The 230,686-nt window shown below is 64.3% G+C and carries 212 protein-coding genes, 1 tRNA gene, 4 pseudogenes and 1 riboswitch (1 of these 218 cut by a window edge); of the genes and pseudogenes, 114 read left to right on the forward strand and 103 right to left on the reverse strand.

Annotated elements, in window-relative coordinates; all coding sequences use genetic code 11:
- Positions 1-1,057: HNH endonuclease signature motif containing protein (locus DDA93_RS00005; RefSeq protein ID WP_133185367.1), on the forward strand; the 1,057-nt coding region annotated here is incomplete at its 5' end.
- Between the two features lie 116 nt (positions 1,058-1,173).
- Here DDA93_RS00005 and DDA93_RS00010 read toward each other — a convergent pair.
- Positions 1,174-3,696, reverse strand: a complete 2,523-nt coding sequence (locus DDA93_RS00010; RefSeq protein ID WP_116777754.1) for a DEAD/DEAH box helicase — start codon at positions 3,694-3,696, stop codon at positions 1,174-1,176.
- Positions 3,697-3,745: 49 nt separating this feature from the next.
- Here DDA93_RS00010 and DDA93_RS00015 point away from each other — a divergent pair, with 49 nt between their 5' ends.
- Positions 3,746-4,531 carry a methyltransferase domain-containing protein gene (locus DDA93_RS00015; RefSeq protein ID WP_347693132.1) on the forward strand — a complete coding sequence of 262 codons (786 nt, stop codon included), beginning with the start codon at positions 3,746-3,748 and terminating at the stop codon, positions 4,529-4,531.
- 121 nt (positions 4,532-4,652) lie between these two features.
- On the opposite strand, the gene DDA93_RS00020 is transcribed toward DDA93_RS00015, so the two are convergent.
- Positions 4,653-5,291 carry an MBL fold metallo-hydrolase gene (locus tag DDA93_RS00020; RefSeq protein WP_116777755.1) on the reverse strand — a complete coding sequence of 213 codons (639 nt, stop codon included), beginning with the start codon at positions 5,289-5,291 and terminating at the stop codon, positions 4,653-4,655.
- A 112-nt stretch (positions 5,292-5,403) separates the two neighbouring features.
- On the opposite strand from DDA93_RS00020, the gene DDA93_RS00025 reads away from it, so the two are divergent.
- The 14 genes from DDA93_RS00025 (at position 5,404) to DDA93_RS00090 (ending at position 20,119) form a co-directional block, all read left to right on the forward strand.
- A complete protein-coding gene (locus tag DDA93_RS00025; protein ID WP_237742074.1) occupies positions 5,404-5,823 on the forward strand; it encodes a GntR family transcriptional regulator in 420 nt (139 codons plus the stop codon).
- 130 nt (positions 5,824-5,953) lie between these two features.
- Positions 5,954-8,809, forward strand: coding sequence for an excinuclease ABC subunit UvrA (uvrA, locus tag DDA93_RS00030; protein WP_051317590.1), 2,856 nt, complete (start codon positions 5,954-5,956; stop codon positions 8,807-8,809).
- A gap of 28 nt (positions 8,810-8,837) precedes the next feature.
- A complete protein-coding gene (locus DDA93_RS00035; protein ID WP_116777756.1) occupies positions 8,838-9,575 on the forward strand; it encodes an HAD hydrolase-like protein in 738 nt (245 codons plus the stop codon).
- Positions 9,562-10,230 (forward strand): lysophospholipid acyltransferase family protein, encoded by a 669-nt coding sequence (locus DDA93_RS00040; RefSeq protein WP_019483785.1) that lies wholly within the window; start codon positions 9,562-9,564, stop codon positions 10,228-10,230. Before DDA93_RS00035 ends, DDA93_RS00040 begins: the two co-directional genes overlap by 14 nt.
- The gene (gene uvrC / locus DDA93_RS00045; RefSeq protein WP_116777757.1) at positions 10,230-12,317 is read left to right on the forward strand and encodes an excinuclease ABC subunit UvrC; all 2,088 of its coding nucleotides are present in this window, start codon (positions 10,230-10,232) and stop codon (positions 12,315-12,317) included. Before DDA93_RS00040 ends, uvrC begins: the two co-directional genes overlap by 1 nt.
- A gap of 63 nt (positions 12,318-12,380) precedes the next feature.
- Complete coding sequence (gene rapZ, locus DDA93_RS00050) at positions 12,381-13,283, forward strand: RNase adapter RapZ (RefSeq protein WP_024475750.1); 903 nt, start codon at positions 12,381-12,383, stop codon at positions 13,281-13,283.
- Complete coding sequence (yvcK, locus tag DDA93_RS00055; RefSeq protein WP_116777758.1) at positions 13,283-14,314, forward strand: uridine diphosphate-N-acetylglucosamine-binding protein YvcK; 1,032 nt, start codon at positions 13,283-13,285, stop codon at positions 14,312-14,314. The genes rapZ and yvcK overlap by 1 nt, the downstream gene beginning before the upstream one ends.
- Positions 14,315-14,333: 19 nt before the next feature.
- Positions 14,334-15,314, forward strand: coding sequence for a DNA-binding protein WhiA (whiA, locus tag DDA93_RS00060; RefSeq protein WP_019483789.1), 981 nt, complete (start codon positions 14,334-14,336; stop codon positions 15,312-15,314).
- A 136-nt stretch (positions 15,315-15,450) separates the two neighbouring features.
- Entirely contained in the window at positions 15,451-16,077 is a 627-nt protein-coding gene (locus tag DDA93_RS00065; RefSeq protein WP_019483790.1) for a superoxide dismutase, read from the forward strand.
- A 99-nt stretch (positions 16,078-16,176) separates the two neighbouring features.
- The gene (gene gap / locus DDA93_RS00070; protein ID WP_019483791.1) at positions 16,177-17,187 is read left to right on the forward strand and encodes a type I glyceraldehyde-3-phosphate dehydrogenase; all 1,011 of its coding nucleotides are present in this window, start codon (positions 16,177-16,179) and stop codon (positions 17,185-17,187) included.
- A 15-nt stretch (positions 17,188-17,202) separates the two neighbouring features.
- The gene (locus tag DDA93_RS00075; RefSeq protein WP_116777759.1) at positions 17,203-18,447 is read left to right on the forward strand and encodes a phosphoglycerate kinase; all 1,245 of its coding nucleotides are present in this window, start codon (positions 17,203-17,205) and stop codon (positions 18,445-18,447) included.
- Positions 18,448-18,458: 11 nt separating this feature from the next.
- Positions 18,459-19,274, forward strand: coding sequence for a triose-phosphate isomerase (gene tpiA / locus DDA93_RS00080; RefSeq protein ID WP_019483793.1), 816 nt, complete (start codon positions 18,459-18,461; stop codon positions 19,272-19,274).
- A 70-nt stretch (positions 19,275-19,344) separates the two neighbouring features.
- Positions 19,345-19,590: a preprotein translocase subunit SecG gene (gene secG / locus DDA93_RS00085; protein ID WP_019483794.1), complete on the forward strand. Its 246-nt coding sequence runs from the start codon at positions 19,345-19,347 to the stop codon at positions 19,588-19,590.
- A 133-nt stretch (positions 19,591-19,723) separates the two neighbouring features.
- Complete coding sequence (locus DDA93_RS00090) at positions 19,724-20,119, forward strand: RNA polymerase-binding protein RbpA (protein ID WP_024476730.1); 396 nt, start codon at positions 19,724-19,726, stop codon at positions 20,117-20,119.
- A 26-nt stretch (positions 20,120-20,145) separates the two neighbouring features.
- On the opposite strand, the gene pgl is transcribed toward DDA93_RS00090, so the two are convergent.
- From pgl to tkt, 6 genes and pseudogenes are all read right to left on the reverse strand, one after another.
- Complete coding sequence (pgl, locus tag DDA93_RS00095; protein WP_116777760.1) at positions 20,146-20,973, reverse strand: 6-phosphogluconolactonase; 828 nt, start codon at positions 20,971-20,973, stop codon at positions 20,146-20,148.
- A complete protein-coding gene (locus DDA93_RS00100) occupies positions 20,963-21,904 on the reverse strand; it encodes a glucose-6-phosphate dehydrogenase assembly protein OpcA (protein ID WP_024476732.1) in 942 nt (313 codons plus the stop codon). Before DDA93_RS00100 ends, pgl begins: the two co-directional genes overlap by 11 nt.
- Positions 21,901-23,445 carry a glucose-6-phosphate dehydrogenase gene (gene zwf, locus DDA93_RS00105; RefSeq protein ID WP_019483798.1) on the reverse strand — a complete coding sequence of 515 codons (1,545 nt, stop codon included), beginning with the start codon at positions 23,443-23,445 and terminating at the stop codon, positions 21,901-21,903. Before zwf ends, DDA93_RS00100 begins: the two co-directional genes overlap by 4 nt.
- Positions 23,445-25,098 (reverse strand): annotated as a pseudogene (locus tag DDA93_RS00110) (glucose-6-phosphate isomerase). The gene zwf and the pseudogene DDA93_RS00110 overlap by 1 nt, the downstream one beginning before the upstream one ends.
- A gap of 5 nt (positions 25,099-25,103) precedes the next feature.
- Complete coding sequence (tal, locus tag DDA93_RS00115; protein WP_019483800.1) at positions 25,104-26,216, reverse strand: transaldolase; 1,113 nt, start codon at positions 26,214-26,216, stop codon at positions 25,104-25,106.
- A 26-nt stretch (positions 26,217-26,242) separates the two neighbouring features.
- Positions 26,243-28,423, reverse strand: a complete 2,181-nt coding sequence (gene tkt / locus DDA93_RS00120; RefSeq protein ID WP_116777761.1) for a transketolase — start codon at positions 28,421-28,423, stop codon at positions 26,243-26,245.
- A gap of 346 nt (positions 28,424-28,769) precedes the next feature.
- Here tkt and DDA93_RS00125 point away from each other — a divergent pair, with 346 nt between their 5' ends.
- Both DDA93_RS00125 and DDA93_RS00130 read left to right on the forward strand, forming a co-directional pair.
- Positions 28,770-29,714: a heme o synthase gene (locus DDA93_RS00125; protein WP_116777762.1), complete on the forward strand. Its 945-nt coding sequence runs from the start codon at positions 28,770-28,772 to the stop codon at positions 29,712-29,714.
- Between the two features lie 26 nt (positions 29,715-29,740).
- Positions 29,741-30,640, forward strand: coding sequence for a dihydrodipicolinate synthase family protein (locus DDA93_RS00130; protein ID WP_116777763.1), 900 nt, complete (start codon positions 29,741-29,743; stop codon positions 30,638-30,640).
- Here DDA93_RS00130 and DDA93_RS00135 read toward each other — a convergent pair.
- The 3 genes from DDA93_RS00135 to DDA93_RS00145 are packed head-to-tail and all read right to left on the reverse strand — an operon-like array spanning position 30,624 to position 33,321.
- On the reverse strand, positions 30,624-31,625 hold the full coding sequence (locus DDA93_RS00135) for a COX15/CtaA family protein (protein ID WP_019483804.1): 1,002 nt from the start codon (positions 31,623-31,625) through the stop codon (positions 30,624-30,626). The genes DDA93_RS00130 and DDA93_RS00135 overlap by 17 nt on opposite strands.
- A 5-nt stretch (positions 31,626-31,630) precedes the next feature.
- Positions 31,631-32,374, reverse strand: a complete 744-nt coding sequence (locus DDA93_RS00140; RefSeq protein WP_024477360.1) for an ABC transporter permease — start codon at positions 32,372-32,374, stop codon at positions 31,631-31,633.
- Positions 32,371-33,321, reverse strand: a complete 951-nt coding sequence (locus DDA93_RS00145) for an ABC transporter ATP-binding protein (RefSeq protein WP_116777764.1) — start codon at positions 33,319-33,321, stop codon at positions 32,371-32,373. The genes DDA93_RS00140 and DDA93_RS00145 overlap by 4 nt, the downstream gene beginning before the upstream one ends.
- A gap of 155 nt (positions 33,322-33,476) precedes the next feature.
- On the opposite strand from DDA93_RS00145, the gene DDA93_RS00150 reads away from it, so the two are divergent.
- From DDA93_RS00150 to DDA93_RS00175, 6 genes are all read left to right on the forward strand, one after another.
- The gene (locus DDA93_RS00150; protein WP_019483807.1) at positions 33,477-34,322 is read left to right on the forward strand and encodes a helix-turn-helix domain-containing protein; all 846 of its coding nucleotides are present in this window, start codon (positions 33,477-33,479) and stop codon (positions 34,320-34,322) included.
- Positions 34,322-35,797, forward strand: a complete 1,476-nt coding sequence (gene sufB, locus DDA93_RS00155) for a Fe-S cluster assembly protein SufB (protein ID WP_019483808.1) — start codon at positions 34,322-34,324, stop codon at positions 35,795-35,797. Before DDA93_RS00150 ends, sufB begins: the two co-directional genes overlap by 1 nt.
- 2 nt (positions 35,798-35,799) lie before the next feature.
- Positions 35,800-37,065, forward strand: coding sequence for a Fe-S cluster assembly protein SufD (gene sufD, locus DDA93_RS00160; protein WP_019483809.1), 1,266 nt, complete (start codon positions 35,800-35,802; stop codon positions 37,063-37,065).
- The gene (locus tag DDA93_RS00165; RefSeq protein WP_019483810.1) at positions 37,065-37,424 is read left to right on the forward strand and encodes a non-heme iron oxygenase ferredoxin subunit; all 360 of its coding nucleotides are present in this window, start codon (positions 37,065-37,067) and stop codon (positions 37,422-37,424) included. Before sufD ends, DDA93_RS00165 begins: the two co-directional genes overlap by 1 nt.
- 78 nt (positions 37,425-37,502) lie before the next feature.
- Positions 37,503-38,291 (forward strand): Fe-S cluster assembly ATPase SufC, encoded by a 789-nt coding sequence (gene sufC / locus DDA93_RS00170; protein WP_019483811.1) that lies wholly within the window; start codon positions 37,503-37,505, stop codon positions 38,289-38,291.
- A gap of 47 nt (positions 38,292-38,338) precedes the next feature.
- Positions 38,339-38,668 (forward strand): metal-sulfur cluster assembly factor, encoded by a 330-nt coding sequence (locus tag DDA93_RS00175; protein ID WP_019483812.1) that lies wholly within the window; start codon positions 38,339-38,341, stop codon positions 38,666-38,668.
- A gap of 202 nt (positions 38,669-38,870) precedes the next feature.
- Here DDA93_RS00175 and DDA93_RS00180 read toward each other — a convergent pair whose 3' ends face one another.
- Genes DDA93_RS00180 through DDA93_RS00190 form a run of 3 tightly spaced genes read right to left on the reverse strand, consistent with a single transcriptional unit; the run spans position 38,871 to position 40,908 of the window.
- Entirely contained in the window at positions 38,871-39,527 is a 657-nt protein-coding gene (locus DDA93_RS00180) for an energy-coupling factor transporter transmembrane protein EcfT (RefSeq protein ID WP_116777765.1), read from the reverse strand.
- Entirely contained in the window at positions 39,524-40,240 is a 717-nt protein-coding gene (locus DDA93_RS00185) for an ABC transporter ATP-binding protein (protein ID WP_116777766.1), read from the reverse strand. Before DDA93_RS00185 ends, DDA93_RS00180 begins: the two co-directional genes overlap by 4 nt.
- A gap of 20 nt (positions 40,241-40,260) precedes the next feature.
- Positions 40,261-40,908: a biotin transporter BioY gene (locus DDA93_RS00190; RefSeq protein WP_116777767.1), complete on the reverse strand. Its 648-nt coding sequence runs from the start codon at positions 40,906-40,908 to the stop codon at positions 40,261-40,263.
- A gap of 151 nt (positions 40,909-41,059) precedes the next feature.
- On the opposite strand from DDA93_RS00190, the gene DDA93_RS00195 reads away from it, so the two are divergent.
- On the forward strand, positions 41,060-42,658 hold the full coding sequence (locus tag DDA93_RS00195; RefSeq protein ID WP_116777768.1) for an ABC-F family ATP-binding cassette domain-containing protein: 1,599 nt from the start codon (positions 41,060-41,062) through the stop codon (positions 42,656-42,658).
- On the opposite strand, the gene DDA93_RS00200 is transcribed toward DDA93_RS00195, so the two are convergent.
- From DDA93_RS00200 to DDA93_RS00210, 3 genes are read right to left on the reverse strand one after another with little or no spacing between them, the layout of a single operon-like run.
- Positions 42,655-43,491 (reverse strand): SURF1 family protein, encoded by an 837-nt coding sequence (locus tag DDA93_RS00200; protein WP_116777769.1) that lies wholly within the window; start codon positions 43,489-43,491, stop codon positions 42,655-42,657. The genes DDA93_RS00195 and DDA93_RS00200 overlap by 4 nt on opposite strands.
- Positions 43,492-43,770 (reverse strand): hypothetical protein, encoded by a 279-nt coding sequence (locus DDA93_RS00205; protein WP_116777770.1) that lies wholly within the window; start codon positions 43,768-43,770, stop codon positions 43,492-43,494. It lies immediately after the preceding gene.
- Complete coding sequence (locus tag DDA93_RS00210) at positions 43,767-44,180, reverse strand: DUF3099 domain-containing protein (protein WP_024476529.1); 414 nt, start codon at positions 44,178-44,180, stop codon at positions 43,767-43,769. The genes DDA93_RS00205 and DDA93_RS00210 overlap by 4 nt, the downstream gene beginning before the upstream one ends.
- A 150-nt stretch (positions 44,181-44,330) precedes the next feature.
- On the opposite strand from DDA93_RS00210, the gene fabG reads away from it, so the two are divergent.
- A complete protein-coding gene (fabG, locus tag DDA93_RS00215; RefSeq protein WP_019482668.1) occupies positions 44,331-45,068 on the forward strand; it encodes a 3-oxoacyl-ACP reductase FabG in 738 nt (245 codons plus the stop codon).
- Positions 45,069-45,129: 61 nt separating this feature from the next.
- Positions 45,130-45,873 (forward strand): SDR family oxidoreductase, encoded by a 744-nt coding sequence (locus DDA93_RS00220; RefSeq protein ID WP_116777771.1) that lies wholly within the window; start codon positions 45,130-45,132, stop codon positions 45,871-45,873.
- Positions 45,874-45,943: 70 nt separating this feature from the next.
- Here the strand turns inward: DDA93_RS00220 and serB are convergent, their stop codons facing one another.
- Positions 45,944-46,828 carry a phosphoserine phosphatase SerB gene (serB, locus tag DDA93_RS00225; RefSeq protein ID WP_116777772.1) on the reverse strand — a complete coding sequence of 295 codons (885 nt, stop codon included), beginning with the start codon at positions 46,826-46,828 and terminating at the stop codon, positions 45,944-45,946.
- Positions 46,829-47,014: 186 nt separating this feature from the next.
- Between serB and DDA93_RS00230 the strand changes: the two genes are divergently transcribed.
- From DDA93_RS00230 to DDA93_RS00250, 5 genes are all read left to right on the forward strand, one after another.
- The gene (locus DDA93_RS00230) at positions 47,015-47,806 is read left to right on the forward strand and encodes an ABC transporter ATP-binding protein (protein ID WP_024476526.1); all 792 of its coding nucleotides are present in this window, start codon (positions 47,015-47,017) and stop codon (positions 47,804-47,806) included.
- Between the two features lie 18 nt (positions 47,807-47,824).
- Positions 47,825-48,604 carry a sulfite exporter TauE/SafE family protein gene (locus tag DDA93_RS00235; RefSeq protein ID WP_116777773.1) on the forward strand — a complete coding sequence of 260 codons (780 nt, stop codon included), beginning with the start codon at positions 47,825-47,827 and terminating at the stop codon, positions 48,602-48,604.
- Positions 48,601-49,404 (forward strand): RNA methyltransferase, encoded by an 804-nt coding sequence (locus DDA93_RS00240; RefSeq protein ID WP_116777774.1) that lies wholly within the window; start codon positions 48,601-48,603, stop codon positions 49,402-49,404. Before DDA93_RS00235 ends, DDA93_RS00240 begins: the two co-directional genes overlap by 4 nt.
- Before the next feature lie 140 nt (positions 49,405-49,544).
- Positions 49,545-49,799, forward strand: a complete 255-nt coding sequence (locus tag DDA93_RS00245; RefSeq protein WP_019482674.1) for a type B 50S ribosomal protein L31 — start codon at positions 49,545-49,547, stop codon at positions 49,797-49,799.
- Between the two features lie 145 nt (positions 49,800-49,944).
- Entirely contained in the window at positions 49,945-50,976 is a 1,032-nt protein-coding gene (locus tag DDA93_RS00250; RefSeq protein WP_243400459.1) for a biotin/lipoate A/B protein ligase family protein, read from the forward strand.
- 13 nt (positions 50,977-50,989) lie between these two features.
- Here the strand turns inward: DDA93_RS00250 and pepN are convergent, their stop codons facing one another.
- Positions 50,990-53,593, reverse strand: coding sequence for an aminopeptidase N (gene pepN / locus DDA93_RS00255; RefSeq protein ID WP_116777776.1), 2,604 nt, complete (start codon positions 53,591-53,593; stop codon positions 50,990-50,992).
- Here pepN and DDA93_RS16250 point away from each other — a divergent pair.
- From DDA93_RS16250 to DDA93_RS00300, 8 genes are all read left to right on the forward strand, one after another.
- Positions 53,516-54,055 (forward strand): hypothetical protein, encoded by a 540-nt coding sequence (locus tag DDA93_RS16250; protein ID WP_165802540.1) that lies wholly within the window; start codon positions 53,516-53,518, stop codon positions 54,053-54,055. The genes pepN and DDA93_RS16250 overlap by 78 nt on opposite strands.
- 48 nt (positions 54,056-54,103) lie before the next feature.
- Complete coding sequence (locus DDA93_RS00265) at positions 54,104-55,729, forward strand: circularly permuted type 2 ATP-grasp protein (RefSeq protein ID WP_116777778.1); 1,626 nt, start codon at positions 54,104-54,106, stop codon at positions 55,727-55,729.
- Positions 55,722-56,648, forward strand: a complete 927-nt coding sequence (locus tag DDA93_RS00270) for an alpha-E domain-containing protein (RefSeq protein WP_019482679.1) — start codon at positions 55,722-55,724, stop codon at positions 56,646-56,648. Before DDA93_RS00265 ends, DDA93_RS00270 begins: the two co-directional genes overlap by 8 nt.
- Complete coding sequence (locus tag DDA93_RS00275; RefSeq protein ID WP_116777779.1) at positions 56,645-57,496, forward strand: transglutaminase family protein; 852 nt, start codon at positions 56,645-56,647, stop codon at positions 57,494-57,496. The genes DDA93_RS00270 and DDA93_RS00275 overlap by 4 nt, the downstream gene beginning before the upstream one ends.
- A 1,225-nt stretch (positions 57,497-58,721) precedes the next feature.
- The gene (locus DDA93_RS00285) at positions 58,722-59,174 is read left to right on the forward strand and encodes a hypothetical protein (protein ID WP_116777781.1); all 453 of its coding nucleotides are present in this window, start codon (positions 58,722-58,724) and stop codon (positions 59,172-59,174) included.
- 176 nt (positions 59,175-59,350) lie between these two features.
- A complete protein-coding gene (locus tag DDA93_RS00290; RefSeq protein WP_133185371.1) occupies positions 59,351-59,551 on the forward strand; it encodes a hypothetical protein in 201 nt (66 codons plus the stop codon).
- A 158-nt stretch (positions 59,552-59,709) separates the two neighbouring features.
- Positions 59,710-60,519 (forward strand): hypothetical protein, encoded by an 810-nt coding sequence (locus DDA93_RS00295; protein ID WP_133185373.1) that lies wholly within the window; start codon positions 59,710-59,712, stop codon positions 60,517-60,519.
- On the forward strand, positions 60,516-60,872 hold the full coding sequence (locus DDA93_RS00300) for a GntR family transcriptional regulator (protein ID WP_116777784.1): 357 nt from the start codon (positions 60,516-60,518) through the stop codon (positions 60,870-60,872). The genes DDA93_RS00295 and DDA93_RS00300 overlap by 4 nt, the downstream gene beginning before the upstream one ends.
- 298 nt (positions 60,873-61,170) lie before the next feature.
- Here DDA93_RS00300 and glgC read toward each other — a convergent pair whose 3' ends face one another.
- A complete protein-coding gene (gene glgC / locus DDA93_RS00305) occupies positions 61,171-62,409 on the reverse strand; it encodes a glucose-1-phosphate adenylyltransferase (protein ID WP_116777785.1) in 1,239 nt (412 codons plus the stop codon).
- A 97-nt stretch (positions 62,410-62,506) separates the two neighbouring features.
- Here glgC and glgA point away from each other — a divergent pair, with 97 nt between their 5' ends.
- Both glgA and DDA93_RS16430 read left to right on the forward strand, forming a co-directional pair.
- Entirely contained in the window at positions 62,507-63,709 is a 1,203-nt protein-coding gene (gene glgA / locus DDA93_RS00310) for a glycogen synthase (RefSeq protein ID WP_116777786.1), read from the forward strand.
- Positions 63,710-63,787: 78 nt separating this feature from the next.
- Positions 63,788-64,018, forward strand: coding sequence for a hypothetical protein (locus DDA93_RS16430; protein ID WP_207771289.1), 231 nt, complete (start codon positions 63,788-63,790; stop codon positions 64,016-64,018).
- Between the two features lie 8 nt (positions 64,019-64,026).
- Here the strand turns inward: DDA93_RS16430 and DDA93_RS00320 are convergent, their stop codons facing one another.
- Positions 64,027-66,123 (reverse strand): acyl-CoA dehydrogenase, encoded by a 2,097-nt coding sequence (locus DDA93_RS00320; RefSeq protein ID WP_116777787.1) that lies wholly within the window; start codon positions 66,121-66,123, stop codon positions 64,027-64,029.
- Positions 66,120-66,860: a TetR/AcrR family transcriptional regulator gene (locus DDA93_RS00325; protein WP_237742119.1), complete on the reverse strand. Its 741-nt coding sequence runs from the start codon at positions 66,858-66,860 to the stop codon at positions 66,120-66,122. Before DDA93_RS00325 ends, DDA93_RS00320 begins: the two co-directional genes overlap by 4 nt.
- 66 nt (positions 66,861-66,926) lie before the next feature.
- On the opposite strand from DDA93_RS00325, the gene DDA93_RS00330 reads away from it, so the two are divergent.
- The 4 genes from DDA93_RS00330 (at position 66,927) to DDA93_RS00345 (ending at position 71,834) form a co-directional block, all read left to right on the forward strand.
- Positions 66,927-68,255, forward strand: a complete 1,329-nt coding sequence (locus tag DDA93_RS00330) for an acetyl-CoA C-acetyltransferase (protein ID WP_019482687.1) — start codon at positions 66,927-66,929, stop codon at positions 68,253-68,255.
- The gene (locus DDA93_RS00335) at positions 68,252-69,586 is read left to right on the forward strand and encodes a 3-oxoacyl-ACP reductase (protein ID WP_019482688.1); all 1,335 of its coding nucleotides are present in this window, start codon (positions 68,252-68,254) and stop codon (positions 69,584-69,586) included. Before DDA93_RS00330 ends, DDA93_RS00335 begins: the two co-directional genes overlap by 4 nt.
- Entirely contained in the window at positions 69,583-70,500 is a 918-nt protein-coding gene (locus DDA93_RS00340) for a MaoC/PaaZ C-terminal domain-containing protein (protein ID WP_019482689.1), read from the forward strand. Before DDA93_RS00335 ends, DDA93_RS00340 begins: the two co-directional genes overlap by 4 nt.
- Before the next feature lie 101 nt (positions 70,501-70,601).
- Positions 70,602-71,834: an aminotransferase class V-fold PLP-dependent enzyme gene (locus tag DDA93_RS00345; RefSeq protein ID WP_116777788.1), complete on the forward strand. Its 1,233-nt coding sequence runs from the start codon at positions 70,602-70,604 to the stop codon at positions 71,832-71,834.
- Positions 71,835-71,955: 121 nt separating this feature from the next.
- On the opposite strand, the gene DDA93_RS00350 is transcribed toward DDA93_RS00345, so the two are convergent.
- On the reverse strand, positions 71,956-72,258 hold the full coding sequence (locus DDA93_RS00350) for a DUF4193 domain-containing protein (RefSeq protein WP_019482691.1): 303 nt from the start codon (positions 72,256-72,258) through the stop codon (positions 71,956-71,958).
- 334 nt (positions 72,259-72,592) lie between these two features.
- Between DDA93_RS00350 and DDA93_RS00355 the strand changes: the two genes are divergently transcribed.
- From DDA93_RS00355 to DDA93_RS00400, 11 genes and pseudogenes are all read left to right on the forward strand, one after another.
- A complete protein-coding gene (locus DDA93_RS00355; protein ID WP_024476513.1) occupies positions 72,593-73,300 on the forward strand; it encodes an MSMEG_4193 family putative phosphomutase in 708 nt (235 codons plus the stop codon).
- A 9-nt stretch (positions 73,301-73,309) separates the two neighbouring features.
- Entirely contained in the window at positions 73,310-73,876 is a 567-nt protein-coding gene (locus tag DDA93_RS00360; RefSeq protein ID WP_116777789.1) for a DUF3090 domain-containing protein, read from the forward strand.
- On the forward strand, positions 73,876-74,643 hold the full coding sequence (locus tag DDA93_RS00365) for an SCO1664 family protein (protein WP_019482694.1): 768 nt from the start codon (positions 73,876-73,878) through the stop codon (positions 74,641-74,643). The genes DDA93_RS00360 and DDA93_RS00365 overlap by 1 nt, the downstream gene beginning before the upstream one ends.
- Before the next feature lie 12 nt (positions 74,644-74,655).
- A complete protein-coding gene (gene arfB / locus DDA93_RS00370; protein ID WP_116777790.1) occupies positions 74,656-75,078 on the forward strand; it encodes an alternative ribosome rescue aminoacyl-tRNA hydrolase ArfB in 423 nt (140 codons plus the stop codon).
- A 271-nt stretch (positions 75,079-75,349) separates the two neighbouring features.
- Complete coding sequence (locus DDA93_RS00375) at positions 75,350-75,751, forward strand: DUF805 domain-containing protein (protein ID WP_243400461.1); 402 nt, start codon at positions 75,350-75,352, stop codon at positions 75,749-75,751.
- A 241-nt stretch (positions 75,752-75,992) separates the two neighbouring features.
- Positions 75,993-76,280 carry a hypothetical protein gene (locus DDA93_RS00380; RefSeq protein WP_133185375.1) on the forward strand — a complete coding sequence of 96 codons (288 nt, stop codon included), beginning with the start codon at positions 75,993-75,995 and terminating at the stop codon, positions 76,278-76,280.
- 528 nt (positions 76,281-76,808) lie between these two features.
- Complete coding sequence (locus DDA93_RS16255) at positions 76,809-77,174, forward strand: hypothetical protein (RefSeq protein ID WP_165802536.1); 366 nt, start codon at positions 76,809-76,811, stop codon at positions 77,172-77,174.
- Positions 77,150-77,464 (forward strand): annotated as a pseudogene (locus DDA93_RS00385) (ATP/GTP-binding protein); the annotation flags it as partial. The gene DDA93_RS16255 and the pseudogene DDA93_RS00385, both read left to right, overlap by 25 nt.
- Positions 77,465-77,567: 103 nt before the next feature.
- A complete protein-coding gene (locus tag DDA93_RS16260; protein WP_207771300.1) occupies positions 77,568-77,975 on the forward strand; it encodes a hypothetical protein in 408 nt (135 codons plus the stop codon).
- A 13-nt stretch (positions 77,976-77,988) separates the two neighbouring features.
- Entirely contained in the window at positions 77,989-78,147 is a 159-nt protein-coding gene (locus tag DDA93_RS16565; RefSeq protein ID WP_243400462.1) for a DUF4913 domain-containing protein, read from the forward strand.
- Positions 78,148-79,000: 853 nt separating this feature from the next.
- Positions 79,001-79,417: a hypothetical protein gene (locus DDA93_RS00400; protein WP_116777795.1), complete on the forward strand. Its 417-nt coding sequence runs from the start codon at positions 79,001-79,003 to the stop codon at positions 79,415-79,417.
- A gap of 1,001 nt (positions 79,418-80,418) precedes the next feature.
- Here DDA93_RS00400 and DDA93_RS00405 read toward each other — a convergent pair.
- Positions 80,419-80,501 (reverse strand) — tRNA-Leu (locus DDA93_RS00405).
- A gap of 153 nt (positions 80,502-80,654) precedes the next feature.
- Between DDA93_RS00405 and DDA93_RS00410 the strand changes: the two genes are divergently transcribed.
- Positions 80,655-81,956, forward strand: a complete 1,302-nt coding sequence (locus DDA93_RS00410) for a M20/M25/M40 family metallo-hydrolase (protein ID WP_116777796.1) — start codon at positions 80,655-80,657, stop codon at positions 81,954-81,956.
- A gap of 9 nt (positions 81,957-81,965) precedes the next feature.
- Entirely contained in the window at positions 81,966-83,126 is a 1,161-nt protein-coding gene (locus DDA93_RS00415; protein WP_116777797.1) for an acyl-CoA dehydrogenase family protein, read from the forward strand.
- 12 nt (positions 83,127-83,138) lie between these two features.
- Here DDA93_RS00415 and DDA93_RS00420 read toward each other — a convergent pair whose 3' ends face one another.
- On the reverse strand, positions 83,139-83,372 hold the full coding sequence (locus DDA93_RS00420) for a DUF5703 family protein (RefSeq protein WP_116777798.1): 234 nt from the start codon (positions 83,370-83,372) through the stop codon (positions 83,139-83,141).
- Positions 83,373-83,412: 40 nt separating this feature from the next.
- Here DDA93_RS00420 and DDA93_RS00425 point away from each other — a divergent pair, with 40 nt between their 5' ends.
- Positions 83,413-83,646 (forward strand): hypothetical protein, encoded by a 234-nt coding sequence (locus DDA93_RS00425; protein WP_116777799.1) that lies wholly within the window; start codon positions 83,413-83,415, stop codon positions 83,644-83,646.
- On the opposite strand, the gene DDA93_RS00430 is transcribed toward DDA93_RS00425, so the two are convergent.
- Entirely contained in the window at positions 83,643-84,581 is a 939-nt protein-coding gene (locus DDA93_RS00430) for an aldo/keto reductase (RefSeq protein WP_116777800.1), read from the reverse strand. The genes DDA93_RS00425 and DDA93_RS00430 overlap by 4 nt on opposite strands.
- A 74-nt stretch (positions 84,582-84,655) precedes the next feature.
- Between DDA93_RS00430 and DDA93_RS00435 the strand changes: the two genes are divergently transcribed.
- Positions 84,656-85,480, forward strand: a complete 825-nt coding sequence (locus DDA93_RS00435; protein ID WP_019482702.1) for an undecaprenyl-diphosphate phosphatase — start codon at positions 84,656-84,658, stop codon at positions 85,478-85,480.
- Between the two features lie 72 nt (positions 85,481-85,552).
- On the forward strand, positions 85,553-86,830 hold the full coding sequence (mshC, locus tag DDA93_RS00440; protein ID WP_116777801.1) for a cysteine--1-D-myo-inosityl 2-amino-2-deoxy-alpha-D-glucopyranoside ligase: 1,278 nt from the start codon (positions 85,553-85,555) through the stop codon (positions 86,828-86,830).
- Positions 86,831-86,857: 27 nt separating this feature from the next.
- On the opposite strand, the gene DDA93_RS00445 is transcribed toward mshC, so the two are convergent.
- On the reverse strand, positions 86,858-87,712 hold the full coding sequence (locus DDA93_RS00445; protein WP_237742118.1) for a PAC2 family protein: 855 nt from the start codon (positions 87,710-87,712) through the stop codon (positions 86,858-86,860).
- A 137-nt stretch (positions 87,713-87,849) separates the two neighbouring features.
- Between DDA93_RS00445 and DDA93_RS00450 the strand changes: the two genes are divergently transcribed.
- From DDA93_RS00450 to DDA93_RS00500, 11 genes are all read left to right on the forward strand, one after another.
- Positions 87,850-88,626 carry an HAD family phosphatase gene (locus DDA93_RS00450; RefSeq protein ID WP_116777803.1) on the forward strand — a complete coding sequence of 259 codons (777 nt, stop codon included), beginning with the start codon at positions 87,850-87,852 and terminating at the stop codon, positions 88,624-88,626.
- Positions 88,623-89,780, forward strand: coding sequence for a site-2 protease family protein (locus DDA93_RS00455; protein WP_116777804.1), 1,158 nt, complete (start codon positions 88,623-88,625; stop codon positions 89,778-89,780). Before DDA93_RS00450 ends, DDA93_RS00455 begins: the two co-directional genes overlap by 4 nt.
- 55 nt (positions 89,781-89,835) lie before the next feature.
- Positions 89,836-90,924, forward strand: a complete 1,089-nt coding sequence (locus DDA93_RS00460) for a tRNA (adenine-N1)-methyltransferase (protein ID WP_083850890.1) — start codon at positions 89,836-89,838, stop codon at positions 90,922-90,924.
- A 134-nt stretch (positions 90,925-91,058) separates the two neighbouring features.
- Positions 91,059-92,786, forward strand: a complete 1,728-nt coding sequence (gene arc / locus DDA93_RS00465) for a proteasome ATPase (protein ID WP_347693136.1) — start codon at positions 91,059-91,061, stop codon at positions 92,784-92,786.
- 65 nt (positions 92,787-92,851) lie between these two features.
- Positions 92,852-94,438 (forward strand): depupylase/deamidase Dop, encoded by a 1,587-nt coding sequence (gene dop / locus DDA93_RS00470; protein WP_083850895.1) that lies wholly within the window; start codon positions 92,852-92,854, stop codon positions 94,436-94,438.
- A gap of 50 nt (positions 94,439-94,488) precedes the next feature.
- Positions 94,489-94,704 carry a ubiquitin-like protein Pup gene (locus DDA93_RS00475; protein ID WP_019482710.1) on the forward strand — a complete coding sequence of 72 codons (216 nt, stop codon included), beginning with the start codon at positions 94,489-94,491 and terminating at the stop codon, positions 94,702-94,704.
- Positions 94,705-94,709: 5 nt separating this feature from the next.
- A complete protein-coding gene (gene prcB / locus DDA93_RS00480; protein ID WP_019482711.1) occupies positions 94,710-95,534 on the forward strand; it encodes a proteasome subunit beta in 825 nt (274 codons plus the stop codon).
- Positions 95,535-95,536: 2 nt separating this feature from the next.
- Complete coding sequence (prcA, locus tag DDA93_RS00485) at positions 95,537-96,268, forward strand: proteasome subunit alpha (protein WP_026041065.1); 732 nt, start codon at positions 95,537-95,539, stop codon at positions 96,266-96,268.
- Positions 96,268-97,629 (forward strand): Pup--protein ligase, encoded by a 1,362-nt coding sequence (gene pafA, locus DDA93_RS00490; RefSeq protein WP_019482713.1) that lies wholly within the window; start codon positions 96,268-96,270, stop codon positions 97,627-97,629. The genes prcA and pafA overlap by 1 nt, the downstream gene beginning before the upstream one ends.
- A 135-nt stretch (positions 97,630-97,764) precedes the next feature.
- Complete coding sequence (locus DDA93_RS00495) at positions 97,765-98,691, forward strand: FKBP-type peptidyl-prolyl cis-trans isomerase (protein WP_162148043.1); 927 nt, start codon at positions 97,765-97,767, stop codon at positions 98,689-98,691.
- Positions 98,692-98,733: 42 nt separating this feature from the next.
- Positions 98,734-99,129 carry an FKBP-type peptidyl-prolyl cis-trans isomerase gene (locus DDA93_RS00500; RefSeq protein ID WP_019482715.1) on the forward strand — a complete coding sequence of 132 codons (396 nt, stop codon included), beginning with the start codon at positions 98,734-98,736 and terminating at the stop codon, positions 99,127-99,129.
- Between the two features lie 78 nt (positions 99,130-99,207).
- Here DDA93_RS00500 and DDA93_RS00505 read toward each other — a convergent pair whose 3' ends face one another.
- On the reverse strand, positions 99,208-99,654 hold the full coding sequence (locus DDA93_RS00505; protein ID WP_116777806.1) for a hypothetical protein: 447 nt from the start codon (positions 99,652-99,654) through the stop codon (positions 99,208-99,210).
- Positions 99,655-99,665: 11 nt separating this feature from the next.
- Between DDA93_RS00505 and DDA93_RS00510 the strand changes: the two genes are divergently transcribed.
- The 7 genes from DDA93_RS00510 (at position 99,666) to DDA93_RS00540 (ending at position 108,498) form a co-directional block, all read left to right on the forward strand.
- On the forward strand, positions 99,666-101,177 hold the full coding sequence (locus DDA93_RS00510) for a WYL domain-containing protein (RefSeq protein ID WP_279325238.1): 1,512 nt from the start codon (positions 99,666-99,668) through the stop codon (positions 101,175-101,177).
- 61 nt (positions 101,178-101,238) lie between these two features.
- The gene (locus tag DDA93_RS00515; protein ID WP_026041066.1) at positions 101,239-101,577 is read left to right on the forward strand and encodes a hypothetical protein; all 339 of its coding nucleotides are present in this window, start codon (positions 101,239-101,241) and stop codon (positions 101,575-101,577) included.
- A gap of 63 nt (positions 101,578-101,640) precedes the next feature.
- Positions 101,641-101,940, forward strand: a complete 300-nt coding sequence (gene tatA, locus DDA93_RS00520) for a Sec-independent protein translocase subunit TatA (RefSeq protein WP_019482718.1) — start codon at positions 101,641-101,643, stop codon at positions 101,938-101,940.
- A 60-nt stretch (positions 101,941-102,000) separates the two neighbouring features.
- Positions 102,001-102,786 (forward strand): twin-arginine translocase subunit TatC, encoded by a 786-nt coding sequence (gene tatC / locus DDA93_RS00525; protein ID WP_019482719.1) that lies wholly within the window; start codon positions 102,001-102,003, stop codon positions 102,784-102,786.
- A gap of 55 nt (positions 102,787-102,841) precedes the next feature.
- Positions 102,842-105,664 carry a DEAD/DEAH box helicase gene (locus tag DDA93_RS00530; RefSeq protein ID WP_116777809.1) on the forward strand — a complete coding sequence of 941 codons (2,823 nt, stop codon included), beginning with the start codon at positions 102,842-102,844 and terminating at the stop codon, positions 105,662-105,664.
- Positions 105,665-105,696: 32 nt separating this feature from the next.
- On the forward strand, positions 105,697-107,355 hold the full coding sequence (locus tag DDA93_RS00535) for an amidohydrolase family protein (RefSeq protein WP_116777810.1): 1,659 nt from the start codon (positions 105,697-105,699) through the stop codon (positions 107,353-107,355).
- Positions 107,356-107,766: 411 nt separating this feature from the next.
- Complete coding sequence (locus DDA93_RS00540; RefSeq protein WP_024477044.1) at positions 107,767-108,498, forward strand: polyprenol monophosphomannose synthase; 732 nt, start codon at positions 107,767-107,769, stop codon at positions 108,496-108,498.
- Positions 108,499-108,654: 156 nt separating this feature from the next.
- On the opposite strand, the gene DDA93_RS00545 is transcribed toward DDA93_RS00540, so the two are convergent.
- The 4 genes from DDA93_RS00545 to DDA93_RS00560 form a co-directional block, all read right to left on the reverse strand.
- The gene (locus tag DDA93_RS00545; RefSeq protein ID WP_024477045.1) at positions 108,655-109,002 is read right to left on the reverse strand and encodes an RNA polymerase-binding protein RbpA; all 348 of its coding nucleotides are present in this window, start codon (positions 109,000-109,002) and stop codon (positions 108,655-108,657) included.
- Positions 109,003-109,213: 211 nt separating this feature from the next.
- Positions 109,214-110,149 carry an SPFH domain-containing protein gene (locus DDA93_RS00550; RefSeq protein ID WP_019482723.1) on the reverse strand — a complete coding sequence of 312 codons (936 nt, stop codon included), beginning with the start codon at positions 110,147-110,149 and terminating at the stop codon, positions 109,214-109,216.
- A gap of 82 nt (positions 110,150-110,231) precedes the next feature.
- A complete protein-coding gene (locus DDA93_RS00555) occupies positions 110,232-110,711 on the reverse strand; it encodes an NfeD family protein (protein ID WP_019482724.1) in 480 nt (159 codons plus the stop codon).
- Between the two features lie 120 nt (positions 110,712-110,831).
- Positions 110,832-111,683, reverse strand: a complete 852-nt coding sequence (locus DDA93_RS00560; protein WP_116777811.1) for a putative RNA methyltransferase — start codon at positions 111,681-111,683, stop codon at positions 110,832-110,834.
- Between the two features lie 132 nt (positions 111,684-111,815).
- On the opposite strand from DDA93_RS00560, the gene DDA93_RS00565 reads away from it, so the two are divergent.
- Together DDA93_RS00565 and DDA93_RS00570 are read left to right on the forward strand one after the other, a co-directional pair.
- Complete coding sequence (locus DDA93_RS00565) at positions 111,816-113,795, forward strand: prolyl oligopeptidase family serine peptidase (protein ID WP_019482726.1); 1,980 nt, start codon at positions 111,816-111,818, stop codon at positions 113,793-113,795.
- Between the two features lie 254 nt (positions 113,796-114,049).
- Entirely contained in the window at positions 114,050-116,443 is a 2,394-nt protein-coding gene (locus DDA93_RS00570; RefSeq protein WP_116777812.1) for an excinuclease ABC subunit UvrA, read from the forward strand.
- A 6-nt stretch (positions 116,444-116,449) separates the two neighbouring features.
- On the opposite strand, the gene DDA93_RS00575 is transcribed toward DDA93_RS00570, so the two are convergent.
- The 10 genes from DDA93_RS00575 to DDA93_RS00610 form a co-directional block, all read right to left on the reverse strand.
- Positions 116,450-117,850: an NtaA/DmoA family FMN-dependent monooxygenase gene (locus DDA93_RS00575; protein WP_116777813.1), complete on the reverse strand. Its 1,401-nt coding sequence runs from the start codon at positions 117,848-117,850 to the stop codon at positions 116,450-116,452.
- Positions 117,850-118,227 (reverse strand): hypothetical protein, encoded by a 378-nt coding sequence (locus DDA93_RS16570; RefSeq protein WP_243400463.1) that lies wholly within the window; start codon positions 118,225-118,227, stop codon positions 117,850-117,852. The genes DDA93_RS00575 and DDA93_RS16570 overlap by 1 nt, the downstream gene beginning before the upstream one ends.
- The gene (locus tag DDA93_RS00580) at positions 118,203-119,165 is read right to left on the reverse strand and encodes an acyl-CoA dehydrogenase family protein (RefSeq protein WP_243400464.1); all 963 of its coding nucleotides are present in this window, start codon (positions 119,163-119,165) and stop codon (positions 118,203-118,205) included. The genes DDA93_RS16570 and DDA93_RS00580 overlap by 25 nt, the downstream gene beginning before the upstream one ends.
- Before the next feature lie 10 nt (positions 119,166-119,175).
- Positions 119,176-120,894: an ABC transporter ATP-binding protein gene (locus tag DDA93_RS00585; RefSeq protein WP_116777814.1), complete on the reverse strand. Its 1,719-nt coding sequence runs from the start codon at positions 120,892-120,894 to the stop codon at positions 119,176-119,178.
- A 13-nt stretch (positions 120,895-120,907) separates the two neighbouring features.
- A complete protein-coding gene (locus DDA93_RS00590) occupies positions 120,908-121,837 on the reverse strand; it encodes an ABC transporter permease (protein WP_243400465.1) in 930 nt (309 codons plus the stop codon).
- A gap of 27 nt (positions 121,838-121,864) precedes the next feature.
- The gene (locus DDA93_RS00595) at positions 121,865-122,638 is read right to left on the reverse strand and encodes an ABC transporter permease (protein WP_243400466.1); all 774 of its coding nucleotides are present in this window, start codon (positions 122,636-122,638) and stop codon (positions 121,865-121,867) included.
- Complete coding sequence (locus DDA93_RS16575) at positions 122,632-122,823, reverse strand: hypothetical protein (RefSeq protein WP_243400467.1); 192 nt, start codon at positions 122,821-122,823, stop codon at positions 122,632-122,634. The genes DDA93_RS00595 and DDA93_RS16575 overlap by 7 nt, the downstream gene beginning before the upstream one ends.
- A gap of 5 nt (positions 122,824-122,828) precedes the next feature.
- Positions 122,829-124,499 carry an ABC transporter substrate-binding protein gene (locus DDA93_RS00600; RefSeq protein ID WP_116777815.1) on the reverse strand — a complete coding sequence of 557 codons (1,671 nt, stop codon included), beginning with the start codon at positions 124,497-124,499 and terminating at the stop codon, positions 122,829-122,831.
- Between the two features lie 96 nt (positions 124,500-124,595).
- A riboswitch (SAM riboswitch) is annotated at positions 124,596-124,684 on the reverse strand.
- A gap of 506 nt (positions 124,685-125,190) precedes the next feature.
- Positions 125,191-125,727, reverse strand: coding sequence for a hypothetical protein (locus tag DDA93_RS00605; protein ID WP_116777816.1), 537 nt, complete (start codon positions 125,725-125,727; stop codon positions 125,191-125,193).
- Positions 125,728-125,954: 227 nt separating this feature from the next.
- Positions 125,955-126,788: a hypothetical protein gene (locus DDA93_RS00610; RefSeq protein ID WP_116777817.1), complete on the reverse strand. Its 834-nt coding sequence runs from the start codon at positions 126,786-126,788 to the stop codon at positions 125,955-125,957.
- Positions 126,789-126,891: 103 nt separating this feature from the next.
- On the opposite strand from DDA93_RS00610, the gene DDA93_RS00615 reads away from it, so the two are divergent.
- Complete coding sequence (locus tag DDA93_RS00615; protein ID WP_019482738.1) at positions 126,892-127,419, forward strand: YetF domain-containing protein; 528 nt, start codon at positions 126,892-126,894, stop codon at positions 127,417-127,419.
- Complete coding sequence (locus DDA93_RS00620; protein ID WP_116777818.1) at positions 127,416-128,198, forward strand: hypothetical protein; 783 nt, start codon at positions 127,416-127,418, stop codon at positions 128,196-128,198. Before DDA93_RS00615 ends, DDA93_RS00620 begins: the two co-directional genes overlap by 4 nt.
- 56 nt (positions 128,199-128,254) lie before the next feature.
- On the opposite strand, the gene DDA93_RS00625 is transcribed toward DDA93_RS00620, so the two are convergent.
- A complete protein-coding gene (locus DDA93_RS00625) occupies positions 128,255-129,016 on the reverse strand; it encodes a class I SAM-dependent methyltransferase (RefSeq protein WP_116777819.1) in 762 nt (253 codons plus the stop codon).
- Positions 129,017-129,120: 104 nt separating this feature from the next.
- On the opposite strand from DDA93_RS00625, the gene DDA93_RS00630 reads away from it, so the two are divergent.
- Complete coding sequence (locus DDA93_RS00630; protein ID WP_024476561.1) at positions 129,121-129,819, forward strand: alpha/beta hydrolase; 699 nt, start codon at positions 129,121-129,123, stop codon at positions 129,817-129,819.
- Between the two features lies 1 nt (position 129,820).
- Here DDA93_RS00630 and DDA93_RS16140 read toward each other — a convergent pair whose 3' ends face one another.
- The 3 genes from DDA93_RS16140 to DDA93_RS00640 form a co-directional block, all read right to left on the reverse strand.
- The gene (locus DDA93_RS16140) at positions 129,821-130,009 is read right to left on the reverse strand and encodes a hypothetical protein (protein WP_133185378.1); all 189 of its coding nucleotides are present in this window, start codon (positions 130,007-130,009) and stop codon (positions 129,821-129,823) included.
- A 24-nt stretch (positions 130,010-130,033) separates the two neighbouring features.
- Positions 130,034-130,459 carry a VOC family protein gene (locus DDA93_RS00635; protein ID WP_279325239.1) on the reverse strand — a complete coding sequence of 142 codons (426 nt, stop codon included), beginning with the start codon at positions 130,457-130,459 and terminating at the stop codon, positions 130,034-130,036.
- Positions 130,460-130,523: 64 nt separating this feature from the next.
- Entirely contained in the window at positions 130,524-130,799 is a 276-nt protein-coding gene (locus tag DDA93_RS00640) for a DUF2277 domain-containing protein (protein ID WP_024476559.1), read from the reverse strand.
- Between the two features lie 106 nt (positions 130,800-130,905).
- Here DDA93_RS00640 and DDA93_RS00645 point away from each other — a divergent pair, with 106 nt between their 5' ends.
- The 4 genes from DDA93_RS00645 to DDA93_RS00660 are packed head-to-tail and all read left to right on the forward strand — an operon-like array spanning position 130,906 to position 133,170.
- Positions 130,906-131,682, forward strand: a complete 777-nt coding sequence (locus tag DDA93_RS00645) for an alpha/beta fold hydrolase (protein WP_207771290.1) — start codon at positions 130,906-130,908, stop codon at positions 131,680-131,682.
- On the forward strand, positions 131,679-132,104 hold the full coding sequence (locus tag DDA93_RS00650) for a DUF3054 domain-containing protein (RefSeq protein ID WP_243400468.1): 426 nt from the start codon (positions 131,679-131,681) through the stop codon (positions 132,102-132,104). Before DDA93_RS00645 ends, DDA93_RS00650 begins: the two co-directional genes overlap by 4 nt.
- Before the next feature lie 57 nt (positions 132,105-132,161).
- Positions 132,162-132,443, forward strand: a complete 282-nt coding sequence (locus DDA93_RS00655) for an Lrp/AsnC ligand binding domain-containing protein (protein WP_019482746.1) — start codon at positions 132,162-132,164, stop codon at positions 132,441-132,443.
- Between the two features lies 1 nt (position 132,444).
- Positions 132,445-133,170: a copper homeostasis protein CutC gene (locus DDA93_RS00660; protein WP_116777821.1), complete on the forward strand. Its 726-nt coding sequence runs from the start codon at positions 132,445-132,447 to the stop codon at positions 133,168-133,170.
- Here DDA93_RS00660 and trpD read toward each other — a convergent pair.
- Positions 133,167-134,231 carry an anthranilate phosphoribosyltransferase gene (gene trpD, locus DDA93_RS00665; protein WP_019482748.1) on the reverse strand — a complete coding sequence of 355 codons (1,065 nt, stop codon included), beginning with the start codon at positions 134,229-134,231 and terminating at the stop codon, positions 133,167-133,169. The two genes, DDA93_RS00660 and trpD, sit on opposite strands and share 4 nt — an antisense overlap.
- A 148-nt stretch (positions 134,232-134,379) precedes the next feature.
- Here trpD and DDA93_RS00670 point away from each other — a divergent pair, with 148 nt between their 5' ends.
- From DDA93_RS00670 to DDA93_RS00685, 4 genes are all read left to right on the forward strand, one after another.
- The gene (locus DDA93_RS00670; protein WP_024476554.1) at positions 134,380-135,018 is read left to right on the forward strand and encodes a heme-copper oxidase subunit III; all 639 of its coding nucleotides are present in this window, start codon (positions 134,380-134,382) and stop codon (positions 135,016-135,018) included.
- An 87-nt stretch (positions 135,019-135,105) separates the two neighbouring features.
- Complete coding sequence (locus DDA93_RS00675) at positions 135,106-135,891, forward strand: cytochrome c (RefSeq protein ID WP_024476553.1); 786 nt, start codon at positions 135,106-135,108, stop codon at positions 135,889-135,891.
- A gap of 93 nt (positions 135,892-135,984) precedes the next feature.
- Complete coding sequence (locus DDA93_RS00680; RefSeq protein WP_026041071.1) at positions 135,985-137,010, forward strand: Rieske 2Fe-2S domain-containing protein; 1,026 nt, start codon at positions 135,985-135,987, stop codon at positions 137,008-137,010.
- Between the two features lies 1 nt (position 137,011).
- Positions 137,012-138,694 (forward strand): ubiquinol-cytochrome c reductase cytochrome b subunit, encoded by a 1,683-nt coding sequence (locus tag DDA93_RS00685; protein ID WP_116777822.1) that lies wholly within the window; start codon positions 137,012-137,014, stop codon positions 138,692-138,694.
- Between the two features lie 177 nt (positions 138,695-138,871).
- On the opposite strand, the gene DDA93_RS00690 is transcribed toward DDA93_RS00685, so the two are convergent.
- Complete coding sequence (locus tag DDA93_RS00690) at positions 138,872-139,669, reverse strand: GntR family transcriptional regulator (RefSeq protein WP_024476550.1); 798 nt, start codon at positions 139,667-139,669, stop codon at positions 138,872-138,874.
- A 140-nt stretch (positions 139,670-139,809) separates the two neighbouring features.
- On the opposite strand from DDA93_RS00690, the gene DDA93_RS00695 reads away from it, so the two are divergent.
- Positions 139,810-140,349 carry a PadR family transcriptional regulator gene (locus DDA93_RS00695; RefSeq protein ID WP_019482754.1) on the forward strand — a complete coding sequence of 180 codons (540 nt, stop codon included), beginning with the start codon at positions 139,810-139,812 and terminating at the stop codon, positions 140,347-140,349.
- Between the two features lie 5 nt (positions 140,350-140,354).
- Entirely contained in the window at positions 140,355-142,067 is a 1,713-nt protein-coding gene (locus tag DDA93_RS00700; protein WP_024476549.1) for an AarF/UbiB family protein, read from the forward strand.
- Positions 142,068-142,150: 83 nt separating this feature from the next.
- Here DDA93_RS00700 and DDA93_RS00705 read toward each other — a convergent pair whose 3' ends face one another.
- From DDA93_RS00705 to DDA93_RS00725, 5 genes are all read right to left on the reverse strand, one after another.
- Complete coding sequence (locus DDA93_RS00705; protein ID WP_019482756.1) at positions 142,151-142,552, reverse strand: cytochrome c oxidase subunit 4; 402 nt, start codon at positions 142,550-142,552, stop codon at positions 142,151-142,153.
- Complete coding sequence (gene ctaD, locus DDA93_RS00710) at positions 142,549-144,276, reverse strand: cytochrome c oxidase subunit I (RefSeq protein ID WP_116777823.1); 1,728 nt, start codon at positions 144,274-144,276, stop codon at positions 142,549-142,551. Before ctaD ends, DDA93_RS00705 begins: the two co-directional genes overlap by 4 nt.
- Positions 144,276-145,142: a cytochrome c oxidase subunit II gene (gene coxB / locus DDA93_RS00715; RefSeq protein WP_019482758.1), complete on the reverse strand. Its 867-nt coding sequence runs from the start codon at positions 145,140-145,142 to the stop codon at positions 144,276-144,278. Before coxB ends, ctaD begins: the two co-directional genes overlap by 1 nt.
- Before the next feature lie 192 nt (positions 145,143-145,334).
- Entirely contained in the window at positions 145,335-145,715 is a 381-nt protein-coding gene (locus tag DDA93_RS00720) for an iron-sulfur cluster assembly accessory protein (RefSeq protein ID WP_024475770.1), read from the reverse strand.
- A 93-nt stretch (positions 145,716-145,808) separates the two neighbouring features.
- Positions 145,809-147,212 carry a dipeptidase gene (locus DDA93_RS00725; RefSeq protein ID WP_116777824.1) on the reverse strand — a complete coding sequence of 468 codons (1,404 nt, stop codon included), beginning with the start codon at positions 147,210-147,212 and terminating at the stop codon, positions 145,809-145,811.
- Between DDA93_RS00725 and DDA93_RS00730 the strand changes: the two genes are divergently transcribed.
- Entirely contained in the window at positions 147,211-147,846 is a 636-nt protein-coding gene (locus DDA93_RS00730; protein WP_347693133.1) for a DUF3043 domain-containing protein, read from the forward strand. The two genes, DDA93_RS00725 and DDA93_RS00730, sit on opposite strands and share 2 nt — an antisense overlap.
- An 85-nt stretch (positions 147,847-147,931) precedes the next feature.
- On the opposite strand, the gene DDA93_RS00735 is transcribed toward DDA93_RS00730, so the two are convergent.
- On the reverse strand, positions 147,932-149,008 hold the full coding sequence (locus tag DDA93_RS00735; protein WP_019482762.1) for a quinone-dependent dihydroorotate dehydrogenase: 1,077 nt from the start codon (positions 149,006-149,008) through the stop codon (positions 147,932-147,934).
- Between the two features lie 101 nt (positions 149,009-149,109).
- Between DDA93_RS00735 and DDA93_RS00740 the strand changes: the two genes are divergently transcribed.
- Entirely contained in the window at positions 149,110-150,204 is a 1,095-nt protein-coding gene (locus tag DDA93_RS00740; RefSeq protein ID WP_024475915.1) for an alpha/beta hydrolase, read from the forward strand.
- Positions 150,205-150,271: 67 nt separating this feature from the next.
- Here the strand turns inward: DDA93_RS00740 and DDA93_RS00745 are convergent, their stop codons facing one another.
- The 3 genes from DDA93_RS00745 to leuA form a co-directional block, all read right to left on the reverse strand.
- The gene (locus tag DDA93_RS00745; protein WP_024475916.1) at positions 150,272-151,078 is read right to left on the reverse strand and encodes an isoprenyl transferase; all 807 of its coding nucleotides are present in this window, start codon (positions 151,076-151,078) and stop codon (positions 150,272-150,274) included.
- Complete coding sequence (recO, locus tag DDA93_RS00750) at positions 151,075-151,824, reverse strand: DNA repair protein RecO (RefSeq protein ID WP_019482765.1); 750 nt, start codon at positions 151,822-151,824, stop codon at positions 151,075-151,077. The genes DDA93_RS00745 and recO overlap by 4 nt, the downstream gene beginning before the upstream one ends.
- Positions 151,825-151,920: 96 nt before the next feature.
- Positions 151,921-153,669 (reverse strand): 2-isopropylmalate synthase, encoded by a 1,749-nt coding sequence (gene leuA, locus DDA93_RS00755; RefSeq protein ID WP_019482766.1) that lies wholly within the window; start codon positions 153,667-153,669, stop codon positions 151,921-151,923.
- A gap of 266 nt (positions 153,670-153,935) precedes the next feature.
- Here leuA and DDA93_RS00760 point away from each other — a divergent pair, with 266 nt between their 5' ends.
- A complete protein-coding gene (locus DDA93_RS00760) occupies positions 153,936-155,885 on the forward strand; it encodes a M13-type metalloendopeptidase (RefSeq protein WP_116777825.1) in 1,950 nt (649 codons plus the stop codon).
- A gap of 15 nt (positions 155,886-155,900) precedes the next feature.
- Here the strand turns inward: DDA93_RS00760 and DDA93_RS00765 are convergent, their stop codons facing one another.
- The 5 genes from DDA93_RS00765 to DDA93_RS00785 form a co-directional block, all read right to left on the reverse strand.
- Positions 155,901-157,427 (reverse strand): LCP family protein, encoded by a 1,527-nt coding sequence (locus DDA93_RS00765; protein WP_116777826.1) that lies wholly within the window; start codon positions 157,425-157,427, stop codon positions 155,901-155,903.
- 112 nt (positions 157,428-157,539) lie between these two features.
- The gene (gene era, locus DDA93_RS00770; protein ID WP_019482768.1) at positions 157,540-158,469 is read right to left on the reverse strand and encodes a GTPase Era; all 930 of its coding nucleotides are present in this window, start codon (positions 158,467-158,469) and stop codon (positions 157,540-157,542) included.
- A complete protein-coding gene (locus tag DDA93_RS00775) occupies positions 158,466-159,782 on the reverse strand; it encodes a hemolysin family protein (protein WP_024475919.1) in 1,317 nt (438 codons plus the stop codon). The genes era and DDA93_RS00775 overlap by 4 nt, the downstream gene beginning before the upstream one ends.
- Positions 159,779-160,252, reverse strand: a complete 474-nt coding sequence (ybeY, locus tag DDA93_RS00780; RefSeq protein WP_019482770.1) for an rRNA maturation RNase YbeY — start codon at positions 160,250-160,252, stop codon at positions 159,779-159,781. The genes DDA93_RS00775 and ybeY overlap by 4 nt, the downstream gene beginning before the upstream one ends.
- On the reverse strand, positions 160,249-161,313 hold the full coding sequence (locus DDA93_RS00785; RefSeq protein WP_116777827.1) for a PhoH family protein: 1,065 nt from the start codon (positions 161,311-161,313) through the stop codon (positions 160,249-160,251). Before DDA93_RS00785 ends, ybeY begins: the two co-directional genes overlap by 4 nt.
- 342 nt (positions 161,314-161,655) lie before the next feature.
- Here DDA93_RS00785 and DDA93_RS00790 point away from each other — a divergent pair, with 342 nt between their 5' ends.
- The gene (locus DDA93_RS00790; RefSeq protein ID WP_116777828.1) at positions 161,656-162,609 is read left to right on the forward strand and encodes a GerMN domain-containing protein; all 954 of its coding nucleotides are present in this window, start codon (positions 161,656-161,658) and stop codon (positions 162,607-162,609) included.
- Between the two features lie 90 nt (positions 162,610-162,699).
- Here DDA93_RS00790 and DDA93_RS00795 read toward each other — a convergent pair whose 3' ends face one another.
- The 3 genes from DDA93_RS00795 to hrcA form a co-directional block, all read right to left on the reverse strand.
- On the reverse strand, positions 162,700-163,455 hold the full coding sequence (locus DDA93_RS00795) for a 16S rRNA (uracil(1498)-N(3))-methyltransferase (protein ID WP_116777829.1): 756 nt from the start codon (positions 163,453-163,455) through the stop codon (positions 162,700-162,702).
- A 2-nt stretch (positions 163,456-163,457) separates the two neighbouring features.
- Positions 163,458-164,585, reverse strand: coding sequence for a molecular chaperone DnaJ (gene dnaJ, locus DDA93_RS00800; protein WP_019482775.1), 1,128 nt, complete (start codon positions 164,583-164,585; stop codon positions 163,458-163,460).
- 106 nt (positions 164,586-164,691) lie between these two features.
- Positions 164,692-165,705, reverse strand: a complete 1,014-nt coding sequence (hrcA, locus tag DDA93_RS00805; protein WP_019482776.1) for a heat-inducible transcriptional repressor HrcA — start codon at positions 165,703-165,705, stop codon at positions 164,692-164,694.
- Between the two features lie 150 nt (positions 165,706-165,855).
- Between hrcA and DDA93_RS00810 the strand changes: the two genes are divergently transcribed.
- Positions 165,856-166,722: a DUF3097 family protein gene (locus tag DDA93_RS00810; protein WP_116777830.1), complete on the forward strand. Its 867-nt coding sequence runs from the start codon at positions 165,856-165,858 to the stop codon at positions 166,720-166,722.
- Between the two features lie 87 nt (positions 166,723-166,809).
- Complete coding sequence (locus DDA93_RS00815) at positions 166,810-167,241, forward strand: DUF4870 domain-containing protein (RefSeq protein ID WP_024475925.1); 432 nt, start codon at positions 166,810-166,812, stop codon at positions 167,239-167,241.
- A gap of 4 nt (positions 167,242-167,245) precedes the next feature.
- Here DDA93_RS00815 and hemW read toward each other — a convergent pair whose 3' ends face one another.
- Positions 167,246-168,475, reverse strand: a complete 1,230-nt coding sequence (gene hemW, locus DDA93_RS00820; RefSeq protein WP_019482779.1) for a radical SAM family heme chaperone HemW — start codon at positions 168,473-168,475, stop codon at positions 167,246-167,248.
- Between the two features lie 2 nt (positions 168,476-168,477).
- On the reverse strand, positions 168,478-170,331 hold the full coding sequence (lepA, locus tag DDA93_RS00825) for a translation elongation factor 4 (protein ID WP_116777831.1): 1,854 nt from the start codon (positions 170,329-170,331) through the stop codon (positions 168,478-168,480).
- 185 nt (positions 170,332-170,516) lie between these two features.
- On the opposite strand from lepA, the gene DDA93_RS00830 reads away from it, so the two are divergent.
- Both DDA93_RS00830 and rpsT read left to right on the forward strand, forming a co-directional pair.
- The gene (locus DDA93_RS00830) at positions 170,517-170,996 is read left to right on the forward strand and encodes a type II toxin-antitoxin system PemK/MazF family toxin (RefSeq protein ID WP_116777832.1); all 480 of its coding nucleotides are present in this window, start codon (positions 170,517-170,519) and stop codon (positions 170,994-170,996) included.
- A 234-nt stretch (positions 170,997-171,230) separates the two neighbouring features.
- Positions 171,231-171,491: a 30S ribosomal protein S20 gene (gene rpsT, locus DDA93_RS00835; RefSeq protein WP_019482781.1), complete on the forward strand. Its 261-nt coding sequence runs from the start codon at positions 171,231-171,233 to the stop codon at positions 171,489-171,491.
- Between the two features lie 271 nt (positions 171,492-171,762).
- Here rpsT and holA read toward each other — a convergent pair whose 3' ends face one another.
- The 5 genes from holA to leuS all read right to left on the reverse strand — a co-directional run bounded on the left by holA (position 171,763) and on the right by leuS (position 180,184).
- Entirely contained in the window at positions 171,763-172,728 is a 966-nt protein-coding gene (gene holA / locus DDA93_RS00840; RefSeq protein WP_116777833.1) for a DNA polymerase III subunit delta, read from the reverse strand.
- Between the two features lie 139 nt (positions 172,729-172,867).
- Positions 172,868-175,432: a ComEC/Rec2 family competence protein gene (locus tag DDA93_RS00845; RefSeq protein WP_165802541.1), complete on the reverse strand. Its 2,565-nt coding sequence runs from the start codon at positions 175,430-175,432 to the stop codon at positions 172,868-172,870.
- A 150-nt stretch (positions 175,433-175,582) separates the two neighbouring features.
- A complete protein-coding gene (locus tag DDA93_RS00850) occupies positions 175,583-176,521 on the reverse strand; it encodes a helix-hairpin-helix domain-containing protein (protein ID WP_116777835.1) in 939 nt (312 codons plus the stop codon).
- Between the two features lie 72 nt (positions 176,522-176,593).
- Positions 176,594-177,682: a DegV family protein gene (locus DDA93_RS00855; protein WP_116777836.1), complete on the reverse strand. Its 1,089-nt coding sequence runs from the start codon at positions 177,680-177,682 to the stop codon at positions 176,594-176,596.
- A gap of 3 nt (positions 177,683-177,685) precedes the next feature.
- Entirely contained in the window at positions 177,686-180,184 is a 2,499-nt protein-coding gene (gene leuS, locus DDA93_RS00860; RefSeq protein WP_243400469.1) for a leucine--tRNA ligase, read from the reverse strand.
- Between the two features lie 317 nt (positions 180,185-180,501).
- On the opposite strand from leuS, the gene DDA93_RS00865 reads away from it, so the two are divergent.
- Positions 180,502-183,957, forward strand: coding sequence for a bifunctional proline dehydrogenase/L-glutamate gamma-semialdehyde dehydrogenase (locus DDA93_RS00865; RefSeq protein WP_243400470.1), 3,456 nt, complete (start codon positions 180,502-180,504; stop codon positions 183,955-183,957).
- 173 nt (positions 183,958-184,130) lie between these two features.
- Here the strand turns inward: DDA93_RS00865 and DDA93_RS00870 are convergent, their stop codons facing one another.
- The 6 genes and pseudogenes from DDA93_RS00870 to DDA93_RS00900 all read right to left on the reverse strand — a co-directional run bounded on the left by DDA93_RS00870 (position 184,131) and on the right by DDA93_RS00900 (position 191,929).
- Complete coding sequence (locus DDA93_RS00870) at positions 184,131-184,868, reverse strand: ankyrin repeat domain-containing protein (RefSeq protein ID WP_207771291.1); 738 nt, start codon at positions 184,866-184,868, stop codon at positions 184,131-184,133.
- Positions 184,869-185,141: 273 nt separating this feature from the next.
- Positions 185,142-188,330 carry a type I restriction endonuclease subunit R gene (locus DDA93_RS00880; protein WP_116777838.1) on the reverse strand — a complete coding sequence of 1,063 codons (3,189 nt, stop codon included), beginning with the start codon at positions 188,328-188,330 and terminating at the stop codon, positions 185,142-185,144.
- A gap of 39 nt (positions 188,331-188,369) precedes the next feature.
- The gene (locus tag DDA93_RS00885) at positions 188,370-189,227 is read right to left on the reverse strand and encodes an ABC transporter permease subunit (RefSeq protein WP_116777839.1); all 858 of its coding nucleotides are present in this window, start codon (positions 189,225-189,227) and stop codon (positions 188,370-188,372) included.
- Positions 189,224-190,185 (reverse strand): annotated as a pseudogene (locus tag DDA93_RS00890) (ABC transporter ATP-binding protein). The gene DDA93_RS00885 and the pseudogene DDA93_RS00890 overlap by 4 nt, the downstream one beginning before the upstream one ends.
- A gap of 109 nt (positions 190,186-190,294) precedes the next feature.
- Positions 190,295-190,792 carry a DUF6326 family protein gene (locus DDA93_RS00895; protein ID WP_116777840.1) on the reverse strand — a complete coding sequence of 166 codons (498 nt, stop codon included), beginning with the start codon at positions 190,790-190,792 and terminating at the stop codon, positions 190,295-190,297.
- Between the two features lie 96 nt (positions 190,793-190,888).
- The gene (locus DDA93_RS00900; protein ID WP_207771292.1) at positions 190,889-191,929 is read right to left on the reverse strand and encodes an NAD(P)-dependent alcohol dehydrogenase; all 1,041 of its coding nucleotides are present in this window, start codon (positions 191,927-191,929) and stop codon (positions 190,889-190,891) included.
- A 122-nt stretch (positions 191,930-192,051) separates the two neighbouring features.
- On the opposite strand from DDA93_RS00900, the gene DDA93_RS00905 reads away from it, so the two are divergent.
- Positions 192,052-192,726, forward strand: coding sequence for a TetR/AcrR family transcriptional regulator (locus DDA93_RS00905; RefSeq protein WP_116777841.1), 675 nt, complete (start codon positions 192,052-192,054; stop codon positions 192,724-192,726).
- A gap of 410 nt (positions 192,727-193,136) precedes the next feature.
- On the opposite strand, the gene DDA93_RS00910 is transcribed toward DDA93_RS00905, so the two are convergent.
- From DDA93_RS00910 to DDA93_RS00920, 3 genes are read right to left on the reverse strand one after another with little or no spacing between them, the layout of a single operon-like run.
- The gene (locus tag DDA93_RS00910) at positions 193,137-194,327 is read right to left on the reverse strand and encodes a restriction endonuclease subunit S (protein ID WP_116777842.1); all 1,191 of its coding nucleotides are present in this window, start codon (positions 194,325-194,327) and stop codon (positions 193,137-193,139) included.
- Complete coding sequence (locus tag DDA93_RS00915; RefSeq protein WP_116777843.1) at positions 194,320-195,930, reverse strand: class I SAM-dependent DNA methyltransferase; 1,611 nt, start codon at positions 195,928-195,930, stop codon at positions 194,320-194,322. The genes DDA93_RS00910 and DDA93_RS00915 overlap by 8 nt, the downstream gene beginning before the upstream one ends.
- Positions 195,915-197,990 (reverse strand): hypothetical protein, encoded by a 2,076-nt coding sequence (locus tag DDA93_RS00920; RefSeq protein ID WP_116777844.1) that lies wholly within the window; start codon positions 197,988-197,990, stop codon positions 195,915-195,917. Before DDA93_RS00920 ends, DDA93_RS00915 begins: the two co-directional genes overlap by 16 nt.
- A 167-nt stretch (positions 197,991-198,157) precedes the next feature.
- Here DDA93_RS00920 and DDA93_RS00925 point away from each other — a divergent pair, with 167 nt between their 5' ends.
- The 3 genes from DDA93_RS00925 (at position 198,158) to DDA93_RS00940 (ending at position 200,947) form a co-directional block, all read left to right on the forward strand.
- The gene (locus tag DDA93_RS00925) at positions 198,158-198,439 is read left to right on the forward strand and encodes a DUF3892 domain-containing protein (RefSeq protein ID WP_207771293.1); all 282 of its coding nucleotides are present in this window, start codon (positions 198,158-198,160) and stop codon (positions 198,437-198,439) included.
- 88 nt (positions 198,440-198,527) lie between these two features.
- On the forward strand, positions 198,528-199,256 hold the full coding sequence (locus DDA93_RS16265) for a hypothetical protein (protein WP_165802543.1): 729 nt from the start codon (positions 198,528-198,530) through the stop codon (positions 199,254-199,256).
- A gap of 359 nt (positions 199,257-199,615) precedes the next feature.
- The gene (locus tag DDA93_RS00940; protein ID WP_243400471.1) at positions 199,616-200,947 is read left to right on the forward strand and encodes an HNH endonuclease signature motif containing protein; all 1,332 of its coding nucleotides are present in this window, start codon (positions 199,616-199,618) and stop codon (positions 200,945-200,947) included.
- 222 nt (positions 200,948-201,169) lie between these two features.
- Here DDA93_RS00940 and glpK read toward each other — a convergent pair whose 3' ends face one another.
- The 3 genes from glpK to DDA93_RS00955 form a co-directional block, all read right to left on the reverse strand.
- Positions 201,170-202,684: a glycerol kinase GlpK gene (gene glpK, locus DDA93_RS00945; protein ID WP_116777848.1), complete on the reverse strand. Its 1,515-nt coding sequence runs from the start codon at positions 202,682-202,684 to the stop codon at positions 201,170-201,172.
- 108 nt (positions 202,685-202,792) lie between these two features.
- Positions 202,793-203,539 carry an MIP/aquaporin family protein gene (locus DDA93_RS00950; RefSeq protein ID WP_116777849.1) on the reverse strand — a complete coding sequence of 249 codons (747 nt, stop codon included), beginning with the start codon at positions 203,537-203,539 and terminating at the stop codon, positions 202,793-202,795.
- Between the two features lie 132 nt (positions 203,540-203,671).
- A complete protein-coding gene (locus DDA93_RS00955) occupies positions 203,672-205,363 on the reverse strand; it encodes a glycerol-3-phosphate dehydrogenase/oxidase (RefSeq protein ID WP_116777937.1) in 1,692 nt (563 codons plus the stop codon).
- A 282-nt stretch (positions 205,364-205,645) separates the two neighbouring features.
- Here DDA93_RS00955 and DDA93_RS00960 point away from each other — a divergent pair, with 282 nt between their 5' ends.
- From DDA93_RS00960 to DDA93_RS00975, 4 genes are read left to right on the forward strand one after another with little or no spacing between them, the layout of a single operon-like run.
- Positions 205,646-206,563: a sugar-binding domain-containing protein gene (locus DDA93_RS00960; RefSeq protein WP_116777938.1), complete on the forward strand. Its 918-nt coding sequence runs from the start codon at positions 205,646-205,648 to the stop codon at positions 206,561-206,563.
- A 28-nt stretch (positions 206,564-206,591) separates the two neighbouring features.
- On the forward strand, positions 206,592-207,428 hold the full coding sequence (locus DDA93_RS00965) for an aldo/keto reductase (RefSeq protein ID WP_116777850.1): 837 nt from the start codon (positions 206,592-206,594) through the stop codon (positions 207,426-207,428).
- Between the two features lie 23 nt (positions 207,429-207,451).
- Complete coding sequence (locus DDA93_RS00970; protein ID WP_243400472.1) at positions 207,452-208,327, forward strand: alpha/beta hydrolase; 876 nt, start codon at positions 207,452-207,454, stop codon at positions 208,325-208,327.
- On the forward strand, positions 208,324-209,418 hold the full coding sequence (locus DDA93_RS00975) for a glycosyltransferase family 1 protein (RefSeq protein WP_024476801.1): 1,095 nt from the start codon (positions 208,324-208,326) through the stop codon (positions 209,416-209,418). Before DDA93_RS00970 ends, DDA93_RS00975 begins: the two co-directional genes overlap by 4 nt.
- A gap of 110 nt (positions 209,419-209,528) precedes the next feature.
- Here DDA93_RS00975 and DDA93_RS00980 read toward each other — a convergent pair whose 3' ends face one another.
- From DDA93_RS00980 to pyrR, 13 genes and pseudogenes are all read right to left on the reverse strand, one after another.
- The gene (locus tag DDA93_RS00980) at positions 209,529-211,700 is read right to left on the reverse strand and encodes a primosomal protein N' (RefSeq protein WP_116777852.1); all 2,172 of its coding nucleotides are present in this window, start codon (positions 211,698-211,700) and stop codon (positions 209,529-209,531) included.
- A gap of 73 nt (positions 211,701-211,773) precedes the next feature.
- Positions 211,774-212,988, reverse strand: a complete 1,215-nt coding sequence (gene metK, locus DDA93_RS00985) for a methionine adenosyltransferase (RefSeq protein ID WP_116777853.1) — start codon at positions 212,986-212,988, stop codon at positions 211,774-211,776.
- A gap of 80 nt (positions 212,989-213,068) precedes the next feature.
- On the reverse strand, positions 213,069-214,349 hold the full coding sequence (locus tag DDA93_RS00990; RefSeq protein WP_116777854.1) for a bifunctional phosphopantothenoylcysteine decarboxylase/phosphopantothenate synthase: 1,281 nt from the start codon (positions 214,347-214,349) through the stop codon (positions 213,069-213,071).
- Between the two features lie 21 nt (positions 214,350-214,370).
- The gene (rpoZ, locus tag DDA93_RS00995) at positions 214,371-214,634 is read right to left on the reverse strand and encodes a DNA-directed RNA polymerase subunit omega (RefSeq protein ID WP_019482806.1); all 264 of its coding nucleotides are present in this window, start codon (positions 214,632-214,634) and stop codon (positions 214,371-214,373) included.
- A gap of 56 nt (positions 214,635-214,690) precedes the next feature.
- Positions 214,691-215,260 carry a guanylate kinase gene (gene gmk / locus DDA93_RS01000; RefSeq protein WP_019482807.1) on the reverse strand — a complete coding sequence of 190 codons (570 nt, stop codon included), beginning with the start codon at positions 215,258-215,260 and terminating at the stop codon, positions 214,691-214,693.
- Positions 215,261-215,298: 38 nt separating this feature from the next.
- Positions 215,299-215,628, reverse strand: coding sequence for an integration host factor, actinobacterial type (mihF, locus tag DDA93_RS01005; RefSeq protein WP_019482808.1), 330 nt, complete (start codon positions 215,626-215,628; stop codon positions 215,299-215,301).
- Between the two features lie 105 nt (positions 215,629-215,733).
- Positions 215,734-216,615, reverse strand: a complete 882-nt coding sequence (pyrF, locus tag DDA93_RS01010) for an orotidine-5'-phosphate decarboxylase (RefSeq protein WP_019482809.1) — start codon at positions 216,613-216,615, stop codon at positions 215,734-215,736.
- Positions 216,602-219,915, reverse strand: a pseudogene (gene carB / locus DDA93_RS01015) (carbamoyl-phosphate synthase large subunit). The gene pyrF and the pseudogene carB overlap by 14 nt, the downstream one beginning before the upstream one ends.
- Positions 219,916-221,112, reverse strand: a complete 1,197-nt coding sequence (gene carA / locus DDA93_RS01020) for a glutamine-hydrolyzing carbamoyl-phosphate synthase small subunit (protein ID WP_083850897.1) — start codon at positions 221,110-221,112, stop codon at positions 219,916-219,918. It abuts the pseudogene before it with no gap.
- Between the two features lie 41 nt (positions 221,113-221,153).
- Positions 221,154-221,693 carry a hypothetical protein gene (locus DDA93_RS01025; protein ID WP_026041079.1) on the reverse strand — a complete coding sequence of 180 codons (540 nt, stop codon included), beginning with the start codon at positions 221,691-221,693 and terminating at the stop codon, positions 221,154-221,156.
- Complete coding sequence (locus tag DDA93_RS01030) at positions 221,681-223,024, reverse strand: dihydroorotase (RefSeq protein ID WP_019482813.1); 1,344 nt, start codon at positions 223,022-223,024, stop codon at positions 221,681-221,683. Before DDA93_RS01030 ends, DDA93_RS01025 begins: the two co-directional genes overlap by 13 nt.
- Positions 223,021-224,025 (reverse strand): aspartate carbamoyltransferase catalytic subunit, encoded by a 1,005-nt coding sequence (locus tag DDA93_RS01035; RefSeq protein ID WP_019482814.1) that lies wholly within the window; start codon positions 224,023-224,025, stop codon positions 223,021-223,023. Before DDA93_RS01035 ends, DDA93_RS01030 begins: the two co-directional genes overlap by 4 nt.
- A complete protein-coding gene (gene pyrR / locus DDA93_RS01040) occupies positions 224,022-224,627 on the reverse strand; it encodes a bifunctional pyr operon transcriptional regulator/uracil phosphoribosyltransferase PyrR (RefSeq protein WP_192813077.1) in 606 nt (201 codons plus the stop codon). The genes DDA93_RS01035 and pyrR overlap by 4 nt, the downstream gene beginning before the upstream one ends.
- A gap of 186 nt (positions 224,628-224,813) precedes the next feature.
- Between pyrR and DDA93_RS16950 the strand changes: the two genes are divergently transcribed.
- Both DDA93_RS16950 and DDA93_RS16955 read left to right on the forward strand, forming a co-directional pair.
- Positions 224,814-225,416, forward strand: coding sequence for a PrsW family intramembrane metalloprotease (locus DDA93_RS16950; protein WP_116777855.1), 603 nt, complete (start codon positions 224,814-224,816; stop codon positions 225,414-225,416).
- On the forward strand, positions 225,407-225,985 hold the full coding sequence (locus DDA93_RS16955; RefSeq protein WP_165802544.1) for a PrsW family glutamic-type intramembrane protease: 579 nt from the start codon (positions 225,407-225,409) through the stop codon (positions 225,983-225,985). Before DDA93_RS16950 ends, DDA93_RS16955 begins: the two co-directional genes overlap by 10 nt.
- A 66-nt stretch (positions 225,986-226,051) precedes the next feature.
- Here the strand turns inward: DDA93_RS16955 and nusB are convergent, their stop codons facing one another.
- The 6 genes from nusB to DDA93_RS01080 all read right to left on the reverse strand — a co-directional run.
- Positions 226,052-226,462: a transcription antitermination factor NusB gene (gene nusB / locus DDA93_RS01055; RefSeq protein WP_019482817.1), complete on the reverse strand. Its 411-nt coding sequence runs from the start codon at positions 226,460-226,462 to the stop codon at positions 226,052-226,054.
- The gene (efp, locus tag DDA93_RS01060) at positions 226,459-227,022 is read right to left on the reverse strand and encodes an elongation factor P (protein ID WP_019482818.1); all 564 of its coding nucleotides are present in this window, start codon (positions 227,020-227,022) and stop codon (positions 226,459-226,461) included. The genes nusB and efp overlap by 4 nt, the downstream gene beginning before the upstream one ends.
- A 146-nt stretch (positions 227,023-227,168) precedes the next feature.
- Positions 227,169-228,278 carry a 3-dehydroquinate synthase gene (aroB, locus tag DDA93_RS01065; protein WP_019482819.1) on the reverse strand — a complete coding sequence of 370 codons (1,110 nt, stop codon included), beginning with the start codon at positions 228,276-228,278 and terminating at the stop codon, positions 227,169-227,171.
- Positions 228,279-228,304: 26 nt separating this feature from the next.
- Positions 228,305-228,832 (reverse strand): shikimate kinase, encoded by a 528-nt coding sequence (locus DDA93_RS01070; RefSeq protein ID WP_019482820.1) that lies wholly within the window; start codon positions 228,830-228,832, stop codon positions 228,305-228,307.
- Positions 228,832-230,031, reverse strand: coding sequence for a chorismate synthase (gene aroC, locus DDA93_RS01075; RefSeq protein WP_024476966.1), 1,200 nt, complete (start codon positions 230,029-230,031; stop codon positions 228,832-228,834). The genes DDA93_RS01070 and aroC overlap by 1 nt, the downstream gene beginning before the upstream one ends.
- A 32-nt stretch (positions 230,032-230,063) precedes the next feature.
- On the reverse strand, positions 230,064-230,686 hold the 3' portion of the coding sequence (locus tag DDA93_RS01080) for a shikimate dehydrogenase (protein ID WP_116777857.1). Its footprint extends 289 nt past the window's final position; the window shows 623 of its 912 coding nt (coding positions 290-912); its start codon lies beyond the right edge, outside the window; it ends in the stop codon at positions 230,064-230,066.

Raw genomic sequence — 230,686 nt, forward strand, 5'->3', positions numbered from 1 at the left:
CGTTGTCGAAGAAGCCACAGACATGCCCGACACCGACCCCGCCCTGGCGGCCGCCTATGAAACCAGGCTGATCGCGTTGGCCGGTCAGACCACCGTGACGAAGTTCTGCCGCCAGGCCCACCGGTTACGCGAAAAACTCCACCCCGAACCCATCAGTAGCCGGCACCGGAAAGCTCTCCGGGAACGCGAGGTGGTCCTGAACCCCGCCCACGACGGGATGGCCTGGCTCGCCGCGTACCTGCCCACCGAACAGGCGGCCGGGATTTTCCACCGGGTCGACACCGCAGCCCGGGCCTTGCAGGGCCCCGACGAGGCCAGGACTCTCACCCAGTTACGCGCCGATGTTCTGGTGGATGTCCTCACCAGTGCCGGACCCACCGGACACAGGCATGAAGCACCCGACCCCGCTGACCCAGCTGCTGCCCCCGGCGCTGCCGCTGGTGCTGACCCCGCTGCTGCCGCTGGTGCTGACCCCGCTGCTGCCGCTGGGACCGACCCCGGATCCCGGACGAACAGCAGCCCCAGTCAGCCGTGGGAGGCCAGCGTGTATTGGGGTGTGCAGGCGAAGGTGTTTGTCACCGTCCCGGTGATGACTCTCCTCGGCGGGGACACCCCGGGTGAGTTGGAAGGTTACGGTCCGATTGATCCCGAGGCCGCCCGGAAACTCGCCGGGCACGCACCATCGTTCACCAGGATCCTCACCCACCCCTTTACCGGGGCCAGGCTTGGCGCTGATGCGACCACGTACCGGGTCCCGCAGGACCTTAAGGATGCGGTCCGGGTCAGGGACGGGACGTGTCGGCATCCGGGATGTAACCGGTTGGCGGTGTTCTGCGAACTCGACCACACCACACCCTGGTCCCAAGGCGGCAAAACGTCCTATTCAAACCTGGCGGCCCTGTGTAAACGCCACCACATGTTCAAAACCGAAGGCTACTGGCACTACCAACAACCCGACCCCGGGACGATCATCGCGATCTCGCCTGCCGGCGAAACCTACCTCACCCGACCCGACCCACCACCAGCCCCACCACCCGACATACCCCCGCCCTTCTAGAAGCACCGCCCTGCTAGGCAGCAATGCCTTTTAGAAGCACCGCCCTTTTAGAAGCACAGCCCTGCTGGAAGCACCATCTTTCTGGGAGAACCATCTTTCCAGCCAGCACCGCCGGACTAGGGCGCCCCGACGCTGGTCACGGTGACCACGGCTGTGCCGGCCTCATCGGAGGCAGCCAGGTCGATGACCGCGTTGATACCCCAGTCATGGTTGCCGAACGGGTCCTTGAAGATCTGCCGGACCTTCCAGCTGCCGGGCACCTTCTCGATGATCAGCAGTGCGGGTCCGCGGGCCTCGGGCCCGTCGTCGATGTCCTCGTAGTCACCGAAGTAGCCGTCGAGGGCCTCCGTCCAGCGGTCCGCATCCCAACCGGAACCACCATCCAGCGCGCCAAGGGCGACATCATCCTCGTCGGCGAAAAGTTTGACCCGCTGGAACATCTCGTTGCGGACCATTACGCGGAATGCACGCTCGTTGGAGGTCACCGAGTCGGGTTCCGGCGGCAGTTCGAGAGCGGTCCCGCTGTCGGCGCGGCCTCCGGCGGCGAGCAGCTCCCATTCCTCCAGGAGGCTCGAATCGACCTGCCGGATCAGTTCGCCGAGCCATTCAATGATGTCGGTCAGATCCTCCCGCAGCGCCTCGGTAGGAACGGTCTGGCGCAATGCCTTATAGCAGTCGGCGAGATAGCGCAGCAGGATGCCCTCGGACCGGGTGAGCGAATAGTAGGCAATGTACTCGCCGAAGTTCATGGCCCGCTCATACATATCCCGGACCACCGACTTGGGGGTCAGCTCGAAGTCGCCCAGCCAGGGCGCACCACTGCGGTAGACATCGAAGGCCTGGAACAGCAGTTCGGCCATCGGCTGCGGGTAGGTGACCTCCTCGAGGAGCGCCATCCGCTGGTCATAGTCGACCCCGTCGGCCTTCATGGCGCCAATCGCCTCGCCGCGCGCCTTTTTCTCCTGGGCGTTGAGGACCTGGCGGGGCTTTTCGAGGGTCGCTTCGATCACCGAGACGACGTCGAGCGCGTAGGTGGGGCTTTCGGGGTCCAGCAGTTCCAGGCTGGCCAGCGCGAAGGGGGAGAGCGGCTGGTTGAGGGCGAAGTTGGCCTGCAGGTGGACCTTCAGCCGGATGGTCCGGCCGTCGGCATCGGGCTCGGGGAGCCGCTCGACAATTCCAGCGGTGACCAGCGACCGGTAAATGCCAATGGCTTTACGGGTCAGCTGCAACTGGGAAGCCCGGGTCTCATGGTTTTCGTTGAGCAGACGTTGCGCCGCGGAGAACGGATTGCCGGGTCGTTCCAACAGGTTCAGGAGCATCGAGTGGCTGACGGCGAAACTCGACGTGAGCGCTTCGGGCGTGCCGGCGGCGAGCCGCTCGTAGGTTGGCTTACCCCACGACACAAACCCGGTGGGTGGTTTCTTCCTGACCACCTGGCGGAGCTTTTTCTGATCGTCGCCGAACTTCCCGACGGCCTTCGCCATGGCCCTCGTGTTCTCAACCACATGATCAGGTGCCTGCACGACGACGGTCCCCGCCGTGTCATAACCGGCCCGTCCCGCCCGGCCCGCGATCTGGTGGAACTCGCGGGCGTTGAGCAGCCGGGTGCGGACGCCGTCGTACTTGCTCAGTGCGGTCAGGAGCACCGTGCGGATGGGGACGTTGATCCCGACGCCGAGGGTGTCGGTGCCGCAGATGACCTTAAGTAGTCCCGCCTGCGCGAGCTGCTCCACCAGCCGACGGTACTTGGGGAGCATCCCGGCGTGGTGGACGCCGATGCCGTGCCGGACCAGTCGGTTGAGTGTCTTGCCGAACCCGGAGGAGAACCGGAAGGTCGCGATCAGGTCGGCGATCCTGTCCTTCTCCTCCCGGGAGCAGACGTTCACGCTCATCAGGTTCTGGGCGCGTTCAATCGCTTCGGCCTGGCTGAAGTGCACCACATACACCGGCGCCTGCCGGGTACTGAGGAGTTCCTCCAGCGATTCCTGAACGGTGGTCTCCACGTAGTAGAAGTGCAGCGGGATGGGCCGTTCGGCGCTGCTGATCGTGGTGCTGGGTCGGCCGGTGCGCTCGGTCAGCTCCTCGTCGAAACGGGTCATGTCGCCGAGGGTCGCCGACATCAGGAGGAACTGGGCTTGGGGGAGTTCAAGGAGAGGAACCTGCCACGCCCAGCCGCGCTGCGGGTCGGAGTAGAAGTGGAACTCGTCCATGATGACCGTGCCGACGTCGGCCAGCGCACCTTCACGAAGCGCGATGTTCGCCAGGATTTCTGCTGTGCAGCAGATGATCGGTGCGTCCTGGTTGACCCCTGAATCACCGGTGATCATCCCGACATTCTCGGCACCGAAGGTCTCGCAGAGGGCGAAAAACTTCTCGGACACCAGAGCCTTGATCGGAGCCGTGTAGTAGCTGCGTTTCCCGCGGGCGATCGCATCGAAATGGGCTGCGACCGCCACCAGCGACTTCCCCGATCCGGTGGGCGTCGCGAGGATCACGTTGTTCCCGGAGACCAGCTCCAGCACAGCTTCGTCCTGCGCCGGATACAGGCTCATTCCCTCGCTGGTCGTCCACTCGAGGAAGGCGCCGTAAACGTCGTCGGGCTGATCCGTGCCTGCGGGGAGGTGTTCCTGAATTCTCATAGGACTCCAGCCTATCCGTAGCTGCCTCACCGCCGGATACGCTGGAGCAATGCGATGGGATCCCACCCAGTATTCTCTGTTCTCTGACCACCGGGGCAGGCCGTTCCTCGATCTGGTCGGTCGGGTCGACCATGCCGATCCGCGGGTGGTCGTCGATCTCGGGTGCGGGCCGGGGGACCTCACCCGGCTGCTGGCCGAACGCTGGCCCGACGCCGGGGTGCTGGGCATCGACTCATCCGCCGACATGGTGCAGCGCGCCAATGACCAAGCCGACCCGCCGCCGAACCTGCGGTTCGAGACCGGTGATATCCGAGACTTCTCACCCGCAGACGACGTCGACGTCGTCGTCACCAACGCCGTCCTGCAGTGGGTGCCCGGTCAGGCCGAACTGGTGCAGAAGTGGGCACGGGTGCTTCGTCCCGGTGCCTGGCTGGCCCTGCAGGTTCCTGGCAACTTCGGATCCCCGGCGCACACCTTGATGCGCGAACTGGCCGGATCGAACGCCTGGCGGGACCAGCTTGGGGGAGTGCTGAGGCATACCGATGTCGTGTCGGAGCCGGAGGAGTACCTGCGGATGCTCAGCGAGGCGGGCATGACCGCCGACGTCTGGGAGACCACCTACCAGCACGTCCTCACGGGACCCGATCCGGTGCTGCAATGGCTGAAGGGCACCGGATTGCGCCCCGGTACTGAATGCGCTGTCCGACGACGACGCCGCGGCCTTCGTCGAACAGTATGCTGCCCTGCTGCGTGGAGCCTACCCCGAGGAACCTTGGGGGACAGTCTTCGGCTTCCGCCGGATCTTCGCCGTCGGCGTCAAGACCGGGCGAAGTAGGAGCAAGGACCCCGCGGGATAGTTCCCGCCAGCCCTGAGCCGGGGGCCAGCTAACGCACCTGCACACAGGTGGACGGGAAGGTGGGTTCCGACGGCGGTGAGCCCGCCGGACGGCCGGTTTTTACCAGCCGCGGGCGCGCCATTCCTCAAGCTGCGGGCGTTCAGCCCCGACGGTGGTGCCCTTCCCATGGCCGGGATGCACGAAGGTGTCGTCCGGCAGATAGTCGAAGATCCGCTCGGACACGTCGCTGAGCAACGACTCAAACCGGGCGGCGTCGCCCTGGGTGTTCCCGATGCCGCCGGGGAACAGCGAATCCCCCGTGAACAGGTGTGCCGGGCCGTGCGGGTCGCGGTACAACAGGGCAACGCTCCCCGGTGTGTGTCCGCGCAACTTGATGGCTTCGAGGTCGAAGCCCTCGAAAGTGGCAGTATCCCCGTGCTCCAGCCGAACATCCGTGGGCACCGCTATGTCGGTGACGTCTTCCGTGCCGGCCGCAGTGCGCGCTCCCGTCTGCCCGACGACGTCAGCCAGCGCCCGAACATGGTCCCAGTGCGAATGGGTGGTGACGATCAGCGCCAGCTTCGGCTCAGCCGTGGTGTCTGCGGCGCCCTCGGCAAGGAGCGCCATGATGGCGGGAGCGTCATCGGCGGCGTCAATCAGCACCTGTGCGCCCGTGGCCTTCGAGGTGAGCAGGTAGACGTTGTTGTCCATCTCGCTGACCGAGATCGAGCGGATGGTCAGATCCTGAAGAGTAAGCATGAACCCAGTCTAGGCACGCCGGTAAATGGGCAAAACTTTCGGGGCACAGGGGTGCATGGAACAATATGGGCATCAGCGGTCCGCCCGGGAAATGGCCGGACAACAGTGACGAGTGACAGAGACCGGAAAGGCCACAGTGAATCCAGGCGCAACAGGCAGCTCCGATGTCACCAGTTGGCTCCGCATTGACCAGGCAAGCTCTGTGCCACCCTACGAACAACTCCGCGTGCAGATTCTCGACGCCGCGAACAACGGATCGCTTCCCGTCGGGACCCGCCTGCCACCCGTGCGCACCCTCGCCGGCCACCTCGGAGTAGCAGTCAACACCGTCGCCAGGGCGTATCGGGAACTGGAGCAGGCCAACATTGTGGTCACCCGGTCGCGGGCAGGCACCGTTGTCGCGGCGGCAGGAGATGAAGCACGGCAACGGGCGGCCGCAGCCGCCGACAAATACGCGGATGTGATCAAGGCCAACGGCCTCACCGAGGACGAGGCCGTTGCCTATCTGCGGGCCGCTCTGCGCCGTCGGTGAACATCGGGGGCCAACGCGCCGACGACACGCTGAAAACCAGCCGATCGAATATGTATTCGAACACGGTTTCAATTAGAGTGAACGGGTGTCTATTGCAACTTCGCTCGAATCTGAGTTTTCCGATCCCAAAATGTCGCAGGATCTTTCGCGTCTGATCGTCAAGGGAGCACGCGAGCACAACCTGCGCAACGTTGACCTCGACCTGCCGCGTGACGCGATGATCGTCTTCACCGGTCTCTCAGGGTCGGGGAAGTCATCCCTCGCGTTCGACACGATCTTCGCGGAAGGTCAGCGTCGCTACGTCGAGTCCCTGTCGGCCTACGCCAGGCAGTTCCTGGGTCAGGTGGACAAGCCTGACGTGGACTTTATTGAGGGTCTGTCGCCAGCGGTGTCCATCGATCAGAAGTCGACCAACAAGAACCCCCGGTCAACAGTCGGCACCATCACCGAGATTTACGACTATATGCGCCTCCTCTGGGCCCGCGTGGGACGCCCCCACTGCCCCACCTGTGGCGAACCGGTCGCCAAGCAGACCCCGCAGCAGATCGTCGACCAGCTGCTTGAACTCGAAGAGGGCACCCGATTCCAGATCCTCGCCCCCGTGGTGCGAGGCCGCAAGGGAGAGTTCGTCGACCTGTTCCAGGAGTTGACGGCCAAAGGCTACGCCCGCGCCCGTGTCGACGGCGACGTCGTCCAGCTGTCCGATCCGCCCAAGCTCGGCAAACAGTACAAACACACCATCGAAGTGATTGTCGACCGGCTGGTGGTCAAGGACGGCATCAGTCAGCGGCTCACCGACTCGGTGGAGACGGCGCTCAAGCTGGCCGACGGCCGGGTCCTCGCCGATTTCGTTGATCTGCCCGAAAAAGACAGCAAACGCGTCAGGGCGTTCTCCGAGCACCTGGCCTGCCCCAACGAGCACCCCCTGGCCATCGATGAGATCGAGCCACGCTCGTTCTCCTTCAACAACCCCTTCGGCGCGTGCCCCGTCTGCACCGGGATCGGCACCAAGCTTGAGGTTGACGAAGAGCTGGTCGTCCCCAACCCGGACCTGAGTCTGGCGGAAGGCGCCATCGCCCCCTGGTCGCTGGGCACCGCAACCCTCGAGTACTGGACCCGGCTGCTTGAGGGTCTCTCGAAAGAGCTGAACTTCAAGATGGACGTGCCCTGGCACAAGTTGCCGGACCGCGCCCGGGAAGCAGCCCTGTACGGCAAGGACCACAAGGTGGTGGTGCAGTACAAGAACAGGTTCGGCCGGGAGCGTAAGTACAGCACCGGCTTCGAAGGCGCTGTGCAGTACATCCACCGCAAGCATCTCGAAACCGAGTCCGACCATGCACGCGACCGCTACGAGGAGTACATGCGGCAGATCCCGTGCCCCGCGTGTGGCGGAGCCCGGCTGAACCCGGCCTCACTCTCGGTCCTGATCAACGGTAAATCCATTGCGTCGGTCGCAGCCATGCCAATGCGCGACTGCAGCGACTTCCTCAACAACCTGGTGCTCACCGGCCGTGAAGCCCAGATTGCCAGCCAGGTCCTCAAGGAAATCCAGGCCCGGCTCCAGTTCCTGCTCGACGTGGGACTCGAGTACCTGAACCTCGAACGCGCCTCCGGGACCCTGTCCGGCGGAGAGGCACAGCGCATCCGGCTGGCAACCCAGATCGGTTCAGGACTTGTGGGCGTACTCTACGTTCTCGATGAACCGTCAATCGGGCTGCATCAGCGCGACAACCGGCGGCTGATCGAGACGCTCGCCCGCCTCCGTAACCTCGGCAATACCCTGATCGTCGTCGAGCATGACGAGGACACCATCCAGGAAGCCGACTGGATTGTCGACATCGGCCCCGGCGCCGGCGAGCACGGCGGCGAGGTGGTCCACTCCGGTCTGCTTGAAGACCTCCTCACCAATGAGCGTTCCATCACCGGTGACTACCTCTCCGGTCGGCGGAAGATCGAGATCCCGAAGAAGCGCCGCAAGATCGACAAGTCCCGGCAGCTCAAGGTGGTCGGTGCACGCGAACATAACCTGACGTCCTTTGACATTGCCTTCCCGCTGGGCGTCCTCACCGCGGTCACGGGTGTCAGCGGGTCAGGGAAGTCCACCCTGGTCAATGAGATCCTCTACAAGGTGCTGGCCAACAAGCTCAACGGCGCCAAGCAGGTTGCCGGCCGGCACAAGCGGATCGATGGCCTCGAACATCTCGACAAAGTGGTCCACGTCGACCAGAGCCCGATCGGCCGGACACCACGCTCCAACCCTGCCACCTACACCGGTGTCTTCGACAACATCCGGAAGCTGTTTGCCGAGACCACCGAGGCGAAGGTCCGGGGCTACCTCCCCGGCCGGTTCTCATTCAACGTGAAGGGCGGCCGCTGCGAAGCCTGCTCCGGCGACGGCACCCTGAAGATTGAAATGAACTTCCTCCCGGACGTATACGTGCCGTGCGAGGTATGTCACGGTCAGCGCTACAACCGGGAAACGCTCGAAGTCCACTACAAGGGCAAGACCATCGCCGATGTGTTGAACATGCCGATCGAAGAGGGCGCCGAATTCTTCGCTGCGTTCAGCCCGATCGCGCGCCACCTCAACACGCTCGTCGAAGTGGGTCTTGGCTATGTGCGGCTCGGACAGCCGGCCACCACCTTGTCCGGCGGTGAGGCACAGCGCGTGAAGCTGGCCAGCGAACTGCAGAAGCGGTCCAACGGTCGCAGTATCTACGTTTTGGACGAGCCGACCACAGGTCTGCACTTTGAAGACATCCGGAAGCTGCTGCTCGTCCTGCAGGGGCTGGTGGACAAGGGCAACACGGTAATCACCATCGAACACAACCTGGATGTGATCAAGAGCGCCGATTGGGTCATCGACCTCGGGCCCGACGGCGGGTCGGGCGGGGGACAGATCATCGCCACCGGAACGCCGGAGCAGGTGGCCAAGTCGACCACCAGCTACACGGGCACGTTCCTCGCCGAGACACTCGGACGATAGACAGCATCCAACATATTCCGTGGGAGGAATGCAGTTTTCTGCTGGGCACCGGCTGTGGGAAACTTGGCCGGTGATGAACTACCGCCTGCTCGTGCTCTTTGACCTGGATGGAACTCTCGTCGACCCCGCAGGCGCCATCACCGGAGGGATCATCGGGTCCCTGGAAGCCCACGGACTGCCCCGGCCGTCCGAAGACATGCTGCGGAAGATGGTTGGTCCGCCGCTCGTGACGTCCCTGCGGGAGATCGCCGGGGTAAGCGAGGGCCAACTGGCATCGGTGATCGCGCACTACCGGGAGGGCTATCGCACCCGGGGGATGGCCGCCAGCCGGCCCTACCCCGGCGTGGTCGGTGTGGTGGAGACGCTGCGCGCGGCGGGCCATCTGGTCGCCGTGGCGACCCAGAAGCCGCAGGGCCTCGCCCAGGAGCTCCTTGGCGTCCAACAGCTGGCCGGCCTGTTCCACTCCGTGCATGGGTCTCCCGATGAGGAACAGTCACCCGGTCCCGACGGCAAGACTCCAATCATCGCCGCAGCCCTGGCCCGGCATGAGGGCAGGTACGACGGCGCCATCATGATCGGCGACCGGTCCCACGACATCTCCGGAGCGGTGGCCAATGGGTTGGACTGTATTCCGGTGACCTGGGGGTTCGGGTCAGTCGAGGAGTTCAGCGTGGTGGGCGCCACCACGCCAGCCACCACCGCCGACGCGCTGCTGGAACTGATCCTGAGAAGGGTGCCGCAGGGGGTGGGTCATGGGAATTTATGACCTCACCCGGAGCAGCACCCGCGGACTGATCGCCGGGCTCTGCCGGCCAACCGTCGAGGGCCTGGACCAGGTGCCTGCCGCTGGGCCACTGATTGTCGCGGCCAACCACCTGTCCTTCCTGGACAGCGTGCTGATCCAGGCACTCATGCCCCGCCCGGTCGCCTTCTTCGCCAAGGCCGAGTACTTCACTGGCCGCGGGATCAAGGGCAAAGCCATGCGGTCCTTCTTCGAAGGAGTCGGCTCCATCCCGGTAGAGCGTGGGCAGCAAGCCGCGAGTGTCCAGGCGCTGAAAACCCTCCACGAACTACTGGAAGGCGGCAACGGGATCGGCATCTACCCGGAGGGAACCCGGTCCCGGGACGGGCTGCTTTACCGTGGGCGCACCGGTGTCGGCTGGCTTGCGCTCACCACCGGCGCGCCGGTGCTACCCGTCGGGTTGATCGGCACCGAGAATCTGCAGCCAGCAGGCCAGAAACGCATCAAACCCCAACACTTCACCATGAAGATCGGCACGCCCCTGTACTTCGAGAAAACCGGACCGGGACACTCACTGCCCGCACGCCGACAGGTCACCGACACCATCATGGACTCGATCGCGGCGCTCAGCGGTCAGCAGCGCTCCACCAGCTACAACCAGAGTCCGGTGCTTGAATAATGGCCGATCCCCGCAGCTACCGGCCCCAAACCGGTGAAATCCCGGTCGACCCGGGCGTCTACCGGTTCAGGGACGAACATTCCCGGGTGGTCTATGTTGGCAAAGCCAAAAACCTCCGCTCCCGACTGAACTCCTACTTCGCCAACCCGCAGGGCCTGCTGCCCCGGACCAGGGCGATGGTGTTCACTGCCGCGAGTGTGGAATGGACCGTCGTCGGCAGCGAGCTCGAAGCGCTCCAGCTTGAGTACACCTGGATCAAAGAGTTCAACCCCCGGTTCAACGTCATGTTCCGCGACGACAAGTCCTATCCCTACCTCGCCGTCACGATGGGGGAGAAGTATCCCCGGGTCCAGGTGATGCGCGGCGACCGCAGGAAGGACACCAGATATTTCGGACCCTTCTACCCGGCCAAGGCAATCCGGGAAACCGTTGACACCCTCCTGCGCGTCTTTCCGGTCCGTACCTGCAGCAGCGGCGTGTTCAAGCGTGCCGAACGCACCGGCCGTCCCTGTCTTCTCGGGTACATCGACAAGTGCTCGGCCCCCTGCGTCGGCCGGATCAGTCCCGAGGAGCACCGCGACCTCGCGGCACAGTTCTGTGACTTCATGGGCGGCCAGGCCACCCGGTTCATCGTGGACCTGGAAAAGCGGATGGCCGCCGCCGTCGCCGAGCTCGATTACGAATCCGCAGCACGGACCCGGGACGACATCGCCGCCCTGAAACGGGTGTTCGAGCGCAACACCGTGGTCCTGTCCGAGGACACCGACGCCGACATATTCGCTCTGAAAGAAGACGAGCTGGAGGCCGCCGTCCAGGTGTTCCACGTCCGCGGTGGCCGGATCCGCGGCCAGCGCGGCTGGATGGTGGAGAAGGTCGAGGACATGGGCACCGCCGATCTGGTGGAGCACCTGCTGCAGCAGGTCTACGGCGACGGCAGCAGCAGCAACAACCAGATCCCCCGCGAAGTGCTCGTCCCCGAGCTGCCCAGCAACGCCGACGAGATGTCCGTCTGGCTCGCCGGCCTCCGCGGCGCCCGGGTGGACCTGCGGGTTCCCCGCCGCGGCGACAAGGCAACCCTGCTCGGCACCGTCGAACAAAATGCTGCCGACGCCCTCCGACTCCACAAGAGCAGGCGGGCAGGTGACCTCACCACCCGCTCCGCGGCCCTTCAGGAGCTACAGGAGGCCCTCGACCTGCCGCAACCCCTGATGCGGATCGAATGTTTCGACATTTCCCACGTCCAGGGCACCAACGTGGTCGCGTCGATGGTCGTCGTCGAGGACGGGCTGCCCCGCAAGGCCGACTACCGCAGGTTCTCCATCACCGGCGACGCCGCCCGCGACGACACTGCCTCGATGTACGACGTGATCCAGCGCCGCTTCCGCAACTACCTCGCCGAGAAGACCGGTCCGGTGCCGCAGGGCATGAACTCCGAGGACGACGGCGGCAGCAGCGGCAGCGGCAGCGGCAACAACAGCAACAACAACGACGGCGTCAACGCTGGCGACAACGCCGGCATCTACAGCGGCACCACCGTGCCACGCGCCGACACCACCACTGCCACGACCAGGCAGAAATTCGCCTACCCACCGAACCTGGTGGTGGTCGACGGTGGCCAGCCGCAGGTCCACGCGGCCGCCCGTGCGTTGAAAGACCTGGGCATCGACGACGTCTTCGTGATCGGGTTGGCTAAACGCCTTGAAGAGGTCTGGCTGCCCGACAGCGACTTTCCGGTGATCCTGCCGCGCGCCTCGGAGGGCCTGTTCCTGTTGCAGCGCATCCGGGACGAGGCGCACCGATTCGCAATCGCCTTCCACCGGCAAAAGCGGGGCAAATCGATGACCGCCTCGGCACTCGACTCGGTTCCCGGCCTTGGTCCGTCGAAGAAAAAATCGCTGCTGGCGCACTTCGGGTCGGTCAAAAAAATTCGTGCCGCCTCCCTTGCAGAGCTGCAGGCGGTGCCGGGAGTGGGGCCGTCCCTTGCCGAAACATTGCAGCGTAATCTTGCGCTGGCCGCCACCGACGGCTCGACGGCGGCAGTCGCACCAGCGGTGAATATGGCCACCGGCGAAATCCTCGATTCTTAGCTAGGGTAGAGGGTGGGGAAGACCTGTTTGAGCCATGATTAACAGCCAGGATGGAAACACGCAATGACTGAGGGCGACGACAGCCTTACTCCGATCAAGCCTGACGAATCGGAGCTGCTGGTGGTGACCGGAATGTCCGGCGCTGGCAGGAGCACCGCCGCCAACGCGCTGGAGGATCACGGCTGGTATGTGGTGGAAAATCTTCCCCCACAGATGCTGAGCACCCTGACCGACCTGGTCGCGCGGATGCCGCAATCCATTCCCAAGCTCGCCGTCGTCGTCGACGTCCGCAGCCAGGAGCTGTTCCATGACATTCGCGGCTCCCTCGAGGCGCTGCGCATCTCGGGAGTCAACTACCGGGTCCTCTTTCTTGACGCTGCCGATGACACACTGGTCCGCCGGTTCGAGCAGGGGCGCCGGCCCCACCCTCTCCAGGACGAGGGGCGGATCCTCGACGGGATTGCCGCCGAACGTGAGGTGCTCAAGCAGCTCCGGGAGGCATCCGACCTGGTGGTTGACACGTCGGAACTGAACGTGCACGCCCTCGCCACCACGATCACCGAACTTTTCTCCGAGTCCGGCCCAATCGTCCTGCGGATCAATGTGATGAGTTTCGGCTTCAAATACGGCCTGCCCGTCGACGCGAACTACGTGGCCGATGTGAGGTTCATTCCGAACCCGCACTGGGTGCCGGCGCTCAGGCCCCAGACCGGGCTCGACCAGCCTGTGAGCGATTATGTGCTGGGTGCCACCGGTGCAGCGGACTTCGTGGACCGGTTTGTCCACGCCCTCGAACCCGTGCTTGAGGGCTACCGGCGCGAGAATAAGCACTACGCCACCATCGCCATCGGCTGCACCGGTGGAAAGCACCGGTCGGTGGCCGTGACCGAAGAAATCGCGAAGCGGCTGGCGCAACAGCCCCGGCTGCAGGTCACAGCCCACCACCGCGATCTGGGTAGGGAATAGTGGCGCTGCTCACCGGGTCGCTTCCCATGCTGCCGGCAGCGGCCGCCAACCGACGCGGGTCGGGTCCGCAGGACAACGCGCCCTCGGTGGTTGCCCTCGGCGGCGGCCATGGGCTGTCGTCGTCGCTCTCGGCGCTCCGCCTGCTCACCTCGGAACTCACCGCGGTGGTCACAGTGGCCGACGACGGCGGCTCCTCCGGCAAGCTGCGCGAGGAACTGGGGGTGCTGCCGCCCGGCGATCTCCGGATGGCTCTGGCCGCCCTCTGCGACGACACCGACTGGGGCCGAACCTGGCGGGACGTCATGCAGCACCGGTTCACCTCCAAGCACGGCGCCGAAGGATCCCTCGACAACCATGCCCTGGGCAACCTGTTAATCGTCACCCTGTGGGAACTCCTCGGGGACCCGGTGGCGGGCCTGCAATGGGCTGGTGCACTCCTCGGGGCCCGGGGGCGGGTCTTGCCGATGGCGAGCGTGCCGCTGACCATCGAAGGCGATGTGCTCTCGGAGGTGGACGGTTCACTGCGGTTGCGCACCGTCAGCGGCCAGTCCCAGCTGGCAGTGGCGGGCAGCGCCGGAAACGTCAATAATGTCCGGTTGCTCCCTGCCGGTGCGCCAGCCTGCGTTGACGCGCTCACCGCGGTCGAACTGGCCGACTGGGTAATTCTCGGGCCCGGCTCCTGGTACACCTCCGTCCTCCCACACCTGCTCCTGCCCGAACTCCGGGAAGCCCTGTGCAGCACCACCGCCAAGCGGTGCCTGACCATGAATCTCAGCAATGAGACGAAGGAAACCGTCGGCATGTCAGCGGTGGACCACCTTGAGGTCATCAGGCGGTACGCCCCCGAGTTCACTGTCGACGTTGTCATCGCCGACCCGACGGTCATTGGCAACCGCGACGAGTTCGTGGCCGCCGTCGCCGAGATGGGAGGCCGCGCAGTGTTGGGTAAGGTAGGTTCTTCAACGGGCAAACCTGTTCATGATCCCCTGCGTCTCGCGACTGCGTTTCATGACATGTTTGGTGAAAACTAATCGATCTGAGGTTGTATTTGTGGCGCTGACTGCGGACGTAAAAGAGGAGCTGTCGCACCTCTCTGTCAAGAAGTCATCGGTTCGCAAAGCCGAGGTGTCGGCTCTGCTGCGTTTTGCCGGCGGCCTGCACATCATCTCTGGCCGAATTGTCATCGAAGCCGAGGTTGACCTCGCTTCCACGGCCCGGCGGCTGCGCACCACCATCGCCGAGGTGTACGGGCACAACAGCGAAATCATCGTGGTCTCCGGCGGCGGCCTGCGTCGCGGCAACCGCTATGTGGTGCGGGTGGTGCGCGACGGCGAATCCCTCGCCCGGCAAACCGGGCTGCTCGACAACCGGGGCCGACCCGTGCGTGGTTTGCCCTCGGCTGTCGTCAACGGATCAACTGCCGACGCCGAAGCGGTCTGGCGGGGCGCGTTCCTGGCACACGGCTCGCTCACCGAACCGGGCCGCTCCTCGTCCCTGGAGGTCACCTGCCCGGGCCCCGAATCCGCGCTGGCCCTGGTGGGTGCCGCACGCCGCCTGGGCATCGCAGCCAAGGCACGCGAGGTCAGGGGAGTGGACCGGGTGGTGATCCGGGACGGCGACACCATCGCCGCTCTGCTGACCCGCATGGGTGCCCATGACGCGCTTATGGTCTGGGAGGAACGCCGGATGCGCAAGGAAGTCCGGGCCACCGCCAACCGCCTGGCGAACTTCGACGACGCCAACCTGCGGCGGTCGGCGCAGGCCGCCGTTGCCGCCGGCGCACGCGTTGAACGCGCCCTGGAGATCCTCGGCGAGGGTGTCCCCGATCACCTCAAGTATGCGGGCGAGCTGAGAGTCGCCCACAAGCAGGCGAGCCTTGACGAGCTGGGCGGCCTGGCCAACCCGCCCATGACCAAGGACGCCATCGCAGGCCGGATCCGGCGGTTGCTTGCGATGGCCGACAAGCGTGCCATCGAAATTGGAATACCGGGAACCGAAGCCAATGTGACAGCCGACATGCTGGACGAGTGAATCTCTGCATAGGATGGAAGCGGCACAGGAATACCGCTGACAACGGCGGGGTTCCATGCCTTAGTGAACCAACTACGGTGTCTGACCGGCTGGAGTGCCAAATCACCCGCTGTGTCGGACCGACCTGGAGGAATTCGTGAGCGAGTACGTACTGCCCGAACTGAACTACGATTACGCTGCCCTGGAACCGCACATCTCCGCGCGCATCATGGAGCTCCACCACAGCAAGCACCACGCCGCCTACGTCAAGGGCGCCAACGACGCGATGGCCCAGCTGGCTGAGGCCCGCGAAAAGGGCGACTTCGGAAACATTTCGAAGCTCTCCAAGGACCTCGCCTTCCACACCGGCGGCCACATCAACCACTCAGTCTTCTGGAACAACCTCTCCCCTGACGGCGGTGACTCGCCGGAAGGTGAGCTCGCAGCCGCCATCGATGACGCCTTCGGTTCGTTTGACAAGTTCCGCGCCCAGTTCAGCGCCGCTGCCCTTGCCCTTCAGGGCTCCGGGTGGGCCTTCCTCGCCTACGAGCCGATCGGTGGCAACCTCGTCATCGAGCAGCTCTACGATCAGCAGGGCAACGTAGCGGTGGGCACCACGCCGCTGCTGATGCTGGACATGTGGGAGCACGCCTTCTACCTGGACTACGTCAACGTCAAGGCCGATTACGTCAAGGCCTTCTGGAACATTGTGAACTGGCCGGACGTCGCCAAGCGCTTCGCAGCAGCCCGCGCCTCGGCCACTTCCCTGATCGTGGTCGGCTAGCACCCAGGCACAGCGCCCCCTGGGGCGTAGTCGGGACGCCGCCCAGCGCGGCGGCGTCCCAAACCCCAATCCCCAATACAGTTCAAGGAGATACAACAAGTGACTACTCGTGTAGGAATCAACGGCTTCGGTCGAATCGGGCGCAATTTCTTCCGCGCTGCCCTGGAACAGGGTGCCGACCTGGAAATCGTTGCCGTCAACGACCTGACCAGCCCAGAGGCGCTCGCCCACCTCCTCAAGTACGACTCCGTCACCGGTCGCCTCGCCGCGACGGTCGAGGTCAAGGACGGCAACATTGTGGTGGACGGGAAGTCCATCAAGGTTCTCGCCGAGCGTGACCCCGCCAGCCTGCCGTGGAAGGACCTCGGAGTGGACATCGTCATCGAGTCCACCGGTTTCTTCACCAAGGCATCCGCAGCGCAGAAGCACATCGACGCCGGCGCCAAGAAGGTCATCATCTCGGCTCCCGCCACCGACGAAGACTTCACCGTTGTCCTGGGCGTCAACGACGACCAGTACGACGCCGAGAACCACCACATCATTTCCAACGCCTCCTGCACCACGAACTGCCTCGGCCCACTGGCCAAGGTGCTGAACGACAGCTTCGGTATCGAGCGCGGCCTGATGACCACCATCCACGCCTACACCGCGGACCAGAACCTGCAGGACGGTCCTCACAACGACCTGCGCCGTGCCCGCGCCGCAGCGATCAACATGGTCCCCACCTCGACCGGCGCCGCGAAGGCCATTGGCCTGGTGCTGCCCGAGTTGAAGGGGAAGCTCGACGGCTACGCCATCCGCGTTCCGGTCCCCACCGGCTCGGCCACCGACCTCACTGTTACGGTGTCGCGCGAGGTCACCGTTGAGGAAGTCAACGCCGCCTTCAAGGCAGCCGCCTCGGAGGGCAAGATGAAGGGCTACCTCACCTACACCGATGCACCGATCGTGTCCTCGGACATTGTGGGCGACCCGTCATCCTCGATCTTCGACTCAGGCTTGACGAAGGTCATCGGCAACCAGGTGAAGGTCGTGGGCTGGTACGACAACGAGTGGGGCTACTCAAGCCGCCTCGTTGACCTGACCAGCATCGTCGCCTCCAAGCTCTCCTAGCACCGAAGGACCGAAGTGGCCTCCTCTCTTGATGACCTCCTGCGTACCGGCGTCCGTGGACGCACAATCCTGGTCAGGTCGGACCTGAACGTCCCGCTTGACACCTCGGGGGCAACCCCACGGGTGACCGATGATGGCAGGCTTCAGGCCTCCCTACCGGTACTGCGGAAGTTGACGGGGGAGGGGGCCGCAGTCATTGTGATGGCTCACCTGGGCCGCCCCAAAGGCGCCCCTGACGAGCGGTATTCGCTGAAACCCGCGGTGGAGCGGCTGGCGGAACTGGCTGATTTCACCGTCACCCTGGCCGCCGACACCACGGGGAAGAGCGCCGCGGAACACGCGGCCGCGTTGACCGGTGGAAGCGTTCTGGTGCTGGAGAACGTCCGCTTCGACGCGCGGGAAACCAGCAAGGACGACGCCGAACGGCAGGCGTTCGCAACCGAACTGGCAGCACTGACCGGCGACAACGGTGCCTATGTGAACGACGCGTTCGGTGCCGTGCACCGGAAGCACGCCAGTGTCTACGACATCGCGGCACTGCTCCCGTCCTACCAGGGCGACCTGGTGAAGACCGAGGTTGACGTCCTGCAGCGCCTCACCGGGGAACCGGTGGCCCCGTTCGTCGTGGTGCTGGGCGGTTCCAAGGTGTCCGACAAGCTCGCAGTGATTGAAAACCTCCTGGGTACCGCGGACCGGATCCTCGTCGGCGGTGGCATGGTGTTTACCTTCCTCGCTGCGCAGGGGTATTCGGTCGGTGCGAGCCTGCTCGAGGACGACCAGATCGACGTCGTCAAGGGATACCTGGACCGTGCTGAGAAGGCCGGTACCGAATTTGTCCTCCCCACCGACATTGTGGTGGCCGAACGGTTTGCTGCCGACGCCGCGAACGAGACCGTACCCGCCGACGCCATGGAGGAAAGCTCATTTGGTGCTGGCGGGCTGGGGCTCGACATCGGACCGGCTTCCGGTGCGGCTTTCGCCGCGTCAATCGCCACCGCCGGCACAGTGTTCTGGAACGGCCCCATGGGGGTCTTCGAGTTCGACGCGTTTTCTGCCGGTACGAAGGCCGTCGCGCAAGCACTCACCGAAGCCACCACCCGCGGTGCGCTGACGGTTGTCGGGGGCGGCGACTCCGCTGCGGCAGTCCGATCACTCGGCTTCACCGATAACCAGTTTGGCCACATTTCGACCGGCGGAGGTGCCAGCCTTGAGTACCTTGAAGGCAAGGAACTCCCCGGACTGACAGCCCTCGGGCAGTAGGAGAAGCACTCATGACTTCCTCAACCAACGGCAAGTACGACCGCCGCCCCCTGATTGCAGGCAACTGGAAAATGAACCTGGACCACGTCCAGGGCATCACGCTCCTGCAGAAGCTCGCCTGGACCCTCGACGACGCCAGCCATGACTATCAGCGGGCCGAGGTGGCTGTCTTCCCGCCGTTCACCGATCTGCGCGGGGTGCAGACCCTGGTCCGCGGCGACGACCTGCAGACCGTCTACGGTGGCCAGGACCTTTCCCCCCACGATTCCGGCGCCTACACGGGGGACATTTCCGGGCAGTTCCTGGAGAAGCTCGGCTGCACGTACGTCCTCGTGGGGCACTCCGAGCGCCGGGCCATCCACCAGGAGAGCGATGAGCTGCTCAACAGCAAGGTGAAGGCGGCCTTCAGGCACAACCTCACCCCAATCCTGTGCGCCGGCGAAGGGCTTGAAGTCCGACAGGCCGGGAATCACGTGGAACACACCCTTAGCCAGCTGCGCGCCGGAATCGATGGGCTCACGGCGGAGCAGGTTGGCCAGCTGGTGGTCGCCTACGAACCAGTCTGGGCCATCGGCACCGGGGAAGTTGCCGGACCTGACGATGCGCAGGAGATGTGCGCCGCGCTGCGAGCCGAACTGGGCTCACTTTACGACGCCGAGACGGCGGGGAAGGTCCGGATGCTCTACGGCGGATCGGTCAAGGCCGCCAACGCCGGGGCCATCCTGAAGGGCAAGGACGTCGACGGCTTGCTGGTCGGTGGTGCCAGTCTGGACGCCGCCGAGTTTGCTAGTATTGTCAGGTTCGAACATCTCCTGGTCACTGACTAAGACCGCTTCGACCCGAGACTGCGCCCGGCGCAGGTCGACTACGCACGTCAGTTACCCCTGAAAGGCCACTGTGGACATTCTCCGAATCATTTTGTTGGTTCTCCTTGCCATCTCAAGCGCCCTGCTTGTCCTGCTCATCCTGCTGCACAAGGGTCGTGGGGGTGGCATGTCCGACATGTTCGGCGGCGGTATGACCACCAGCATGGGATCATCGGGCGTGGCGGAACGCAACCTCAACCGGTTCACGGTGGCGCTGGGACTAACCTGGGGCGTCGTCATCGTGGCGCTCGGCCTGATCCAGCGCTTCGCCGAGTAGCTAGCATTCCACGGCTGACCGGTCCACAGGTCAGCCCAACAGTATTGTGAATTCCCGCGTTAGCCGCCATACCCAGAGTTGAGCTTTGGGCGTAGACTGGCCCCGTTGTCGGAGCCTAGTCCAGGAGCAATCCATGGTTAACGCGGGAAACGCATTTAAAGGCACACGGATCGGAACTGAGTCATACGGGGGGATGGCCGGCTGGCAGGCCGAATCCGGAAGACGCCCTGCAGTGGTGGACCACACCGTGGTCAGCTATTGGTGTGTCGAGAACCACGAAACAAGACCGACCTTCGCGAAGCTGCACGACGACGAGATTCCCGAAGTTTGGGAATGCGGTCGCTGTGGGCGCGCGGCGGGCAGGCTGCCGGGGGTGGAACCGCTGGTGGACGGGGTAGAGCCGTACAAGAGCCACCTCCAATACGCCAAGGAGCGGCGCACCGAAGAGGAAGCAGCGAACGTCCTTGAGCAGGCGTTGCGCAACCTCAGGTCCCGCAGGGTTGGCCTGCGGGGCGGTCTGGCAACCTAAGCGGCACGCTTCTAGCCGGCACGGTCCTAGTCGACACTGTCCTCGTCGTCGGGGTCGTTGCTTTCAATGAGCCGATCAGGCAGCTGCGCTGCGGCTTCCTGATCGATCAGCCAGAGTGTCTTACGCCGCCCCCGGGCTCCGGACGCGGGAACCTGTGTGGGGCCCGCGCCGGCCAGTGCGAGTCCCACAGCGCCAGCCTTGTCCTGGCCACCCGCAGCAATCCAGACCTCCTCGGCCGAATTGACCGCCTCAAGGGTTAGCGACATCCTCAGTGCCGGCGGTTTAGGTGCGTCAGCGACACCCACAACGGTCTGCTCCTTGGTGCGGATTCCGGGCATTTCAGGGAACAGCGACGCGATGTGAGCGTCCGGGCCCACGCCGAGGAGCAGCACATCGAACCGGGGGAGCCGGCCATCCTGGCCGTCGGCGTCGCCCGCCTGGTCCTGTTCAGCCGCTGCGGCGTCGAGTAGCCGAGTCGCATAGTCGGCTGCAGCCGCATCCTGATCGGGGAAATCATCGCTGGAGCCGAACTCATGAATCTGGGATTCGGCGAGGCCCAGCTTACCCAGCAGCGCCTGCCGCGCCTGTACCGCGTTGCGGTCCGGGTCCGAGGCACTGAGGAACCGTTCGTCTCCCCACCAGAAATCGACCCTGCTCCAATCCACCGCCGAGCACGCCGGTGACGCAGCGACCGCGGCAAGTGTCGCAGTACCGAGGGACCCACCGGTCAGCACGACGGTGGCGGAGCCGCGTTCGTTCTGGACGTCAACCAGTCTGGTGATCAGACGGGCGGCAACGGTGGCCGCGAGCAAGGTTGAATCGGGGTGGATACTTACTTTGGGGTCAGCGTTCACTGGGACGCACACTCCTTAGGTTGGTCCGTGCGAGCCCCTCCGTGATGACCTCGCCGAATACCTCATCCGGGTCGAGTCGGCGGAGCTCTTCTGCGAGACAGTCTTGCAGGCTGCGCCGCGGCAACGAAATCCGCTGCACGGGCTGGCCTGGTTGGTACAGTTCAGCAATTGCGGCGTGGGGCCGGTTCAGTTCGACGTCCCCGGCGGGCCGGGAGAGCCTTACCCGGCGAAGTCCGGTCCCGGCGGGGCCCGCAGCGATGGTCACAGGGGAGTCGAGCGCCAGGGTGAGCCATGCCGCGAGGAGCACCGTGCTCGGCGAATCCTCCGCCCCCTCCACCGTGACGGCGGTGATGGGGGAGGCATCCAGCTGGTCGAGGACTGCCGCGAGCTGGATTCGCCAGTTGGTGAGCCGGGTCCAGGCCAGATCGGTGTCACCCGCCGTATAGGTTTCACGGATGGTTGACAGTGCGCCCACCGGATCTGGCTCATTGGCCGAATCCGTAATCCGGCGATGGGCGATGCTCCCGATCGAGGTGCGGGCCGCGTCGGCCGGAGCACCATGCGGCCACCAGGCCACGATGGGGGCATCGGGCAGGAGCAGCGCTGAGACGAGGGACTCGTTTTCCTCGGCGAGTTGCCCATACCCCTTGAGGACGATCACCTCGGAGGCACCCGCGTCCCCGCCCACCCGAATCTGGGCGTCGAGTCGGGTAGCTTCGGCAGCGGATCCGAGGGCGAGCACGATAATCCGGCAAGGGTGTTCCCGGCTGGCCAGGTTCGCGGCGAGGATCGCATCCTCCTCGTTACCGGAGCTGGTCACCACCACCAGGGTGAGGACCCGGCCCAGGGCAACGACCCCGCCCTTGTCCCGCAGGGTCATGATCTCCTTGGACACTTTCGACGTGGTGGTGTCCGGCAGTTCAACGATCATGGCCTGCGCCACGTCCTTCCATCACGCGCGAGGAGCTCGTCAGCTGACGCTGGGCCCCAACTTCCCGGGACATACTTTTCCGGCTGGTCCCCGAGGGCCGCCCAGTACTCCTCAAACGGGTCGAGGATCTTCCAGGACAGTTCGACTTCTTCGTGCCGCGGGAACAGAGGTGGCTCACCCAGCAGAACATCGAGGATGAGCCGCTCGTAGGCTTCAGGACTGGATTCGGTGAAGGAGTGGCCATAGCCAAAGTCCATCGTGACGTCCCTGACCTCCATCTGGGTGCCCGGCACCTTGGAGCCAAACCTGATCGTGGCCCCCTCATCCGGTTGCACCCTGATCACCACGGCGTTCTGGCCAAAGTCATCCTCGGCGTGGTCCCTGAACAGCAGGTTCGGTGCGCGCTTAAAGACGACGGCGATCTCGGTCACCCGGCGTCCCAGGCGCTTACCGGCGCGGAGGTAGAACGGTACGCCGCTCCACCTCCGGGTGTGAATGTCCAGCCGGATGGCCGCAAAACTTTCGGAAGTGGAGTGCTTCGGAATGCCCTCCTCCTCCAGGAAACCCTTGACCTGCTCCCCGCCCTGCCAGCCGGCGTCGTACTGACCGCGCGCCGATGACCCAGACAGGTCGTCCGGCAACTTGACGGCTGCGAGGACCTTTTCCTTTTCGGCCCGCAGGTCATTGGCGTTGAAGGAAATCGGTTCTTCCATCGCGGTGAGCGCCAACAGCTGCAACAGGTGGTTCTGGATGACGTCGCGGGCCGCCCCGACGCCGTCGTAATACCCGGCCCGGCTGCCGATGCCAATATCCTCGGCCATGGTGATCTGCACGTGGTCAACATATTTGGCGTTCCACAACGGTTCGAAGAGCTGGTTGGCGAACCGGAGAGCAAGGATGTTCTGGACCGTCTCCTTGCCAAGGTAATGGTCAATCCTGAACACGGCGTCCGGTGGGAACACCTGCTCAACAACCCTATTCAGCTCACGGGCCGACTGCAGGTTGTGGCCGAACGGCTTCTCGATCACCACCCGCCGCCACTGTCCCTCGCCGGGCTGCGCCAGGCCGTGCTCGGAGAGCTTCTGGCACACCAGCTCGAAGTCCTTCGGGGGGATGGACAGGTAGAACGCATGGTTGCCGCGGGTGCCGCGACTGGAGTCCAGTTCGGCCAGCGTCACTTCGAGGCGGCCGAAGGCGTCGTCGTCGTCGAAATTGCCCTGCACAAACCTGATGCCGGCCGAGAGCTGTTCCCAGACCGTCTCATCGAACGGGGTGCGCGAATACTGGGTGACGGCTTCCCGCACCTCCTCAATGAACCGCTCATCGTCCCACTCCCTGCGGCCGAACCCGATGAGGGCGAAACTGGGGGGCAGCAAGCCACGGTTGGCAAGATCGTAGATCGCCGGCATGAGCTTTTTACGGGCGAGGTCGCCGGTAACGCCGAAAAGCACCAGGGCGGATGGTCCGGCGATGCGGTTCAACCGCCGGTCGCGGGGATCCCGCAGCGGGTTAGCCGGCCGGGCCTCTGCAGAATCGTGCACTATGCGGTACCGCTTTCAGTGGTTGCCCGCTGGCCGGCAGCCCCGCCCGAAAGGTGGGTAATCACCTGGCTGAGCTGTTCAGCCCGCGGCGCGGTCAGCGAGATGGAGACGAAGGACGGGACGTCCCTTGCCGGCGAGAACCTGGGCGTCGCCCGCTGCCTGGGCGGTGATCAGTTCCCCGAAGGTGAACGGACGGTCCGGGATGGCCAGATCCTCGGCTGCTGCACCGGTGATGGACAGGAAAACGCCCTGTGCCGGGCCGCCCTTGTGGAACTGACCGGTGGAATGCAGGAAACGCGGGCCCCAGCCGAACGTGACCGGCCGGGAGGTGAGCGAGGCCAGCGGTGACCTGATGCCCTCCAACGAGGCCTGCTCGGACCGGTCCAGGTAAGCCTGGACCGACAGATAGCCGTCCGGCGCCAGGCTGGAGAAGAGGCGCTGCAACGCATCACCGAGGGTGCTCGCCTCACCCAGCAGACCACTGTCGGCGCGAATCTCGACTGCGCCGTCCACGAAGTTGGCCGGCGCAGTTTCGGGCTGTTCGTCGAGCAACCCCCGCGCCGCGACCTTCGCCGCCTCAACATCGGGCTGGTCGAAGGGGTTGATGCCCAACAGTCGCCCTGCCACTGCTGTAGCGAACTCCCACACGAGAAGCTGGCTGCCGAGGCTCCCGCTCACGGTCACCTGGTTCCCAACCGGCTCCACGTCGGCGTCGGGCGCGGTCAGGCGGACGGTGAGGACGTCGTCGGCGGCGGTAACAATCTCCGGAGCACCCTCCTCGGCGACGACCGGGAGCACCCCGGTGCCGAGCTTGCCGGTGGATTCCGCGATCAGCTGCTCGGCCCAGTCGGCCAGACCGGGAATGCCTGACGCCTCATCGGCGAAGACGATCTTGTCCCGCAGCGGGTTGGTGGCGCCCAACACCGCGCCGAGCCGCAACCCAATGTTGGTCGGGTCGTCGTCGCCCAGGAACTCGGCGGTTTCCTCGGCTGCGTCGAGGAGGGCGTCGAGGTCGACGCCGGCTAGGCCCGATGGCACCAGACCGAAAGCGGTGAGCGCCGAATACCTGCCGCCAACATTCGGGTTGGCGTTGAAGACCGCGCGGTAGCCGGCCTCGCGGGCTGAACCGTCCAGCGGTGATCCCGGGTCGGTCACGATAACCACCCGGGTGAGCGGATCAATGCCGGCGGCAGTGAACGCTGCCTCGAAGATCCTCCGCTGCGAGTCAGTTTCGACGGTCGAACCCGACTTGGACGACACCACGACAGCCGTCTCGGCCAACCGGTCCTCCACCGTCCGGCGCACCTGATCCGGGTCGGTTGAGTCGAGCACTGTCAGCTCCACACCGGCGGTCCGGGTGATCACCTCGGGGGCGAGGGAGGATCCGCCCATTCCGCACAGGACGATCCGGCTGACACCCTCGGCGTGCAGGGTGGCCCGCAGTTCCATGATGCCCGGGACGAGGCCGCGGGAAGCCTCGACAAGGTCAACCCAGCCCAGCCTGACGGCCGCTTCCGACTCGGCGTCGTGACCCCACAGGGTGGGGTCCTTCGCCATCAGTCGTGATGCCACCTGATCCTCGACGAGGGTGCCGGTAACACGGTCAATCGCTTCGAGTGCAGCGCCAGCCGCTGCGAGCGTCATGGAACTCATTGTCATTAACCCCTTGCCGTATCCAGTGCGGTCTGAACTGTTTCGAGTAGCTCGTTCCAGCTGGTCACAAACTTTTCGAGGCCTTCGACCTCGAGCTGCTCAACTACCTCAAGATAGGAGATCCCGATGTTTTCGAGGCTGTTCAGCACTGAGTTGGCGTCGTCGTACGTTCCGGTGATCGTATCGCCGGTGATCACCCCGTGGTCCGCCGTCGCCTCAAGCGTTTTTTCGGGCATGGTGTTGACGACGCCGGGTGCCACCAGTTCGGTGACGTACAGGGTGTCAGGTAGTGCCGGGTCCTTGACCCCGGTGGATGCCCACAGGGGACGCTGCCGCCGGGCTCCGGCGGCAGCGAGAACTTCCCACCGCTCCGTCTCGAACAGCTCCTCGTACACCTGGTAGGCGAGCCGGGCGTTCGCCAACCCTGCCTTGCCTTTCAACGCTGCGGCTTCGTCGGTCCCGATGCCGTCCAGACGCTTGTCGATCTCGCTGTCCACGCGGGACACGAAGAAGGATGCGACCGAGTGGATGGTCGAGAGGTCGAACCCGTTTTCCTTCGCCTGCTCGATGCCGAGCATGAAGGCGTTGATCACAGCCCGGTAGCGCTCCAGGGAGAAGATCAGGGTGACGTTGACGCTGATCCCGGCGGCAAGGGTGCACGCAATTGCTTCGAGGCCCTCGACGGTGGCGGGGATCTTGATCAGGACATTTGATCGCTGCACCTTGGCGTGGAGGCGCTTAGCCTCGGCGATGGTGCCCTCGGTATCCCGGGACAACCGGGGGTCAACCTCGATGGACACGCGACCGTCGACGCCGCCGGTGCTCTTGGCTGCTGCGCCGAAGATGTCGCAGGCCTGGGCGACGTCGTGGGTGGTGATGTCGAAGACAGCGTCATTGACGGGGATGTTGGCTGCAGCCAACGCCTCGACCTGGGTCGCGTAGGACTCGCCCTGCTGCAGTGCCGCGGCGAAGATGCTGGGGTTGGTGGTGACGCCAACCACGTTGCGTTCCTCGATCAGGTGCTTGAAGGCGCCCGAGTTGATGCGCTCCCGTGAAAGGTCATCGAGCCAGATCGATACGCCGGCCGCGGAAAGGTCTGATGTGGGTGTTGAAGTCATGGTGGATCTCCTTGAATTGTCGGCTGTTACTGCTGGTCGCCGGTTTCGGATGATGCGGGGCCGGACCACGCCGGCGTGCCGTTGGGTGCCCGGTGGTCGCCTGCAACAGCGATGGAGTCGCGGGCTGCCTGGACGACGGCGTCGGCGGTGATGCCGAATTCGTTGAACAGCCGCTTGTAATCAGCGGATGCACCGAAGTGTTCCAGGGACACTGACCTGCCGGCATCGCCAATGAGTTCGCGCCAGCCGAGGGCCACCCCGGCCTCCACGGAAACCCGCGCCTTGACGGTGCCGGGAAGCACCGATTCACGGTAGGTCTCGTCCTGGCGGTTGAACCATTCAAGGCTCGGCATCGAAACGACGCGGGTAGCGATGCCCTCCGCCTGCAGTGTTTCGCGTGCCTCAACAGCCAGCTGAACCTCCGAGCCGGTGCCGATCAGGATGACATCGGGAGTGCCGCCGGTCGCTTCGGCGAGGACGTAGGCACCCTTGGCTGCGCCTTCAGCTGAGCCGAAGGTGTCGCCGTCAGCTGCACCGGTGCCGCGTGCATAGGTGGGAATGTTCTGCCGGGTCAGGACGATCCCCGCCGGGTTCTCGGTGTTTTCGAGGATGGTGCGCCAGGCGACGGCCACCTCGTTGGCATCACCCGGGCGGACGACGTCGAGCCCTGGAATTGCGCGCAGGGCGGCCAATTGCTCCACCGGCTGGTGGGTGGGACCGTCTTCGCCCAGGCCGATGGAGTCATGGGTCCAGACATAGATGGACGGGACCCCCATGAGTGCGCCCAACCGGACGGCCGGACGCTGGTAGTCGCTGAAGATCAGGAAGGTGCCGGAGAACGCCCGGGTGCTGCTGTGCATCACGATGCCGTTGACGATCGCGGCTGCTGCATGCTCGCGGATCCCGAAGTGCAGCACCCGGCCGTACGGGTTGCCCTGCCAGGTGTCGGTCTGCTTGCCCTCGGGGATGAACGACGGCGACCCCTCGATCGTCGTATTGTTCGATTCTGCGAGGTCGGCCGAGCCACCCCACAGTTCCGGGAGCACCGGGCCAATGGCTGAGAGCACTTTGCCGGATGCGGCCCGCGTGGACATGTCCTTGCCCGCCTCAAATTCGGGCAGGGCGTCATCCCATTTGGCCGGGAGGGTCCGGGAGGCGATCCGGTCGAGGAGCTTGGCGTTCTCGGGGTTGGCCTGCTGCCAGGCGCCAAATGATTTGTCCCATTCGGAGCGCAGGGCCTGCCCGCGGTCGCTGACCTGCCGGGCGTGGTCCAACACCTCGGGGGCGACGTCGAAGTGCTTGGCCGGATCGAGGCCGAGGGTCTCCTTGAGGGCTGCGACCTCGTCTGCGCCGAGGGCCGAACCGTGGATCTTGCCGGTGTTCTGCTTCGTCGGTGCCGGCCAGCCAATGATGGTCCGCAGTGACACGATCGAGGGCCTGGACGTCTCGTCCCGAGCCGCTGTCAGGGCGTTGTACAGTTCCTGGACGTCTTCGACGTAGTCGCCGGTCTTGGTCCAGTCAACGCGCTGGACATGCCAGCCGTAGGCCTCGTAGCGCCCGAGTACGTCCTCAGTGAACGCGATGTCGGTGTCGTCCTCGATGGAGATGTGGTTCTCGTCGTAGAGGACCACCAGATTGCCGAGCTCCTGGTGTCCGGCCAGCGACGAGGCTTCAGCCGTGACACCCTCCTGGAGGTCGCCGTCGGACGCGATCACCCAGATGGTGTGGTCGAATGGACTCTCGCCGGCGGCGGTATCGGGATCCATCATGCCGCGCATCCGGCGCTGGGCGAAGGCGAACCCGACTGCCGAGGCTAGGCCCTGACCCAGCGGCCCGGTGGTGATTTCGACGCCGGCGGTGTGGCGGTATTCCGGGTGGCCGGGGGTTTTCGAGCCCCAGGTCCGCAGGGACTGGAGGTCCTCGAGTTCCAGTCCGTACCCGGAGAGGAAGAGCTGAATGTAAAGGGTCAAGGAGGTGTGGCCCGGCGACAGCACAAACCGGTCGCGGCCGGTCCACTCAGGCTGGGAGGGGTCATGCCGGATTAGTTTCTGGAACAGCAGGTAGGCCGCGGGCGCCAGGCTCATAGCCGTGCCGGGGTGGCCGTTTCCCACCTTCTCCACAGCGTCTGCTGCCAACACCCGGACGGTATCCACCGCACGCGTGTCCAGTTCGGTCCAGGTCAGTTCTTGCGTATCAAGCTGCGGCACGAAACCTCAGCCCCTCTCTGTGCTCCACGGCCAGCGCCGCGGCGCCCTGTGGGACTGGCGATCGCCGTCTTTGCGCACCGGAACAACTGGCCGTTCACCGTTGTAAAAACCTGCATTCTGGCTACCCACGCCCCGCGGCCACCATTTTACCGGCGGAAACGGGCTGGGCATTAGGGTCAACCCTATCGTCTTGGGCCGGTTTTCAAATTTGTGGTTCACATCGTGACGTGACGAGTCTCCGGGGCGCATCCGGCGAGGTTACTTCTACAGTCTGTAAAATCTGGGAGGGAGGGGACGGTATGATGAGAGAGGACTTTCCCCCCAGCAGAAACGGCAGTGTTACCTCGTGAAGACCGAGCAGGATCCGGGCCTTGCCAGCACAACGGGCACCAGTACGGGTTTCAAACGCAAGGCCAAGGCCTATCTCGCTCTGACCAAGCCTCGCGTGATCGAGCTGCTGCTGGTCACCACACTGCCAACCATGATTTTCGCCCAGGGCGGACTACCCGGTGTCTGGCTGATGATTTCGACCATGGTCGGTGGCGCACTGGCCGCCGGCAGCGCCGGTTCGTTCAACTGTTACATTGACCGCGACATCGACAAGGTGATGCACCGCACCGAGAAGCGGCCGCTGGTCACCGGTGAGGTTTCCCCCCGCGAAGCCCTGATCTTTTCCTGGGTGCTCGGCGTTGCCGCCATTACCCTGCTGTGGTTCGGCGCCAACCCCTTGACCGCTGGTCTCGGCGTGGTAGCCATCTTCTTCTATGTGGTCATCTACTCGCTGATTCTGAAACGCCGCACGCCGCAGAACATTGTCTGGGGCGGAGCCGCTGGCTGCATGCCGGTACTGATTGCCTGGGCCGCTGTCACGAACACCATTGAGTGGCCAGCCGTGGTCCTCTTCCTCATCATTTTCCTGTGGACGCCGCCGCACTACTGGCCGCTCTCCATGAAGTACAGCGACGATTACAACGCGGCCAAGGTGCCGATGCTGGGCGCGATCGCCGGTGCCCGCGTTGTGTCCGTCCAGGTGGTCCTCTACGCCTACGCAACGGTCGCCTGCTCACTGCTGCTCATCCCCGTGGGCGGGGCGGGCTGGGTATTCACCGTCGCGGCCCTCGCCGCCGGTATCTGGTTCCTGTCGGAAACCCACAAGCTCCACACCTCTGCGGTGCGCGGCACGGTCACTGACAAGGGCTCCATGAAGGTGTTCCACGGCTCGATCAGCTACCTCACCGTAGTGTTCCTCGCGCTGGCCATTGATCCGTTCATCGGCGGCCCGGTCTTCTAACCAGTGGGTACGACTAGCATGGGCACATGGTGTTCAACGGTCTAATCGCGTATCCAGTCACTCCCTTTCACGGGAACGGTGACATCAACTTCCCCGAGCTGGCGTCGCTGGTGTCCTCCCTCGCGTCCTCGGGGGTCGATGCCATCGCGGTGCTGGGCTCCTCGGGTAGTTTCGCCTACCTCAGCGCCGCTGAACGATCGCAGGTCGCCTCGACCGCCGTCGACGCCGCCCAGGAGTCCGGCGTTCCCGTCGTGGTGGGGATCAGCTCGGTGGGGACGAGGGAAGTGCTCGACGCCGCCCGGGACGCCGAGCGCGCCGGAGCCTCAGGTGTGGTGCTCTCACCGGTGTCTTATGTGCCGTTGAACAACGATGAGGTGGCGACCCAGACCGCTGCCGTCTGCGAGGTCACGTCCTTGCCGATCTGCCTTTACAACAACCCCGGCACCACCCAGTTCCACTACGACCTGGAACTGGTCGCCGAACTCCTTGACCTCCCCAATGTGCAGGCGTTCAAGGACACTGCCACCGACGTGGTGTCCTTCCGGCAGCGCTACGACAGGTTGCGGTCACTGACCAGCCAGCCGTTCAGCCATGGGCTGAGCGGGGACCTGCTGATCGCCTCGGGCGATATCGCAGCGGACGCCTGGCATACCGGTCCCGCGGCGCTGCTTCCCCGCGCCTACACCGAGTTTCGGGCGGCGGTAGTCAGTGGGGATGGTGCCCGGATTGCTGAGTCGCGGAAGCTTCTGCTGCCGGTGGTGCAGGCCGTCCTGCGGCTGCGGAAGCTGAGCGGGCTTCATTCACTGGCGAAAGCGTGTGGCATCGACGCCGGGGACCCGCGGCTGCCGGTATTACCCGTGCCGGGTAGTGAGCAGCGCGACCTGGCACGCCTGATCGACGCGCTTGAGGTTATCGGTCGTCTCTGAAGCCCGCGGGCTCCGAGGCGACACCGTGGTCGTCGGATTCCAGTGTGGCCCGCTCCTGGCGGCTTGCCGCCAGATAGACGCTGTTGGCCATGGCCGCCGTCAGCACTGATGCTCCGAGCATATGCAGGGCCACCAGCACGACGGGCAGGTGCAGAAAGTGCTGCAGGTAGCCGAGGGCGCCCTGGGCAAGAACCACCGCGGCGAGGATCACCACCGATGTCCTGAGTCGTGACGCTGCCGACTCGCGGTACACCAGCACCAGCGCGACGGCGACCGTGAGTACCAGCAGATAGACCGGCGCCGCGTGGATCCGGGTCATGAGGTCGGGGTCGAGGTTGTTCCGGGCGGCGCCAGCGTCACCGGCGTGCGGGCCGGATCCGGTGACGATCACTCCGAGGAAGACCGTGATGGCTGTCAGCACTGCCGCAGCGGTCAGGATCTGACGCAGCAGCCGTGATCCCAGCGGCGCGGCCGACGTTGCCGCCTGCGCGGTGGTGATCCGTGCCCGGTTGACCAGCACCGTGGCAAGGACAATCAGAACCATCGAGACGATGAAATGCCAGCCGACCACCCAGGGGTTGAGCTGGGTCAGCACCGTGATGCCGCCGAGGATAGCCTGCGCGGGGATGCCTGCGGCCAGCGCGATGGCGAGCCGGAACAGGTCCTTGCGTTCCTTGCGCAGATTCCAGAGGGATACCACCATGGCGATGGCAATGGCTGTCAACACGAAGGTCAGCAGCCGGTTGCCGAACTCGATCACCCCGTGGATGCCCATCTCCGGTGTATTGACGATCGACGTGGCGGTGCACCTGGGCCACTCAGGGCAGCCCAATCCTGAGGCCGTGAGCCGCACGGCACCGCCGGTCACCACGATCATGATCTGGGAGATCAGCGAGGCGAGGGCCAGACCGCGAACGGACCGCGAGTTGGTGCGGGGGAGTTTCGCTGTGAGACGGCTCCAGCCGGTGGGTGCAGGGTGTGTCATGTGTGCTAACTCCATTTGAACCAGCGGATGGCGGCGAGGCTGGACAGGAAGGCCCACGCCGCGAGGATAAGGAACGCAGGAAGGTTGAAGGCCCCGTCGATGAGCGCCGACCGTAGTCCGTCGCCCAGCGCCGAGGACGGCAGGATGTCAACGAACGGCCGCATGGCATCGGGCAGCAGCGTCCCGGGGAGCACAATACCGCCGGCCACGGCCAGCAGGATCCACACCAGGTTGGTCACGGCAAGCGTCGCCTCCGGCCGGAGGGTTCCAGCCACCAGGAGGCCCAGGGCTGTGAATGCCGCAGCGCCGACGATCAATTGCACCAGCCCAGGCAGCATCCCCGCAGCATCCGGGCGCCATCCCAGCAGGACCGCAACGGTACCGATGACCACCAGCTGGACTGCCAGGACAACGACGACGCCGAGCACCTTCCCCAGGATCAGCCCTGGTTTACCCAGGGGAGTAGTGGACAGGAACCGCAGCACGCCGTAGCGGCGGTCGAAGCCGGTAGCGATGCCCTGCCCGGTGAAGGCAGTGGACATGGCACAGAGCGCAATGATGCCCGGGGTCGCTGCGTCGATTCGGCTGTCCGCCATCCCGTCAAGGAACGGCGTCAGGACCAGGACCACCAGACCGAGCAGGGGCAACGCAATGGCCAGGACCAGTTGTTCCCCGTTGCGGAGCATGGACAGCGCCTCGTAGCGGCCCTGCAGGAGGATGCGTTTAGCCAGCGGAGCGGCAGTGCTCATCGGATTTCCCGTCCGGAGATGTCGAGGAACACGTCTTCGAGGGACCGGGGTTGCATGCTGATGGACAGGGGCAGGACGCCGGCCTCTTCCCACCACCGTGCAAGTCCCGCCAGGTCGGCGGGGGTGAAACAGCCAGCCACCGAATAGCGGCCGGGATCGGTTTCCCTGAAGGTTAGCGCCGGAAACGCGCCGGCCGGGAGGCCGAGGCCTGGGGCGGCCTGGAAGCGGAGATCCCGGTACGTGTCGCCGGCGTCGTCGGCGGTCAGGTCAGCGACGGTGCCGTGGGTGACGGTGCGGCCCGTGTCGAGAATGTAGACATAATCGGCGAGCTTCTGGGCGTCGTCGAGCAGGTGGGTGGTGAGGATGATGGCCAGCCCCTCAGCGCGGAGTTCACGGATCAGGTCGAACACGATGGTGCGTGACTGCGGATCCAGTCCTGCGCTGGGCTCGTCCAGGAAAAGCACCTCGGGGTTGCCGATCAGCGCGCAGGCGAGGGCGAGCCGCTGTTTCTGGCCGCCGGAGAGCCGTCGGATGCCCGTGGTGGCGTAGGAGTTGATGCCCAACCGGTCGGCCAGCTCGGCCACCGGGCGGGGTGCGCCGTACATGGCCGCCACATGGTTGAGCAGGGCCAGCGGCCGGGCCGACGGCGGGAGCCCACCTTCCTGCAGCATCACTCCGACTCTGCTGCGAAGCGCCGCTCCGGCGTTGAACGGGTTCTCACCGAGTAGCCTGACCGTCCCACCGTTGGGGCGCTGCAAACCCTGCGCGCATTCGAGGGTGGTGGTCTTGCCGGCACCATTCGCGCCGAGGAGCGCCGTGACCTGCCCGGGGTAGGCTCGAAGGTGGACGCCGTCGAGCACCCTGACCATCTTGCCGTCGAGCGCGGAAACGGGTCCAAAGTCCTTGACGAGCGCTTCAACTTCCAGCGCGGGAGAGGGGTTTGGCACTCAATTATTCTACGGCATGTAGTAGCTGTGCCTTCCCGTGCGGAACCGCCCTTCGGATAGCCTCGCCTTACTGGCAGTGGGGAACAGATTAGGACATGATTGTGTTGTCTATTCTGTGGGCATAAATCTGTGCCGCGGATTCCGGAGGAGGCGACATGAGCAATTCATCCCCAGCCAGCACCTTCCCGGCTGAGGCGCGCCCAAATGGCTCCCAGCCAAATGACTCCCGGCCCAACAGCTCCCGCCCCAACGGTTCCAGGCCCAGTGAGGTCGAGGACCGGACCCGCAGCAAGGTGCTCGCCGCGGTCCTCGAACACGGCCCGGTCAGCGCGGCTGAACTCGGTGAACGCCTGGGGTTCACCCCGGCGGCCGTCCGACGCCACCTTGATGCCCTGTCCCGCAAACAGCTCATCGAAGTGAAACTGGTCGGCAACCCCTCTTCGGGAGCGGGCCGGCCGGCCCGCAGGTACGTGCTGAGCCAGCGCGGGCAGACCGAGCTGGGCACCGACTACCTGTCCATCGCCAAGGCGGCTCTGACGCAGCTCCAACTGGTCGCCGGTCCCGACGCCGTCGACGAGTTCGCCCGGACCCGCTTCGCCGAGATGGAAACCCGGTACCGCCCCCTGGTGGAAGCCGCCGGCCCCGACCTCGAAGACCGCGCCCGTGCGCTGGCCGGAGCACTGACCGCGGACGGGTTCGTGGGGTCCACCACGGTTGTCGGGCGGAACGCCCCGAACGCTGCCATGCTGGCGGTCCAGCTCTGCCAGGGTCACTGCCCGGTGCAGGAGCTCGCCGCCGATTTTCCCTCGTTCTGTGACCAGGAGACCGAAGTATTCTCCCGGCTGCTCGGCGTCGACGTACGCCGGCTGTCCACGCTGGCGCGCGGCGGCCACGTCTGCACCACCCACATACCTGTGGGCCGGGTAATACCGGCCCCCGCCGGGACTGACATCCCCGGGCTAGAACCGACCGTATCCAACCATCAGCATGAAAGGCCGTGATGACGGATCAAGTAGACCAGAAGACAATGGCTGAGCCAGCCGTTCCGGAAGCAGTAATCAGTGACATCCTGGAGCGCAATCCGGAGCTCGAAGGCATCGGTAACTATGCTTTCGGCTGGTCGGATAAGAACGACGCCGGCGCCAACGCCAAACGCGGACTCAGCGAAGAGGTCGTCCGCGACATCTCGGCCAAGAAGGACGAGCCCCAATGGATGCTTGACCTGCGCCTGAAAGGCCTCAAGTACTTCGACCGGAAGCCCATGCCCGCCTGGGGTGCTGACCTGTCGGGCATTGACTTCGACAACATCAAATACTTCGTGCGCTCCACCGAGAAGCAGGCTGGCAGCTGGGAAGAACTCCCCGAAGACATCAAGAACACCTACGAGAAGCTCGGTATCCCCGAGGCAGAGCGTAACCGCCTGGTCTCAGGCGTGGCGGCCCAGTACGAGTCCGAGGTGGTCTACCACCAGATCAACGAGGAGCTCGAACGCCAGGGTGTCATCTTCATGGACACCGACACTGCGCTGAAGGAACACCCCGAGTTCTTCGAGGAGTACTTCGGCTCGATCATCCCGGTGGGCGACAACAAGTTCGCATCGCTGAACACGGCCGTCTGGTCCGGCGGCTCCTTCGTCTACGTGCCACCCGGCGTTCACGTTGAGATCCCACTGCAGGCCTACTTCCGGATCAACACGGAGAACATGGGCCAGTTCGAGCGGACCCTCATCATCGCCGATGAGGGCTCCTACGTGCACTACATCGAAGGTTGCACCGCCCCGATCTACACGTCGGACTCCCTGCACTCGGCTGTCGTCGAGATCGTGGTGAAGAAGGACGCCCGCGTCCGCTACACCACCATCCAGAACTGGTCGAACAACGTGTACAACCTGGTCACCAAGCGGGCTATCGCCCACGAGGGCGCCACCATGGAGTGGGTTGACGGCAACATTGGCTCGAAGGTCACCATGAAGTACCCGGCCGTCTACCTGGTAGGGGAGCACGCCAAGGGCGAGACCCTGTCCATTGCTTTCGCCGGCGAGGGTCAGCACCAGGACACCGGTTCGAAGATGGTGCACATCGCACCGAACACCAAATCATCGATCATCTCCAAGTCGGTTGCCAGGGGCGGTGGACGGGCCGCCTACCGCGGGCTGGTCCAGGTCCGCGAGGGTGCCACGCATTCGGCGAACACTGTGCGCTGTGACGCCCTGCTGGTGGACACGATCTCCCGGTCCGACACCTACCCGTACGTGGACATCCGCGAGGACGACGTCACCATGGGCCACGAGGCAACCGTCTCGCGCGTCAGCGAGGAACAGTTGTTCTACCTGATGTCGCGCGGCATGCCCGAGGACGAGGCCATGGCCATGATCGTGCGCGGGTTCATCGAACCCATCGCCCGTGAACTCCCCATGGAGTACGCCCTCGAACTGAACCGCCTGATCGAACTCCAGATGGAAGGGGCAGTAGGCTGATAATGGCTGAAGCTACCCAATTAGACGCTCCGGCGTCCGAAGAGAAAATTGCCATCGACGGTTTCACCGAAGAAGGGGAAAACCTTTCCCCCTTCAACGAGGGCACCGACCAGCATGGCGCGAAAAAGCACAGCCACGGCGACGCCCCGGTCATCCCCGAGGCATCCCGCGGTGAGCGGCTCAAGTCTTACAGGCTGGCCGACTTCGCACCGCTGAACGGCCGCGAAGAGGACTGGCGGTTCACCCCGCTCAAGCGTCTCCGCGGGTTGCACGACCAGCCGCTGACCGGTTCGGGGCCCACCGTTGAGGTTTCCGGCGCCACCAACATCCAGGTGGAAACCGTCGGCCGCGACGACTCCCGCATCGGCTCCGCGTCCATCCCCGATGACCGGGTCTCGGCCGCAGCCTGGGAAGCGTTCACTGAGGCCACGGTCGTGACCATCCCGGTGGAGACGATCGCGGACAGGGACATCCAGATCACCATCAATGGCGTCGATGAGGCCCCTGCAGCCCAGCACCTGATCATCACCGCGGAGCGGTTCTCAAAGGCCGTCGTGGTGCTCGATCACCACGGCAAGACCACCCTCGCGCAGAACGTTGAAATCGTCGTCGGCGACGGCGCTGAACTCACCGTCGTCAGTGTGCAGGAATGGGACGACGACGCCGTCCACACCTCCACCCAGCAGGCCAAAATCGGTCGGAACGCGAAGTTCAAGCACGTCGTGATCAGCCTGGGCGGAGACCTGGTGCGGATGACGCCGTCGTCGCTCTTCACCGGACCAGGCTCCGAGGTCGAGATGTACGGACTGTACTTCGCCGACGCAGGCCAGCATCTTGAGCAGCGCCTCCTGGTGGACCACGCCGTCCCGAACTGCAAATCCCGCGTCACGTACAAGGGCGCGCTGCAGGGCCAGGACGCTCACACCGTCTGGGTCGGCGACGTGCTGATCCGCAAGGAGGCGGAGGGGACCGATACGTACGAAACGAACCGTAACCTCCTGTTGACTGACGGAACGCGCTCGGACTCGGTGCCGAACCTGGAGATCGAAACTGGTCTCATCGAGGGTGCAGGCCACGCCAGCGCCACCGGCCGGTTCGACGACGAGCACCTGTTCTACCTGATGGCTCGCGGCATCGACGAGAAAACCGCCCGCCGACTGGTGGTCCGCGGTTTCCTCAACGAGGTCATTCAGCAGATCAAGGTGCCAGCCCTGGAGGAGCGACTGACCGACGCCGTGGAGCGGGAACTCGCGGCAGGAAACATCTGATGGCTGATGCACCGAAGGGCGAACTGGTCTGCAATGTCAACGACATTGAGGTCCGCCAGGCCCTGCGCATTCTGATCGACGACTATCCGGTGGCTGTGGTGAAGGACTCCGAGGGTGCAATCCATGCTCTCGGGGACACCTGCTCGCATGCCGATATCTCCCTCTCCGAGGGGGACGTCGAAGGATGCGTCATCGAATGCTGGGGACACGGATCGCAGTTCGATCTGCGCAGCGGCGCCCCGCTGCAACTGCCGGCCTATGAACCTGTCCCAGTGTTCGCCCTGGAAATTCACGGCGACGAGGTCTACGTGGACATCACCACCGTCACCAACGGTGCCGCTGTCCCGGACCTCGGCTAGCCGCCACACACTTTTCGACTACTTAGCTCGAACACCTACTGCACTCCCTGCCACGCAGGGCGCGAAGGAGAACCACAGATGTCCACCCTTGAAATCAAGGACCTCCACGTCAGCATCGAGACGGAGCAGGGGGTCAGGAAGCAGATCCTCAAAGGGGTCAGCCTGACCATCAACACCGGCGAGTCACACGCCATCATGGGGCCCAACGGTTCCGGCAAGTCGACCCTCGCCTCGACGATTGCCGGTCACCCCCGGTACCTCGTTGACAGCGGATCCATCACCCTCGACGGTGAAGACGTCCTCGATATGAGCGTCGACGAGCGGGCCCGCGCCGGCCTGTTCCTGGCCATGCAGTATCCGGTCGAGGTACCCGGCGTCACCATGACCAACTTCCTGCGGACCGCGAAGACTGCCCTCGATGGCAAGGCTCCGAGCCTGCGTCACTGGACCAAGGACGTCAAGGAAGCGATGTCGCAGCTGCGCATCGACGCCGACTTCGCCCAGCGCAACGTCAACGAGGGTTTCTCCGGCGGCGAGAAGAAGCGTGTCGAAATTCTTCAGCTCGAGCTGTTCAAGCCCCGCTTCGCCATCCTGGATGAGACCGATTCAGGCCTCGACGTCGACGCGCTGAAGGTCGTGTCCGAAGGCGTGAACCGCGAGCATTCGAAGGGCGAAATGGGTACCCTGTTGATCACCCACTACACCCGGATCCTGCGCTACATCAAGCCGGACTTCGTCCACGTGTTCGTTGACGGCAGGATTGCTGAACAGGGTGGCCCTGAGCTGGCCGACCGCCTCGAGGCCGAAGGCTACGACCGCTTCGGCGCCCAGTCCCCGGCTCCTGCTGTCACCACGGCCGGCGCCTAGGCTCAGCAGCAAGTGAACTCGGTAACACTTCGAGAAGGTAGAGAACAATGAGTGAAGTGAACGCGGGACAGACCGCGCTTGACGACGTCGAGGAAGCCCTCAAGGACGTGATTGACCCCGAGTTGGGTGTCAACATCGTTGACCTTGGCCTCCTGTACGGCCTGAAGTACGCCGACGACGGCGCCCTGCTGATCGACATGACGCTCACCACGGCGGCGTGCCCGCTGACTGACGTCATCGAGGAGCAGGTGGGCCTGTCGCTGGACGGCGTAGTGGACGACTGGCGCCTGAACTGGGTGTGGATGCCACCATGGGGTCCCGAGAAGATCACCGACGACGGCCGCGACCAGATGCGGGCCCTCGGCTTCAACATCTAGGACGCTCCTGCGCAGCATTCCCGGAGCAGCGCAGCAGAAAACGGCAGGCGCCCAGATATAACTGGGGCGCCTGCCGTTTTCTGCTGCGCTAGCCGTTTTTTGGGGCGCCTGCCGTTTTCTGCTGCACTAGCCGTTTTTTGGGGCGCCTGCCGTTTTCTGCTGCACTAGCCGTTTTTTGGGGCGGCTGCCGGTTCTTGCTGCGCTAGCCGGTTTGGGCCGGTCCGCTGGGGTCTGCAGCGTTCGGTTCCCCGAGACCCCGGGCCGCCAACGCCTCGCCGGTCTGGTGGGCGTAGGCGACGGCGCCGATCACCACCGGGATCACCAGGGCCCGCGGGTTCCGTTCCAGACCGCGGGCCTTTGCCGCGTCCCGGACGTCCGCTACCGAGCCCACAAGATACGGGAGGCTCCGGGTCATCAGGGCAAGCGTCAGGCCGAACCGCTCGGGGTCGGCGCCCAGCCGCCGAAACGGGACGGCGAGGGCGACCAGCCCATCCAGGAGGCGTTGGCCCTCGGTGGTCAGGGTCAGCAGGCGGGCCGCGAGGAGGCACGTGGTGATGTTTCCCACCACCTGCAGGGCCGATTCCGGGCCGTTAGCGATGATCTGGTAGCCGCCGAGGATCACGAGCATGGGCCAGACCGGCACCAGCGGTCGCCACAGGTGGATCGGGGGCAGGCGTGCACCGATCAGGTAGCCAACTGCCACCAGCCCAAATGCGACGGCGGTCAGCGCCAGTAGGTTTACCACCAGCACGCTCGTGGACAGCAGCAGTACAGCAAGGCCTTTCACCCACAGGGGAGTCCGGTGGAGCAGCGAATCACCGGCGACGTAGGTGCCGAACAGGCTGCCGTGGCCCCTCATGGGTGGTGTTCCGGCAGCGGGTCCGCCTCGAGATGCATTCTCCGGTAGTGGTCGATCGCTGCGCCGGGGTCGCCGTCGAACACCAGCTGTCCCGCGTCGATGACCAGCACCCGGTCGCTGTCCCTGGCGAAGTCGAGATCATGGGTGGTGAAGACCACCTGTTGGTCCAGTCTGCGGAACACGCTGCGGACCCGGCGCTCGTTGCGGAGGTCAAGCAGGGTGGTGGGTTCGTCTGCGACCAGGATGGCCGGGTCGACGGCGAGGACCGTGGCCAGCGCCATCAGCTGCCGCTCCCCGCCGGAGAGGTCGTAGATGCTTTGCTCTGCCAGCGGCCCCAGCCCGAACCGCTCCAGGACGGCCAGTGCCGCGGTTCGCCGTTCGGTAGGGTTGCGCAGCCGAGCCCGCAGCGACAGCTCAACATCCTCAAGCCCGGTGGGCATCACCAGTTGGGACAGGGGATCGGTAAACACGAATCCCACCCGCTGCCGGACCGCCCGGCCGGCCTTGACCGTGTCGAGTCCTGCCACCAGGACGCTCCCGGCAGTTGGAGGGATCAGTCCGTTGATGAGTTTCAGCAGAGTCGACTTCCCGGACCCATTGGCGCCGATGACCGCGATCCGACGCTCGGACAGTTCCAGCGTCAGCGGCGCCAGAATCAGTCGCGCACCATCCGGGCCATCGACGCTGACCGCAGCACCCTCGAAAACGATCATCGGCTAGCTGCTCCGGCGGCTCACGTGGCCGTCACAGAAGCATTCCGGCCTGCGCCAATCAACCGGGGGAACGCCCGGTGCACACTCAACCCGATCGCTGCTGCAACGAGGTTCTTCACCACGTCGCCGGGCAGGTAGATCACGTCGGCGAGGATTGCGGTCACGAAGTCCAGCTTGCCGTTGATCATCAGACCAGCAATCCCGAGGGTGTGGACCACCAGCAGGCTGGTCACCATGCAGGCTGCGAACAGGGCGGCATACCTGAACCGGCGCACCCGGACCAGGACGAGACGGGCCAGGAACCCGGCGACGAGTGCAGCAAGAGGGAACGCCAGAAGGTAGCCGGCCGACGGGCCAGCGAGGACACCCACGCCCCCCGAAAAGCCAGCGAAGATCGGCAGACCAGCCAGGCCTACCGCCACATACAGTGCCACTGCAGCGAAGCCACGGCCGGGTCCAAGGACAATTCCGGTCACCATCACGGCGAGAGTCTGCAGGGTCAGGGGTACCCCGAGCGGGCCGGCGGGGATAGCAGGTAGGATTGCTAGAGCGGCCACGAAGGCCGCGAAGACCGCGATCAGCGAAAGATCTGTGGCACTCCAGCGGCGCCTGGCGTGAGTGGGAGTACCCACAGCGGCGGCCGCGGGAGCCTGATTCTCCAGATGCATGGTGACTCTTCCTGTTAGTTATCGACAACAGTGTGCCGTCACTTACTGAGATTAGTGCCACCAGTTCTTATTTCGCTTGTAGGTTTCCTACAAAATTAGGCATCCAGCAAACTCCAATGATGCGGAACCGTTCCATTGAAAGGCCACGTAATTGATTACCGTCTCGAACTTAGAGCTTCGCGCGGGAGCGCGCCTGCTTATGGATGCGGTGTCATTCCGTGTTGACCGCGGGGACAAGATTGGTCTGGTGGGTCGAAATGGTGCCGGCAAGACCACTCTGACCAGGGTCCTGGCGGGGGAGGGTCTGCCGGCCGGCGGGTCCGTCACCCGAAAGGGCGAAATCGGGTACCTGCCCCAGGACCCGCGGACACCCAATATGGAGCAGTTGGCCCGGGACCGGATCCTTTCGGCGCGGAACCTCGACGTCGTCGTCACCAAGCTGCGGGCCGCCCAGGAAGACATGGCGAGCGAAAACAATTCGGTGCGCGACAAGGCGATGGCCCGCTACGACCGGATCGAAGCAGAATTCCTTGCGCACGGCGGGTACGCTGCCGAAGCGGAGGCAGCCGCGATTTCCTCGAACCTCGCCCTGCCGGACCGGATCCTGAACCAGCCGCTGAGCACCCTCTCCGGTGGTCAGCGCCGGCGTGTTGAACTTGCGCGCATCCTGTACTCGGGCGCGGAGACCATGCTCCTCGATGAGCCAACCAACCACCTTGACGCTGACTCCATCACCTGGCTGCGCGAGTTCCTCAAGAACCACCAGGGTGGCCTGATTGTGATCAGCCACGATGTGGACTTGCTGGAAGCGACGGTGAACAAGGTGTTCCACCTGGATGCCAACCGCGCCACGATCGACATCTACAACATCGGCTGGAAGCGTTACCTGCAGCAGCGCGAGACTGATGAACGCGCGAGGAAGCGTGAGCGCGCCAACACGGAGAAGAAGGCCCAGGTCCTCATGGACCAGGCCAACAAAATGCGGGCCAAGGCCACCAAGGCAGTTGCTGCGCAGAACATGGCGAAGCGTGCGGAACGCCTGCTGGGCGGGCTGGAAGCGGTGCGCGCGCAGGACCGCGTTGCTGCGCTGCGGTTCCCCGAACCGTCCCCGTGCGGCAAGACCCCCATGACCGCCGAGGGGCTCAGCAAGTCCTACGGTTCGCTGGAGATCTTCACCGACGTCGACCTCGCCATCGACCGCGGATCGAAGGTAGTGATCCTCGGACTGAACGGTGCTGGCAAGACCACCCTGCTGCGGATGCTCGCCGGCGTCGACAAACCGGACACCGGCGAAGTCATCCCCGGGCACGGCCTGAAGGTGGGCTACTACGCCCAGGAACACGAAACCCTCGACACTGAGCGGACCGTCCTCGAGAACATGCGCTCCTCGGCACCGGACATGAAGGACGCCGAAGTCCGCGGTGTCCTCGGGTCCTTCCTCTTCACGGGCGACGACGTCGACAAGCCTGCCGGGGTGCTCTCCGGTGGTGAGAAGACTCGACTGGCTCTGGCCACCATCGTCGCGTCGTCAGCCAACGTGTTGCTGCTCGACGAACCGACCAACAACCTAGACCCCGCCAGCCGTGCCGAGATTCTGGGGGCGCTGCGCAACTACAGTGGCGCCGTCGTCCTGGTCAGCCACGATGAGGGAGCGGTTGAGGCGCTCAACCCCGAACGGGTGGTGCTGCTACCCGACGGCGTCGAGGACCTTTGGAGCGATGACTATCTCGACCTGGTGACGATGGCCTAATAGCCGCGCGCGTCGAGGTAGGCGTCTTCTTCTTCCTCGGCGGTGGGGCGGCGCTGTCGTCGCGACGGCAGCGCCGAGATGGTGCCGTTGGCTTCTGCGGCCTCTTCTTCGTCCGTCCGCTGCTGCTGCCGGGCGGCGTAGCCGAACCCCACGAACAACAGGCCGCCGAAGGCGAACCACTGCATGGAGTAGGACAAGTGCGGTCCGGCGTCCAGGGACGGACGGGGGAAGATCCGCGGCGAAGTCGCCGGTGCCGGACTTTCGGCTGACATCAGCCCGTAGGCACCCGTCTGAAGCTCGTAGTCGAGGACCTCGTCGTACCGTGCCAGGTTGATGGACGCGATCTGGCCCTCCGGGGCCCCGCGATCCAGCTGCGGCTCACCCGGCTTGATCCTCGCCGTCACGGTGACCTCGCCGTCGGGCGGCTGAGGGAAAGCATCGGGACGGCCCGCCGCATCATTGCCGATCGGTAGCCAACCGCGGTTGATAATCACCGCTGACCCGTCCGCCAGTTTGAGCGGCACCAGCACTTCGTAGCCGGGGCGTCCGCTGAAGGGACGGTTGCGCACCACCAGCTGGTTGGCCGTGTCATAGGTTCCGGTCAGCTCAATGGGCAGCCATTCCTCGGCAGGGTCAAACGATCTGAAGTCGGCGGTGTCCGCTGCATACGGGACGGCTGGCTGGTCATAGTTGGCTTCGATCCGTTGGATCGTGTCAGCCAGCTGGTCACGACGGTCGAGCTGCCACATACCGAGGGAGCTGCACGCGACGGCGAGCAGGACCACGAGGGCAAACCACCCCAGCCAGCGGGGCGAAACGAGAAAACGGTACATCTATGCTGTGTCCTCGGCTGAGCCCGCCAGGGGCAGGGTTTCCTTCCACAGATCACGGGTCTGCAGGTAGTTCTCCAGCCAGTCGCGGTGCTCCCCACACGCAACCCAAATTTTCCGGCGCTCTGGCGTATGGATTTTTGGGTTGTTCCATAGCAGCTGCCAGGTTGCGGGCAGCCGGCACGCCTTGCGTGAGCACACGGTCTCGGCGGGCCGGCCGCCCGGCTCCCGCGTGGTTCCTGGGGCAGCGCTGAGCTGCTGCAGCTGGTCAAGAAGATTCATACGGTGGGACGTCCCCTGTACAGCTTGTCGTTGGTGGTGGCCGGGTCGACGTCGTCGTCGTCAATAATTTCGCCCTGCAGCACGTCGTCGGTGGGCTCCGGGGACACCGGGGCCGCGGTCTCAAGAGCGGGGAGGGGCACGTTATCGATCAGCGACTGGCTGTGGGGCAGGTCGCTGGTGTCGGACCCACCGTTAGCGAAGATCACCGCGAAGTACGGCAGCACCACCGCACCAACGATCACCACCCACTGCAGCCAGCCCTCAACGAAAAAAACGAGGACGATGCAGACGAGACGGATACCCATCGAAATGGAATATTTGATCATTCGCCCGCGTATTTCATCGCTGTGGGCGCTTCGCGCATCGGTAATACTGTGGACGTCAGCGCCATGCCGGATTTGCTTGCTCATCACACTCCAAGGGACCTTTCTATTGTCTCACTCAGTGCCCCAAGATGTTAAAAGCCTGGCAGCCACCAAAGGTTCCCCCGGCGGCTGCCCTTCGCCACATTCTTGCAGTTCAGCAGGTCCCAGCTAGGATCGGCAGGGATAGTTGGAGCAATGATTCTGGAGGAATCCGTGGCAGACGCCGAGCAGGGACGCAGTGTTTTGGTAACCGGAGGCAACCGCGGCATTGGGCTTGCCATTGCGCGAGCCTTTGTTGAGAACGGTGACCGGGTGGCCATTACCTACCGCAGCGGGGAGGTTCCTGAGGGACTTCTCGGTGTGAAAGCCGACGTCACCAGCGAAGCGCAGGTCGACGCCGCGTTCACCGCCGTCGAGGAAGCCCACGGCCCCGTCGAGGTGCTGGTCGCCAACGCCGGGATGACCCGTGACACGCTGCTGCTGCGGATGAGTGAGTCGGACTTCACCGACGTCATCGACACCAACCTCACCGGCGCGTTCCGCGTCATCAAGAGGGCTTCGAAGGGGATGATCCGCCTCCGGAAAGGCCGCGTGGTGCTGATCTCTTCGGTGACGGGGCTGTACGGTGCTCCCGGGCAGATCAACTATTCGGCGTCGAAGGCGGGCCTGATCGGCATCGCCAGGTCGCTCACCCGCGAACTGGGTTCGCGGGGTATCACCGCGAACGTGGTGGCTCCGGGTTTCATTAACACCGATATGACCGCCGAGCTGCCCGAGGACACCCGCAAAAACTACCTCGCCACCATCCCGGCCCGACGGTTCGCTGAGCCGACCGAGGTGGCCAACGTGGTGCGGTGGATTGCCAGCGACGACGCCGCCTACATCTCCGGAGCGGTCATCCCCGTCGACGGTGGACTGGGCATGGGCCACTAACAGCACAGCGTTTATCACCCGTTTTCACTGACTAATGTTTCACCGACTAAGAGGAGTACCTATGGCCGCGTTGGATGGCACACCCGCAATCGTCACCGGATCATCACGCGGAATCGGGGCTGATGTCGCGAAACTGCTCGCGGACCAGGGCGCCGCCGTCGTCGTCAATTACCGCCAGAAGGCACCGCGCGCCGCGAAGGTGGTGGCGGGGATCGAGGCCGCTGGCGGGAAGGCGGTAGCTGTTGGCGCCGACCTGACCACCGCTGAGGGGTCAGCGGCGCTGATCCAGGCAGCGGTCGACAACTTCGGGGGTCTGGGTTTGCTGGTCCTCAATGCGTCGGGCGGGATGGAATCGGGAGTCGAGGAAGACTATGCCCTGAAACTGAACCGTGACGCGCAGGTCAACATGCTCCGCGCGGCGATGGACGTGATGCCGTCGGGTTCCCGCGTGGTGTTCATCACCAGCCATCAGGCGCACTTCATCAACACGGTTCCCACGATGGCAGCCTACGAGGCCGTCGCTCGCAGTAAGCGGGCCGGTGAGGATGCCCTCCGCGAGCTGCTGCCTGAGCTGGAAGCCAAGGGCATCACCCTGGTTGTGGTTTCCGGCGACATGATCGAGGGAACCGTTACGGCAACCCTGCTGGACCGGGCCACCCCCGGGGCGATTGAAGCGCGCCGCGAGCAGGCCGGGCGGCTCTACTCGGTCGCCGAGTTTGCCGCTGAGATCGCGAAGATGGCCACTGCCGATGTCCCCAGCGGACACACGGAGTACGTCGGCGGCTACGAGTACTTCACCAAGTAGCCGGTTCCTTCACCGCCCCAGGATTGGGTCCTGGGGCGGTGAAGTCCATCAAGAGTCAGCCCGGTCCAGGTCAGTACCGGCTGAAGTGCCTGACCACGTCCAGGTAGGGCAGATCGATCGAGGCGTCCGCAGCCGCACGGACCGCGGGCTTGGCGTTGAAAGCCACCCCGAGCCCAGCCGCGCCAAGCATGTCGAGGTCATTGGCACCGTCCCCGACGGCGATGGTCCGCTCCATCGGCACGCCGGCCTCCGCAGCCCACCGCCGCAGGGCCCGTTCCTTGGCTGCGCGGTCCACTACCGGGCCCACGACCTCACCGGTGAGATGTCCGTCGTCGCTGACGCCCAGTACGTTGGCCTCCGCGAAGGTCAGGCTCAGTTGGGCGGCCAGCGGGTCGAGTAGCTGGGTGAAACCGCCCGAGACTGCGGCAACCGCGTGCCCTGCCGCCAGATAGTGGCGGACCAGCTCCTCAGCGCCGTCGCTGAACTCAATGACCGATCCCACCTCGGCGAGGACACTGACCGGAAGGCCCTTGAGCACCGCCACCCTCGATCGGAGGCTCTGGGTGAAATCTATTTCGCCGCGCATCGCCGCGTCGGTGACGGCGGCGACCTCAGCCTCCCGGCCAGCGTGGGCAGCCAGCAACTCAATGACTTCCTGCCGGATCAAGGTGGAATCCACGTCCATGATGAGGAGCTTTCGTCCCTCGTCAACCAGTGGGGGAGGGACGACGGCGCAGCTCAGGTCACCCGTCAGGTGGGGCTGCACAGCGGTCCGCAGGTCGGCGGCGTCGCCGTCGAACGAGACGAAAACGGTGGACGCCTGGAAGCGTGAGCTCCCCGAGTTCTCGAGTTCGATGATCTGGGCACCGGTGTTCTGGACGGCACCCTGGACAGCGATCAGAAACTCATCCGGAAGCTGCACACCGTAACTGACGACACCGAATTCCCTGGGCATAATCCTCCACTTTCACCATTGGTCTTCAACCGCAGCGCGGTCAGCGCCACCAAGCCATTATCGCCGGGCGCCGGGCGGGCTCCGAAATCAGTTCCCCGGACGACGCCGGCCGCTCATCCTGCCCACCGGGCGCCGGGCGGGCGCCGTTTCGCGTTTGCTGCGCTAGTTGGCCTAATGTCTAGTGCTATGAGTGATGTTCTTGAGTTAGCTGGGGTAAGCCTTGTCCGGGGCGGCAAGACGCTGTTGGACAGCGTGGACTGGCAGGTCAAGGACGGCGAACGCTGGGTGATCATGGGCCCGAACGGTGCAGGCAAAACCACCCTGCTCCAGATCGCCGGCGCCCGCATCCACCCCACCCAGGGTGTCGCGGGTATCCTGGACGAAGTTCTGGGTGCGGTGGATGTCTTCGAGTTGCGTCCCCGCATCGGGCTCGCCTCGGCGGCCCTCGCCGCCCAGATACCCGAGCACGAAACCGTGCTCAACGTGGTGGTCACCGCTTCCTACGGGATCACCGGACGGTGGCGGGAGCAGTACGAAAAGCAGGACGCCCGCCGCGCCTTTGCCCTGCTCGATGCGTGGGGCATGTCCACCTTCATGAACCGGCCGTTTGCCTCCCTCAGCGAGGGCGAACGCAAGCGCGTCCAGATCGCCCGGGCCCTGATGACCGACCCGGAGCTGCTGCTCCTCGACGAGCCCGGCGCCGGGCTGGACCTCGCCGGTCGTGAAGACCTGATCACCCGGCTCACTGCCCTGGCCCAGGACGAGGAATCACCGGTCATGGTGTTAGTGACCCATCACCTCGAAGAGGTGCCACCGGGATTCACCCACGCCATGCTGATGCGCGACGGCGCGGTAGTGGCTTCCGGCCCGATCGAGACCGTCTTCACCGAAGAGCACCTCAGCGCAGCTTTCGATGTGCCCCTCGACGTCCGCCAGCAGGACGGCCGCTACACGGCTGTCGCCCGTTCCCGCGCCTAGCGACCGGTACGCCTGCTGATGGAACTGCTGCAGGGTGCCCTCATTTTTGTTGCCGGTCTCTGGGCCGGTGCCATCAATTCGGTGGTGGGCTCCGGCACGCTCGTCACCTTCCCGGTCCTGCTCGCCCTGGGATTCGCCCCGGTCACAGCGACCATCAGCAACGCGATGGGCCTGATCGCGGGCGGTGTATCGGGAACCTGGGGGTACCGTCGTGAACTTGCCGGTTTGCGCTCGACCATTCTTCGCCTGCTTCCCGCCTCGGTTCTCGGGGGGATCACCGGTGCAGCTCTCCTCCTGAATCTGCCGGAACAGGTCTTCGAATTCGCGGCGCCAATCCTGATCGTCATTGCCCTGGGCTTTGTGATCTTCCAGCCCGCGCTGCAACGCAGGGTGCTGCTCCGGGCTGGACGCAAGGAGTCCACCCGGGCCCACCCCGTGGGGCTGACCATCCTCGTGTACCTGGCGGGCGTCTACGGCGGGTACTTCGTCGCAGCTCAGGGCATCCTGCTGGTGGGTATCCTCGGCATTTTCCTGCACGGCACCATCCAGAACGCCACCGCAGTGAAGAACCTGCTGGTGCTCGCCGTCAACGTGGTGGCAGGCATTTCGTACATGCTCTTCGCGTTCGACCGCATCAACTGGTGGGTGGTTCTGGTCATCGCCGTCAGCTCACTCATTGGCGGCTTCTTTGGTGCGGTGATCGGACGCAGGCTACGTCCGGCAGTGCTGCGGTCGATCATTGTGACTCTCGGCCTGATCGCCCTCTACATCATGGTCGCCCGGCTGGTCACCGGATGAGCATCCACCGCCTAACCGACCCCGCCGACCCGCTGGTGTCGGACTACACCTCCCTGACCGATACACAGCTCCGCCGACGACGGGAACCCGCCGAAGGCCTCTACATTGCCGAAAGCACCAAGGTGCTCCGGCGAGCCGTCGACGCCGGCCACACCCCACGGTCCTTCTTTCTCACCGACAAATGGCTGCCCGATCTGCAGGACCTGCTGGAGCGTTTCCCCGCGGTCCCCGCTTTCATCGGCACCGAACAGATCCTCGAACAGATCACCGGCTTCCATCTGCACCGTGGTGCGCTGGCCGCCATGGACCGGCCCCGTCCGCTCGACCTCGATGGGGTACTGGAGGGCGCGCACCGGATCGCCGTCCTTGAGGACATCGTCGACCACACCAACCTCGGCGCTATCTTTCGCTCCGCTGCGGCACTCGGTGTGGACGCCGTCCTGATCAGTCCGCGCTGTGCCGACCCGCTTTACCGGCGTGCAATCAGGGTCAGCATGGGCGCCGTTTTCCAGGTGCCATGGGTGAGATTAACCGAGTGGCCTGCGCAGCTCGGCGATCTGCAGGAGGCAGGATTCGTGGTTGCCGGGCTCGCCCTGGGGGACAAGACCATCGCCCTGGACGACCTCAGCGCCGCCCGCCACGAACGGCTCGCCCTGGTGCTTGGCACTGAGGGGGAGGGCCTGACCCGGGCGACCCTGGAACAGGCCGACCACAGCGTGAGCATCCCGATGCGAGCCGGCGTCGATTCGCTCAATGTCGCAGCGGCAAGCGCGGTCGCTTTCTGGGAATGCCGGCGCTAGCTGCCGTGCCACACCCACCGGTGGCAAGATGGCTGGGACCGCCTCGGGTGCGGTAGAGTGGGTAGCTGGTCTTAGGGCCAACCAACTTTTCCAACCCCCTTGTGCCTGGCCAAATCCAGGCAACTAACGAAGGTAACACTGTGAAGTCTGATATCCACCCCAAGTATTCAACGGTTGTTTTCCGCGACCTCGCGTCCGAGAAGTCATTCCTGACCCGGTCCACCGTGACCTCCAAGAAGACTGTTGAGTGGGAGGACGGCAACACCTACCCACTGGTCGAGGTCGAAATTTCCTCCGAGTCGCACCCTTTCTACACCGGCAAGCAGCGGATCATGGACTCCGCCGGCCGCGTCGAGCGCTTCAACGCCCGCTTCAAGGGCTTCGGCAAGAAGTAATGCCGAGAGCAGACTAGTCTGCCTGATGGGTCCGGACCGCTTAGGCGGTCCGGGCCCATTTCTTGTTCACCACCGTTTACCAGTCTCCAAGGAGCACCCCGATGACCAGTCAAATCCCCTCAGGACCTGTCCACGTGAGTTCAAGGTGCTTGGTGGGAAGCTGGTCGTCGCCGATTTCGAAGTCGCCAACGGTGTCCTGACCGGAGTATCCATCAACGGCGACTTCTTTCTCGAGCCTGACGAAGCCCTCGACGACATCAACCGGTCGCTGGAGGGCCTGCCAGCTCACGCCTCGCACGGGGAGTTGACTGCCGCCGTCGTGCAGGGGCTGGACCCCACGGCGGAACTGTTCGGCTTCTCTCCGGAGGCGGTGGCGACCGCCGTCCGGCGCGCCCTGGGCCTGGCAACCGGGTGGGCCGACCACCAGTGGGACGTTATTGGGCCCACACCGCTCTCCACCGAGATGCACGTCGCGATGGACGAGGTACTGACCCGGGACGTTGGCGACGGTCGCCGTAACCCCACCCTCAGGTTCTGGGAATGGGAATCGCCCTCGGTGGTGATTGGCAGCTTCCAGTCGATGCGCAACGAGGTTAACCCTGAGGGGGTGCTGCGGCATGGCGTGAGCGTGGTCCGCCGGATCAGCGGCGGGGGAGCCATGTTCATGGAACACGGCAACGCCATCACCTACTCGCTGTACCTGCCGCAGACGCTGGTGGACTCGTTGAGCTTCGCAGAGTCGTACCCGTTCCTTGACACCTGGGTGATGGACGCGCTTCGCACCCTCGGGATCGAAGCCTGGTACCAGCCGCTCAATGACATTGCGACCGACGTCGGAAAAATTGGCGGCGCCGCACAAAAGCGGCTGAGCAACGGCGGCATGCTGCACCACGTCACCATGTCCTACAACATCGACGCCGACAAGATGCTCGAGGTGTTGCGCATCGGCAAGGAAAAGCTGTCCGACAAGGGTACCCGGAGCGCGAAGAAGCGGGTCGACCCGCTCCGCCGTCAGACCGGCCGGTCCCGGGAAGACATCATCAAGGTCATGATCGACACGTTCCGGGCGAAGTACGGCGCGCAGGACTCAACGTTCACCGATGATGAGGTGGCACGTGCAGAGCGCCTGGTGGAGGACAAGTTCGGCACCCGCGACTGGCTGTACCGGGTCACCTAGGAGCCGGACCCGGCTAGGCGACCTTTCCCTGGGCGTGTAACGATCGCAACAGGTGATCGCGTTCCTCCAGGACAATCCGGCGCAACGCCGCGGGCGACGACTGGTAAGTTGTCAGCCAGTTATCGGCTGCGAGCACCACCCGGTGCTCTTCGGCTGCTTCGCCCGGAGTGAGGTCCTGCGAGCCGGGGAACAGTCCGCGGACAATGCGACTGGCCATCTCGATTCCCATTGCGTCCCACACGCGGCCGATTTCGGCGAAATAGCGGTCCACGTACGGGGCCCGCAGTTCGGCGGGGCCCTCGGCGAAACCGGCGATGGTCGCTGACAGCAGCTCGTTGGATAGCCTGGTGCCGAAGACTGCTTCCTGCCAGGCCTTCTCCTTGATGGCAGCGTCCGGTACCGAGGTGGAGGCCCTGGTGAATCCTGCTTTACCGGCCGCCGTGCGGTCCCGGTCAAGCTCCGCTTCCAGCTCAGCACCCGATGCCTGACCCTGGGCTGCCAACGCCTGCCAGAGGAGCCAGCGCAGCTCGGGGTCCACAGCCAGCCCGGTCACACTCTGCTTCCCACCGAGCAGTTCCCTGAACCACCCTGAGTGGGTGTTGCTGTGCAGGCCCAGAGCGGCTGCGGCCCGGGCCCAGACCAGCTGCAGGTCGGAGGCTGGCTCGGCCGCGTGCAGACCCTCCACCACAAACGAGAACAACCGTTCCCGCAGGACCTCACGCTCGTCAGCCGGAGAGTAGTATTCGACGGCGTAGTGCGCGTTCCGCAACATGACCTGCAGCGCTCCGACCCCGGACTCGCCGGGCGCAGCGAGCTGCACCGCACCCACGTAGGCGGCCGATGAGAGCGCCGCATCCCGGGTATTCGACCACAGCGCCGCCTGACAGACAGCGCGCGCCAGCGGCTCCTCAAGGCAGCCAACGCTACCCAGCAGGGTCGCCAGCGACCGTTCATCAAAGCTGATCTTCGCGTAGGTCAGATCATCATCGTTGATCAGCAGCAGATCGGGCTGGACGACACCCACCAGCTCGGGGACATCCGTTGCGGCGCCGTCAATACGCACATCGACGGCGCCGGTCCGTACCAGTGCTCCGGCGGCGAAACTGTACAGTCCGAGGCGCAGCTGGTGCGGGCGGAGCGCTGCCGCGCCAGTGACCGGGTCGGTGGCGTCCTGGTGGATGACCACTGCACGGTAGGCGCCGTCGTCGTCGACCTCGACCTCGGCGCTGAGCAACGGCACACCCGACGTCTGGAGCCACTGCTGCGCCCAGGCGGTCATGTCCTGGCCGGTGGCGTCCGATAATGCTGAGAGGAGGTCCGTCAACCGGGTATTACCGAACGCGTGGGTTCTGAAATAGGCGCGGGCCGCCTCGAAGAATGCTTCGCTGCCGGCATAGGCCACCAACTGTTTCAGCACCGAGGCGCCCTTCGCGTAGGTGATCCCGTCGAAGTTTTGTTTGGCCGCTTCAAGATCCACAATGTCAGCGGTGATGGGGTGGGTGGAGGGCAGCTGGTCCTGAAGGTAGGCCCAGGCCTTGCGGCGGTTGGCGAAACTCACCCACGATGTGGTGGAACCGGTGGCTTCGGCGACGGCGAGGGCGCCCATGTAGTCGGCAAAGGATTCCTTCAACCACAGATCGTCCCACCAGAACATGGTCACCAGGTCGCCGAACCACATATGGGCCATCTCATGGAGGATGGTGTTGGCGCGGGCCTCATACTGGTCGTGGGTCGCCTTGGAGCGGAAGATGTAGGCCTCGGTGAAGGTGACCAACCCGGGGTTTTCCATGGCCCCGAGGTTGTATTCGGGCACGAACGCCTGCTCGTACTTGCCGAATGGGTAAGGATATTCGAACCGTGAATGGAAGTACTCGAGTCCCCGCTTGGTGACATCGAAGATGGTGTCCGTGTCGAATGCCTCGGCCAGGGACGCCCTGCAGTAAAGCCCCAACGGGATTTCAAGCGTGGACCCGTCGGACATGGTGCCGGACCAGTGGTCGGTGGCAGCGAAGTACGGCCCGGCCAGGATGGTGGTGATGTAGGTCGAAATCCGTTCCGTGGGCGCGAACTGCCACACCCGGCTGCCCTCCCCGCCATCCTCACGGGTCGCTTCGGCTCCGTTGGAGGCCACGACCCAGTCTGCAGGTGCGCTCACTGAGAAGGTGAAGGCGGCTTTCAGATCGGGTTGCTCAAAGTTGGCGAATACCCGGCGTGCATCGGCAGGTTCGTACTGCGTGTAGAGGTACGTTTGCCCATCGGCCGGGTCGGTGAAGCGGTGCATGCCCTCGCCGCTGCGGCTGTACAGGGCGGTGCCGGTAATGGTCACTACATTGTCGGCAGCCAGATCCGGAAGGGTGATCCGGGCGCCGTCGACGACGACGGCGGGGTCCAGGTCCGTGCCGTTGAGGGTAACGCGGTGCACCTCATCGGCGATGAAGTCCATGAAGGTTTCGCTGCCCGGCGCGTCGCAGCTGAAGGTGACGGTCGAGCGGGAGAGAAACCCGGCGACCTCAGGATCAGCGGCCTCCCTCAGGTCGAGGTGAACCTCGTAACTGGCGATGGTCAGGAGACTGGACCGGAGGGCTGCTTCGTCGCGGCGGAGATTTTCGTTCATCACCCGGTCATTCAATCACGGCCGCCGGGTCTTGCCTCAGTCGGCGAACAGCGCCTCGACCGGCGCCGTCGCGACCGTTCAAAGACGCCAACCTTCGGGAGGCCGGGGCGCGCTGGTCGGCGCCCGGCTGAGTGCGCGAGAACTGGGCGGCCCGAGAGCACGCTCGGCCAGCCCCATTCCGAGTACGAATCCGAAGGCTACGACAGGTCGGTCTTCGTTGACGGCATTCCCTCCTATGCCGCCGTCAGTGAGGCGCCAGCGGATCGGGTGAGCATGGTCCGGGATTTCCCCGTAACAATCACGCCGGAAGACCTGACCGTGCCGTGGTCCACTCCATGGGCGCCCGAGCGCCCTCAACGCACTCTTTCCTGCCTCCACACCATCCTCGAAGAGGAATGGCAGCACCTTCGCTATGCGGCGCGGGACCTCGACCTTCTGGACCTGCGCGCCACGCCGCCGACGTGACCAATTGCACAATATGTAATACAGGAAATTCGTGGCAATGTTGAGCCCATGTCCGACCTCTTCGAAGATTATGCAGCAGCAGCCAGCCGTACCCCCGCGTTCGATGAAATGTTCGCGCCCGGCCAGTTGGCTCGCAACGAATACAGTCAGGTGGCCGCAGCCCTCAGCGAACTGAACCTCGCCGACGTCACGGCCCGCGCCGATTCCATGGCCCGTACTTTCCTTGACCGCGGTGTCACGTTCGACTACGCGGGGGAGGAACGGCCCTTCCCGTTGGACATTGTGCCGCGGGTCATCTCAGGCAATGATTGGCAGGTTCTGGAACAGGGTGTCAGCCAGCGGGTCCGCGCACTCGAGGCGTTCCTCAACGACGTCTACGACAAAATGTCGGTGGTCGCCGACGGCGTCATCCCCCGCCGCCTGATCACCTCAAGCGCCCACTTCCATCGGCAGGTATCGGGCTTCGACCCCGCCGGTGGCGTTCGGGTCCACATCTCGGGGATCGACGTCGTCCGCGACCAGGAAGGTATCTTCCGGGTTCTCGAAGACAACGTCCGCGTCCCCAGCGGCGTGAGCTACGTCCTGGAGAACCGACGCGCCATGGCCAAGGGGCTGCCGGAGGCATTCGGGCAACAGCACATCCGGCCGGTCGAAGAGTACCCCCGTCGTCTTCTTGCGGCGCTGCGGAAGACGGCGCCGTCGTCGGCTGAAGACCCGACAGTGGTGGTCCTCACTCCCGGTGTCTTCAACTCCGCCTACTTTGAACACACCCTGCTGGCGGGACTGATGGGTGTGGAACTGGTGGAGGGCCGGGACCTGATCTGCCGTGGCAACCGCGTCTACATGCGCACCACCGCCGGCGAGCAACGCGTCGACGTCATCTACAAGCGGATTGACGACGAGTTCCTTGATCCGTTGCAGTTCCGTTCCGATTCGATGCTCGGCTGCCCCGGCCTGGTCAACGCCGCGCGCGCCGGCACCGTGACGATCGCCAATGCCCTGGGCAACGGGGTGGCCGACGACAAGCTCGTCTACACCTACGTCCCCGACCTGATCAGGTACTACCTCAGCGAAGAGCCAATCATCGCCAACGTCGACACGTACCGGCTGGAGGATCCAGCGGCCCGCGAAGAGGTGCTGGACCGGCTGGACGAACTGGTGGTCAAGCCGGTGGACGGTTCCGGCGGCAAGGGGCTCGTCATCGGCCCCGACGCGTCGAAGGAAGAACTGGACGCCCTGAGGGAGCGGGTCACGGCTGACCCCCGCGGTTGGATCGCGCAGCCAGTCCTCCAGCTCTCAACGGTGCCGACCATGTCCGGCGGTCAGTTCAGTCCCCGCCACGTGGACCTTCGCCCGTTCGCGGTGAACGACGGCGACGACGTCTGGGTGCTGCCGGGTGGGCTCACCCGGGTGGCCATGAAGGAAGGTTCCCTGATTGTGAACTCCAGCCAGGGCGGCGGTTCCAAGGACACCTGGGTGGTCGACGAACAGAATCAGACCCCGGTGCGCCCGGTCGTCGACACCGTGCGTCGCCCAGTCCAGGAACGGGTCTGGCCGATCGAATCGGGGTGGCAGGACCGGCAACCGGAACAACAGCAGCAACAGGCCGATTCGGTTGAAGCCCCAGCCGGGGGACACCGCGTGAACCGTGGAGAGGACACAGTCAATGCTTAGCCGGATCGCTGAATCCCTATTCTGGATTGGTCGTTACGTGGAGCGCGCCGATGGCACGGCCCGTATCCTCGATGTTCACCTGGAGCGCCTGAACCAGATGCCGCGCAGCGAACAGCGCGATGTGTCCCGTCAGCTGCTAGGAGTAATGGGCAGCCGGGCGGAAGGTGACGAGCTTGAACTGTCAGACCTTTTGCAGTCCCTGGCCTATGACCGGACCAGCACCACCTCCATTGCCGGCGCCTTGGGCGCCGCACGTGAGAACGCCCGACGGGCACGGGAGACCGTGTCAGGCAGCGTGTGGGAGAGCCTCAACACCACCTGGTATGGCCTGACCCAGCACCGCAAGGATGTGGTGGGGACTTACCGCTTCTGCCATTGGGTGGTTGAACGTACTGCGATGATCCGGGGCCTGTCGGATACCACCATGAGCCACGACGAAAGCTGGCAGTTCCTGGTGCTGGGCCGGAGCCTTGAGCGGGCGGATATGACAGCGCGTATGTTGTCCACCCACGATGTGCATGCGGCAGGCATGTCCTGGGTCAACATGTTGCGGTGTGCCGGCGCCTACGAGTCATTCCTGCGCACCCGGAGGGCATCGTTTGGCGACCAGCAGGCGGCGGAGTTCCTGCTGTTGGACCGGTTGTTTCCGAGGTCGATCGTGTACGCGCTGAGCGACGCCGAGAAGTGCCTGACCAATCTCAACCCCGCCTACCGCCGGGTCGGGTTTATCAACGATGCCAGCCGAATCGTCGGTCAGGCCCGAACGTTCCTTGAGTTCCACCAGACCGACGACCTGATGTCAGAGTTGCCCGAGCACATGGAGCGAGTCCAGAAGGCCTGTGCCCAGGCTTCCGACGCAATTTCACGCACCTACTTTTCCCAGGCAGACGAGCTGTCCTGGGTGGGAGAACTCTCATGACCCGCTTGCTGATCACACATCGCACAGGCTACAACTATGTGCGCAAAGTGACTTTGTCCTACAACGAGGCGCGGATGACGCCGCTCACAGACCCCCAGCAGGTGGTCCTTGAGTCGACGTTGAAGGTATCGCCGTCGAGCGCTGCCGTGTCGACATACCGCGATTACTGGGGCACCAGGGTGACCGCGTTCGACATGCAGAGCGCCCACGAGGCGCTTGAGGTTACAGCCGTCACCACCGTTGAGGTGAGCCGGATCGAGCGGATTCCTGCCGAGGATGAGGTGGTGACCTGGGATCATCTTCGCTCCGACGAGGTCATCAATGAGTTCGGCGACTGGCTGCCGCAAACCGGGTTGACCGACCCTGACCCGGAAGTCAGCGCTAACGCGTTACGGCTGGCAGCTGATCGCAATCCGCATCAGGCAGTGCACGCGATCTTTGAGTGGATCAAGCAAGAGATGTCCTATGTGCAGGGCGTCACCGGAGTGCAGACCAATGCTCGGGACGCCTGGGACTCACGGAAGGGGGTTTGCCAGGATTTGGCGCATCTCGCAATTGGCGCGTTCCGCAGCATCGGCATTCCCGCACGCTACATTTCGGGGTACCTGCATCCGCGCAGCAGCGCAGGCATCGGGGAGACTGTCGCCGGGCAGTCCCACGCCTGGGTCGAGTGGTGGGATGGCGAGTGGCGCGGCTGGGACCCCACGAACAGTGGACCGGTCAGTGACTTCCATGTTTCGGTGGCGCGTGGCCGGGACTATAAGGATGTATCGCCGCTGAAGGGGATTCTGTCAGGCGGCGGCGGGTCGACGTTGAACGTGAAAGTGGAGATCACCCGCGTCGCCTAGGGCAGCTCCGGGCTGAGCCTCGTCCGCGCGGCACCCCGGAATGTCATGGCTGACCGCATCAGGATCCATCCTGCACGGGGATGGATACGTGGAGGTCGGTCAACGTCATCTATACGGGGGCCGTTCAATTTCGACCACCACACCGAACTCGAGGTCCACCAAGGCGTAACCGGTGAAGTCGCTATCAAAAGTATTCACCAGTGATAGACGTGCGAACCCATCCTCTATGTCTGCCGAAACGGTACGCCAGTCGTCCATCGAGGCACCCCAAATGAGGTTTCCGACGGCGGTGCAAAAGCTTGGACCGGCGCCAGGATCGTACCGGCAATGGTGGCCAGGCTTGGGGTCGGCAGCCTCTGGAGGATCACACAGATCCTGGGCAAACAGCCCGCAGGAGGTTCCGTTGATCCCAAAGGACTAAGCAGAAGCGCCTTCGTCACCGGAAGCACGGGACTAGCACTCGGTGCAGCACTGCTTCTTGGCTCACAACCCGCAGCAGCCGCGGTGAAAGAACGCGACCCATGGCTCGAAGGCAAATCGCCCCACAAGGGCACCGGCAGAGAACTAAATGTCAAGGAGATTCGGGCCGAACTCGACAGCAGCCATGGAACAGCGGCTCTGGCCGGTATCGGAGCATCCAGGTCATCGAAGGCCCAGGCGATAAGCGCCAAAATGCGCGATACGACGCGCAAACTGTCCCGCACCGCTGAAACAGCGCGCGACAGGACCGGCACAGCCGGAACGGTGCACCCGCTCGACGGTGGAGGCTCTCTCTATATAGTCGCAAGCTACGACGACGAGGCGGTTTCTTCATACCAGCGGATGGTACTCCCGAATGGGCAAGTCAAAACCCGGATCCAAGCTTTCAAGTTGGAGCCAGAAGGACGTGCTGAGGATGGCAGTGGCGGAGTAATGACCTTGGTGTCCATCATCGAAGACGGCTACGAGTCGCAGGTAGGCGCAGCTGCCGTGTCGAGTTCAAGCAGCAACCCCTGCGGAGGTTCCGCCTGCAACCGCTGCCGCTGCCAGTCGTGGAACACTAACTGCCTGGTGGGCTGTTGCGGCCCTTGCGCCGCTTCAATCCGATGGTGGGGTCCCTTCGTGGCTTGCGCACTAATCTGGTGCAACTTTTGCGTCAGTGATTTCCACAGCTCCTGCTGCACCGGGCGTGCATGCGTGTACCAAGCGGGCAGCAATTGCTAGGCTCGACAATGAGGAGAGTGGCATGACTACCGATACAGCAGGACAACGGGTGGACGTTGCTCGGAAAACACTTGCCGCGATCTCGGCGATAGTGGTGGCCGCGCTAATCTATCTATACCGCCCCGACGAGGGCAGTGCGGCCGTCGTGGGTGGATGGGCATTTCTCCTTGTATGGGGATCCGCAACCATGGCGTTGGTTCAGTCGACTGGGTCGCAGTTTTCGCGTGATGGACGGACCGCGGCCAAACGTTCGAATGGTCTGCGGCTGCAGTCGCTCGCCTATGGGGTAATCATCGGGCTATTGGTTGCCTCCCTTGCCGCCGAAGGCGGATTCGGAATCGGCATACAGCCAGAAATGCTCTGCTGGCCGATACTTATTGCTTTCGGAGTTCCTGCTCTGCTGAGGGCTGCAGGTGGCGATAAGGACCCCTCGGATCAAGCAAGAAAGGTGCCAGCAACAACGTCGCCAGTCTGAGAAAGGTCTCGAGGCACCTCGTGACGCCGGCTCTCCTTGAAGAAGTAGCCGCAGGTGAGCGAACAGGGGGCCGCATCCCTTCGCGGAGGCGGCCTTCGCCGTCTCGCTGATACGCGAAAAGCGACGCCGGTCCATCCCTGCTCATAACCTTGATCGTGGTGGCCGGGGTGCTGGCGATGACTAGTGACGCATGGGTGGACACCATGCAGAGCCTCGTCTGGAATCCGATGGCTGCCGTCCCTGGGTCGAGTCTCGACGAAATTTGGGATGCCATGTTGGCTGCGAACGAACCGCTGGCCCACGCTCAGGTCGATGTGTTCCCCTGGGGGATCACATCGGTGGTATCTGTTCACCACGCGAATGTGTCAATCACATGATACGGTCGATTGTATCAGTGAAGTGACACAATTGGCTTGGGGGTACAGAAATGGCGTGGTTGCACTTCGTAGTGTGGGGGCCGGTGTATATGGGTATTGGACTCGCTCTGGCGTGGTGGGGGATTCGAGGCCGCAAGAACGGGCTGCCGGGGGGCCGCTTGAGCGTCGTCACCTTTGCGACTGGCCTGTTGCTATTGATTGTTGGTATCGGCTTGCGGCTGATTTCTGGACCGTTTTCATTGCGGCTCGATATACCCACTGAATTCTGGGAGTGGTACCGAGACTACCGGTTCATTGTCCCGTTGCTGCTCGGAATTCTTGCCATGTCAGTTCTTGCTCTCCCAGTTCGAGCTCGAACCGGGAGGGGCACTGCAAACCTCGCGCCACGGACCCCCCTGAGCTTTACGAATAAGTGGTGGTTGATTACTCCTGGGCTCGTGCTCAGCCTTATTGTCACGCTCACCATTGCGGCGGGTATGGCTTCGGAACCAGATGCCAGGACCGGCCGATACACGATGTATTTCGTGGACACAGGCGGGGGGCGGAGCATGGGGACTGGTATTTACGGGTGGTTCAGCTCCCTGCCTAGTCTGATCCTTCTGGGCATCATGATGGTAGTTGCGGCTATAGCCCTGTTCCTCATCGCGCGTCCAGCACTAAACGATGATCAAGAGCAAGATGCCCACACTCGAATCATCCGGACGAGCAACGTTCTTATGGTCGGAACGGGAGCACTTCTCTGGCACCTAGGACTCATCTTCGGATCGCTGGCCGCCACTGCATCCCTGAGAGGGAACTTTTCTACCTCTCAGGGAAACGTCAGGTCATGGACAACGTTCGCTGCGCTGGAGCCGACGCTCAACATCGCCTCGATTGTCGCCCCAGCACTCGGGTTTGCGCTCTGGGGTGCGGTGACCCTATCTGCAATCCCATCACGCCGGAGGGCGTTAGTTGCAGGGCGACCATGATCATCACGCTGTCGGGCGCGGCCCCACCAACGGAGCAAATCGGAGATCAGATCCGCGGTCTGATCGCTTCAGATGTACTTGGGGCTGAGGAACGTCTCCCTTCGGTGCGTCAACTAGCCAGAGACCTCGGAGTTGCTCCAGGCACCGTTGCAAAGGCATATCGGGCGCTTGAAGCCGAAGGTTATCTCATTGCTCGCACCGGCGGAGGAACCCGTGTCAGTCCACACGCGGTGACAACTCCTCGGGTAGTGCTTGAAGCGGCACGCGAACTCGCCCAGATTAGCACCGCCGCGGAGACAAGCTTGGACGACACTATCCGCATCCTTCGTGCAATCTGGCCCGCACCAGAATAGACTCCTTCATCATCCACGTTGAACTAGCTTGATTACGGTCATCAGGGGGACCTGGTTATCGCCAGCCGAAAGTAGGGCCAGGAACGCCAACTGAGAACAGGGCCACCGACCAAGATGGCAGGTGATCAATTTGGATGATTGGGCCCTCGGTCACCGCCGACCCAACGAAGTCCATTCCAGTTACCAGCAGTCAGCCATGTCAGCGTAGAGATAACCAATAAATCTGCTGGGCGGCCCCGGGGGGCCGGGCGGACGACGCGCGCCAGCCGGACCTACCCAGGGGTCGGCCACGATTTACCTAGCCCGGAAGAACTACCTGCCCCTTGCTAAGAATGGTGAGCCCGGACTCCGTCACGGTGTACCCGCGGCTAAGGTCCAGCTCGCGGTCAACCCCAATCCTGGCACCGGCCGGCACCCTGACGTTTTTGTCGATGATCGCCCGCCGGACAATCGCCCCCGGGCCGATCGACACCTTGTCCATCAGCACCGACCCCGACACTGATGCACCTTCGTCGACAAACACATCGGTGGCAAGGATGGACCCCTGCACCTGGCCGCCGGAGACCACCGCACCGTTCGAGACGATCGAGTCGTGGGCTACGCCGGAGCCACCCGACGCGCTGCGGACGAACTTGGCCGGCGGAGAGACACTTTGCCGCGTGTAGATCGGCCATTCCAGGTTGTACAGATTGAATAGTGGCAGGGGAGAAATGAGGTCCATGTTGGCGTCGTAGTAGGAGTCGAGAGTTCCGACGTCGCGCCAGTACTGACGGTCCCTGTCCATGGAGCCAGCAATGTCGTTGGAGGTGAAGTCATAGACTGCTGCATCTTTTCGTTCAACGAAATACGGAATGATGTCGCCACCCATGTCGTGCTTGGTGTTCAGCCGGGCAGCGTCTTCTTCGAGGGCCGCGACCAGAGCGTCAGCGGTGAACACATAGTTACCCATCGACGCCAGGAAGCTATTCGGATCGTCGGGCAACCCGGGGGTGCTCTCCGGCTTTTCGACGAACCCGGAAATCCGGCCTGAGCCATCGGTCTGGATGACGCCGAACTGGTCAACCAGGTTCATTGGCTGCCGGACCGCCGCGACACTGGCCGATGCACCGCTGGCAATGTGAGCAGCAACCATCTGCTCGAAGTCCATCCGGTAGACGTGGTCGGCGCCAATCACCACCACAATGTCAGGGTTCGCATCGTGGATCAGATTGAGGGATTGGTAGATGGCGTTGGCACTGCCCAGAAACCAGCTTTTTCCTCGCCGTTGCTGCGCCGGGACCGACGCCACATACTGCTGCAGCTGGGTGGACATGCGCCAGGTCTCGGAAATGTGGCGGTCCAGGCTGTGGGACTTGTACTGGGTGAGCACCACAATTTCCAGGTACCCCGAGTTTACGAGGTTCGAGAGTGCGAAGTCGATCAGCCGGTAGATGCCGCCAAACGGCACTGCGGGCTTCGCACGATCGGCCGTGAGTGGCATGAGTCGTTTTCCCTCGCCCCCGGCTAGGACGATCGCCAGTACTTTTTTCAATGCCACGAATGGCCCCCTGCCCTACTGTTGCTCTTCATTGAGTTATTACCTCTTGATTGACTCACACTAGATGAGATGGCCGCGCTGCACTACGTTTGGAAACGTGCGTATAGACATTGTGACAAAAGAGTTCCCACCCGAGATCTACGGCGGCGCCGGAGTGCACGTTGCTGAGCTAAGCCGAGTGCTGGCCAGCCAGGTGGATTTGCGGGTTCACTGCTTCGGCGCGGAGCGGAGTCCCGATTATCACGGGGCGACCGTGAGCACCTACCTGCCCCCGGCCGAGTTGAACCGCTCGAACGCCGCGGTGCAGACCTTCGGAACCGATCTGGCGATGCTGGACGGGCTGGCTGGCGCGGATGTGGTGCACTCCCACACCTGGTACGCGAACATGGCGGGGCATCTCGCATCCCTCCTGTACGGGGTGCCGCATGTCCTCAGTGCCCACAGTCTCGAGCCGTTACGGCCGTGGAAGGCTGAGCAGCTCGGCGGTGGCTACGCGCTGTCTTCGTGGGCCGAACGAACCTCCTACGAGGCCGCCGCAGCGGTCATTGCCGTCTCGCATGGGATGCGCGCGGATATCCTGCGCAGCTACCCGGATGTTGACCCCGATAAGGTGCAGGTCGTGCACAACGGCATCGATGTGAGCCTCTGGGAACGGGATACCAACCACGACGCCGTCAGGAAGTTGGGCATCGACCCGGACCGCCCCAGCGTGGTGTTCGTGGGACGGAACACCCGTCAGAAAGGCGTTCCCTACCTCCTCCGTGCAGCGGCGCTGCTGGAGCCCGGCGTGCAGTTGGTGCTCTGTCTCGGTGCCGCCGACACTCCCGAGCTGGCAGCCGAAACCGCTCAGCTGATCGCCGAGCTGGAAGCCAAGCGCGGATCGGTGGTGCTGATCGAACGCATGTTGCCCCGGAACGAGCTCATCCAGGTCCTGAGCACGGCCACCGTCTTCGCCTGCCCCTCCATCTACGAGCCCCTCGGCATCGTGAACCTTGAGGCGATGGCGTGCGGCGCGGCAGTCGTTGCCAGCGCCACCGGAGGCATCCCGGAGGTGGTCGACGACGGCGTGACCGGCACCCTGGTCCCGCTGGAACAGGTGACCGACGGTACGGGTATCCCCTTGGATCCTGAACGGTTCGTCACCGACTTCGCGGCGGCCGTAAACGCCCTGGTTGCAGACCCGGACCGGGCCCGCCGGATGGGTGAGGCGGGGCGCCGTCGTGCTGAAGAGCACTTCTCGTGGGACTCGATTGCTGAGTCCACCCTCGAGGTCTACCGTTCAGTGATTACCAAGACCTGAGCACACCGGCAACCCGGTAGTTCTTGACACCGCCCAGCGTAGGGTGGCGTACCACCATCAACCACGGAGGACTCATCAGTGACCGAACACCCCAGCCCAGTGTCACCGGACTCACCCGACTCACCGGATTCGCCGGACTCAGCAGCTTCGGCGCCTTCGCCCGATGAGGCGAATGTTCCCGAGTTGAATGAGACGGAGGTCGACGAGGCAGTGATGGACGAGTCTGCCGAGAACCCGGCCCTCGACGAGGGGCGGGTCACCACCCCCGTCGATGAAGAGAACGAGGATGACGACCCGCGCCAGGTTTAGGTGCGTCTTTAGCGCTTCGCTTTAGCCTTCGCCTTGCGGGCCAGCACCGTTTTCTCGTCGATGGGGAACGTACCGCTGGCCCGCTGCTGCCGCGCGTAGGCCATCGCTTCGGCCTGGCGTTTCTTCTCCGCGCCGGTGGCAATCGCTGACCGTAGATGTTCAGGGCCGTACCCAAAGGCGTCAACAAGATCGACGGCGTGTGGGCGGATCTTCGCGAGCAGACGGTTGATGTACGGCGAGAGCGTCCGGGCCCGCTGGGTGGAAAGTCGGCCGTTCATCAGATACCAGGCGAGATTGCGCTCAATCAGGCACAACCCAAACAGGTCCCGCACCCAGGTGAGCACCTGTTTGGTGCCCGCGTCATCGACCTGGTGAACTGCGGCGGTGAACGCCTCCCACTGCAGCAGTTCCGCGTGTGCCTTGGCCGTCTCGATCAGTTCGTGCTGATGTTCGTTGAACTTCTCGGCGGCGGCTTCCTGTGGCAGCTTCCGTACCCCGCGCAGCTCGCCGGCCAGTTCAGCGACCATGGCCTCGACGCGGTCGGACAGCAGCTCGTGCTGGGTGTGTTCATCCCGCAGCGCGATCGCGGATTTCCGTTCGGATCCGGCGTCGACGACGGTCTGCACTACCCGCCGCAGACCCGAGCGGTGCAGGGTTTTCTCGGCACGCTGGGTGACCACGTAGCGTGCGAGCACACCGAAGTCGACGCCGCTGAACTCTTTCGCGTAATCCGCGAGGAGGCGCTTGGCCACCAGTTGCAGCAGGACGTTGTTATCACCCTCAAAGGTTGCGTAGACATCCATGTCCGCACGCAGGGAGGTAAACCTGTTCTCGGTCAGGAACCCTGCCCCACCACAGGCTTCCCGGCATTCCTGCAGCGTGTCGAGGGCATGCCAGGTCGACAACGGCTTGAGCGCGGCTGCGAGGGTTTCGAGGTCCTGACGATCCTCGTCTGTGTCGTGGGCGCCGGAGAAGACGTCGTCGAACTTGGCCAGCAGTTCCTCGTGGGCGAAGGATGCCGCGTAGGTGGCGGCTATCAGGGGGAGGAGCCTGCGCTGGTGCTGCTGGTAGTCGAGCAGCACCTCTTCCTTGAGGTCCGAACCCGCGTTGAATTGCCGCCGCTCCACTGAGTACTGCACCGCGGTTTTCAGCGCGAGCTTGGTGACAGCCACCGCCGCTCCGTCCAGTGAGACGCGACCCTGCACCAGGGTGCCCAGCATGGTGAAGAAACGACGTCCGGGAGAAGCAATCGGCGAGGTGTACACGCCTTCACTGTCGACGTTGCCGTAACGGTTGAGCAGGTTGGTGCGGGGGATTCGCACCTTGGTGAAGTGGAGCCGACCGTTGTCGATGCCGTTGAGTCCACCCTTCAGCCCGTCGTCTTCGCCGCCGATTCCCGGCATGAAGTTGCCATCAGCATCGCGAAGCTCAACGTAGAACGCGTGAACCCCATGGTTCACCCCGCCAGTAATGAGCTGCGCAAAGAGGACTGCGGCCCGGCCGTCGATCGCCGCATTACCGATGTAGTCCTTCCAGGCCGCCCTGAATGGGGTGTGAATCTCGAACTCGTCGGTTTCGGGCTGGTAGACCGCGGTGGTGGCGATGCTGGCGACATCGGACCCGTGTCCGGTTTCGGTCATCGCGAAACAACCCGGGATGTCCATGTTCATGATGCCCGGAATCCACGCCCGGTGATGCTCGGCCGTGCCCAGGTGGAGCACCGCGCTGCCGAAGAGGCCCCACTGCACTCCCGCCTTGATCTGCAACGATGGGTCAGCGACAACCAGCTCCTCGAAGCCCGCAATATTGGCTCCGTGATTGTCTTCACCACCGAGTTCAGCGGGAAACGCCCGGTGCACTGCCTTGTTCTCCACCAGGTAGTGCAGTTGATCAAAGCAGCGGCTCCGCTGGTCTGCGTGGGACTGCCCCTCGATTCGGTGGACTTCCGGGCGACCCGCAAGCTCGCGGGCAACCCGGCGGGTGGCTGCCCACCGGCCCAGCAGCAGCTCACCCAGCGCTTCGACGTCGACGACGGCGCGGTCGTCATCGTGGATGGCCGCCGTTGCGGGAACGTTGAGCTCGGATCGCGTGGCTGTCTGTGTCATGGGGTGTCCTCCAGAACTGAAATGGTGCTAGCGGGTGTTGGAACGTGATTGGCGATGCCCTCGAAGAGCCAGGTGGTGAGTTGCTCGCTGAGCTGGGCCTCGGTGGGTTTTGTGGGGCCGTCTGGGGTGGCGAGCCATAGCTCGCCGGCCGCCCGGACCATGCCGATCGCCGCCTGCGGCCAGAGGGTGAGCGCCGGGCCACCGAGCTGCCTGGCCCGTGGATCGGAGGCGAGGAACGATTTCATCGGACTGGCGAGCATGCTGGTGACCGCCTCGAAGAAGTGGCTCAACAATTCGGACGTTTGGGGGTCAGCAGGATTGGTGAGAGCGTCCGCGGCGCCCAACCGGGTGACAAAGGCGTACACATTGGGTGAGGTCTGGGCCATCTGCAGGTATGCCGACACCATCGCGTGGAGCCCCTCGCGTGGTGAGGCCGCCTGCCGTGCCGCATCGAGCACCTTGTCCTGCATCTGGGCGATAACCACCTCGCCCATGGCCTGCTGCAGCCCGGCTTTGTCACCGAAATAGCGGTAGTACACGGATTTGGACGTGCCAGCGGCCGTGGCGATGTCTTCCATCGATGCGCTGTAGCCGAGCGAATGCACCGCGCGGCGGGCGGTTTTCACCAGTGCACGACGTCGTTTGTCCCGGTGCGCTTGCCACCGACTTGAGCGACCATCGCCGGCTGCCGCGGCGGGACGTGCTGCTGGTCTTGGCGCAAGGGCCTGCTTGTTCACGATACTCAGCGTATCAGGTACGCTGAGTATCGGTAACTCACCGTTTTGGCGAAGGAGAATCACAGCATGGTCGACCAATCAGCAGAGCAGGGCAGCACGCAGCCCTCCACATCCGTCCGCAACGCGGTGGTCATTGGCGGAAACCGGATCCCATTCGCACGGTCCGGCGGGCCTTACGCGTATTCCTCCAACAAGGACATGCTGACCGCGGCGATTGACGGCCTCGTGGCACGGTTCGGTTTGCAGGGGGAGCGGATCGGCGAAGTCGCGGCCGGAGCCGTACTGAAGCACTCACGCGACTTCAACCTCACCCGAGAAGCAGTACTGGGTTCAGCCCTGGCGGCCGACACTCCCGCCTACGATGTGCAGCAGGCCTGCGCGACCGGCCTTGAAACCGTCATCGGCCTGGCCAACAAAATCAAGCTCGGGCAGATCGAATCAGGTATTGCCGGCGGCGTGGACTCAGCCTCCGATGCGCCAATCGCCGTCAGCGAAGGACTACGCCGCGTCCTCCTTGACCTGTCCCGCGCAAAGACCACACCCCAGAAGCTTTCCGTCCTCAGCCGCCTCCGGCCCCGGGACCTCACGCCCAACGCCCCAACGACCGGCGAGCCGCGCACCGGCCTGTCAATGGGCGAGCATCAGGCCATCACCACCGCCAAATGGGAGATCACCCGCGAGGCACAGGATCAGCTGGCGCTGAACAGCCACCACAACCTCGCCGCAGCCTACGACCGGGGATTCTTCTCCGACCTGGTCACCCCGTACCGCGGCGTCACCCGGGACGCCAATCTCAGGGCCGATACCTCGCTGGAGAAACTGGCCAAGCTGAAGCCTGTCTTCGGTAAGGGCGCAGCCGGGGCCACCATGACGGCAGGCAACTCCACCCCCTTGACCGACGGCGCGGCCACGGTCCTGCTCGGTTCAGAAGATTACGCCCGCCGGCACAACCTGCCCATGCTCGCCAACGTGGTGGACGCAGAGGCTGCAGCAGTGGACTTCGTGCACGGCGCCGAAGGCCTCCTCATGGCACCGGTCTACGCGATGCCCCGGATGTTGCAGCGCAACGGGCTGACCTTCGACGATTTCGACTTCTTCGAAATCCACGAAGCTTTCGCCGGTACCGTGCTCAGTTCCCTCGCAGCATGGGAGAACGAAGACTTCTGCCGGAATACGCTGGGGCTCGACGGCGCCCTCGGCACCGTCGACCGGAGCAAACTCAACGTCAATGGCTCATCGCTGGCCGCGGGCCACCCCTTTGCCGCGACCGGCGGCCGGATCGTTGCGTCGCTCGCCAAGACACTGGCAGAGAAGGGTTCGGGTAGGGGACTGATCTCCGTGTGCGCTGCGGGCGGCATGGGCGTCGTCGCCATTCTGGAGGCACGCGAACAGTGACTGACAACTACCTGAACCTGGTCAACTCCGGTCCTGCCGGAAAGCTCGCCAAGAAGCTGGGGCTGCCTCGACCGGCGGTACTCCGCAGGCACAAACAGGGCGCACCTCTGGTCCCCGGACCGTTGTTGGTGCTCGGAGCTGGGGCTGCGGCCGACTCGCTCGCCTCCGAGTTGCTCGGATGGAACCAGGATGTCCGCCGCCACGCCGCGCCCGGTGAGAAGCTCGGCGCCGTCGTCGTCGTGCTGGAAAACGTCACGGCACCCGGTGACCTCGGCGCCCCCATCCTGGAACTCGGTCAGGCAGTGCGCCAGCTTGCGCGTGGCGGCCGCATCGTCACGGTCTCCCGTCCGGCGAAGGAAACCACCGACCCCGCCGAGGCTGCAGCCAGGCAGGGAATCGACGGAATTGTCAGGTCGGTCGGCCGGGAACTGCGTGCCGGTGCCACCGCAAACGGCATTCTGCTCCGCGACGGCGCCTCGGTGCAGGCCGCCGCCGGTGCCCTTAGGTTCCTGCTGTCCGGAAAAAGCGCCTTCGTCAGCGGGCAGTTCATCACCGTCCGCGACAGCGGGCAGGCCGGCGGCCAGGACGAGGACCGTCCGCTGGCCGGCCAGACGGCCGTCGTCACCGGTGCTGCCCGCGGTATCGGCGCCGAAATCGCGGCGGTGCTGAGCCGCGACGGAGCGCAGGTGGTCGTCGTGGACGTGCCGGCTGCCGGAGAGCAGCTCGCCGCAGTGGCCAACCGGATTGGCGGGACCGCCCTGCAGTTGGACATCACCACTGCTGACGCTGCCGCGAGGATACTTGAGCATGTGCAGCAACGGTATGGCTCCCTGGATCTGCTGGTGCACAACGCCGGAATCACCCGCGACAAGCTGCTCGCGAACATGGATACCGCCCGATGGGACTCGGTACTGGCAGTGAATCTTGAGTCGCAGCTGCGAATCAATGAGACGTTGCTCGGCTCCGAGGTGTTTGCTGCAACTGGCCGGATTGTCTGTCTCGCCTCGACCAGCGGCATCGCAGGCAACCGTGGCCAGTCCAACTACGCAGCCTCCAAGGCCGGGGTGATCGGCATGGTGCGCAGCACCGGCGTAGCCCTTGACGGCACCGATCGCACGATTAACGCCGTCGCGCCCGGATTCATCGAAACCGAGATGACAGCGAAAATGCCTTTCGCGACCCGTGAAGCGGCACGCCGCCTGAGCAGCCTGCAGCAGGGCGGACTGCCCATCGATGTGGCTGAGACGATTGCATTCCTCGCGTCGCCGGCCGCTGCTGGGGTCAATGGAGAGGTGCTCCGCGTGTGCGGACAGTCTCTGGTGGGCGCGTGAGCGAGCTAATCCTGGACTCGGTTCCGGGACTCCCGTCGCTGTACCGCAGCGCCCTGATCAGCAGTGTTCCACTGCCGTGGGCCCGCGGGCGGTCGGCCAAAGGTTCAGGCATCCCGGAACTGCCGACCGTCCGGCATAGCGTTGCAGGAGTCCAGGCTTCGGTCGCCGACCTGACCAGGTTCCAGCAGTTGATCGGGGCGCCAGCCCACGACCTGCTGCCGTCTGGTTTCATCCACACCATTGCGTTCCCGGTGGCGATGAGCGTCATGGCACGAGCGGATTTCCCGCTGCCGCTGCTCGGAATGATCCACCTCCGAAATTCGGTTGAACACCGGCGAGCGATTCACTTCAGCGAAAAACTCAGCATTTCCGCCTGGGCTGGAGACCTGCGCCCCCACCCTTCCGGCGCCCAGGTGGACCTGGTCACCGAAGTCACCGTGGCGGGCGAAGCCGTGTGGACCGGCCGCTCCACCTATCTCGCGAAAGGGTCGCGGCTGGCGGGCGCAGCTATCGCACCGAAAGAGGAACGGACCACCTTCGTTCCACCCCGGCTCACCACCCTGTGGGACCTCCCGGGGAGTACTGGGCGCAGCTATGCGGCGGTGTCGGGGGATTACAACCCGATCCACCTCAATGCCCTGGCGGCCAAGGCACTCGGGATGAAGCAGACCATCGCTCACGGCATGTATCTCGCGTCGCGCATGGTCCAGGAGAGCAAACCGGCCGGGGTGGAATCATTCGCCTGGAGCATCGACTTCCGGTCACCGGTGCTGCTGCCCGCCCGGGTGGCCCTGGCCATCACGCCGCGTCAGGAAGCTGGCACCTGGCGCGGAGCCGAGATCACCGCCTGGAATGCCCGTCGCGCCCGCGAGCATTTTACGGGCACCCTCACCCGGCTGGCCGGGACGGACTAGCCGAGCAGGTCCTGCCCATGCGGCACCAGCTGCCCTTCCCACTCACCGGTGGGGAGGGCAGCTGGCGTTGGGCGTCTGTTGTTCGGGCCTAAACTGTGATCATGAGCGAGAACGTACCCCTGCTTACCCGTGCCCGCGCCCTCGACGCCGCGGACCCCCTGTCCAGTTACCGGTCCAGGTTCGAGGGTCATGACGATCCCGACGTTGTTGCCTATCTGGACGGCAACTCGCTGGGCCGGCCACTGACTGACACGCTGGGACGGCTTGAGTCCTTTGTCCGCGAGCAGTGGGCAGGCAGGCTCATCCGGGGCTGGGATGAAGGCTGGCTGGACCTGCCGGAGCAGGTAGGTGACCTGATTGGGCGGGTGGCGATTGGTGCCGCGGCAGGCCAGTGCACGGTCGCCGATTCGACCAGTGTGTTGCTGTACAAACTTGCCCGTGCAGCGGTCGCCGCCCGGCCCGGACGCACCGAGATCGTCATTGACCGGGACAATTTTCCCACTGACCGTTTCATCATGGAGGGTATCGCCGCCGAGCGGGGACTCCAGCTGCGCTGGGTGGAACTCCAGTACGACGGCGGTGCTACCCCCGCCGACGTCGCGGCAGCCGTCGGCCCACAAACAGCGTTGGTGGTACTCAGCCACGTCGCTTACCGCTCAGGGCACCTGGCCGACGTCCCCGCGATCACCGAGGTGGTGCACGACGCCGGCGCACTGGTCCTGTGGGATTTGAGCCACTCCGTCGGCTCGGTGCCCGCCGAGCTGGACCGATGGAACGTGGACTATGCAACGGGGTGCAGCTACAAGTACCTCAACGGCGGTCCCGGCGCTCCAGCCTGGGCTTATGTGGCCCAGCGGCATCTGGAGGATTTTCAGCAGCCGATCCAGGGGTGGCTCGGCAGCGCCGACCCCTTTGGCATGGGCTCGGACTTCGAACCCGCCCCGGGGATCAGGCGGATCATCTCGGGCACCCCGCCCATCATCGGAATGCTGGCAATGCAGGACATGCTCGGACTGATTGCCGAGGTGGGCATGGACGCAGTCCGCGCCAAATCCGTGTCGCTGACCTCGTTTGCGGTGGAAGCGGTGGACGCGCTGATGGGGGAGCACGGCGTCGTCGTCACCTCTCCGCGCGACCCGGGACAGCGCGGGAGCCACATCACCATCGACCACCCCGGCTTCAAGGACCTGATCCCCGAGCTGTGGGCGAAGGGGGTCATCCCGGACTACCGCAACCCCGCGGGTATCCGGCTGGGACTCTCGCCGCTGTCGACGTCGTTCGAGGAGACCTACCTCGGAATCCAGCGGATCGCCGAAAGCCTGCCTCCCGCCTAAACCCCGGCGAAGAAGCTGACTTCTCGGCATTCCGTCCCGGCTTCACCCAGAAGCGGCCGCCGCAGCAAGGTTTGCCGGGTGCAAGCGGCGGTTCTGAGCCTATCGGCCGCTTCGTTGTCGGCTAACCCTCACACTCGGCGCAGTACTTGTCGCCGTTCTTCTCGCGTGCGAGCTGTGTGCGGTGCTTCACCAGGAAGCAGGACATGCAGGTGAATTCGTCTTCCCGTTCGGGGATCACCGAAATAAGGAGTTCTTCCTCAAGGACGGCACCTGGAAGATCGAAGCCCTCAGCGGTGTCGCTTTCATCGGTGTCGATCGTGGACGACTGGGTGGTGGCGCTGCGTTGAGCCTGAATCGCCTCAAGCGATTCATTGACAGGCTGGTCTTCGGGCCTGACGCGTGGTTCGTCGTAGTCAGTTGCCATGCGGGCGGTGCTTCTCCTTCAGTTGTGTGATCAATCAGAGTACAGGGAGCGCCAGCGGAAAGTGGCGGCTTACGCTAACAGCGTGTGGGATACAGATTAAGTTCCCCGATTGTCAAGGGACAAGGTAGCAGGGACGACACTCAGTAGCGCAATCGCGCGGCTGATCGGGCCGGACGCACCCGGTTGGGCCCACCTCACCCGGTCGGTCCGCCTCACCCCTACCTTCCCGCAGCAACTGCCGTCCGGCACAGAACCGCCGGAAGAAACCGGCAAGGCTGTGCCGGACGGCAGTTTCCGGGCCGGGATGCACCACCGGGTTCGTTACTCTAAAGAGATGGCCACAGTTATCCTCGTGCGGCACGGCCGCACCACAGCGAATGCCGCCGGACTCCTCGCCGGGCGGACCGTCGGCGTGAACCTGGACCAGGTCGGACGTGACCAGGCAGCCCTGACGGGTGACCGTCTGGCGGCCGTCCCGGTCGTCGGCGTGGTATCCAGCCCACTCGAGCGGTGTCAGCAGACCGCCCAGTTCATCCTCGATCGTCAACTAGGCAACCCGCTCACTCCCATCGACCCCGATCTGACCGAATGTGATTACGGCCAATGGCAGGGACGCACCCTCAGCGACCTTGCGACCGAAGACCTGTGGACCGTTGTGCAAGCCCAGCCGTCAGCGGTGACCTTTCCCGGCGGTGAATCCATGGCAGCAATGCAGGCCCGGTCCGTAGCCGCGATTCGCCGCCACGATGCGGCCTTCGAGGCCGAGCACGGGGCAGGTGCGGTGTGGGTGGCGGTGAGCCACGGTGACATCATCAAGTCGATCCTCGCTGACGCACTCGGGATGCACCTGGACCTGTTCCAGCGCATCAATGTGGGGCCGGCCTCCGTATCGATTGTGCGGTACGGCACAAGCCGGCCGAGCGTCTATGCCACCAACACCGATGCCGGGGATCTGTCCTGGTTGTCGACAACGGTCCACGCGGCTGATGCACCGGTCGGCGGCGGCGCGGGACCGCAGCCCCCACGAACCTCAATCACCTAAAATAGCTGTATGCCTACTAAAGTTCATGAGTTCACCTGGCCTGATCGAGTTGTTGTCGGAACGATCGGCGCTCCGGGGTCGCGCACGTTCTATCTCCAGGTACGTGCCGGGGCGCAGATCGTCAGCATCGCCCTGGAAAAGCAGCAGTCGGCCCAGCTTGCCGAGAAGATTGACGAGATTCTCGACCAGCTCATCACCCTGGAGGGCAACCCGTTCAGCATTCCTGCGAGCACTCCCATTGAACTGGTCGACAATGACCAGCTCGAACCCGTGGAAGAGCAGTTCCGCACCGGGGCCCTGACTCTCGGTTGGGACCCATCGACAGTTCAGCTGGTCATCGAGGCCTACCCGATCACCGAGATTGATACTGAGGACGACGGCGACGCCGTTGATGAGTCGATCGGTGCAGAAGGGGTCGAGGTGTCCGAAATGCTACTGGTCCGGATGCCGGTCGGTACCGCCCGCGCATTCGCGAAACGCACCCGCGAGATTGTCGACGCTGGCCGCCCCACCTGCCCACTGTGCGGGGAACCGGTCGACATCGATGGGCACACCTGCACCCCTCCTGAGGCCTGATGCCGACGCCTGACCTTGCGACGGCCGAGCTGACGCTTACCGGTCGCATCACGACAGCGTCGAACGCCACGTTCCTGGGCAGTATCGGCACCGAGGCGGTCGTCTATAAACCCATCGCGGGGGAGCATCCGCTCTGGGATTTTCCCGGCGGAACCCTCGCACACCGGGAGGTCGCCGCGTACCTGGTCTCGCAGTCGTTCGGCTGGAACGTCGTGCCCTTCACCTGGCTGCGTGAGGGTCCGCTGGGCAAAGGAATGGTGCAACTCTGGCAGGAGCAGGACCCGGAGCAGAACCCCGTGGACCTCGTCCCCTCCCACCGGGTGCCCGAGACTGGCTGGAAGCAGGTGTTGAAGGGTCAGGACGAAAACGGTCGGATGGTCGCCCTCCTTCACGAGGACACGCCGGCATTGCGGCGGATGGCAGTGTTCGACGTCGTCGTCAACAACGCCGACCGCAAAGGTGACCACATACTCGCGATGGGCGACGGACACCGGCACGGGGTCGACCATGGGCTCACCTTCCACAGCGACCACAAGCTGCGCACGGTGCTGTGGGGATGGCTGGGCGACCCCCTGACCGCGGATGAGCTCGACGGTATTGACCGTGTCAGTGTGGGGCTGACCGGTGACCTTGGGGGCGCCCTGGCGGACCTGCTCAGCGCGGAGGAAATCGCTTCGCTGGCCGCACGCTGCGACAAGCTGCGGGCGGACGGGCGTTTTCCGGCGCCGAGCGGTGAGATGTCGGCGGTACCCTGGCCGCTGTTTTAGGGATGTGCCGCGATGGATCTTGAGGTGTCAGCGAAGCTCGTCATTCCCGAGCGGGAACTCGGCTGGCGCTTTTCCAGATCATCCGGGCCGGGCGGGCAGCACGTGAATACCTCCGACAGCCGGGTCGAGTTGTTCTGGAATATTGCGGACTCGACGGTCCTCTCCGACGAGCAGCGCATGATGCTCCTGCACCGACTCAGCCGCCACATCGTTGCCGGAACGGTCACTGTCGCCGCCTCCGAGCAGCGTTCTCAGCTGCGCAACCGCGACACGGCGCTGCGCAAACTCGCCGATCTGGTCACCGGGGGACTGGCCCCCGACCCGAAACCACGGCGTCCGACCAGGCCCACGCGCGGCTCCGCCCGGCGGCATCTCGCCGCGAAGCAACAGCGGTCGGCCACGAAACGAAACCGGCAGCGCCCGACCGCCGACTAGGGCGGTGGTGGCCCCTGGCTGGTCGTTGCCCTGGAACCCTCGTCCGCGCGAGGTCCCGGTCAGCCGACGCTGCGCAGGTGCGTGCTAGTAACTGGATCAACCTGGTTCATGAACCCCTGGCCCGCGGCGGAGGGAGTCGACCACAGCCGTATAGTGGACCCACCGATTGCATCACTTCCTGGGGGAACAAATGACTGCACCTACTCCGGCCCTAGCTGTGCCCGACCCGCCGCTCTTTCTGCCGCACTACGGGGCATCACCGAGGGTTGCAGTGCAGCGCTTCTTCAAAAAGTACGCCACGACATCGGGGCGGGCCAGCCGCAGCGAATTTTGGTGGTGGGTTCTCGTCTCAGGAATTGTGTGCAGCCTCCTGAACCTATTGATGACCTCTGGCGGCCGTGTTTATCCATCATTCGGGCACCTCACTGCCGAACCAGTTGTTGCCATCGGGTACGCGTTATTCCTGCTCTGGATAGTGGCCACAGCCATCCCAAGCATTGCCTTGGGTGTCCGTCGACTTCACGACGCCAACGAAAGTGGATGGCTACTATTGACAGTCGCAATACCGGTTGTTGGTCAGCTGGTGCTGCTCTTTCTGCTGATCCTCGGCCCGAACGCGGAAGGTCGTCGGTACGATGAGCAACCTTCAGATGATGGAGCGATCCGCTCCTAGCCTGGCTTGAGCAGTTCTGCGTCCGCCTCGATGACACCCGCGGTGCCAGAAGGATGACGCGATGCCCGAGTCGCAGCTACAGACTGAATACATGAACCCCACGGAGGTCGCTGTGCGTCTCTCGGTCATGCCCTCTGGTGTGCGGCAGCGGGGCACAGCGCCCAGCCATGTGACCAGTTCAGGGCCGGCAACCGTCTCCCGGGCTCTATCGCCGCTGCGACCAGCAACGTAGGGTCAGATGATGAGGGAAAACACGACTCCACTGTCAGGTGCGTTCTTTAAGATGGTGCTCGCCGGCGGAATCATAGGAGCCGTAATTGTGCTCATCTTCGCTGTAGCGGGGTGGCTCAATCCGTCTCCGCTGGCAGTCACAGCTTCCATCTGGGCGCCAGTGTACGGGTTCTTCATGGGCTTGGTGGTGGCAGCTTCGGCAGCTGCGCCGGCCATCGGACTGCACGCCCTGGCTGCAGCCAAAGCCCCTAAGCTTCGTGCCGCGGCGGCGCCTTCGGCGGTGCGGCGGGACCGGTAGCAGCATTCAGCCTGGTCATGGGGGTGTCCTTGGCCGACTCACGTGTGGCGGCAATCTGGTGGATGCTACTACTACCGGTCGCGTCCCTTGCCGCTGTCTACTTCACGAGGCCGCTCCGGGAGCCGGAACAGCAAGGGGTCGCCCTAGATAGCTCAGAGCCCTAGGCAGCCCCAACGCTATTCCCCGGCGCTCTGGAGAATGAATCCGGCGACGGCGAAATCCTCGGGCAACATCACCGCTGTGGCCATTATTTGACGGATGCTTTGCCCGTCCTAAGCGGCGCCACCTTGGACCAGCTGCATGACCCGCCTGTTTAAGCGGGTAGGGCATCGAATGCCGTTGTGAGTGTGGGTGTGTCGACCTTGAGATGGACTGCTGCAGACATGTACATGGTCGAGACGCCCAGGGATTCCGCGGGCACGTCTGACCACTGCTTGACCTGAAGGGATACTGTTGAGCGAAATCGGGTGATGGGGGATCACAACGGGACGACCGACACACGCCGCGACCTCGATCATAGCGGCACTCATGCTGAGCTCCTGCGGAGTAGGCCAAGCTTTTACCGATGCCGTTGGTGAGGAATCGCTGGACACAGCGGAGGTAGTCGCCTCGGCTTCGGCGGCTGCTGACCTCCAGGCGGAGCCTCTTGATCTGGGGCTTGACCCGACGGCGGTGATTATTGCAGGTGAAGGCGATGCCGGGACGCTCAACCGGATCGGGTGGGAGGGCACCGAGCTTCCTGTTGGTGAGTACACTGCCCACCTCCAGTGTCGTGGCACGAAGGATGTCACTTTTACCTACCATCCCGTTGATAGTGGGGGTGTGCTGCAAAACTTCAGTTGCGGCGCCCCACAACAAATCAAGGTCTCAACGCTCTGGCTGACGTTGGGCTAGAGCCGCGCCGTCATTACTTCGTGGTCCTCGATGAGCTGTGGCGGGCGCTGCGGGCCGGTAAAGGCATGGTGGACCGGGTTGACGCGCTAACCCGGCTGAACCGCTCTGTCGGTGTGGGTCAGGTGATGATCTCGCACACGATGAGTGACCTGCTGGCTCTGCCTGCGGAAGAAGATCGAATGAAGGCGCAAGGGTTTGTGGAGCGCTCGGGCATGGTCATCTGTGGTGGCCTACCGGCCTCTGAAATGGCGTTGCTGACCAAAGCGATTCCGCTCTCCCGGCAGGAGGAAACGTGAACCTGAGGAAGAGACGGCCACCGCATGGAAAGACATTGACCCCTCAGCTCAGGAAGCCGCCGAGCGTATCCGCCGCGAAGTGCAGGGACGCTACGGCGTGGACGTGAACAGCCCCGGAGCGGACCCGAACGCAGTCAGCGAAGCACTAGCCCGCGCAGAACGGGACAGGGCCGAAGCAGACCGGCAGCGCACCGCCGGGAACAATGACGGCATAGAGGCAGGCGTGGTGATGGGAGCTGCTGGCAGAGAGGACCGCAACCGAGCCGCAGAGGTCGAAGCCGAGAACGCCGCAGCGAAGCAAGCCGCCCCACTGTACGACAGCGAGGAACGCCGGCAAGCTTTCGCTTCATCACTGGACGGCAAAGCAGACGCCGAAACCATCAACGCCCGGATAGTGGCCGACCGTGACCAAGCCACACCACCCACCGAGGCAATCGCCGGGAAGCCAAGCAGAGCAAAAACAGTCAAGCGCGGCAACGCGGGCGTGGGAGCATCTGCGCCGTGACGGAAAAACGGGCATGAGCTCGTGGTGGCGTGAACACGCTGACCACCACATGCCGATCCTGCTCTCCACTGACGGGCCATTCAAAGGGTGCACACCGGAAAAGGGTCACAATCCACGGCTCGACCCGCTGCCCTGCGCACCTGCACCCGCCGGCTTATTCGTCAGCGCATGACCCGCGAGCAGCAAAGAACACACCGCCGCCGCTCACTACTGTGAAGATCCTGGCAAGCAATAGGCATGGCGATTTTTGGCGAACTCCACCTTCCAGGTTCCCGTAAACTCGTGCAGCGGAGCGAAGCCGGAACCAAGAGAACTTTGCCATCCCCAAATAACGCAAGTATGTATAAACGGTGTTCGACCACACGTCAATACTCTGACGAAAAGATCGACGGTCAAGATTTAGAACATTAACCTGTGAATTATCAGATCAAGCACTCAAAAATGAGGGCACTGTTATGGGGAGAAAACTTTGAAAACTCTGAATCGTCGTGCTTCAGCGACTGCTGCAATAGCAATGTTTGCGACACTGAGCGCTGGGTTCCTTGCGGGACCAGCTCACGCCAGCCCAGCGGCAACTACTACGGTTTCAATAACTGAAGCGAAAGCTCAAATCCCAACGAATCTAGTGGCTCCTGGAAGTCCACGGTTCGGGGGCGGAGGGAATGCAGAGACGCAAGGCGTGAAGTCTTGGCTGGTAAAGCAAGCGCTTCGCGGCGTTGCCGGCACAGTCAGAGGCGGATCGAACACTTTCATTAATCTGGCCGGCAACTGGCTAGATAGCGGCGCAAAGTCAGCACTGCGGAAGAACTCAGGACGTATCGCAGACGTCATCGACGATGTAGCTGACCTTCCCGACCTTGCTACTCACGCCGTCCGCGGACATGTTTACAACGGTTTGAAGGGATTCCTAGGCCACGGAACCGCTAACGTCATTGCTAACGCAGTTGAAGGGGTCATGTGGATCCTTCTCTAAGAATTGGCGATCTCTTCTCCTATTAGCACTTCTAAGAAGCAAGGAAAGCCCAATGCAAAACTCTAAGGAACAGCAAATAGCCTCACTCGAAGCACGAGTTGCGGCATTGGAGGACCGCCTCCATACGCTGGTCCTCTGTGTCCAGTACCAGGAGGATGAGCCTTTTGACGCCGAGATCAGTCGGCTGATGCTTCATGGAGAGGACCGCGTTGTTTTGAACCTAGTTCTTAGCGCAATACTTGATCGGGCGAGCGGCAAGCAACTACCCAAACGTCCTGATCCTGCTCATCTAGACCACCCTGCTCTGGATGCAGCCTTTGTCTCCGAGACGGTTTCGGCGGATGAAGCTGTTCGCCTCGTCTCGATGGTGGTTGGGGGCGATTATGCTGCTGAACGAGTAATTAGGGCTCACCAAAAGCGTGGTTTCGGGGAGGCCGGGTATCAAAAACTAGGCGTTCCTGCCGGCTAGAACAGCAGTAGAGCGTCCGGTCTTGATACATATTTCTTGAGACCGGACGGTTTGCCGTTAAGACTTTATTCTAAACGCTTGGGCGGTCTCTTTGTCAGACCTGGCATCGGAGGGAAGAACATCAATTCACACGAAGGCGACCTATTTTGTTTTTTCTGGGAAGGAGACCGAACGGATCCGTCGGGAACAGATGACCATTACAGAATTATGGAAATTAAATCTGTAGATATAGACGCTCTACATGTACTGGTCTTCAAACAACGCTACGAAAGACCGCCGGACAAGGTTCGCCTTGAATCCCTGGTCCCGATCCAACTGCACGCAGTAATTGGCGGCCCGGTCGTCCTTCCGTTTAGCTCCTTCGACCCATGTTCGCTTCAGCCCGTCGATCTCCTGTAGCGCCTGAACCCGGCTATTTCCTGGGATTCAACGCACGGGCTGACACGACCGAAGGCATCGAATACATCTTCGCGGTCACCGCTTTGGACTACCAACACAGCTAGCAACGCAGCGATCGCACTATCAGCGCATGGGAAACGGTATGACCCGCCATGTACTTTCACCGCTTCGCTCCGCCTCGGCTCCGCCTCATCGTCCGGCTTAGCTAGGACCCAGCCCCAACCAGTCCTCCGCTAACGCTGCCGATCGGTTCTTATCAACTAGCCCATCGGGGCGGGTTTGATTAGTGATCGGCTACCACCGGTGATCAGACGAAAGCTCGGTTCATCACCGCTGCAGTGTCTGAAACGCCCTCCGGCAACAGGTGAGAGTAACGGTCGATGGTGGTGCTTGCGTCCGCTTGCCGGACTTCTTGTCGACCCAGCGTAGGAGATGTGCGGTGGATCCGTCTTTGCGAAGACGTCTTTCGATGTTGGTCATGCTGATTACTATGCGTCCACTTTGCCGATGGCCGTCGGAGATAACCAACTCGCGTGGTCGAATACAGGGCCCGTCTGGTCGAGGGCATAAAAAAACCCCGGCGGACCGGGGTTTTTTCACAGTGCGCGGAGGGGGACTTGAACCCCCACCCTCGTTAGAGGACTAGCACCTCAAGCTAGCGCGTCTGCCATTCCGCCACCCGCGCAGGTGATGTTTTCCGTAGCTCTAAACCTCGGAAGCAGCGAAAAAAACTCTAACACGATCAAGGCCCAAGAGTTTAATCCGCTGCTCGCGGGACCCTCCAGACAAAGTGGTTAGGCTGGTGACACAGCTCATTCGCCACCAGGAGGCCCGCACGATGAATATCAAGCCCGAAGACGAAGTTGTCCGCATCTGCCAGGAACTCATCCGCATCGACACCTCCAACTATGGTGACAACGTGGGCCCCGGCGAACGAGCGGCTGCTGAGTACACGGCGGGCCTGATCGAGGAAGTGGGCCTTGGCACCCAGATTTTCGAGTCCGAACCGGGCCGGGCCTCCGTAATTGCCCGGATGCCCGGCTCTGATCCCTCCCTGCCCGCACTGGTGGTGCATGGCCACCTCGACGTCGTCCCCGCCCAGAAAGAGGACTGGACAGTCGATCCGTTCAGCGGCGAGGAAAAGGATGGCCTGATCTGGGGCCGCGGTGCAGTGGACATGAAAGACATGGACGCCATGATTCTCTCGGTCGTCCGCAACATGCAGCGCGAGAAAATCCAGCCCAAGCGCGACCTGATCTTCGGTTTCTTCGCCGATGAGGAGGCCGGCGGTAAATACGGGGCATCCTGGCTGGTCGACACCCAGCCGGGCCTCTTCGAGGGAGCCACCGAAGCTATCTCCGAGGTTGGCGGCTTCTCAGCGAACATCGGCGGTCAGCGCACCTACCTGCTGCAGACTGCGGAAAAGGGCATTTCCTGGCTCCGTCTGGTAGCCCACGGCCGCGCCGGTCACGGCTCGCAGATCAACACCGACAACGCCGTCACCCGGCTGGCCCGCGCCGTCACAAGGGTGGGGGAGTACCAGTGGCCGATTGAGCTGACCCCCACCACCCGCCAGTTCCTCGACGGTGTGACCGAACTCACCGGCGTCGAATTCGATCCTGACAACCCCGAGACGCTCCTCGCCGAACTCGGCACCGTGGCCCGCTTCGTCGGAGCCACCCTGCAAAACACCTCCAACCCCACGGTGCTCAAGAGCGGCTACAAGCACAACGTCATCCCGGGCACCGCCGAAGCCCTGATCGACGTCCGCACCCTGCCCGGCCAGGAGGAACAGGTCCTCGCCACCATCAAGGAGCTCGCAGGCGACGGCGTCGACGTCACCTACGACCACAAGGACGTTTCGCTTGAGGTGCCATTCGCCGGCAACCTGGTGGACTCCATGATCGACGCCCTGCATAGCCAGGACCCCGGCGCGAAGGTCCTGCCGTACACGCTGTCCGGCGGCACCGACAACAAGTCGCTAAGCCGCCTCGGCATCACCGGCTACGGGTTCGCCCCGCTGCAGCTGCCCGACGAACTCGACTTCACCGGCATGTTCCACGGCGTCGACGAGCGGGTACCCACCGAGTCGCTCAAGTTTGGTTCCAAGGTGCTCCACCGCCTGCTCACCACCTACTAGGCAGCGTCCATGGACACCCCCGAGGAAATCCTCCCGGACCGACTCCTGGACACGTTCCGGGAGCGGGCCGCCGGCTACGACGCACGGAACGAGTTCTTCCACGCGGATCTGGCCGATCTCCAAGCCATCGGCTATCTCGCGTTGATGGCACCCGTGAACGACGGCGGCCGGGGGTTGGGTGTCGCAGCGGTTGCCGCGTGCCAACGGCGGCTGGCGTCCGCGGCACCCGCCACCGCCCTGGCCATCAACATGCACCTGGTCTGGACCGGGGTGGCCCTGATGCTGCAACGCCTGGGGGACCACTCCCTGGGTTTCGTCCTGCAGGAGGCCACCCAAGGGGAGCTGTACGCCTTCGGACTCTCCGAGCCGGGCAACGACGCCGTCCTGTTCGACTCCTTCACCACCGCCACACCACAGGCCGACGGCGGGTACTCGTTCACTGGAACCAAAATCTTCACCAGCCTCGCACCCGCGTGGACGCGGCTCGGGATTTTTGGCAAGGCCACCACACCCGACGGCGCCGGGGAGCTGGTGCACGGAATCGTGACCCGGGGGACCGCAGGGGTCCACACGGTCGAGGACTGGGACACCATGGGCATGCGGGCCAGCCAGTCACACACCACCCGGCTGGACGACGTCGTCGTACCCGCCGAACGGATCTTCAGGCACCTCCCGGTCGGCCCCAACGCAGACCCCCTCGTCTTCGCCATCTTCGGGGTCTTCGAGACGCTGCTGTCAGCGGTGTACACGGGGATTGGCGACCGGTCGCTGACCCTTGCCATCGACTCGGCCCGGCAGCGCGCCACCGGTCGCGACGGCGTGGCCCTGTCGCAGACGCCCGAGGTGCGCTGGCAGATCGCCGATGCCGCAATGGCCCTCGACTCACTCGATGCCCAGCTACGGTCTGTGGCGCGGGACCTGGACGAGGGTGCAGATCATGGGAGCCAGTGGTTCGCCAAGCTGGTGGGCCTCAAGCTGCGGGCCACCACCGTGGCCCGGCAGGTCAACGACGCGGCAATGCACCTTGCCGGCGGGCGCGGCTACCAGGCTGGTAGCGAAATCGGCAGGCTCCACCGTGACGTGTTGGCGGGCCAGTACCATCCGTCGTCCACCGAGTCGGCTCACCGCACGGTAGCGACCGCCTGGTTGGGTCCGCAGGGGGACAGTTAGGGCCTCCGGCTCCTAGGCCGTGCGTTCCACCCGGAGGACCTTGCGCCGCATCCAGTACCGGCGTCCGCCACCGATGTAGATGCAACTGCGTTCCAGTTCCCATTTGCCGTACTCGGCGTGTTCGGTCAGCGCCTGACGGGCGGCGTTCACCGGTTCGCCCGCGTTGACGGTCAACACCAGATACTCGTACCGGCGTTCGACGTCTCGCCGGGGCGCCGTGGCTGCGTTCAGAAATTGTTCTCGCATTTCCCTCCAATTTTGATCACTTTACCGATAACGTCTACCCATGAGTATTGATCCGCGTGTCGCGCTCCAAACCCTGGTTTCGGCGCTTGAGGAGCATCTTAACGCTGCCGCATCCCGGCGCGGGGACGAGGATCCGGCCGTTGAGGCCGCCTACCTGGCCATCGCCGACGCCTTCGACACCTATGAGGAAGTCCTCTACGACGCCCACGGGGAAGTGACGCCGCTGGTCATCTATGAAGACGGCGACGACGACGACGAATCCGACGAGTCCTAGGACTGGGCCGACACTTCGTCGAGCACCGCGGAGATTTGCGCGGGGAGCGGGTCCTGCCCCGCTGACAGGACATCCTTGAGCTGGTGGCTGGTCCGCGCACCGGTCATCGCGGCAGCCACCGTCGGCCGGTGCAGTACCCACCGCAGCGCCACTTCCAGTGGCGCCAGGTCCAGGCCTTTGGCGGCGGTGACCAGTGCCTCGGTGATCCGCTGCGGCCGTCCCGTGAGATACGGCTCCACGTAGGGCGCCCAGAGGTCCGATGCCGCCCGCGAATCCGCCGGGGTCTGACCCCGGTACTTTCCGGTCAGGACCCCACGACCCAGTGGCGCCCACGCCACCAGGCCCACCCCGAGGGCCTCCGCGGCAGGTGTCGCCTCCCGTTCCACGGTGCGGTTCAGCAGCGAGTATTCAGCCTCGTGCGCCGTCAACGGGAAACCAGCTGTGGCCGAGGCGAGGGCAAGTTCCCAACCCGCTTGGTTGGAGACGCCCACGTAGCGGGCCCGCCCCGTCCGGTAGGCCAGTTCCAGTGCCCCGAGGGTCTCATCCAACGGAACGGCATCAAGGCGGGCCGGGGCCAGCCACAGGTCCACGTGGTCGGTTCCCAGCCGAGCCAGGGAAGCATCAAGGGAATCGAGGAGTCCCTTCCGGGACCCGTCAGCGCGCCGCACCCCGCCGTGCTGGCGTGCCGACCCACCCTGGACGGCAAGAACCAGCTCGGACCGGGCGACGGTATCGCCGATCAGGTCCCCGAGCATCGCCTCCGCCCGGCCATCCGAGTAGCGGGCGGCGGTCCCCACCAGGGTGCCGCCGGCCTCGGTGAACAGACGAAGCTGTTCCCGTGCCGTCTCCTCATCCGCGTCCTGCCCCCAGGTCATTGTGCCCAATCCCACACGGGATACCGTCAGACCGCTGCTACCCACGTTTTGCCACTGCATACGGTAAGCCTAAAGCCTCGGGGAGGGCTGTCGCCTACCGGAGGTTGACGGCTGAGTACTCTAAGGTCTTACTTGTGAATTGGATCGAAGCTGCCATCCTGGGCCTGGTGCAGGGCCTGACGGAATTCCTGCCCATCTCCTCAAGCGCCCACCTCCGGATTGTCGGCGAGTTTCTACCGAACGCCCAGGACCCAGGCGCCGCGTTCACGGCGATCACCCAACTTGGCACTGAAACCGCCGTGGTGGTGTTTTTCTGGCGCGACATTGTCAGGATCATTCGGGCCTGGAGTGGGTCGCTCGTCGGGAAAGTACCCACCAGCGACCCGGATGTGAGGATGGGTTGGCTCGTGATCCTCGGCAGCCTCCCGATCGGTGTGCTGGGGCTGCTCTTCCAGGACCAGATCGAGAGCACCCTGCGCAGCATGTGGCTGACCGCCACCATGTTGATCGTGTTTGGGCTCATCCTGGCGGTGGCGGACGCCGTCGGAAAGCAGAACCGGTCCCTGGACCAGTTGACGTACCGGCACGGCATCTTCTACGGCTTCGCCCAGGCGCTGGCCCTCATCCCGGGCGTCTCCCGGTCGGGCGGCACCATCACCGCCGGCCTTTTCATGGGGTACAACCGCGAAGCCGCAGCACGCTATTCGTTCCTGCTGGCCATTCCTGCCGTGTTTGCCAGTGGCTTTTTCCAGTTGTTCAAGAGCATCGGCGAGCCGGGCCCCTACGGGCTGGGGGAGACGGCACTGGCCACCGGTATCGCCTTCGTGGTCGGGTTCATCATCATTGGCTGGTTCCTGAAGTTCGTCTCCACCCGCAGCTACGGCCTCTTCGTCTGGTACCGCATCCTGCTGGGCCTGGCCCTGTTCCTGCTCCTCGGATTCGGCATCATCAACCCCTGATTCCCCTGTCAGCAGAACGTCTGGGGCGGATCGCTGGTCGGGTCACCGCTGCAAGGAACGTATTGTAGAAGTGTGATTGCGTGGAACTCTCGACCTATTCCTGTCCTGCCCGGCGAAAGCGCCGATATCGGCCTGTATGACACCAAGCAGCAGCAGTACGTTACGCTGCCGACGGACTCCCGGCATGGCCTCTACGTCTGCGGGATTACACCCTACGACGCCACCCATATGGGCCACGCCGCGACCTATGTGGCATTCGACCTCCTGAACCGCCTCTGGCGTGACTCAAGCGCCGTCGTGAACTATGTCCAGAACGTCACCGACATCGACGACCCGCTGCTGGAGCGGGCGGCCGCCACGGGGGTGGACTGGACTGATCTCGCCACGCAGCAGACGGATCTGTTCCGCGAGGACATGTACGAGCTCAACGTGATCCCCCCGGACCACTACATTGGGGCGGTCGAATCGATCGAGTGGATTGTCCCGGTGATCGAATCACTGCTGGAACGCGGCATCGCGTACCCCGTCGCCGGCGACGGGGCGGAGCCCGACGGCGACATTTACTTCTCGGTGGATGCAGCGTCCGCATCGCTGACAGGGCCGGAGGCCTGGTTCCTGGGCGCCGTTTCCCACCTCGGCCAGGAGGAGATGACCGGGCTCTTCGCCGAACGCGGCGGGGACCCTGCCCGCCCCGGGAAGAAGCATCCGATGGACCCCCTGCTGTGGCGGGTGGCTCGGGCCGGCGAGCCTGACTGGGACGGCAACACCCTCGGCAGGGGCCGTCCCGGCTGGCACATCGAATGTGCAGTGATTGCGCAGCGGTTCCTCGAACTGCCGTTCACCGTGCAGGCAGGCGGCTCTGACCTGGTATTCCCCCACCATGAGATGAGCGCAGCCCACGCGGAGGCAGCAACCGGCACGCCTCTGGCCAGGCATTACTCGCACGCCGGGATGGTCGGCCTGGACGGCGAGAAAATGAGCAAGTCCCGCGGCAACCTGGTGCTGGTGTCGTCCCTGCGCAGGGACGGCGTGGATCCGGCCGCGATCAGGCTGGCCATTCTCAACCACCATTACAGGTCGGACTGGTCATGGACCGACAAGGTGATTCCCCGTGCCCAGGACCAGCTGTCCAGCTGGCGGCTTGCACTGGGATCGGCGACTGAGGAATCGGCTGCCGCACTGACCGCTGAACTCCGTGCAGCGCTGGCCAACGACCTCGACGCCCCCGCGGGGGTGGCAGCTGTGGACCGTTGGGCCGCCGAAGCACCCATCTCCGGCGGGACAGCTGACGGTGCCGCCGGCGTCGTCGACGCACTGGATGCGCTGCTCGGCATCAGGCTGACCCGCTAGAGAGGGGTCCTCCGCCCGGACCCTAGCTCAGTCCTTGCGACGCTTTTTCAGGTACCGCTCGAACTCCCGGGCAATCGATTCCCCGCTCGCCTCGGGCAGGTCGGCGGTGTCCTTGGCTTCTTCCAGTTGCCGCACATAGGCGGCCACCTCGGGGTCTTCGATAGCCAGCTCGTCAACACCGCGCTCCCACGCCTCAGACTCTTCGACCAGCACGTGCATGTCCAGGGACAGGTGCAGCATCTCTTCGAGCCGGTTGAGCAGGGCAAGCTGCGCCTTGGGGGACGGGGACTGCCCCACATAGTGCGGTACGGCCGCCCACAGTGACAGCGTCGGAATGTCGGCCAGCAAGCCCACCTCACTGAGCACTCCGACTATCCCGATTGGACCCTCATAGGTGGACGGTTCAATGTCGAGGTTCTCCCGCACCAGATCATCATCCGAGGTGACCGTGACCGGGATGGGCCGGGTGTGCGGCACATCCGCGAGCAGAGCCCCCACCAGGATGATGCAGTCAACATTGAGTTCTTTGGCCGAGGCAATCAGTTCGGCTGTGTACGCACGCCACTTATAGGACGGTTCCACACCGTGCACCAGGATGAGGTCCACGTTCGTCTCGGGGACCGGGGCCTTGCTGATCCGTGTGGTGGGCCACTTGATTTTGCGCCGGCCCTGGGCGTTCCGGCTAACCACCGGGCGGGTGAACTGGAAATCGTAGAACTCGTCAGCGTCGATGCTGGCAACCTTCTCGCTGCCCCAGTACCTGCCCATGAATTTCAGCGCGTCGCTGGCCGCTTCGCCGGCGTCATTCCACCCCTCGAAGGCGGCAAGCATGATCGTCACCCGCCGGTCGGGGGAACCACTGTCCTGGAAAAGGCCACGAATTCCGGGCTGGACGCTCTCATCAAAGGTACTCACCACTTCACCCTAAACCTCCCCGCGCGGTGTTGGCAGCTATTGACTGCACCTTCGCGCAGAGCCAAAGCGGCCGCCGGGCATTAGCCTCCCCGTAGACTGGGGGTATGGCTAATTCCGATCCCAGTACAGTTGCGTCCATTTCCGGGCACGCCACCCACGACGACGACGACGGCCTCCAGGCAGTCCTCTGGGACATGGACGGGACCATCGTCGATACCGAGCCGTACTGGATCCAGGCCGAAAAGGATCTGGTCGCGAAGCATGGCGGCACCTGGTCCACCGCCGACGCCGAAGCCCTGGTGGGGCAGGCGCTGTCCTTCTCGGCGGGGGTCCTGCAACAGGCCGGCGTTGAGCTGGAAATCCGCGAGATCATCGACCACCTGACCACCGAGGTCCAGACCCGGGTCGCCGAAGCTGCGCCCTGGCGACCAGGAGCCGTCGAGCTGCTGGCCGAGCTGAAGGCGCAACAGATTCCGTGCGCCATGGTCACCATGTCCGAGGGGCCCCTCGCCGCTGAGGTGGCAAGTCAGCTGCCGGCTGGGACGTTCGAGTTCCTGGTCACCGGGGACATGGTGCGGCGGGGAAAACCCGATCCGGAGGCCTACCAGCTGGGGTTTGACTCCCTCGACGGATCGAGGGGCACGCTATCCAAGCACCGGGTGGTCGCGATCGAGGACTCCCTTCCGGGCGCGACGTCGGCTGGAGCCGCCGGGCTGGTGACGCTGACCGTACCCCACATGATGCCGCTCCCGACCGATCGGGGCTGGTATCAATGGCCCACCCTGAGGCAGAAATCCGTGGCTGACCTCAACCGGCTGGTCCTCGACCACGCGGCGTCGCTCACCGAGCCAGCCGTCCCGGCAGAGTCGGCCTCGCGGTGACCTCACCCGAGGCTCCTGGGCTGCAGCGGCGGGAGGGAATTTCCCTGGGGCGGCTTTGGGGGATTCCCATCGTTCTGGCCTGGTCCTGGTTCGTCATCGCCCTGTTTGTGGTGGTGGTCTTCGGCCCGCAGGTGGCCCGCGCCTTTCCCGGGATCGGGGCCGGAGCCTACGGCGTGGCCCTCGGGTACGCGCTGCTGCTCGCCGCGTCAGTGCTGGTCCACGAGCTCGCCCACGCGCTGTCAGCCCGGGTCTTCGGCTGGCCGACCACGCGCATTGTGCTCAACCTCTGGGGCGGGCACACCCAGTTCGAAAACTTCAACGCCAGCCCGGGCCGCTCGCTGATCGTGGCGCTGGCCGGCCCGGCGGCGAACTTTCTCCTCGCCCTCGCTGGCTGGTTGGCGGTCCCACTCTTTGAACCCCAGTCGGTAGGCCGCCTGCTCGCTGACATTTTCGTGTGGGCAAACCTGTTGGTGGCCGTGTTCAACGTGCTGCCGGGCCTGCCCCTCGACGGCGGACGAATTGTTGAATCTGCTGTCTGGAAGGCTACCGGCAACCAGGACAAGGGCACCGTGGCGGCGGGCTGGGCTGGCCGCGTCATTGTGATCCTGCTCGTGGTTGCCGTCCTCGGACTTCCCTTGCTGGCCGGAGGGACGCCCGACCTGATGGTGGTCATCATCGCAGCGGTGATGGGCGCGTTCCTTTGGATGGGTGCGACGGCGGCCATCAATAACGCCCAGATGCGGCTCCGCCTCCCGGCGATCAGTGCTGGCCGGTTGAAGCAGCCAGCCTTCAGCATCCCGGCCGGAACCACCGTGCACACGGTCAGGAAACTCGTCCGGGACAACCCGGGGGCGGCGATTGTCCTGACCGGTGCGGGCGGACAACCCGAAGCAGTAGTCGATACCGGCGCCCTGCTCAGCGTCCCGGACGATGCGGCCGAGACCACACCGATCAATGCGGTGGCCCGGGCACTCTCTCCCGGGGCCTACGTGCCGGAAGCAGCCGTTGGCCAGGAACTGGTGCAGTTCCTGGCCAAGCTGCCCGGCAGCGAATACGCGGTCATCGACCGGATGGGACGGGTCACCGGCCTGCTCCACCAGTCGACGGTGGTGTCGGCGATCACCGGCAAACCCTTCCCTGGCCAAAATTCTTGACCTGCCGCCACCGACGTGTGCGTGCTCTACCCCCAATAGCTAAGGACGATCGTTGATGAACACCCCCGGAAGCACCCCCGCGGAACACCCTCCCCATGGTGCAGCCGTCCGCCGAGGCCCTTTCCGTGCAGGGGAGCGTGTGCAGCTGACCGACGAGAAGGGCCGCATGAACACCATCACGCTGACCCCCGGCGGCGCGTTTCACACCCACAAGGGGTTCCTGCTCCACGATGGGCTGATCGGTTCCCTGGAAGGGACTGTTCTCACCAACACCAGCGGCCAGCTGTATCAGGCGCTGCGCCCGCTTCTGTCGGACTTCGTGCTCTCCATGCCCCGCGGCGCAGCAGTGGTCTATCCCAAGGATGCCGGCCAGATCATCACCATGGCCGATATCTATCCGGGTGCGCGAGTGGTGGAAGCCGGGGTTGGCTCCGGTGCCCTCTCCATCTCGCTGCTCCGCGCCGTCGGCGACGCCGGTTACCTGCATTCTTTTGAACGGCGGGCCGAATTCGCTGACATTGCGCAGGGAAACGTCGAGACCATTTTTGGTGGGCCCCATCCGGCCTGGAAAATCACCCTGGGCGATTTTCAGGAGCAGGTGGTCGAGCAGGAGGAACCCGGCAGCGTTGATCGGGTGGTTCTTGACATGCTCGCACCCTGGGAATGCCTCGACGCGGTAGCCACCGTCCTGGCGCCGGGCGGGGTGTGGATCAACTATGTTGCAACGGTGACGCAGCTGTCCCGCACCGCCGAAGCCATCCGGGCTGATGGGCGTTTCACCGAACCGGACGCCTGGGAATCGATGGTCCGTGGCTGGCACCTGGAAGGGCTCGCCGTCCGACCCGACCACCGCATGGTCGCGCACACCGGCTTCCTCCTGATCACCCGCCGGTTGGCTCACGGGGTCACCGGTCTGACGACCAAGCGGCGCCCCTCGAAAACGGATTTCAGCGCAGAGGATCTGAACGCCTGGACACCCCAGGCTGTGGGTGAGCGTGAGGTTTCGGACAAGCGTCTGCGCCGGGTGGCCCGCGATGCGAGCTCAACGATCCAGCGCGGCGCGCTACCCGCTGACGAGGCGCAGGCCCGTCGTGACCAGATCGCGGACGCTGCCCGTGAGGCGGACGGGCCGACAGAAAGCTAGGGCCGAATGCTACCCGGGGCGGCGACTATCAGGAATAACCCGGCTCACTGCGCTATGGTCGAATGAGAGCATTAATCGAGCACTGAAGGTGGGCGATACGCATGGCTGACTTCGAGAACGTAGACCCTCCGGAACTGTCCGCTGCCGCCCCGCCCGAGGCCGGGGCGGGGGCGAGCCAGCTCGCTGCGACTCAACGGCAACTGAACGTCCTGCGGGACCGGCTGCGCAACATTGACCGGCAGTTGTCGTCTGCGGCCCAGAACAACACCAAGCTGGTTGCCGCCCTGGAGGCGGCGCGTGCCGAAATTGTCAGGCTCAAGGGGGCCCTCGAGAACGAAGGCGCCACCCCGTTCAGTTTCGGCACCATCATCGAACTCAATGCGCTGCGGCCCGGCGACGCGGCGTCCGCCGCGTCCCAGGACAGTGCTGACATTCTGCAGTCCGGTAGGAAGCTGCGGGTCGCGATCAGCCCGTTGGTCAATCTGGCGCAACTGATGCCCGGCCAGGAAGTACTGCTCAACGAATCCCTGACCATCATCGCGGGGCTGGGGTTCGAACGCTCCGGCGAGCTGGTGACCGTCAAGGAACTCCTGGGCTCCGACCGCGCCCTGGTTATCGGGCGGGCGGATGAGGAGCGGGTGGTCAGGCTCAACGGTCCGCTCCAGTCCGAGCGGATCCGTGTTGGTGATGCGCTCTCGGTCGACAACCGGTCCGGCTACGCACTCGAAAAGGTCCCGCGCAGTGAGGTTGAGAACCTGGTGCTCGAAGAGGTCCCGGACATCGCGTACGAGGACATCGGGGGGCTCGGGCCGCAGATCGAGCAGATTCGCGACGCCGTCGAGCTTCCGTTCCTGCACCCTGACCTCTACCGGGAACACGGTTTGAAGGCACCCAAAGGCATCCTGCTCTACGGTCCGCCCGGTTGCGGTAAGACCCTGATCGCCAAGGCCGTCGCGAACTCTCTCGCGGCGCGTGCCATTGAACGCACCGGGTCCACCGAGACGCGCAGCTACTTCCTCAACATTAAGGGACCCGAGCTGCTGGATAAGTATGTGGGGGAGACCGAGCGCCACATCCGGCTGATCTTCGCCCGGGCCCGCGAGAAGGCTTCGGACGGCAGCCCGGTGGTGGTGTTCTTCGATGAGATGGATTCCCTGTTCCGGACGCGGGGTACCGGCGTCTCCTCGGACGTTGAAACGACTATCGTTCCTCAGCTCCTCAGTGAGATCGACGGCGTCGAAAAGCTTGAGAACGTCATCGTGATTGGTGCCTCCAACCGGGAAGACATGATCGACCCGGCCATCCTCAGGCCCGGCCGGCTGGACGTGAAGATCAAGATCCACCGCCCCGACGCCGAGGGTGCAGCCGAGATTTTCGGCAAGTACATCACCGAGAACCTGCCACTGCACGACGACGACCTCAACGAGTACAGCGGCAGCCGCGCAGCAACCGTGCAGGCAATCATCCGGCGCACGGTCGAAAAAATGTACTCCACCGAAAAGTCCAACGAATACCTCGAGGTCACCTACGCAAACGGTGACACCGAAATGCTCTACTTCAAGGACTTCAACTCCGGCGCTGTCATCCAGAACGTGGTGGACCGGGCCAAGAAGTACGCCATCAAGGATCTGCTCCTGGACGGCCAGAAGGGCCTGCGCATTGAGCATTTCCTCCGGGCCGTCGTCGACGAGTTCCGTGAACATGAGGATCTCCCCAATACCACGAACCCCGATGACTGGGCCCGGATTTCCGGCAAGAAGGGGGAGCGGATCACCTATATCCGCACCATCGTGCAGGGCAAGGCTGGGCAGGAGCCGGGGAAGACCATCGAAACCACGCCCAATACCGGACAGTATCTGTGACACCAGCCGGACACCACGCCGATCCGTCAGTCCTCGACCCCGAACGGTTTTCTGCCCACCGCGTGATGGGCACCGAAACCGAGTACGGAATCATCGCGCCGTCGATTCCGGACGCCAACGCCACAGTCCTGTCGTCCCAGGTGGTGAACGCCTACGCGGCGACCCTGCGGGAGGGTCTCGGCAACCTCGCGGGCACCCGCTGGGACTACACGGATGAGGCACCCCTGGCTGACGCCCGCGGGTGGCAACAGGCCCGGCACGCAGCCGATCCATCCCAGCTGACCGACAGTCCGCCGATCCTCACGGCCGAGCAGGTTGCCCTGGTCGATGCGGCGCTCGACGACGTCGGCCCGCTGGACTCGGCAGTCCTGATGAACCTGGTCCTCAACAACGGGGCACGGCTGTACGTCGATCACGCCCATCCCGAATATTCCTCGCCCGAGGTGACCAACCCGCTGGACGCCGTCCTGTGGGACCGGGCCGGCGACTCCGTGGCGCTGGCAGCCATGCGCCGGATCGCCGCCACCCCGGGCTTCGCTCCAGTCAACCTGTATAAAAACAACACCGACAACAAGAGCGTGTCCTACGGGTCGCATGAAAATTATCTGGTGCCCCGCAGCGTGCCCTTCAACCACATCGCAGCGGTGCTGATTCCGTTCTTCGTCTCCCGCCAGACAATCTGTGGCTCAGGCCGGGTAGGAATCGGCGCCTCCCATCAGTCACCCGGGTTCCAGCTCAGCCAACGTGCCGACTTTTTCGAGAACGAGATCGGCCTGGAAACGACCGTCCGCCGACCCATCATCAACACCCGGGACGAGCCTCATGCGGTCGCCGAAAAGTACCGGCGGCTCCATGTAATCATCGGCGACGCCAATCTGAGCGAAATTTCGAACTATCTGAAGATGGGAACCACCTCCCTGGTGTTGTCCCTGATCGACAGGGACAACGCGCCGATTCCCGAGATCCAGGACCCGGTCCGGGAGCTGCAGGCGGTCAGCCACGACCCCACGCTGAGTCACCGCATCAGGCTGGCAGACGGCCGGTCGGTGACCGCCCTGGACCTGCAGGAAATCTACCTCGACGCCTGCCTGACGGAATCGGACCGGCAGGGTGGAACCGATCCGCAGAGCGCCGACGTGTTGCAACGCTGGGGCGCCCTCATCGATACACTGCGCCGGGACCCCTTCGACGCCGCACACCAACTTGACTGGGTGGCAAAGCTCAAAGTGCTTGAGGCGTATCGCAGCCGCGACGGAATGGCCTGGGATGACCCCCGTCTGGCCCTGGTGGACCTGCAGTACTCCGACCTCCGGCCAGAGAAAAGCATCTACCACCGGCTCAGCGCCCGCGGCCAGATTGACCGGTTGGTAACCGATGAGCAGGTGAACGCCGCCGTGTCCCACCCGCCCGAAGACACCCGGGCCTACTTCCGTGGCCGCTGCATCAGCAGTTTTCCCCGCGAAGTGGTCGGCGCCAGCTGGGACTCAATCATCTTCGAGTTGCCGTCCCAGCGTCGGCTGCAACGAATCCAGACCCGTGAGCCCCTGCGGGGAACAGCTGCCCTCACCAAAGAGTTGTTCGCTGCATCGGCCGACGCCGAAGAATTTGTTGCGCGGCTTTTGAGCAGGCCCCAATCCAACATGGCACCATAGACATCACTAGGTTTTGCGCATCACATCCTCAGCAATGAAAGGTGCCAGCCATGGCTACACAGGACCGCAGGAATACCGGGTCACGGCCCGAACAGCAGGACGAACAGCAGGACACTCCGGCCCCGGACACCGGCGGAGCACCCGAGGGCGGCGCACCCACTGCACAGACCCAGGGGGTCGATGATCTGCTGGACGAAATCGACGGAGTGCTCGAATCCAACGCCGAAGAATTTGTCCGCGGCTTTGTCCAGAAGGGCGGCCAGTAACCTTAATGATTCCGGAAGACGCTACCGCGTCGATTGGCCGTGCAGCCTCCACGTCGTTCAGCGGGTATCTGGGGTCGAACCACCCCGATCTGCTGCCCTCCAGCCGGTCGGCCGGAGGGTTGACCCCGGCCAGCGCCGCGACGGTGGCGCCGCACGCCACCACCATTGTGTCCATGACGTACGCTGGCGGCGTCCTGATGGCCGGTGACCGGCGCGCCACGATGGGCAACATTATCGCCAGCCGGCACATCGAAAAAGTCTTCCCAGCCGACATGTTCTCCGTACTCGGCATTGCTGGTAGCGCCGGAATAGCGCTCGACATCATGCGGCTCTTCCAGGTGGAGCTTGAGCACTACGAAAAAATCGAGGGCACCCTGATGAGCCTCGATGGCAAGGCCAACCGGCTGGCAGCAATGATCCGGGCCAACCTCCCACTCGCGCTGCAGGGGCTGGCGGTCGTCCCCCTCTTCGCCGGCTTCGACACCGTCCAGCGGGTCGGCAGGCTCTTCTCCTACGACGTGACGGGCGGTCGCTATGAGGAGCAGGAACACCACAGCGTCGGTTCCGGCGCTGCCTTCGCCCGGGGCGCCCTGAAGAAGCTGTGGAAACCGAATCTCGACGAGGACCGCGCGGTTCGGGTCGCCGTCGAATCCCTCTACGACGCGGCCGACGACGATTCGGCGACCGGCGGCCCCGACGTCGTCCGCCAGCTGTGGCCGGTGGTGTACACGGTCAATAGTGCTGGCGCCCGCCGGATTCCGGAGCGGGAGCTGGCGCTGGCTGCCGCGCAGGTCATCGACTCGCGCTCGGTGGCAGGACGGGAGGCATGAGCATGACACAACAGTTCTACGTTTCGCCTGAGCAGCTCACCAAGGACCGGGCCGATTTTGCCCGGAAAGGGATCGCCCGCGGACGATCGGTGGTGGTGCTCAGTTGCCGCGATGGGATTGCACTGGTCGCCGAGAACCCCTCACCGTCCCTGCACAAGGTGGGCGAAATCTATGACCGCATCGCTTTTGCCGCCGTGGGGAAGTACAACGAGTTCGAGAGCCTCCGCCAGGCGGGTGTCCGCTACGCCGATGTGCGGGGATATTCCTACGACCGGGAAGACGTCACCGCCCGCGGGCTGGCCAGTGTCTACGCCCAAAGTCTTGGCGCAGTGTTCACCGCCGACAGCAAACCCTTTGAGGTGGAGCTGGCCGTCGCCGAGGTAGGGCCCCGCACCGACGCTGACCACCTGTACCGCCTCACGTTCGACGGTTCGATCGCCGACGAACGACGGTTCATCGTGATGGGCGGGCAGGCGGATGCCGTCGGTGACGCCCTGACCGATCAGTGGGACGCCGAGCATAGTTTCGCGGAAGCGGTCAGGACCGCGGTGGATGCGCTGCGGCACGGCGGCGGCGCGACCGGCGCTCCCCGGACGCGCCTCAACCCCGACACCCTTGAGGTTGCAGTCCTGGATAGGGACCCGCTGACCACCCGCGGCGCCCGGCGGGCGTTCCGGCGGATCCTTCCCACCGAAGTGGGAGACATGCTGGGCTTCGGGAAGGACGGCCTCTGATGGACCGCCGGATTTTCGGCATCGAAACGGAATTCGGCATCGCCTACTCGGGGCCCAACTCCCGCCCGCTGTCACCCGAGGAGGTGGCCCGGTATCTGTTCCGCAAGGTGGTCAGCTGGGGACGCTCCTCCAACGTGTTCCTCACCAACGGGTCCCGGTTGTACCTGGATGTCGGTTCCCACCCCGAGTACGCCACGGCAGAGTGCGACGACGTCGCCCAGCTCATCGCGCACGACCGGGCCGGCGAGCTGATCCTGGAGGATCTGGTGGCCGAGGCGCAGCGCAGGCTCGCGCAGGAGGGCTACGACGGACGGGTGTACCTGTTCAAGAACAACACCGACTCGGCGGGGAACTCCTACGGCAGCCACGAAAACTACCTCATTCCCCGGAAGCTCGAGTTCAGCCGGCTGGCCGACATCCTGATCCCGTTCCTCGTCACCCGGCAGCTCCTGGTCGGTGCCGGTAAGGTCCTCAAAACCCAGACCGGCGCGCTTTACGCCTTCTCCCAGCGTGCCGACCACATTTGGGAGGGTGTGTCTTCGGCCACCACCCGGTCGCGGCCCATCATCAACACCCGGGACGAGCCGCACGCCGACGCCGAGTACTACCGCAGACTCCACGTCATCGCCGGCGATTCCAACATGTCCGAGACCACCGCCCTCCTGAAAGTGGGATCGGTTGACCTGATCCTGCGGATGATCGAGGCGGGCGTCATCATGAAGGATTTCCGGCTGGAAAACCCGATCCGCAGCATCAGGGAAATTTCCCACGATCTCACCGGACGCCAGCCGTTGAAGCTGGCTAGTGGACGCACCATGTCCGCGCTCGACATGCAGCAGGAATATCTCGCGCGGGTGCGCCAGTTCGTGGAAACGAACGGGGCCCACACCCCGCATGTTGAACGGATCCTCGAGCTGTGGGGGAGGACCCTGCAGGCAATCGGCACCGGCGACCATCGGCTCATCGACCGTGAGATTGACTGGGCCATCAAGAAGAAGCTGATTGACAGCTACCGGGACCGGCACAGTCTTGGCCTGGAGTCCGCGAGGGTGGCACAACTGGATCTCACCTATCACGACATTTCCCGGGAACGCGGCCTGTATTTCCTGCTCCAGCAGCGGGGGGAGACCGAGCGCGTGGTCACCGACGTCGACATCAAAAATGCCGTGGACATTCCACCGCAGACCACCCGCGCGCGGCTCCGGGGGGAATTCGTCCGACGCGCGAAGGACGCCAACCGGGACTTCACCGTCGATTGGGTGCATCTGAAGCTCAACGACCGCGCCCAGCAAACCATCCTGTGCAAAGACCCCTTCCAATCGGTCGACGAACGGGTCGAAGCGCTGCTCGCCCAGCTGTGAATCCCCGGTGAAACTGCTCGACGGGAGAAACCACCGGCCCTAAACCGTTACGCTGGATAGGTTCATTCACGAAAAATGGCCAGCTTCCTGCGGCCCCCACGGCACGCGCCACCGATCACCTGCGAAAGAAGCACCGTGCGAAAAGCTCTCACCCTTGCTCTGCCCGTCCTGTTAGTGCTGTCCGCCTGCGGCGGTGATACCGGCGACGCTGAACTGAAGACCGCCGGTGACGCCGCGATCCTTGAATCCGTCCGGGTTGAGGGCGGCTCCGATGAGGAAGCTCCTGAGGTGACCTTCGAATCACCGCTGGACGTGACCGGCCCCGCCGCTGCCACGATCACCGCCGGCGACGGCGAGCCAATCGCCGACGGCGACCGCGTCTCCTTCCACCTGGTGGGTCTGAACGCCGAGGACGGCTCAGTCCTCGGCGACACCTATTCCGCCGAGCCGCAGACCCTCGACCTGATCGAGAAACTGCAGGAAGACGACCCTGAACTCTACGAAGTGCTGGTGGGCACCACCATCGGGTCGCAGATCGCCTACACCAATGTGATCGAAGGCCAAGAGCCCCAGCAGCTGATCGTGATGCAGGTACTCAGTGCCGAGGCAGCACCACCGGTGCCCGAGGTGCTCAGCCCCGAAGCCGTTGAAGAGCTCGACGCCGACGGCCAGCTTCCCACCTTCACGTTTGACGACGACGACGCACCTGTCATCGAGATTCCCGACAACGAACCCTCAGATGACCTGGTCATCAAGGTTCTCGAAGCCGGCGACGGTGAAGTGATCACCGAAGAAGACACCATCGCTGCCAACTATGCCGGGTGGCGCTGGGAAGACGGAGAGCAGTTCGACTCCAGCTACCCCGGTGGCGAGCCGATCGAGTTCCCGCTTTCCGGCGTCATCGAGGGCTGGACCAAGGGACTGGCCGGCCAGACGGTCGGCAGCAAAGTCCTGCTCGTCATCCCCGCACCGATGGGCTACGGGGATCCTGCCCCGGAGGGACGCCCCTCCGGCACCCTGGCGTTCTACGTAGAAATCGTCGAAAAGGTGACGGCCGAGTAATTCCGGCCGCCCCCGCCAACCACCACCACTTAGAGGAGAAATATGTCTATCGGATCCAACGGCACCGCCCGCACCAAGCCCGAAATTGAGTTTCCCGGCACCGACGTACCTACCGAACTGGTCATCTCCGACCTGATTGAGGGCTCCGGCGAGGAAGCCAAGGCTGGCGACACCGTCTCCGCCCACTACGTCGGCGTCGCCTTTTCCACCGGCGAGGAATTCGACTCGTCCTGGAACCGCGGTGCACCACTCGACTTCAAGGTCGGCATTGGCCAGGTCATCCAGGGCTGGGATCAGGGCCTCCTCGGAATGAAGGTTGGCGGCCGCCGCCGGCTGGAGATCCCCGCCAATCTGGCCTACGGGGACCGTGGCGCTGGTGGAGCGATCGCCCCCGGTGAGTCCCTCATCTTCGTCGTCGACCTGATGGGTCTGCGCTAACCAGGACACGCACGTCATGATGAGGGCCGGGGCGCAGTGTGCCCCGGCCCTCCTCATGCGGGTACTCTTTCCAACGTGTCAGCTAAACGAACCGAACGCCTTCTCTCCCTGGTCATGCTGCTGCTCTCCACCCAGCGTGGCTACTCCAAAGAGGAACTGTTCCACGAAATAGAGCTCTACGGTGGGGCGCCCACCCCCGCCGCCCGGGAAAAGCTCTTCGACCGGGACAAGGCCATGCTGCGTGAACAGGGCATCCCCGTCCAGTCGTTCAGCGACGACCCGGCGTTCGACCACGACAACTCGATTCGGCGTTACCGGATCGACGCCGCCGAATACCGTCTCCCGGCGGTCACCTTCACCGCCGAGGAGTCTGCTGCGCTGACCCTCGCCGCCGGGATGTGGGATGTCGCCACCCTCGACTCGGCCGCCGCCCGGGCGCTGCGGAAGCTCCAGGATCGCGGTGCTGCCCGCGAGGACGCAGCCGCCATGCTCGTGGAACCGCGCATCCGCACCAACGAACCGCACTGGGATGAGGTCTGGCGCGCCACCACCTCCCGCCGGCCCATCTCGTTCGGCTATCGCGCGGCGAGCACCGGCAGGGAGGAACAGCGACAGCTTCAGCCTGGGGCATGGGTAGCCGCTACGGGCACTGGTATGTGGTTGGCCGTGACCTTGACCGGGGTGAGGAGCGGTATTTCAGGCTCTCCCGCATCACCACCGCGCCAGTCCTGCTCGATGGATCCTTTGACGTCCCCGAAGATTTCACGATGCTTGCCTCGCTGGCCTCCCTCGACCGGGCCCACGAGCCGTTCGAAGCGGTGGTCGCTGTCCGGCCCGACACCTGCCACCTGTTGCGTACCCGACGCGGTGCGCAGAGCGACGGTGCCAGCGACGGCTGGGACCTGCTCCGGTTTCCGTACGGTGACACCGGCGAAACCGCAGCCGATATTGCAGCCTTCGGCCCGCGGGCGCGGGCGATCGCACCACCGGAGCTGGTGGCCCTGACGGGGGAGCAGCTCACCCAGGCCGCCGCTACCCAGAACGGGCCGTTCCCTGACCTCGAGTTCACCAAGGCAGCGCGCCGACCGGCCCGCCCCAAGACCTCGGCTGATGCTCATTTGCGCCGCCTCCTCGACCTGGTCCCGTACCTGCTCGATCATCCCGGCGCGGACATGGATGAGACGGCCGCCCACTTTGGCGTTACCCGCACGCACCTGGCCGCCGACCTCGAGCTCCTGTTTGTCAGCGGCCCCCGCTACTACCCGGATGGGCTGATCGAAGTCAGCCTCGACGAGGACCGGATCTTCCTCAGCAATGCCGACAACCTGGCCGAACCGCTCCGCCTGAACCTTGATGAGGCCTGCACCCTCATCGTCGGCCTGGATACCCTCCGGCGGCTACCGGGACTGGACCCGGGCTCAGCGGCAGCCACCGCCCACGCCAAGCTCACCCAGGCGGCCGGCGACGCCGGCCGTGCGGGCAGTGCCATCGCCGCGACCCTGACCGAGGAAGCGGTCGGGTCAACCCTTGAAACCGTCCAGGAAGCCCTCCGGTCCCAAGTCCGCCTGGAACTGACCTATCTGGTGCCCACACGGGACGAGGTTACCCAGCGCACCGTCGATCCGATCCGGGCATTTTCCCGGCACGATAGCTGGTACCTCGAGGCGTGGTGCACCAGCGCCCGGTCGGTCCGGAACTTCCGCCTCGACCGGATGCAGGCCGTCAGACTCACCACTGATCCGGTGGACGCCGGGCGGCAGCCCGAAGCCGACGGCGACGACGGCGTCCTGTTCCGGCCAACGCCCGGCGATGAGCTTGTCACCTTGCTGCTGCACCCGCCGGCCCGATGGGTGGCTGAACACTACGCCGCCGAGCGAACCCAGGAACTCGCTGATGGCCGCCTTGCTGCGGAAATCAGGGTGGCCACCACGGGGTGGATTCCTGGCCTCATCAGCAGGTTGGGGGGAGCTGCCGCTGTCGCCGGTCCCGAGTCACTTCGACGCGAGTGCTCGGTGTGGTTGGCTGCGGCCCTGGCGAACCGTCCCTGACCTCGGTCGAGGCGGGTCCAGCTGTCCCCGCTGCCGTCCCGGCTCCCTTAGACTTGGGGGTATGCCTTGGTGGACGTGGATTGTGATTTGGGTGGCCCTGCTGGCGCTGACCCTGTTGGTACTGGCCGCGCTCGGTTACTTCCTGTTCCGGAAGGTCAAGGCCCTCCTCAAAGAGGTTGAGCACGCCAGCGAGGTGCTGGACCGGACGACCAACCCGCCCACCAGCGCGGACGGAGCCGTAAGGGAGCCCAGCATCGCGGTCTTCAGGGATCCGGGAACGGTCCGGGACGAAGGCGCCGAGGCCAAGGCACTGCGGGTCGCCTACCGCCGGGAACGCCGGATTCGGCGCAGGGTTGGCCGCGGACAGCCGGTAAGCCTTCGAGACCTCCCCCACGTGTGACACCCCAACCGGGGCATCACCTACCAGCGTTACCCCGGTTGAGAACTATGAAAGGATTTCATTATGAGACCTGAAGGTTGGGCACTAGTTGCCATCATTGTCGTCGCCCTGCTGCTCTTCGGTGCCCCGAAGCTGCCCGGACTGGCCCGCAGTGTTGGCCAGTCGTTGCGGATTTTCAAGTCCGAGGTGAAGCAGATGAAGGACGACAACCCGAACGACGCATCTGAACCGGGTTCCCCGGTTGAAGGACGCATTGTTCCTCCGGCGCACACCGCCACCGACCAGCCGGAGCAGACCGGGACGGCCGCACCTGGACAGCACAATCCACCAGGGTCAGCCGATCCGACCTCCCGCACACCCTAGGGTAAGCGGGCGGTGCCAAAGGTGAGCGGCAGGAGCCGCAAATCCAACCCCGAGGGTCGGATGGCCCTCGGGGAGCACCTGAAAGAGGCCCGAAACCGGCTGATCAAATCGGGCATTGCACTGGTGGTGGCCACCGTTGTTGGTTTCTTCATCTACAACCCGGTCCTCACAGCTCTCTCCGAACCCATCCTGGACCTCAACGCCAGGGAGGGCAGGGAAGCCGTCCTGAACTTCGACGGGGTCGCGTCACCATTCGACCTCCTGGTTCAGGTCTCGGTCTTCATCGGAATCATCCTGGCCAGCCCCGTCTGGCTCTACCAGTTCTGGGCCTTCATTACCCCCGGACTGAAGACCAAGGAGCGCCGCGTGGCGCTCTCTTTCATCGCCGTCGCCGTTCCCCTGTTCCTGGCCGGCATCTACCTCTCCTGGCTGGTGTTGCCGAACGCGGTGCGGGTCCTCACCGACTTCACCCCCAGCGGGTTCTCGAACATCATCCTGGTGACTGCCTACATCACGTTCGTGCTGCGCCTGATGCTGGCGTTCGGTATCGCCTTCCTTTTGCCGGTGGTCCTGTTCGGATTGAATCTGGTGGGGATCCTCACCGGCAAACAAATCCTCAAGGCCTGGCGGATCACCGTCTTCCTGATCTGCGTCTTCGCGGCGATGGCCGCACCGGGCGGCGACGCCCTCGGCATGCTCTACCTGGCGGCACCCATGCTGGTGTTGTTCTTCATTGCCATCATGCTGTGCCTGCTCAACGACAAACGCCGCGATCGCCGGCGGGCCGCCCAGGACGCCGAGGTGGAGGCCAGCGCCGACACAGCATCCGACCTGGACGGACTCTGACGTCCGCCCCGACTGGTTGCCAGGTGACGAGCTGGGAGAGATTAGGCTAGATCGTATGACCTCCCCCGCCGAGCGGTACCAGCTAGCACGGGCGCGTACCGCACACACCACCACTTCACTGTTTCAGTTCGAGCAGACCCTGGGGTTCGACCTGGACCCATTCCAGCGGGACGCCTGCGTCTGTCTCGAGGCCGGCCGCGGGGTGCTCGTGGCGGCGCCCACGGGAGCCGGGAAAACTGTGGTGGGAGAGTTCGCCGTCTACCTGGCCCTCGAGAAGGGCCTGAAAGCGTTCTACACCACCCCGATCAAGGCGCTGAGCAACCAGAAGTATTCCGAGCTCTGCGCGGTGTATGGGGCCGACCGGGTTGGGCTGCTCACCGGCGACACGTCAATCAACCCTGACGCCGCCGTGGTGGTGATGACCACCGAGGTGTTGCGGAACATGCTGTATGCGAATTCGGACACCCTCGACGACCTCGGCTACGTGGTGATGGACGAGGTGCATTACCTCGCCGACCGCTTCAGGGGCGCCGTCTGGGAGGAAGTAATTATCCACCTGCCCTCGGAGGTGCGGCTGGTCTCCCTGAGCGCGACAGTCTCAAATGCTGAGGAGTTTGGCGCGTGGCTGGATACGGTGCGCGGCCAGACCGATGTGGTGGTCTCGGAGCATCGACCGGTTCCGCTCTGGCAGCACGTCATGGTGGGACAGAACCTCCTCGACCTCTTCGCCGGTGACGTGGCCTTCGACGAGGCCGCACCCGCCGGTCCGGATGCGGGAGCCGAGGACCGGTACGAGGTCAACCCTGAACTCCTTGAACTCGCCAGTTCGGAGACCCGGCTCAACCAGCGTGCCGGGTGGGGAGCGGGCGGCGGGTCACGGCGGGGCCGTGGGCCCGCGAAGCGGCCGCCAGCGGCAGCGTCACGGGTCAGGCGTGCCACCCGGCCACAGGTGATCAGTGCCCTGGACCGGGACGGTCTCCTGCCAGCCATCACGTTCATCTTCTCCCGCAACGGGTGTGAGGCGGCGGTCAGCCAGTGCCTCGACGCCGGTCTGTGGCTCACCACCGAACCGGAACGCGAAATCATCAGCCAGCGGGTCGACGAAGCGGCGGTGGACCTGCCGCCCGAGGACCTGGCCGTCCTCGGTTTCTGGGAGTGGCGGGAGGGCCTGATCAGGGGCTTCTCAGCCCACCACGCCGGGATGCTTCCCACCTTCAAGGAAGTGGTGGAGAAACTCTTTGCGCTGGGACTGGTGAAGGCGGTGTTCGCGACCGAGACCCTGGCCCTCGGCGTCAACATGCCAGCCCGTTCGGTGGTGCTGGAAAAGTTGGACAAATTCAACGGCGAGGCGCACGTCAACGTCACAGCGGGGGAGTACACCCAGCTGACGGGGCGGGCTGGCCGACGCGGCATTGATGTGGAAGGGCACGCCGTCGTACTGTGGCAGCCGGGGACGGACCCGGGAGCCGTGGCGGGTCTCGCCTCCCGGCGGACCTACCCGTTGAACTCGAGCTTCAGGCCCACCTACAACATGAGCATCAACCTCGTCGCCCAATTTGGCCAGCACCGATCCCGGGAGATCCTCGAAACCTCGTTCGCCCAGTTCCAGGCGGACCGGTCGGTGGTGGGACTCGCGAAACAGGTGCGGACCCGTGAGGAGTCGCTGCGGGGCTATGAGCAGTCCATGACCTGCCATCTCGGCGACTTCACCGAATACTCGAGGCTTCGCCGTGAAATTTCCGATCTGGAGGATCGGGCAGCGAAAACCAACTCGCGGAGCCTGCGCTCGGCGGCGGCTTCGTCGCTCGAAATGCTGCGACCCGGCGACGTCGTCGACGTGCCGGCAGGACGCAGCCAGGGCTATGCGGTGGTCCTCAGCTCCGACACCTCTCGGGAGCCCCGCCCAACGGTCCTCACCGAAGACAAGCAGCTCCGTCGGGTCGGGGTGCAGGACCTCAGCGGGCCCCTTGAGGTTCTCTCCCACATCAGGATCCCCAAAAACTTCAACGCCCGCAGCCCCAAAGACCGCCGGGACCTGAGTTCGTCGCTCCGGAACGCACTCCATGACAAGCGTCCACCCCGTCGCGGTCCCGGCCAGGACGGTTTCCTCTCCGGTGCCACCGAGCGCCAGGAGGCCGCCATCGCAGAGCTGCGACGCAAGCTGCGGTCCCACCCCTGCCACGGGTGCAGCGACCGGGAGCAGCATGCCCGGTGGGCTGAACGCTGGTGGAAGCTGCGCCGCGAGACTGACCGGTTGGCCGGTCAGATCAGGGGCCGCACCAACACGATCGCAAAAACCTTCGACCGGGTGTCGGACGTCCTCCTGCACTACGGGTACCTGCAGGACACCCCGTCCGGGACCACCATCACCGCTGCCGGCCGTAAGCTGCGCCGGGTCTATGGGGAGAAGGACCTGCTGATCGCGCTCTCCCTCGAGCATGGCGCCTTCGAAGGACTCGACGCCGCTGAGACCGCCGCTTTGGCCTCGGTGCTGGTGTACCAGGCCAAACGGGAAGAACGCGGCCTGCGCCCGAAAATGCCCGGCGTCGCACTCGACCCGTCGATCGACGTCGTCGTCCGCCAGTGGTCAGCCCTGACCGATCTGGAGGAGCAGTTCAAGCTTCCGGTCACCGGTGAACCCGAGCTGGGTCTCGTCTGGCCCATGCATAAGTGGGCCAGGGGCAAGGCCCTGCAGGCTGCGCTGAGCGGAACCGAACTGGCGGCCGGCGACTTCGTGAGATGGACCAAACAGGTGGTGGACCTGTTGGATCAGCTCGCCAAAATTGATGATCTGCCTCCCGGCCAACGCCGTCTGTTTATCGACGCGATTGGCCTGATCCGTCGCGGTGTGGTGGCCTACTCGGCCATCAGCGACTAACCACTTATGCCCACCATCTGTCTGGAGCACGAATGACCCCGACCCGCCCAATTCTGTACCGTAACGGCTCCGTGTATAGCGCCGCAGACCCGTTCGCCACCGCGATGCTGGTCGACGGCGACACGGTCGCCTGGATCGGCTCCGAGCATGCGGCCGAATCGCTGGCCGATGCCACCATGACCGTCGTTGACCTGGCCGGCGCCCTCATCACCCCGGGCTTCGTGGACTCCCACGTCCACACCACAGAGACCGGTCTGGCCCTGGAATCCATCGACCTTTCCTCCTGCACCGGCATCACTGACCTGCTGGACCGGGTCGCAGCGGCGGCGCGCACCGGCGTCAGCACCGTGTTGGGGCACGGCTGGGATGAGTCGCGGTGGCCGGAGCGCATGGTCCCCACCGCCGGGCAACTGGACGCAGCCGGCGGAGGTAAGCACGTCTATCTGGCCCGCGCCGATGTTCATTCGGCGGTGGTTTCCGGGTCCCTCGCAGCTGCGCTGGACCTGGCGAACCTCGACGGCTGGGACAACGGCTTCGTGGTGCGCGACGCCCACGTCACGGCGCGGCTGGCCTCGCGCGATCTGGCCGACGGCGAACGCTCCGCCTACCAGAGCGCTGCGCTCCGGCGGGCCGCAGCCAACGGAATCGTGGCGGTCGCAGAGATGGGCGCGCCCCATATCTCACCGGTCGCCGACCTCCAGGCATTGCTCCGGATCGGCCAGGACCCCCTGGGGGAGCAGCTCCCGGAGATCCTGCCGTACTGGGGACAGCCTGTTACGTCGGTCACCGAGCTTCAGGAGGTGCTGGACCTGTTCGGCGGCAGCCTGGCTGGCATCGGCGGAGACCTCAACGTGGACGGTTCCCTTGGGTCCCGGACCGCGGCGCTCCGGGAACCCTATGCCGATGACGTCCATCGGGGTTCGGTTTTCCTCCAGGCCGACACCGTCGCAGCGCATCTGGGTGCCGCCACCAGCATAGGAATGCAGGCAGGGTTCCATGTCATTGGGGACGCCGGCCTGGACGTGGTCCTGCAGGGTCTCGCCCTGGCAGCCGATGCCCACGGTATCGAGGCGGTCCGGCGGGCACGCCACCGCCTGGAACACGTCGAACTCGCCGACGCTGAGGCTATCGCCCGACTGGTGCATTTTGGGGTCACCGTCAGTGCCCAGCCGGCCTTCGATGCGCGTTGGGGTGCTGCTGGCGGGTTGTACAGCCAGCGCCTCGGAGCTGCGCGGATGACCGGGATGAACCCGTTCGCGAGCTTCCTGGCGGCAGGGGTCCCGCTGTGCTTCGGTTCCGACAGCCCCGTGACATCCCTCAACCCGTGGGCCACCCTCCGGGCGAGTGTGATGCACAACAACCCCGCGCAACGGATCTCCGCTCGTGCAGCCTTCATCGCCCACACCCGGGCCGGTTGGCGGGCCGTAGGCACGGGACACCCGTTGTTGGGCCAGCTTGTCCCTGGTGCTCCGGCGTCGTACGCCGTGTGGGAGGTGGAGGAGCTGATGGTGCAGACGGCTGACAGCAGGGTGCAATCGTGGAGCACCGACCCCAGGGCGGGGACACCGCTCCTTCCTGCCCTCGATACCGGCGCGGACCCGGTGTGTCTTGAGACGGTCCATCGGGGCCGACAATTGTTCCAGGCCCCAGGTTTCAACGAAATTTCATCGCCCCTACGGTCCGTGTCCTGACCTGCACAAACAAGTGTTTACGCAGGTCAGGGGGCTGTTGACACTCGCTCCACAGCACGTAAGCTGTGGAGTCAACGGGTCAGGAACTCAGAGAAGATTCACTGACCCGACCGAGCCGATTCAACGCAGGTCCTAGGCAGCCACCGTTTTTCAGTGGGCCTCGCCGCGCGTCACGGCATCGGTACCCCGGAACGGGTAGGTTCGCGCGTCAGTAGAAAACAGCTGTGATTCTTGGATCCGTGCTGGCCCGAAGGCGCGCGGATCTACCCGACCCTCCACGGCATCCCGATTCGATCGGCCTGGTGGCTCTTTTTCTGTCCCACGCGGGCATCCAATATACTGGGCGTTTGGTTCCGGGCCCCGGGATCCGTGCGCCACGGCGTATCAGCTACGTGATCGAAGGTTGCCTGAGTGCGAGTCGTCACCATCATTCCCACCTACAACGAGATCGAGTCGCTTCCCCTGACAGTCGAACGACTGCGCCGGGCCGTACCTCACTCCGACGTCCTGGTGGTGGACGACAACAGCCCCGATGGTACCGGCGGGCTCGCCGACACCCTGGCAGGTGCCGACCCGCAGATCCATGTCCTGCACCGCACGGGTAAGGCGGGTCTGGGAGCCGCGTACATCGCGGGATTCACCTGGGCGCTGGACGCTGGCTACGACGTACTGGTCGAGATGGATGCTGACGGCTCCCACCGACCCGAGCAGCTACAGTCCCTGCTCGACAAGGTGGCTGACGCCGACCTCGTCATTGGGTCGCGGTGGGTCCCCGGCGGCAGCGTGGTGAACTGGCCGCGACGCAGGAAATTGCTCTCCCGGGCCGGCAGCACCTACTCCAGGCTGATGCTGGGCATCGATGTCCGGGATATCACCGCAGGCTACCGTGCGTTCCGCCGGGAAACCCTCGAAAAGGTTGAGCTGACAACCGTTGACTCGGTGGGGTACGGATTCCAGGTGGACATGACCTTCCGGGTGGCTACGCTGGGCCTGAAAATTGTTGAGGTGCCGATCACTTTCGTGGAACGGGAGTTCGGGGCATCGAAGATGAGTGGCGGAATTGTCCTCGAGGCCATTGCCAACGTCACCCGGTGGGGACTCGCCGCACGGTGGCGGGCACTGACCTCGCGCGACAAGAAGTAGCTTCCACAACCCGCCAGGACAGAAACAGCCCGCAGTGTCAGGGTTGCCGGTTCCTTCCGGCAATCCTTGCTGTCGGGGCCGCTTCTGGGGCTGGCGGGCACGAAAAAGCCGGGCTGACCCTGAGGGTTGACCCGGCTTTTCCAACTTCCTGTACTGCTAGGCGGACTGGCGCTCTCCGCGGCGTTCCCGCAGGATGGTCAACCGATCCTGGAGGATCTGCTCCAGCTCGTCCATGCTGCGACGCTCCAGCAGCATGTCCCAGTGAGTACGTACTGGCTTGTCACCTGAGGTGTCGGGGCGTTCCCCGTCCACCAGCAACGCTTCCTTACCGGTTTTGGAAACCCAGACCGGTGGGACGTCAGCTTCCGCTGCAAAAGTGACGAACACCCGCTCGCCGTCTCCGCAACGGTATTCAACCCGCTGCCGTGGAGCTGGCTCAACACCGGATTCAGTCTCCATGCTTTGCGCTCCGAGGCGCATACCGCGCAAGCTACGATCGCTCATGTAATCTCCTACTCAACAATTTGGCATCCGTAACGGCGGATGATGGTGCGGTAGTGGCTACCGCAACCTGCCACTTACATAACGCTGTGGACGTGACGTCTGTTCCCGATCTGACCAGCGAAAGTACGGCAAACACCCAATTATACGCTGGGGCAGGGCACAAAAAGAAACCGAACAGCCGACGCGAGCCAGCCGTCCGGTTTCTACGGTGTCAGGCGCTGTGGGTACGGGACGGGCTATCGCCGTCGGGCGCATCAGCGGTCGCGTTGCCCAGGACGTTACCGATACCCTTGAGCGCTTCACCCACCTCACTGGGAATAATCCACAGCTTGTTGGACGATCCTTCGGCGAGCTTGGGAAGGGTCTGCAGGTATTGATAGGCGAGGAGCTTCTGGGTCGGGTTGCCCTTGTGGATGGCATCGAACACCTTCTGAATGGCCTGCGACTCGCCGTCGGCGCGGAGAATGGCCGCCTTGGCGTCACCTTCCGCGGCGAGGATGGCGGCCTGTCGCTGGCCCTCGGCTGTGAGGATCTGCGACTGTTTGGTTCCCTCGGCAGTCAAAATGGCTGCGCGGCGGTCCCGCTCGGCTCGCATCTGCTTCTCCATCGAGTCCTGGATGGACAGGGGAGGGTCGATAGCCTTCAGTTCCACCCGGGATACCCGGATGCCCCAGCGACCAGTGGCCTCATCAAGCACTCCGCGCAGTTGGCCGTTGATCTGGTCGCGGGAGGTCAGGGCCTCCTCAAGGTTCAGACCACCAACCACGTTGCGCAGGGTGGTGGTGGTGAGCTGTTCCACGGCCTGGATGTAATTGGCGATCTCATAGGTAGCCGCCCGAGGATCAGTGACCTGGAAGTAGACCACCGTGTCGATCGAAACCACCAGGTTGTCTTCGGTGATGACGGGCTGGGGAGGGAATGACACCACCTGTTCGCGCAAGTCCAGCAGGGGCAGCAGCCGGTCCACGAAAGGGATCAGGATGGTCAACCCGGGTTGGAGGGTTCGCTGGTATTTTCCGAGCCGTTCCACCACACCGGCGCGAGCCTGCGGGACAATTCGCACCGACTTCACCAGCACGACCAGAACGAAAATGATCAGGGCAATCAGGACGACTGTCAGTCCGATTGCCCCTGCGTCGGTAGGCATATGTTCCCCTTTTGGTAGGTTGGCGCGATCGTTGGGTAAGTCTGGGCAACCGCGGTTGGGCGGCCCGTCTGGGCAACCGCGTCTAGACAGCCCCGGAATCGGCGGCTTGCGGGCGGGCGGGGGCACTGATCAGCGCAGTGGCACCGTCGATTCGGGTGACGGCGACACGTTCGCCGGCGGGAATCAGCGACCCGTCGAGGGTGCGGGCCGACCAGGTGTCACCGCCGATCTTCACAGTGCCGGATTCGCCGGTCACGATGTCGAGGGTGAGAGCCGACTCCCCGATGAGTCGGTCCACGTTGCTGAGCTGTTCGGGGGAGCCCCGCTTGAGGTGTTTCAGCGCCACCGGGCGGACCACCAGCACCATCAGGAGCGACACCACGCTGAAGATGATGACCTGCAGGAAGAACGCCGCGCCGAGGAAGGTGCTGATCATGGCTGCGAGGGCACCCATCGCCATCATGACGAAAAACAGGTCAAGAGTCAGGGTTTCCACTGCGGCAAGACCAAGGAAGAGAACCAGCCACAGGATCCAGCCGTTCTCCAAAAGCCACTCAAACATGTCTTCCCCTCTGGCTAAGGCGCCGTGAGCGCATACTGCGTTCTTCAATCATGCCAAAGCGGGGTGCGGAAACCTAGGGGTCGAGGCCTCACCGGACCGGTTGTTATCGATCCGCAAGCCTCAGCGGTCCTGGTGCCGCCGGAAAACCTGGACGGTGAACCGGGCACTGGCTGGAGTCCGTTCGGGGAGCACCGCCAAATCCGCCCACAGGTCTTCTGGGACCAGATGGTGGCCAGCCGGGCCCATCAGCGCGACATTGTAGATATCGGTGTGGGACAGCTGCAGGGAGAGCTCAACGGTTGCCGAATCGGCCTCGTCGAACAGTCCGGTCAGGCTGGTTGCCACCGCCGTGGCCTTATCCGGGCGCACCTCAAGCAAACCGGCGTCGTCGGCGATTTCGGCAAGGTGCCCCGGCAGGGGGGTGACAACGACCAGCACACCGCCGTGATTCAGCACGCGATGGAACTCTTCGGGGTTGCGGGGCGCAAAAACGTTGAGGATGATGTCGACCCCTGAATCCCGCACCGGCAACTGCCGCCACACATCCCAGACCACGCACACACCGTCCCGCAGGATTCCGGCTGCCCGGCGCAGGGCGAACTTCGAAATATCGAGGGCCAGCACCGCGGCCCCGGGATGTCGGCGCTCCAGTTCGGCCAGATAGTATCCGGTACCGGCGCCGGCGTCGAGGATTACCCTGGGCTCGGCGACGTGCCGTTGCGCCAGGTCGGCCACAACCGCCTGGAGTGGGGCGTAGTGGCCTGCGCCGAGAAAGTCGGTGCGTGCCTGCACCATCACTGCGGTGTCCGACTGGAATTCGGTGCCCCTGCCAGTGAGCAGGTTGAAGTAGCCCTGCTTTGCCGCATCGAACCGGTGACCCGCCCCGCACACCAGCGCGCCCGCACCGTCCAGGAGTCCCAGCGGCGCTGCGCACACGGGGCAGCACAACAGGTTCTCCGGAAGGTGGGGCATAGATTCATCCTAGGGCCGGAATTGGGAACACCCAGCGACTGATCTAGTCTCGGACTTGTGAAACCACATGAGCTGAATCACCTCCAGTCCGTAAGTTCACCGTCGATCTCACCTGATGCGCAGCGTTGTGTTGTGTCGGTGACCCGGCCCGATTTCGATGCCGACAGTTATGTTGGGCAGCTGTGGGACATTGCGGTTCCCGGGGGCGCCGCGCGACGGTTGACCCGCGGTTTCCGCGACACCGCACCCCAGTATTCGCCGGACGGCGCCGCCATCGCCTTCCTCAGGGCAGAGCCCGGCGGCAAGCCTCAGCTGATGATCGTTGACAGCCGCGGCGGCGAACCCCAGCGCCTGACGGACCAGAAAATGGGGGTTGGCTCGTTCAGCTTCTCGCCCGATTCGTCGAAGCTCACCTTCACCTCCCGCGTTCCGGAGCACGGCCGCTACGGGACCGTCGACGGCGTCGGCCCCGGGCTGGAGGATCCCCGCCTGATCAGCACGTTCAAGTACCGGATGAACGGGCTGGGCTATTCGCTGGACAAACGGACCCAGATTTTTGTTCTCGACGTACCGAGCCTCGACGCCGAACCTTTCGTGGAACCGGTCGGCAGGGCAAAGGAAGCTGCGGTGGACCCGGCTGGCAGCGAAAAGCCGGCAGCCAAGGAGAAGGCACCCGGCAAAGGGCTTCCGGAGGCCGTGCAGCTGACCACGGCAGACGCGGATCACAACGAGCCTGTTTTCACCCGCGACGGGCGCCGCATCCTCTTCACCGCGGCGCTGCATTCCGACGCCGACACCACCCTCTACACCGATGTCCATTCGATGGCGGTGGATGGGTCCGACGTCGTGCAACTCACCAACCGCGGCTCTGGTACCCGGCTGGGCTGCAGCCGGCCGGTCGAAAGCCTCGATGGACACTGGCTGTTCTTCCTGGGCAGCGACCTTTCCGAGGACGGGCTGGACTTCCTGGCCCGCAACACCGCGCTCTACGTTGCTCCAGCCGCTGCACCCGGCGAAGCTCGGGCCATCACCGATGCCGAGACCGTGGACCTGGGCGAGGTGGGGGACATCGTGCCGCGCGGCGCCGATTCGGTGCTCGTCTTTAACCGGACCCGGGGCCGCGGCACCCTCCTCGAAGCCTCCGCCGACGGGACCGTCAGCACCCTGCTCGACGGCGAACTCATCGTGACAGGTGCAGCGGCGAAGGGCGACCTGGTGGTTGCCGCCTATACCGATCCCACCACGATGGGGGATCTGGCAGTAGTGTCCGGGGGCTCCCTCAAACCGCTCACAGACCTCTCCAACGACCTCCGGATGCAGACCGCAGTGGTGGCACCCAAAGAAGAAACCTTCACGGCCAGCGACGGGCACAGCGTGCATGGCTGGGTGCTGGAACCCGAGGGCGAGGGGCCCCACCCGGTCCTGCTCAACATTCACGGCGGCCCGTTCGCCCAATATGGCTGGGGATACTTCGACGAGGCGCAGGTCTATGTCAACGCCGGGTACGCCGTCGTCATGTGCAACCCGCGGGGAGCGGCCGGGTACGGGCAGGAGCACGGCCGCGTGATCAAGGGAGCGATGGGTACCGTTGACCTCCTCGATGTCCTGGGCTTCCTGGACGGCGCACTGGAGAAATACCCGTCGTTTGATCGGGACCGGCTGGGCGTCATGGGCGGGTCCTACGGCGGCTACCTGACCGCGTGGACCATCTCCCAGGACCATCGGTTCACGGCGGCAGTGGTCGAACGCGGCTACCTGGATCCGCCGTCGTTCGTCGGTTCATCGGACATTGGCTGGTTCTTCTCCGATGCCTACACCGGCAACGATCCTGATCAGGTGAGGGCACAGAATCCGTTTGCACACGTCGACAAGGTGCAGACCCCCACCTTCGTGGTCCACTCCGAGGAGGATCTGCGCTGCCCGCTGGAGCAGGCTCAACGCTATTACACGGCGTTGAAGCTACGCGGAGTGCCAACAGAGCTTCTGGTGTTCCCGGGCGAGACCCACGAATTGTCCCGCGCCGGATCACCGTGGCACCGTCGGCAGCGGTTTGAGCACCTTCTCAACTGGTGGGCCAGATACCTGCCGACGGCGAAGAACCAGCAGCCGTAAGCGGCTAGCCCACAGCGGCTGGCTTACAGCGGCTGGCGGCAGCGCAGCATGGCGGGGGAGCGGGATCTTAAAGCAGGCGCCCCAGCCCGGTCGGGAGACCACCGTTGCGCTGCCGCCCGTGCATAACCGGTTGCCACCGTGCCGTCACCTGGAGCAGAATCAGACGATATCGAACGTACTGTTGGATGCTGGTGCGCACGAGGCTAGCGACGCCGTTGGGAGCCGCTGCGGCGACCCCGGCAGTAGGAGAGACGATGAGCACGTCGACGACGACGACCGACCCACACGAGTTACCGTGGCACACCGCCGACCAACATGATCTGATCCGGGTTCAGGGTGCCCGTGAGAACAATCTCAAAGACCTCTCAGTCGACATTCCGAAGCGCCGCCTGACGGTTTTTACTGGCGTGTCTGGATCGGGCAAGAGTTCCCTGGTGTTCGCGACCATCGCTGCCGAGTCGCAGCGGATGATCAATGAAACCTACAGCGCATTTGTCCAGGGATTCATGCCCAGCCTGGCCCGCCCCGACGTCGACCGCCTGGAAGGCCTGACGACGGCGATCATCGTCGACCAGGAGCGGATGGGCGCCAATCCACGCTCGACGGTTGGCACCGCCACCGACGCCAACGCGATGCTTCGGATCCTCTTCAGCCGGCTTGGCTCACCGTATGTGGGACCGCCGACGGCGTTTTCCTTCAACGTGCCCACCCGTAAGGCCAGCGGAGTGATGAGTACCGACAAGGGCGGCCGGGTGGAGAAAAGCGTGGTCAGGGATGCCGTCTATCTGGGTGGCATGTGTGCACGCTGCGAGGGCATGGGATCGGTCTCCGATTTCGACCTGACGGCGCTCTTCGACGAGACCAAGTCGCTGGGGGAGGGAGCACTCACCATTCCCGGGTACAGCATGGACGGCTGGTACGGCCGGATCTTCAGCGGTGCAGGGTTCGACATCGACAAACCGCTGGCCAGCTTCACCAAGAAGGAACTCGACGACCTCCTGTACAAGGAGCCGACCAAGGTGAAGGTCGAGGGCATCAACCTCACCTTCGAGGGAGTCATCCCGAAGATCCAGAAGTCGATGCTGTCCAAGGACGTTGAGGCGATGCAACCTCATATCCGGGCGTTCGTGGAGCGGGCCATCACCTTCCAGCCGTGCCCCGAATGCCAAGGCACCCGGCTCAGTCCTGAAGCCAGGTCATCGACGATTCAGGGCAAGAACATCGCCGATCTGTGCATCATGCAGATCGATGAGCTGGCGGCCTGGGTGCGTGCGTTGCAGGAACCGTCCGTGGCGCCCCTGTTGAAGGGCTTGCAACACCTGCTGGATTCTTTCGCGGAGATCGGGCTGGGATATCTATCGCTTGACCGGCCGGCCGGCACCCTGTCCGGGGGAGAGGCTCAGCGGACCAAGATGATCCGGCACCTCGGTTCCTCGCTGACCGATATCACCTACGTTTTTGATGAGCCGACCATCGGCCTGCACCCGCACGACATTCAGCGGATGAACGGGCTGCTGATCCAGTTGCGTGACAAAGGAAATACGGTGCTGGTGGTGGAGCACAAACCCGAGACCATAGCCATCGCTGATCATGTGATCGATCTGGGTCCTGGCGCTGGCACCCAGGGCGGCAGCGTCTGCTTCGAGGGCAGCGTCGATGGCCTGCGTACCAGTGACACCATCACCGGTCGACACCTCGACGACCGGGCAGCTGTCAAGGCAACGGTGCGTCAGCCCTCGGGCAGCCTGGAGGTGCGCGGCGCAGCAACCCACAACCTTCAGAACGTGGACGTTGACGTGCCGCTGGGTGTGCTCTGCGTAGTCACGGGGGTGGCTGGTTCAGGTAAGAGTTCGCTCATCCACGGGTCGGTCGCCGGACGCGAGGGTGTGGTGGTGATCGACCAGGGCGCCATCAAGGGGTCGCGCCGCAGCAATCCCGCCACCTACACGGGACTCCTTGAGCCGATCCGAAAGGCTTTCGCCAAAGCGAACGGCGTCAAACCGGCCCTGTTCAGTTCCAACTCCGAGGGTGCCTGCCCCACCTGCAACGGTGCTGGCATTATCTTCACTGAACTCGGGGTCATGGCCACTGTCGAGTCCACCTGCGAGGACTGCGAGGGGAGGAGATTCCAAGCGTCGGTCCTTGAGTACACCCTGGGGGGACGCAACATCGCCGAGGTACTTGCCATGTCGATGACCGAGGCTGAAACCTTCTTCGGTGCGGGCGACGCCCGCACCCCGGCCGCCCACAGAATCCTCGACCGCCTGGTGGATGTGGGGCTCGGTTATCTGACCCTCGGCCAGCCGCTCACCACCCTCTCGGGCGGTGAGCGGCAACGCGTCAAGCTGGCGACGCAGATGGCCGAAAAAGGCGACGTGTATGTGCTTGATGAGCCGACCACCGGTCTGCACCTGGCCGACGTGCAGAACCTGCTCGGGCTCCTCGACCGGCTCGTCGATTCCGGCAAATCGGTCCTGGTGATAGAACACCATCAGGCGGTGATGGCGCACGCCGACTGGCTGATCGATCTTGGGCCCGGCGCGGGTAACGACGGCGGCCGGGTGGTCTTCGAGGGAACCCCAGCCGAACTCGTCGCCGGCAAAACGACGCTGACCGGCGAGCACCTGGCGGCCTACGTGGGCGGCTGACCGCGCCTAACCCGCCGGCTGGAGCGCAGTGCGCCCAGCGTATGCTCCCCGGTGGCCAGCCGCCCGATGCCGGTCCGGGAGGCGCGCTCCTTCGCCGAAAAACTTTTCCCGGAGGGTCCCGGACCGGTAATCGGACTGGGCCAGGCCCCGCTTTCGCAGTTCGGGCAGGACCCCCTCGATGAAGTCCTGATAGGAGCCGGGGATGGTCTGGTTGATGATGTTGATCCCGTCGATTCCCGCGTCCTGCCAGGATTCGAGCTGGTCGACGATCTGTTCAGGGGTACCAGCAATCTGCTGGTTGTACGCCCGGTAGCGCGCAACATCGGCGATCGTCGGATTCCCGCCAGGGACTGAGGCGAACAGGGCCTCAAGTACGCCGCGGGCGCCGTCGGTACGTACCTCCCCCAGAGTGGTGTCGAGGGGGAGCCCGCCGAGGTCAACCCCGATACCGCCGCCGATGTGCGCCACGATCGTATCCAGGTCCAGGTAGTCGTCGAGCTCAGCCCGCTTTCGCGACACCTCGGCTTCGGTGGATCCGACCACAAAGGAGAGCCCGGCAAAGAATTTGATGTCCTCGTCGCGGCGACCCAGTTCGCGGGCAAGCGCGCGGACCGATGCTGTCGTCTTCCGGGCGTAGTCCACATTGGGTGCGAAGAGGAATGCTGCTTCAGCGTTGGCAGCGGCGAAGTGCTGTCCCCGTCCTGAGGAGCCGGCCTGGAACAGTAGCGGAGTGCGCTGCGGTGACGGAGCCACCAGGTGGGGGCCCTCCACCGAATAGCGGGCCCCGTGGTGATTGATCTTATGGACCTTCGACGGGTCGGCATGGCGGCCCGTCCGCTTGTCCTGGACGAGGGCGCCGTCGTCCCAGGAGCCCTCCCAGAGCTTGTAGCAGACCTCCAGGTACTCGTCGGCCCAGTCGTAGCGGCTGTCGTGTTCGACGAGCCCGTTGTGGCCGAAGTTCTTGAACGAATTTTCAAGCACGCTGGTGACAATGTTCCAGGCGACCCGCCCCTCGCTGAGATGGTCGAGGGTGGACAGTTGGCGGGCAAACTGGAATGGATGAGACTGAACGACGGAGCTGGTCAGGGCCAAACCGAGATGTTCGGTTGTTGCCGCCAGCGCCGATTGCAGGACCAGCGGGTCGTTGGCGGGAACCTGGAGCCCGCGCTCGATGTGGGACGTCCAGCCGCCCCCATGGTTGCCGTACAGCCCGACGACGTCGGCAAGGAAGAGCGCATCGAATTTCGCTTCCTCCAGCGTTCGCGCCAGGTCTGTCCACAGCCGCAGGTCATTGAATCGGTGTTGTTGGGCTTCGGGGTGGCGCCACTGCCCGCCGAGGATGTGGCTTGTGGTGTTCATCGCGAATGCGCTGAGGAGAAGACGTGGGCGTTCAGTGAAGACTGACATCAGGGGGTACCTCCGGTGGTGGATGAGGGGCGAGCGGTGGCGTCGCCGATGCTGTTCAGGCCAGTGGGGGTGGTGCTGTTGATCAGATAGTCGCCGACTGAGCGCGCTTTGAATAGCGCCGGGTTGTGGGTGGCCACCGTCCTCGCGTTGCGCCAGTGGCGGTCCAGTGCCTTGTCCTTGCCGACTGCCGACGCCCCGGCGACGTCGAATAATTCGCTGGTTGCCGCCAGCACCAACGGGGGAACCGAGACGTGAGCCTGGTCGACAGCCAGTTCGGCGCGGAGGAACGCTGCCTCGGGGGATAGTGCCAATGCCGGGTCGACGGCGGCGTCAAGGTCCCGGGCCGCCGCCGTCACGACGGCTTCGGCGGTGTACACCTTCGATGCCAGGACACCGACATGTTCCTGGATCTGGGGATCATCGCGGAACAGGCCGCCCGATCCCGTGTTGAAGTCCGGATCCGGGCTTGAACGAGGTTCACCGCGTCGCGGCGGGCAGCGCGGCCGATCCCGGCCAGCACCGCAAGGAGGAAGAGTTGAAAAAACGCTGGTTCGAGCGTACTTGTCACCTTCCGCTGCAGGATGTCCCCGGACTCGACCGGCACCCGGTCAAAGCGCGCGGTGCCGGTCCCCGTCAACGGCTGACCAAAACCATCCCAGTCGTCCACGATCGTCACCCGCGGGTCGTCCGCCCTCACCAGCGCGTATTGTCTCCCTTCGAGCCCCTCAGTGCTCGCCATGACCACCACCCAGTCGGCGAAAATACTGCCGGTGGTGTAGAACTTTTCACCGGTGAGGAACCATTGCCCCTCCTCCTGGTGGAGCCTGGTCCGGGTTGTGCCGAGGGCGTTGCCCGAGCGTTCAGTGGCAGCGTTGCCGAAGATTTGGCCAGCAGCGATACGGGGGAACCAACGGTCCTGAAACTCTGCGGACTGCAGCGCGGCCGTTTCGACAAACGAAAAATGGGAGCGCAACAGGTGGGAGACATTCGAGTCCGCCTCTGCCAGTTCAGTGACGAGCCGGAAGAGGTGTTCGTGGCTCACCGGATTGCCGCCGAACCGGGCGGGCACCCGAAGGGTGGTGAATCCTGCGTCCCTGAGCCACCCCACCTGGGCGAAGGGCAGGGTCCGGTCCGCTTCACGGGCGAGGGCGCCGTCGGCGATGCGCTGGAACACGGGCCGGAAACGCGCGGCGAGTTCCTCGTAACTGGCCTCTCCGGTGGCCGTACTGTGCTGGTGCCCGCTGTCCTGTGGTGCGTACGGCTGCGGTACGTCCGGCTGGGGTCCGCTGTGCTGGGCGCTGGTGGTGGTGGTCATGGAGTTGTCCTTACGTGGTTGCGAGGGCGGCAATGCCGCTGCGAGTGGAGGCGTGGGCGCGAAGCCGGTGGCCCGGGTTGGAGTTGAGCAGCAGTTGGGTGTAATCACTGGTGGGATTGCCGAAGACCTCATTAGTGGGGCCCGTTTCGACGAGTTTCCCCCGGTGCATGACGCCAACGGCCGAAGAGATTCGTTCAACCACGTGAAGGTCATGGGAAATGAAGAGGTAAGTCAGTCCGAGTTCTTGTTGCAGGTCTGCCAGTAGGTCGAGGATCTGGGCCTGTGTCAGGACGTCGAGGGCTGACAGTGCCTCATCCAGCACCAAGGTGCGTGCCCCGAGCGCGAGCGCACGCGCAATTGCGACGCGTTGGCGCTGACCACCGGAGAGTTCAAGCGGACGTTTGTCCGCGAGGCTCGACGGGATATTCACCTGATCCAGGAGTTCGGCCACTCGTTTGGCACGGGTTGTCCTGGAGCCGATCCGGTAGTTCCGGAGGGGCTCGCCGATGATGTCGCGGATAGGTAGGCGAGGATCGAGCGCGGAATCGGGGTTCTGATAAACCAGTTGCAGGTGTTTCCACGATTCTCTCTTCTGCTGTCGGGAGGCGGAGGTGACGTCCTGTCCGTGGATGAGGATCTGTCCGGCTCCTGGATCGAGCAGGCGGAGAATCATGCGGGCAGTGGTCGATTTTCCGGATCCCGATTCTCCCACCAGGGCGAAGGTGGTGCCCTGGGCAACGCTGAAGGACACGCCGTCGACGGCCCGGTGCTGCTCGCCCGCCCTGTCAAAGTCCCGGATCAGGCCTCTTACTTCGATGGCCGCCGTTGCACCGGGCGCTGCGGTGGAGACGGCTCTGGCCACCGCAGGGCTGAGGTGGGGAGCGGCCTCCTCCAGCAGCCGGACCGTGTACTCGTTCGCCGGCGCCGCAAGAATGTCAGCCACCAGCCGGTCCTCGAGGATGCGGCCTTGCCGCATCACGACAATCCGCACGGCGTGGTCGGTGGCTACCGCCAGGTCGTGGGTCACAAAAATGACTGCCGTGCCAAATTCGGTGGCCAGACGCTCAAAAACCTCGAGAATCTTCGCCTGGACGGTCACGTCAAGAGCCGATGTCGGTTCGTCAGCAATGAGCAGCTCCGGCCGGAGGCTGAAGGCAATCGCGATGAGAACACGCTGTTTCAGGCCCCCTGATAACTGGTGCGGGTACTGTTTCAGCCGTTCTTCAGGCCGGTCAATTCCCACCAGATCGAGTAACCGGATGACCTCAGACCGGATCGACTCACGGGATTGCCGGGGACCGCCGGAGTGCAGCCGGAAGACCTCGGACAGCTGGGAACCGATCGTTTTGACGGGATCGAGCGAGGCTCCGGGGTCCTGCGGTACCAGTGAGATCCGTACCCCCCGAATTTTTTCCAGGTCCCTCTCTCGTGCGTTAGTGAGTGCGAGGTCTCCCAGGGAAATGGACCCCGCGGTCCGCTGCGCAGCTGCCGGGAGTAATCCGATGATCGATTTGGCCAGGGTGGATTTGCCCGAGCCTGATTCACCGACCAGTGCCACAATCTCACCGCGGCGGATGGTGAGGTCCACGCCGTCGACGGCGGTCTTCGCCTCAGTTCCGCGACCATATTCGATCCGCAGTCCCTGGATGGTCAGCAGTGATTCGTCGGTCCAGCGAGGAGTTTGTGCCATTTTTACGGCGGGGTTGGGTCGTGCGTGGGTAACGTCCACTGGATGCTCCTGACTAGATTCTGAAGGTTTTGAGTAGCTGTCGGCCCAGGGTCGCCAGTAAAAGGACCGTCAGGACAATGACGAGGCCAGGCAGCGTGGTCAACCACCAGGCGGTCCCGAGATATTGCCGTCCTTCGGCGATCAGTAGGCCCCATTCCGGGGTGGGTGGTGGGGCGCCAAAGCCGAGGAAGCCCAACCCGGAGATGGCGAGGATTGCCGCACCCAGGTCAACCGCCAGCAACGCGAGGACGGGTCCGCTGGCATTCGGCAGGAGGTGGCGGGTAATGACTGACCAAAAAGTTCCACCGTTGAGGAATGAAGCCTCGATGAAGTCAAGATTGCGTACCCTCAACACCTCTGATCGGACCACTCGGGCGAAGGAGGCGACCGAGGCGATGCCGATGCCGACGCCCAGCGAAATTGGCCCGGGGGAGAAGGCGGTGACTATGACGAGCGAGATGAGAAAGCCGGGCACGGCCAGCAGCACGTCCACTAGCCGCATCGCTGTGGTGTCGGCGGCCCGTCCCGCAGTTGCGGCAATGATCCCGACGAGCGTGCCCACCACCAGACCGATGAGGACCGCGAGTCCCGCGGTGAGGAGGGTCTGACGCGTACCGAACACCACCCGGGTGAAGACGTCCCGGCCGAGATGATCGGTGCCGAAAATGTGGTCAGCGTCGGGTGCACGAAAGTTGTCGCCCGGCACCCCGTCGAGTGGGGAGAACGAGGTGAACAGGTCGGGAGCGAGCGCCCAGGCGGCGACGACGGTCAGGGGCGCCGCCGTCAACCAGAGGGACGGGCTACGAAGCGGTCCGCGCCGTCGTCGGGCTGACGGCACAGGAGCGGTCTCGGGCACCGCCGCCCCGAGGCCGGGACCGCCGTTCCTGCCTGGGCCTGGATCTGCAGTCAGTACTGGAGGGGGGAGATTATTGGTGGTTGGCACAGGGAAACCTTTATCGAAGGGAGGTCATCAAGCAGCAAGGGCCCGCGGGGCGCCATCTCGACTGCTGGTGAGGATGCGGGGATCAAGGAGCGGATATAGGAGGTCAACTGCCAGGTTGACCACCACAAAGATCGAAGCCGTCAGGAGCACCAGTCCCTGCACCAACGGCACATCCTGGGTGGTGACTGCCGTCAGGACCACTGACCCGAGACCCGAGCGGGCGAAGACGGTTTCAGTGATCACCGACCCGGCGAAAAGCGTTCCAACCGTGATGCCCATGATTGTCAGGGCGGGACCCGCAGCGTTCTTCAGCGCGTGGCGGAAGAAGATCCAGGACCGTGAGGCACCCTTCGCCCGGAGCACATCTATGAAGGGCTGGTCATAGACGTGGTTGATGCTCTTGAGCAGCACCTGGGCCAGGGGAGCGGACACGACAGTGGCCAGTACCAGTACCGGGACGGCGAGGGACAGAAAGGAACCATCGGGGAACAACGACATGACTCCCCAGCGGATGGAGAGCAGATCGAGCAGCACAAGACCGAGCCAGAATGCTGGAATGGCCGCGAACAGGGGAGGCACGTTCACTAAAACCCGACGGATCACCGTCGAGCGGGTGAGTGTCGCGGCGCCGACAAGGGAAACGGCGATGAGTACCGCAGTGATGAAGGCGGCGCCGGCCAGGGCGACGGTCGACCCGGCGACTCCACTGATCCGGTCCCACACTGACTGTCCGGAAGCCAGCGAGTACCCGAAATCACCGGAGAAGAGCCCCACCAGCTGGTTCAGGTATTGCGTCAGCATGGCTGGTCATAGCCGTACTGACTCTTCATGGCGTCGATCGCTGATTGATCGACCGCTGAGTCGGCGGTCAGGAAAATTGTTACCGGATCGCTGGGCAGAAGCTGTACGGCGAGAAACACCGCAGTGTAGGCGAGCCACACCACCAACAGGGCCTGACCTATCCGTTGCAAAAGATAGCGGATCATGGACGCTACCCGCCGGTTTTCCAGGCACCCTGGAATACCGGGGCGGTGCCGGACGTGAATTCAATCTGGGTCCCACTGTGGGCACCGTAAACCTGGACCTCGTCCCAGAGCACCAGGGAGTAGGCCTTATCCACCACCAACGCATACTGTTCCTCGGCCAGCAGCTCATCGCGCTCTTCGAGTGAGGTTGCCGCACGCTCGGCCGCGAAGATCGCGTTGAGGTCTTCGTCGCTGGTGTGCGTCATGGTGTTGTTTTCCGGCTCGAAGATCGGGCCGAGACCGCCGTAGATGAACTGTCGGGTGCCGAAAAACTCCACCGCTGGGTCAGGCATTGCTGAGGCGAGAAAGGTGTTGTCGCCGGCGCGGTTGTTGAGCTTGACACCAATCTCACGCCACTGCTGTTCAATCAGCTCGAAGGCCGGTTTGATGACAACCGAATTGTTGGAACTAGTGACGGTCACCTCGAGTGCTATTCCGTCTTTGGCCCGGATGCCGTCGGCCCCGACTTTCCAGCCCGCCTCGTCGAGCAGCTGCCGTGCTTCCTCGGGCTGGTATTCGAGTTCTTCGGACAGGTCGGTGAAGCCGGGTGCCCGGTGGTTCAGGACCGAGGCAGCCAGTTCGTAGCTGTCGGACAGGACGGTGTCCTTGAGACTTTGCCGGTCAATACCAATCTGCAGGGCCCGGCGGACGTTCTCGTCGGCCAGCTTCCCGCTGCCGACCCGGACCGCGGCCATGTTCACTGTCAGGTCCACGCCCTTCGCCGGGAGAACCTGATTACCGGTCGCAGCAAGGGTTTCCTCATCCACCGGCTGGAGGCCCCTCACCAGGTCGACCTGCCCCGACTGGACCGCCCCAGCACGATGGGCGACCTCCGGCAGGTATTTGACGACGACCTTGTCGAGGTACGCGTCACCCTGGTTGTCAACGGTTTCCGGCGCCCAGGCGTAGTCCGGGCGCTTGGCCAGTACTACTTCCTCATCAGGCTTCTCGGACTCGAAGGTGAAGGGTCCGGACCCGGATATCTGGGAGATGGCTGATTGCCCTGCCGCATCCAGCTCAAGTGTTGCGGGGGACACCAACCCGGCGGTGACCGAGGTGGTGGCCCGCAGGAAGTTCGCGTTAGGGGAGGACAGCGTCACCAGCACCTGATCGGCACCGATCACCTCGGCCGACTCGTACCCGGCGAAGTCCACGTTCGGTTGAATCTGGGCCGCCTCAATCCCAAAGCCCTGGGCGTCGAGGTTCAGTTTGACTGCCTCGGCGTCTACCGGGGTGCCATCACTGAACGTCACATCGGGTCGAATGGTGAAGGTGAACTCGGTTGCGTCTGCGTTAGCGGAGAACTCGGAGGCTATCCAGGGGACAATCTCACCCTGGTCGGCGTCGAAATACGTCAGGCGGTCCAGGACGCTGTTGAGGACATTGGACTTTTCATAGAACCTCGCGGACTGGGTCTGCCAGTTATTGATGGGGGTCACCTCGGCATATACCAGGGTGCCGCCCTCGACCGGCTGCCCACTGGCCACACTTTCACCCGGAGCGGTAGTGGCGGTCGAACCGCAGGCGGTGAGCGCCACTGCCGTAAGGCCGATGAGCGCCGCTACCCGCAGGGACCGCCGGCGTGGACCGGGATTGGGCGGTAGGACGTTGTGGTGTGAGACGGTGCGGGAAATCATGTCGATCCTCTCAGTCGTGATCGAGGTGCCCTACCCACGCACGCTGAAGCATCTGACCGCCAGGAATGGGGTCGACACCAACGGGGGATAAAACTTTCTCCATCGGTCCTGGCAGTAGCACCGGCCCCGAGGGGTGGTTGCTGCGGCTTCAACGAGCCAGGTCTCTCAGCCGCTCTGGATGGTTGTTCAGTCCGGGGGAGCGATACCCTGCGGACTACGGCGATCTAATCGCATAATGATGGGGCAATCAAGAAAGTCCTGATCTGTACGACTTCCGACGCAACATTCAGCATTGGCAGGCCGGTGCAGGTGGGTATACATTTCGGTATGAGAGAGATCAGCACGGAGTGGCGGGTGATCGATAACGTTGCGACGGCATGGTTCGACGCGCGTTCGCTGACCGTCGAATCCTCGAATCCGTCTGGATGAGAATATTCTGGCAGCGCGTGCTCGACTGCGCGCCTGCTGACGACGGCGGTTTGGCGGATCCGTTACGGCTCGACCCCGCGCTACGGATCAACGCGCTACGGATAAAGGCAAAGAGTTGATGATCGTAAGTAGTTCATAATCTTCACCGGTGGGTCTTTATCTCGCGTCAGGCTGGCGGTAAAGGGAGTTCCCGGATCCGCTGCTGAACCCTTCCCGGAAACGCCGATAATCTACATTATGTCAACTAACGGATATCTGGTGGTCAGAAACACGAGTCTTTCGTCATGGTCATTTTGATTCGCGCGTCAGAGACGTTGGTGTCCGGCCACTGCTCAGAGCGCACCCCAATTCCAGATGCAGTTCCCTGGCGGACAGCTGCGGCGATTGATACTGCGGTCACCACATTAACCTGCTCCCCTGGGCCGATGACGTAGCCCTCAGCCGGTTCGGCCCGGTCCAGTATGGCTTGAACCTCTGGGTCCTTTGTTAACGTCGAGCTCACGCCGAGGGTAGTACCTGGGCCTGACTGCATCGGAATAATGTAGGCGTCCTCCACCACCATGTCCTTAGCATCCAGCAGCTTCACTTCCGTGACGGTGACCGGCTGATCTCCGTTGTTGGTGATTACCTCACCGACGAGGGTTTTCCCCTCGCTTGGCGGCACATCCACAAAGCACATTTCGTCGGTGCCCCCATCAGTCAGCACGCTTGAGTATCCCGGGCTGACGGAGCAGCCGGCCCCTGCCATCAGGAGGGCAAGGGCGAGCAGGGTGGTCGCACTGTTTCGCTTCGCATGCATTCTGTCCTCGGTTCAGCGATTCTTGCGGGGCTTCAGCAATTCCACCGACCCTGCTGGAATAACCTCGATCTCGGCCCCAAGCCCGGCCGCGCCGCCCTCGAAGCTAAACACTCCGAAGTCGCTTATGCAAGAGGTAGATCGACTCCGCCACGCGATCCCCAATGGCCAGCATCCCGGGCAAACCTATGACCCCGGCGCCGTCGTAGCTCGACAGAGAGGCGCCGGCCTTAGCCGATCGTTGTGCTCGTCCCGTCGGTGCTATCCAGGACATAGACCACCTCGGCGGCGTCCGGCCACCCTTCAAGGAGGCCTTCGACCTGATCGGCGTCTTCCTGGTTCGTTACCTCTGCTGTGATGTGGTCAATCATGCCGTCGACGACTTGTACGAGCACCTGATGTGATGCGCCGTCCGGCCCAATGAAGCGGGCCCGCACCGGATATACCTGGTTGTGTGGCACAGCGCGGGGCAACCCTTCCGGGACCTTGAAGTATGCGGTGCCTGTGAACTCGTCGTCCCAGTAGACCTCCTCGGCGGCATCCAGCTGGGCGCGGAGCTCCTGAGCCCCTCTTTCCTCGCTGGCGCTGAGGATGCCCCCCACCAGTTTTCGAACTTTGCTGTCCAGCGGCCGTACCTGTTCGGACTGATCCTCGAGCATGGCCAGGAACTCCCGCCTTCTGGCTGCAGCACGATCACCAACGAATCCGGCGGCGATGAACGCTGCCGTACCGGCGGCCATCCATCGTCGCGGGTGCTGGATCCCGACCTGGCGCAGCTTGTTCTCCAGTCGCAAATCGATAGCCTCACTGGTGTCAGCGAAACGAAGCGTGGCAGCTCCTGTAACGACCCCGGCCAGAGCCCTGAGCGGTAGCCGCTTGCCGCCGATCGTAACGCCAACGTAGAGCCCCGACACTACGGCCGAGACCACCCGCATGACGCGGCGCTGCTGTCCGTCCAGCCTGGAAGGATCGACGAGCGTGACGGCGCCCATGACGGCGGTTGACGCGACACCGAAAGCTGGTGACGCCGGATCGACGAGTGAATAGCGTTTCTCATTGGTCATGGGTGGTCCTCTCGAGGCGGGTTCTTCACTGGGATCGAACAAACCCCACGTCCCCTACCGCTAGCCTGCTGCGATGGCACGAGCCGTATGAAACGATCTCTACATGTGGTTTGAATCGTGGGATCAGATTATCCGAGTACTCATCATTGGATCGGTATCATATGCCGCGCTGGTGGTGCTCCTGCGGGCGTCGGGCAAACGTACCCTTAGCCAGCTCAATGCTTTTGACTTCATCGTCACCGTTGCCCTGGGATCTACACTTGCCACCATCCTGCTCAGTGCTGAGGTCTCCTTCGCCCAGGGACTGACTGCACTGGTGCTACTGGCGTCGCTTCAGTTGGTGGTCGCCGCGATGTCGGCACGTTGGCCCCGAATACGTTCGTTGGTCACGGCCAAGCCGGTTGCCCTGGTCCTTGGAGGGCAACTGCAGGCTGACGAACTGCGCAGAAACCGTCTGACGGAATCCGAGGTACGTCAGGCAATTCGCACCGCTGGCTCAGGAGACCTATCTGACATTGCGGCTGTGATACTCGAAACCAACGGCACCCTCAGTGTCATTCCTACGGACAAGATCGGTAGCGGATCCGCGCTCGACGAAGTCACCAATTGGCCAGGTGCCGGTACGCCATGACCAGCCCCCATGACGGAGTAGGCTCCGACTCACCGCTTGGGGTACGCCTGCGATCGGCCGAAGAACTGGCGCGGCGGCTCGACAAACCGATGGGCATCCTGGGCATCATTTTCCTGTTCATAGTGCTCGGACAGGTGCTGGCTGAGGATCCGACGCTTGTCCTGGTGTTCAGTATTGTCGGCTGGCTGTTCTGGGTAATTTTCGTGGGTGAGTTTCTGTTGCGAGCCTACATCGCCAGTTTCAGTGCCGCGTTCTGGCGGAAGAACTGGTGGCAGGTAGTTTTCCTGCTTGTCCCGTTCCTCAGATTTTTTAGGGCGCTGCAGGCGTTCAGGATGTTGCGGGCGGCTCGCTTCGCGCGGTTCGGCGGAATCCTCTCTGCCAGCGTGCGAGGCTCCAGATCCGCTGGCAGACTGCTTTCCGGCAGGATCGGCTGGCTTGCGGCAGTGACAGCGGTAGTGATTCTTGCCGCTAGCCAATTGCTCTATGCCACCGGGTCCCACGAGTCCTACACCGACGCCTTGTTCGAAGCCTCGATGGCAACAATTACCGGTACCGGGATCACTCCGACAGACCATTTCGCCCGCGCACTCCAGGTGCTGCTGGCCATCTACTCTGTGGCGGTTTTCGCGACCCTCGCCGGTTCCCTCGGAGCGTTTTTCCTCAGGGACCAATCGCCCACGGTGGAGTCCGGACAGCCGGCCAACGGCGCTCCCCCGCTTTCGGAAGATAGTGCCCAGAAAAGTGGCTCATCCCCGGCTAAGTGGTTGCGCGACCGCTAGTGTGCTGGTGCACCACTCTTGTGTGGCCCAGGGGGTCCAGGGGCCACTTGTGACCGTCACCCAGAACGCGCCCGGACTGCCCACGCCGTCGCGTCGATCATAAACGGCGGTGCGGGAAGCAGTTCGGCGCAGGCCTTCCGGAGAAACTCCCGACCCGTGGGGTCCAGCCCGTTCATATAATCACCGGCCGGCCCGACGCCGAGAGTGAAGGGCTCCCACCAGCCGGCGAATGAGTCGAACTCCACCCGCACGCTGAGACTCCCCTGCTCAATCTCGTTCAAACCCGCGGCCTCGAACAATTCGGCCAGGTGCCCCTCAGCGGTCCCCGCACGCCTAGTCTCTGATGCCGTGGGTCCGCCGACCTCCTCGACGGCCCGCCAGAAGGTGGCCAGCGGTCCGCGGCCGCCAGCGTTATCCCAGACACACGCTGCCACTACCCCACCGTTGCGCGTCACCCGGCCCATTTCCCGCAGGCCCGCCACCGGATCGCTCATGAAGTGAACCACCAGCTGCGCCAACGCGATATCGAACACGCTGTCAGGAAAAGGCAGCTCCTCGGCTGTGCCGGGACGGATGTCGACTCCGGGGAGCCGGGTCCGCGCCGCAGCAACGAACGGCTCTGACGGGTCGACCGCCGCAACCAGGCCAGCGCCCACCCTAGATACCAGCCGGGCCGTCAGAGCTCCGGGGCCGCACCCCACGTCGAGGCACCGGAGGCCAGCTCCGACGTCAACCAGCCGGACAAACTCTGCAGCCAGAGGCACTGAGTACTGGCCCATGAGCCGGTCATAGGCGTCAGCTGCTACGGTGAAACTCACCCTCCCAACCTACTCCGACGGCCTTTACGCCGGTAGGGGCGAAGCGGCTCCGGTTCCGGGCGTCAATGGTTGCCGGGAACCCCCACCGGGCGTAAGGTCCCGTCATGGACATCATTCTGGTTCCCGGTTTCTGGCTTGACGCGTCGTCATGGGATGACGTGACTCCCCCGCTCACGGCTGCTGGACACCACGTCCATCCCCTCACCCTTCCCGGCCTGGAAGCCAAGGATGCGCCCCGGGCCGGCATCGGCCTCCGCCAGCACATCGACGCCGTCGTGGCCACTATCGATGCAGTGGACCGGCCTGTGGTGCTGGTCGGACATTCGGCGGGCGGTGCCATCATCTACGGCGCTATCGACCAGCGGCCCAACCATGTGCTCCGCGGGATCTATGTGGATAGCGGACCGCTCGGCGAGGGCGGAGTGATCAACGACCAGCTGCCGGCGGACGGCAATGAAATCCCGCTCCCGGCCTGGGATGTCTTCGACGCTGAGGACCTCGTTGACCTCGACGACGACGTCCGGCAGGCGTTCATCCGCCGAGCTATCCCGCAGCCCCTGGGGGTGGCCACCGACCAGCAGCGACTGGTCGACGAAGGCCGCTTCAGGGTGCCGGCGACGGTTATCTGCTGCGAGTTCACCTCTGAACAACTTCAGCACTGGATGGATGCGGGGGATCCGAACGTTTCCGAACTGACCCATATCCACAATGTCGAGTATGTCGACCTGCCCACCGGTCACTGGCCCCAGTTCACCCGGCCGGCGGATCTCAGTGCGGCGATCCTCGCCGCCGTCGACCGCTAGGCTATCCCCACCGCCACCTCAGGCCAGAAAAGTAGTGGCCCTGCAGGTAAGCGGTAGCGCAACCACTCATCTGCAGGGCCCCCACTTTTTTGCGCAACTGGGTGCTGCGCAACTGGGTTCCGCGCAACTGGGTTCCGCGCAACTGGGTGCTGCGCAATTGGGTGCTGCGCAATTGGGTGCTGCGCAACACCGATGCAGGGAGAGTCCCAGAGCGTTAGGAGCCGTTGATATTGACCAGCCAGGCGACCCCATACCGGTCTTTGCACATGCCGAAACTGTCTCCCCACGGTGCTCGCTCCATCGGGACAGTCACCGTGCCGCTGCCTGATAGTTTGTCCCAGTAGCCGCGGAGCTCCTCCTCATCCTCGCCGCTCAGCGACACCGAGAAAGTGTCCCCTTCCGTGTACTCCATGCCGGTCGGGATGTCGGCGCCCATCAGCATCAGCCCGCCTTCAGTTTCGAGCTGCCCATGCATGATCTTTTCCGCATCGGCCGGGTCCTGGGCCGCCTGGAATTCATCAAAAGTGCTCATGGTCAGCTCGCCAGCGAAGACCGACTGGTAGAAGGTCATGGCCTCCCGGGCGTTGCCTTTGAAATTGAGGTACGGATTGAGTCGGGTAGCATGGTGATCTCCTTCGATTCTGACGGAAGCTAGCGGGTGCAGGCCCGGGGCCTGTGCGGCGCTCCTACCAACCCGGTGGGAGTCAGCCGGTGGCGGCAAACCGTTTGGCAGACCGTGCCTTGTGTTTCTCGGCTTCAACCTCTCGGTCCTTGGGCGGCGCGGTGGTGACGAGGTCCGCCAGCAGATGCGCTGTCACATGGGCTATGCGGTCGACGGCGGCGTCAAACGCCTCCTGATTTGCCTTCGACGGTCTGGTGGAACCACTGACTTTGCGGACGAATTGCAGGGCCGCCGCGTGAATCTCGTCGTCGGTGGCTGACGGTTCAAAATTGGACAGAGTTCGAATATTTCTGCACATATTCCATAGCGTAGGCCTAGTTCACCCCGGGGGGAATAGCCTCCTCAGTTCCCGATTGCGCCCTCACCATGCCTAGAGTTGAAGCACTCCCCAGCGAAGGATCACGATGCATTTCGAACGACACGGCAGCGGTACTCCCCTCCTCCTGGTGCACGGCCTGGGCTCAAGCCTTCGCACCTGGGACCCGATCATGCCGGCGCTGACCGCCGGGCGGGAAGTGACCGCCGTGGACCTGCCGGGGTTCGGCAACACGCCGCCGCTCATCGGGCCGGTGACGATCGGCACGCTGACGGATACCGTCGAACGTTTCATCGAAAGCGAGGACCTACAGGACACAGCTCTGGTGGGCAGTTCGATGGGTGCCCGAATTGTCCTTGAGCTGGCACGGCGCGGTCATTCGGGCAGCACTGTTTCACTTGACCCCGGAGGGTTCTGGACCGACCGTCAACGGCTGATCTTCGGTACCAGCATCACCGCCTCGGTCGCCCTGGTCCGCGCAATCCAGTCCGCGCTCCCCTTCCTGACCGGCACAGCCATTGGTCGCAGCGCGCTGCTGGCGCAGTTCTCGGCTAAACCCTGGCAGCTCGATCCTGGTCTGGTCCTCACCGAGCTGCAGGGTTTCGCGTCCTCGCCAGGCGTCGACGAGGCCCGCCGGTCCCTGATCGAAGGGCCCACCCAGCAGGGCGCCCCCGCCGGATCCCTCTCCGGCAACGTGGTGATTGGGTGGGGGCGACGCGACCGGGTGACCTTCCCCAGCCAGGCGGCCACCGCCCAGCAGCGCTTCCCTGATGCGACTTTGCACTGGTTCGAGGAAAGCGGACACTTCCCACACTGGGATCAGCCCGCGGAGACAGCCCGGCTGATTCTCGACAGCACCTCGTGAACGTGCCGCGCCTCAGCAAAAACGCCCCCGCCGAAGGGCGGACCCGACCAACCGGCCGAGCCGTAGCGGGCTGGCTTGCTGCGGACCTGGTGCTGATCACTGGATTCGCAGCGACCGGGCGGTCCACCCATGAGTCGGGACTGGTGATCCTCGGCGTCCTGGGCACTGCCGCACCCTTCCTCACCGCCTGTCTCCTCACCTGGGGCGCGTCCAGGGCCTGGCGGTCGCCGTCGGCGCTGTGGCCGACGGGGATGCTGATCTGGCTGGGTACCGCCGTCGGCGGATTGGGGATTCGAGCCTTACTTGGCGGCGGCATGGCGGTCAGCTTCCAGCTGGTCGCCGTCCTGGTGCTCGGTGCGGTGCTGCTCCTCCCCCGCGCTATCGCTGCCATGGTCCTGCGGTGGCGGAGCACTTCACGATAAGTTAGCCGAAGAGTTTGTTCCCCAGCCAGTCCCCCACTATTGCCTAGGAGACCCCCAATGATCACCGCATTTGTTTTGATCCAAACTGATGCCTCCCGGATTCCGGAGTGCGCGCAGGAAATTTCCGAAATCGAAGGCATCAGCGAGGTCTATTCGGTGACCGGCGAATGGGACCTCATTGCCATTGCCCGGGTCAGCCGCCATGAGGACCTCGCGGACGTCATCGCCGACCGACTGTCCAAGATCGAGGGCGTGGAGTCGACCACCACCCAGATCGCGTTCCGCTCCTACTCGAAGCACGATCTGGACACCGCCTTCTCGTTGGGCTTCGAAGGCTAGGATGCGCGTTGAGATTGCGGTTCAGGACACTGCCGGGGCGGCGATCGCGTACGACGCCGGTGCGGTGCGGTCCGAACTCTGCGTTGCCCTGCCGCTGGGCGGTCTGACGCCCTCGGTCGGTCTGATTCGACAGATCAGAACAACAGTCCCCGGGCTGCCGCTGCACGTGCTGATCCGTCCGCGTCCAGGGGGTTTTGTCTACTCTCCCGCGGAACTGGAGCTGATGGCCGGCGACATCTCGGCTGCCGCGGACGAGGGCGCGGCTGGCATCGTGGTGGGGGTCCTGACGGGCTCCGGCGGAGTGGATGCTGGTGCCGTCAGGGCCTTGCGGCAGGCCGCCCCAGGGCTTGAATACACCTTCCACCGCGCGATCGACCACACTCCTTCGCCGCTTGCCGCCCTCGACGCGATCGCTGCTGCCGGTTTCACGCGGGTCCTGACCTCCGGTGGGGCTCCGACCGCGGGGCAAGGCATCGCAGCCCTGCAATCGATGGCGGCCGCTGGCAGCGGCCTAACCATCCTGGCCGGGGGCGGGGTGACCATCGGCGACCTGCCGGCGCTCGCCGCGGCAGGGATTTCCGAAGTCCACCTCTCGGCCAAGTCGGTTCACCGCCCCAGCGGCTACGGCGTGCCACTTGGCGCGTCAGACACGGAAGGCGCCAGCTATCAGGTCACCGACCCGGTGCTGGTCGCCGCAGTCATAGATCAGGCCACCCGGCTGGGCTAGGCCACACCACCGGTTACCCGCACCCACTTCTCGAGCGAACCCTGCGCTGCCCCCGAGTCAATCGAATGCTCCGCACGCAGCATTGCCGCATTGATCCGGTCGATCAGTGGCGTGCCGTGAGCCACGTCGAACGCCACCAGGCCTGCGGCAGCATTGAGCACGACGGCATCCCGGACCGGCCCCCGCTCCCCCGCCAACAATGCCCGCACCACACGCGCGTTGCTGGCACCGTCGGCCCCCCGGAGGGCCTCCACCGGCGACACCGGCAACCCGAAGTCGGCCGGGTGGACCTGCTGCTCCGTCACCGTCCCGCCGCGGACCTCCCAGATGGTCGAGGAGCCACTGGTCGTCAGCTTGTCCCGACCGTCGCTGCCCCGGAACACCAGGGCCCGGATCCCCCGCGCCGCCAATACTCCCGCCATCAGCGGCGCCATCCGCTCGCTGGCGCATCCCATGGCTTGAGCATCGACCCCAGCCGGGTTGCTCAGCGGGCCAAGAAAGTTGAAGGTCGTGGGGACACCCAGTTCACGCCGCGGGACTGCGACGTGGCGCATTGACGGATGGAACACCTGGGCGAAGCAAAAGGTGATTCCCGCCTCCTCGGCCGAACGGGCGACGTCGTCAATCGAGAGATCCAGCCGGACACCCAGCGCCTCGATCACGTCTGCCGCGCCGGCCGACGACGAAGCACTGCGGTTTCCGTGCTTCACCACTTTCGCCCCGGCGCCCACGGCCACCAGCGACGACATGGTCGAGATGTTGAGCGTGTTGAGCCCATCCCCGCCGGTGCCCACAATGTCCAGGGTGGGCCCTGGCACGTCGATGCGGTGGGCCCGAGCCAGCATTGCCTCGACCAGCCCGACCAGTTCACCGACCGTCTCCCCCTTGCTTCTCAAACCGACGAGGAATCCCGCGATCTGGGCATGGGAAGCGTCGCCCTCCATGATCTGGTCCATCGCCCAGCGGGTCTGATCGGAGGTGAGATCGTCCCCCCGGATCAGCGCGGAGATGAGTACGGGCCAGGTCGGGGATCCGCCGTCGGGGCTTGAAATCGTCGTCACACCTCAAGGTTATCTACGAATTGTAGAAAGTCATCTGTTCACTACTTCCGCGCCGTTACTGGGATGCCGAGTCCTTCGCGGTGCCGGGGACGCGCCGGGGCATCCCCAGCATTGGTGAACTGGCCCTTTTTAGAGACATAATGGCTCTGTGACATCTGCGACTCAAGCCCCCAGCACCACGGCGCATCCAACGCTGAACCGCCCCAACATGGTCTCCGTAGGAACCGTCGTTTGGTTGTCCAGTGAATTGATGTTTTTTGCCGGACTATTCGCCATGTACTTCACCCTGCGTTCCACCTCGAGTGAGATGTGGGCAATGGAGACTGAAAAGCTGAACGTACCGTTCGCCTTGATTAACACGATCATTCTCGTGTTGAGCTCGGTGACCTGCCAGTTCGGTGTATTCGCAGCCGAGCGGTTGCAAGCACGCCGCACCGGCAGCGTCTTCTCCCCCCTCAAGTGGGGAATGATCGAATGGTTCCTCCTGACCTTCCTCATGGGTTCCATCTTCGTTGCGGTTCAGGGCTACGAGTACGCGGTATTGGTTTCGGAAGGCGTCTCCCTTTCATCCAACGCCTACGGCTCGTCGTTCTACCTGACCACCGGGTTCCACGGTCTCCATGTGCTGGGCGGGCTGATCGCCTTCCTCTTCATCATCGGCCGCGGATTCGCCGCGAAACGGTTCGGTCATTTTGAGGCCACCTCAGCAATTGTTGTGTCGTACTACTGGCACTTTGTTGATGTTGTCTGGATTGCGCTGTTCATCATCATCTATTTCCTGAAGTAACCCTTAGTTGAACACTCTTCTACTAGGTGTAGAATTCCATCAAGTGGTACCGGCAGTGATTGCACGACAGAAGGCAGGAACCAGCAAGTGAAGGCACTTTCGCAAAGGCGACGTCATCCCCTGGCAGCGGTAGCTTTGTTGCTCATCGGATTACTCTTCACGGGCGGCGTCTATGCCCTGGCGAGCAGCACCAATGACGCCCAGGCCCAGTCCTTCTCGGCCGACGAGGTCGACGAGGGCGAGAAGCTCTTCATCGCCAACTGCGCCACCTGCCACGGCATGGGCGCAGTCGGATCCGATAACGGCCCGTCATTGGTTGGCGTCGGTGCCGCATCGGTGGACTTCCAGGTGGGCACCGGGCGCATGCCCATGCAGATGCAGGGACCCCAGGCGCAGGTCAAGCCACCACAGTTCGACGACGAGCAGACCATGCAGATGGCCGCTTATGTCGCCTCCCTGGGTGCCGGACCAGCCATTCCGAGCGAGGACATGCTCGACACGTCCGACGCCGACCCAGCAAACGGTGGAGTTGTCTTCCGCGTCAACTGCGCAATGTGCCACAACGCGGCAGCAGCCGGCGGCGCGCTGACCCGCGGCAAGTACGCTCCAGCACTGTCCGGCTCGACGGCGAAGCACACCTACGAGGCAATGGTTACCGGTCCGCAGAACATGCCAGTGTTCAGCGACGCGAACATCACCCCCGAGGACAAGCGCGACGTTATCGCGTTCCTCGAGACCATCGACGAGCAGGGCTCCCCCGGTGGAGCCGACCTCGGTTCGCTGGGTCCAGTCTCTGAAGGTCTGTTCATCTGGGTCGCAGGGCTAGGCGTCATTATCGCGTTCACTGTCTGGCTGACGGCCCGGTCGTCCTAAACCACATGACGCTCCATCAGCTGCCTCAGGGCTGCACCACCACACTTAACAACAGACCACAAGCGAAGTTTTATCAGAAGGATGCGAGGGATCATGGCCGATCATAGTCACGGCAGTCCAGAGAGTACTGGCGTCGTTGCTAGGCCCGGTCAGGGCGATGTACAGAAGTTCCAGAACCCTGGCTTGCCTCCACACCGTCCCCGCCTGGCTGACCGGGATCCGCGTGCGGAGAAGCGCGCGGAGCGACAGGTAGCGATTCTGTTCCTGGTGTCGATTATTGGGACCATCCTGTTTTTCGTTGGGTACTTCCTCATCCCGCTGGACGAGACCATCGAGACGCTCCGACTGCAAAACCTGACGCTCGGCCTCGGCACGGCGTTCGCGATGCTCGGCATCGGCGTGGGAATTGTTCACTGGGCCAAGACACTCATGCCTGACCACGAAGTATCCGAGGACCGGCACGAGATCCGCACCGAAGCTGACCGCGCCGATGCAGAAAAGATCATCAACGACATCGTTGAGGAAACCGGCATCAAGCGTCGCCCACTGATCCGCAACACCCTCCTTGGTGCGATGCTTCTGGCACCGCTCCCGGCCGTCTTCATTTTCCGCGATCTGGGTCCCTTGCCCGGCAACGTGCTGCGGCAGACCTATTGGGAGTCGGGAACCCGGCTTGCGCGGGACCCCAGCGGCACCCCGATCAGGGCTTCAGACGTCACCATCGGTTCGGCTTTCCATGTCATCCCTGAAGGGCTCTCGGATTCTGAGCACTATCTGGAAGAGAAGGCCAAGGCGGTTGTCCTGCTGATGCGCCTGAACCCCGAGTCGCTGAACCCCTCCCCTGGCCGTGAGGACTGGGGCTATGAAGGCATTGTTGCCTACTCCAAGATTTGCACGCACGTGGGTTGCCCTGTTGCTCTGTACGAACAGCAGACCCATCACCTGCTTTGCCCGTGCCACCAGTCGACGTTCGACCTCACGCAGGAATGCAAGGTCATCTTCGGACCGGCGACACGACCGCTACCGCAGCTGCCCATCGCCGTTGATGACGAGGGCTACCTCATCGCTACTAGCGATTTTCAAGAGCCAGTAGGACCAAGTTTCTGGGAGCGTGGCTGACATGAGCAGCACGACATCGCAAAGTACCTACCAACCCAAGACGAGCGTTGGCAAGATCACCAACTACGTTGACTCACGAGTCGGCGGATCCGGGATGGTCAAGGAGTTCGGGCGGAAGATTTTCCCCGATCACTGGACTTTCATGTTCGGTGAGGTGGCGCTGTACTCCTTCGTGATCCTGCTCCTGTCAGGAACCTTCCTGACCTTCTTCTTCGATCCCTCAATGGCAGAAACCCACTATGAGGGTAGCTATGTGCCGTTGCGCGGGGTCGAAATGTCCGAGGCATACGCCACGGCGTTGAACATCTCCTTCGATGTCCGCGGCGGGCTGTTCATGCGGCAGGTCCACCACTGGTCTGCGTTGCTCTTCGTCGCAGCAGTGTCCGTGCACATGCTCCGAGTCTTCTTCACCGGTGCGTTCCGGCGTCCCCGCGAACTGAACTGGGTTGTCGGTTGCGTCCTGTTGATCCTGGCCATGGCCGCAGGCTTCACCGGTTACTCACTCCCCGATGACCTGCTGTCCGGTAACGGCCTGCGCATCATCGACGGCGTCATCAAGGCCGTCCCGGTTGTTGGCACGTACATCAGCTTCTTCCTCTTCGGCGGCGAATTCCCCGGCACAGTGGTTATTCCACGGCTTTACGTGCTGCACATCCTGCTGATCCCCGCGATCATCCTGCTGATGATCGTCATCCACCTCTTCATGGTGGTGACCCACAAGCACACCCAGTTCCCCGGCCCAGGCCGGACGAACGACAACGTGGTCGGCTTCCCCGTCGGCCCGGTCTACGCAGCGAAAGCCGGTGGATTCTTCTTCATCGTGTTTGGCATCATCGCAGCGATCTCGGCGGCGTTCACGATCAACCCGATCTGGAACTACGGCCCGTACGATCCCTCCCCCGTGTCGGCTGGCACCCAGCCCGACTGGTACATCGGTTGGGTGGACGGTGCGTTGCGCCTCATGCCGGGGTGGCTCGGTGGGCTGCCGCTGGAGTGGAACATCCCGATGCCATGGGGCGTGAACACCCTGTCGCTGAACGTGTTGCTTCCCGCCCTCGTTCCTGCCGGAATCGTGTTCGGCCTGATGTTCGCCTGGCCGTGGATTGAGTCCTGGTTGACCAAGGACAAGCGGGAACACCACCTGCTCGACCGTCCGCGCAACGCACCGTTCCGCACCGCGGTTGGCGTGTCCGGCGTAGTGTTCTACTGCGTCATGTGGGCAGCGGCCAGCTCGGACCTCATTGCCACCCACTTCTTCGTATCCCTGAACGATGTGACCTACTGGCTGCGGGTGCTGTTCTTCGTGGGCCCGATCATCGGCTTCATGGTGGCACAGCGTATTGCTCTGGCTCTCCAGCGCAAGGATCGCGAGATCGCCCTGCACGGTCGGGAAACCGGCCGGATTGTGCGGCTCCCGCACGGCGAGTTCATCGAGGTCCACGAACCACTCGACGAATACAAGCGCTACAACCTGGTCAACTACGAGTCTGCAGGAGTGTTGCCAGCCGAGGCGGATGTCAACGGACACGTCACCCGGACCGAGAAGGCCCGCGGCTGGCTGTCACGCTTCTTCTTCGAAGACAGGGTGGCACCGGTAACGCCTGCGGAGTTGGCGGCAGCGCATTCTCACGCACACCACGACGAGATCGCCGAGCAGCACGACAAAGCGGCAATCTCCAAGTAGCACGACACGATAAAGAACCCGGTCCAGCGCATAGCTGGATCGGGTTCTTTCGTTGGCGCACATCCGGCTATGCGGGACAGCTCCGGCCCGTAGGGCAAGGATGGCCGCTGGGAACCGGCGGATCTGACTCCGGGGGCAGTTCCTGCAGGGTTTGACCCTACTGGCCTGAAGCGCTAGCTAGGGACTGTTCAACCGCTTCGCCGTATAAGCGCGCGGGGACCGTACCCCGGGGCGCTGGAGTGGCACCCAGAGCTTGTACCGGTCCGCCCGGTAATAGGACACCGAGTAGTCGATCATCGACCTGGCCACGTAGGCGTGCCGCTGGATTTTCAGGAGGGGCGCTCCCAAATCCACATTGAGCAGCCTGGCGATCGAAGCAGAGGCCGCGGTCGCCTCGATGGTGTCCTCGCCCCATTCCATCAGCAGGCCGAACCGTTCGCTCAAAACGTTGTACAGCGACGTCGGCGCCGGCTCGTCAAGAATCCCCGGCACCCGGTGGGCCGGGATGAAGTTCTCGTCAACGCTCATCGGCTCTCCATCCGCGAGCAGTTGGCGTCTGAACCGGACTACCGGCTGGCCTTGCTCGAGTTGCAGCTCGCGGGCAATCAGCGGGGTTGCCCCGATCTGTTCGAAGCTCAGTACCCGCGCGTCGGGAACCATACCCCGCCGGTGCATCTCCTCGCTGTAGGAGGTGAGCTTCATCTGCAGGTCCAGCTTGGTATGTGCGACGAACGTCCCCAGTCCCACGATGCGTTCCAGCACCTCCTCGGCGACCAGGGCATCGATCGCGTGCCGGACGGTCATGCGTGCCACCCCGAAGTGTCTGGTCAACTCTCGCTCAGAGGGAATGGCTGTACCAGGCTCGGCGTGGTCAATGATCAGCTGGCGGAGGATCTCGCGGAGCTGCACGTGTTTCGGCGCCGTGGACTCAGGATTCAGCCCTCCCTCAAGGGAGAGCAATAGGGTACTCGACAACGGGAAAGCCTTTCAGGAGCCTTGGAAGAACGCGGCTGCTTTCAGTCTAAAGGGCTCCCCCGGATCGTTGATTTACCCGCGAAATCGAGGGTATCGTTGAGTATCGCTATATATCGTTAGATGATTCAAGGGAGAGCGCAATGCGGAATTCATACCCAGCAGGCGGGTTCAGCGGAAACAACATTGACGGCATGTGGCAGGCGGTCGAAGAGCTGCGGTCACGGTTCGATAAGCGCACCGGAACCCGGGCGGGACGGGGCGAGGTACGGTCGGCGATTCTTGCCCTGCTCGCGGAAAGGCCCATGCACGGCTACCAGATCATCCACGAAATCGAGGAGCGGAGTGGTGGCAGCTGGAAGCCAAGCGCCGGCTCGGTCTATCCGACTCTGCAGCTACTTTCCGATGAGGGGTTTATCAGCGCCGAGGAATCCAACGGCCGGAAAATCTATTCGCTGACCGAAGCGGGTCGGGAAGAAGTAGCCGGTGCGGGCGGAGCAGCGCCCTGGGCTATGGGCCACGAGGCCGGCACCGGGTTCGGCGCGCTGCCGAAGGCCGGAGTTGAACTTGCCCAGGCCGCGGCCCAGGTGGGGCGTACCGGAACACCTGAACAGGTCCAGGAAGCCGTCAAGGTGCTCAATGAAGCCCGACGCCGGCTGTACTCGATCCTTGCCCAGGACTGACGGGCGTGACATCGGGTCGCCGGGAGCGGACAGAGCAGCTACCCGGCGTTGGGGCGACCCGTGCCCGTTACCGCCGCATCATACGCTTCGCCGCGTGGCACCTGGCGGTCACCTGGTGGTTTGAACTGTTTTTGCCGCGCATCGGCCTCGGCAAAGTGGCGGAGCGCACCCGGACGAAAAGGATGCTGCGCTTTGCCCAGCGCTTCCGTGTCCTGGCGGTGGACCTGGGGGGCCTGATGATCAAGGTCGGGCAGTTCCTCTCATCGAGGCTTGACGTGCTGCCGCCGGAGATCACTGCGGAGCTGGAAGGGTTGCAGGACGAAGTCCCGCCAGTCCCCTTCAGAGCGATCCGCGTTCTGGCCGAGTCCGAGCTGGGCGCTCCCCTGGCGCGGGTGTTCGCGTCGGTCGAGGAAGCTCCCATTGCTGCCGCGTCCTTTGGCCAGGCACACCGGGCCCAGCTCCGGTCCCCTGATTCGGCGGACACCGGACTGACCAGTGTGGTCCTGAAAGTCCAGCGGCCGGGCATCGACGCGATTATCGACATTGATCTGGCTGCTCTCCGTAAAGTGGGCGGCTGGCTCAGCCGTATTCGTCTGGTTTCCAGTCGGGCGGACGTTCCGGCACTGGTGGAGGAGTTCGCCCAGATCAGTCTGTTGGAGATCGATTACCAGCACGAGGCTGCGAACCTTGAGCGGTTTGGTGCCGACTTCGCCGAGGACGACAGGGTGACTGTCCCGGCGGTCGTGTGGGAGCGCAGTACGCGCCGTGTGCTGACTCTCGAAGATGTCACCGCGATCAAGGTCAACGACACGGCAGCCCTGGTGGCAGCGGGTATCGACCCCGCCAGGGTCGCTCCGGTGTTCGCCTCGGTCATGTTCGACCAGATGTTCACCAACGGCTACTTCCATGCGGATCCGCACCCGGGCAACATTTTCGTCACCCCGACCAGGCGCCCTTCAGCAGACGACCAATGGACCCTGACCTTCATCGACTTCGGGATGGTGGGCGAGGTTCCGCTCAGCACCCGCAACGGACTTCGAAAACTCCTGATAGCTGCCGCCTCCCGCGACGGCAAGGGACTGGTGGCAGCCATCAGCGACGTTGGTGTACTGGTGCCCTCGGCCGACACCACCGAGCTGGAACGGGCGATGACTCACCTCTTCTCCCGGTTCGGCGGTCTGGGTTTCGCTGAACTTCGTGAGGTTGACCCGCGGGAGTTCCTCGATTTTGCTGTCGAGTTCGGCGACCTGGTTCGTTCCCTGCCGTTTCAGCTCCCCGAAAACTTCCTGCTGATTATCCGGGCGATGTCCCTGACCTCAGGAGTGGCCAGCTCACTGGATGCCCGGTTCAACCTGTGGGATTCGGTGGAACCGTATGCCGCGCAATTGCTCCGCGACGAGCGTGGCAACCTGGTGCAGGATGTGGCTCAGCAAGCGATTGACGCCGCCGGGGTGGCCCTGCGGCTGCCACGGCGTCTGGATAGCCTGGTCACCCGCATCGAGGATGGGGCGATAGCCGTTGCCACGCCACGCCTGGAACGGCGGGTGGCCCAGCTCGACCGGTCGTTCAAACGGACCGCTTCGGCCCTGGTGTTCGGTGCGCTGCTGATCGCCGGTGCTCTGGTCCGGCCTGATGATCTGGTGCTGGGGAGCGTGCTGATGGTCTCGTCAGCGGTCCCCCTGCTCCATGGGCTGTGGGCGGGCCGCAGCGGATTGTAGGCGCGCAGGACAGCTGTTAACGAACGAGAGGCCCCCACCGTTGTGAACGGTGGGGGCCTCTCGTGTGGTCAGCGCAGACCTGGTTAGTGTGCGTGATCTCCGCGGCTGTACTCGAAGACCCAGCCAACAAGTGCTATCACTACCATGCCAAGGCTGATGTAGAGGATCCAAAAGCCGGCTGCCAGACCCAGGAAACCAGTCGCGGCGGACAGACCGAGCGCCAGGGGCCACCAGCTCCAGGGGCTGAAGTGACCCTGTTCGCCGGAGCCCTCGTGGATCTCGGCGTCGAGCCTGTCCTCGGGCCGCATTCCAACCCGGCGGCCGGTGAAGCCCAGGTAGAACCCGATCATTCCTGCCAGACCACCAACGAGCAGAATGCCCAGGAAGCCAACGTATTCATCCCAGCCGGTGAGGTATCCGTAGACAACCCCAACGATGAGGAAGAAGGGCAAACCCCAAAAGAAGAGTCCGGTTTCAACCTTCATGGTTTAGGCGTCCTTCCGGTCGCTGCGCCAAGAGCCTGGCCGACAGCCGAGCTAGGCGTGTGCTGCTGTTGCAGCTCAGGGTGGTGGAGGTCCAGTGCTGGTCGCTCTGACCGGATCCGGGGCAACGAGGTGAAGTTGTGGCGTGGTGGTGGGCACGAGGTAGCCCACTCGAGTGACGCACCAAAGCCCCACGGGTCATCGACCTCTACCTTCTTGCCGCTGCGCCAGGTGATGTACACATTCCAGAAGAACGGAATCAGTGAAGCACCAAGAACGAAGGACGCGATAGTGGAGAACTGGTTCATCGCAGTGAACCCGTCCTCAGGCAGGTAATCGGCGTACCGGCGAGGCATCCCGATGACGCCAAGCCAGTGCTGGATCAGGAAGGTGCCGTGGAAGCCGAGGAACAGCATCCAGAAGTGGATCTTCCCGAGCCGCTCGTTGAGCATCTTGCCGGTGAATTTTGGCCACCAGAAGTAGAAGCCGGCGAACATGGCGAACACCACGGTTCCGAAGACCACGTAGTGGAAGTGAGCCACCACGAAGTAGGTGTCAGAGACATGGAAGTCGAGCGGGGGTGAGGCGAGGATGATGCCCGTAAGTCCACCGAAGAGGAAGGTCACCAGGAAACCGAGGCTCCACAGCATGGGCGTCTCGAAGGTAATCGAACCCCGCCACATGGTGCCGATCCAGTTGAAGAACTTCACGCCCGTCGGCACCGCGATCAGCATCGTCATGAAGGCGAAGAACGGCAGCAGGACCGCTCCGGTGACGTACATGTGGTGCGCCCAGACGGTCACTGACAAGGCAGCGATTGCGATGGTGGCGTAAACCAGGCCCTTGTAGCCGAAGATCGGTTTGCGACTGAAGACCGGGAAGATCTCGGAAACGATGCCGAAGAACGGCAGTGCGATGATGTACACCTCGGGGTGACCGAAGAACCAGAACAGGTGCTGCCAGAGGATCGCTCCCCCGTTGTCCGGATCGAAGATGTGGGCACCAAATCGTCTGTCGGCTCCCAGGGCGAAGAGTGCGGCAGCCAGTGGTGGGAAAGCCATCAGCACGAGGATCGCGGTGACCAGCGTGTTCCAGGTGAAGATAGGCATCCGCCACATGGTCATGCCGGGGGCCCGCATGCAGATGATCGTGGTGATGAAGTTGACCGCGCCGAGGATGGTGCCGAACCCGGACAGGGCCAGACCAAAGACCCAGAGGTCACCACCGAGCCCCGGAGAGAACGTGGTGTTCGACAATGGGGCGTAGGCGAACCAGCCAAACGATGCGGCACCCTGTGGGGTGATGAAACCGGAGACGGCGATAGTGCTGCCGAACAGGAAGAACCAGAATGCCAGGGCGTTCAGGCGGGGGAACGCCACATCGGGCGCTCCGATCTGGAGCGGCATGATGACGTTGGCGAACCCGGCGAACAGCGGGGTGGCGAACATCAGCAGCATGACGGTGCCGTGCATGGTGAAGAGCTGGTTGTACTGCTCCTTGGTCTGCAGGATCTGCATACCGGGTTCAAACAGTTCAGCGCGGATGACCAGCGCCATCACTCCTGCGAAGCAGAAGAAGATGAAGGAGGCGATCAGGTACATGTACCCGATGGTCTTGTGGTCGGTGGAAGTAATCCAACTGACTACCACGCGCCCCTTGGACCTCGGTACTACCCGCGGCGCTACCAGGGTGCCGGTATCTTCAGCCGTGTATTCGTAGGTGGACATCAGCCGTTACTCCCTGCTGTTTCGGATTCAGTGTCCGGGTAGGAATTGCGATCGTATTCTTCCCCGAGCTGGCCGTCTTCAAGGGTGGCCATGTGCGCGTCGAACTCTTGCTGCGAAACAACCGCAACGTTGAAGAGCATCTCCGAGTGATACTCACCGCACAGTTCGGCACACTTGCCGTCGAAGGTGCCTTCCCTGGTCGGGGTCAGGGTGATGTAGTTGGTGCGACCTGGAATCATGTCGCGCTTCTGCAGGAACGCCGGCACCCAGAAGGAGTGGATGACGTCGCGGGCGTTGAGCTGTAGCTCGACCGTCTGGTTGACCGGCAGGTACAGGGTCGGGAGGGTTTCGGGGATCCCTTCCTCGCCGGTGAGGTTCGCCTGGACGCCGCTGAAGTACTTGTCCTCATTGACGTAGTTGAAGTCCCAGGACCACTGCTTGCCGCGGACGTCGACGATTACATCAGGGTTGTCGACGCGGGCGTCGATCGCCTGCTGGTCGCGGTCAGTGAAGTAGAAGAACACCAGGACCATGAACAGGGGAATGGTCAGGTAGAACACTTCGAGTGGAAGGTTGTAGCTGACCTGGCGTGGGAATCCGGTCTCATTCCGGCGCCGGCGATAAGCAACGATGCACCAGATGATGAGGCCCCAGGTGATGATGCCGACTATCAGTGCGGCAATCCAGGAATTCACCCACAGATCGATGATTCGGCCGGTGTGGTTGGTGTTGTCGCGCTCGGCGGGCAACCAACCCCTTTGGACTTCAGCTGAACAGCCCGACAGAAACAACGCGCCAATCAGCATAATGCTGGAGATCTTGACGACCCTTGCGCGCCGGGTGCCGGTTCGGTGCTGCGAACTCACAGACGGCCCTTCCTTTTCTTACGTGTCTGCCACCCGTGGCGGCGTTACCCCGTGTGCGCAAAAAGCACACATTTAGTTTTACTACTTACTGTAGAGCTTACCTGTTACCGCCGCCATTGGATGACACAAAGACGGCCTGCCGTGGAACTTTTGGCAGGTCATCTGTGCGTTTGTTTGGGCAGCTGACACGTGCTAGTGGAATGAATCGCCGCACGCGCAGGAACCGCCAGCGTTGGGGTTGTCGATAGTGAAGCCCTGCTTGGAAATGGTGTCTTCGAAATCGATGGAGGCGCCTGCAAGATAGGGAACGCTCATCTTGTCGACGATGACCTCGACGCCGTCGAAGTCCCTGACGGCGTCGCCGTCGAGGGTTCGTTCGTCGAAATACAGCTGGTAGATCAAACCGGAGCAGCCGCCGGGCTGCACGGCGACGCGCAGGCGCAGGTCGGTGCGGCCCTCCTGTTCGAGGAGGCTGCGTACCTTTTCGGCAGCTACCTCAGATAGCGCCACCTCGTGTGCGGCCAACGCGGCCTCGGTGGTCTCTGTGGTGGTTTCGCTGGTGGAAGTACTCATTACTGGTTTCTCCTCGCTGTGGACACGTGTCGCGGTTTTGCGTCCTACCCAATGGTACGTCGGCAGTCCCGTTCGGGACCAACCCCCGGCTTTTCACAACCCGTCGGTATTGATCCGGGACAGCATGAGGGCTTCGGCGAGGACTGCCTTCTGGAATTCGGCAAGGTGCAGCGATTCGTTGGCACTGTGTGCCCTGGAGTCCGGATCTTCCACCCCAGTGATCAGAATCTGCGCGGAGGGGTAGACCTCGGTGAGATCGGCGATGAACGGGATCGACCCGCCCATACCGGCTTCAACCGCCGGGACCCCCCACGATTCTTCGAGCGCCCAGAGTGCGGTCTTTGCTGCCGGTGCGGTGGTGTCGGCAGCAAAGGCGTTGCCGGTCTCCCCCGCGGTGAACGTGACCCTCGCGCCAAAGGGGGCGTTGCGTTCCACATGGTCCCTCACCGCGGCCATGGCCGACGCCGGGTCCTGGCCGGGGGCGAGTCGCAGGCTGAACTTGGCTCGGGCCCGGGGAAGCAGGGTGTTGGACGAGAGCGCAACCGTTGGTGCGTCGATCCCGATGATGGAGAGTGCGGGTTTGGTCCAGAGCCGCGAAGCGATCGATCCGGTGCCGGCGAGACGAACGCCGTCGAGCACTGACGCATCGGCCCGGTAATCGGCCTCGGGGTAGTCGACCGTCGCGTCGTCACCGCCGGCCAGACCGGCGATCGCGACGTCGCCGGCGTCGTCATGGAAGGTAGCGATCAGACGGGACAGCAGGGTCGGCGCGTCGAGCACCGGTCCACCGAACATTCCCGAATGAACGGCATGTTCCAGGACCTGCACCTCGACGGTCCCGTCGACGAGGCCACGCAGGCTCGTGGTCAGCGCCGGAACCCCGACCTTCCAGTTGCTGGAATCTGCCACCACTATGACGTCTGCCTGCAGCAGTTCCCGGTGGGTTTCGAGGAATGTCCTGAAGGTCGGCGAGCCGGCCTCTTCCTCACCCTCGATGAACAAGGTGACGCCGACGCCGAAGTCCTCCCCCAGCACCTGGTCGAGTGCACGCAGTGCACCCAGGTGCGCCATGATGCCCGCCTTGTCATCGGCGGCTCCCCTGCCGTAGAGCCGGCCGTCGCGTTCGACGGCGGTAAACGGTTCGCTGTCCCACAGCTCCGGATCGCCGGGAGGCTGGACGTCGTGGTGGGCATAGAGCAGCACGGTCGGTTTGCCTGGGGCGGCGGGGCGACGCGCCACGACAGCCGGGCCGCCCGGCACCCCGTCAGTGCTGACCCGCAGCACCTGGACGTCGCTGATGCCTGCGGCGCCGATGAGCTCGGCGACGGCGGCGGCGCTGCGATCCAGTTGCGCCGGGTCGAAGGCTTCCCAGGCGATTCCCGGAATGCCCACCAGGCCTACGAGCTGACTGACCGTCTGGTCGAACCCGGCGGCTACTGCCGCCCGGAGTTCCTGTACTGAATAGTCGGTGCTGGACGAAAGCTGTTCGGGAGTCATGCTGTCGACCTTACACAGTGACCGGGACCACGGGTCCGATCAGGCCGGGTATCCTTGGAGGGTGTTTGGACGAAAAAAAGAGGCCCCTGAGGCCCCAGTAGACCAGTTACCCGCAGAGCGCCCAGTAGGCAAGGGAGCGCCGACGCCACGCCGTAGCTCGCAGGAGGCTGCGCGGAAACGGCCGTTGGTGCCTGACGACCGGAAGGCAGCCAGGGCCGCAAGCCGTGATGCGCAGCGGGCAGAGCGGCTCAAAACGCGCCAGGCCCTCGATACCGGCGATGAACGGTACCTACCGTTGCGCGACAAGGGCCCAGCCCGTCGTTACATCAGGGATTTCGTCGATGCCCGCTGGAACCTCGGAGAGTTCCTGATGGTTGCCGCCCTGGTGTTTGTGCTCCTGAGCTTTGTGCAGAACCTCCAGGTACAGGCGATCGTGTTGAACGCCTTCTGGATCCTTATCCTCGCCGTTGTGCTGGACTGTTTCCTGTTGCGGCGTTCACTCAAGTCGAAGCTGACCGCCAAGTTCGGCGAGCCTGCCCGCGGTGACCTCTGGTACGGAGTCACCCGTGGGCTGCAGCTCCGCCGGCTGCGGCTGCCCAAGCCGCTGGTGAAGCGCGGCCAGTACCCCGCCTGACTATCTCTAGAAAAATAACCCCGGGGCGCCCAGCGGCCCGGGGTTATTTTTGCGGGGTCACTGTTTTGGGGTCACTGGTTCGGGGTCACTGCCGTGCCGCGAGCAGGGCTTCCAGGCGCCGGTTGATGTGCCGGGCCCAGAATGGTCCTTCGTAGAGGAACGCGGTGTAGCCCTGCACCAGGGTGGCGCCGGCATCGAGGCGTTCGAGGACGTCCTCCGCTGACTCGACCCCGCCCACCGACACGATCGCCAGGTTCTCACCGGCGGCGGCGCGGAGACGGCGAAGCACCTCGAGCGAACGCTGCTTCAGCGGCGCCCCGCTGAGGCCGCCGACTCCACACTTCATGACGGTCGCGTTGTCGGTCACCAGCCCCGACCGTGTGATGGTGGTGTTCGTCGCGATCACGCCGTCCAGTCCAAGGTCGACGGCGAGGGCCGCGACGTCGTCGATGTCCTGGTCCTCAAGATCGGGTGCAATCTTGACCAGGAGGGGAACCGGCCGCCCGGCGGCCTCGTCGGCCGCTGCCCTGACGGCAGTGAGCAGGGGTCGGAGCGATTCGACGTTCTGCAGGAGGCGCAGGCCGGGCGTATTTGGTGAGCTGACGTTGACCACCAGATAGTCGGCGGCGGGCGCCAGCTCGCGGGTACTGACCAGGTAGTCCTCGACGGCGTCGCGGAGATTGACCGACTTCGTCTTCCCGATGTTGACCCCGATCATCGGCCGGTTGGCGACGTACCGCCGTTCGAGTTTGGTGCGTGCCGCCCTCAGCCGCGGGGCAACGGCCGCGGCGCCGTCGTTGTTGAAGCCCATCCGGTTGATCACTGCCCGGTCGGCGACCAGCCTGAACAGCCGCGGGGTCGGGTTGCCCGGTTGCGCCTGCCCGGTGATGGTGCCCACCTCGATGTGCCCGAATCCCAGGCTGGTGAGTGGGGTGATGCCGTGCCCTTCCTTGTCGAATCCGGCGGCCAGACCGAACGGGGAGGGGAAGGTGAGCCCGAAGGCTGAGGTCTGCAGGCCCGGGTGCGGTTTGGTCAGGTGCCGCAGTACCAGGCCGGCCGGCGTACGCTCGGCCACGCGAATCAGCCGGAAACCAATGCGATGGGCCTTTTCGGCGTCCATGCGGGCAAAGACCAGTTGAAAAAGGGCAGGGTAGATTCGCATGATCTAAAACTCCCACGCTGGGGCGGTCAACAACAACTTGCGTTGCACGCACCGACCAGCGAATCTGCTGGACCCGTGGTGAGACGGGCTACAGTTTTCGAATGGGGCTGACATGGAGACCGGATTATCTGGGCGACGGATTCACCGCCGCCGACCTCAAACTGGCTGCTGATGATGAGGGGCCCTGCGTCGCCACACTGGTGGCCTACACGCCGCCAGTCACCGCTGAAACTCCCCCGACGCCAGAGACCTCCCCCGGCCTGCAGCACCTGGCCAACTGGTGGTCCCGCTTGACGGCTCGGATGGCCCCCGTCCCGGAGGCCCCGAGCGTCGCCCCTCCCCCAGTCAGCGCCGTCCTGTACATCCACGGTTGGAGCGACTACTTCCTGCACCGTGGCCTGGCTGCCTTTTGTGCCGACCGCGGCGTTGAGTTCTATGCGCTGGATCTGAAAAAGTACGGGCGTAGTCTCCGTGACGGGCAAACCCCCGGCTATGTGGCGAACCTCGACGAGTATGACGAGGATATTGACGCTGCGCTGCGGGCGATTGAATCCCGGGTCAGGGCGCGCCACGGCGTGGGAACCGACGTGTTGATTCACCTGATGGCCCACTCGACGGGCGGGCTGATCGCTTCCCTGTGGGCCCACCGCAACCCTGGCAGGATCGAGAGCCTGATCCTGAACAGCCCCTGGCTCGATGTGCAGAGCAACCCGATCCTGCGTGGCGCAACCCAGGGCCTGCTGGACCCCATCATCCGGTTCAAGCCGAAAGCGAAGCTGATCTTGCCGGAGTTTGGCTTCTATTGGCGCAGCATCAGCAACGCCGCCGACGGCGAGTGGGAAATCCACCCACAGTGGCGACCCGAGTTCGGCTTCCCGATCCGGGCCGGCTGGGTTGCAGCAGTGTTGGCGGGCCACGCACAGGTGCGGAGGGGCCTGGCCATCGACGTGCCCGTCTTGGTTCTGGCCTCGGCCCGCTCGTCGGTCAGCCCGGTCTGGAATGACTCAATGCTGACCTCGGATAGCGTGCTCGATGTCACCCTGATGACCCAACGGGCGCTCCAGCTCGGCCCCACCGTCACCGTCTGCCGGTTTGAGGGCGCCCTGCACGATGTCCTGCTGTCCCGGGAACCTGTCCGCCGCGAGGTATACCGATCCCTGGATCGGTGGCTGCGCTGCCAGCAGCAGGCAGGCTGAACCTCTGGCCACTAAGGGGACGCTACCCGGTCACCACCGGGACGCTACCGGGTCGGCCGCGGCGACACTATTTGGTCGCTGGCGACGACTGATCCACGGCGCCCCCGAACCGTCGGTCCCGGCCCGCGTATTCGCCGATGGCTCGCCACAAAACCCGACGGTCGACGTCGGGCCACAGCACGTCCATGAACACCATCTCTGCGTAGGCGGACTGCCACAGCATGAAATTGGAGAACCGTTGCTCCCCGGACGTCCTCAGGAACAAATCCACGTCCGGGAGGTCGGGTTCATCAAGGTACTTTTGGATGGTTTTCTCGGACACGGCCGACGCACGCAGCCTACCGGCCTCCACTTGCTCGGCGATCGCTTTGGCGGCGTCGGCGATTTCGGCGCGGCCACCATAGTTGACGCACATTGTCAGGGTGCAGGTAGTGTTCCCCAGGGTCTGCTGTTCGGCTAATTCGAGTTCCTTGACCACCGACTGCCACAACCGTGGCCGCCTGCCCGACCAGCGAATCCGCACCCCCCACGCGTCGAGTTGATCACGTTGCCGGCGCAGCACATCCCGGCTGAACCCCATCAGGAAACGCACTTCCTCGGGCGACCGTTTCCAGTTCTCGGTGGAGAAGGCGTACACCGACACGTGCTTCACCCCAATCTCGATGGCGCCGGCCATCACATCGAGCAGCGCAGCCTCACCCGCCCGGTGCCCCTCTGTCCGGGGCAACCCGCGCTGGTTGGCCCATCGGCCGTTCCCGTCCATCACAATCGCCACGTGCTTTGGCACGAACTGCGCCGGGATAGCCGGTGCCACCTCGCCCGATGGATGGGGCCATGGCCGGACGGGGCGGGTACCTGGTCGGTCCTGGTTCACTGACGCTCCACTAGTTTGAGAGATTTGACGACGCGTTCGAGGTGCCACTGTAGATAGCTTGCCACCAATCCCGCCGCCTCCCTGCGGGATTGCGGACTGGAGGCATCCGCTGTTCCCCAGTTTCCGGACAAGAGGGCGGCGAGCAGTTCCATGGACTCCGGCGCTGGCGATGCCGCACCGGGTGGCCGACAGTCGGGGCAAACGCCGCCACCGAGCGGTGCCGAGAACGCGGTATGAGGGCCGGGCGTGCCGCAACGGGCGCAGTCGGTGAAACTCGGCGCCCACCCCGCGGTGGCAAGAGCCCGCAACAGGTAGGAGTCGAGGATCAGCTCCGGCGCGTGCAGACCCCTGCTCAGGGCGGACAGGGCCCCCACGATCAGGTTGTACTGCGCACCGGAGGACTCGCCGTCGGCGTCGGTCAGCCGCTCGGCGGTCTCCGCGATCGCCGCAGCGGCGGTGTACCGTCCGTAGTCGGCAGCGATCCCATGCCCGTAGGCTCCCTTGGTCTGCGCCTGCGTGACGACGTCGAGGTTGCGGCCAGCCACCAGCTGCAGATCGACCGTCATATAGGGTTCCAGCCGGGACCCGAACTTGCTGCTGGTCCGTCGCACGCCTTTGGCTACCGCCCGGACCTGCCCATGGTCGCGGGTCAGGAAGACAATAATCCGGTCGGCTTCGCCCAGCTTGTAGGTGCGCAGCACCACGCCTTCGGCGCGGTAGGTGCGGGAGGCGAAGGACGAAGACACAGACCTATTTTCGCACCCCTTGGGCCGCACGTGTGCATCCGTCGGCGGTGAGCCCCACCCGATGGATGCACACGCGGCGCCACGTGGCTGCTGCAGCTAGCTGGGCTGCTGCTGGTCGCGGATCGCCCGGTTTACGGCAGAAATGACCGCCTTCAGTGCGGCCATGGTGGTGTTGGCATCGATGCCGATACCCCACAGCACGCGTTCCCCGATGGTGCACTCGACATAGGCTGCGGCGCGGGCGTTGCCGCCAGCGGACAGTGCGTGCTCGGTGTAATCGAGCACGCGCACATCCACCCCATCTTCGCCGAGAATGGCGAGCAGCGCAGCGATCGGGCCGTTCGCCTGGGAAGAGCGTCGCTGCTGGACGCCGTTCACGAGCAGGGAGGCGGTCAGTTTGAAGGAGTCGTCCTCAGCAGTCGCGGTGTTGACGCTGGTGAGTGCGTAGTGGCCCCAGGTGCCCGCTCCTGCGGCGCGACTCGGCAGGTACTCGTCCTGGAACACCTTCCAGAGTTCGGCTCCGCTGATTTCCCCACCGACGGTATCCGTGCGGCGCTGGATGACCCCCGAGAACTCGATCTGCGCGCGGCGCGGCAAATCGAGGCTGTGCTCGTTTTTCAGCAGGTACGCCACGCCACCCTTGCCGGACTGCGAGTTCACCCGGATCACTGCCTCATAGCTGCGCCCGATGTCCTTCGGATCGATGGGAAGGTAGGGGACCGCCCAGGGGATGTCCTGGACTGTTGTTCCAGCCTCGGCGGCGTCGCTCTCCATTCGCTCGAAGCCCTTCTTGATCGCATCCTGGTGTGAGCCGGAGAAGGCTGTGAACACCAGGTCGCCGCCATAGGGTGAGCGTTCGGGGACGGGGAGCTGGTTGCAGTATTCCGCGGTCCGCCTGATGTGATCGATGTCGGAAAAGTCGATCATCGGGTCGATGCCCTGCCCATAAAGGTTCATGCCGAGGGTGACCAGGTCCACGTTTCCGGTGCGTTCACCATTGCCGAACAGGCATCCCTCGATCCGATCAGCCCCCGCCAGGTAGCCGAGCTCCGCCGCTGCTACCCCGGTGCCACGATCGTTGTGCGGGTGGAGCGACAGGATGATGTTTTCACGGTTGTCCAGGTTCCGGCACATCCACTCGATGGAGTCAGCGTAGACGTTGGGGGTGGCCATTTCGACGGTTGCCGGGAGGTTCAGAATCATCTGGCGGTCGGAACTCGCCTCAAGCACAGCCGCGACCTCGTTGCTGATTCGTGCGGCGAATTCCAGTTCGGTGCCGGTGAAGGACTCGGGAGAGTACTCGTAGGTGACCTCGGTGTTCCGCAGGGTCTCCTCGAACTTCTTACACAGCCGCGCTCCGGTCAGTGCGATGTCGATGATGCCGTCCATGTCCTGGTTGAACACCACCCGGCGCTGCAGCACCGACGTCGAGTTGTAGAGGTGGACGATGGCCCGGTCTGCGCCCTCGATCGACTGGTAGGTGCGCTCGATCAGGTGTTCCCTGGCCTGGGTGAGGACCTGGATGGTGACATCGTCGGGAATCCGGTCCGTCTCGATCAGCTGGCGGACAAAATCGAAATCGGTCTGTGATGCCGACGGGAATCCGACCTCAATTTCCTTGTAACCCATCTGAACGAGCAGGTCGAACATCTTGTGCTTGCGTTCGGGGCTCATCGGGTCGATGAGGGCCTGGTTGCCGTCCCTCAGGTCAACGGCGCACCAGCGTGGCGCCTGGGTGATGACCTTGTCGGGCCAGGTGCGATCGGGCAGCTGAACCGAGATCTGATCCTGGAAGGGCGTGTATTTATGGAACGGCATTCCGGAGGATTTTTGTGCGTTGCGCATGGGGTGTGGCCTGTTCTGTGGAGGTTCGCGGGGCAGACTCTTCAGCAGTCCATGTGACGGGACTAAAACCAGATATCTGGGCTGGGGCCGGGCATTACAGACTCCGCAGCGGGGAATCGGCCTTGACCGTGTCGTGTTGACTACCTGGTCGTGATGGCCCCGCCGCGGCAGCTAAGAAGGAGCAGTTCTGCGCGCACAAGCCAACCCTAGCACGGAGCATAGGATGGGCTTCGGACTGATTCGACTCACACCAGTTAGGAAAACCCATGGCATTGGCAGGGACCACAGAGGCGGCAACAGACACCGACGCGAGGGTGCAGGACGACCTGTTCCGGCACGTCAACGGGACCTGGCTGAACTCCACGGAGATTCCCTCGGACCGGCCCCTCGAAGGAGCATTCACCCAGCTGCGGGATGCCGCTGAACTGGCCGTGCGGCAGATCATCGAGAATGCCGCGGCCACAGCTGATCCGGCCGGCGACAACTTCAGGATCAAGGCTCTCTACAGTTCATTCATGGCTGAGGAGCGGATCGAGCAGCTGGGTGTCGCACCGGTGCTTCCGCTCCTCGATCGGATCAACGCCGTAGCGTCGACCGCGGAACTGGTCGCTTTGGACGGTGAGCTCACGCGGTCCGGAATTGCCGGCCTTGCGCTGCCCTATGTCAGTAACGACGCCGGGAACCCCGAGCGCTACCTGCTGCACCTGCACCAGTCCGGCCTCGGAATGCCCGACGAATCGTATTATCGGGAAGAAAAATTCAGTCAGACCCGAGACGAGTACCTGACCCTGCTCGTCGCCCTGCTCACCGCGGCGGGTGACCCCGAGGCTCAGACTCGTGCGGAGGCAGTCGTCGAACTGGAGACCCGGCTCGCGTCCTCCCACATGGATGCCGTCACCCGCCGCGATCCGCAGGCCACCTACAACCTGCTGACCGGCGACGCACTGGCCGAGCTCGCCCCCTTCAGCAGCTCCTGGCTGGAGCAGCTCACCCGGGGGCGTGAGGGAACCGACGAAGTGGTCATCAATCAGCCGGACTATCTGGCAGCTGTGGACCAGCTGCTGGCGGCCGAGGATCTGAGTGTCTGGAAGAGCTGGCTGACCACTCGGGTGCTGCTGCACGCGGCAGGCTATCTCAGCAGTTCCTTTGTGGACCCGGCTTTCGCCTTCTACGGCACCCACCTCAGTGGCACACCTGAGATCAAGGACCGTTGGAAGCGTGGGGTGGCGCTGGTTGAGGGTGCCGTCGGCGAAGCTGTGGGGCGGGAGTACGTCGCGAGGCATTTCCCACCCACCCACAAGGCCATCATGCTCGACCTGGTCGAAAACCTTCTCGCCGCGTACCGGGTAAGCATTACCTCGCTCGACTGGATGACCGACGAGACGAAGACCCGGGCCCTCGCCAAACTGGACCGGTTCCACACCAAGATCGGTTTCCCTGACCAATGGATCGACTATTCGTCACTGGAGATTGTCGACGGCGACACCTACGGCAACGTTCGCCGCTCCACCGCATTCGAACTGGACCGCCAACTCTCCCGACTGGGTGGTCCGATCGACCGGGGTAACTGGCTGATGACCCCGCAGACCGTGAACGCCTACTACATGCCGACGATGAACGAGATTGTGTTCCCGGCTGCGATCCTGCAGCCACCGTTCTTCGACGTCGACGCCGACCCGGCAGTGAACTACGGGGCAATCGGGGCGGTGATCGGTCACGAGATCGGTCACGGCTTCGACGATAAGGGCTCCCAGTACGACGGCAGCGGGCGCCTCGAAAACTGGTGGAGCGACCAGGACCGTGCTGCCTTCGACTCGCTCACCCAGCGGTTGGTGGACCAGTATGATGCGCTCTGCCCTGCTGAGGCGCCAGGAAGCTCAGTCAACGGCAGCCTCACGCTGGGCGAGAACATCGGGGATCTGGGCGGTCTGTCGATCGGCTACCGCGCCTATCTGCTGAGCCTGGACGGCGCCGAGCCGCCAATCGTGGCTGGACTGACCGGGGCCCAGCGCTTCTTCTTCTCCTGGGCCAGCTGCTGGCGGCAGAAGATCCGCGCCGAGGAAGCGCTCCGCCGCCTGACCATTGACCCCCACTCCCCCAACGAGTTCCGCTGCAACCAGGTAGCGCGGAACCTTGACCAGTTCCATGACGCCTTCTCGGTCACGGACACCGATGACCTGTGGTTGGACCCGGCTGAGCGGGTCCGGATCTGGTAGCCGCTTTCGGCTGCTCTAGGACTGGCAGGTCACCTGATCGGCGGTCTGGCCCGTCAGGGTTGGCGGGAGCCCGTCGGTGTCGACGGTCGAGCCGGCGGTGAAATCGGTGCCAACGCTCAACGCCAGACCCACGGTGGCCGGGCTGGACAGGACCTGCACCTCAGCGAGTCCGAACAGTTCGGCCACAGCCGCGCCGATTGCCTCATAACCCGATCCGACGAAGAGCTGGGTTGCCGGAGTTGCCACGTCCTCGGTGACAACTGCCTGGGTGTAGCCCTCCTCCACGAGAAGGTCCTGGATCTCCTCACCCCGATCGGTCTTTCCCGAGGAGTCGATGATGGTGAACGGAACGGCTGCCGGATCGAAGTCGAGGACCGGCTCGTCGGTCGGCTCGGCGTCGGGCGAGGCGGAAGCATCGGTGGTTCCCGACGGGTCTGACTCCGACGGCTCCGGCTCGGGTTCGCCGACGATGCTGCGATCGGCGACCAGCGCCTCGAACAGTTCCTCGGCCGGTTCCGCATCGGGGATCAGCCGGTTCAGGTCAGGCTCGTAGGGCAGCACGGGCATTGTGACGAAGGCTACCTTGGCAAGGTCAACGTCCTTGAGCCGGTCGGCCAACCGCAGCAGATCGGGAATCTGGCTCAGGCCGTCGTCGACCGTCAGGTTCCTGGTGATGGTCTCGGCGATCGCGTACATCCGGGGCAGGTTCGTGAGGGTGCCCTCGTCTTGGATTTTGCGCGCCATCGACGCCATAAACGACTGTTGTGCGCGGATCCTGCCTTCATCCCCACCGTCGCCAAACGCATGCCGGGTCCGCAGGAAAGCCAGGGCCTGTTCGCCCTCCACCTCGGAGGTGCCGGCGGGAAGGCTCAGCCCGGAGTAGGTATCCTCAACCGCGTTGTTGACACAGACCTCGACCCCACCCAGAGTCGACGAGAGTTCCTTCACCGCGTTGAAATCCGCCATCATGAAGTGGTCGATTTTCAGCCCGGTGAGCTCGTTGATTGCGGCCACCGTGCACCCCGGCCCGCCGTTGCCGAGCGCGCCGTTGAGCATCGCGAGGTCCTGCGAGGGTGTCATTGTCCCGGTCTCCGGGTCCAGGCAGGCGGGCAGCGGGACCAGCAGGTCGCGGGGGAAACTGACCATTGTGACATTCTCGCGGTCGGCCGAGAGGTGCATCAGCATCATCACGTCGGAGTTGCCGGTTTCGGTGGTGAATTCGGCTCCGCCGTAGGCAGCGTTTTCGGCGCCCTCACGGGTGTCGGTTCCGAGAATGAGAATCTGGACCGGGTCCCGGTCAAGATTGGCCTTGTCGGTCTCGTTCTGGTCCGTCGAGAGGTTCAGCGGCTGGGTTGCCACATTGCCCTGCAGCCGGAGAAGCTGCACTGAAGCGAACCCGACTCCAGCGACGAGGACGGTTGCCAGGGCGATAGCGATAATCTTCAGGACCCGCGGTGGTGCCTGGTGGCCCAGGTGGCGTCCCACGGGGGCTCCCGCCGAATCCTCAGCGTTCTGGCCAGCATCGGCGCGTCGACGACTCATGCGTTGCAGCCCTTTCGAAGAATTCGGTCGGTAGTCGCTGGCGTGCGTGCCAGCTGAGCAAACAGCTCCCAGCCACTAAAAACAACGTGTGTTGCAGCCGGGTAGTGCCCGGTCAGAAGCCCAGGCGCACCAGCTGCTTGGGATCGCGCTGCCAATCCTTGGCAATTTTGACGTGCAAGTCAAGGTAGATCCGGGTGCCCAGCAAAGCTTCGATGCTCTGGCGCGCGTTGGTGCCAACCTCGCGGAGACGCGCGCCGCCCTTCCCGATGATGATCGCCTTCTGGGAGGAACGTTCGACGAACAGGTTCACCCTGACGTCGAGGAGCTGATTGTCGGCGCTGCGACCCTCCCGCGGAACGATTTCGTCCACCACCACGGCGAGCGAATGCGGCATTTCGTCGCGGACACCCTCCAGGGCGGCCTCTCGCACCAGTTCAGCAACCATCACGGCTTCCGGCTCGTCGGTGAGCGCACCGTCAGGGTACAGGGCTGGTGATTCCGGCATATGCGAAACGAAAACGTCGCCGACCGTTTCGACCTGGAACCCGTCTGCAGCGGACACGGGAACGACATCGGCCCAGCCTTGTTCCCCCAATACTTCCTCGCCGAGGGCGACGACGGCCATCAGCTGGCGGGTCAAGGCCGCCCGGTCCACCAGGTCGGTTTTGGTGACGACGGCGATCAGCGGTTTCCGCTGCAACCGGGAGAGCTGCGAGGTGATGAACTTGTCACCAGGGCCGATTGGCTCGTTGGCCGGGATGCAAAACCCGATGGCATCCACTTCGGCCAGGGTGTCCGCGACGAGGTCGTTCAACCGCTGGCCCAGCAGGGTGCGGGGACGGTGCAGGCCTGGCGTATCGACGAGGATCAGCTGGGAGTTCTCGCGATGCACGATTCCCCTGATGGTGTGACGGGTGGTCTGGGGTTTGGACGAGGTGATTGCCACCTTCTGTCCCACCAGCGCGTTCGTCAACGTCGATTTGCCTGCGTTGGGCCGGCCGACCAGGGAAACAAACCCGGCCCGGTGCTTCTGTTCGCTCATGATATTCCGCCGTGTCCTTGAAGTTGTGCGGGATTCCGGTCCCGGCCGTCGTCGTCGAATGCTGGTTCCCGTTTCCACACAATAAGGTGCGAGACCCGGTTGCGGCGCCCCTCGACACGTTCGGCGCGGAGGCCGATACTGCCGACAGTTACCTCGCTGCCCACGATCGGGACCCGGCCCAGTGTCTTGGCGAGCAGTCCACCAACGGTGTCCACCTCGTCGTCTTCCAGGTCCACGTTGAAGACTTCGCCCAGGTCATCAATTCCCATCCGTGAGCTGATCCGGTATTCGCCGTTGCCCAGTTGTTCAAGTTCCGGCACCTCCGAGTCATACTCATCGACAATCTCCCCAACGATTTCCTCAATGAGGTCCTCAAGCGTGACCAGCCCTGCGGTTCCACCGTACTCGTCGATAACGATGGCGACGTGGGTCGATTCCCGCTGCAACTCCTGCAGGAAATCGCTGACCGGCTTGGACTCGGGGACGTAGCGCACTCCCCGGCAGATACCGTCGACCAGGTCCTCGTCGCGACCGTCGGGCCCATGCAGTTGGGCCACGACATCCTTGAGGTAGAGGATCCCGATGATGTCGTCAGCACTGTCGCCAATCACCGGGATCCGCGAATAGCCGGAGCGGAGGAAAAGGGACATCGCCTGTTTCAGGGTGGACCCGGTTTCGATGGGAACCATGTCGGTGCGGGGCACCATCACTGCCCGCACCTTGGTGTCACCCAGTTCGAAGACTGAGTGAATCAGTTCCGCTTCGCTGTCCTCGATCATTTCGGCGTCGTTGGCACGGGAGAGCAGTTCGCGGAATTCCTCTTCAGTGAAGAAGGCCGCCTCGGCCCGGGCCGCACCCGGGGTAATGGCACTTCCGAGCGCAACCAGCCACCGCGGGATCGGTCCGAGGATCCCGCACAGGAATCTCACCAGGCCCGCGGTCGCTGGAACCACTTTGCTCGCGTGGGTCCGGCCGAGCTGGCGCGGTGAAACGCCAACGAGCACGAATCCGACGGCGGCCATGGTGGCGGTCGCGAGCAGACCGGCAATCCAGACGTTGTTGAGCAGGTCGTGGAAGAGGATTGCGACCGCCACAGCGGCTGCCATCTCGAACCACACCCGCCAGAACCTGAGGGCATGCATATGGGCGATCGGTGAGGCGAGGATACGCTGCAGTGACCGGCCAGATTTGCCGGCCAGAAGTTCTTCGCCTTCCTGGCGGGGCAGGTAACTAAAGGCGGCCTCGGCTGCGGTTACCAACGCTGCGACCAGAACAAACCCCAAGGCCATGAAGGCCAGCAGCCAAATGATCAACTGATTGTCTCCTCGGGCGCTTTTCCGCCCAGATAATCGGCCAGCAGACGGCGTTGCAGACCGAACATTTCAGCCTCGTCCTCGGGTTCGGCGTGGTCGTATCCGAGGAGGTGCAACAGTCCGTGGGTGGTCAGCAGCAGCAGCTCTTCCTGGGTTGAGTGCCCTGCCTTCTCGGCCTGGGTCTGCGCCACCTCGGGGCAGAGGACAACATCACCGAGCACTCCCGCTGGTGTGAGCCGCCCCGCCGTGCCTGGTCGTAGCTCGTCCATGGGGAAGGACAGGACGTCGGTGGGACCCGGTTCGTCCATCCATTCGATATGCAGTTTCTCCATTGCGGTGGTGTCGACCAGGATGATCGAGAGCTCAGCTTCCGGGTGCACGAAGAGACTGTCGAGCAGGAACCGGCCCAGGCGGATCAGGTTTTCCTCGTCCGCCGCTATCCCCGACTCGTTGTTGACCTCGATGCTCATGGTTTGCCTCCAGCCGGTTTGGCCCCGGCATGACCGCGCGGGCCACGGTGATCCCGGGCAGCTGAGGCCCGCTGGTTCTCGTCCCAGACACTGTAGGCCGTGACGATGTCGCCCACCAGCCGGTGCCTGACGACGTCGGAGGCGTCGAGGGTGCGGAAGCTGACGTCCTGCACACCCTGAAGTATTTCACTGACCACCCGTAGCCCTGAGTTGGTCCCGCCGGGCAGGTCCACCTGAGTGACGTCGCCGGTGACCACCATCTTCGAACCGAACCCCAGGCGGGTGAGGAACATCTTCATCTGCTCGGGGGTGGTGTTTTGGGCCTCGTCCAGGATGATGAACGCATCGTTGAGGGTACGGCCCCGCATGTAGGCGAGAGGTGCCACCTCGATGGTGCCGGCCGCCATCAGTCGAGGGATGCTGTCCGGGTCCATCATGTCGTGCAGCGCATCGTAGAGCGGACGCAGGTACGGGTCGATCTTGTCGCTGAGGGTGCCGGGCAGGAATCCGAGCCGCTCCCCCGCTTCGACGGCCGGGCGGGTGAGGATGATCCGGTTGACTTCCTTATGCTGCAGCGCCTGAACAGCTTTGGCCATGGCGAGGTAGGTTTTCCCGGTGCCCGCAGGGCCGATGCCAAACACCACCGTGTGCCGGTCAATCGCCTCGACGTAGTCCCGCTGGTTCAGGGTCTTTGGCCTGATAGTCCTGCCACGGGAGGAGAGGATGTTCATGGTGAGGACATCGGAGGGACTACTCACCGACTGATCCTTCAACATGGACACCAGCTGTTTGAGAACCTGGGGGTTGACGGTGGTGTTGTTGGCTGCGAGGGTGCGGATCTCGGAGATCAGACGTTCGGTGCGCGCGACGTCGACGGCTGGGCCCGTGATCGACAGCTCATTACCCCGGACGTGAAGATTGACCCCCACGAAAGTGCTCTCGATCAGCCTGAGCGCCTCATCGTTGGTTCCAAGCGCTTGAACCATTTGTTCCGTCGAATCGAAGTGGACCACCTTCGTGTCCAAGCCCACTGCGCTGATGCCAACTGAAGAATCGGTCATATAATCGGCCCTCGCGGCCTTCCATCTCTCCTTGAATCGGTTGGTGACGGCATACCGCCCCTTGACTAATCTTACGTTACGTCCCTGCCCGGCGGCCGTCCCCGGCCGCCGGATTCCGCCGTCGACGGAACCGGAGGTTTTGCGGCGTCTCCGCGCGCCCAGGAAGCAGATGATCTCATCTGGGCAACGGCCCGGTTTCAATCCTGTCTCAGTCCGGCGACGACTTGGCTAAACCCCGTTCGGGGCCTGTTGCCATATGCGAAGCTGGAAACGTTGCTTTGAGTGCATTACTCGGCGGCGCACCAATCCGGCCGAGTGGTACAGCGAAAGGACAGGACGCGAATGGAGTGGTCCTTTCAACGCGATGCTGCCCGGCGCCGGCCTGGACGCGCTCTCTCGGTCACCGCGCTAATCGTCCTCGCTGGTCTGGGCCTGGGTGGCTGCACACCGGTCCCCGGCGATGATGCGACGGCCTCGCTTTCTGGACAACCAAACACGTCAGCTGGCCCAGCGTCGGCAGAGCACTCCGCAGTGACGGAATCCGCTACCCTGCGCAACCTGCTCCCCGTCTACTGGATGGGAGACAGCGACGGAAGCATCCAGCTTTACCGGGAGTTCCTGGACGGCGGGAACGGTGGTGACCCAATCGCGGCGGCGGTCCAGGCGATGACCGCCAACTCACCAATCGATCCCGACTACTTTGGGTCGTGGTTCCCCGCCGAGTCTGTCAGCGCATCAATCTCCCCCGACAACGTTATTACGGTCGATATCTCGGCCGAGGCCTTCGATGCGCAGCTCGACCAGGGTGCCGCCTATCGTGCCATCCAGCAGCTCGTATACACAGCCACAGCGGCGGCGGCCAACGCGGGCCTGGTCTCGGGCGGTGACCCCAGCCGCGTCGTCGTCCTGGTGGACGGAGCGGCGGGGTTCAACGCTTTCGGCCACATCGAACTCGGTGGCCCGTTGCAGCGTGACTCGGCGTTGATGGCTCCGATCTGGATCATCGAACCCCAGCATGGGGCGGTCCGCGACCAGCCTACGATCACCGTGTCAGGCAGCGGAATGACGGAGAACGCGGTCCTGCACTGGCGGATCGACGAGGTGGTCGGCGATGAGCTGGAATCGTACCGCACCGGAACGGTGGGACTGGACGCCAGCGCCAGTTCCCCCGGACTCTTCGAGTTCACGATCGCCCTGGTGCCCGGTGAATACGAGATCAGCGTCTTCGACCGTCCGCAGGGCGTCCAGGAGAACCGTGAACTCGATACCGACACCAAGCGCGTCACGGTGCAGTAGGCAGCTGAGCCTCCTGCTTTCCTACCCGGGGCTTGCTAATCCCGGGTGAGCACGGGACCTTATTCCCGGGTGAGCACGGAACCGAACCGGCTACCAGCGGCCCAGCAGTTGGCTCAGGACCGCGAGGGCGGCGGGTCCGGCGGTGGAGGAGCGCAGCACCTGGCCGCCGAGCCTGGCCGGATGCGCACCGTTCGACACGAACAGCTCCAGCTCCTGCCCGCTGATGCCCCCCTCGGGGCCGACCACCACTGCAATGCTGGTGGGCGGGGTGTCGGCCTGTGGCCCAACCAGTGCCCCAACCCCAGTTTCAGCGTCCTCGTGGAGGATCAGGGCGAGGTCCACGCCGGCAAGCCAGGCTGCCAGAGACCCGCTGTCGTGCAATGGCAGCACCTCGGGGAGGGTTGCACGCCGTGATTGTTTGGCGGCTCCCCACACCGTGGATTCCCATTTTCGCTGCCCTTTGAGCGCCTTGTCGGCACGCCAACGGACAATACTTCGATCCGCCTGCCAGGGAATCACCGCATCGACGCCGAGTTCAGTGGCGGCCTCGACCGCCAGTTCATCCCGGTCCCCCTTGGCCAGTGCCTGCACCAGGATGAGACGGCAGGCGGGGGCCGGCTCGTCAATCACTGTTCGCACCTCGAGGGTGACTTCCTGCCCGGCGCTGGCCGTGACCACGCCGACGATTCTGCGCCCGCGGCCGTCGGCGACGTCAATCGTCTCGCCGGCTGCCAGCCGTTTCACGGTCGCCGCGTGCCGGGCCTCGGCCCCGGTGAGGGTGAAACTGGCTCCGGGGAAGACAGCAGCCAGCGCCTCAGGGTCTCCGAAGTAGAGTGCGTTGCTCACCCCTAGAGATTACCCAACCGCTCCCGCAACTTCGCGAACACCCCTGAACCGCTGCTGGCCAGCTGACCCTCGACAAATTCCTCGCCGCGGAGTTCGGCAAGTTTGCGCAGCAGCTCTTCCTGCGCCTGGTCAACGTTGCGCGGAGTCTCGACGTTCAGGTGCACCTTGAGGTCACCACGCCCGTACCCGCGGAGGTGGGTGACGCCAAGTCCGCGAAGAGTCACGATCTCGCCCGACTGCGTGCCTGCTTTGATCCCCAGTTCCTGGTCGCCGTCGAAGGAGGCGAGGTTCACGGTGGTGCCCAGGGCGGCGGCGGTCATCGGCACACTGAGGGTGACGTGGAGGTCATCACCCTCGCGGAGGAAGGAGGGGTCCGGGTTAACCCGGATCTCCACATAGAGGTCGCCCTGCGGTCCGCCGGCCATACCGGCCTCGCCCTGGCCCCCCAGTTGAATGCGGGTGCCGGTCGACACGCCTGCGGGCACCTTGATGGTGAGGCTCCGACGGCTACGCACCCGACCGTCGCCGTTGCATTCGTTACAGGGGTTCGGGATGACGGTGCCGTACCCCTGGCAGGTGCCACACGTGGCACTGGTCATGACCTGGCCCAGGATGGACCGCACCGCACGCTGCACCTGACCCGACCCGCCGCAAATGTCGCAGGTTCGGGGGGAAGTGCCGGGCTGGCAGCAGGACCCGTCGCAGGTGGGACACACTGCTGCGGTATCGACGTCGATCTTTTTGTTGATCCCGAAGACGGCGTCGACCAGGTCGATCCGTACGGCGATCAGGGCGTCCTGGCCGCGACGGGTGCGCGACGGCGGGCCGCTGGCGCCACCGCCGCCGAAGAATGTTTCGAAGATGTCCTGGAAGGCGAAGCCCGGCCCGGCGTGTCCGCCGCCGAATCCGTTGTCGGTCCCGTTCTCGTTGCCGGTCGTGTCATACACACGCCGTTTCTGCGGGTCCGAGAGCACCTCGTAGGCACGGGTGACCAATTTGAACTCTTCAGAGGCGTCCGGCCCGGAGTTGACGTCCGGGTGCAGCTTTCGCGCGAGCTTGCGGTAGGCCTTCTTGATTTCCTCGCCGCTCGCATCGCGGTTCACACCGAGGACTTCATAGTGATTACTCACTCCTGCACTTCACTTCCTATGTCACTGACCGGTGCAGGGCTTGGTGCCCTGCCGGTATGGGGTCGACTTTTTCTACAACAAGTTCGCTGATGCGGTTACGTCAGGGTTAGTCCGTCAGGATCCGCGATAGGTACCGGGCTACCGCCCGCACCGCCGACATCGACGTCGGGTAGTCCATTCGGGTTGGTCCAAGGACTCCTACCTTGGCCAACGAGTCGGGACCGTATCCGGTGGCAATCACCGAGGCTTCAGCGAGGCCGCCGTGCGGGTTCTCCCGGCCGATCCGCACCGAGACGCCAAACGCATCCTGCTTCATTTCGGAAAGCAGGCGAAGCATTACTACCTGCTCCTCCAGGGCCTCGAGCACCGGCCCGATGCTCAGAGGAAAGTCTACGGTGGATCGGGCCAGGTTGGCTGTACCAGCCATCACAATCCGGTCATCCCGGTTGATACCTGCCAACTGTTCGAGCGCCCGCGCCAGCACGGTGCCCGCCCTGCGTTGCTGGAACGACAGGGCTCCCACGGCGAGTGCGAGTTCCTGCGGAAGGGACGCCAGCTTGGTGCCGGCGACGGAACCGAGGAAGTGCTGCCGAAGCTCGGCGAGGGATGATTCGGGCACCGGTTCGGGCAGCGGGACAACCCGCTGCTGGACTGTTCCGTTGGTCGCTATGAGCACCACCAGTACCTGGTTGGGCGCCAGTAGGACGAACTCCAGGTGCCGGACGGCTGCGCTACCCAGATGTGGGTATTGGACCACCGCCACCTGATTGGTCAGGTGGGAGAGCAGCCGCACTGTCCGGTCCATGACGTCGTCGAGATCCTCTGCCTCCTCCAGGAGCGCCTGGATGGCGCGCTTTTCGGCAGCAGACAGAGGCTTGACCTCGGAAATCTGGTCGACAAACAGTCGGTAGCCCTTGTCGGTGGGGATGCGACCCGAGCTGGTGTGGGGCGCAGTGATCAGCCCCTCTTCCTCCAGGACAGCCATATCATTACGGATGGTGGCCGATGATACCCCCAGCTGATGCCGCTCCACGAGTGCTTTGGAGCCCACAGGCTCGCGGGAATGCACATAGTCCTCGACGATGGCACGCAACACTTCAAGTCTGCGTGGTTCGCTCACTTTTCACCTCCGCACACGTCTACTGTCTCTTCCGGCAGATCTGGCACTCGACACGCCCAAGTGCCAAGTCTAGTACGTTCGAAGGGATTGTTAGCATTGAAAATCCCTGGCCGGACCGTCCAGCGGCGAGTCGGGAAGTGAGCAACAATTTTGTCCAGTTATGAATGGGGCGCCCAGGACATCTCAGCCCCCCGCCAGGTTTCCCTGCCAAAGGTTCCGGTCAGCCGGGGCCTGGTTCTGGAGGATGTGCAGAGCGGTTACGTTGGCGCAGTGGTCCGGGTGGAGAAATCTGGTGGCATGCACGTCATGGTGCTCGAGGACCGGCGCGGCAGACTCAAGACTTTCCCGCTCGGGTTCGGGTTCCACGTCGACGGCGGGCCCGTTGAGGTGGTGGCACCCGCGCTGGCACCACCAGCGCCAGCCCGCAAGGTGACGGCGTCGGGATCGGTCAAAGTGGAGGGCGCCCGCGCGAGGACCGCCCGGGCCAGCAGGATCTGGGTGGAGGGACAGCACGATGCTGAGCTGATCGAAAAAGTGTGGGGCGACGATCTGCGTCTTGAGGGGATCGTCGTCGAGCCGCTGCACGGCGTTGACGACCTTGCCGGGATGATCCGCACCTTTAGTCCTGGACCGAACCGCCGGCTCGGTATCCTCGTCGACCATCTGGTAGCGGGGTCGAAGGAACAGCGCATCGCCCAGGAAGCCATGAAGGTTCCGGGAGCCGCCGCCAACGTCCTGGTGGTGGGACACCCGTATGTCGATGTGTGGCAGGCAATCAAGCCGGCGGCCGTCGGGCTCACCGCGTGGCCGGTGGTACCACGGGGCCAGGACTGGAAGACCGGAATACTCGCCGGTCTCGGCTGGCCGAACGCCGACAAGGCAGCGGTGGCACATGGCTGGAAGCGGTTGCTGGGGTGCGTCAATAGTTACTCCGACCTTGAGCCGTCGCTGCTCGGGCGGGTCGAAGAAGTGATCGATTTTTTGACCCCTCCCGGAGATTTCGACGCGACAATTTAAGCCCCAGTGCACGTTTGCTGGCGACGAAGTATCCTAGATAGGAAGGCTCCTGATCAAGGCTGCCCCGAAGCAATAGAGGATGTTCAGTTGTCTAACCCCGCCGACCAGCACGGACACCACGGATCCGAGGACGGCCACGGCCAGCCCCGATCCGCTTTTGAGGGTGCCCCGGCGAATGCCCTGCCTCTGACCGCGACGGAAGACCGGCAGTGGGCAACCCTGTCGCACTTCGGGGGAATCCTCGGTTTCATTCCGTCGCTGCTCATCCTGCTGATTTTCAAGAACCGGGGACCTTTCACCGCCCAGGAAGCGCGGGAGGCGTTCAACTTCACCTTCCCGCCGACGGTGTTGGCGTTCGTGGCCTGGCTGCTCTCCCTCTTGCCAGCGGTCGGCGGCATGTTCGCCGTCGTCAACGCCCTGATCTGGGTGGCAATCGCCGTATCCTCGGTCATTGCCGGGATCCAGGTCAACCGTGGCCGCCCCTACCGGTACGCGTTCAACCTGCGGCTCTTCCGTTAGGAACCTAGTCGGGTAGTAGCCTGCGGACGACCGCGTCGGCGAGCAACCGGCCCTTGCCAGTGAGCGTGATCGTTCCGGCGAAGGCCTCCGCTGCAACGATCAGTTCATCAGCAATCAATCCGGCGACGGCGAGCCGCCCCCCTGGGTGCAGCACCCGGGTTGGTAGACCCTCGCGCAGCCTGGCGCGAAGCATCACGTCCTCGGTGTAGCGGGTCTCCGCGTCCAGGATTTCGCGGCCAGCGGCCGGTGACACTCCGGTTGAGAGGCGCTGGGCGTACGCGGTCGGGTGCTTCACATTCCACCAGCGCACACCGCCCAGATGCGAGTGCGCGCCGGGACCAGCTCCCCACCAGTCGTCCCCACGCCAGTAGGCAAGATTATGCCTGCACTCGTCCGCAGGTGTGCGGGCCCAGTTGCTCACCTCGTACCATCCCAGTCCGGCGGCTGCCATCGCGCGTTCGGCCAGGGCGTACTTCTCGGCGTGATCGTCGTCGTCGATGTCGGGCACCTCGCCACGGCGGATCCGGGCCGCAAGTTTGGTGCCGTCCTCGATGATCAGTGCGTAGGCAGAGACGTGGTCCGGACCGTAGGACAGCGCCGCGTCAAGGGTCTGCTGCCAGTCGGCTGCGGACTCCCCCGGGGTGCCGTAGATCAGGTCAAGGCTGACGCGCAGCCCGGCTTCCCGCGCCCATTGCACGGCCAGTGGCACCCGTTCGGGCGCATGGGTGCGGTCCAGTACCTTCAGCACATGCGGAACAGCCGACTGCATCCCGAACGACACCCTGGTGAAACCCGCCTGCGCCAGCACCGCAAGTGACTCGGGCGTGACCGAATCGGGGTTGGCCTCCGTGGTGACTTCAGCGCCTGGTGCGAGGCCCCAGTGCCCGACAGCGGTGCGCAGCACCGTCGCCAGATCGGCTGCGGGGAGGAGGGTGGGAGTGCCGCCGCCGAAGAACACTGTCGATAGCTGGCGTGGCGCGGTGCCGGAAGCGGTCAGGACACCGGCTGCGAGGTCCAGTTCAGCGCTGACCGTTGCGGCATAGCGGTCTTGCGATGCGCCCCCACCCAGTTCAGTGGCCGTGTAGGTGTTGAAGTCGCAGTAGCCGCAGCGCACGGCGCAGAACGGGATGTGGACGTAGAGCCCCAGCTTCCGGTCGGCGCTGCCGATGGCGGCCTGCTCCGGCAGCAGGCCGCTTTCCGGCGCTGGCAAGCCAAGAGGGAGGGCACCTGGCATTGCTACTTCTTGACCTTGTCCTTGGACTCGTCGGTGGTGAGGGCTGCGATGAAGGCTTCCTGCGGGACTTCGACGCGTCCCACCATCTTCATCCGTTTCTTGCCTTCCTTCTGTTTCTCCAGAAGTTTGCGTTTACGGGTGATGTCACCGCCGTAGCACTTCGCGAGGACGTCCTTGCGGATGGCCCTGATGCTTTCCCTGGCAATAATCCGTGACCCGATGGCCGCCTGGATGGGGACCTCGAACTGCTGCCGTGGGATGAGTTCACGCAGCTTGCCGGTCATCATGACGCCATAGGCGTAGGCCTTGTCGCGGTGGGTGATGGCCGAGAACGCATCGACCTGCTCGCCCTGCAGCATGATGTCGACCTTGACCAGGTCGGCGACCTGGTCGCCGTCGCTCTTCCAGTCCAGCGAGCCGTACCCGCGGGTCCGGGATTTGAGGATGTCGAAGAAGTCGAACACGATCTCGGCCAGTGGCAGTCGGTACCGGATCTCCACCCGGTCCTCGGAGAGGTAATCCATTCCGCCCATCACGCCGCGCCGGCTCTGGCACAGCTCCATGATGGCACCGACGAACTCGGTGGGCGCCAGGATGGTCGCCGAAACCATAGGCTCGCGGACCTCGGCGATTTTCCCGGTCGGGTACTCGCTGGGGTTGGTCACGTGGACCATCTTTTTGTCCTCGAGTGTCACCAGGTATTCCACGTTGGGTGCCGTGGAGATCAGGTTGAGGTTATGCTCGCGCTCGAGCCGCTCCCTGGTGATCTCCAGGTGAAGGAGCCCGAGGAAGCCCACCCGGAACCCGAAGCCCAGTGCCGCGGAGGTCTCGGGTTCGTAGACGAGCGCTGCATCGTTGAGCATCAGCTTTTCCAGCGCGTCGCGAAGCACCGGGTAATCGGTGCCGTCCAGCGGGTACAGACCGGAGAAGACCATGGGCTTCGCATCGGCATATCCGGGCAGGGACGCCTGGGCGGGCTTGGCCAGGTTGGTAACCGTGTCACCCACCTTGGACAGCCGGACGTCTTTCACACCAGTGATGAGGTAGCCGACCTCACCCACTCCAAGCCCCTTGGATGGGGTGGGCTCCGGGGAGCTGACGCCAATTTCGAGGAGCTCGTGACTGGCGCGGGTGGACATCATCTGGATCCGCTCGCGGGGATGCAGCATGCCGTCGACCACGCGGACGTAGGTGACGACACCGCGGTAGGTGTCATACACGGAGTCGAAGATCATCGCCCGTGCGGGGGCGTTGGGGTCACCAACAGGAGGCGGCAGGTCCCTGACAATCTTGTCCAGCAGTGCTTCGACCCCCATACCGGTCTTCCCGGAGACCCTGAGGACGTCGTCGGGATCGCCACCGATCAGGTTCGCCAGCTCGGCAGCATACTTCTCGGGCTGGGCGGCGGGCAGGTCGATCTTGTTCAGGACCGGAATGATGGTGAGGTTGTTTTCCATCGCCAGGTAAAGGTTGGCAAGTGTCTGGGCTTCGATCCCCTGGGCGGCATCGACCAGCAGGATCGCCCCTTCGCAGGCCGCGAGCGACCGGGAAACCTCGTAGGTGAAGTCAACGTGGCCTGGCGTGTCGATCATGTTCAGCGCGTGGCTGACACCGTCGAGTTCCCAGGGCAGCCGCACCGCCTGGGATTTGATGGTGATGCCACGTTCACGCTCGATGTCCATCCGGTCCAGGTATTGGGCCTTCATGTCACGCTGCTCGACGACGCCGGTGAGCTGCAGCATCCTGTCCGCCAGGGTGGACTTCCCATGATCGATGTGCGCGATGATGCAGAAGTTTCTGATAATCGCCGGATCAGTGGCGGCGGGCACCGGTGAGGTGCGGGCCTTGGGTGACACTGGACATTCCTTACTGTTGCGAGGGCTGCTGCGCGGCAACCGTTTCAACTACAACGACAGGGTTTGGAGCGAGGTGAACCCACCTCTCGGGCGGGATTTGTTAAACCAGCCCCTGCTAACAGTCTCCCACGAGCTGGCGGGTGATCTGGAACTGCCTGGACTGGGCAAACTGTATCCTTTACCGCATGTCATTTGATTCCCGATCCTTCCTGCGGCTGGCCCGCACCATTGTGCGGGCACTGCAGCCGCCGAAGCGGCGATCCGGACCGGCCCGGAAACCAGCCGCCTACCCTGGTGATTTCACCGGCACCCCGAAGGTCAGCTATTCGCCCCGAGCCGATGATGTCCCGGATGCGGGGGAAATTGTCTGGGCCTGGGTGCCCTATGAAGAGGACCACCGTCAGGGCAAGGACCGCCCGGTCCTGCTGATCGGCAACCACCGGGGCAGGCTGCTGGGACTGACGCTGACTAGCCGCGACCGGAATGGAACCGGCAGATCGGATCCGGCCTACGTCGATATCGGGTCCGGCTCGTGGGACGTCAAGGGCAGACCGAGCGAAGTGAAAACCGATCGGATCATTCAACTGACACCGGCGGATGTCAGGCGGATCGGTGCTGTACTCCCCCGAGCGAAGTTTGATCGTGTGGTGGCGCGGCTGGGCTGAGTCATTGTGGCTGCCCAATTTTCCATGCGGGACCTTCCACATGCGGCGCCGCGCTCAGACAGACCGGCTGCCGGGACTAATCCGTGCATCTCTGGTAATCTAGACAGCTGTGTGTCCGCGCAGGTCGACGGGCACTTTAGTCCAATCGCCTACGGTATCCCCACGCCGCTCAGTCATTGGTTGAACTGAATTACCCTCACGACCAGTCCGCAATACAAAGAGAGTTCTAAATACGTGGCAAATATCAAGTCCCAGAAAAAGCGCATTCTCACCAACGAGAAGGCGCGCCAGCGCAACAACTCGGTTAAGTCCGAGCTGAAAACGGCCATCCGCGCCGTAAACACTGCGATCGGTTCCGCTGACAAGGAAGCTGCAACCAGCCTCCTCCAGTCGGCAAGCCGCAAGCTGGACAAGGCTGTCAGCAAGGGTGTCGTGCACAAGAACAACGCAGCGAACCACAAGTCTGCGATCTCGAAGAAGGTCAACGCTCTCTAACCAGAGCCTAATCGTTCGACGATTTCCAGATGGCTGGCCTTCGGGCCGGCCATCTGTCGTTTAACCGGTTGATCCCTTCGCCTTACGCGCCTTCAACCGACCAACGCCGCCTAAAACGGCTGCCGCGCCACATATAACTACAGCGCGAGACGGTATCTACAGCGCGAGACGGGTCAGGCGCGGTACGTTCAGGTCGCAGAGAGGGCAAGCGGGTGCGCAGTGACTCGGAGCGCCGTCCGGGCCTAGCGGCACTTCAGACCGTACAGAGCCGCTAGCCGCGGCCAGCGAGGGCGATGGTGGTGACTGCGCGTTCGACGGCGTACACCGGATCCCGGGAGGCGCCCTTCACCTGGGCATCGGCTTCCGCAAGCACCTGAATGCACTCAACCAGACCTTCGGAACTGAAGCGCTGGGCGTCGCGTCGGGCCTGGTCTACCTGCCAGGGCGCCATCCCGAGCTCTTTTGCTAGCTGGGCGGAGCTCCCCCGCACCTGATGGACCTTCGCTACGGCCCGGACCTTCATCGCAAGGGCCGCCGTCAGGAGTACTGGATCGGCGCCGGTCGCCAGGGCATGCCGGAGCATTGACAGGGCCTGTCCTCCACGGCCAGCCAATGCCGCGTCTGCCACCTTGAACCCGGTGACCTCCACCCGGCCGCCGTAGTACTTCTCGACGGTCTCCTCGGTGATTTCACCGGCCGTATCAGAAATCAATTGTTGACAGGCTGCCGCCAGCTCGGCGAGCTGGGACCCGACCGCTGCCACCAGCGCCCGCAGGGCTCCACCGCCGATCCGCCGGCCCGCGGCCCTGAACTCCTCGACAACAAAGTCTGTCTTGTCCGAGTCCTTCTTCAACGGCTGACAGTCGACAACGGTTGCCCCGGAAGACTTGAGTGCGTCAAGAAGCTTCTTGCCACGGTTTCCGCCGCTGTGATGCATCACCAGCACGACATCGGGGGCAGGATCGGTCAGGTATCCGAGCGTGTCCTGAAGAAAGTCGTCGTTCATTTGGGCGAGGCCGCTCACCTCGATCAATTTGGCCTCCCCAAACAGGGATGGGCTCCCGTGGATGGTGAGATCGCCTGCCTCGTACTTGCCGGCGTCCAGCTTCACGTCTTCAAGGTCTGGACGTGCATCCCGCAGGCTGCGACGAATGCGTTCGACTGCCTGGCCGGCGGCATACTCCTCGGGGCCGCTGAGCAGCACCACTGGTGCGGGTACAACGGTTCGCCAGTGCATCCCTGAGCTTCCAGCTGATTCCCTGCGGGATGCGGCGGGCCTGGAAGTCACGTAGTTGCTCCTGGTGGTTGGTAGATGGAACGAGTCCTCAGCGTCAACTGTGCCACGGGCGGGACCTGCGGCAAAGCGGACAAGCGGGTCAACGGTGGACGCGGAGTGAGTCGTCCTGAATGGAAACCAGAAACGTTCCCAGCTGGTCGGTTCTGGCCACGGTAATCCCCGCCGCAGACAATCCGGCAGTGATAGTTGGGTGTGGATGCCCGTAGTCGTTATCCCGGCCAGCGGAAATCAGGGCGAGCCGTGGTTTGAGGGTGTGGGCCAGGTCGAGCCCACCGTTGCGGGCACCGTGGTGGGCTACTTTCAGGATCTGCACCCCCCGCTCATTGAGTCCGGGGCTGGCTCTCAACATGGCACGCGCCGCGTCCTCCTCCAGATCACCAGTCAGCAGGACGGCCACATCGGGGGCGGCGTCAGTGTCGATGACGACGTCAAGCACAGCGCTGGAATTATTCTCGGAATCTATTGGTGCTCCGGCCTCTGGCCAGAGCACCGTCCAACTGACGCGGCCATAGGAGCCACCGTCGCCATGTTCTCCAGTCATGCCGGCAATGAGCCGCTCGGGTGATACCTGTTGCGCAGGGACCGCGGTGACAGTCGTGGGAAGTGCCGGTTCTGAGGAGGAGTACAGGATTCTCTGCACCGTCCTGTCCCTCGACACTCCTTCGATTCCACCATAGTGATCGGCATGAAGGTGGGTCAGCACGAGCAGTTCCACGGTGTCGACCGCCAGCCGGTCCAGACAAGCGTCGACGGCGTCCGGTTCGGGGCCCGTATCGATGAGGATCACGCTACGTTCGCCGGTCCGGACAGCGAAGGCGTCGCCCTGCCCGACGTCGCAGGCAGCAATGTGCCAGGTTCCATTGTCTGGTCTGCCCGGGGGCCACAGGGTGACGGCGGCAAGGCCCGCCACACAACCTACCGCAAGCCACAGCAGGGCACCGATCCTGCCGTGACCGGAATGGGCTTCGCTCCGGTTTGACCCGCGTGAAGGGTTCACCTTCGTCGACCTGCCTGGGCCGGGAGTAACAGTCCGGCGCCGGGGGCTGAAAGTCACCGCCAGCACGATTGCCGCCGAGAGCATTCCGGTGAGAATCACTCCCACCGGACCGCCTACCCACGGCAGGGTCGCCCCGGGCGCCGAGGCGAAGAAGGTTGCAACTGCGCCTACCCACGCTGTACCCCAACCGGCCGCCAGGACCAGGGGTACCGCCAGCGGTTCCGCGACGGCGATCAACGCGACAGCCGCCATCCCCACGATGGTGACGAACGGTACCACCGGGCTGGCTGCGAGGTTCGCCGGAATCGAGTACAGCGGGAGAGTTGGCTGCAACAGCGTCAGGATCGGCGCGCAGAACAGTTGCGCCGCAATCGGAACAGCGACGAGCTGGGCGACCAGCAGCGGCATGAAACGGCTCAGCCTCAATGCCAGTACCGGACCGAACAGGATCAATCCGGCCGCGGCGGCAACGGACAGCATGAACGCGAAGGAGGCGTGCAGCCAGGGATCGATGGTAAGGAGGACCACCACGGTGAGCAGCAAAAGTGCCAGCGGCACTTTCCCTCGCCCGGATAGCACCGCAGCAACTCCGATGCCGCCCATCAGCGCTGCGCGCAACACACTTGGCTCGGGTCGAACCAGGATGACGAAACCAATCAGTGCAAGGATGCCCAGGACCGCCGACGGGAGTCGCGGCAGTCTCAGAGCGCGGGCACCGAGGAAAACGAAGGCCAACAGGTAGCTGCAGTTGGCACCGCTGACCGCTGTCAGGTGGGTCATCCCGGTGGTTTGCATATCTGCTGCCAGACTTTCGTCCAGTGTGCTCCGGTCGCCGATGACCATGCCTGGCAGCAGCCCGCCCTCCCCCGTCAGCCGGGAAGAAAGCTGCGAAAAGTCAGTTCTTAATTCGGCTGGAACGGTAGTCCAGCCGGCAGGCGAGGTCACCTGCGGGCTGGTCGCGGCGATGAGCAGTGCGGCTGCCCGGTCGCCGGGTTTGGTGGGTAGCAGGCGCCCGGCCGTGCGCACCGAGTCAGACGCGGCGACCGGCTGCCAGGACGCCGGGCCAATCACCACCACCGGCGTACCCGCCGTGAACCTGACCCCGTCAAGCGTTCCAGCCGTCAACGTCCCTTCCACCATAAACCGGGAGGATCCGGTAAACCGGTCGGGGCTGATCATCACTGCATCCGACGTCGCGTGCACAACAGCGGTGATCGCGGACTGCTCCTGGACCGCAGTCGATACCGGGCCGGAGGTCCGTGCGGCAAGGCTGGCTGAGGCGGGCGCGCAGACCAGGGTAGCGATGGCCAGCGGCACCACACAGGGTACCGCCACCCGCCTGACTCTGCCCGATGCAAGGCAGCCGATCACACTGCAAAGGGCCAGAGTCGCCAGCACAACGGCGCCGAGCAGTGCGGAGGAGGCGTCCAGCCGGGTCACCCCTGCTGCCGTGATCCACGCCACCGCGGCGGCAGGCAATAACCGTAAGTCCCGGTGACGGGGTTCGATAACGGCTGTTCGGGTGTCCCTACCCCGCTTCTCCCGCAGAAACTTCTTCCGCCAGCTCGCCAGCGGGCCGATCGGTGTGCTTCGACTGCGCGCCGCCGTCAGTGTCGCTGCCGCACGGCCCGCTATAGTGCCGCTCACAGGGACGCTTGCCACAGGGTCGGTCGCAGCAGCACCGCACACCACCGGTGCGTCGCCTGTCTGGGCGCCCCTTCGGGCGTCCGCCCCCTCCGTCGCGGCCCGGACATACCTCGTCCAGTTGTGCCGTGGTCTCATGACCTCGACCATGACCTAGACCATGACCAGTGGGAGAAGTGCAGCGAGCATGGCCTCACCGATGCCTGGCACTGCGTCGAGATCTTCGGGCCGGGTGAACGCCCCGTGTGCGGCACGCCATTGGACGATCCGCTCTGCCAGCACCGGGCCAATCCTCGGAAGTGTCTCCAGTTCGACGACTCCAGCCGTGTTGATGTTCACCGGGGCCGCCGGGCCAGTGGAACCCAGAGGATTCGCGGGCGACCCGCCGTTGGCTGCGCCATCGGGCGCAACCGGAGCCGGGGTCTCGCCCTGCAGGGGTACGCGGATCTGCAGACCATCCTGTATCTGAGCGGCCAGGTTGATTGCGGCGAGATCGGCGTCGGGGAGTGCTCCCCCGGCCTGATCGATCGCCTCAAAGACGCGGGATCCTGAGGCGAGTTCAACAATTCCGGGACGGGTCACCGCCCCCGCAACATGGACGAACAGACGTTCGGAGGCTGCCTCCTCCCCCGGCGGCGGAGCCCCTGAGCGCGGTGCTCCAGCTGGCTGCGCCCCGGCAGGCGGTGCACCCGAGGATGGTGTTCCCGAAGACAGTGTTCCCGAAGACAGTGTTCCCGAGTACGGTGCACCTGACGGCGTGGGTTTCGATGAGGCTGGTGCACCTGACGCGTGGGCCGGAGGTGCCGGCTGCCCGGCCAGCGGACTATCCAGCGCTACCGAGGTGATTTCCGGTGCCGGCCCGCCCCGGAACAGGAAAAGCCCGAAGGCGATCGCAAGTGCCAGACCAAGCACCACGAAGGATACGCCACGACCGATTGCCCACCGGCGCCCACTGTCGGCTGGCGGACCGGGCGGGTCTAAAGCCTCGAAATCCTCGTATCCCTGGGAGGGATCAGCAGCCCCGATCGGATCCTGTCGACACCCCAAAGCGCCGCGGGGCGGTGGGCTGGTTGCCCAACGATGTCTGGCCATGGGTCGAGCCTAGGATTTACCGCCAGGGGAAGGAGACCGGACGGCTGCGTATGTGGGTAAACCCAGTAGCAGTCAGTCGGGAGTGGACGGTCCAGCGTCGCCGTCGTCGTCAATCCGCCCTGCCACGGCGATAGCGATGACTCCCAGTCCGGTGTGGGCAGCCAGCACTGCCGGGAGTTGCGCCAGGACTGTCCGAACTTCGGGGTGGCGCTCCTGGAGGTTCAGTGTCAGCTCCTGCACCTGGGATTGATTGCCGAAGTAGTGGAAGGCGACCACGGCACCGGGCCTCCCGGCAAGGTCCGCTTCCACCAGGTCCAACAGGCGGGCAATAGCCTTGGGCAGGGACCTCACCTTTTCGAGCGGCAGGATCCGTCCCTCCTGCACACTGAGGATCGGTTTCACCGACAACAGTGTTCCCAGCATGGACGCTGCCGTGCCAATCCGGCCCCCTTTACGAAGCTGCTCCAGGCTGGGTACCAGAAATCTGAGCGTCGACGAATCACAGACCGCGCGCGCTACCGCTGACGCCCCAGCAAGGTCGACCCCGTCACGCGCAGCCGCCTGGGCCGCCGCCACCCCGAAACCCATCGCCATCCCGACCGTCCGGCAGTCGAGCACCTCCACCGGGATGGAGACGGCCGCCGCCGCCCAGCGCGCCGCGTCGGTGGTCCCCGATAGGTCGCCCGAGAGGTGCACCGAGAGGATTCCCGTCGCTCCGTCGGCTTCGAGCCGCCGGTAGACACTCTCGAACTGGCCCGGCGACGGCCGGGACGTGCGCACCTCGGCGCCTTCGGCCAACGCCACCGACAGCGGCCCGGTCAGGTCGTCCGTGCCCTCACCAAAGATTCGTCCGGCGATCATCACCGGCATGGGCACGACGACGACGCCACGCGCGGCACCCCCGGCTGCCAGCCACTCGGGCGGTATGGCCGCGGCCGAGTCAGTCACCACAGCGATGCGGGACGGTGCGGCGGCCTCCTGCGCGGCACGGGTTCCCGACGGACGGACCCACAGTCGCTCCAGCCACCTCATCGAGTACCAGGCCGCAGAACCGGTTTTTGCCGGCGTCCGTGGTGGCTGTTCCGAGGCCGACGGGCGTGGTTCAGCCAACGCCGGACCACCCTGTCCTGCTGGAGACTTCACTGCTTTGTCGGCCCGCATGGGTTACTCCGGAACGATGTTGACCAGCTTGGGAGCCCGCACGATGATAGTCCGGATTCCTCTGCCGTCGAGGGTTTTCTGGATCTGGGGACTGGCCAGGGCCAGTTCCCGCAGTGCGTCCTCGGTGATGTCCGGGGACACCTCCAGCCGGTCACGGACCTTGCCCTGCACCTGCACGACGGCGACCACTGTCTCCTGCACCAGCAACGACTCGTCGACGGCAGGCCATCCCGCTGTCGCCACCGAGGCTGGGTGTCCCAGCCGGTTCCACAGGTCCTCCGCGGTGTAGGGGGCGAACAGGCTCAGGATGATCGCTACCGCCTCCGTGGCTTCGCGGACAGCCGGATCGGCGCCCCCAACACCCGAGTCGATGGCCTTGCGGGTTGCGTTGACCAGTTCCATCACGCGGGCGATGACCACGTTAAACTTGTTCCCCTGCAGCAGCGTGGCGCTGTCCGCGACGGTCCGGTGCGTGACCGACCGCAGCGCGCGGTCGCCGCCTGAGACGTCGACGTCGGGCACACTGGTCACGTCCTGACCGAGCCGCCAGGCACGGGCCAGGAACTTCGACGAACCCGACGGCGACACATCGGCCCAGTCGACGTCGTCCTCGGGTGGGGAGGCGAACACCATGGTCAGCCGGATGGCGTCAACGCCGAACTTGTCTAGCTGCTGGCTCAGGTCAACGCCGTTGCCGAGCGACTTGCTCATGGCCTTGCCGCCGTTGAGCACCTGCCCCTGGTTCAGGAGCGCCGAGAACGGTTCGGTGAACCCGATCAGGCCCAGGTCGAACAGCACCTTGGTGAAGAAGCGGCTGTACAGCAGGTGCAGAATGGCATGCTCAACGCCGCCCACGTACTGTCCGACGGGCAGCCAGCGGTTCACTGCGTCGGTATCGAACGGCGCGTCGGTGGTGTCAGGGGATGCGAACCGCAGGAAGTACCAGGAGGAATCGACAAAGGTGTCCATCGTGTCGGTGTCCCGCTTGGCGGGCCCGGCGCACTGCGGGCAGGGCACATTGACCCAGTCCTCGACGGCGGCGAGCGGCGAGGTCCCCTTCGGGGACAGGTCGCCGCCGCGCAGGTCTTCCGGCAGCGTGACGGGCAGCTGGTCGTCGGGGACCGGCACTTCGCCGCAGGTGGCGCAGTGGATGATCGGGATCGGGGTGCCCCAGAATCGCTGCCGGGACAACAACCAGTCGCGCAACCGGTAGTTGACCGTGTGCTCGCCGGTGCCGTGCTCGGCGACCAGATCGATGGCGCGGGCAATGGCTTCGTCCTTGCCCAGCCCGTCCAGCTCACCGGAGTTCACCAGGGTGCCGTCGCCGGTGATGGCGATCCCCGACACCGCCGGATCCTCGGCACCGGTGTCCACAACCATTCGGACCGGCAGCTCGAAGGCGCGGGCGAAGTCTAGGTCGCGCTGGTCGTGGGCGGGAACGGCCATAATGGCGCCGGTGCCGTAGTCGGCCAGCACATAGTCGGCGGCCCAGACCGGCAGCTTCTCCCCATTCAGGGGGTTGATCGCCCAGCGGCCGGTAAACACGCCGGTCTTTTCGCGCTCGGTCGACTGCCGCTCGATCTCCGACAGGGACTTGATGCCCTCCCGGTATTCTTCCAGCTCGGCCCGGTGGGATTCGGTGACCAGGTCCAGGGCCAACGGGGCGTCTGCCGCCACCACGAAGAATGTGGCGCCGTGCAGCGTGTCCGGCCGGGTGGTGAACACGGGAACGCTCTGGGCCGGCTGCCCGTCGGCCTCTTCGATGACGAAGTCGACGTGGGCACCCTCGGAGCGACCAATCCAGTTGCGTTGCATGGCCAGGACCCGCTCGGGCCAGTGACCCCGCAGCTGGTCCATATCGTCCAGCAGACGATCCGCGTAGTCGGTGATCTTGAAGTACCACTGGTTGAGGCTCTTCTTGGTGACTGGGGTGCCGCAGCGCTCGCAGGCGCCGTTGACTACCTGCTCATTGGCCAGCACCGTCTGGTCTTTCGGGCACCAGTTGACCGGCGAGTTTTTCCGGTACGCCAGACCCTTTTCGAAGAAGCGCAGGAACAGCCACTGCGTCCACTGGTAGTACCCGGGGTCGGACGTGTGCAGCCGACGGGACCAGTCAACGCTGATCGCGTAGCGGCGGAACGAGTTGGCCTGCGTCTCGATGTTGGTATAGGTCCATTCGGACGGGTGAGCGTTGCGCTGGATGGCCGCATTTTCGGCGGGCAGCCCGAACGAGTCCCAGCCGATGGGGTGCAGGACGTCGAACCCCTGCTGCCGGTAGTAGCGGGCGACGACGTCGCCCATCGCGAACGCCTCGGCGTGCCCCATGTGCAGGTCGCCTGAGGGGTACGGGAACATGTCCAGCACATACCGGCGCTCCCGTGAGCCGTCGTCGGCTGGCTTGAACGGCTGGAGCCGGTCCCACTCCGCGGGCCATCGGGCTTCGATGTCAGCGAAACTGTAGGTGTTCTCGTCCGGTTGCCCGGCGTCGGGTTGCGTGCTCACTGTTGTTGCCCTGTCCTCTTGATCAATTGCCCCTAGACACACAAAAGCCCCTCATCCAAGGAGGGGCATGCCGCACGGTTGACTGTGCGGCTAGCTAAGGAGTTGTACTACAGACATGCGACCACTCTAGCGCAGATTGGCGACGGCGACCTGGGGCGCGGGTTACGATGATCCTGGTACGCGCGCACGCAGGTCGCGCGCTGCCACGCCGAGGCGGAGTGCGCCCCCGGCTGATCGGCCACCGGCCCCGCAAGGGGAATACCACCTGATACCAGGAACCGATGACAGTGGCCCGTCACATTGTGAGGCACGATCGCATGACACAGCTCTTTCCCACAGCCGATCCCGCTCCCGCAGACCTGGGTGACGACGCCGTCGCGCTGGTCCGCCGCTGGCTGCACCTGGACGACGTCCGGCGCCCCGAACCGACAGTCACCCGTGGGTCGCGGTCGGCGCAGCTGCTCGCCGAGGTCCTAAAGGACGACGCCGGGCTGCAGTTCACACTGGGCTTCGTTGACCGGGTCATCCGTCCCGAAGACAACGCGGTCGCTGCACGCAACCTCTCAAAGCTGGCGCGGCAGACGCCGTCGTTCCTGCCCTGGTACATGCGCGGCGCCGTGAAGCTTGGCGGCGCGCTCGCCCCGACGCTGCCCGGCATCGTGGTCCCGGTGGCGCAGCGGGTGCTCCGCGAAATGGTGGGACACCTGATCGTTGACGCCCGCCCCCAGAAGCTGGGCAAGGCCATCGCCGGTTTGCGGGGCGAATCTGTTCGGCTCAACATTAATCTGCTCGGCGAAGCGGTACTCGGCCACGAGGAGGCAGACGCGCGCCTCGCAGGAACCAAGAAACTGCTGGCCCGCGACGACGTCGACTACGTCTCCGTCAAGGTGTCCTCGGTGGTGAGCACCATGAATCTGTGGGACTTCCACGAGACGGTGGAGCGGGTCGCGGAGCGGCTGCTCCCCCTGTACCGGTTGGCTGCCTCCTCCCCGGCGCCGAAGTTCATCAACCTCGACATGGAGGAATACCACGACCTTGACCTGACCGTGGCGGTCTTCAAGCGCATCCTCGACACCGGGGACCTGCTGCATCTCGAAGCGGGGATCGTGTTGCAGGCCTACCTGCCGGACGCGCTCGGCGCGCTGCAGGACATCACCGGCTGGGCCACCGAACGTCGTGCTCGTGGCGGTTCGGCCGTCAAGGTGCGGCTGGTCAAGGGCGCCAACCTGGCAATGGAACTCGTCGACGCGAAGGTTCACGGGTGGGAGCCCGCCACCCTGCCGTCGAAGGAAGCGACCGACACCAACTACAAGCGCTGCCTCGATTGGGCGTTGCGTCCGGACAACGCGGAGGCGGTCAGGATCGGTGTCGCCGGTCACAACCTGTTCGATATCGCCTTCGCACGCCTGCTCTCCTTGGCGCGCGGCGTGGAGGATCGCATCGAGTTCGAAATGCTGCTCGGGATGGCCGAGGAGCAGGCGGAGGAGATCAAGAAGGACGTCGGCTCGCTCCTGCTGTACACGCCGGTGGTGCACCCGGCCCAGTTCGACGTCGCCATCAGCTACCTGATCCGCCGGCTCGAAGAAAACGCGAGCCAGGAAAACTTCATGTCGGCTGTCTTTGAGCTGAACAAGAGTCCGCACCTGTTTGAGCGTGAGAAGCAGCGTTTCCTCGCCTCACTGGCCGCTGTGGATGCTGTGGTGCCGGGTCCCAACCGGGCGCAGAGCGTTGACCGGTTCGTGGAAACTGCACCCGGCGAGTTCGCCAACCAGTCCGACTCCGACCCGTCGCTGCCCGTCATCAGGGACTGGGCCACCGAGATTCTCCAGCGGGTTCCGGAGTCAACCCTGGGGGTTGAGTTGGTGGAAGCTTCCTGGCTGGACACCAACGACGACGTCGAGCGCACCATCGCTGCGGCCCTTGCCGGCCAGCAGGAATGGGCGTCCCGGACCGGAGCCGAACGGGCCGGGGTACTGCGGAACGCAGCGGCCCGGCTCGCAGCGATCCGTGGTGACCTGGTGGAAGTTGCTGCCAGTGAGACCGGCAAGACGGTTGCCGAGTCCGATCCGGAGATTTCCGAGGCGATCGACTTCGCCAACTATTACGCACTGCTCGCCGAGGAACTGGACCAGGTGGAGGGCGCCGAGTTCGTGCCTGCACGCCTGACGGTCGTCACGCCGCCGTGGAACTTCCCGGTGGCCATCGCCGCGGGGTCGGCTCTGGCACCGTTGGCGGCGGGCAGCGCCGTCGTCGTGAAGCCTGCACCGCAGGCCAAGCGTTGCGCGGCAGTGCTGGTCCAGGCGTTGTGGGACGCAGGGGTGCCCCGCGAGGTGCTGCATTTCGCGGATGTTGAGGAGGGGCCGGTGGGGCAACACCTCATTTCGCATCCGTCGGTGGACCGGGTCATCCTGACCGGTGCCTACGACACCGCCAAGCTGTTCCGCAGCTGGCGCCATGACCTGCCGCTGCTCGCGGAGACCAGCGGCAAGAACGCGTTGATCGTCACTCCGAGTTCGGACCTCGATCTTGCCGCGGCCGATGTCGTCAAGTCCGCGTTCGGTCATGCCGGGCAGAAGTGCTCGGCCGCGTCGCTGGTGATTCTGGTGGGTGCGGCCGGGAAGTCGGCGCGGTTCCGCAACCAGCTGGTTGACGCAGTGGCGTCGCTGAAGGTTGGTTACCCGGAAGATGCAGCCACCGAGATGGGCCCTGTCATCGAGCCTGCTGAGGGGAAACTGCGCGACGCGCTGACTACCCTTGGCGAGGGTGAAACCTGGCTGGTCAAGCCGAAGCAGCTCGACGACACGGGTCGGCTGTGGAGCCCCGGCGTCCGCGCTGGAGTGAAACCGGGCAGCTACTTCCATCTCACTGAATTTTTCGGTCCGGTCCTCGGGGTGATGCACGCGGACTCGCTCGCACAGGCGATCGAATGGCAGAACGCCAGCCCCTACGGGTTGACGGCAGGCATTCACACCATGGATGGCGATGAACTCGCCCAGTGGCTGGACGCTGTCCAGGCAGGCAATCTGTATGTGAACCGCGGCATTACCGGTGCAATTGTTCAGCGCCAGCCGTTTGGTGGCTGGAAGCGTTCGGCTGTCGGGCCGGGCGCAAAGGCTGGTGGCCCCAACTATTTGATGCACCTGGGCAGCTGGAACCCCGTCGAGCTGCATCCCGGGAACGTTCATGCTCCGTTGAGTGGGCCGGTGCGGGATCTGCTACACGCAGCCGATATCCCCGCCGTCGACCAGGGGTTCCTGGCCAGGGCGACCGCGGACGATCAGCGTCATTGGGTCAGGTCCTTCGGTGCCAATCGCGACGTGTCGGACCTCGGGGTGGAACGCAATGAGTTCCGTTACATTGCCGGTGCTGTGACGGTGCGGCTCAACGAGGCTGGCACCCTCGCTGGTTTGGTCCGGGTCCTCGCTGCCGGCCTGCGTGCCGGTGCCTCTCTGCGGGTTTCGACGGCTCACCCGCTACCGCCGGCTCTCACAGCGGCGCTCTCGGCGCACAACATTGAACACGGCGTGGACGACGACGCCGCGTGGCTGAAGCACGCACCCACGGCTTCCCTTGGCCGGGTTCGGCTGATCGGCGGCGGCTATTCGGAACTGTGCGCGGCCACCGACGGGGATCCGGATGTTGCCATCTACGCCGGACCCGTCACAGAGTCGGGTCGGATCGAGATGCTTCCGTTCCTGCACGAGCAGGCTGTCAGCATCACAGCCCACCGGTTCGGCAACCCGGACAGCGTGTCGCACACGGTGCTCGGCTAGCGGATTCGTTCGCGCTAGACAGCAAGGATCGATTGTTCCGGGCCTGGGAATGACTCATTCCCAGGCCCGGAACAATCCATCTGAGGCATCCGCTGGTAACGACGGCGACCACAATGCCCCGGCTCCTGTCGATCGTGGCGGACCTTTCCCTGCTGTTGAGGGGGCCTCCGCGGTTACTGCTCGGCCGCGTTGCGCAGAATGGCAGCAATCTCCTCGAAGCCTAGGGAGGTAGCGTGCTGCAATGGCGTCAGACCATCGCGCTGGGAAGGGAGCCTCACATCGGCGCCGCCTTCGACGAGCAGCCGCACGGTCTCCACATACCGGGGCGAGCCATCGCCGAAGATGATCGCCTCGTGCAGCGCGGTCCAGCCCGGAATGTTGACGTGGTTGACTGAGACATCGGTCTCCAGCAGCCTTCGAACCACGTCCGCGTGGCCACGCTCCGCGGCGCGGATCAGAGCGGTGCCGTTGAAGCTGTCGCGAGCGTCGACGTCCGCGCCGTTACGCAAGGTCAGGTCCAGCAGCTCGAGGTAGCCCTCACTCGCTGCGATCAGGAAAGCGCTCTGTTCGGTCTCGTCCTCGTAGTTGACGTCAGCGCCAGCTGCGATGAGCCGGCGAGCTTGGTCGACGTCGTTGTCCCAGGCCACCCCGATCAGGGTTTGATTCAGCGCGATCAGTTCGCCGGGGGCGAGCGTCTTGGACGTAGCCGATCGGCTGCTCGGGGAGACCCCCGCAGCAGACTCCGTGGTTGGCGGCGACGGGCTGGACGGGCTCGACGGGCTCGACGGGCTGGAGGCACTCGCGGACCCGGAAGGCGTCAGTTGGGCCGGACCGGTCACCTCGCCGGGGTCGGTGCAACCGGTCATCAGCAGCAGTACGGCCAAAACACCGCCTGGCACAAGGGCCCTCACCGGGACGCCTGTCGCGGAGCCACCGGGGTGGCACACCAGAAAATCAGCGGAGCCATTACCATGCTTGCAAGCATACCCGAGCCATGAATCGGCCCCCCGTAGGCAGGTCCGACCGGGATCCGGCAACAATCTGTCCAGTCCAGTTCATGATTTCGGCCGTCAGGAGTCCCCCGGCATGCCGTCGGTCAGGAAGAGTCGGACCTGTTTACCTGGAACCATGCCTGGCCTCGCTATCAGTCGTCAGTGGAGTGTGTATGTGCTTCGCGTCACCGTTCAGCCGCGTGCTTCCGCGTAGCGCGGTGCCATGGATTCCATCTGCTCCATGACTAACTTGATGGCGGCCGGTTGCTTGTCGGGTGGATAACCGTTCTTCACGAGCAGCCGTTTGATCGAGGAGCGCAGCTTCGCCCGGACGTCGTCGCGCACGGTCCAGTCGGTCCGCACGTCCCGTTGCATCACTGCCACGAGGTCTCGGGCGATCTGCGCCAGGATCCCCTCGCCCTGCACCTCCACCGCTGACTCATTTTGCGCCACCGCATCGTAGAACGCGAGTTCGTCCTCGTTGAGCGGTGGAGAGAACTTCGCGCCACGCGCAGCCTCGGCAGCAACTTCCTTTGCCAGCGCGACCAGCTCGGCAATGACCTCGGCCGAGGTGAGTTGCTGGTTCGTGTACCGGTTCATCAGTTCAGTGATGCGTTCCGAGAAGGCACGCTCACGGATCACGTTGTTGCGGGTGGTCTTCGCCGATTCCTCGGCCACCAGCTTCCGCAGCGCCTCGATGGCAAGCTGCGGATTCCGTGCCTGCTGCGTCTTCGCGATGAACTCAGGGGTCAGGTCGCCCAGTGACGGCTTGGGCATCCCTGCGGCTTCGTAGATGTCGAGGATGTCCCCGGTGGACGTCGACGTCGCGATCAGGTCCCCGAGCAGCCTTGCGATGTCCTCGGGCACCGGCTCCCCCCGGGACTGCCGGTCCGCGGCGTCAAACTTCGCCATGTAGACGCGGATCTCCTCGTAGACCTGGATTTCCGGGCGAAGCTCAGCAAGGTTCTGGGCCCCTGAACACAGGGCCCAGGCACGGGACAGCTGACTCGAGGCCTTCCGGTACCGTTCCGCCAGGGTCTGGGCGCCGTCGTCGGGTTGGTTCCCCGGGGTCAACGCGCTGCGCAGGTAGTTGACCGAGCCGGTGACAGCATTCTTGAAGGCCTTGGGGGTGCCCGCACGGTAGACGGCGCGCCAGTCGAACCCGGCGAGCATCTCACGCAGCATCTCCACCAGGGATTTGGTGAGCTCCACCGCCTCGTCGATGTTCTTTCCGATGGGCTTGCTCTGCTGGTCGGTCTTGGAATACTCCGCCAGTGCCTTGGCCAGGTTGTCGGCCAGCGGCGCATACGCCACCAGCAGCCCGTCCTGTTTACCGCGGAAGGTGCGGTTCACCCGGGCGAGCGTCTGCATCAGCAGGGCACCCTTCAGCGGCCGGTCCAGGTACAGGGTGTGCAGCGGGGGCGAGTCGTACCCGGTGAGCATCATGTCCTTGACGATCACTATCTCGAGTTCGTCGTCGACATTCCGCAGGCGTTCCTTGATGGTCGCGTTCGCCGAGTCCCGGCGCACATGGTCGACCACCGGGGGGACGTCCGACGGCGTGCCGGAGTACACCACCTTGATCTTGCCCTTGTCGAGGTCATCCGAGTGCCAGTCGGGGCGCAGCGCAATGATGGCCGTATACAGGTTGGCGCAGATTTCCCGGGTGCCGCCGACGATCATGGCCTTGCCGGGCGATTCGATGAACTGGCGCATCTTGCCCGAACGATTTTCCCAGTGCGCCACCAGGTCTTCCGCGAGGGCAGCGATGCGCTGAGGCGCCCCGTAGACCGCGTTTACGACGGCTACACTCGCCTCGATCCGTGCCCGCTCGGTGTCGTCCAGGCTCCGGGTGATGTCATCGGCCGCCTGGTCGAGGGTTTCCTCGGTGACGTCCTTGGCCAGCGCCACCTTGATCAGCCGTGGTTCGAAATACACGGGAACGGTGGCCCCGTCGTCGACCGCCCGGCTGAGGTCGTAGATATCGATGTACTCGCCGAACACGTCACGGGTGTTGCGGTCGTCGAAGGAAATGGGCGTTCCGGTGAACGCGATCAGGGTGGCCCGCGGCAGCGCGTCGCGCAGGTGGCGGGCGTAGCCGTCGAGGTCGTCGTAGTGGCTGCGGTGAGCTTCATCGACAATCACAATGATGTTCCGCCGGTCCGAGAGCAGCGGATGGTCCACGCCGGCGTCCTTCTCCCCCTGGCTGCGGCCGAACTTCTGCAAGGTGGTGAAGTAGATGCCTCCCGTGGTTCGGCTGGAGAGTTCCTCGCGCAGTTCGGCCCGGCGGCGGATTTGCTGCGGTTTCTCCGGGAGCAGGAGGCTCTGCGCAAAGGTCTCGTACAGCTGGCCGTCGAGCTCGTTGCGGTCGGTGATCACCACGATGGTGGGATTGAGGAGCTTGGGATGGCGGGTGACCTGGTTGGTGTAGAGCTCCATCTCCATGGACTTGCCCGAGCCTTGCGTGTGCCAGACGACGCCGGCCTTCCCGTTGCTTGCAACCGCTGTGACGGTGCTGCCGACGGCCTTGGAGACGGCAAAGTATTGGTGGGGCTTGGCGATGCGTTTGGTCAGCCCCTCCGAGTTTTCATCGAACGCGGTGAAGCTGCGGGTCAGCTGAACGAACCGCTCGAGACTGTAGAGGCCGTCGAGGGCTAGCTCCAGTTCGGTGACCGGCTCGCCGTCGACGAGGGCGTCGCGGGCCACAGGTTCGCCGTCGTCGTCGACATTCCACGGCGAGAAGTGGTTCAGCGGGGTGAACGGCGTGCCGTACTTGGCGAGGATCCCATCCGAGGCGAGGGTGAAGACGCAGAAGCGGAAGGCAAGCGGGAATTCGCGGAGGTAGGTCTGCAGCTGTGCGTGCGCGGCGGGTACATCGGCTGAGCGGCTCCCAGCCCTCTTGAGTTCGATCACGCTGACCGGCATGCCGTTGCAGTAGAGCACGACGTCGAAGCGTCGTTTGTAGTCGCCCTGCCGGAGTGTGATCTGGTTGACGGCGAGCCAGTCGTTGTCGTCAGCGTCGGCGCTGAGGACGCGGAGGGTGGGATTGTGTTCGGTGCCGTCGGTGTCGATGTAGCTGATGCCGCGGTAGCCGTCGGTCAGATAGGTGTGGATGCGGTGGTTCTCGGTGATGGCATCAGTTGACTTGGGTGCCGTGATCTCGGCGACGGCCTGCTGCAGGTACTGCTGCGGCACGGTCGGGTTGAACTTCCGCAGCGCTGCGAGCAACCGCGGCCGGATGAGCAGGTCATCCCAGGTGTCGCGCTCCCCTGATCCGGGTGCGATGGACTCACCAGTAACTGGTCGCCAGCCGAGATCGGCCAGCTGTTCCATGGCGAGGCCTTCCCAGAGCGCTTCGCTGAGACCTGTGGTTACTGTCATGCTATTTCCCCCAGTGTGTTGCCGATCACTGGCTCCAGTCTAGGCGTCGCGTCGGTGCAGCGTGATTGCGGCCGCCGCGAGGGGGACAACAGCGTAGGCGGCCAGCACGATCAGGCTCGCCTGTGTGGAGAGGTAGACACCTTGCGTCTCGGCTGCTCCGGTGGTGAGCAACGCTGAGGACGCCGGCAGCGGTAGGTAGCTGACGATGGTCTCTACCCAGTCCAGGCGGATGAAGCTGAGGGTGCCGGGCAATAGCAGCAGGACGGTCAGGGCTACGGTCACGCTGGCGGCGGTGGAACGCAGGAGCGTGGCAATCCCAAGGGAGAACAGGGCGGCGGCGATGAGGGAGTAGAGGGTGCCGCCGAGGACGCGCCAGGTGCCCGGGTCGTCCAGCGCTGGGACGAGGTCGTACTGCGAGAGCTGGAGCATGGTGACGAGGTAGGACAGGGTCGCGCTCACGAGGGTCACGGCGGCCGTCAGCACAATCAGGACGAGGGCTTTGGCGCCAAGGACGGGGGTCCGGCTCGGAACAGCCGCGAACGTTGAGCGGATCGTGCCGGTGGCGTATTCCCCGGTGATGAGTAGGGCGCCCAGGACGGCAATGGTGAGCATGCCGAAATGGAAGCCACCTGCGATGACCTCGGCACCATGCATCTGCTCGATGCCCTGGGCCAGGGCGGGATCGTCGGTCGTGGCGCTCAGGGACATGGCGGAGGCCAGGGCCACCAACGTGATCACTGCGGCGGTGGAGGCCAGCGCCCACCACGTCGAGCGCAGGGACAGTACCTTGATCCATTCCCCACGCAAGATCCCCGGGAAGGTGGGATGCACCTGTGCAGCGGCGGGCGGGTTGGTGGCGTGTGCGGTCATCGGCGGGTTGTCCGTCAACGTGCTCATCGGTTCTGGCCCTTCTGGTCTGGGGTGCTGTGGGCGGTGGTGCTGTGGGCGGTGGTGGGCTCGGAGCGGTACTCGACCGCGTCCTGAGTCAGGAACAGGTACGCCTCTTCGAGCTGGCGCCGCGTGGGGACAACTCGTACAGCGGCAGCCCGTTTCGGAAGGCGACCTGGCCGACGTGTTCCGCGGTAGTCCCGCTGACCTCGAGCATGCTGGCGTCCGGAGAAGTGATGGTCACACCGTCGGCAGTCAGGGCGGCGGCGAGCTCGTCGGCGCGCGGGGAGCGCACCCGCACAGCGCCGCTCGCGACGGAGTCGATGACCTGTTGGACCGAGCCGGTGGCGATGATGTGACCGCGGCCGATCACCAGGAGCTGGTCCGCGGTCTGGGACATCTCGCTCATCAGGTGCGAGGACAGGAACACCGTCCGTCCCTCGGCGGCCAGGTCGCGCACCAACTGGCGAACCCATTGCACGCCCTCGGGGTCGAGCCCGTTGACTGGCTCATCCAGGATGAGCGTTCGGGGGTCGCCCAGAAGTGCTGCGGCGATGCCCAGGCGTTGACTCATGCCGAGGGAGAACCCGCCGACGCGCTTGGTCGCTGCCCCGGCCAGGCCGGTCATCTCGATGACCTCGCTGACGCGGGAGGCCTTGATGTGGTGGGTGGCGGCCATCGTGCGCAGGTGCGAGCGGGCGCTGCGGCCGGGGTGCACGGCCTTGGCGTCGAGCAGGGCGCCGACCTCCCGCAGCGGGGAACGGTGCTGCCCGTAGGGCTTGCCGTTTACCAGGACGGTGCCCGACGTCGGCCGGTCCAGTCCCATGATCAAGCGCATCGTCGTGGACTTGCCGGCACCGTTCGGGCCGAGGAACCCGGTCACGGTGCCGGGCGCGATGGTGAAGCTGAGGGTGTGCACTGCGGTTTTGTCGCCGTAGCGCTTGGTGAGCTCGTGTGCCTCAATCATGAGGACCTTCCTGGGTAACGGTGGGACTGGCGGATCTGATGCGACGGTTCGGCGTGACCGTCCGGTAGGGGCCTCGGAAAGCCCCTACCGGACGGGATTGCTTTTGAGTTCACGCTTGCTGCCGGGCGCGAATGGCTTCATGGTCCGGGCTGGTCGGCATGGTCGCCGACGGGGCGGTGCGGGGCCAGATCCAGGCGGAGCGCAGGATGAAGGCCAGGATCAGCAACTCGACTCCGATGGTAAGACCGTAGTAAAAGGCATAGTCCCAGGTCGCCCCTGCCGCGTTGAAGACGGAGAGGGGGATGAACAGCAATGCAACGACGAGGTTGGTGACGCGGTTCGCCCGGGCGGGCAGCGTCATCGAAAGCAGCACCATCAGACTCGGAATCGCTATGATCACGAAGAAAATGGACATCAAGGTCCCGCTGATGTCGAAGACAAAGATCTCGCCACCCCGGATTTGGTCAATCTCGCCGGGCTGGTAGAGGTGGAAGTAGTCGATGTAAATGACGAGGAACATGAAGCTGGTCCAGGCGGCGGCGAGCTTGGCCTGCACAGGGATTCGCGGGTTGTCGAGCAGGGTCGGGGTTTTCGTTCGGAGGGTCATCGGTCTTTCTTTCGATTGGAGCGGTCCGTCCGCCGGAGTGGCGGCAGGTTTGGGCGTGCATACGCACGCGTTGGGTCGGTCTCGTCGGTCCGGTCGTCAGACGGTGATCACGACCTTTCCTCGGGTGTGGCCGGCTCCGACATAGCTGAGCGCGTCGGCCGCGTCGTCCAGCGGGTAGGTGCGGTCAATGACGGGCGTGACCTGCCCGGTCGTGAGCAGGTCCGCAAGGGTGAGCAGGTCCTGGCGCTTCCCGATCGATGTGAAGGGCTTCAGCTGCTGCCGGGTGAATCCGGACAGCACACGCGCTTTGACGATCCGGCCGACGGGGCCGAACCAGTGGCCGCCGCGTCCGCTGTTGGGAATCAGGATGCCGGTGGGCGTCAGCGCTCGGCGGACAGCCGCCAGGGGCTGGGCTTCCACGTTGTCGAGGATGACGTCGTAGCGCTTGTCGCTGCGGGTGAAGTCGGTCGTCGTGTAGTCAATGACGTGGTCGGCACCGAGTGACCGGACCAGGTCGACGTTGCGGGTGCTACACACACCCGTCACCTCGGCACCAAACGCCTTGGCGATCTGTACGGCGAAGGAGCCCACGCCGCCTGACGCGCCCGTGACCAGCACCGTCTGGCCCGGTTGAACGTTCGCGATCTTGCGCAATGCCTGCAACGCCGTCATGGCCGAGGTGGGCACCGCTGCCGCGTCCGCGACCGACAGGTTGGCAGGGATGGACACGAGGTTGTCCGCCGGAACGCAGGCGTACTCCGCGAGTGCTCCAGCGGTGCTCCAGCCGAACACCTCGTCGCCGGGGCGGAGAACGGTGACATCCTTGCCTACCGCTGCCACCACGCCGGCGAGGTCCATGCCAGGGATACCGTGGCGCGGCCGGCGGAGCCCGAACACCAGGCGCACCATGTACGGCTCGCCAGTCATGACGAAGTAGTCGCCAGGGTGTACCGAGGCCGCGCTCACCCGGACGAGCACCTCGCCTCGACCGGGTAGCGGTAGCCCGACCTCGGACACTTCGAGTACTGAGGGCGGGCCGTAGCGGTATTGGACGGCGGCCCGCATCATCGGCGCCTCGCCCAGCCTCTCCCCCGGCACCAGGGGTGCTCCGGCATTCGATCGCTGTTCGTTTCCCACAAAAGCCTCCTTACGTTCAAGCAACGACTTTCGCTGCTCGTACACCGTACGACGTACGTTGTACGATAGAGTGTGAGCGTACGCTGTACTAATGTCAAGCATTTTGGGAAAGCGAGGAATTTGTGTCCGCTAGGGAACAACGCCAGGTTGCGTCAGACGCGGGGCTGACCAAACACCGGGTGGTGGTCGAGGCGATCCGGCTTGCCGACCGCGACGGGGTCGAAGGGTTGAGCATGCGCCGGCTGGCTCGCGAGCTTGGCGCGGGCGCGATGTCCCTCTACCACTACGTGGCGAGCAAGGAGGAGTTGCTGGACGCGATGATCGACATCGTGTTCGAGGAGATTGAGCTCCCGCCCGAGGAGACCGACTGGCAGTCGGCGATGCGACGGCGTTCGGTATCCGCCCGGCAGGTTCTCTCGCGCCACCCGTGGGCGATTGGCCTGATGGACTCGCGGACATCGCCGGGGTCCGCGCACCTTCGCCACCGTGAGGCCGTCACCGCCTGCCTGCGGGGGGCCGGCTTCTCGGTCTTGATGGCGACGCACGCCAACTGGTTGCTCGACAGCCTTGTCTATGGTTACGCCCTGCAGGAAGCAAACTTGCCGTTCGATACGGCCGATGAGTTTGCGGACATGGCCGAGGACGTCTACCTGCCTCAGCTTCCTCCAGGCGAGTTCCCCTACCTCAACGAGTCCGCCGCGGCGCTCCTCGCTGCCGGCTTTGACCCGGCGGAGGAGTTCATCTTCGGCCTCGACCTCGCCCTGGCCGCCCTGGAGTCCCTGAGAGCTTCCGCATAGCGACGCTCGCGGAACGTCGCGCGCCCTCTGCACCGCAATTCCGATCCATGACCGCCGTGTTGAAGTGGGCTCGTAGCGGCCGTGCGCATGGGGTGCCTACCTGACTTCGTCGACTGCGTCTGCTGCGCTGGCAACAGCAACCACAGCAGCCACAGCCAGTTGTCTGTATCTAACAACATTCGCTGCTGAACTCCCCGCGGCCTTTGACCAGATCGAGGCTCCTGCCAACCCAGCGGAGTGTAACCGGCGCGATTGCTGGCCTCCTAAACGCGGATGGCTGCTGGAGTTGGCCGGAAGATAGCTCTCTCATCGGCGGCGTCCTTCCCTGACCGGTCATGTGAGGTCGCCGCTGCTGCCATCAGCTGGATAGGTTGGTTTCGCTTCGAACCTATCCCTCAGCGCGGACATACCTAGACGAGTCCTTCGACCAGCACCTCGGCTTCTTTGACTCGTAGTTTGCCGGACATGAGTTGTGGCAGGATAAGGTCCCGTAGCTTCGCGAGAGATCCGCTTTCCAGTTCCTTAACGACGCACAAATCTAGAAGCGGACGGGCTCTGTCGCCGAAAGCACCCAAAGTGCGCTCGTCAGCTACCTCGACTAAGAGCGAGTCCACATCCTTCTTATTGACATGTTGTTGCGCAGCACCGGTGGCCTTCGTTAACAGCTCAGGCATTCGCGAGTTAACCTCGAGATAAAGCCAATCATTCAAATCTGGGTTTCCGCTCCAGATACCTACAAGAGACTGATTTCCGCAGGCCGATATTTCAAGTCGCGCGATTTGTCCCAGCGTTGCCCCAGTGATGGCAACCACGGTAGTCCCCCTGGGCATCAGCTTTGTTGCACTCTTTTCCAAAGCACTTTCCGTGATCCATTCCGAAGGTTGCGTGATGATTGTTTCATTCGCCTTGCCAGAGTTTATCCATGCCACCGAGCCATTGATCCAAAATTCGGCGTTGTCACGAGAAGGCGTTCCTCCAAGGACTGTAGTTGCTAATGATCCTAGGGGCGCTTTGCGCACCTCCCTTTGCCGTAACCGTAGGTGTTCGTGAATCGATTGAAGGAGCTGGATCGAATTTTTGGCCATCAAGGTGTTGGCGGCGATCTTGTCGTCGAGCGCGCCGAGCACCTCGGCAATCGCTCGTTGATCGCCTATCGGAGGTACTAGAAAGTGGAATCTGGCAAGAACTGACTTGTTAATAATTGGTGTTGCCGATCCGGAGGCATGATCCTTCAGCGAGCCGCTCCAGTTTTTTATCATGTAGTAGATAAAACCGGCATCCGAGATGCTTTCGCGCGCGATGATGCTGTTAATCTGCTGATTGGTGATCGCCGCAGATCGCGTCATAGACACTTTCCCGATAGTGGACCCGATGCAAGTTAGGTTGGTCGACCGGGCAGGGACGACTCGGCTTTTCAATCGGCTGATGCCCGTTGCTGAAAGCCTTCGAGCGGGAGTTGCTTCCCTCAGACTATCGCTTTGGTCAGATGGGGTAATGAAGTCACACTCATCACCCCATGAATCTGTTTGTCCAGAACTAGGAGTCGACCCAGTAATGATGGTGGCAATGGCCGACAGCGGTCGGAGCGCGAAGTCAGACATTAACCCGCCCCAACTGCTCCCGCACAACGGCAGCCAGCCGCTCCGACTCGGCGAACTGCTCAAACAGCTCAGCCGACAGCCGGGCGATCTTCTCCTCGATCGGCTCGCCGTCGTCTTCAACATCGGCCGCGCCGACATATCGACCAGGAGTCAGCGCATAGTCGGCCGCCTTGATCCCCGCCAACGGGACAGACTTGCAGAACCCTGCGACGTCGTCGTATTCGATGCCCGACCCCTGAGCAGACGCTGACCCGCGCCACACGTGATAGGTCTCGGCGATCTTTGCGATGTCCTCGTCCGCGAGAGCACGCTCGGCACGGTCCACCAGGTAACCCAGGTTCCGCGCGTCGATGAAGAGCACCTCACCCGATCGGTCGACGGCTCCGGACGACTTGTCCTTCGCAAAGAACCACAGACACACCGGGATGCCGGTGCTCCGGAACAGCTGGGTGGGGAGCGCGACCATGCAGGAGACCAGATCCGCCTCGACCAACTGCGCACGGATGTCACCCTCGCCGCCGGAATTCGACGACATGGACCCGTTAGCCATCACCACACCGGCGCTGCCACCCGGGGCGAGCTTCGAGATGATGTGCTGGATCCACGCATAGTTGGCATTGCCCACCGGCGGGACGCCGTACTTCCAGCGGGGATCACTTTCGGAGCGGGCCCAATCCTTGATGTTGAAGGGCGGGTTGGCCATGATGAAGTCGGCCTGCAGATCCGGGTGCTGGTCACGCGCGAACGTGTCACCCCAACGGCTGGCCAGGTTACCGTTCAGGCCGTGAATGGCAAGGTTCATCTTCGCCATCCGCCAGGTGCGCTCGTTCAGCTCCTGCCCGTAGACGGAGATGCTCGAACCCTCCTTGTTGTGCGACTCCAAGAACTTCTCGGTCTGCACAAACATGCCACCCGACCCACAGCACGGGTCGTACACGCGCCCGTGATCGGGCTCCAGCACCTCGACCAGCACCCGGACGACGTCGGCCGGCGTGTAGAACTCCCCGCCCCGCTTTCCTTCGGCCTTCGCGAACTTCTCAAGGAAATACTCGTAGACCTCACCGAGGAGGTCGCGGGCCTTCGTAGCACCCTGCCCGGTAAACCGCGCTGAGTTGAAGAGGTCCAGTAGTTCACCAAGACGACGCTGGTCGATGTTGTCCCGGTTGAAGATCCGCGGCAGCGTTGCCGCGAGCGACGGGTTGGCGCCCATGACGGCGTCCATCGCGTCGTCGATCAACTCGCCAATGGTCTTGGCCGCTTCGCCGGCCGCCGCCTGCGTCCCCTTGGCGTTCTGCGCCAGATAGGTCCACCGTGCCTGCGTCGGTACCCAGAACACGCCCCGCCCGGTGTACTCGTCGACGTCGTCGATCATCTGCGCAATCTGATCCTCGCCGAACCCGTCGGCGCCAAGTTCAACCCGGATCTGCTCCCGGCGTTCGTCGAACGCGTCCGAAACGTACTTCAGGAACACCAGTCCCAGGATCACATCCTTGTACTGGGATGCGTCCATGGAGCCGCGCAGCTTGTCGGCCGCCTTCCACAGGGTGTCCTTGAGTTCCTTCATGGTGGACGGCAGGGCGTCCACCTTCACTTTCGGGGGCACTGGGGTGTTCCTTCCATCGGGGCGGCGGGGGTGTGTTCGCCGAGGGTCACGGTGTTGCTGGCTACGCCGTCCATGATCAGCGTAGCGAGTTGAGTGAGTTGATTGACGCGTTCGAGTGCGGCGAGCCGCTCCTGCTCGACGGCGTCGAGCGTGCGCCTGAGAAGATCCCGCTGGTCGACGTCGACCGCGCGGACTGTCCACGACCTCCACCTCCGTGCTGTCGGCGGCTGGCTGTTGATGTCGTCGGCGAGCAGCCCCGCTACCAGTCCCAGCTGACCTCTACTGGTTTGTCCCTCACCGACAATCCTGAGGATGCGGGCTGGGTACGCGACGACGGCTGCGCCGTCGGGATCCACGAGAGCGACGGGCCTCGGTCCCGTGCAGAAGACGACGTCGCCCGGCTCGGTGAGTCGGCCGGCCGGGTAGTGGGCAGAGAACCGGAACCGGTCCATCACTGCTGGTGGCTCCCCGTCGAAGAGCGACCCGGCGGTGATCACTGTGACGGCACCGGGCGAGCCGGGGTCGCCAGCGCGAAGATCTGCTGCCTCGATTCGGTTCCCGGGGAGGTAAACGACCGCGCCGGCGTCGGCCAGGTCTCCTAGAACCCTCTCGACCGGGCTCTCCGGTTTCTTCGTTGGGATCACCTGCACATCCAGACTCCGAACGGTTTCCGGCTGTTCGAGTAATGACAGGAGGTTCTCGACGTGTAACACCGCGTCAGCTGGCTGAGCGGTCCTGTTGCGTGGAAGTGGCCGAGCCTTGACCAGCGAACCGCGGGCTGCGAGCATCGACGACGTCCTCACCAGCCGCGCGAACCGAAACGAATGCTTCTCCACCGACCGCCGGTTGCCCATCGCAGCGGCGAGATCGCTGATCAGATCCTCGATGTCCGTTGTGGACAGGGATGTTCCGGAGAGGTCGGACACCATCGTCCACCGATCGGCCAAAGCCACCTCGGCATGTGCGGGGCCGAGTACCCACAAGGCCATCGCCTGGCGGGGCTTCGAGGTGAGCAAACCTTGAGGCAAGCGGACGACGGCGCGCAGTCGCCCCGTGCGCAAAATGGCTGACCGGACGGCTTCGCTCTCCCCCGCCGCGCCCTCCACGCTCAACGCATCACAGAGCGCACTTGCGGGGCCAAATGCTACGGCGCGGTCATCATCGGTGAGCCGGAGACATATCTTGTCGATGGCGTTCAGGATCGTAACGTCGCCAGGGTCCTGGTTACCTGCGTGAGGAAACTGGGCCAGGTGAAGTGCTGAAGAGCGCTGGCCAACGGGGCCGGCGTCGTCGTCAATTGCCTCAAGCACCAGGCCATGAGTGTGGAGACGCCGCAAACCGCGCCGAGATGCTGCCGTGTCGAATCCGCCCCAGGCGAGGGCGCACCGGACAGTCCCGTAACCCTCACTCAGCTTCAGGAGAATGTCGCTGCTCCCCGGCGAGTGATCCACAACCAGCCGTGATCCATCTCGCGAGCCGAGCAGCGCGGCCACCGCGGCAGCCACCAGGCTGACGGCGTCTCGGTGAATTTCTCCACCCTGCAGCCCGAGCCTCCGCTCGGAGGTGAGCAGCAGGTCGAATGCGGCCGCCGGGCTGTAGGCTGCGTCCGCCAGTGCGTCTGCCGTCGCTGCGAGGAAGGCCAGCTGGTCGCCGGTCGCTTCCATTTCGCGATAGAGGCTTTGGTTATGCGGATCGTGGTCGTCAGCCAAATCCAGCAGTTCGGCATTGGATAGACCGCTCAGTCGCTCACCGCTCAGAACCTTCAGGCACAGGAGGGCCGTCAACGCGTCAGTCCCTGACTGGTCGGCAGCTATGCCCGTGCGAAATGCGTCGGCGTCGAGATGAGCGGAGGGATTGTTGCCGCGACCGGTGTCGTGGAGCCACCGACCAATCTCAGCGGGGTCGAATGCCGGTTGGCTTGATGAGCTGTCGGTAGGCGCTGGAAAAGGTAGATCGGCATCTCGGTAGCGTCGTCGCCACATGGAGACCACCGGACGTGCAACCTGGGCCAGACGAGCCACATCGGCAAGGGACATATCGGTCTCGGTCATCTTCGGCATGCCTCCTCCTTTATCCGCGGTTCTGGGATCTGACCCTACCTGTTGTTCGACGCAATCTAGAGCATTTGTTGATAACGGGGGTTATCGCATTCAAACGGCTCTGGATGTGGGGAGTGACCGTAGCGTTCATTTCCACAAGCACCATGACCTCCCATGAAAGGACTGCCATGAAGTACATTCGCCAGATTCATTTGGATAGCCCCGGCACAAGAAGCGAGCACATCTCCCGGGTCAACCACTCGGATACCCCTACCGGCTCGCTGTCCGAATCCTCCAGGACGAAGATCGTGCAGCAGATCACGGCTGGTACTGAAACCTACCAAAGCCGTAACTCGAACGGCGCGCAGGCCCCGGTGGTGGTGCGAACCAGCGGACTGGGAACCAAGTACATCGCGACTGTCAGCGACGGCCGCGAGACCAACAATCTGCTGAGTCTTCCCAAGTACTAAGCAAACCCACAGTCTGCGGTTGGAAGCGGCATGGGGGCCGCTTCCAACCGCTCCCTACTTGTCACCAACCTCTTCAGAAGGATCTTCAATGAAAAAGAACTTGGCAATCTACGCAGTCGGCCTACTCGCCCTTACCGGCTGTTCAAACGCGGCGTCCGATCCGGTGGAGACGCCGGAGACGGCCGCGACGAGCTCGACCGCCCCGGTCGAGTCCACTCCGTCATCGGATGATGCGGCGGCGCCGTCGGCAGCCGGGACCGAGACCGGGTCCGCGACGCCGTCGCCGTCGCCTGAGGAGACTGAGGAGGCTGAGGAGGCTGAGGAGGCTGAGGAGGCTGAGGAGGCTGAGGAGGCTGAGGAGCCCGAGACTAGCGACAGGGGAAACCTGGTCAAGGACGTCGGTGAGCCTGCAGGCATCTTCAATACCAATGACCGCAGCACGAACGTCATCGACTTCACCGTGACGTCGATCGCCCCAGCCAAGTGCACCGAAGAGTACGCTCAGCCGCCGATTAACGGTCACTACCTAGCAGTGCAACTCGATGTCGAAACCCAGCCAGAGTTGAAAGATGAACTCGGCGGCAGCTTCTACGCTGACGCTGGAGCCTGGAAGTTCATTCAAGCCGACGGAACCACGTTCAACGGCATGTTGTTTGGCAACTCCTACGGCTGCCTGCCAGAGACCGCCATTTTGCCGCAGTCAATCGGCCCCGGCGAGACAGCTTCCGGAACGGTTCTCCTCGATGTCCCCGCGCTGGAGGGAACGCTGGTGTTGTCCTATCTGGGCGAAGACGCCTGGGAATGGGTCATCCCCTAACCTCCAGGATGACTCGTCCCCACAAGCTCCCACACAAAACGGTGAGCAGCTTTTGGGGCCAGCTAACGCCGTCTAGCTCTGCCGTGATCCGGCCGAAAAAATTGGTTAAAACTTTTTTTCCGGAGCTCTTCCACGGACCTCATTTTGTCAGAGGCAGATGATGGAATGGAGGTATGAAAAGCAGTAAAGCTTCTTCTACCGGACCGGGATTCTCTCCCGAATTCGGCGCGGGTTTGGCCTCCAACGGCGGGTCTGCGGATACATCCGCGGGGACTTCGGGGGCCACTGCGACTGCGGGGACTGCGACCGGGTACGGTCCCGGCGGTCCTCTGAGTGTCGAAGCGATATGGACGGCTCCCGTGGCTGACACCGTCCCTGACTCAACGGACGCCCAGTCGCCGGACACCCAGTCGCCGGATGCCCAGCCGGAAGATACCCGGGCGTTGGCGGGCTGGCTGGGGTTAACTGCGGTCGGTGAGCTGGATGGGGCTCAGGCGTTGGATGCGTTGAAGGACGTCAACAGGGCGAGGTCCTGGCTCGATGCGCAGGAAGCGAAGATCGCCACTCGCCTCCTTGACCTGACCACCGAATCGATGGGCCCCGCTGGCCGCCTCGGGTATGCCCGGACACTGACGGAGTCAGAAGTTGGAGCCGCCCTGCATCTGCCGGAGCGGACCGCCGGGGCCCTGATCGAACACAGCGAACTCCTGACCCGCCATTATCGGGTGGCTCTGGCCGCCCTTGAGGACGGGAGGCTATCGAGGCGGCATGCCTGGGCCGTAGTCGAAGAGGCCACCAGTATCCCGGACGCCGCGCCCGAGGTATTGGCGGCATTCGAAAACCGGCTGGTCGACATGGCGTGCAAAACCACTGTGAGTAGGTTCTGCTATCAGGCCAGACGGCTACGCGAGCAACTGCACCCCGAATCCACCACCACTCGGCATAAGAAGGCCGTCGAGGGTCGGTTGCTACAACTAACTCCTGCGTATGACGGGATGGCGTGGCTTGAAGCGTATCTGCCTGTAGAACAAGCCGCAGGGATCTTCCATCGGGTCGACACCGCCGCCCGCAACCTCCAGGGACCGGATGAGCCCCGGACCCTCACCCAGTTGCGAGCTGACGTGTTTGCTGACGTCCTCACCAGCTCCGGCCCGGGCGCCGATCAAGCCGGTGGAGCCAGCTATCAGGGCGTCCAGGCGAAAGTGTTTGTCACTGTTCCCGTGATGACCCTCCTTGGCGGGGATGTACCGGGAGAACTTGAAGGGTATGGGCCCATCAACCCCGACCTGGCCCGCAAACTCGCGGGGCATGCGCCGTCGTTCACCCGAATCCTCACCCACCCCTTCACCGGGGCGCGCCTCGGGGCCGATGCCACCACCTATCGGGTGCCGAAGGACCTGCGAGACAGCATCAGAGTGCGGGATCGGACGTGTCGGCATCCAGGCTGCAACCGGTTGGCAGTGTTTTGCGAACTCGACCATACAAAACCCTGGGCCAACGGTGGAAAGACCAGCTACGGCAACCTCGCCGCCTTGTGCAAACGTCACCACCGGCTCAAATCCGAAGGCTACTGGCACTATCGACAACCCGAACCGGGGACCATCATCGCCATCTCACCGGCAGGCGAAACCTACATCACCCGGCCGGACCCACCACCGGCACCGCCGGCACCAGACCCGGCACCGTTCTAACCGCGCCGGCCGTGCTGAAAAAGTGCCGTCGAGGCGTTAGCTCTGGAGACTCGAAAATGCCGTCGGCCCGCCACAGCAAGCTACTCGGCGGAGGTTCTGATCGGCGGAAGTACTGACCGGCTAAAGGTGAGGTACCGACCGGCCGATCACGCGGAAGGGGCGGTGACCATCCTTTCGGATAGCCACCGCCCCTTCCAGTCAAGCCTGGAGTGAAAGTAGGGCTTACTTCACGTCCTCGTCAACCCAGTCGAACGTCCGGGTGACAGCCTTCTTCCAGAGCCGCAACTGGCGGTCGCGCTCCCCCACATCCATGGACGGCGTCCAGCGCTTGTCCTCGGCCCAGTTGGTAGCCAACTCGTCGGTGTCCTTCCAGAAACCCACCGCCAGACCTGCCGCATAGGCTGCGCCCAACGCTGTGGTCTCAGTGACCTTCGGCCGGATCACCGGGATACCGAGGATGTCGGACTGGAACTGCATCAGCGCGTCGTTGGCGACCATACCGCCGTCAACCCGCAGGTCCTCCATATCCACTCCCGAATCAGCGTTCGCCGCGTCCAGCACCTCGCGGGTCTGGAACGCGGTGGCTTCGAGGGCGGCCCGCGCGATGTGCCCCTTGTTCACGAATCGGGTGAGACCCACAATGGCGCCGCGGGCTTCGCCGCGCCAGTACGGTGCAAACAGGCCGGAGAACGCTGGCACGATGTAGACCCCGCCGTTGTCCTCGACCGTTCTGGCAAGCTCCTCCACCTCGGGAGCCGACTTGATGATGCCGAGGTTGTCCCGCAGCCACTGGATCAGCGACCCGGTCACAGCGATCGAGCCTTCCAGCGCGTAGACGGCCTTGGCGTCGCCGAGCTTGTAGCAAACGGTGGTCAACAGACCATTCTTCGAGTGAACAATCTCCTCACCGGTGTTGACGATCATGAAGTTACCGGTGCCGTAGGTGTTCTTGGCGCCGCCCTTCTCGAACGCCGCCTGACCGAACGTTGCCGCCTGCTGGTCGCCCAGGATGCCGGCAACCGGCACCTCGCGCAGCAGCTGGGAGGTGTGGACGGTCCCATAGACCTCGGAGGAGGACTTGATCTCCGGCATCATGGACCGCGGCACACCAAAGGCCTCAAGGATTCCGTCGTCCCAGGACAGGGTCTCCAGATCCATGAACATGGTCCGCGAGGCATTGGTGACATCGGTGATGTGCACGCCGCCGTCGGTGCCGCCGGTGAGGTTCCAGGTGACCCACGAGTCGGTGTTTCCGAAGATCAGATCGCCGGCCTCAGCCTTGGCCCGGGCGCCCTCGACGTTGTCCAGGATCCACTTGATCTTGGTGCCCGAGAAATAGGTGGCCAGCGGCAGCCCGACCTTCTGCTTGAACCGGTCCGGTCCCCCATCAGCCGCCAGCTCGTCAACGATCGACTGGGTCCGGGTATCCTGCCAGACAATCGCGTTGTAGACCGGCTGTCCGGTCGTCTTGTCCCAGACCACAGCAGTTTCACGCTGATTGGTGATGCCGACGGCGGCAATATCGTGACGGGTCAGGTTGGCCTTCGACAAGGCGTTGCCGATAACCTCCCTGGTGTTGTTCCAGATCTCCAGGGGATCATGCTCGACCCAGCCGGCCTTGGGGAAAATCTGTTCGTGTTCCTTCTGGCCGGAGGACACAATGTCCCCGCTGTGATCAAAGACGATCGCCCGGCTGGAAGTAGTGCCCTGATCAATCGCAATTACATACTTCGACATGTAGTGCTCCTCTTTGAGTGTTCCGTCGGTGAATGATGCCGGCGCGGACGGTCGTAGGACCGCCCGGCCGGTTGAGTGCTAGCAAGTGATTGCGCTAGCGGGGCATTGCTACCCGGTAACCGCGGGGAAGGTGACCAACATGGCGACCAGACCGCCGAGAACGCCACCGATCAGTGGACCAACCACTGGAACCCAGGCGTAACCCCAGTCGCTGCCGCCCTTGCCCTTGATGGGAAGCAATGCGTGGACGATCCTGGGGCCGAGGTCACGGGCTGGGTTGATGGCGTAGCCGGTGGGCCCACCGAGTGACGCACCGATGCCGACAACCAGGAGCGCAACCGCCAGCGGGCCGAGGCCCGAGGGCGTGCCAGCAAACGAAATGACCACGAATACCAGCACGAAAGTACCGATGACTTCAGTAATCACATTCCAGGCATTCGACCGGATCGCTGGTCCGGTGGAGAACACGCCCAGCTTGTTGGCTGGGTCAGGCTCAGCGTCGAAGTGTTGCTTGTATGCCAACCAGCAGAAGAAGGCACCAAGCATGGCTCCAATGATCTGCGCAGCAAAATACAGCAGCACGTTCATGAAGGTCTTGTCGATATCGGGGCCGAGCGCTTCTATATCTGAATTGACGAGCAGGCCGACCGTAACGGCGGGGTTAAGGTGCGCGCCGGATAGGGCCGCCACATAGACGCCAGCAAAGACGCCGAGACCCCAGCCGAAGTTCACCATCAAAAATCCGCCATTGTTGCCCTTGGTACCGGCCAGAGCGACGTTGGCAACGACACCTGTACCCAGCAGCAACAGCAGCATGGTGCCGAACATTTCGGCAACGAATGCTTCCAGAGACATCTTTGACTCCTCTAATTATTCTTTTTTATCGAACCCAGCCCGCGGCTGTGGCTCTCTTGCTCCCCCCGGCAACAGCTGCCGTTGGTCCTGCATCCGCTCCGGGAGCGGCAATGGTTGCGCGGCAGATCCCGGCTACGCCACCAAATCTTCAACGTGAACGTTGTGCCAGTCCCGCAGCACCCGTTCAGCCAGCTCAATCTCAGCCTGCACCAACTCGCCGCTCCAGCCCAGCAGCGGCGCGAGCGTGTCCGCTAGCTCGTGCAACAGTTCGGTACTGACCAGTCCCCTGAAGGCGATCGAGGTCCGGCGGATCAACACGTCAGCCACATGGCCTACCTGTTCCTGTTCGACCATGTACGCCAACTCGCGGTGGCTGAGCTCGCTGGTGGAGGTAAAGGTTTGATCCTGTCCCGCCCGCAGGTACTCGATGACGTCGACGGCGCGGGTCCCGTATCGGGTCAGCAGACCCTCGACCCGCTCGGCCGACAGCCCCGGTTCGATGTGGGCGCTCACCCAGGCCTTCTCTGCGGAGGGAGTTCTCGGGAACCCTTTCCCGCCGCCGATGGCGAGACCCACCGTCGTCGTCGTCCGGCGCTTGCCGAGGATTTCCAGGACGTCGTTGGTCATGTGCTCCGACAGTGCGCGGAAGGTGGTCCACTTGCCGCCGACCAGGCTGAGCGTGGTCACCGTCCGGGCGCCGGAGCGATCCTGGCGCTTCTCAATCCGGTAGTCCCGGGAGACGAAGCCCGGCTGTGTGTCGTCGTGCCGTGGCAATGGTCGGACGCCGGAGAAGCTGTAGACCACATGGCCGTGCTCGACGACGATGGCCGGGAAGACGTGTCCGATCAGTTCAATGAAGTAATCCACCTCTTCGGGGGTGCACACGGCCGGGGTGTCGACATCGGTATCGATGTCGGTGGTGCCCACCAGAACGCGGTCGCCGATCGGGTAGACCAGCACAATCCGGCCGTCGGTGTGCTCGAAGAAAATTTCACGCCCTGCGCAGGCGGCCAGCAGTTCGGGGTGGTCGAGGACAATGTGGGAGCCCTTGGTGCCGCCCATGAACTTGCTGCGTTCGCCCAGCGAATCGTTGGTCCCGTCCACCCAGGCGCCGGTCGCGTTCACGACGACGTCGGCGGCGAAGGCGAATTCCTCGCCAGTGAGCTCGTCGCGGAGCAGCACCGAATCGCCGTCACGGCCGATGGCGCTGACGTAGTTGGTGGCCCGCGCCTCGGCATTGGCGGCAAGGCCGTCGCGGAGCACATCGAGGGTCATCCGCTCGGGGTTGTGCACCGACGCATCGAAGTAGGTGGCCGTGTAGCGCACATCAGGCCGCAGGTCCGGCAGCTGGGCGAGCGACGCCTTGCGACCGGCGAAGCGGTGACGCGGTACGGCGCCGCCATCCCTGGAGAACCAGTCATACATGGTCAGGCCCGCCTTGATCAGGAAGGCACCCCGCTCGCGGGGCTGGCCGTGCTGACGGTGGGTCAGGAACCGCAGCGGAGCCGCGAGAATCCCGGAGAAGGTACTGAAAATGGGGATGGTGGTCTGAAGGGGCTTGACGTAGTGCGGCGCTGTCTTCAGCAGGGCGTTGCGCTCGACCACTGACTCGCGGACCAACCGAAACTCGCCATTCTCGAGGTACCGGATACCGCCGTGGATCATGTGCGAGGAAGCACCGGAGGCGCCCTGGCAGTAGTCACCGCGTTCCACCAGTGTTACGTCGACACCCTGCAGCGCCAGGTCCCTGAAGGTTCCTACGCCGTTAATGCCGCCACCAATAATCAGCACCGACGCGCGCGGCGTTTCCTTCAACCGTTGCACCCCCGGCCGTTCAGCGGGCGTGCTTGTGGCACCATTCGCACTGGCGGACTCAGCCAAAACATTCTCCTCAACAGTTTGCAAGCTGCATCGGATCCGCAGCCGTCCCACCTATTCTTGAAATGCTGGGAATAATAGTCAATGGTGTTGCACATACGTGCAGAAGTGACGGAGGATTTGGCTATGAACGTTCGACCAAAGGCTGAAAGATCGGACCCCGCTGCACAATCTTCCGCTGAGGACTTCAAGCGGTCCCGGAGCGGTGACGCCCTGCGGGCCGCGCAGATGTACTACCTGCAGGACCTCACGATGAACGCCATCGCGCGGGAATTGCGGACCTCACGATCTACAGTGTCACGGCTCCTGTCGATGGCCCGGGACACCGGGCTCGTGCAGATCCAGGTCAACAATCCGTTGCAGCGGGCACCGTCGCTGGAACAGCAGATCCGGCGACAGTTCGGGGTGGAAGCCCATGTGGTGCCGGTGACCGACATCGTGAGCGACTCCGATGTCCTCGACCGGGTAGCCATCCAGGCGGCCCGGACCATCGGTCCGCTGGTCGATTCGAACGCCATTATCGGCGTCGCCTGGGGTTCGACCCTCAGCGCTGTCAGCCATCATCTGACCCGCAAGGTCACCCACGACAGCACCATTGTGCAGTTGAACGGCGCCGGCAACACGCAGACCACCGGCATCACCTACGCCAGCGAAATCCTTCGCCGGTTCGGGCAGGCCTATGGCGCCCGGGTGGAGCAGTTCCCCGTGCCGGCCTTCTTCGACCACGCCGAAACCAAAACCGCAATGTGGGCCGAACGGAGCGTGATGAGAATCCTGGACCTCCAGAGACGCATGACGATGGCCATTTTCGGCGTCGGGTCAATCGACGCCAATATCCCCAGTCATGTCTACTCGGGCGGCTACCTCGACGACGACGACCTCCGGGCGTTGGACGAGCACCAGGTGGTTGGCGATGTCGCAACCATGTTTTTCCGGGCCGACGGCACCCACAGCGACCTGCTCCTCAACCAACGCAGCACCGGACCCGAACTGGATCTGCTCCGGCAGGTGCGGCGGCGGATCTGCGTCGTGTCGGGCGAGACAAAGATCAACGGGTTGCGCGGCGCGTTGGCGGCCGGGCTCGCCACCGACCTCATCCTCGATGAAGGGTCGGCGCGGCGGCTGGTGCACGGCGGGTCCCGCTGACCCAATCGCCCTTCGGTATTGTCAAGGTATGCACAAGGCACCGAAAATCGCGCTCAATAACGGGGTACAAATCGACCAGGTCGGGTACGGCGTCTACAAGGTGCCGCCCGAGACGACCCACGACCTCTGCGCCCAGGCCCTCGAAATTGGGTATCGCACCATCGATACCGCCGCCATGTACGGCAACGAGGCGGGGGTCGGCGGTGCCATCAACGACGCCGTCGGTGCTGGGTGGCTGGAGCGCAACGACGTCTTTGTCACCACCAAGCTGTGGAACGACGACCATGGCTACGACTCGACCCTCCGCGCCTTCGACGCCTCCCAGCAGGCGCTCGGTCTGGACTCCGTTGACCTGTACCTGATTCATTGGCCCTGCCCGGCCCGGGATCAATACGTCGATACCTTTCGCGCCCTGGAGCAGCTGTACCACGATGGCCGGGTGCGGGCGGTGGGTGTCTCCAACTTCCAGCTTCCCCATTTGGAGCGTCTGCTCGGCGAAACGTCGGTGGTCCCGGTCGTCAACCAGATTGAACTGCACCCCTACCTCCAGCAGGAGGAACTGCGGCAGTTCCATGACGTCCACGGCATCCGCACCCAGGCGTGGAGTCCGCTGGGCCGCGGTGCGATCCTGGCCGACCCGGTGATCGGGGCGATTGCCGCGGAGCTGAACCGGACCCCGGCGCAGGTTGTCCTCCGCTGGCATGTGCAGTCCGGCCACCTGGTCATCCCCAAGGCCAGCAGCCCCGACCGGATCGCCAGCAACCTCGATGTCTTCGGCTTCGACCTGAGCCCCGCACAGCTCGCGGCCATTGAGGGTCTTGAGCGGGACACCCGCTTTGGTTCGCACCCAGACCAGGTGAACTAGCATTGGTTCCCGCCACCATCACCGTGACACGCCAGGCCACTGAGACAACCCATTCCTACCTAGGCGCAACGCAGCGGTACTGGGATTTTGCCCCGACGCCCGGCGCTCCCGCGAACGTGCCCACCCTCTTCATGGTGCACGGGTTCAGGGGCGATCACCACGGCCTGCTCCGCATCGTCGAAGCGCTGCCGTCTCACCGGATTGTGGTGCCCGACCTCCCCGGTTTCGGCCAGTCCGAGGCGCTCGACGGCGTGCACGACGTCGACGCCTACGCCGATTTCGTGGGCTTCAGCTTCACCACATTGGCGTTGGGACCCGCCACGGTGCTGCTCGGCCATTCATTCGGATCCATCGTCGCGGCGCGGTGGGCGGCCGCCCATCCGTCGGCGATCGCGGCCCTGGTGCTGATCAATCCGATCTGCGAACCCGCGCTGGAAGGTGCCAACCGGCTGGCTTCCAAACTGGCGGCCGTGTACTACCGGGTGGGGGCGGCCTTGCCCGAGAAGCTGGGCCTCGCGCTGCTCGGTAATCCGGGGATTGTCCTCGGCATGAGTTCGATGATGGCGAAGACCAAGGACCGGGCGCTGCGCAGGTACATCCACGGACAACATCTGAGCTACTTCAGCACCTACGCCAGCCGCCGGGTGCTGCTGGAGGCGTTTCAGGCCTCCATTACCGGGACGGTCAGGGATGTGGCAACGCGACTGGCCATGCCGGTCCTCCTGATTGCCGCAGAAAAGGACGACCTGGGCTCGGTGGCCGGTCAACGTGACCTCGCTGGCCTGATCGCGGATGCCCGGCTTGAGATCATTCCCGAGGTGGGTCATCTGGTGCATTACGAGACCCCGGACGAAGCGGCTCGGCTGATCGAAAACTTCCTGGCAGGACGACCCGAATGAGGATCCTGTTCGACGCCCGGTTCACCCGGCTGGACCATCACGACGGCATCAGCCGCTACGGGGCCAGCCTGATTGCGGCGGTTGCGGAACGGGCAGACGTGGCGATGCTCATTTCCGACCACCGGCAGCTCGGCCTCCTGCCCGACGTACCCCACGTGCTGATCACCTCTCCCCTGTCCCCCCGGGAGCTATTCGTGGCGAGCCAGATCAACGGGCTGCGCCCCGACGTCGTCGTCTGCCCCATGCAGACCATGGGCAGCTGGGGCCGGAAGTACCCGCTCGTGCTCACCCTGCATGATCTGATCTACTACCAGAACCCCCAACCGCCCGGTTCCCTGCCCTTGCCGGTCCGGACCCTCTGGCGGCTGTACCACCTCGCCTACTGGCCGCAGCGGGTGTTGCTGAACCGGGCCGACGTCGTCGCCACCATCTCCGAAACCACCCGGGGGCAAATAAGTGAGCACCGGCTGACCCGCCGTCCGGTCCGGATCGTCGGCAACGCACCCCAGCCGGACACCGTGGTGCGCCCCGAGGGAGTTGAACCCGGGCGGGACCTGCTCTACATGGGCTCCTTCATGCCGTACAAGAATGTCGAAACGATCCTGGCCGGAATGCGAGGAATCGATGGGTACACGCTGCATCTGCTGAGCCGTATCACCGATGCCCGGCGGAGGGAACTGGAACTGCTGATCCCGCCCGGCCAACAGGTGATCTTCCACAATGGGGTCAGTGACGAGCGGTACCAGGAGCTGCTGCGTTCGGGGGCGGCGCTCGTGACGCTGTCCCGGGCCGAGGGATACGGGCTGCCGGTCATTGAGGCCATGGCCGCCGGCACCCCGGTGATCGCCGCGGACACCGCGATCTTCAGGGAGGTGGGCGGGGCTGCGGCCCTCTACGTAGACCCCGACGATCCGACACAGTTCACGGCGGCAGTCAAGACCCTGGCCGAACCTGACCAGTGGCATGCCGCCTCCCGGGCCGGCAGGATGCAGGCCGGAACGTATTCCTGGGACCGGTCGGCCGAGCAATTGCTTGAGGCTGCCGCTATTGCAACGGTCGAGCATGCCGGCAAGCCGCGCTGGCGCCGGTAGTCAGCACGCAGGTGGGCGCCGGTAGATAGCCACCGGCAGGCGGGCGCCGGTAGGTGGGCACACGGATGAGCACACGAATGGGCACCGGGAGATGGGGGTCTTCCAATGCGCTAGATCAGATCGGCAGCGTCGCAGCGGACATGGACCGGCTCTGACGTTCCCCTGGCTGACAGGGCTGCCTTGCGGGCTTTCAGCCAGGCGGTCGCTGCGGGTGCGCTGCGGTAGCTGAAAAACAGCAGGAGCCGGTGCTGGTCCGCGCTGGAGGTCTGGGTGTCGGATTTGTCGGCTCGTGGGCCTGGTCCCGAAGGACGCCCTCCCGCGGTGCGACCGGGCTGCCCGCCGACAGGCATCGGGCCAACAGTGCGAAGGAAGAGCCGGGAATCGAGGTCTGCGGTGAAGACTGCCAGCGCTTCCCGCGATCCCGTCAGCGCCGCGAACCGGACAGCCGGTGGCAGTCCGAGTTCGCTGCGGGTGGCAAGTTCACGGCCAGCGGCGCCCTGCGGATCCCAGCGCACCAGATGACCCACCGCCGTCGAATCGTCGGCGGTGATGACCACTAGTCCGCCGTCGGCGGCGGGGCGGGCCAGCAGCGAAGCGGTGAACCAGCGCCGCAGGGTGTCCTCCCCCGCCCGGAGCGACTCGCGGGAGAGCATCGCCGAACCGTCAAGCAGAATCACCGCCGCGTAACCGGTGGGGGCCAGTGGCTCTGCGCCGGGGGTGGCGACCACCACCGAGGGCCGGTCGGGCACGGTGTCCAGAATGTGTTCGCCAGCGGAAGAGTAGACCGTCGCCCCGGGGAAGGCCCGCCCCAGTTCCTCTGCGGTACGGGTTGCCCCTGCAACCGTGGCACGCAACCGCTGGCCCCCGCAGTTGGCACAACTCCATCGCAGGTCCGGCCTGCCACACCAGCGGCATCCCGGTGCGCCGCCGCGCCCGGTCTGGGCGAGCGGACCGGTGCACGCGGTGCACCGCGCAGGCTCGCGGCACTCCTCACAGGCCAGCGCCGGCGAAAATCCAGTACGTGCCACCTGCAGCAGCACCGGGCCGTGCGCCAGCCCCTCGGACGCAGCCTTCCACGCGGCATGCGGGATGCGGGCCCTGGCAGCGAGCGGATCGCGGGCAAGTTGAAACTCGTCCCCCGTATGGATGACCCGCGGGGTGCTTCGACGAACCTCGGAACGGTCGGCGACAATTGCCTGCGCCCAGCCGGTGGATACCAACCGGTGCGCCTCGGTGCTTTGGGCTCCGGAGGCGAGCAGCGCAGCGCAACCCTCCTGCTCGGCGCGAAGCAGTAGCACCTCCCGGACATGTTGGTAGGGAGCGCGCTGCTCCTGATGCAGGTCGTCGCCGTCGTCCCACAGGCACACCAGCCCCAGGTCCTGGACCGGTGCGTAGGCGGCAGACCGGGTGCCGACGGCCACCCGCACCTGCCCGCTCAGCAGCCTGAGAAAGTTACGGTACCGGGGCGTTGGCCCGTCCTCGGCGGTTAGCCGGGCAATGTTTCCGGCGCCCAGGCGCTGGTCCAATGCCGCTTCGACCCGTGCCAGGTCCCGCTGGTCAGGGACGACGACGACGGCCCCGCGTCCCGTGTGCCACACAGCAGCTACCGCCTCGGCGATTTCCGCTGGCCAGTCGCTTGCCCCGTAGCCGCCCAGGCTGGTGAGCACGGCACGGGGACTGTGCCCGGCAGCGAGGTGCCGCAAAAAGGTGGCACCGTTGGCGTAGCGGGTGAGGAGCGCAGCCCCGGCGCCCGCACCTGTCTCGGGTTGACCTGCTGCGGGCTCGGAAGTGCCCACAACCCCGACAGCAGCCTCCTCACCTGTCTCCGCGAAGGCAGCGTCAACGCGCGCCATCCGGGGCGGGATGGCGACCTTCAGAACTTCGCTGACGGTTCCCGCGTACCGGGCGGCGACTGCCCTGCTGAGGGCCAGTACTTCGGGCGTGAGAACCGGCTGCTCGGAGATCACTTTCGCCAGCGGCAGCAACCGCTTGGCGCTTTCGGTGGTGGCAGTGCGTGCGACGATAAACCCGGTGAATTCCCGCCCGCTGAAGCGCACCTTGACCCGCACCCCGGGTTGGGCTGCGTCGGCGAGCTCCGCGGGAACGGCGTAGTCGAAGACCCGGTCGAGGTGGGTCAGGGGCGAATCAAGGATGACCTGTGCGACCGGCAGGGTTCCTGCGGGGACGGTGGCACCGACTGCCCGTGGGGCTGTCGGGAAGCCCTGGAGGAGCGACAGCTGGACAGCCCCGCCGGCCCCGCCGCTGGGGGACGCAGCGGGCACGGCCCGGTGCGGGGGCTGAGAAGTGACGCCGCCGTCGGAGCCGTCCCCGTGTCCGCTCCCGGACGGATCCGTCCTAGGCGTTGAAATAGCTCCGCAGCTTGTCCACCCGGTCGGTGAGTTCCCAGTTGAAGCCGACGTCCTCGCGGCCGAAATGGCCGTGAGCGGCGGTCTTCTGGTAGATCGGGCGCAGCAGGTCAAGGGCGTTGATAATGCCCAGCGGGCGAAGGTCGAACACCTCGCGGATGGCCTTGCCAATAGCGGCCGGGTCGACCGTTTCAGTGCCGAAGGTTTCAACGTAGATTCCCACTGGCTGGGCCATCCCGATCGCGTAGGCGATCTGAATTTCGGCGCGACGGGCCAGGCCTGCCGCCACCACGTTCTTCGCTACCCAGCGCATCGCGTAGGCCGCCGAACGGTCGACCTTTGAGGGGTCCTTGCCGCTGAACGCGCCGCCACCGTGCCTGGCCATGCCGCCATAGGTGTCAACGATGATTTTGCGCCCGGTCAGTCCGGCGTCGCCCACCGGGCCGCCGATCACGAAATCACCACCCGGGTTGAGGATGTGCCGCACGTTGCTGATATCCAGCTCGGACGCCGCCAGCACCGGATCGATCACGTAGGTGGCGAGGTCGGCCCGCAGCTGGTCCAGGTTCACGCCCTGGGCATGCTGGGAAGAAACGACCACCGAGTCGACCGATACCGGGATGTCGCCGTCGTAGCCGATGGTGACCTGGGTCTTGCCGTCGGGACGAAGGTAATCGAGGGTGCCATCCTTCCGGACGGTCGTCAGACGCTCGGACAGCCGGTGCGCCAACCAGATGGGCGTCGGCATGAGCACTGCCGTCTCGTCGCTGGCGTAACCGAACATGATGCCCTGGTCGCCGGCGCCCTGCGCGTCGTACGGGTCAAGCCCGGTACCCTGGCGGGTCTCCAGGGAGTTGAACACGCCGTTCGCGATATCTGGTGACTGCTGCCCGATGGACACCGACACGCCGCACCGTGCCCCGTCGAAGCCGTTGGCCGAGGAGTCGTACCCGATACCGAGGAGGGTCTGCCGGACCAGCTCCGGGATTTCCACGTAGGCCTCGGTGGTGACTTCGCCGGCCACATGCACCAGTCCGGTAGTGACGAGGGTTTCCACGGCAACCCGGGATTTGGGATCCTTCTCAAGCATGGCATCGAGGATGGCGTCACTGATCTGGTCACAGATCTTGTCCGGATGGCCCTCGGTGACTGATTCCGAGGTAAACAGGCGCAGGTCGCTGCGAACGGGATTGGCTGAATTCACTTGATCACTCTACTTGGTTCGACCGACAGGACGGCGGTTGGGTGACGGACTGTGTGCGGTGCCGGGTGGCGTGCGGGCGGCTAGCCCCGGCCCGCAAGGGCTGCTGCTAACCGGGCCACCACGGCAGTGGCTACCTCGGCTTTGGTTCCGATGACCTCAACAGGTTCGGTGCCACCAGCAGCAAGGATGGTTGCTGCTGTGTCATCCAGTCCGAACACCCTGCCGTCGCCCACCTGGTTGAGCACCAGATAGTCGCAGCCTTTGCGTGCGAGTTTCTCCCGAGCGTGGCTCAGGGGATCAGCGGTTGGGTCCCCGGTCTCGGCGGCGAACCCGACGATCACGGGTCCGGCGCCCGCCGCGGTTCGCTGCTCTACGGCTTCCCTGAGGATGTCGGGGTTGCGGACCAGGGTGATGACGGGGTCGACGCCGTCGGCACGTTTCTTGATTTTGGTGAGAATTTGTTCGGCGGGGCGGAAATCCGCCACGGCTGCTGCCATGATCAGCGCATCGGCCTGCTTGGCGGCGCGCAGGGTCGCGGTCCGCAGCTCCTCGGCGGTTTCGACCTGGACCAGTTCGACGCCGTCTGGCGCCGGGACTTCGACGTGGGCGAGGATCAGTTCAACAGTTGCCCCCGCGGCGAGAGCCGCCGCGGCCAGCGCCATCCCCTGCTTGCCTGAGGAACGGTTACCGAGGTAGCGCACCGGGTCGATGGGCTCGCGGGTGCCTCCGGCGGTGATGACCACACGGCGACCGGTGAGGGAACCGGGTGCGGACAGGGTTCCGGCCCCGGTTTTGGCGCCTGACCCGGTGTGCTGGGCGTCAGGTCGACCGTGGGCAGCGTTATAGGCGGCCATTGCTGCCGCGAAAATTTCGGCGGGCTCGCGGAGTCTGCCAGCACCCGAGTCGGTGCCGGTCAATCGTCCGGAGGCCGGGTCGAGGATGAGCGTACCCCGGCTCCGCAGGGTGGCCACGTTGGCGACGGTAGCGGGGTGCTGCCACATCTCGGTGTGCATGGCGGGTGCCATCAGGACGGGGCAGCTGGCCATCAGCAGAGTCCCGGTGAGAAGGTCGGGGGCCATCCCCGCTGCCGACTTCGCGAGCAGGTCGGCCGTGGCCGGGGCGATGACCACGAGGTCAGCGAGCTGCCCCAACCGGACGTGGTTGACCTTGTCGACGTCGTCGAACACGCTGTTACTGACTGGATTGCCCGACAGGGCCTCCCACGTGGCGGTCCCCACGAACCGGGTGGCAGCATCGGTGGGGATCACCGTCACGTTGTGCCCCGCCTCAGTAAAAAGCCGGAGGAGGGAAGCCACCTTATAGGCGGCAATCCCTCCCCCGACTCCCAGAATTATGCGCACGTGGTTGGCAGCTGGATAAAGCTACTGCTCGGTGGATTCGACCGGCGTGGCGACGAGCATGCCCTCGTTGATTTCGCGCAGGGCGATTGAGAGTGGCTTTTCGTTCAGACGGGTGTCGACCAGTGGGCCGACGTACTCGAACAGGCCCTCGTGGAGCTGGGAGTAGTACGCGTTGATCTGGCGGGCGCGCTTGGCTCCGTAGATCACCAGGGCATACTTCGAGTCCGATGCCTCCAACAGGGAGTCAATCGGCGGGTTGATGATGCCTTCAGGCTGTGTTGACACAAATACTCCGTAAATGTTTCAGATTGTTGGTGGAACATCGGCTCGCGGACCGCGTGTTAGCGCTCCTGCGGGCTTAGTCCCATCAGTGATACAAGCTCGTCCGCTGCACGCTGAACACTGTCATTGACCACCGTGTGATCGAATTCAGGTTCCGCAGCAAGTTCTAGTTTAGCGGTTTCCAGCCGTTGCTGCTGCTCCTGCTCCGTTTCGGTGCCGCGGCCGACCAGCCGACGCACCATTTCATCCCAGCTGGGCGGGGTCAGAAACACAAAATTCGCTTCCGGCATTGACTCCTTGACCTGCCGCGCGCCCTGCAGATCGATCTCCAGGAGCACCGATTTGCCGTCGGCCATTGCCGCGTCAACGGTGCGTCGCAGGGTACCGTACCGGTTCCGCCCATGGACCAGGGCCCATTCGAGCATTTGGCCCGACCCGACCAGGTCATCGAATTCCTCGTTGCTGACGAAGAAGTAGTGGACGCCGTCGAGCTCGCCGGGACGGGCTGGCCGGGTGGTGGCGGAGACCGACAGCCAGACCTGGGGGTAGTTATCGCGAATGTAGGTCGAGACGGTTCCCTTGCCGACGGCCGTCGGCCCGGCGAGTACTGTCAGCCGAGGCTGCGACACGTGGTTCCTCACTCACAGGCGTCCTTGGCTCGCCCCGGTCAGGGCGTTGGATCCTGCTTTGCTAGATGTTCGATCAATGCTTGTCGCTGGTGGACACCCAGCCCGCGCACGCGGCGCGTGGCGGCGATGCCGACGTCGTTCATGATGCCTGCTGCCCGCACCTCACCGACCCCGGGGAGAGCCTTCAGGAGGTCAAGGACTTTCAACCGGCTGACGGCTTCATCCTCGGACATCCCGTTGACCACTTCGCTGACAGTGGTCTCACCGGTCTTCAGTTTCACTTTCAGTTCAGCCCTGACCGCACGGGCGGCAGTGGCTTTCTCGCGCGCTTGCGTCCGTTCGGAGTCCGATAGCGGCTTCAAGCTCACAAGTGCTCCCCTGCAGTAGGCACCGTCCCGCGCTGATCGCTCGGGTAGATGCAAATTCTTGTGGAATGGGCTTGCACTGAACCTATCCGTAGTTGCGGCCCAAAATCAATTGCCGAGCTCAGCCAGCGCCAGTTCCGCTGCCGCCCGCAACTTGCCGTGCTCGGGACCCGCAGCGAGGATGCTGCGGCTGGCACTTCCGAGGACCAGGGCTGAGGCCCCGCCAAACGTGTCAGCGATTTCGGCTCGCCCCGCGCCCTGGGCGCCGATCCCGGGTGCCAGAATCGGACCGTTCAGCTTTCCCAGTTCCAGGCCCAGCGTGCGCACTGCTGCGCCCGCCGTGGCACCCACCACCAGGCCCACCGATCCAAGACCGACGGCGTCGCGGTTCTCCCACGCAGCAGCGTCGGCAATGATCCGGGCCACTGCACGGCCGATACTGGCCCCACCCTGGTTCCCGGCGGCTGCCGGGTCCCGGACCTGGGCGTGCTGGATGTCAGCTCCCTCCGGATTGGAGGTCAGCGCGAGCACGAAGACGCCTCGACCGGTTTCTGCGGCAAGGTTGAGGGCGGGGCGCAGCGATTCAAACCCCAGGTACGGGTTCAGCGTCACCGCATCGGCGGCCAGGGCTGACCCGTCCCGGAGCCACGCGTCGGCGTAGGCGGCCATGGTCGAGCCGATGTCCCCGCGCTTCGCATCGGCTATCGTCAGCACCTCCCGGTCCGCGGCGGCAGCCAGCAGGCGTTCCAGGGCGGCCAGCCCAGCCGACCCGTGCCGCTCAAACAATGCCACCTGCGGTTTCAGGATGCAGGCGGTCTCCCCCACCGCGTCCAGCACGGTCAGGGCGAAGCGTTCGCATCCGGCGGCGTCGTCGTTCAGCCCCCAGTCGCGCAGCAGCGCCGGGTGCGGGTCAATGCCCACACACAGGTTGCCCCTGCTGCGCATCCGCTCCGCAAGCCGGACCCCGAAAGTTCCGTTACCGTGCGGCATCGCGGGCTTCGGTGGCAACCCGAAGGTTAGCGGCGTGTTCCTGGAGGCTGGTGACCGACCACTCGTAGGACCGCATGGCCTCGATGGCCTGCACCGCAGCACCGAATTCGGGCACCGTAGTGATCACCGGAAGACCGTACGACGTCGCCGCGGCCCGGATCTCGTACCCGTCGCCGCGGGCCTGCCCGCCGGTGGGCGTGTTGATGATCATGTCAATGGTGCCATCGGTGATCAGGTCGACCACCGTTCCCTCACCGTGTTCCCCGGTGCCCTCGGCAATCTTGCGCACCGTGGTGGACTGGATACCGTTGCGGCGCAGCACATCGGCGGTGCCGCCGGTGGACAGGATTTCAAAGCCGAGATCCACTAGACGTTTGACCGGCATGATGATTGACCGTTTGTCCCGGTTGGCAACCGAAACGAACACCCGGCCCTCGGTCGGCAGTGCTGCGTTGGCAGCCGACTGGCTCTTGGCAAAGGCGGTATCGAAGTATTTGTCGATACCCATGACTTCACCGGTGGACCGCATCTCGGGGCCGAGCAGTGAATCCACTACCGTGCCGTCGGTGGTGCGGAACCTGCTGAACGGCAGCACTGCTTCCTTCACCGAGACCGGAGCGTCCAGGGGGAGGTCCCCGCCGTCGCCGGTCGCCGGAAGCAGACCATGCTCGGTCCGGAGGGCCGCGATGGAGACTCCCGTGCCGATCAGCGCCGCGGCTTTGGCGAGCTGCACACCGGTGGCCTTGGACACGAACGGCACGGTGCGCGAGGCCCGCGGGTTCGCTTCCAGGACGTAGAGCACATCGGAGGCCAACGCGAACTGGATGTTGATCAGACCCCGGACCCCGACGCCTTCAGCGATGGCGAGGGTGGCTTCACGGACGCGCTGCAGGATATCGGCTCCGAGGGTGATCGGTGGCAGGACGCAGGCCGAGTCGCCGGAGTGGATTCCCGCCTCTTCGATATGCTCCATGATGCCGCCGAGGTACAGGTCGGTGCCGTCGTACAGGGCGTCGACGTCGATCTCGATGGCGTCTTCCAGGAACCTGTCGATCAGGACCGGATGCGCCTCGGTGATCTCGGTGGCGTTGGCGATATAACGGGACAGGTTGGCCTCGTCGTAGACGATTTCCATGCCACGGCCGCCCAGCACATAGGACGGCCGGACCAGCACCGGGTACCCGATCTCGTCGGCGATCTTCTTGGAGTCCTCGAACGAAACGGCGGTGCCGTTCTTGGGCGAAATCAGCCCCGCCGCGTCGAGGACCCGGCTGAACGCGCCGCGGTGCTCGGCCAGGTCAATGGCTTCGGGGGACGTGCCCAGGATCGGGATGCCGGCGTCGGCCAGTTCCTGCGCGAGTTTCAGCGGAGTCTGCCCGCCAAGCTGCACGAACACGCCCATCACGCCGCCGGTGCGTTCCTCGGCCGCGATGACTTCGAGGACATCCTCGAGGGTCAGCGGCTCGAAGTACAGCCGGGTGGAGATGTCGTAGTCGGTGGACACGGTCTCCGGGTTGCAGTTGACCATCACCGTTTCGTAGCCGGCTTTGCGCAACGCCATCGACGCGTGGACGCAGGAGTAGTCGAACTCGATACCCTGGCCGATCCGGTTGGGCCCGGATCCCAAAATGATGATGGACGGCTGGGCGTGGGGACCCACCTCGTCCTCCTCGTCGTAGGACGAGTAGTGGTAGGGAGTGTAAGCAGCGAATTCGGCGGCACACGTGTCGACGGTCTTGTAGACCGGCCGCACCCCGAGCGCATGGCGTACCCCGCGCACCACCGCTTCGGGGGTGTGGGTCAGCGCCCCGATTTGTTCATCGGAGAAGCCGTGGCGTTTGGCGAGGCGCAGCATTTCCTCGGTCAGCGCGGGTGCCTCCCGGATAGTTTCCGCCACCTCGTTGAGCAGGACCAGCTGGTCCAGGTACCACGGGTCGATTCCTGTGGCCTGGTACAGCTCGTCAACGGTGCCACCACCGAGGAGCGCCTGCTGCACCTGGGAGAGCCGCTCGGTGGTGGGGCGCCTGGCGGCACTGATGAGGGCCGGCACGTCGATGTCGGCTGAGATGTCAAAGGACAGCTGGGAGCCCTTCTGCTCCAGGGAGCGCAGGGCTTTCTGGAGCGCTTCGGTGAAGTTCCGGCCGATCGCCATGGCCTCACCCACCGACTTCATGGTGGTGGTCAGGGTGGGATCGGCCGCTGGGAACTTTTCAAACGCGAACCGGGGCACCTTGACCACCACGTAGTCGAGGGTCGGTTCAAAGGAAGCCGGCGTCTTCTTGGTGATGTCGTTCGGGATCTCGTCCAGGGTGTAGCCGAGGGAGAGCTTCGTGGCGATCTTCGCGATCGCGAAGCCGGTGGCCTTGGAAGCCAGGGCCGAGGACCGGGACACCCGCGGGTTCATTTCAATGACGACGATCCGGCCGGTATCCGGTTCGATGGCGAACTGGATGTTGCAGCCGCCGGTGTCGACGCCGACCTCTCGGATGATAGCGATCGAGATGTCACGCAGCCGCTGGTATTCGCGGTCCGTCAGGGTCATGGCCGGGGCCACGGTGATGGAATCCCCGGTGTGGACGCCGACCGGGTCGAAGTTCTCGATGGAACAGACCACCACCACGTTGTCGTTCTTGTCTCGCATCATCTCGAGCTCGTATTCCTTCCAGCCGAGGATGCTCTCCTCGAGGAGGACCTCGGTGGTGGGGCTGTACTGCAGTCCCTGGCCAACAATGCGGCGCAGGTCCTTCTCGTTGTAGGCAAGACCCGAGCCGAGACCGCCCATGGTGAAGGAGGGGCGCACCACCATCGGGTAGCCAGGTCATCGGCTGCCTCGAGCGCACCGTCGATGGAATGGATGATCATCGACCTGGCGGATTCGGCGCCGCAGCGGGCGACGACGCCCTTGAATTTCTCGCGGTTCTCCCCCAGTTCGATTGCTGCGATGTTGGCGCCGATCAGTTCAACACCGTACTTGTCCAGTACGCCGTTCTTGTCGAGTGCGATCGCAGCGTTGAGGGCGGTCTGGCCGCCGAGGGTGGGCAGGAGGGCGTCGGGGCGCTCCTTCTCGATGATCTTGGCGACCACCTCGGGGGTGATGGGTTCCACATAGGTGGCGTCGGCGAACTCCGGGTCGGTCATGATCGTGGCCGGGTTGGAATTGACCAGGATGACCCGCAGGCCCTCCTCCTTCAATACCCGCAGGGCCTGCGTTCCCGAATAGTCGAACTCGGCGGCCTGCCCGATGACGATGGGTCCTGAGCCGATAACCAGGACGCTTTTGAGGTCAGTTCTGCGTGGCATCTAGTTTGCTTCCTTATCGTTTGCGGCGCTGTCGTTCGTGTCGCTGTCGTTCGCGTCGCTGCTCGGCTGGTCGGAGGACCGCGTGTCACCCATCAGCTGGATGAACCGGTCAAAGAGGTACGCCGAATCGTGGGGTCCCGCTGCTGCCTCCGGGTGGTACTGGACGGAGAAGGCCGGCAGGTCGAGGCAGGCGAGGCCCTCGACGACGTCGTCGTTGAGGCTGACGTGGCTGACTTCGACCCTGCCGAAGCGCCCCTCGGGCGCCTGGGTCGGACCATCGAGGGGAGCATCGACGGCGAAGCCGTGGTTCTGGGAGGTGATCTCCACCTTTCCGGTGCGCCGGTCCAGCACCGGCTGGTTGATGCCGCGGTGGCCGTACCGGAGTTTGTAGGTGCCAAACCCCAGGGCGCGCCCCAGGATCTGGTTGCCGAAGCAGATCCCGAAGAAGGGGATCCGCGCGTCGAGCACTTCCCGCAGCAGGGCGACCTGGGGGTCGGCGGTCGCAGGGTCGCCGGGCCCGTTGGACATGAACACGCCATCCGGTGACTCCCGGGCGACGTCGTCGAAGGTTGAGCTGGCGGGCAGCACGACCGTGCGCACGCCGCGCTGGGCGAAGTGCTTGGGGGTCATGGACTTGATGCCCAAATCCAGCGCGGCGACGGTGAACAGGGGCTCACCCTCCCAGCCGTTGTCGGACGGTTCGACCACATACCGGCTGGTGGCGCTGACTTCCTCGGCCAGCCGGGCACCCTGCATCGACTCCTGGCCGGCGACGAGCGCCAGCAATTCGGCATCGGATCCAGCCGCAGCCGGCCCGGAGAAGATTCCCGCCTTCATTGCGCCGCGTTCGCGCAGATGGCGGGTGACCGCCCGGGTGTCGACTCCCTGGATGCCGACGATGCCCTGGTCGCGGAGCTGACCGTCGAGGCTCTGCTCAGACCGCCAGTTGGAGGGTTTCCGGGCGGCGTCGCGCACAATGTAGCCGGCCACCCAGATCCGGCGGGACTCGGCGTCGGCGGCGTTGACCCCGGTATTGCCGATGTGGGGCGCCGTCTGGACCACCAGTTGGCGGGCATAGGACGGGTCGGTGATGGTCTCCTGGTATCCGGTCATGCCGGTGGCGAAGACCGCCTCGCCGAGGGCGGTGCCCTCGGCCCCGTAACTGCGGCCGCGGAAGATCCGGCCGTCCTCGAGCATCAGAACGGCAGCGCTTTCGGTTGCTGGCTGGCTGGAATCTGTCACTGTGTGTCCTTCGTGGGGTTGTGAACCTGAGCCTGTGAGGTGCTGGGTGCTGCGGGGGCGAGGGCTGCAGCGGCGTCGAGGAGGCCGGTGCGGGCGGCTGCCTCGCGGGTCCGGAATCCGGTGTCAACGGCTGTCCCGTTCAGGGTCCAGGTGAACACCACCAGCCCGTCCTTCTCAACGAACTTGCCGGCCATCCCCCGCTCGAGGCGGACGCCGCGCAGGTCCGGACGACTGATGAAGAGGTCCCGGGCGCCGCTGCGGACAATCAGGATTCCTTCGTCGTGGACGCTCGCCGTGGCGTTGGATTTCACGCCCAGGCCATGGACGGCGATCCGGTCGAGCCAGTCCCCCGCCGTCGTCGTGACCACGTACTGGCCGTTGGCCAGGTAACGCGGTTCGCTGAGTGTTTCGGGGGCGGGGGACGGCGCCGGGATGTCGCGTTGCCGGGCCAGGCGGGCACGCCAGCCCAGGGCTCCGAGCGCGACGACGACGGCGATGGTGCCCAGTGAGATGGCGACGGGCATTAGCCAGTCCATGTGGATTCCTCAGCTGCAGTTGGGTGCGGTGTGTTCAGTCGGCCAGCCAGGACGGTTGGGTGGCCCCTGAAGAACGTGGCATGCACGGCTCCGGGTAGTTCGGTGCCGGCGAATGGGCTGTTACGGCCCATCGTGGCCATTTTATCCGGATCGACCACCCAGCGTGCCTCCGGATCGACGAGTGTGACGTTAGCTGCCTCACCCTCGGCCAGCGGCCGTCCCTGCTGCTCAAGGCCTCCGATCGTTGCCGGGGTGCTCGAGGTGACCCTGGCGAAGCCTTCCCAATCCATCAGGCCGGTGTTGATCATGGTGTGCTGCACCACCGAGAGCGCGGTTTCCAGCCCGGTCATGCCCATGGCGGCCTGCGCCCATTCACAGTCCTTGTGCTCGGAAGGATGCGGGGCGTGGTCGGTGCCGACGACGTCGATGGTCCCATCGGCCAGGGCCTCCCGCAGTGCTTGCACGTCCTCGCTGGTGCGGAGCGGCGGGTTCACCTTGTAGACCGGGTTGTAGCTACGAACCAGCTCGTCGGTGAGTAGCAGGTGGTGCGGGGTGACCTCGGCGGTCACCCTGATGCCGCGGGCCTTGGCCCAGCGGATAATTTCCACCGACCCGGCCGTCGACACGTGGCACACGTGGAGCCGTGACTGCACATGGTGGGCCAGCAGGACGTCCCTGGCAATGATGCTTTCCTCGGCGACGGCGGGCCAGCCGGTCAGTCCGAGGACCGCGGAGACGGCGCCCTCGTTCATCTGGGCCCCCTCGGTCAGCCGGGGTTCCTGCGCGTGCTGGGCGATGACGCCGTCGAACGCCTTCACATACTCCAGCGCCCGGCGCATCAGGACGGGGTCGCTGACGCACACGCCGTCGTCGGAGAAGACGCGGACTCGCGCGCGGGAGTCGGCCATGGCGCCGAGCTCAGCCAGCTGGGTGCCCCCGAGTCCTACGGTGACGGCACCGACAGGTCGGACTTCCACCCAGCCGGCGCGCCGGCCCAGGCTGTACACCTGCTCCACCACTCCGGCGGTGTCCGCGACGGGCGTGCTGTTGGCCATCGCGTGCACGGCCGTGAACCCGCCCCTGGCTGCCGCCCGGGTACCGGTCTCGACGGTTTCGGCGTCCTCCCGGCCCGGTTCGCGGAGGTGGGTGTGAAGGTCCACCAGGCCGGGGAGGGCGATCAGGCCGTCAGCGTCAATCACCTCGGCACCGGCGGCTGAAAGTCCCTGGCCGACGCCGGCGATGATCCCGTCGGCAATCAGGAGGTCTGCCCGTTCCCGGCCGAGCAGCGCTGCGCCGCGGATGAGATAGCGGGCCGGGGCTGGTGCGTTCATCGTGGGTTCTCCTGAGTGGGTTCGGTGGCCGGCGACTGGTGTTCGTCGCCGGAGAGCAGCAGATACAGGGCGGCCATTCTGACGGAGACCCCGTTGCGGACCTGGGCCAGGACTGTTGAGCGGGGAGAGTCGGCTGCCGCCGCCGATATTTCCAGGCCCCGGTTCATCGGACCCGGGTGCATGATGACCGTGTGGTCCAGGCCGTGGGTATCGAGGGCCGCCAGCCGGGCGTCGTCGAACCCCCACCGCCGGGAGTATTCGCGGGTCGAGGGAAAGAAGGCCGCGTTCATCCGTTCGGCCTGCAGCCGCAGCATCATCACCGCGTCGGGTCCGGCGGCCAGCGCCTCGTCCAGGTTGTAGGTGATCCGGCAGGGCCACCGTTCGGCACCGACCGGGACGAGGGTGGGCGGCGCGACCAGGGTGACCGAGGCGCCGAGGGTTTCCAGCAGCCACAGGTTTGAGCGGGCGACCCGGGAGTGCAGGACGTCGCCGACGATGGTGACGGCCATGCCCGACAGGTCGGATCCGACCGATGGTACGCCCGAGATTTTCGCCCAGTGGCGCCGGAGGGTGAACGCGTCGAGCAGCGCCTGGGTGGGATGTTCATGCATCCCGTCCCCGGCGTTGATCACTGCTGCGTCGATCCAGTCCGACGTCGCGAGCCGGGCGGGCGCACCGGAAGCCCAGTGCCGGATCACTACGGCGTCGGCGGACATCGCTTCGAGGGTCTGGGCCGTGTCCTTGAGCGATTCGCCCTTGGACACCGAGGAGCCCTTGACGGCGAACGTGATGACATCCGCCGAGAGTCGTTTGGCCGCGGCTTCGAAGGAAATCCGGGTGCGGGTGGAGTCCTCGAAGAAGAGGTTCACCACGGTGCGGCCGCGCAGCGCCGGAAGCTTCTTGATCTCCCGTTCACCGACCGCCGACATTTCCTCGGCCACGTCCAGGATGCGGATGGCGTCCTGCCTGGACAGGTCGCGGGTGGAGAGCAGGTGCCTCATGCGGGGCCCTCGATGACAACCTCGTTGATGGGCTCCCCGTCGACGGCATCGATTTCCGCGAGGTGGACCCTCACCTTCTCCGCCGAGGAGGTGGGGAGGTTCTTGCCCACATGGTCGGCGCGGATCGGCAATTCGCGGTGGCCCCGGTCCACCAGGACCGCCAACCGTACCGCCCGCGGCCGGCCGAGGTCCACGAGAGCGTCGAGGGCAGCCCGGATGGTCCGCCCGGAATACAGGACGTCGTCGACGAGGACCACTACCTTGTTGTCAATGCCCGACGGCGGCAGCTGGGTTGGCAGTGGCGGCCGGGTGGGGTGGTGGCGCAGATCATCCCGGAACATGGTCACATCGAGCTGGCCGACGATCGCGGTGGGGTCCAGTGGCGAACCGGTGGTCTGGTTTTCGGCGGCAGCGATTTTCCGGGCCAGGCGCTGGGCTAGCGGATAGCCACGACGGGGAATGCCCAGCAGCACCAGATCGGTGGTGCCCTTGTTGGCTTCCAGGATCTCGTGGGCGATGCGGGTTAGCGCTCGGTCAATATCGGCTTCGGCGAGAACGACACGCGAAAGAACACTCTCAGACTGAGGTGCGGGCATAGTCATTGGACGCTTCCTCCTTCCCCGCCTCACAGGACGGAATTTAAAGGTTGGTTGCGATGTCAAAACTATCACAGCGCGCCCCGGCTTCCCTGTGACACTTCCTCCTGTGACACATCCTTCTGTGACGGCTTAGCCCTGCGACGGCACACCCCTGCGACGTTCTACCCCGTGACGATCTACCCTGTGAGAATGACTATGTCGGCGCCACCGCCCTGGGAATCACAGCAACCTGTTCAGCCGGTCTGGGACCGGGCTGTGCGCCGGGGGCCCGGCGTCGTCAATGTGCTGCTGGTGATTATCGCGGCGCTGGTCCTCGTGGTGCTCGCCTGGTTCCTCAGCAGCAGCCTTGGTGGCGGGGCCCTGATTTCATGCGGGATCCTCGCCCTGATCCCGCTGTCCATCTGTATCGCCGGGCTGATGTGGATTGACCGTTGGGATCCTGAACCCCGCGGTGCCCTCTGGTTCGCGTTCCTGTGGGGTGCCGGAATCTCGGTGGTCGCAGCCCTGCTGCTGGGTAGCTATGTCACTGAGTTGCTGTCCCTGGCGTTGGCCTCCACCTCCTCCGACGTGATTGGGCCGGTGCTGCAGGCGCCACTTGTGGAGGAAATCGCCAAGGGGCTCGGCGTCCTGGTGCTGGTCTTCTCCCGGCGCAGCCATTTCGACGGACCGGTGGACGGCATTGTGTACGCGGGGATGGTCGGCGCAGGCTTCGCATTCACCGAGAACATTCTCTACTTCGGTGCCGCGGCACTGGATGGCGGCGGGCTGGGCGGCTGGTCGCCGTGTTCGTGATCAGGGGCCTGTTCTCGCCGTTCGCGCACGTCATGTTCACCGCCGCCCTGGGCGTGGTGCTCGGGCTGGCGGTAGCCCGCAGCGGCACGCGCTTCATTTTCCCGGCCTTCATTGTGGGCCTGGTTCCGGCGATCGCCGGGCACATGCTGTGGAACGGCGGCCTGCTGGTACTCTTCACCGACTTTTTCGAGTTCTATTTCCTGATTCAGCTGCCCCTGTTTCTTGCTGCGCTGGCCAGCATCATGGCACTGCGACGGGCCGAGCGGCGGGTCACCGAAGACCGGCTCGGCGGTTACGCGGCAGCAGGCTGGTTCACTGCCCAGGAGGTCCACATGCTGGCCACCCGTGGCGGCCGGTCACAGGCGCTTGGCTGGGCCCGGCGTATCGGCCGGCAGCGCACCATGAAGGCATTCATCAGGTCCGCCACCCGGCTGGCCTTCACCCGGCAACGCATCATCGCCGGGCATGACCTGCAGCTCAACGTCGGCCGGGAACAGCTGCTGCTGGCCGACGTGACCCGGCTCCGCCGCGAGTTACTGACGACGGCGGCGGCCAACACCCGCGGCTGAATCTCCGAGCGTCTGCCCCTGGGCCTGCGAGGGAGCGCGGCGTCCGGGATGGCGCGGAATTGCTGTCTAGGCGAGCAGCGTCGGTTTCAGCTGCTGGAGACGCCCCAGCAGACCGTTGACAAACGCTGGAGATTCGTCGGTGGAGAGCATTTTCGCCAGTTCCACCGCCTCGCTGACGGCGACGCCGTCGGGCACGTCCGCGTTGTACAGCAACTCCCAGGCGCCCACCCTGAGGATCATGCGATCCACGGCTGGCATCCGGTCCAGGGTCCAGCCCTGTGAGTAGGTGCCAAGGAACTCGTCGATTTGCTCGCCCTGGGTCATGACGCCCTCGATGATGTCCACTGAGTAGGGGGCAACCACCGTGTCGGTCTTTTCCCGACGGGCCTTGAGCGCTTCGAGTGGTGAAACGGCGCGCTGCTCCGCTTCGAAAAGGATGTCCAGTGCCCGGCGTCGGGCTTTACTGCGGGCACTCACTCGTTGACGCGTCCCAGGTAATCGCCGGTGCGGGTGTCAACCTTGACCTTGGTCCCGGTTTCCAGGAACAGCGGAACCTGGATGTCGTAACCGGTTTCGACAGTGGCCGGCTTGGTGCCACCGGTGGAGCGGTCGCCCTGCAGCCCAGGCTCGGTGTAGGTCACTTCGAGAACGACCGACGGCGGAAGCTCAACGTAGAGGGCTGACCCTTCGTGCATGGCAATGGTGACCATGAGGCTCTCCAGCATGAAGTTCTCGGCCTGACCGACGGTCTTGCCCGGAACGGTGAGCTGATCGTAATCCGACGTGTCCATGAACACGAAGTCTTCGCCGTCCTTGTACAGGTACTGGTAGTCACGACGGTCCACTGTGGCTGTTTCGATCTTCAGACCGGCGTTGAAGGTCTTGTCGACTACCTTGCCCGACAGGATGTTCCGCAGCTTGGTGCGCACAAAGGCGCCGCCCTTGCCTGGCTTGACGTGCTGGAACTCGAGAACGTTCCACAGGTTGCCTTCGAGCTTCAGCACCGTGCCGTTTTTGATGTCGTTTGTGGTAGCCACAGGTCTCTTTCGGGTAAAACAGCGACGTCCGGGCAGTAAGCATCCGGAGGCCACATGCGATGAGGTGGGAAAAGTCCAGAGCCCATTCTACCCTGTGGTGCAGGAGGCGGCTGCGGCGGGTGTCGCGGGTGACCTGCCGGGTGCTCCTACGAAGCGATTTCCTGGTACGCGGCGAACAGCAGCGAAGTGTCGGGGACTTCCAGCATGCCGGGACGGGCGAGGCCATCGAGCACGACGAAGCGCAGCAGGTCACCCCTTGACTTTTTGTCCCGGCGCATGCCGTCCAGCAGGGCGGCCCAACGGTCCCGGCGATACGTCACCGGCAGCTCAAGGAGTTCGAGGATACTGCGGTGCCGGTCGGCTGTTTCGTCGCTGAGCCGCCCGACCATCCGGGAGAGTTCCGCGGCGAACACCAGCCCCACTGAAACGGCTGCACCATGCCGCCAGGAGTACCGCTCGGCCAGTTCGATGGAGTGGCCGAGGGTGTGGCCGTAGTTGAGGAACTCTCGTCGTCCGCTTTCCTTGAGATCGGCTGACACGATCTCGGACTTCACCGCGACCGCCCGTTCAATGAGTTCGCGGACCGTCGCTGAACCGCCGTCGGACACCGCTGCGGGGTCTGCCTCGATCAGGTCGAGGATGCGCGGATCGGCGATAAAGCCACATTTGACCACTTCAGCCATCCCGGTGAGCAGTTCGTTGCGGGGTAGCGTCGCGAGGGTGTCAAGATCGGCCAGGACAGCGGCGGGCGGGTGGAACGCGCCAACCAGGTTCTTGCCTTCGGCTGTGTTGATACCGGTCTTGCCGCCCACTGCGGCGTCAACCATTCCCAGCAGGCTGGTGGGCAGGTGGACCACCTTGACGCCCCGCAACCAGGTGGCCGCAACGAAGCCAGCGAGGTCAGTCACGGCGCCACCGCCCACCGCCACGACTGCGTCGGAGCGGGTGAAGTCGTTCTGGCCCAGGACCTGCCAGCAGAACGCGGCGACCTGGATGTGTTTGCCTTCCTCGGCGTCGGGGATTTCGGCCGTGACAGCGGTGAATCCCGCATCGGCCAGTTCGGCCCGCACCGTGTCGCCGGTGCTCCTGAGTGCCCGCGGGTGGATCACCAGGACGCGGCGAACCCGCTCCCCCAACACAGCCGGGAGCCGTTCCAGCAGCCCGTGCCCGATGACTACCTCGTAGTTCTCTGCCGCCTGGGTTCCGGTGACGTTGATAACGGTCGGCTCTTTGCTGACTGTCGGCTCGTTGGCCATGACTGTCCCTTCGTTGGTCTGATCAGCTACGACTGTGTCAGCTGAAACTGTTGGATGAGCTCGGCGACGAGCTGGTCAATGGAGCGGCCCCGCGTATCAAGGACGCAGTCGGCCAGGCCTTCGTAGACTGGCCGCCGCTCCCGATCCATCCGGGTCCAGGCCTCCACCGGATCGCCGGCGAGGAGCGGGCGGCTCCGGTCCCGGGTGATCCGGCGACGCACCGTGGCTATGTCAGCGTCCAGGAAGACCACCCGCGCCCCGGCGAGCAGCGCGCGGGTCCCCTCGTCGAGGACGGCTCCCCCACCGAGCGATACCACCTGGTGCGCCGGTGCCTCGGTGAGCACCTCGGCAACCACCTGGGCCTCCAGCGTCCGGAAAGCCGGTTCACCCTGCTTCTTGAAGATGGTGCTGATCCGCCCGTGCCGCGCAACGATGATCTGGTCAGTATCGACGAACGGCCAGCCCAGCCGTGCGGCGAGGCCCGCGCCGACCGCTGACTTACCGGTAGCCATCAGTCCGATGAAGACCACCGGTCCGACGCCGGGTGAAGCCACTAGTTCCCAGCCGAGTTGAGCGAGGTGGGAATGGCCGCCAGATAGGCTGCCAGGTTGCGTGCTGTCTCCTGGACAGAGTCCCCACCGAACTTCTCGGTGACCGCTTCGGCGATGACCAGGGCCACCATGGCTTCGGCGACCACCCCGGCGGCGGGGACGGCGCAGACGTCGGACCGCTGGTGGTGCGCGCGGGCGGCGTCACCGGTGCTGACATCAATGGTGCGCAGGGCTCGTGGCACGGTGGCGATGGGTTTCATGGCGGCACGGACCCGCAGTGTGTCGCCGATGCTCATCCCACCCTCAATCCCGCCGGCGCGGTTGCTGGTCCGCTCGATCATGCCGGAGTCACCGCGCACAATCTCGTCGTGGGCTTTTGACCCGCGTCGCGCGGCAGTGAGGAACCCGTCGCCCACCTCGACGCCCTTGATGGCCTGAATGCCCATCAGTGCTGCCGCGAGGCGGGAGTCCAGGCGCCGGTCCCAGTGAACGTAGCTCCCCAACCCTGGTGGCAGCCCGTAGACCACCACCTCCACCACCCCGCCGAGTGTTTCACCCTCTTTGTGGGCGGCGTCCACCTCGGACACCATCGCGAGGGAGGTTTCGCGGTCGAAGCAGCGCAGCGGATCCTGATCCAGCGCGATCACATCGGATGGCCCGGGCAGGGGTGAACCTTCGGGGACTGCGACCGACGCGATGGCGACCGTGTGGCTGACCAGGGAGATGCCGAGCGCTGACAGGAAGCGGGCGGCTACTTCTCCCAGCGCAACCCGGGCGGCTGTTTCCCGCGCGCTGGCCCGTTCCAGCACGGGACGCGCCTCGTCGAAGCCGTACTTCTGCATTCCGGTGAAGTCCGCGTGTCCCGGACGGGGGCGGGTCAGTGGCGCGTTCCGGGCGAGTTCGGATAACTCGGAGGGGTCCACCGGGTCGGCTGACATGATCTGGTCCCACTTGGGCCATTCGGTGTTGCCCACCTGAATCGCCACGGGTCCGCCCTGGGTCAGCCCGTGCCGGACACCGCCGATGATGCTGACCTGATCCTGCTCGAACTTCATTCGGGCGCCACGCCCATAGCCGAGCCGCCTACGGGCCAGCGCAGCCTGAATGTCACTGCTCGTGATCTCCACGCCTGCAGGCATTCCTTCAATAATTCCCACCAGTGCCGGTCCGTGGGATTCTCCGGCAGTTAACCAACGCAACATGCCTCCAATCCTGCCACGGTGTCGCTGCTGTTTCAGCGCGAGGGCGCTCCGACTGCGTCACACATGACTTTTAGGACCGGCAGATCGTCGGTGAAAGCACCGCCGGAGAACAGCCTGACCTGCTCCACCGCCTGATAGATCAGCATCTCCAGTCCCGGCACGATGGCCCCGCCTCGGGCCTGCCAGACGTCAGCGAGGGGACTCGGCCAGGGGTCATAGGCAACGTCCAGGAGCACCGGCTGGACCCCCGCCAATGCTTCCGGAGCGCAGGACACTTCCCGGGCGAGCGAATCAGCCCCGTGCGGAGGGAGGGTGGAGATGGCGACGTCGGCGTGTCGCAGACCCTCCACGGCGTCGTTCCACCCGCGGACAGCGACGCCGAGCCCGAGGGAGCGTCCGAGGACCTCCAGGGGTGCAGCACGCTCAGGGGATCGGACAAAGACGGTGACCCGGGTGGCACCCAGTTCCTGCAGGGCGGCCAGGGCGGCGGCAGCGGTCCCGCCGCCACCGAGGATCACCGCAGTCTCCGGCGGCACACGGACTCCGCCGTGCCTGAGCGCACCCACAATGCCTGCGACGTCCGTGTTGTGGCCGGTCAGGACGCGGTCTCCCCCCGCGCCGTCGACAGTCACAGTGTTGAGCACGCCCAACGCAG

Source organism: Arthrobacter sp. Bz4 (genome assembly GCF_003075455.1).
Taxonomy (GTDB): Bacteria; Actinomycetota; Actinomycetes; order Actinomycetales; family Micrococcaceae; genus Arthrobacter_D.

Bases quoted from the DNA above. Each gene is read 5' to 3' on its own strand.
- DDA93_RS00035 (WP_116777756.1), top strand. From the start codon at position 8,838: ATGCAGTTTTCTGCTGGGCACCGGCTGTGGGAAACTTGGCCGGTGATG.
- DDA93_RS00430 (WP_116777800.1), bottom strand. From the start codon at position 84,581: ATGCAGTGGCAAAACGTGGGTAGCAGCGGTCTGACGGTATCCCGTGTG.
- uvrA (WP_051317590.1), top strand. From the start codon at position 5,954: ATGTCGCAGGATCTTTCGCGTCTGATCGTCAAGGGAGCACGCGAGCAC.
- DDA93_RS01035 (WP_019482814.1), bottom strand. From the start codon at position 224,025: ATGAGGCACCTGCTCTCCACCCGCGACCTGTCCAGGCAGGACGCCATC.
- DDA93_RS00290 (WP_133185371.1), top strand. From the start codon at position 59,351: ATGACTAGTGACGCATGGGTGGACACCATGCAGAGCCTCGTCTGGAAT.
- DDA93_RS00275 (WP_116777779.1), top strand. From the start codon at position 56,645: ATGACCCGCTTGCTGATCACACATCGCACAGGCTACAACTATGTGCGC.
- DDA93_RS00640 (WP_024476559.1), bottom strand. From the start codon at position 130,799: ATGTGCAGAAATATTCGAACTCTGTCCAATTTTGAACCGTCAGCCACC.
- DDA93_RS00220 (WP_116777771.1), top strand. From the start codon at position 45,130: ATGGCCGCGTTGGATGGCACACCCGCAATCGTCACCGGATCATCACGC.
- aroB (WP_019482819.1), bottom strand. From the start codon at position 228,278: ATGGCCAACGAGCCGACAGTCAGCAAAGAGCCGACCGTTATCAACGTC.
- DDA93_RS00360 (WP_116777789.1), top strand. From the start codon at position 73,310: ATGCCTACTAAAGTTCATGAGTTCACCTGGCCTGATCGAGTTGTTGTC.
- uvrC (WP_116777757.1), top strand. From the start codon at position 10,230: ATGGCCGATCCCCGCAGCTACCGGCCCCAAACCGGTGAAATCCCGGTC.
- glpK (WP_116777848.1), bottom strand. From the start codon at position 202,684: ATGTCGAAGTATGTAATTGCGATTGATCAGGGCACTACTTCCAGCCGG.
- DDA93_RS16950 (WP_116777855.1), top strand. From the start codon at position 224,814: ATGACTATGTCGGCGCCACCGCCCTGGGAATCACAGCAACCTGTTCAG.
- DDA93_RS00460 (WP_083850890.1), top strand. From the start codon at position 89,836: ATGAACACCCCCGGAAGCACCCCCGCGGAACACCCTCCCCATGGTGCA.
- DDA93_RS00705 (WP_019482756.1), bottom strand. From the start codon at position 142,552: ATGAAGGTTGAAACCGGACTCTTCTTTTGGGGTTTGCCCTTCTTCCTC.
- hemW (WP_019482779.1), bottom strand. From the start codon at position 168,475: ATGCCAGGTGCCCTCCCTCTTGGCTTGCCAGCGCCGGAAAGCGGCCTG.
- DDA93_RS01030 (WP_019482813.1), bottom strand. From the start codon at position 223,024: ATGAACGCACCAGCCCCGGCCCGCTATCTCATCCGCGGCGCAGCGCTG.
- DDA93_RS00165 (WP_019483810.1), top strand. From the start codon at position 37,065: ATGGCTGATGCACCGAAGGGCGAACTGGTCTGCAATGTCAACGACATT.
- DDA93_RS00975 (WP_024476801.1), top strand. From the start codon at position 208,324: ATGAGGATCCTGTTCGACGCCCGGTTCACCCGGCTGGACCATCACGAC.
- DDA93_RS00615 (WP_019482738.1), top strand. From the start codon at position 126,892: ATGTGGTTTGAATCGTGGGATCAGATTATCCGAGTACTCATCATTGGA.
- DDA93_RS00850 (WP_116777835.1), bottom strand. From the start codon at position 176,521: ATGGCCAGACATCGTTGGGCAACCAGCCCACCGCCCCGCGGCGCTTTG.
- DDA93_RS00500 (WP_019482715.1), top strand. From the start codon at position 98,734: ATGTCTATCGGATCCAACGGCACCGCCCGCACCAAGCCCGAAATTGAG.
- DDA93_RS00380 (WP_133185375.1), top strand. From the start codon at position 75,993: ATGAGGGAAAACACGACTCCACTGTCAGGTGCGTTCTTTAAGATGGTG.
- DDA93_RS00725 (WP_116777824.1), bottom strand. From the start codon at position 147,212: ATGACTCCCGAACAGCTTTCGTCCAGCACCGACTATTCAGTACAGGAA.
- DDA93_RS00695 (WP_019482754.1), top strand. From the start codon at position 139,810: ATGCGGAATTCATACCCAGCAGGCGGGTTCAGCGGAAACAACATTGAC.
- DDA93_RS00185 (WP_116777766.1), bottom strand. From the start codon at position 40,240: ATGATCGTTTTCGAGGGTGCTGCGGTCAGCGTCGATGGCCCGGATGGT.
- DDA93_RS00960 (WP_116777938.1), top strand. From the start codon at position 205,646: ATGTACTACCTGCAGGACCTCACGATGAACGCCATCGCGCGGGAATTG.
- serB (WP_116777772.1), bottom strand. From the start codon at position 46,828: ATGCCCAGGGAATTCGGTGTCGTCAGTTACGGTGTGCAGCTTCCGGAT.
- DDA93_RS00910 (WP_116777842.1), bottom strand. From the start codon at position 194,327: ATGTCTGACTTCGCGCTCCGACCGCTGTCGGCCATTGCCACCATCATT.
- prcB (WP_019482711.1), top strand. From the start codon at position 94,710: ATGATTCCGGAAGACGCTACCGCGTCGATTGGCCGTGCAGCCTCCACG.
- DDA93_RS00210 (WP_024476529.1), bottom strand. From the start codon at position 44,180: ATGAGCAAGCAAATCCGGCATGGCGCTGACGTCCACAGTATTACCGAT.
- DDA93_RS00865 (WP_243400470.1), top strand. From the start codon at position 180,502: ATGACACAGCTCTTTCCCACAGCCGATCCCGCTCCCGCAGACCTGGGT.
- DDA93_RS00660 (WP_116777821.1), top strand. From the start codon at position 132,445: ATGCGCGTTGAGATTGCGGTTCAGGACACTGCCGGGGCGGCGATCGCG.
- DDA93_RS00150 (WP_019483807.1), top strand. From the start codon at position 33,477: ATGAGCAATTCATCCCCAGCCAGCACCTTCCCGGCTGAGGCGCGCCCA.
- sufB (WP_019483808.1), top strand. From the start codon at position 34,322: ATGACGGATCAAGTAGACCAGAAGACAATGGCTGAGCCAGCCGTTCCG.
- DDA93_RS00415 (WP_116777797.1), top strand. From the start codon at position 81,966: ATGGACACCCCCGAGGAAATCCTCCCGGACCGACTCCTGGACACGTTC.
- DDA93_RS00730 (WP_347693133.1), top strand. From the start codon at position 147,211: ATGCTGTCGACCTTACACAGTGACCGGGACCACGGGTCCGATCAGGCC.
- tpiA (WP_019483793.1), top strand. From the start codon at position 18,459: ATGACTTCCTCAACCAACGGCAAGTACGACCGCCGCCCCCTGATTGCA.
- DDA93_RS00135 (WP_019483804.1), bottom strand. From the start codon at position 31,625: ATGACACACCCTGCACCCACCGGCTGGAGCCGTCTCACAGCGAAACTC.
- DDA93_RS00205 (WP_116777770.1), bottom strand. From the start codon at position 43,770: ATGAATCTTCTTGACCAGCTGCAGCAGCTCAGCGCTGCCCCAGGAACC.
- DDA93_RS00040 (WP_019483785.1), top strand. From the start codon at position 9,562: ATGGGAATTTATGACCTCACCCGGAGCAGCACCCGCGGACTGATCGCC.
- DDA93_RS00130 (WP_116777763.1), top strand. From the start codon at position 29,741: ATGGTGTTCAACGGTCTAATCGCGTATCCAGTCACTCCCTTTCACGGG.
- prcA (WP_026041065.1), top strand. From the start codon at position 95,537: ATGACACAACAGTTCTACGTTTCGCCTGAGCAGCTCACCAAGGACCGG.
- era (WP_019482768.1), bottom strand. From the start codon at position 158,469: ATGAGCGAACAGAAGCACCGGGCCGGGTTTGTTTCCCTGGTCGGCCGG.
- DDA93_RS00270 (WP_019482679.1), top strand. From the start codon at position 55,722: ATGCTTAGCCGGATCGCTGAATCCCTATTCTGGATTGGTCGTTACGTG.
- DDA93_RS00425 (WP_116777799.1), top strand. From the start codon at position 83,413: ATGAGTATTGATCCGCGTGTCGCGCTCCAAACCCTGGTTTCGGCGCTT.
- pafA (WP_019482713.1), top strand. From the start codon at position 96,268: ATGGACCGCCGGATTTTCGGCATCGAAACGGAATTCGGCATCGCCTAC.
- ctaD (WP_116777823.1), bottom strand. From the start codon at position 144,276: ATGTCCACCTACGAATACACGGCTGAAGATACCGGCACCCTGGTAGCG.
- DDA93_RS00515 (WP_026041066.1), top strand. From the start codon at position 101,239: ATGCCTTGGTGGACGTGGATTGTGATTTGGGTGGCCCTGCTGGCGCTG.
- DDA93_RS00200 (WP_116777769.1), bottom strand. From the start codon at position 43,491: ATGTACCGTTTTCTCGTTTCGCCCCGCTGGCTGGGGTGGTTTGCCCTC.
- DDA93_RS00400 (WP_116777795.1), top strand. From the start codon at position 79,001: ATGCAAAACTCTAAGGAACAGCAAATAGCCTCACTCGAAGCACGAGTT.
- leuA (WP_019482766.1), bottom strand. From the start codon at position 153,669: ATGCGCAACGCACAAAAATCCTCCGGAATGCCGTTCCATAAATACACG.
- arfB (WP_116777790.1), top strand. From the start codon at position 74,656: ATGGATCTTGAGGTGTCAGCGAAGCTCGTCATTCCCGAGCGGGAACTC.
- DDA93_RS00685 (WP_116777822.1), top strand. From the start codon at position 137,012: ATGAGCAGCACGACATCGCAAAGTACCTACCAACCCAAGACGAGCGTT.
- DDA93_RS00880 (WP_116777838.1), bottom strand. From the start codon at position 188,330: ATGACAGTAACCACAGGTCTCAGCGAAGCGCTCTGGGAAGGCCTCGCC.
- DDA93_RS00595 (WP_243400466.1), bottom strand. From the start codon at position 122,638: ATGCTGACGCAATACCTGAACCAGCTGGTGGGGCTCTTCTCCGGTGAT.
- DDA93_RS00855 (WP_116777836.1), bottom strand. From the start codon at position 177,682: ATGCGGGCCGACAAAGCAGTGAAGTCTCCAGCAGGACAGGGTGGTCCG.
- DDA93_RS00345 (WP_116777788.1), top strand. From the start codon at position 70,602: ATGAGCGAGAACGTACCCCTGCTTACCCGTGCCCGCGCCCTCGACGCC.
- DDA93_RS00555 (WP_019482724.1), bottom strand. From the start codon at position 110,711: ATGTTTGAGTGGCTTTTGGAGAACGGCTGGATCCTGTGGCTGGTTCTC.
- DDA93_RS00740 (WP_024475915.1), top strand. From the start codon at position 149,110: ATGGGGCTGACATGGAGACCGGATTATCTGGGCGACGGATTCACCGCC.
- DDA93_RS00655 (WP_019482746.1), top strand. From the start codon at position 132,162: ATGATCACCGCATTTGTTTTGATCCAAACTGATGCCTCCCGGATTCCG.
- DDA93_RS00100 (WP_024476732.1), bottom strand. From the start codon at position 21,904: ATGATCGTTGAACTGCCGGACACCACCACGTCGAAAGTGTCCAAGGAG.
- ybeY (WP_019482770.1), bottom strand. From the start codon at position 160,252: ATGAGCATCGAGGTCAACAACGAGTCGGGGATAGCGGCGGACGAGGAA.
- tal (WP_019483800.1), bottom strand. From the start codon at position 26,216: ATGACTTCAACACCCACATCAGACCTTTCCGCGGCCGGCGTATCGATC.
- DDA93_RS00720 (WP_024475770.1), bottom strand. From the start codon at position 145,715: ATGAGTACTTCCACCAGCGAAACCACCACAGAGACCACCGAGGCCGCG.
- holA (WP_116777833.1), bottom strand. From the start codon at position 172,728: ATGCACTGGCGAACCGTTGTACCCGCACCAGTGGTGCTGCTCAGCGGC.
- pyrF (WP_019482809.1), bottom strand. From the start codon at position 216,615: ATGCCGCACGGTAACGGAACTTTCGGGGTCCGGCTTGCGGAGCGGATG.
- DDA93_RS00015 (WP_347693132.1), top strand. From the start codon at position 3,746: ATGCGATGGGATCCCACCCAGTATTCTCTGTTCTCTGACCACCGGGGC.
- DDA93_RS00925 (WP_207771293.1), top strand. From the start codon at position 198,158: ATGAAGTACATTCGCCAGATTCATTTGGATAGCCCCGGCACAAGAAGC.
- DDA93_RS00760 (WP_116777825.1), top strand. From the start codon at position 153,936: ATGGCATTGGCAGGGACCACAGAGGCGGCAACAGACACCGACGCGAGG.
- rapZ (WP_024475750.1), top strand. From the start codon at position 12,381: ATGACTGAGGGCGACGACAGCCTTACTCCGATCAAGCCTGACGAATCG.
- DDA93_RS00300 (WP_116777784.1), top strand. From the start codon at position 60,516: ATGATCATCACGCTGTCGGGCGCGGCCCCACCAACGGAGCAAATCGGA.
- sufD (WP_019483809.1), top strand. From the start codon at position 35,800: ATGGCTGAAGCTACCCAATTAGACGCTCCGGCGTCCGAAGAGAAAATT.
- DDA93_RS00140 (WP_024477360.1), bottom strand. From the start codon at position 32,374: ATGAGCACTGCCGCTCCGCTGGCTAAACGCATCCTCCTGCAGGGCCGC.
- DDA93_RS00020 (WP_116777755.1), bottom strand. From the start codon at position 5,291: ATGCTTACTCTTCAGGATCTGACCATCCGCTCGATCTCGGTCAGCGAG.
- DDA93_RS00355 (WP_024476513.1), top strand. From the start codon at position 72,593: ATGGCCACAGTTATCCTCGTGCGGCACGGCCGCACCACAGCGAATGCC.
- DDA93_RS00475 (WP_019482710.1), top strand. From the start codon at position 94,489: ATGGCTACACAGGACCGCAGGAATACCGGGTCACGGCCCGAACAGCAG.
- DDA93_RS00965 (WP_116777850.1), top strand. From the start codon at position 206,592: ATGCACAAGGCACCGAAAATCGCGCTCAATAACGGGGTACAAATCGAC.
- DDA93_RS00175 (WP_019483812.1), top strand. From the start codon at position 38,339: ATGAGTGAAGTGAACGCGGGACAGACCGCGCTTGACGACGTCGAGGAA.
- DDA93_RS00545 (WP_024477045.1), bottom strand. From the start codon at position 109,002: ATGAGCGATCGTAGCTTGCGCGGTATGCGCCTCGGAGCGCAAAGCATG.
- DDA93_RS00535 (WP_116777810.1), top strand. From the start codon at position 105,697: ATGACCCCGACCCGCCCAATTCTGTACCGTAACGGCTCCGTGTATAGC.
- DDA93_RS00180 (WP_116777765.1), bottom strand. From the start codon at position 39,527: ATGAGGGGCCACGGCAGCCTGTTCGGCACCTACGTCGCCGGTGATTCG.
- DDA93_RS00550 (WP_019482723.1), bottom strand. From the start codon at position 110,149: ATGCCTACCGACGCAGGGGCAATCGGACTGACAGTCGTCCTGATTGCC.
- carA (WP_083850897.1), bottom strand. From the start codon at position 221,112: ATGCTCGAGGACGGCCGGATCTTCCGCGGCCGCAGTTACGGGGCCGAG.
- DDA93_RS16255 (WP_165802536.1), top strand. From the start codon at position 76,809: ATGCTGAGCTCCTGCGGAGTAGGCCAAGCTTTTACCGATGCCGTTGGT.
- DDA93_RS00560 (WP_116777811.1), bottom strand. From the start codon at position 111,683: ATGCCCCACCTTCCGGAGAACCTGTTGTGCTGCCCCGTGTGCGCAGCG.
- DDA93_RS00790 (WP_116777828.1), top strand. From the start codon at position 161,656: ATGGAGTGGTCCTTTCAACGCGATGCTGCCCGGCGCCGGCCTGGACGC.
- DDA93_RS00920 (WP_116777844.1), bottom strand. From the start codon at position 197,990: ATGCCGAAGATGACCGAGACCGATATGTCCCTTGCCGATGTGGCTCGT.
- DDA93_RS00610 (WP_116777817.1), bottom strand. From the start codon at position 126,788: ATGACCAATGAGAAACGCTATTCACTCGTCGATCCGGCGTCACCAGCT.
- DDA93_RS00630 (WP_024476561.1), top strand. From the start codon at position 129,121: ATGGACATCATTCTGGTTCCCGGTTTCTGGCTTGACGCGTCGTCATGG.
- dop (WP_083850895.1), top strand. From the start codon at position 92,852: ATGGGCACCGAAACCGAGTACGGAATCATCGCGCCGTCGATTCCGGAC.
- DDA93_RS00530 (WP_116777809.1), top strand. From the start codon at position 102,842: ATGACCTCCCCCGCCGAGCGGTACCAGCTAGCACGGGCGCGTACCGCA.
- DDA93_RS00190 (WP_116777767.1), bottom strand. From the start codon at position 40,908: ATGCATCTGGAGAATCAGGCTCCCGCGGCCGCCGCTGTGGGTACTCCC.
- DDA93_RS16575 (WP_243400467.1), bottom strand. From the start codon at position 122,823: ATGATCCGCTATCTTTTGCAACGGATAGGTCAGGCCCTGTTGGTGGTG.
- DDA93_RS00575 (WP_116777813.1), bottom strand. From the start codon at position 117,850: ATGTCAGTCTTCACTGAACGCCCACGTCTTCTCCTCAGCGCATTCGCG.
- DDA93_RS00580 (WP_243400464.1), bottom strand. From the start codon at position 119,165: ATGACCACCACCACCAGCGCCCAGCACAGCGGACCCCAGCCGGACGTA.
- DDA93_RS00285 (WP_116777781.1), top strand. From the start codon at position 58,722: ATGACTACCGATACAGCAGGACAACGGGTGGACGTTGCTCGGAAAACA.
- pyrR (WP_192813077.1), bottom strand. From the start codon at position 224,627: ATGACTATGCCCGCACCTCAGTCTGAGAGTGTTCTTTCGCGTGTCGTT.
- DDA93_RS00830 (WP_116777832.1), top strand. From the start codon at position 170,517: ATGTCATTTGATTCCCGATCCTTCCTGCGGCTGGCCCGCACCATTGTG.
- DDA93_RS00885 (WP_116777839.1), bottom strand. From the start codon at position 189,227: ATGAGCACGTTGACGGACAACCCGCCGATGACCGCACACGCCACCAAC.
- DDA93_RS01025 (WP_026041079.1), bottom strand. From the start codon at position 221,693: ATGGACTGGCTAATGCCCGTCGCCATCTCACTGGGCACCATCGCCGTC.
- DDA93_RS00605 (WP_116777816.1), bottom strand. From the start codon at position 125,727: ATGCATGCGAAGCGAAACAGTGCGACCACCCTGCTCGCCCTTGCCCTC.
- DDA93_RS00450 (WP_116777803.1), top strand. From the start codon at position 87,850: ATGGCTAATTCCGATCCCAGTACAGTTGCGTCCATTTCCGGGCACGCC.
- DDA93_RS16265 (WP_165802543.1), top strand. From the start codon at position 198,528: ATGAAAAAGAACTTGGCAATCTACGCAGTCGGCCTACTCGCCCTTACC.
- DDA93_RS00365 (WP_019482694.1), top strand. From the start codon at position 73,876: ATGCCGACGCCTGACCTTGCGACGGCCGAGCTGACGCTTACCGGTCGC.
- DDA93_RS00420 (WP_116777798.1), bottom strand. From the start codon at position 83,372: ATGCGAGAACAATTTCTGAACGCAGCCACGGCGCCCCGGCGAGACGTC.
- DDA93_RS00620 (WP_116777818.1), top strand. From the start codon at position 127,416: ATGACCAGCCCCCATGACGGAGTAGGCTCCGACTCACCGCTTGGGGTA.
- DDA93_RS00265 (WP_116777778.1), top strand. From the start codon at position 54,104: ATGTCCGACCTCTTCGAAGATTATGCAGCAGCAGCCAGCCGTACCCCC.
- DDA93_RS00950 (WP_116777849.1), bottom strand. From the start codon at position 203,539: ATGTCTCTGGAAGCATTCGTTGCCGAAATGTTCGGCACCATGCTGCTG.
- DDA93_RS00410 (WP_116777796.1), top strand. From the start codon at position 80,655: ATGAATATCAAGCCCGAAGACGAAGTTGTCCGCATCTGCCAGGAACTC.
- DDA93_RS00570 (WP_116777812.1), top strand. From the start codon at position 114,050: ATGAGCACGTCGACGACGACGACCGACCCACACGAGTTACCGTGGCAC.
- DDA93_RS00735 (WP_019482762.1), bottom strand. From the start codon at position 149,008: ATGCGAATCTACCCTGCCCTTTTTCAACTGGTCTTTGCCCGCATGGAC.
- DDA93_RS00320 (WP_116777787.1), bottom strand. From the start codon at position 66,123: ATGACACAGACAGCCACGCGATCCGAGCTCAACGTTCCCGCAACGGCG.
- DDA93_RS00330 (WP_019482687.1), top strand. From the start codon at position 66,927: ATGGTCGACCAATCAGCAGAGCAGGGCAGCACGCAGCCCTCCACATCC.
- DDA93_RS00785 (WP_116777827.1), bottom strand. From the start codon at position 161,313: ATGACCGATTCTTCAGTTGGCATCAGCGCAGTGGGCTTGGACACGAAG.
- sufC (WP_019483811.1), top strand. From the start codon at position 37,503: ATGTCCACCCTTGAAATCAAGGACCTCCACGTCAGCATCGAGACGGAG.
- DDA93_RS00010 (WP_116777754.1), bottom strand. From the start codon at position 3,696: ATGAGAATTCAGGAACACCTCCCCGCAGGCACGGATCAGCCCGACGAC.
- DDA93_RS00895 (WP_116777840.1), bottom strand. From the start codon at position 190,792: ATGACCCTCCGAACGAAAACCCCGACCCTGCTCGACAACCCGCGAATC.
- DDA93_RS00235 (WP_116777773.1), top strand. From the start codon at position 47,825: ATGGAACTGCTGCAGGGTGCCCTCATTTTTGTTGCCGGTCTCTGGGCC.
- fabG (WP_019482668.1), top strand. From the start codon at position 44,331: ATGATTCTGGAGGAATCCGTGGCAGACGCCGAGCAGGGACGCAGTGTT.
- DDA93_RS00090 (WP_024476730.1), top strand. From the start codon at position 19,724: ATGGTTAACGCGGGAAACGCATTTAAAGGCACACGGATCGGAACTGAG.
- tatC (WP_019482719.1), top strand. From the start codon at position 102,001: ATGGCCCTCGGGGAGCACCTGAAAGAGGCCCGAAACCGGCTGATCAAA.
- DDA93_RS16565 (WP_243400462.1), top strand. From the start codon at position 77,989: ATGAGCTCGTGGTGGCGTGAACACGCTGACCACCACATGCCGATCCTG.
- DDA93_RS00680 (WP_026041071.1), top strand. From the start codon at position 135,985: ATGGCCGATCATAGTCACGGCAGTCCAGAGAGTACTGGCGTCGTTGCT.
- DDA93_RS00230 (WP_024476526.1), top strand. From the start codon at position 47,015: ATGAGTGATGTTCTTGAGTTAGCTGGGGTAAGCCTTGTCCGGGGCGGC.
- DDA93_RS00600 (WP_116777815.1), bottom strand. From the start codon at position 124,499: ATGATTTCCCGCACCGTCTCACACCACAACGTCCTACCGCCCAATCCC.
- aroC (WP_024476966.1), bottom strand. From the start codon at position 230,031: ATGTTGCGTTGGTTAACTGCCGGAGAATCCCACGGACCGGCACTGGTG.
- DDA93_RS00645 (WP_207771290.1), top strand. From the start codon at position 130,906: ATGCATTTCGAACGACACGGCAGCGGTACTCCCCTCCTCCTGGTGCAC.
- tatA (WP_019482718.1), top strand. From the start codon at position 101,641: ATGAGACCTGAAGGTTGGGCACTAGTTGCCATCATTGTCGTCGCCCTG.
- DDA93_RS00350 (WP_019482691.1), bottom strand. From the start codon at position 72,258: ATGGCAACTGACTACGACGAACCACGCGTCAGGCCCGAAGACCAGCCT.
- DDA93_RS00765 (WP_116777826.1), bottom strand. From the start codon at position 157,427: ATGAGTCGTCGACGCGCCGATGCTGGCCAGAACGCTGAGGATTCGGCG.
- DDA93_RS00240 (WP_116777774.1), top strand. From the start codon at position 48,601: ATGAGCATCCACCGCCTAACCGACCCCGCCGACCCGCTGGTGTCGGAC.